The organism is Rhodanobacter sp. TND4EL1 (assembly GCF_054061035.1).
In genome coordinates, this window is sequence record NZ_JBSSDT010000002.1 from 567,026 (window position 1) to 797,028 (window position 230,003).

At 64.9% G+C, this 230,003-nt stretch carries 202 protein-coding genes and 1 tRNA gene (2 of these 203 running past the window's edge); 106 read left to right on the forward strand and 97 right to left on the reverse strand.

The features are described 5' to 3' along the window. From ruvB to ACVWWQ_RS09175, 11 genes are all read left to right on the forward strand, one after another. Positions 1–392, forward strand: the 3' portion of a protein-coding gene (gene ruvB, locus ACVWWQ_RS09125; protein ID WP_133947932.1) for a Holliday junction branch migration DNA helicase RuvB. It extends 658 nt beyond the left edge of the window; only the last 392 of its 1,050 coding nucleotides appear in the window; the start codon falls outside the window, past its left edge; the stop codon is at positions 390–392. Beyond that, on the forward strand, positions 385–786 hold the full coding sequence (gene ybgC / locus ACVWWQ_RS09130) for a tol-pal system-associated acyl-CoA thioesterase (protein ID WP_133947929.1): 402 nt from the start codon (positions 385–387) through the stop codon (positions 784–786). The genes ruvB and ybgC overlap by 8 nt, the downstream gene beginning before the upstream one ends. Positions 787–836: 50 nt before the next feature. Continuing rightward, positions 837–1,523, forward strand: coding sequence for a protein TolQ (gene tolQ, locus ACVWWQ_RS09135; RefSeq protein WP_133947927.1), 687 nt, complete (start codon positions 837–839; stop codon positions 1,521–1,523). Between the two features lie 14 nt (positions 1,524–1,537). Continuing rightward, positions 1,538–1,990, forward strand: a complete 453-nt coding sequence (gene tolR, locus ACVWWQ_RS09140) for a protein TolR (RefSeq protein WP_133947925.1) — start codon at positions 1,538–1,540, stop codon at positions 1,988–1,990. Continuing rightward, positions 1,977–2,921, forward strand: a complete 945-nt coding sequence (gene tolA, locus ACVWWQ_RS09145; protein ID WP_133947923.1) for a cell envelope integrity protein TolA — start codon at positions 1,977–1,979, stop codon at positions 2,919–2,921. The genes tolR and tolA overlap by 14 nt, the downstream gene beginning before the upstream one ends. After that, complete coding sequence (tolB, locus tag ACVWWQ_RS09150; protein WP_208321575.1) at positions 2,918–4,249, forward strand: Tol-Pal system beta propeller repeat protein TolB; 1,332 nt, start codon at positions 2,918–2,920, stop codon at positions 4,247–4,249. Before tolA ends, tolB begins: the two co-directional genes overlap by 4 nt. Positions 4,250–4,499: 250 nt before the next feature. Continuing rightward, positions 4,500–5,006, forward strand: coding sequence for a peptidoglycan-associated lipoprotein Pal (gene pal, locus ACVWWQ_RS09155; protein ID WP_099654613.1), 507 nt, complete (start codon positions 4,500–4,502; stop codon positions 5,004–5,006). Continuing rightward, positions 5,006–5,866: a tol-pal system protein YbgF gene (ybgF, locus tag ACVWWQ_RS09160; protein ID WP_133947919.1), complete on the forward strand. Its 861-nt coding sequence runs from the start codon at positions 5,006–5,008 to the stop codon at positions 5,864–5,866. Before pal ends, ybgF begins: the two co-directional genes overlap by 1 nt. Before the next feature lie 10 nt (positions 5,867–5,876). Then, entirely contained in the window at positions 5,877–6,566 is a 690-nt protein-coding gene (queE, locus tag ACVWWQ_RS09165) for a 7-carboxy-7-deazaguanine synthase QueE (RefSeq protein ID WP_099654615.1), read from the forward strand. Between the two features lie 140 nt (positions 6,567–6,706). Next, on the forward strand, positions 6,707–7,393 hold the full coding sequence (queC, locus tag ACVWWQ_RS09170; protein ID WP_133947916.1) for a 7-cyano-7-deazaguanine synthase QueC: 687 nt from the start codon (positions 6,707–6,709) through the stop codon (positions 7,391–7,393). A gap of 72 nt (positions 7,394–7,465) precedes the next feature. Continuing rightward, positions 7,466–7,541: transfer RNA gene (locus ACVWWQ_RS09175), tRNA-Lys, on the forward strand. A 51-nt stretch (positions 7,542–7,592) separates the two neighbouring features. Here the strand turns inward: ACVWWQ_RS09175 and ACVWWQ_RS09180 are convergent. The 4 genes from ACVWWQ_RS09180 to ACVWWQ_RS09195 all read right to left on the reverse strand — a co-directional run bounded on the left by ACVWWQ_RS09180 (position 7,593) and on the right by ACVWWQ_RS09195 (position 12,671). Then, a complete protein-coding gene (locus ACVWWQ_RS09180) occupies positions 7,593–9,428 on the reverse strand; it encodes an ATP-binding protein (protein ID WP_457383366.1) in 1,836 nt (611 codons plus the stop codon). A 197-nt stretch (positions 9,429–9,625) separates the two neighbouring features. Next, positions 9,626–10,342: a VTT domain-containing protein gene (locus ACVWWQ_RS09185; protein WP_099654617.1), complete on the reverse strand. Its 717-nt coding sequence runs from the start codon at positions 10,340–10,342 to the stop codon at positions 9,626–9,628. Next, positions 10,339–10,899 carry a nucleoside deaminase gene (locus ACVWWQ_RS09190; RefSeq protein ID WP_099654618.1) on the reverse strand — a complete coding sequence of 187 codons (561 nt, stop codon included), beginning with the start codon at positions 10,897–10,899 and terminating at the stop codon, positions 10,339–10,341. Before ACVWWQ_RS09190 ends, ACVWWQ_RS09185 begins: the two co-directional genes overlap by 4 nt. An 11-nt stretch (positions 10,900–10,910) precedes the next feature. Further along, positions 10,911–12,671 carry a glutamine--tRNA ligase/YqeY domain fusion protein gene (locus tag ACVWWQ_RS09195; RefSeq protein ID WP_133949303.1) on the reverse strand — a complete coding sequence of 587 codons (1,761 nt, stop codon included), beginning with the start codon at positions 12,669–12,671 and terminating at the stop codon, positions 10,911–10,913. 112 nt (positions 12,672–12,783) lie between these two features. Between ACVWWQ_RS09195 and ACVWWQ_RS09200 the strand changes: the two genes are divergently transcribed. Together ACVWWQ_RS09200 and ACVWWQ_RS09205 are read left to right on the forward strand one after the other, a co-directional pair. After that, positions 12,784–13,059 carry a putative signal transducing protein gene (locus ACVWWQ_RS09200; protein ID WP_099654620.1) on the forward strand — a complete coding sequence of 92 codons (276 nt, stop codon included), beginning with the start codon at positions 12,784–12,786 and terminating at the stop codon, positions 13,057–13,059. Between the two features lie 32 nt (positions 13,060–13,091). Then, positions 13,092–13,610, forward strand: coding sequence for an adenine phosphoribosyltransferase (locus ACVWWQ_RS09205; protein WP_099654621.1), 519 nt, complete (start codon positions 13,092–13,094; stop codon positions 13,608–13,610). A gap of 17 nt (positions 13,611–13,627) precedes the next feature. On the opposite strand, the gene ACVWWQ_RS09210 is transcribed toward ACVWWQ_RS09205, so the two are convergent. Both ACVWWQ_RS09210 and ACVWWQ_RS09215 read right to left on the reverse strand, forming a co-directional pair. Further along, entirely contained in the window at positions 13,628–14,227 is a 600-nt protein-coding gene (locus ACVWWQ_RS09210; protein ID WP_133947912.1) for a hypothetical protein, read from the reverse strand. Positions 14,228–14,229: 2 nt separating this feature from the next. Then, positions 14,230–15,195, reverse strand: coding sequence for a LysR substrate-binding domain-containing protein (locus tag ACVWWQ_RS09215; protein WP_133947910.1), 966 nt, complete (start codon positions 15,193–15,195; stop codon positions 14,230–14,232). A 280-nt stretch (positions 15,196–15,475) separates the two neighbouring features. Here ACVWWQ_RS09215 and ACVWWQ_RS09220 point away from each other — a divergent pair, with 280 nt between their 5' ends. Then, positions 15,476–18,157: a M1 family metallopeptidase gene (locus ACVWWQ_RS09220; protein WP_133947908.1), complete on the forward strand. Its 2,682-nt coding sequence runs from the start codon at positions 15,476–15,478 to the stop codon at positions 18,155–18,157. A 50-nt stretch (positions 18,158–18,207) separates the two neighbouring features. Here ACVWWQ_RS09220 and ACVWWQ_RS09225 read toward each other — a convergent pair whose 3' ends face one another. Beyond that, the gene (locus ACVWWQ_RS09225) at positions 18,208–18,771 is read right to left on the reverse strand and encodes a hypothetical protein (RefSeq protein WP_457383367.1); all 564 of its coding nucleotides are present in this window, start codon (positions 18,769–18,771) and stop codon (positions 18,208–18,210) included. 137 nt (positions 18,772–18,908) lie between these two features. Between ACVWWQ_RS09225 and ACVWWQ_RS09230 the strand changes: the two genes are divergently transcribed. Continuing rightward, positions 18,909–19,913, forward strand: a complete 1,005-nt coding sequence (locus ACVWWQ_RS09230) for a hypothetical protein (protein WP_133947906.1) — start codon at positions 18,909–18,911, stop codon at positions 19,911–19,913. Positions 19,914–19,986: 73 nt separating this feature from the next. On the opposite strand, the gene ACVWWQ_RS09235 is transcribed toward ACVWWQ_RS09230, so the two are convergent. Together ACVWWQ_RS09235 and ACVWWQ_RS09240 are read right to left on the reverse strand one after the other, a co-directional pair. After that, positions 19,987–22,008 carry an outer membrane protein assembly factor BamB family protein gene (locus ACVWWQ_RS09235; protein ID WP_166669703.1) on the reverse strand — a complete coding sequence of 674 codons (2,022 nt, stop codon included), beginning with the start codon at positions 22,006–22,008 and terminating at the stop codon, positions 19,987–19,989. A 234-nt stretch (positions 22,009–22,242) separates the two neighbouring features. Further along, positions 22,243–23,163, reverse strand: a complete 921-nt coding sequence (locus ACVWWQ_RS09240) for an alpha/beta hydrolase (RefSeq protein WP_133949299.1) — start codon at positions 23,161–23,163, stop codon at positions 22,243–22,245. A gap of 195 nt (positions 23,164–23,358) precedes the next feature. On the opposite strand from ACVWWQ_RS09240, the gene ACVWWQ_RS09245 reads away from it, so the two are divergent. Both ACVWWQ_RS09245 and prmC read left to right on the forward strand, forming a co-directional pair. Further along, positions 23,359–24,018: a hypothetical protein gene (locus ACVWWQ_RS09245; protein ID WP_457383368.1), complete on the forward strand. Its 660-nt coding sequence runs from the start codon at positions 23,359–23,361 to the stop codon at positions 24,016–24,018. Then, positions 24,011–24,832: a peptide chain release factor N(5)-glutamine methyltransferase gene (gene prmC / locus ACVWWQ_RS09250; protein WP_133947902.1), complete on the forward strand. Its 822-nt coding sequence runs from the start codon at positions 24,011–24,013 to the stop codon at positions 24,830–24,832. Before ACVWWQ_RS09245 ends, prmC begins: the two co-directional genes overlap by 8 nt. Positions 24,833–24,899: 67 nt before the next feature. On the opposite strand, the gene dxs is transcribed toward prmC, so the two are convergent. Next, positions 24,900–26,789, reverse strand: a complete 1,890-nt coding sequence (gene dxs, locus ACVWWQ_RS09255) for a 1-deoxy-D-xylulose-5-phosphate synthase (protein ID WP_133947893.1) — start codon at positions 26,787–26,789, stop codon at positions 24,900–24,902. Between the two features lie 132 nt (positions 26,790–26,921). Between dxs and ACVWWQ_RS09260 the strand changes: the two genes are divergently transcribed. Beyond that, complete coding sequence (locus ACVWWQ_RS09260) at positions 26,922–27,407, forward strand: low affinity iron permease family protein (RefSeq protein ID WP_133947891.1); 486 nt, start codon at positions 26,922–26,924, stop codon at positions 27,405–27,407. Positions 27,408–27,417: 10 nt separating this feature from the next. On the opposite strand, the gene ACVWWQ_RS09265 is transcribed toward ACVWWQ_RS09260, so the two are convergent. Then, on the reverse strand, positions 27,418–28,017 hold the full coding sequence (locus tag ACVWWQ_RS09265) for an HNH endonuclease (protein ID WP_133947889.1): 600 nt from the start codon (positions 28,015–28,017) through the stop codon (positions 27,418–27,420). A 242-nt stretch (positions 28,018–28,259) separates the two neighbouring features. Between ACVWWQ_RS09265 and ACVWWQ_RS09270 the strand changes: the two genes are divergently transcribed. Continuing rightward, positions 28,260–29,042, forward strand: coding sequence for a SapC family protein (locus tag ACVWWQ_RS09270; RefSeq protein ID WP_457383369.1), 783 nt, complete (start codon positions 28,260–28,262; stop codon positions 29,040–29,042). Between the two features lie 63 nt (positions 29,043–29,105). Here the strand turns inward: ACVWWQ_RS09270 and ACVWWQ_RS09275 are convergent, their stop codons facing one another. After that, positions 29,106–29,582, reverse strand: a complete 477-nt coding sequence (locus ACVWWQ_RS09275) for a GNAT family N-acetyltransferase (protein WP_133947885.1) — start codon at positions 29,580–29,582, stop codon at positions 29,106–29,108. A gap of 159 nt (positions 29,583–29,741) precedes the next feature. Here ACVWWQ_RS09275 and ACVWWQ_RS09280 point away from each other — a divergent pair, with 159 nt between their 5' ends. Then, complete coding sequence (locus ACVWWQ_RS09280) at positions 29,742–31,184, forward strand: RNB domain-containing ribonuclease (RefSeq protein ID WP_133947883.1); 1,443 nt, start codon at positions 29,742–29,744, stop codon at positions 31,182–31,184. A gap of 15 nt (positions 31,185–31,199) precedes the next feature. Here the strand turns inward: ACVWWQ_RS09280 and ACVWWQ_RS09285 are convergent, their stop codons facing one another. After that, a complete protein-coding gene (locus tag ACVWWQ_RS09285) occupies positions 31,200–32,204 on the reverse strand; it encodes an Lnb N-terminal periplasmic domain-containing protein (protein WP_457383370.1) in 1,005 nt (334 codons plus the stop codon). A gap of 90 nt (positions 32,205–32,294) precedes the next feature. On the opposite strand from ACVWWQ_RS09285, the gene ACVWWQ_RS09290 reads away from it, so the two are divergent. Beyond that, the gene (locus ACVWWQ_RS09290) at positions 32,295–34,223 is read left to right on the forward strand and encodes an alpha/beta fold hydrolase (protein ID WP_166669702.1); all 1,929 of its coding nucleotides are present in this window, start codon (positions 32,295–32,297) and stop codon (positions 34,221–34,223) included. Between the two features lie 85 nt (positions 34,224–34,308). On the opposite strand, the gene ACVWWQ_RS09295 is transcribed toward ACVWWQ_RS09290, so the two are convergent. Further along, positions 34,309–34,962 carry a hypothetical protein gene (locus ACVWWQ_RS09295; RefSeq protein WP_133947881.1) on the reverse strand — a complete coding sequence of 218 codons (654 nt, stop codon included), beginning with the start codon at positions 34,960–34,962 and terminating at the stop codon, positions 34,309–34,311. A 138-nt stretch (positions 34,963–35,100) separates the two neighbouring features. On the opposite strand from ACVWWQ_RS09295, the gene ACVWWQ_RS09300 reads away from it, so the two are divergent. Together ACVWWQ_RS09300 and ACVWWQ_RS09305 are read left to right on the forward strand one after the other, a co-directional pair. Continuing rightward, complete coding sequence (locus ACVWWQ_RS09300; RefSeq protein WP_133947879.1) at positions 35,101–37,380, forward strand: winged helix-turn-helix domain-containing protein; 2,280 nt, start codon at positions 35,101–35,103, stop codon at positions 37,378–37,380. Between the two features lies 1 nt (position 37,381). Then, complete coding sequence (locus tag ACVWWQ_RS09305) at positions 37,382–37,567, forward strand: hypothetical protein (RefSeq protein ID WP_099654639.1); 186 nt, start codon at positions 37,382–37,384, stop codon at positions 37,565–37,567. Between the two features lie 132 nt (positions 37,568–37,699). Here ACVWWQ_RS09305 and ACVWWQ_RS09310 read toward each other — a convergent pair whose 3' ends face one another. Further along, on the reverse strand, positions 37,700–39,634 hold the full coding sequence (locus tag ACVWWQ_RS09310; protein WP_457383411.1) for a CocE/NonD family hydrolase: 1,935 nt from the start codon (positions 39,632–39,634) through the stop codon (positions 37,700–37,702). A gap of 121 nt (positions 39,635–39,755) precedes the next feature. On the opposite strand from ACVWWQ_RS09310, the gene ACVWWQ_RS09315 reads away from it, so the two are divergent. Then, the gene (locus tag ACVWWQ_RS09315) at positions 39,756–39,986 is read left to right on the forward strand and encodes a hypothetical protein (protein ID WP_099654641.1); all 231 of its coding nucleotides are present in this window, start codon (positions 39,756–39,758) and stop codon (positions 39,984–39,986) included. A 153-nt stretch (positions 39,987–40,139) separates the two neighbouring features. On the opposite strand, the gene ACVWWQ_RS09320 is transcribed toward ACVWWQ_RS09315, so the two are convergent. Both ACVWWQ_RS09320 and ACVWWQ_RS09325 read right to left on the reverse strand, forming a co-directional pair. Next, positions 40,140–41,930, reverse strand: a complete 1,791-nt coding sequence (locus tag ACVWWQ_RS09320) for an acyl-CoA dehydrogenase C-terminal domain-containing protein (protein WP_133947875.1) — start codon at positions 41,928–41,930, stop codon at positions 40,140–40,142. A gap of 25 nt (positions 41,931–41,955) precedes the next feature. Beyond that, positions 41,956–42,432, reverse strand: coding sequence for a hypothetical protein (locus ACVWWQ_RS09325; RefSeq protein ID WP_133947873.1), 477 nt, complete (start codon positions 42,430–42,432; stop codon positions 41,956–41,958). A gap of 222 nt (positions 42,433–42,654) precedes the next feature. Here ACVWWQ_RS09325 and ACVWWQ_RS09330 point away from each other — a divergent pair, with 222 nt between their 5' ends. The 8 genes from ACVWWQ_RS09330 to ACVWWQ_RS09365 all read left to right on the forward strand — a co-directional run bounded on the left by ACVWWQ_RS09330 (position 42,655) and on the right by ACVWWQ_RS09365 (position 50,423). Further along, positions 42,655–43,122, forward strand: a complete 468-nt coding sequence (locus ACVWWQ_RS09330) for an SET domain-containing protein-lysine N-methyltransferase (protein WP_133947871.1) — start codon at positions 42,655–42,657, stop codon at positions 43,120–43,122. An 88-nt stretch (positions 43,123–43,210) separates the two neighbouring features. Further along, positions 43,211–43,729 (forward strand): RDD family protein, encoded by a 519-nt coding sequence (locus ACVWWQ_RS09335; RefSeq protein WP_133947869.1) that lies wholly within the window; start codon positions 43,211–43,213, stop codon positions 43,727–43,729. Further along, complete coding sequence (locus ACVWWQ_RS09340) at positions 43,729–44,409, forward strand: RDD family protein (protein WP_133947867.1); 681 nt, start codon at positions 43,729–43,731, stop codon at positions 44,407–44,409. Before ACVWWQ_RS09335 ends, ACVWWQ_RS09340 begins: the two co-directional genes overlap by 1 nt. Beyond that, a complete protein-coding gene (locus ACVWWQ_RS09345; RefSeq protein ID WP_133947865.1) occupies positions 44,406–45,383 on the forward strand; it encodes a stage II sporulation protein M in 978 nt (325 codons plus the stop codon). Before ACVWWQ_RS09340 ends, ACVWWQ_RS09345 begins: the two co-directional genes overlap by 4 nt. After that, positions 45,373–46,893 (forward strand): DUF4129 domain-containing protein, encoded by a 1,521-nt coding sequence (locus tag ACVWWQ_RS09350; RefSeq protein ID WP_133947863.1) that lies wholly within the window; start codon positions 45,373–45,375, stop codon positions 46,891–46,893. Before ACVWWQ_RS09345 ends, ACVWWQ_RS09350 begins: the two co-directional genes overlap by 11 nt. Next, a complete protein-coding gene (locus ACVWWQ_RS09355; RefSeq protein WP_133947862.1) occupies positions 46,890–48,008 on the forward strand; it encodes a DUF4350 domain-containing protein in 1,119 nt (372 codons plus the stop codon). The genes ACVWWQ_RS09350 and ACVWWQ_RS09355 overlap by 4 nt, the downstream gene beginning before the upstream one ends. Then, positions 48,005–49,009, forward strand: coding sequence for an AAA family ATPase (locus tag ACVWWQ_RS09360; protein WP_099654650.1), 1,005 nt, complete (start codon positions 48,005–48,007; stop codon positions 49,007–49,009). The genes ACVWWQ_RS09355 and ACVWWQ_RS09360 overlap by 4 nt, the downstream gene beginning before the upstream one ends. Before the next feature lie 106 nt (positions 49,010–49,115). After that, complete coding sequence (locus tag ACVWWQ_RS09365) at positions 49,116–50,423, forward strand: DUF58 domain-containing protein (protein ID WP_133949293.1); 1,308 nt, start codon at positions 49,116–49,118, stop codon at positions 50,421–50,423. Between the two features lie 72 nt (positions 50,424–50,495). Here ACVWWQ_RS09365 and ACVWWQ_RS09370 read toward each other — a convergent pair whose 3' ends face one another. Then, on the reverse strand, positions 50,496–51,047 hold the full coding sequence (locus tag ACVWWQ_RS09370) for a DUF6438 domain-containing protein (RefSeq protein WP_133947860.1): 552 nt from the start codon (positions 51,045–51,047) through the stop codon (positions 50,496–50,498). A gap of 67 nt (positions 51,048–51,114) precedes the next feature. Beyond that, positions 51,115–53,154: an elongation factor G gene (fusA, locus tag ACVWWQ_RS09375; RefSeq protein WP_133947858.1), complete on the reverse strand. Its 2,040-nt coding sequence runs from the start codon at positions 53,152–53,154 to the stop codon at positions 51,115–51,117. A gap of 401 nt (positions 53,155–53,555) precedes the next feature. On the opposite strand from fusA, the gene ACVWWQ_RS09380 reads away from it, so the two are divergent. Both ACVWWQ_RS09380 and ACVWWQ_RS09385 read left to right on the forward strand, forming a co-directional pair. Beyond that, complete coding sequence (locus tag ACVWWQ_RS09380; protein ID WP_457383412.1) at positions 53,556–54,470, forward strand: hypothetical protein; 915 nt, start codon at positions 53,556–53,558, stop codon at positions 54,468–54,470. Positions 54,471–54,627: 157 nt separating this feature from the next. After that, positions 54,628–56,598 carry a hypothetical protein gene (locus ACVWWQ_RS09385; protein ID WP_457383371.1) on the forward strand — a complete coding sequence of 657 codons (1,971 nt, stop codon included), beginning with the start codon at positions 54,628–54,630 and terminating at the stop codon, positions 56,596–56,598. 85 nt (positions 56,599–56,683) lie between these two features. Here ACVWWQ_RS09385 and ACVWWQ_RS09390 read toward each other — a convergent pair whose 3' ends face one another. The 5 genes from ACVWWQ_RS09390 to ACVWWQ_RS09410 all read right to left on the reverse strand — a co-directional run bounded on the left by ACVWWQ_RS09390 (position 56,684) and on the right by ACVWWQ_RS09410 (position 63,881). Further along, on the reverse strand, positions 56,684–58,951 hold the full coding sequence (locus ACVWWQ_RS09390) for a molybdopterin cofactor-binding domain-containing protein (RefSeq protein ID WP_133947854.1): 2,268 nt from the start codon (positions 58,949–58,951) through the stop codon (positions 56,684–56,686). After that, positions 58,948–59,484: a (2Fe-2S)-binding protein gene (locus ACVWWQ_RS09395; RefSeq protein WP_133947852.1), complete on the reverse strand. Its 537-nt coding sequence runs from the start codon at positions 59,482–59,484 to the stop codon at positions 58,948–58,950. The genes ACVWWQ_RS09390 and ACVWWQ_RS09395 overlap by 4 nt, the downstream gene beginning before the upstream one ends. A gap of 48 nt (positions 59,485–59,532) precedes the next feature. Continuing rightward, positions 59,533–60,858, reverse strand: a complete 1,326-nt coding sequence (locus ACVWWQ_RS09400; RefSeq protein WP_133947850.1) for an amino acid permease — start codon at positions 60,856–60,858, stop codon at positions 59,533–59,535. Between the two features lie 67 nt (positions 60,859–60,925). Further along, entirely contained in the window at positions 60,926–61,816 is an 891-nt protein-coding gene (locus tag ACVWWQ_RS09405) for a PhzF family phenazine biosynthesis protein (RefSeq protein ID WP_133947848.1), read from the reverse strand. A 157-nt stretch (positions 61,817–61,973) separates the two neighbouring features. Next, positions 61,974–63,881, reverse strand: a complete 1,908-nt coding sequence (locus ACVWWQ_RS09410; protein ID WP_133947846.1) for a S53 family peptidase — start codon at positions 63,879–63,881, stop codon at positions 61,974–61,976. 334 nt (positions 63,882–64,215) lie between these two features. On the opposite strand from ACVWWQ_RS09410, the gene ACVWWQ_RS09415 reads away from it, so the two are divergent. The 12 genes from ACVWWQ_RS09415 (at position 64,216) to ACVWWQ_RS09470 (ending at position 84,295) form a co-directional block, all read left to right on the forward strand. After that, positions 64,216–65,733, forward strand: a complete 1,518-nt coding sequence (locus tag ACVWWQ_RS09415) for a fumarate hydratase (protein ID WP_133947844.1) — start codon at positions 64,216–64,218, stop codon at positions 65,731–65,733. Between the two features lie 789 nt (positions 65,734–66,522). Beyond that, positions 66,523–69,138 carry a bifunctional aspartate kinase/diaminopimelate decarboxylase gene (locus tag ACVWWQ_RS09420; RefSeq protein ID WP_133947842.1) on the forward strand — a complete coding sequence of 872 codons (2,616 nt, stop codon included), beginning with the start codon at positions 66,523–66,525 and terminating at the stop codon, positions 69,136–69,138. A gap of 86 nt (positions 69,139–69,224) precedes the next feature. Next, positions 69,225–69,629, forward strand: a complete 405-nt coding sequence (locus ACVWWQ_RS09425) for an endonuclease domain-containing protein (protein WP_099654661.1) — start codon at positions 69,225–69,227, stop codon at positions 69,627–69,629. A gap of 8 nt (positions 69,630–69,637) precedes the next feature. Then, complete coding sequence (gene murL / locus ACVWWQ_RS09430; RefSeq protein ID WP_457383372.1) at positions 69,638–71,005, forward strand: UDP-N-acetyl-alpha-D-muramoyl-L-alanyl-L-glutamate epimerase; 1,368 nt, start codon at positions 69,638–69,640, stop codon at positions 71,003–71,005. A gap of 30 nt (positions 71,006–71,035) precedes the next feature. Beyond that, entirely contained in the window at positions 71,036–72,409 is a 1,374-nt protein-coding gene (gene murD, locus ACVWWQ_RS09435) for a UDP-N-acetylmuramoyl-L-alanine--D-glutamate ligase (protein ID WP_133947839.1), read from the forward strand. Between the two features lie 210 nt (positions 72,410–72,619). Then, on the forward strand, positions 72,620–73,165 hold the full coding sequence (locus ACVWWQ_RS09440; protein ID WP_099654664.1) for an RNA polymerase sigma factor: 546 nt from the start codon (positions 72,620–72,622) through the stop codon (positions 73,163–73,165). A gap of 41 nt (positions 73,166–73,206) precedes the next feature. After that, positions 73,207–74,373: a FecR domain-containing protein gene (locus ACVWWQ_RS09445; protein WP_133947836.1), complete on the forward strand. Its 1,167-nt coding sequence runs from the start codon at positions 73,207–73,209 to the stop codon at positions 74,371–74,373. A gap of 389 nt (positions 74,374–74,762) precedes the next feature. Beyond that, complete coding sequence (locus tag ACVWWQ_RS09450) at positions 74,763–78,017, forward strand: TonB-dependent receptor (RefSeq protein WP_166669701.1); 3,255 nt, start codon at positions 74,763–74,765, stop codon at positions 78,015–78,017. A gap of 93 nt (positions 78,018–78,110) precedes the next feature. Beyond that, positions 78,111–79,388: a TlpA disulfide reductase family protein gene (locus tag ACVWWQ_RS09455; RefSeq protein WP_133947832.1), complete on the forward strand. Its 1,278-nt coding sequence runs from the start codon at positions 78,111–78,113 to the stop codon at positions 79,386–79,388. Then, positions 79,381–81,519: a thioredoxin family protein gene (locus ACVWWQ_RS09460; RefSeq protein WP_133947830.1), complete on the forward strand. Its 2,139-nt coding sequence runs from the start codon at positions 79,381–79,383 to the stop codon at positions 81,517–81,519. The genes ACVWWQ_RS09455 and ACVWWQ_RS09460 overlap by 8 nt, the downstream gene beginning before the upstream one ends. Before the next feature lie 62 nt (positions 81,520–81,581). Then, a complete protein-coding gene (locus ACVWWQ_RS09465) occupies positions 81,582–82,946 on the forward strand; it encodes a M16 family metallopeptidase (protein ID WP_133947828.1) in 1,365 nt (454 codons plus the stop codon). After that, the gene (locus ACVWWQ_RS09470) at positions 82,943–84,295 is read left to right on the forward strand and encodes a M16 family metallopeptidase (RefSeq protein WP_133947825.1); all 1,353 of its coding nucleotides are present in this window, start codon (positions 82,943–82,945) and stop codon (positions 84,293–84,295) included. Before ACVWWQ_RS09465 ends, ACVWWQ_RS09470 begins: the two co-directional genes overlap by 4 nt. 207 nt (positions 84,296–84,502) lie before the next feature. Here ACVWWQ_RS09470 and ACVWWQ_RS09475 read toward each other — a convergent pair whose 3' ends face one another. Further along, positions 84,503–84,637, reverse strand: a complete 135-nt coding sequence (locus ACVWWQ_RS09475; RefSeq protein ID WP_457383373.1) for a hypothetical protein — start codon at positions 84,635–84,637, stop codon at positions 84,503–84,505. A 306-nt stretch (positions 84,638–84,943) separates the two neighbouring features. Here ACVWWQ_RS09475 and ACVWWQ_RS09480 point away from each other — a divergent pair, with 306 nt between their 5' ends. After that, positions 84,944–85,987 (forward strand): hypothetical protein, encoded by a 1,044-nt coding sequence (locus tag ACVWWQ_RS09480; RefSeq protein ID WP_133947823.1) that lies wholly within the window; start codon positions 84,944–84,946, stop codon positions 85,985–85,987. A 7-nt stretch (positions 85,988–85,994) separates the two neighbouring features. On the opposite strand, the gene ACVWWQ_RS09485 is transcribed toward ACVWWQ_RS09480, so the two are convergent. The 4 genes from ACVWWQ_RS09485 to ACVWWQ_RS09500 form a co-directional block, all read right to left on the reverse strand. After that, a complete protein-coding gene (locus ACVWWQ_RS09485; RefSeq protein ID WP_457383413.1) occupies positions 85,995–86,126 on the reverse strand; it encodes a DUF4113 domain-containing protein in 132 nt (43 codons plus the stop codon). Further along, entirely contained in the window at positions 86,123–86,809 is a 687-nt protein-coding gene (locus ACVWWQ_RS09490) for a transposase (RefSeq protein ID WP_133947821.1), read from the reverse strand. Before ACVWWQ_RS09490 ends, ACVWWQ_RS09485 begins: the two co-directional genes overlap by 4 nt. Positions 86,810–86,964: 155 nt before the next feature. Beyond that, positions 86,965–87,753, reverse strand: coding sequence for a type I methionyl aminopeptidase (gene map / locus ACVWWQ_RS09495; protein WP_133947819.1), 789 nt, complete (start codon positions 87,751–87,753; stop codon positions 86,965–86,967). Beyond that, positions 87,750–87,962 (reverse strand): ParD-like family protein, encoded by a 213-nt coding sequence (locus tag ACVWWQ_RS09500; protein WP_099653821.1) that lies wholly within the window; start codon positions 87,960–87,962, stop codon positions 87,750–87,752. Before ACVWWQ_RS09500 ends, map (ACVWWQ_RS09495) begins: the two co-directional genes overlap by 4 nt. A 206-nt stretch (positions 87,963–88,168) precedes the next feature. On the opposite strand from ACVWWQ_RS09500, the gene ACVWWQ_RS09505 reads away from it, so the two are divergent. Together ACVWWQ_RS09505 and ACVWWQ_RS09510 are read left to right on the forward strand one after the other, a co-directional pair. Further along, positions 88,169–88,618, forward strand: a complete 450-nt coding sequence (locus tag ACVWWQ_RS09505) for a hypothetical protein (protein ID WP_133947817.1) — start codon at positions 88,169–88,171, stop codon at positions 88,616–88,618. Positions 88,619–88,626: 8 nt separating this feature from the next. Beyond that, positions 88,627–88,824, forward strand: coding sequence for a helix-turn-helix transcriptional regulator (locus ACVWWQ_RS09510; RefSeq protein WP_457383374.1), 198 nt, complete (start codon positions 88,627–88,629; stop codon positions 88,822–88,824). Between the two features lie 84 nt (positions 88,825–88,908). On the opposite strand, the gene ACVWWQ_RS09515 is transcribed toward ACVWWQ_RS09510, so the two are convergent. The 4 genes from ACVWWQ_RS09515 to ACVWWQ_RS09530 form a co-directional block, all read right to left on the reverse strand. Continuing rightward, positions 88,909–89,355 carry a hypothetical protein gene (locus ACVWWQ_RS09515; RefSeq protein WP_166669700.1) on the reverse strand — a complete coding sequence of 149 codons (447 nt, stop codon included), beginning with the start codon at positions 89,353–89,355 and terminating at the stop codon, positions 88,909–88,911. Positions 89,356–89,611: 256 nt separating this feature from the next. Then, a complete protein-coding gene (locus ACVWWQ_RS09520; RefSeq protein ID WP_133947813.1) occupies positions 89,612–90,043 on the reverse strand; it encodes a type II toxin-antitoxin system death-on-curing family toxin in 432 nt (143 codons plus the stop codon). 9 nt (positions 90,044–90,052) lie between these two features. Next, entirely contained in the window at positions 90,053–90,274 is a 222-nt protein-coding gene (locus ACVWWQ_RS09525; protein WP_133947811.1) for an AbrB/MazE/SpoVT family DNA-binding domain-containing protein, read from the reverse strand. 29 nt (positions 90,275–90,303) lie between these two features. Further along, positions 90,304–90,930 carry a hypothetical protein gene (locus tag ACVWWQ_RS09530; RefSeq protein WP_133947809.1) on the reverse strand — a complete coding sequence of 209 codons (627 nt, stop codon included), beginning with the start codon at positions 90,928–90,930 and terminating at the stop codon, positions 90,304–90,306. A 256-nt stretch (positions 90,931–91,186) separates the two neighbouring features. Between ACVWWQ_RS09530 and ACVWWQ_RS09535 the strand changes: the two genes are divergently transcribed. Further along, complete coding sequence (locus ACVWWQ_RS09535) at positions 91,187–92,128, forward strand: alpha/beta hydrolase (protein ID WP_133947807.1); 942 nt, start codon at positions 91,187–91,189, stop codon at positions 92,126–92,128. Between the two features lie 58 nt (positions 92,129–92,186). On the opposite strand, the gene ACVWWQ_RS09540 is transcribed toward ACVWWQ_RS09535, so the two are convergent. Continuing rightward, the gene (locus ACVWWQ_RS09540; RefSeq protein ID WP_133947805.1) at positions 92,187–92,939 is read right to left on the reverse strand and encodes a hypothetical protein; all 753 of its coding nucleotides are present in this window, start codon (positions 92,937–92,939) and stop codon (positions 92,187–92,189) included. Between the two features lie 267 nt (positions 92,940–93,206). Between ACVWWQ_RS09540 and hdhA the strand changes: the two genes are divergently transcribed. From hdhA to ACVWWQ_RS09560, 4 genes are all read left to right on the forward strand, one after another. After that, the gene (gene hdhA / locus ACVWWQ_RS09545) at positions 93,207–93,974 is read left to right on the forward strand and encodes a 7-alpha-hydroxysteroid dehydrogenase (RefSeq protein ID WP_133947803.1); all 768 of its coding nucleotides are present in this window, start codon (positions 93,207–93,209) and stop codon (positions 93,972–93,974) included. Between the two features lie 11 nt (positions 93,975–93,985). Then, the gene (locus ACVWWQ_RS09550; protein ID WP_133947801.1) at positions 93,986–94,543 is read left to right on the forward strand and encodes an META domain-containing protein; all 558 of its coding nucleotides are present in this window, start codon (positions 93,986–93,988) and stop codon (positions 94,541–94,543) included. A gap of 275 nt (positions 94,544–94,818) precedes the next feature. Continuing rightward, positions 94,819–97,107, forward strand: a complete 2,289-nt coding sequence (locus tag ACVWWQ_RS09555) for a TonB-dependent receptor domain-containing protein (RefSeq protein WP_133947799.1) — start codon at positions 94,819–94,821, stop codon at positions 97,105–97,107. A gap of 19 nt (positions 97,108–97,126) precedes the next feature. Continuing rightward, complete coding sequence (locus tag ACVWWQ_RS09560; protein WP_166669699.1) at positions 97,127–97,882, forward strand: phosphatase PAP2 family protein; 756 nt, start codon at positions 97,127–97,129, stop codon at positions 97,880–97,882. A gap of 257 nt (positions 97,883–98,139) precedes the next feature. Here ACVWWQ_RS09560 and ACVWWQ_RS09565 read toward each other — a convergent pair whose 3' ends face one another. The 3 genes from ACVWWQ_RS09565 to ACVWWQ_RS09575 all read right to left on the reverse strand — a co-directional run bounded on the left by ACVWWQ_RS09565 (position 98,140) and on the right by ACVWWQ_RS09575 (position 100,708). Next, positions 98,140–98,889: a substrate-binding domain-containing protein gene (locus ACVWWQ_RS09565; RefSeq protein ID WP_457383375.1), complete on the reverse strand. Its 750-nt coding sequence runs from the start codon at positions 98,887–98,889 to the stop codon at positions 98,140–98,142. Positions 98,890–99,153: 264 nt separating this feature from the next. Then, positions 99,154–99,828 (reverse strand): HAD family hydrolase, encoded by a 675-nt coding sequence (locus ACVWWQ_RS09570; RefSeq protein WP_133947793.1) that lies wholly within the window; start codon positions 99,826–99,828, stop codon positions 99,154–99,156. 118 nt (positions 99,829–99,946) lie between these two features. Continuing rightward, complete coding sequence (locus ACVWWQ_RS09575) at positions 99,947–100,708, reverse strand: SDR family oxidoreductase (RefSeq protein ID WP_133947791.1); 762 nt, start codon at positions 100,706–100,708, stop codon at positions 99,947–99,949. Between the two features lie 131 nt (positions 100,709–100,839). On the opposite strand from ACVWWQ_RS09575, the gene ACVWWQ_RS09580 reads away from it, so the two are divergent. After that, positions 100,840–101,742, forward strand: a complete 903-nt coding sequence (locus ACVWWQ_RS09580; RefSeq protein WP_133947790.1) for a LysR family transcriptional regulator — start codon at positions 100,840–100,842, stop codon at positions 101,740–101,742. Positions 101,743–101,917: 175 nt separating this feature from the next. Here the strand turns inward: ACVWWQ_RS09580 and ACVWWQ_RS09585 are convergent, their stop codons facing one another. Both ACVWWQ_RS09585 and ACVWWQ_RS09590 read right to left on the reverse strand, forming a co-directional pair. After that, positions 101,918–102,694 (reverse strand): anti-sigma factor, encoded by a 777-nt coding sequence (locus tag ACVWWQ_RS09585; protein ID WP_133947789.1) that lies wholly within the window; start codon positions 102,692–102,694, stop codon positions 101,918–101,920. Further along, a complete protein-coding gene (locus tag ACVWWQ_RS09590) occupies positions 102,691–103,209 on the reverse strand; it encodes a sigma-70 family RNA polymerase sigma factor (protein ID WP_133947788.1) in 519 nt (172 codons plus the stop codon). Before ACVWWQ_RS09590 ends, ACVWWQ_RS09585 begins: the two co-directional genes overlap by 4 nt. Positions 103,210–103,414: 205 nt before the next feature. Between ACVWWQ_RS09590 and ACVWWQ_RS09595 the strand changes: the two genes are divergently transcribed. The 4 genes from ACVWWQ_RS09595 (at position 103,415) to ACVWWQ_RS09610 (ending at position 106,910) form a co-directional block, all read left to right on the forward strand. Beyond that, complete coding sequence (locus ACVWWQ_RS09595; RefSeq protein WP_457383376.1) at positions 103,415–104,413, forward strand: YncE family protein; 999 nt, start codon at positions 103,415–103,417, stop codon at positions 104,411–104,413. A gap of 120 nt (positions 104,414–104,533) precedes the next feature. Continuing rightward, entirely contained in the window at positions 104,534–104,806 is a 273-nt protein-coding gene (locus tag ACVWWQ_RS09600) for a high-potential iron-sulfur protein (protein WP_133947786.1), read from the forward strand. 216 nt (positions 104,807–105,022) lie between these two features. Further along, a complete protein-coding gene (locus ACVWWQ_RS09605) occupies positions 105,023–105,472 on the forward strand; it encodes a DUF305 domain-containing protein (protein WP_208321574.1) in 450 nt (149 codons plus the stop codon). Positions 105,473–105,515: 43 nt separating this feature from the next. Beyond that, entirely contained in the window at positions 105,516–106,910 is a 1,395-nt protein-coding gene (locus ACVWWQ_RS09610; protein ID WP_133947784.1) for a beta-propeller fold lactonase family protein, read from the forward strand. Between the two features lie 132 nt (positions 106,911–107,042). Here the strand turns inward: ACVWWQ_RS09610 and ACVWWQ_RS09615 are convergent, their stop codons facing one another. From ACVWWQ_RS09615 to ACVWWQ_RS09645, 7 genes are all read right to left on the reverse strand, one after another. Then, on the reverse strand, positions 107,043–107,432 hold the full coding sequence (locus ACVWWQ_RS09615) for a DUF4260 domain-containing protein (protein WP_133947782.1): 390 nt from the start codon (positions 107,430–107,432) through the stop codon (positions 107,043–107,045). Between the two features lie 542 nt (positions 107,433–107,974). Beyond that, a complete protein-coding gene (locus tag ACVWWQ_RS09620; RefSeq protein WP_133947780.1) occupies positions 107,975–111,025 on the reverse strand; it encodes a diguanylate cyclase in 3,051 nt (1,016 codons plus the stop codon). A 144-nt stretch (positions 111,026–111,169) separates the two neighbouring features. Continuing rightward, positions 111,170–113,221 carry a M13 family metallopeptidase gene (locus ACVWWQ_RS09625; RefSeq protein WP_133947778.1) on the reverse strand — a complete coding sequence of 684 codons (2,052 nt, stop codon included), beginning with the start codon at positions 113,219–113,221 and terminating at the stop codon, positions 111,170–111,172. Between the two features lie 146 nt (positions 113,222–113,367). Further along, positions 113,368–113,856 carry a DUF4019 domain-containing protein gene (locus tag ACVWWQ_RS09630; protein WP_133947776.1) on the reverse strand — a complete coding sequence of 163 codons (489 nt, stop codon included), beginning with the start codon at positions 113,854–113,856 and terminating at the stop codon, positions 113,368–113,370. A gap of 104 nt (positions 113,857–113,960) precedes the next feature. Beyond that, positions 113,961–117,707: a translocation/assembly module TamB domain-containing protein gene (locus tag ACVWWQ_RS09635; RefSeq protein ID WP_133947774.1), complete on the reverse strand. Its 3,747-nt coding sequence runs from the start codon at positions 117,705–117,707 to the stop codon at positions 113,961–113,963. Positions 117,708–117,774: 67 nt separating this feature from the next. Beyond that, positions 117,775–119,556, reverse strand: a complete 1,782-nt coding sequence (locus tag ACVWWQ_RS09640) for an autotransporter assembly complex protein TamA (protein ID WP_133947772.1) — start codon at positions 119,554–119,556, stop codon at positions 117,775–117,777. 132 nt (positions 119,557–119,688) lie between these two features. After that, on the reverse strand, positions 119,689–122,289 hold the full coding sequence (locus ACVWWQ_RS09645) for a glycosyltransferase family 2 protein (protein WP_133947770.1): 2,601 nt from the start codon (positions 122,287–122,289) through the stop codon (positions 119,689–119,691). Between the two features lie 278 nt (positions 122,290–122,567). Between ACVWWQ_RS09645 and ACVWWQ_RS09650 the strand changes: the two genes are divergently transcribed. Next, complete coding sequence (locus tag ACVWWQ_RS09650; RefSeq protein ID WP_166669698.1) at positions 122,568–124,538, forward strand: LTA synthase family protein; 1,971 nt, start codon at positions 122,568–122,570, stop codon at positions 124,536–124,538. Positions 124,539–124,592: 54 nt separating this feature from the next. On the opposite strand, the gene ACVWWQ_RS09655 is transcribed toward ACVWWQ_RS09650, so the two are convergent. Continuing rightward, positions 124,593–125,060: a Dps family protein gene (locus tag ACVWWQ_RS09655; RefSeq protein ID WP_099653801.1), complete on the reverse strand. Its 468-nt coding sequence runs from the start codon at positions 125,058–125,060 to the stop codon at positions 124,593–124,595. 141 nt (positions 125,061–125,201) lie between these two features. On the opposite strand from ACVWWQ_RS09655, the gene hrpA reads away from it, so the two are divergent. Then, positions 125,202–129,353 (forward strand): ATP-dependent RNA helicase HrpA, encoded by a 4,152-nt coding sequence (gene hrpA / locus ACVWWQ_RS09660; protein WP_133947768.1) that lies wholly within the window; start codon positions 125,202–125,204, stop codon positions 129,351–129,353. A 25-nt stretch (positions 129,354–129,378) separates the two neighbouring features. On the opposite strand, the gene ACVWWQ_RS09665 is transcribed toward hrpA, so the two are convergent. Then, positions 129,379–129,918 (reverse strand): hypothetical protein, encoded by a 540-nt coding sequence (locus tag ACVWWQ_RS09665; RefSeq protein WP_133947766.1) that lies wholly within the window; start codon positions 129,916–129,918, stop codon positions 129,379–129,381. A gap of 147 nt (positions 129,919–130,065) precedes the next feature. Here ACVWWQ_RS09665 and ACVWWQ_RS09670 point away from each other — a divergent pair, with 147 nt between their 5' ends. The 5 genes from ACVWWQ_RS09670 (at position 130,066) to ACVWWQ_RS09690 (ending at position 137,841) form a co-directional block, all read left to right on the forward strand. Beyond that, positions 130,066–132,204, forward strand: a complete 2,139-nt coding sequence (locus ACVWWQ_RS09670; protein ID WP_099653798.1) for a RelA/SpoT family protein — start codon at positions 130,066–130,068, stop codon at positions 132,202–132,204. Positions 132,205–132,290: 86 nt separating this feature from the next. Continuing rightward, a complete protein-coding gene (locus ACVWWQ_RS09675; protein WP_133947764.1) occupies positions 132,291–134,036 on the forward strand; it encodes a hypothetical protein in 1,746 nt (581 codons plus the stop codon). A gap of 7 nt (positions 134,037–134,043) precedes the next feature. Beyond that, positions 134,044–134,883 carry an NAD-dependent epimerase/dehydratase family protein gene (locus ACVWWQ_RS09680; RefSeq protein WP_133947762.1) on the forward strand — a complete coding sequence of 280 codons (840 nt, stop codon included), beginning with the start codon at positions 134,044–134,046 and terminating at the stop codon, positions 134,881–134,883. A 106-nt stretch (positions 134,884–134,989) separates the two neighbouring features. Next, the gene (gene mrcB, locus ACVWWQ_RS09685) at positions 134,990–137,311 is read left to right on the forward strand and encodes a penicillin-binding protein 1B (protein ID WP_133947760.1); all 2,322 of its coding nucleotides are present in this window, start codon (positions 134,990–134,992) and stop codon (positions 137,309–137,311) included. Positions 137,312–137,313: 2 nt separating this feature from the next. Then, positions 137,314–137,841, forward strand: coding sequence for a tetratricopeptide repeat protein (locus ACVWWQ_RS09690; RefSeq protein WP_099653795.1), 528 nt, complete (start codon positions 137,314–137,316; stop codon positions 137,839–137,841). Positions 137,842–137,878: 37 nt separating this feature from the next. Here ACVWWQ_RS09690 and ACVWWQ_RS09695 read toward each other — a convergent pair whose 3' ends face one another. Beyond that, a complete protein-coding gene (locus tag ACVWWQ_RS09695) occupies positions 137,879–138,268 on the reverse strand; it encodes an MAPEG family protein (RefSeq protein WP_133947758.1) in 390 nt (129 codons plus the stop codon). 113 nt (positions 138,269–138,381) lie between these two features. Here ACVWWQ_RS09695 and ACVWWQ_RS09700 point away from each other — a divergent pair, with 113 nt between their 5' ends. From ACVWWQ_RS09700 to ACVWWQ_RS09720, 5 genes are all read left to right on the forward strand, one after another. Beyond that, entirely contained in the window at positions 138,382–140,325 is a 1,944-nt protein-coding gene (locus ACVWWQ_RS09700) for an ATP-dependent DNA helicase (RefSeq protein ID WP_457383414.1), read from the forward strand. Positions 140,326–140,425: 100 nt separating this feature from the next. After that, on the forward strand, positions 140,426–140,794 hold the full coding sequence (locus ACVWWQ_RS09705) for a VOC family protein (protein WP_133947754.1): 369 nt from the start codon (positions 140,426–140,428) through the stop codon (positions 140,792–140,794). 304 nt (positions 140,795–141,098) lie between these two features. Then, positions 141,099–142,718, forward strand: a complete 1,620-nt coding sequence (locus ACVWWQ_RS09710) for an ABC-F family ATP-binding cassette domain-containing protein (RefSeq protein WP_133947752.1) — start codon at positions 141,099–141,101, stop codon at positions 142,716–142,718. 165 nt (positions 142,719–142,883) lie between these two features. Beyond that, the gene (locus ACVWWQ_RS09715; protein WP_133947750.1) at positions 142,884–143,546 is read left to right on the forward strand and encodes a class I SAM-dependent methyltransferase; all 663 of its coding nucleotides are present in this window, start codon (positions 142,884–142,886) and stop codon (positions 143,544–143,546) included. A 12-nt stretch (positions 143,547–143,558) separates the two neighbouring features. After that, on the forward strand, positions 143,559–144,023 hold the full coding sequence (locus ACVWWQ_RS09720) for a hypothetical protein (RefSeq protein ID WP_133947748.1): 465 nt from the start codon (positions 143,559–143,561) through the stop codon (positions 144,021–144,023). 48 nt (positions 144,024–144,071) lie between these two features. On the opposite strand, the gene lepB is transcribed toward ACVWWQ_RS09720, so the two are convergent. After that, on the reverse strand, positions 144,072–144,740 hold the full coding sequence (gene lepB, locus ACVWWQ_RS09725; protein ID WP_457383377.1) for a signal peptidase I: 669 nt from the start codon (positions 144,738–144,740) through the stop codon (positions 144,072–144,074). Positions 144,741–144,923: 183 nt separating this feature from the next. On the opposite strand from lepB, the gene creD reads away from it, so the two are divergent. The 4 genes from creD to ACVWWQ_RS09745 all read left to right on the forward strand — a co-directional run bounded on the left by creD (position 144,924) and on the right by ACVWWQ_RS09745 (position 149,566). Continuing rightward, entirely contained in the window at positions 144,924–146,273 is a 1,350-nt protein-coding gene (creD, locus tag ACVWWQ_RS09730) for a cell envelope integrity protein CreD (protein WP_133947746.1), read from the forward strand. Continuing rightward, entirely contained in the window at positions 146,270–146,962 is a 693-nt protein-coding gene (gene tsaB / locus ACVWWQ_RS09735) for a tRNA (adenosine(37)-N6)-threonylcarbamoyltransferase complex dimerization subunit type 1 TsaB (protein ID WP_133947744.1), read from the forward strand. Before creD ends, tsaB begins: the two co-directional genes overlap by 4 nt. A 350-nt stretch (positions 146,963–147,312) precedes the next feature. Further along, on the forward strand, positions 147,313–147,837 hold the full coding sequence (locus tag ACVWWQ_RS09740) for an FHA domain-containing protein (protein ID WP_099653787.1): 525 nt from the start codon (positions 147,313–147,315) through the stop codon (positions 147,835–147,837). 10 nt (positions 147,838–147,847) lie between these two features. Then, complete coding sequence (locus ACVWWQ_RS09745; protein ID WP_133947742.1) at positions 147,848–149,566, forward strand: protein kinase domain-containing protein; 1,719 nt, start codon at positions 147,848–147,850, stop codon at positions 149,564–149,566. Positions 149,567–149,591: 25 nt separating this feature from the next. Here the strand turns inward: ACVWWQ_RS09745 and ACVWWQ_RS09750 are convergent, their stop codons facing one another. The 4 genes from ACVWWQ_RS09750 to ACVWWQ_RS09765 form a co-directional block, all read right to left on the reverse strand. Continuing rightward, positions 149,592–150,560 carry a LysM peptidoglycan-binding domain-containing protein gene (locus ACVWWQ_RS09750; protein ID WP_133947740.1) on the reverse strand — a complete coding sequence of 323 codons (969 nt, stop codon included), beginning with the start codon at positions 150,558–150,560 and terminating at the stop codon, positions 149,592–149,594. A gap of 26 nt (positions 150,561–150,586) precedes the next feature. After that, positions 150,587–151,429 carry a PP2C family protein-serine/threonine phosphatase gene (locus ACVWWQ_RS09755; RefSeq protein ID WP_133947738.1) on the reverse strand — a complete coding sequence of 281 codons (843 nt, stop codon included), beginning with the start codon at positions 151,427–151,429 and terminating at the stop codon, positions 150,587–150,589. A 361-nt stretch (positions 151,430–151,790) separates the two neighbouring features. Then, positions 151,791–152,246 carry a hemerythrin domain-containing protein gene (locus ACVWWQ_RS09760; protein ID WP_099653783.1) on the reverse strand — a complete coding sequence of 152 codons (456 nt, stop codon included), beginning with the start codon at positions 152,244–152,246 and terminating at the stop codon, positions 151,791–151,793. 311 nt (positions 152,247–152,557) lie between these two features. Further along, a complete protein-coding gene (locus ACVWWQ_RS09765) occupies positions 152,558–153,595 on the reverse strand; it encodes a YeiH family protein (RefSeq protein ID WP_133947736.1) in 1,038 nt (345 codons plus the stop codon). Between the two features lie 87 nt (positions 153,596–153,682). Between ACVWWQ_RS09765 and ACVWWQ_RS09770 the strand changes: the two genes are divergently transcribed. Continuing rightward, a complete protein-coding gene (locus ACVWWQ_RS09770; protein WP_133947734.1) occupies positions 153,683–154,576 on the forward strand; it encodes a LysR substrate-binding domain-containing protein in 894 nt (297 codons plus the stop codon). A gap of 49 nt (positions 154,577–154,625) precedes the next feature. Here the strand turns inward: ACVWWQ_RS09770 and ptsP are convergent, their stop codons facing one another. The 12 genes from ptsP to ACVWWQ_RS09830 form a co-directional block, all read right to left on the reverse strand. Then, entirely contained in the window at positions 154,626–156,368 is a 1,743-nt protein-coding gene (gene ptsP / locus ACVWWQ_RS09775; protein ID WP_133947732.1) for a phosphoenolpyruvate--protein phosphotransferase, read from the reverse strand. Between the two features lie 169 nt (positions 156,369–156,537). Further along, entirely contained in the window at positions 156,538–156,807 is a 270-nt protein-coding gene (locus ACVWWQ_RS09780) for an HPr family phosphocarrier protein (RefSeq protein WP_099653779.1), read from the reverse strand. An 8-nt stretch (positions 156,808–156,815) separates the two neighbouring features. Next, positions 156,816–157,208: a PTS sugar transporter subunit IIA domain-containing protein gene (locus ACVWWQ_RS09785; RefSeq protein ID WP_099653778.1), complete on the reverse strand. Its 393-nt coding sequence runs from the start codon at positions 157,206–157,208 to the stop codon at positions 156,816–156,818. Between the two features lie 37 nt (positions 157,209–157,245). After that, entirely contained in the window at positions 157,246–158,145 is a 900-nt protein-coding gene (gene rapZ / locus ACVWWQ_RS09790) for an RNase adapter RapZ (RefSeq protein ID WP_099653777.1), read from the reverse strand. Between the two features lie 4 nt (positions 158,146–158,149). Further along, the gene (gene hprK, locus ACVWWQ_RS09795) at positions 158,150–159,100 is read right to left on the reverse strand and encodes an HPr(Ser) kinase/phosphatase (protein ID WP_099653868.1); all 951 of its coding nucleotides are present in this window, start codon (positions 159,098–159,100) and stop codon (positions 158,150–158,152) included. Positions 159,101–159,257: 157 nt separating this feature from the next. Next, complete coding sequence (hpf, locus tag ACVWWQ_RS09800; protein WP_099653776.1) at positions 159,258–159,581, reverse strand: ribosome hibernation-promoting factor, HPF/YfiA family; 324 nt, start codon at positions 159,579–159,581, stop codon at positions 159,258–159,260. A gap of 150 nt (positions 159,582–159,731) precedes the next feature. Further along, complete coding sequence (locus ACVWWQ_RS09805) at positions 159,732–161,189, reverse strand: RNA polymerase factor sigma-54 (RefSeq protein WP_099653775.1); 1,458 nt, start codon at positions 161,187–161,189, stop codon at positions 159,732–159,734. Positions 161,190–161,285: 96 nt separating this feature from the next. Continuing rightward, positions 161,286–162,005, reverse strand: coding sequence for an LPS export ABC transporter ATP-binding protein (gene lptB, locus ACVWWQ_RS09810; protein WP_133947730.1), 720 nt, complete (start codon positions 162,003–162,005; stop codon positions 161,286–161,288). Positions 162,006–162,008: 3 nt separating this feature from the next. Further along, complete coding sequence (gene lptA, locus ACVWWQ_RS09815) at positions 162,009–162,602, reverse strand: lipopolysaccharide transport periplasmic protein LptA (RefSeq protein WP_133947728.1); 594 nt, start codon at positions 162,600–162,602, stop codon at positions 162,009–162,011. Then, the gene (gene lptC / locus ACVWWQ_RS09820; protein ID WP_099653772.1) at positions 162,565–163,161 is read right to left on the reverse strand and encodes an LPS export ABC transporter periplasmic protein LptC; all 597 of its coding nucleotides are present in this window, start codon (positions 163,159–163,161) and stop codon (positions 162,565–162,567) included. Before lptC ends, lptA begins: the two co-directional genes overlap by 38 nt. Further along, positions 163,158–163,706, reverse strand: coding sequence for a KdsC family phosphatase (locus ACVWWQ_RS09825; RefSeq protein ID WP_133949279.1), 549 nt, complete (start codon positions 163,704–163,706; stop codon positions 163,158–163,160). Before ACVWWQ_RS09825 ends, lptC begins: the two co-directional genes overlap by 4 nt. Before the next feature lie 80 nt (positions 163,707–163,786). Then, positions 163,787–164,797 carry a KpsF/GutQ family sugar-phosphate isomerase gene (locus ACVWWQ_RS09830; RefSeq protein WP_133947726.1) on the reverse strand — a complete coding sequence of 337 codons (1,011 nt, stop codon included), beginning with the start codon at positions 164,795–164,797 and terminating at the stop codon, positions 163,787–163,789. Positions 164,798–165,008: 211 nt separating this feature from the next. Between ACVWWQ_RS09830 and ACVWWQ_RS09835 the strand changes: the two genes are divergently transcribed. From ACVWWQ_RS09835 to ACVWWQ_RS09845, 3 genes are read left to right on the forward strand one after another with little or no spacing between them, the layout of a single operon-like run. After that, on the forward strand, positions 165,009–165,248 hold the full coding sequence (locus ACVWWQ_RS09835) for a BolA/IbaG family iron-sulfur metabolism protein (protein ID WP_099653867.1): 240 nt from the start codon (positions 165,009–165,011) through the stop codon (positions 165,246–165,248). 45 nt (positions 165,249–165,293) lie between these two features. Next, the gene (murA, locus tag ACVWWQ_RS09840; RefSeq protein WP_099653769.1) at positions 165,294–166,553 is read left to right on the forward strand and encodes a UDP-N-acetylglucosamine 1-carboxyvinyltransferase; all 1,260 of its coding nucleotides are present in this window, start codon (positions 165,294–165,296) and stop codon (positions 166,551–166,553) included. A 30-nt stretch (positions 166,554–166,583) separates the two neighbouring features. Next, the gene (locus ACVWWQ_RS09845; RefSeq protein ID WP_133947724.1) at positions 166,584–166,925 is read left to right on the forward strand and encodes a hypothetical protein; all 342 of its coding nucleotides are present in this window, start codon (positions 166,584–166,586) and stop codon (positions 166,923–166,925) included. A 3-nt stretch (positions 166,926–166,928) separates the two neighbouring features. Here the strand turns inward: ACVWWQ_RS09845 and ACVWWQ_RS09850 are convergent, their stop codons facing one another. From ACVWWQ_RS09850 to purM, 3 genes are read right to left on the reverse strand one after another with little or no spacing between them, the layout of a single operon-like run. Continuing rightward, complete coding sequence (locus tag ACVWWQ_RS09850) at positions 166,929–167,636, reverse strand: DUF3108 domain-containing protein (RefSeq protein ID WP_133949277.1); 708 nt, start codon at positions 167,634–167,636, stop codon at positions 166,929–166,931. A 35-nt stretch (positions 167,637–167,671) separates the two neighbouring features. Further along, positions 167,672–168,337, reverse strand: coding sequence for a phosphoribosylglycinamide formyltransferase (purN, locus tag ACVWWQ_RS09855; protein WP_099653767.1), 666 nt, complete (start codon positions 168,335–168,337; stop codon positions 167,672–167,674). Positions 168,338–168,345: 8 nt separating this feature from the next. Continuing rightward, entirely contained in the window at positions 168,346–169,380 is a 1,035-nt protein-coding gene (gene purM / locus ACVWWQ_RS09860; RefSeq protein ID WP_133947722.1) for a phosphoribosylformylglycinamidine cyclo-ligase, read from the reverse strand. Positions 169,381–169,531: 151 nt separating this feature from the next. Between purM and ACVWWQ_RS09865 the strand changes: the two genes are divergently transcribed. The 3 genes from ACVWWQ_RS09865 (at position 169,532) to hda (ending at position 172,477) form a co-directional block, all read left to right on the forward strand. Further along, complete coding sequence (locus tag ACVWWQ_RS09865) at positions 169,532–170,515, forward strand: DUF2066 domain-containing protein (protein ID WP_133947720.1); 984 nt, start codon at positions 169,532–169,534, stop codon at positions 170,513–170,515. 85 nt (positions 170,516–170,600) lie between these two features. Then, on the forward strand, positions 170,601–171,770 hold the full coding sequence (locus tag ACVWWQ_RS09870; RefSeq protein ID WP_099653764.1) for an AI-2E family transporter: 1,170 nt from the start codon (positions 170,601–170,603) through the stop codon (positions 171,768–171,770). Continuing rightward, positions 171,767–172,477, forward strand: coding sequence for a DnaA regulatory inactivator Hda (hda, locus tag ACVWWQ_RS09875; RefSeq protein WP_133947718.1), 711 nt, complete (start codon positions 171,767–171,769; stop codon positions 172,475–172,477). The genes ACVWWQ_RS09870 and hda overlap by 4 nt, the downstream gene beginning before the upstream one ends. Positions 172,478–172,521: 44 nt before the next feature. Here hda and ACVWWQ_RS09880 read toward each other — a convergent pair whose 3' ends face one another. Further along, the gene (locus ACVWWQ_RS09880; RefSeq protein ID WP_099653762.1) at positions 172,522–173,325 is read right to left on the reverse strand and encodes an inositol monophosphatase family protein; all 804 of its coding nucleotides are present in this window, start codon (positions 173,323–173,325) and stop codon (positions 172,522–172,524) included. A gap of 113 nt (positions 173,326–173,438) precedes the next feature. Here ACVWWQ_RS09880 and ACVWWQ_RS09885 point away from each other — a divergent pair, with 113 nt between their 5' ends. Beyond that, positions 173,439–174,197: an RNA methyltransferase gene (locus ACVWWQ_RS09885; RefSeq protein WP_133947716.1), complete on the forward strand. Its 759-nt coding sequence runs from the start codon at positions 173,439–173,441 to the stop codon at positions 174,195–174,197. A gap of 18 nt (positions 174,198–174,215) precedes the next feature. Here ACVWWQ_RS09885 and ACVWWQ_RS09890 read toward each other — a convergent pair whose 3' ends face one another. Then, complete coding sequence (locus ACVWWQ_RS09890) at positions 174,216–175,538, reverse strand: hemolysin family protein (RefSeq protein ID WP_099653760.1); 1,323 nt, start codon at positions 175,536–175,538, stop codon at positions 174,216–174,218. Positions 175,539–175,684: 146 nt separating this feature from the next. Between ACVWWQ_RS09890 and ACVWWQ_RS09895 the strand changes: the two genes are divergently transcribed. Together ACVWWQ_RS09895 and ACVWWQ_RS09900 are read left to right on the forward strand one after the other, a co-directional pair. Further along, the gene (locus ACVWWQ_RS09895) at positions 175,685–176,314 is read left to right on the forward strand and encodes a pit accessory protein (RefSeq protein WP_099653865.1); all 630 of its coding nucleotides are present in this window, start codon (positions 175,685–175,687) and stop codon (positions 176,312–176,314) included. A gap of 87 nt (positions 176,315–176,401) precedes the next feature. Then, entirely contained in the window at positions 176,402–177,514 is a 1,113-nt protein-coding gene (locus tag ACVWWQ_RS09900; RefSeq protein ID WP_099653759.1) for an inorganic phosphate transporter, read from the forward strand. Between the two features lie 12 nt (positions 177,515–177,526). Here the strand turns inward: ACVWWQ_RS09900 and ACVWWQ_RS09905 are convergent, their stop codons facing one another. Continuing rightward, the gene (locus tag ACVWWQ_RS09905; RefSeq protein WP_099653758.1) at positions 177,527–177,931 is read right to left on the reverse strand and encodes a hypothetical protein; all 405 of its coding nucleotides are present in this window, start codon (positions 177,929–177,931) and stop codon (positions 177,527–177,529) included. Positions 177,932–177,997: 66 nt separating this feature from the next. Here ACVWWQ_RS09905 and ACVWWQ_RS09910 point away from each other — a divergent pair, with 66 nt between their 5' ends. From ACVWWQ_RS09910 to ACVWWQ_RS09930, 5 genes are all read left to right on the forward strand, one after another. Continuing rightward, positions 177,998–178,339 carry an MGMT family protein gene (locus ACVWWQ_RS09910; RefSeq protein ID WP_133949275.1) on the forward strand — a complete coding sequence of 114 codons (342 nt, stop codon included), beginning with the start codon at positions 177,998–178,000 and terminating at the stop codon, positions 178,337–178,339. Between the two features lie 72 nt (positions 178,340–178,411). Next, the gene (gene recQ, locus ACVWWQ_RS09915) at positions 178,412–180,241 is read left to right on the forward strand and encodes a DNA helicase RecQ (RefSeq protein WP_133947714.1); all 1,830 of its coding nucleotides are present in this window, start codon (positions 178,412–178,414) and stop codon (positions 180,239–180,241) included. A 306-nt stretch (positions 180,242–180,547) separates the two neighbouring features. Further along, complete coding sequence (locus ACVWWQ_RS09920; protein ID WP_133947712.1) at positions 180,548–181,972, forward strand: sugar porter family MFS transporter; 1,425 nt, start codon at positions 180,548–180,550, stop codon at positions 181,970–181,972. 132 nt (positions 181,973–182,104) lie between these two features. Further along, on the forward strand, positions 182,105–183,133 hold the full coding sequence (locus ACVWWQ_RS09925; RefSeq protein WP_457383415.1) for a LacI family DNA-binding transcriptional regulator: 1,029 nt from the start codon (positions 182,105–182,107) through the stop codon (positions 183,131–183,133). A gap of 91 nt (positions 183,134–183,224) precedes the next feature. Then, positions 183,225–186,107: a GGDEF domain-containing phosphodiesterase gene (locus tag ACVWWQ_RS09930; protein ID WP_133947710.1), complete on the forward strand. Its 2,883-nt coding sequence runs from the start codon at positions 183,225–183,227 to the stop codon at positions 186,105–186,107. 137 nt (positions 186,108–186,244) lie between these two features. Here ACVWWQ_RS09930 and yjgA read toward each other — a convergent pair whose 3' ends face one another. Together yjgA and ACVWWQ_RS09940 are read right to left on the reverse strand one after the other, a co-directional pair. After that, a complete protein-coding gene (yjgA, locus tag ACVWWQ_RS09935; RefSeq protein WP_133947708.1) occupies positions 186,245–186,805 on the reverse strand; it encodes a ribosome biogenesis factor YjgA in 561 nt (186 codons plus the stop codon). Positions 186,806–186,831: 26 nt separating this feature from the next. Beyond that, the gene (locus tag ACVWWQ_RS09940) at positions 186,832–187,107 is read right to left on the reverse strand and encodes a DUF1653 domain-containing protein (RefSeq protein ID WP_133947706.1); all 276 of its coding nucleotides are present in this window, start codon (positions 187,105–187,107) and stop codon (positions 186,832–186,834) included. A gap of 95 nt (positions 187,108–187,202) precedes the next feature. On the opposite strand from ACVWWQ_RS09940, the gene pmbA reads away from it, so the two are divergent. Both pmbA and ACVWWQ_RS09950 read left to right on the forward strand, forming a co-directional pair. Then, positions 187,203–188,585 (forward strand): metalloprotease PmbA, encoded by a 1,383-nt coding sequence (pmbA, locus tag ACVWWQ_RS09945; RefSeq protein WP_457383378.1) that lies wholly within the window; start codon positions 187,203–187,205, stop codon positions 188,583–188,585. Between the two features lie 123 nt (positions 188,586–188,708). After that, a complete protein-coding gene (locus tag ACVWWQ_RS09950) occupies positions 188,709–189,143 on the forward strand; it encodes a DUF4870 domain-containing protein (RefSeq protein WP_099653752.1) in 435 nt (144 codons plus the stop codon). Between the two features lie 52 nt (positions 189,144–189,195). Here the strand turns inward: ACVWWQ_RS09950 and ispA are convergent, their stop codons facing one another. From ispA to ACVWWQ_RS09975, 5 genes are all read right to left on the reverse strand, one after another. Beyond that, positions 189,196–190,104 (reverse strand): (2E,6E)-farnesyl diphosphate synthase, encoded by a 909-nt coding sequence (gene ispA / locus ACVWWQ_RS09955; RefSeq protein ID WP_133947702.1) that lies wholly within the window; start codon positions 190,102–190,104, stop codon positions 189,196–189,198. Further along, on the reverse strand, positions 190,088–190,345 hold the full coding sequence (locus ACVWWQ_RS09960) for an exodeoxyribonuclease VII small subunit (protein ID WP_099653750.1): 258 nt from the start codon (positions 190,343–190,345) through the stop codon (positions 190,088–190,090). The genes ispA and ACVWWQ_RS09960 overlap by 17 nt, the downstream gene beginning before the upstream one ends. 86 nt (positions 190,346–190,431) lie before the next feature. After that, on the reverse strand, positions 190,432–191,730 hold the full coding sequence (gene tilS / locus ACVWWQ_RS09965; RefSeq protein WP_133947700.1) for a tRNA lysidine(34) synthetase TilS: 1,299 nt from the start codon (positions 191,728–191,730) through the stop codon (positions 190,432–190,434). A 10-nt stretch (positions 191,731–191,740) separates the two neighbouring features. After that, positions 191,741–192,481: an NYN domain-containing protein gene (locus tag ACVWWQ_RS09970; protein ID WP_133947698.1), complete on the reverse strand. Its 741-nt coding sequence runs from the start codon at positions 192,479–192,481 to the stop codon at positions 191,741–191,743. Positions 192,482–192,561: 80 nt separating this feature from the next. Beyond that, a complete protein-coding gene (locus ACVWWQ_RS09975; protein ID WP_133947696.1) occupies positions 192,562–193,518 on the reverse strand; it encodes an acetyl-CoA carboxylase carboxyltransferase subunit alpha in 957 nt (318 codons plus the stop codon). A gap of 148 nt (positions 193,519–193,666) precedes the next feature. On the opposite strand from ACVWWQ_RS09975, the gene ACVWWQ_RS09980 reads away from it, so the two are divergent. Next, positions 193,667–194,044 (forward strand): YajD family HNH nuclease, encoded by a 378-nt coding sequence (locus ACVWWQ_RS09980; RefSeq protein WP_099653745.1) that lies wholly within the window; start codon positions 193,667–193,669, stop codon positions 194,042–194,044. Positions 194,045–194,138: 94 nt separating this feature from the next. On the opposite strand, the gene dnaE is transcribed toward ACVWWQ_RS09980, so the two are convergent. The 17 genes from dnaE to rpsB all read right to left on the reverse strand — a co-directional run bounded on the left by dnaE (position 194,139) and on the right by rpsB (position 213,692). Next, positions 194,139–197,678 (reverse strand): DNA polymerase III subunit alpha, encoded by a 3,540-nt coding sequence (dnaE, locus tag ACVWWQ_RS09985; protein ID WP_133947694.1) that lies wholly within the window; start codon positions 197,676–197,678, stop codon positions 194,139–194,141. Between the two features lie 28 nt (positions 197,679–197,706). Then, positions 197,707–198,336 carry a TlpA disulfide reductase family protein gene (locus ACVWWQ_RS09990; RefSeq protein ID WP_133947692.1) on the reverse strand — a complete coding sequence of 210 codons (630 nt, stop codon included), beginning with the start codon at positions 198,334–198,336 and terminating at the stop codon, positions 197,707–197,709. 96 nt (positions 198,337–198,432) lie between these two features. Next, entirely contained in the window at positions 198,433–198,630 is a 198-nt protein-coding gene (locus ACVWWQ_RS09995; RefSeq protein WP_133947690.1) for a hypothetical protein, read from the reverse strand. 187 nt (positions 198,631–198,817) lie between these two features. Further along, positions 198,818–199,408, reverse strand: a complete 591-nt coding sequence (gene rnhB / locus ACVWWQ_RS10000; RefSeq protein ID WP_133949273.1) for a ribonuclease HII — start codon at positions 199,406–199,408, stop codon at positions 198,818–198,820. Positions 199,409–199,458: 50 nt separating this feature from the next. Next, positions 199,459–200,715 carry a lipid-A-disaccharide synthase gene (gene lpxB / locus ACVWWQ_RS10005; RefSeq protein ID WP_208321572.1) on the reverse strand — a complete coding sequence of 419 codons (1,257 nt, stop codon included), beginning with the start codon at positions 200,713–200,715 and terminating at the stop codon, positions 199,459–199,461. 118 nt (positions 200,716–200,833) lie between these two features. Beyond that, positions 200,834–201,607 (reverse strand): acyl-ACP--UDP-N-acetylglucosamine O-acyltransferase, encoded by a 774-nt coding sequence (lpxA, locus tag ACVWWQ_RS10010; protein ID WP_133947688.1) that lies wholly within the window; start codon positions 201,605–201,607, stop codon positions 200,834–200,836. Then, a complete protein-coding gene (fabZ, locus tag ACVWWQ_RS10015; protein WP_133947686.1) occupies positions 201,604–202,077 on the reverse strand; it encodes a 3-hydroxyacyl-ACP dehydratase FabZ in 474 nt (157 codons plus the stop codon). Before fabZ ends, lpxA begins: the two co-directional genes overlap by 4 nt. Continuing rightward, positions 202,070–203,113, reverse strand: a complete 1,044-nt coding sequence (gene lpxD, locus ACVWWQ_RS10020; protein WP_099653738.1) for a UDP-3-O-(3-hydroxymyristoyl)glucosamine N-acyltransferase — start codon at positions 203,111–203,113, stop codon at positions 202,070–202,072. The genes fabZ and lpxD overlap by 8 nt, the downstream gene beginning before the upstream one ends. A 115-nt stretch (positions 203,114–203,228) precedes the next feature. Beyond that, a complete protein-coding gene (gene bamA / locus ACVWWQ_RS10025) occupies positions 203,229–205,649 on the reverse strand; it encodes an outer membrane protein assembly factor BamA (RefSeq protein WP_133947684.1) in 2,421 nt (806 codons plus the stop codon). 198 nt (positions 205,650–205,847) lie between these two features. Next, positions 205,848–207,194: an RIP metalloprotease RseP gene (gene rseP, locus ACVWWQ_RS10030; RefSeq protein WP_133947682.1), complete on the reverse strand. Its 1,347-nt coding sequence runs from the start codon at positions 207,192–207,194 to the stop codon at positions 205,848–205,850. Positions 207,195–207,230: 36 nt separating this feature from the next. After that, positions 207,231–208,406, reverse strand: coding sequence for a 1-deoxy-D-xylulose-5-phosphate reductoisomerase (locus tag ACVWWQ_RS10035; RefSeq protein WP_133947680.1), 1,176 nt, complete (start codon positions 208,404–208,406; stop codon positions 207,231–207,233). Between the two features lies 1 nt (position 208,407). After that, positions 208,408–209,226, reverse strand: coding sequence for a phosphatidate cytidylyltransferase (locus ACVWWQ_RS10040; RefSeq protein ID WP_133947678.1), 819 nt, complete (start codon positions 209,224–209,226; stop codon positions 208,408–208,410). 9 nt (positions 209,227–209,235) lie between these two features. Beyond that, a complete protein-coding gene (uppS, locus tag ACVWWQ_RS10045; RefSeq protein WP_133947676.1) occupies positions 209,236–209,982 on the reverse strand; it encodes a polyprenyl diphosphate synthase in 747 nt (248 codons plus the stop codon). Between the two features lie 17 nt (positions 209,983–209,999). After that, a complete protein-coding gene (frr, locus tag ACVWWQ_RS10050; protein ID WP_099653732.1) occupies positions 210,000–210,557 on the reverse strand; it encodes a ribosome recycling factor in 558 nt (185 codons plus the stop codon). 71 nt (positions 210,558–210,628) lie between these two features. Beyond that, complete coding sequence (gene pyrH, locus ACVWWQ_RS10055; protein WP_099653731.1) at positions 210,629–211,351, reverse strand: UMP kinase; 723 nt, start codon at positions 211,349–211,351, stop codon at positions 210,629–210,631. A gap of 501 nt (positions 211,352–211,852) precedes the next feature. Beyond that, positions 211,853–212,731 (reverse strand): translation elongation factor Ts, encoded by an 879-nt coding sequence (gene tsf / locus ACVWWQ_RS10060; RefSeq protein WP_133947674.1) that lies wholly within the window; start codon positions 212,729–212,731, stop codon positions 211,853–211,855. Between the two features lie 100 nt (positions 212,732–212,831). Continuing rightward, complete coding sequence (gene rpsB / locus ACVWWQ_RS10065; protein WP_099653728.1) at positions 212,832–213,692, reverse strand: 30S ribosomal protein S2; 861 nt, start codon at positions 213,690–213,692, stop codon at positions 212,832–212,834. A gap of 314 nt (positions 213,693–214,006) precedes the next feature. Here rpsB and map (ACVWWQ_RS10070) point away from each other — a divergent pair, with 314 nt between their 5' ends. The 3 genes from map (ACVWWQ_RS10070) (at position 214,007) to ACVWWQ_RS10080 (ending at position 218,041) form a co-directional block, all read left to right on the forward strand. Then, positions 214,007–214,771, forward strand: a complete 765-nt coding sequence (gene map / locus ACVWWQ_RS10070; RefSeq protein WP_099653727.1) for a type I methionyl aminopeptidase — start codon at positions 214,007–214,009, stop codon at positions 214,769–214,771. 126 nt (positions 214,772–214,897) lie between these two features. Then, positions 214,898–217,531, forward strand: a complete 2,634-nt coding sequence (glnD, locus tag ACVWWQ_RS10075; protein WP_133947672.1) for a [protein-PII] uridylyltransferase — start codon at positions 214,898–214,900, stop codon at positions 217,529–217,531. 60 nt (positions 217,532–217,591) lie between these two features. Continuing rightward, positions 217,592–218,041, forward strand: coding sequence for a CopD family protein (locus tag ACVWWQ_RS10080; protein WP_133947670.1), 450 nt, complete (start codon positions 217,592–217,594; stop codon positions 218,039–218,041). Positions 218,042–218,095: 54 nt separating this feature from the next. On the opposite strand, the gene ACVWWQ_RS10085 is transcribed toward ACVWWQ_RS10080, so the two are convergent. Then, entirely contained in the window at positions 218,096–219,103 is a 1,008-nt protein-coding gene (locus ACVWWQ_RS10085; RefSeq protein ID WP_133947668.1) for an NAD-dependent epimerase, read from the reverse strand. Positions 219,104–219,430: 327 nt separating this feature from the next. Here ACVWWQ_RS10085 and ACVWWQ_RS10090 point away from each other — a divergent pair, with 327 nt between their 5' ends. The 10 genes from ACVWWQ_RS10090 to pheT all read left to right on the forward strand — a co-directional run. After that, a complete protein-coding gene (locus ACVWWQ_RS10090; protein WP_133947666.1) occupies positions 219,431–220,627 on the forward strand; it encodes a quaternary amine ABC transporter ATP-binding protein in 1,197 nt (398 codons plus the stop codon). Continuing rightward, positions 220,624–221,475, forward strand: coding sequence for an ABC transporter permease subunit (locus ACVWWQ_RS10095; RefSeq protein ID WP_133947664.1), 852 nt, complete (start codon positions 220,624–220,626; stop codon positions 221,473–221,475). Before ACVWWQ_RS10090 ends, ACVWWQ_RS10095 begins: the two co-directional genes overlap by 4 nt. Before the next feature lie 35 nt (positions 221,476–221,510). Continuing rightward, positions 221,511–222,425: a glycine betaine ABC transporter substrate-binding protein gene (locus ACVWWQ_RS10100; RefSeq protein ID WP_133947662.1), complete on the forward strand. Its 915-nt coding sequence runs from the start codon at positions 221,511–221,513 to the stop codon at positions 222,423–222,425. A gap of 113 nt (positions 222,426–222,538) precedes the next feature. After that, a complete protein-coding gene (locus ACVWWQ_RS10105) occupies positions 222,539–223,855 on the forward strand; it encodes a porin family protein (protein WP_133947660.1) in 1,317 nt (438 codons plus the stop codon). 279 nt (positions 223,856–224,134) lie between these two features. Continuing rightward, positions 224,135–226,036, forward strand: coding sequence for a threonine--tRNA ligase (thrS, locus tag ACVWWQ_RS10110; protein ID WP_133947658.1), 1,902 nt, complete (start codon positions 224,135–224,137; stop codon positions 226,034–226,036). 29 nt (positions 226,037–226,065) lie between these two features. Further along, positions 226,066–226,605 carry a translation initiation factor IF-3 gene (infC, locus tag ACVWWQ_RS10115; protein ID WP_099653719.1) on the forward strand — a complete coding sequence of 180 codons (540 nt, stop codon included), beginning with the start codon at positions 226,066–226,068 and terminating at the stop codon, positions 226,603–226,605. A 272-nt stretch (positions 226,606–226,877) separates the two neighbouring features. Next, positions 226,878–227,072 carry a 50S ribosomal protein L35 gene (rpmI, locus tag ACVWWQ_RS10120; protein WP_007080321.1) on the forward strand — a complete coding sequence of 65 codons (195 nt, stop codon included), beginning with the start codon at positions 226,878–226,880 and terminating at the stop codon, positions 227,070–227,072. 16 nt (positions 227,073–227,088) lie between these two features. Continuing rightward, positions 227,089–227,448: a 50S ribosomal protein L20 gene (rplT, locus tag ACVWWQ_RS10125; protein WP_072757645.1), complete on the forward strand. Its 360-nt coding sequence runs from the start codon at positions 227,089–227,091 to the stop codon at positions 227,446–227,448. Between the two features lie 187 nt (positions 227,449–227,635). Further along, a complete protein-coding gene (gene pheS, locus ACVWWQ_RS10130; RefSeq protein ID WP_099653718.1) occupies positions 227,636–228,631 on the forward strand; it encodes a phenylalanine--tRNA ligase subunit alpha in 996 nt (331 codons plus the stop codon). A gap of 83 nt (positions 228,632–228,714) precedes the next feature. Further along, on the forward strand, positions 228,715–230,003 hold the 5' portion of the coding sequence (gene pheT / locus ACVWWQ_RS10135) for a phenylalanine--tRNA ligase subunit beta (protein ID WP_133947656.1). The gene runs 1,090 nt beyond the window's last position; 1,289 of the gene's 2,379 nt are visible here — the first part of the coding sequence; its start codon is at positions 228,715–228,717; its stop codon lies beyond the right edge, outside the window.

Below are 230,003 nucleotides of genomic sequence, written 5' to 3' on the forward strand. Positions count from 1 at the left end.
GGATTGCCAACCGCTTGCTGCGTCGGGTACGTGACTATGCGGAGGTACGCGCCGACGGCGAAATCACGCTGGCCGCCGCGCAGGCGGCGCTGGACATGCTGAAGATTGATCCGCAGGGCTTTGATGAGCTGGATCGACGTCTGCTTGGCCTGATCATCGAGAACTTCGATGGCGGCCCGGTCGGGGTGGAATCGCTGGCTGCCGCGCTCAGCGAGGATCGCGGTACGCTCGAAGACGTGGTCGAACCCTTTCTGATCCAGCAGGGCTATCTGGTGCGCACCGCTCGCGGGCGCATGGTCAGTGCCAAGGGCTGGCGTCATCTGGGCCTGACTCCGCCGCCGCGCCAGGCTCAGGCCGCCGATTTGTTCGATGCGGGAGCCGTCGATGTCTGAGCTTTCTTTGCCCTTCAGCTGGAAAGTCCGGGTCTACTGGGAAGACACCGATGCCGGTGGCGTGGTCTATCACGCCGGCTATCTGCGTTTCATGGAACGCGCCCGCACCGAGTGGATGCGTGCGCTGGGCGTGGACCAGATGGCGTACAAGCAGGCCACCGGACTGGCCTTCATGGTCCGCGACATGCAGATCGACTTCCTCAAGGCAGCCCTGCTGGATGATGAACTGGTGGTAACGGTCGACGTCAAAGAGCGGCGTGCTGCCAGTATCCTGTTCACCCAGACGATCACGAAGACGGACGGCAGTTGCCTGATCCGTGCCGGCGTGCGGGTGGCTTGCGTGGATCTGGCACGCATGCGCCCGGCACCGATTCCTTCCGATCTGATTCCGTAACCCGCACCTCAAAGAACCATCAAGCCGAACCGGCGGAGAACCTGCAAGCAATGAACGGTGGACTGAACATTTTCTCGCTGATCGCGGATTCGAGCCTGCCAGTGAAGCTGGTGCTGTTGATATTGCTGGTGTTCTCGTTTCTGTCCTGGGTCATTATCGTGCGCAAGTACAGCCAGACCAAGGCTGCCATGGAGGACGCCGAGGCGTTCGAGGAGCGCTTCTGGTCCGGTGGCGACCTGGCGCAGCTGTTCCGCGAGGTCAGCAACGGCAGCGGCAACAACGGCGGTATCGAGAACATCTTCGAGTCCGGCTTCCGCGAGTTCGCCCGCCAGCGTCAGCGCAAGACCCACGACACGCGCAGCGTGATCGAAGGTTCGGAGCGCGCCATGCAGGTCGCCGGCACGCGCGAGATCGGATCGCTCGAGCGCAATCTGGAGTTCCTCGCCAACGTCGGTTCGATCAGTCCCTACGTCGGTCTGTTCGGCACGGTGTGGGGCATCATGGGCGCGTTCCAGGGCCTCGGCGAGATGAAGGACGTGACCATCGCGGTGGTCGCGCCGCACATCTCCGAGGCACTGATCGCCACGGCGATGGGTCTGTTCGCCGCGATCCCGGCGCAGTGGGCCTACAACCGCTACGCCACCAAGGTCGAGCGGATCGCCTCGCGCTATGACGTGTTCCAGGAAGAGTTCTCCTCCGTGCTGCAGCGGCAGATCCAGACCGACGACGTCGCCTGAGCGGAGCAGCAGTCATGCGAAAGACCGGCCGCCAGCGGCGTTACAAGCTCAAATCCGAAATCAACGTGGTGCCCTACATCGACGTGATGCTGGTGCTGCTGATCATTTTCATGGTCACCACGCCGATGATGAAGTCCAACGTCGACGTGAACCTGCCGCAGGCCGACGCCAAGTCGCTGCAACAAAAGAAGGATCCGATCATCGTCACGGTGAAGCAGGACGGCCAGCTGTTCCTGACGCTTCCTGGTGCCGAAAAGGAATTGCTGGACACGGCCGCGCTGCAGAGCAAGGTGGGTGCGTTCGTGCGCACCAATCCGGACGTCAACGTGCTGGTGGCTGGCGACGACCAGGGCCATTACGGCGGCGTGGTCGAGGTGCTCGCCGACCTGCAGCAGGCCGGCGTTTCCAAGGTCGGCCTGATGGCCCAGCCGGTACAGGGCAAGAGCACGTCCAATGGACGAAAGTAAGGGGACGCCGAAGGCGGTCGTACTTTCCGCCATCCTGCATATCGGCATCGTGGGGTTTCTGTTCCTCGCGGTATTGCCGTGTTCAAGCTACGAGAATGTCTTCAACGCGCTGCACCTGCCGGCGTGGATGAATCCGATCACCTGTGCCAAGCCGCTGGAACTGCAGGGGCCGATCATCGAGGCAACGTTGATCGGGCGTACCGGCAGTCCGCCGCCGAAAGCGGTCAAGACGAAGCCGGTCCCCAATTCCACGCCGCCGCCGCCGACCATCCCGCCGCCGACGCCGCCACCGCCGGTAAAGCCGGAGGTCAGCCAGTTGCCGCCGCCGCCCAAGCATGTGGACGTCAAGGAGCAGGAGCGGGTGGTCGAAGACGCCGCCAAGAAGGCGGAGGATGCCAAACAGTTGCAGGAAGAGAAGGAAATCCAGCGCCAGTCCGAGCTGGACGCCCAGGCGGCGAAGAAAAAGGCCGAGGAAAAGAAGAAGATTGATGCCTTGTTTGCCAAGATGGATGCGGCGTCGAACCAGACGAAGCAGCTGGACAACAAGGCCAAACAGGCCAGGCAGCAATTGGAAGACCTGAAAAATGCCAAGGATGACGGCCAGCCTGACCTGCCGCCCGCGGATCAGCGTCAAACCGGCAACAACAGCCCGAACAGCAATCTTGCCGATGAGTACATGGCAGCCATTCAGAATGCGGTCACGCCCAACTGGCTGAGGCCGGATAACATGCCAGCATTGCCTTGTCAGGTTCATATCGTGCAATCGCCCGGCGGTGACGTGATGAGTGCGACCGTGGATTCCAGTTGTCCGTACGACGACGCCGGTCGACGTTCGGTCGAAAATGCCGTGCTTCGTACCAAGACCTTGCCGTACAAGGGCTTTGAAAGCGTGTTCCAACGCAACCTTACCTTCACATTCAGGCCGCAATGATCAAGCCCATGCGCAAATTCAGCTCAAGCTTCGCCATCATCCTGCTGGCCGCCATGGCCCTGTTCGCCGGTCCAGCTGCCGCCCAGTCGTTGAATGTCGACATCGTCGGTGGCGTCAAGACCGCCACGCCGATCGTGGTCGTGCCGTTCGCCCAGGCCGGCGGGGCGCCGTTGGCCACCGACGTCGCCGATGTGATGCGCAACGACTTCAATCGTTCCGGCAAGTTCCGTTCGCTGGCCAAGAGCGACATCGTGGAGTTTCCGTCCAAGGGTGCGGACATCAAGTTCCCGACCTGGCGCCTGCTGAAGCAGGACTACATCGTGGTCGGCAACATCAAGGACGCCGGCAACGGCATGGTCCAGGTCGAGTACGAACTGTGGGACGTCAACAAGCAGCAAAGCCTGCTGCACCAGCAGATGCCACCGGCTCCGGCCGGCGATCTGCGCAGCGTGGCGCACCAGATCGCCGACGTGATCTACGAGAAGATCACCGGCGTGCGCGGTGCTTTCTGGACGCGGATTGCCTATATCACCGCCGTCGGCCTGGGCAACAACACCACCTATTCGCTGCTTGTGGCCGATTCCGACGGCTACAATCCGCAGGTCGTGGCGCGTTCGCGTGAGTCGCTCCTGTCACCGTCCTGGTCACCGGACGGCAAGAAGCTGGCTTATGTGTCCTTCGAGAGTGGCAACTCGAACATCTATGTGCAGGACATCACCACCGGTTCGCGCCAATTGGTCGAGTCGCATCCGCGCGGCATCAATGGTGCGCCGGCGTGGTCGCCGGACGGCAGCAAGCTCGCGGTGGCGCTGTCCTACGTCGGCAATCTGGAACTTTTCGTGCTGGATCTGGGCAGTCGCCAGGAAACCCGGCTGACCCACAGCCTCTCGATTGATACCGAGCCGGTCTGGGCGCCCGACGGCAAGAGCATCTATTTCACCTCCGATCGGTCCGGCCGGCCGCAGATCTACCAGATTCCCGCCAGTGGTGGAACGCCCCAGCGGATCACCTTCCAGGGCCAGAACAACGCGAGCGCGTCGGTGAGCTACGACGGCAAGCAAATCGCGATGGTGCAGGGCAACGGGAACGTGTATCGTATTGCCATCATGGATCGAAGCTTGGGTGACCAGGTGCGATTCCTCTCGCCGGGCCCGATTGACGAGTCCCCGAGTTTTGCTCCGAATGCCAGCATGCTGCTCTATGCCGCTACCGAAGGACGTCGCGGCGTGCTGTACGCCGTATCGGCTGACGGTCAGGTTCGCCAGCGCCTCGTACTTTCCGATGGCGATGTGCGCGAACCGGCTTGGGGGCCGTACCGGCAACGATGAATTTTTCATGCTGCTGCGCGTAAGTGCGGCAGCATGATGCCCAGGGATTGGGCCCGAACAGCGCCTGTGAGGCGCGTTTCGGTTTCCGGTGACGGCGCTTGTCGCGTCGAAAGCCAGTCAGGTCGATGACGCAGCCTCACGTGTCACCGATCTTTCAAGTGTCAAAATAACAGCCGGTCAACCGGCGTGAGCTGTCCCGTATTTCCAATCGTCATCGTTTGTCGGAACTCAACCCGTAAGGAACGTCACCATGAATAAGACCATTCGCGTTGCTCTGGTCGCCCTGCTTTGCGTGGGCGCAGCCGCTTGCTCCAAGAAGCAGGAAGTCAAGCCCCAGCCCATGCCGGAGCAGACCGCTCCGCAGCAGGCGCCCGTCGCTGACGGCAAGTACACCCCTGCCGACCTCGATACCGATGCCTGCCTGCGTCAGCGCGTCGTGTACTTCGATTTCGACAAGACCGAGATCAAGCCGGAGTTCCAGCAGATCATGGCGTGCCACGCCAAGTACCTGCAGGATCGCCCGATGTCGCACATCCGTCTGGAAGGCAATACCGACGAGCGCGGCACCCGCGAGTACAACCTCGGCCTCGGCGAGCGCCGTGGCAATGCCGTGTCCAGCGCCCTGCAGGCCAGCGGCGGCCAGGCCAGCCAGTTGGAAGTGATCAGCTATGGCAAGGAAAAGCCGGTGTGCCGTGAGCACAACGAGGATTGCTGGAGCAAGAATCGTCGCGTCGAGATCGTCTACACGGCGCAGTAATGATGAAGCGACTGGCTAAAAGCTATGCAGCCAGGATCGGCACGGCGGGCGCTATCGCGTCTGCCGTGCTGTTCGCGTTCCCGGCTTTCGCGCAGGACTCTCGCTTGAGCCTCGCTGATCGCGTTGCGCGACTGGAACAGCAGGCACAGAACAAGGATCAGTCCGGTATCGGCATGGTCAATCAGATGCAGCAATTGCAGGCCCAGGTGCAGCAATTGCAGGGGCAGGTCGAAGAACTGCAGCACCACTTGCAGTCGCTCGATGACAAGAACAAGGCCCAGTACACCGATCTCGATGCCCGGCTTGGGCGCCTGGAGTCCGGTGGCACGGGCGCCGCCGCGGGCGGCAATCCGCCGGCATCGGCAGGCACTCCGGCAGTTGGCGCCAGCACGGTCGCGCCGCCGACAACCGGCAGCGCTGCGACCAAAACGCCAGCGGCATCAGCCAGTGCCGCAGCCCCGGGTGACCCGGCAGCGGCCCAGGCAGCCTACGACGTGGCCTTCAAGGCCATCCGTGCGGGCAACTATGTGGAAGCCTCACGTGAGTTCCGCAGCTTCATCCAGCAGTTCCCGAATCATTCGCTGGTACCGAACGCCTGGTACTGGCTGGGCGAGTCCTACTACGCGACCACCAACTATCCGGTGGCGCTGGAGTCGTTCCAGCAACTGCTGAGCCAGTTCCCGCAGAGTGAGAAGGCGCCTGACGCCTTGCTCAAGGTGGGTTACAGCCAGCTTGAGCTGAAAAAGAACGCCGAAGCCAAGGCCACGCTGACGCAGGTCACCACCAAGTATCCCGGTTCCAAGGCAGCAAGCCTGGCGAAGGAACGTCTGCAGCGCCTGCAACTGCAGTCAGGCAACTGAGTCCGTCCTGATGAGTGGCCATGACGCGCAACAGGCGTCCGCAACGTCTGCCGTGGCCACCGACCGGCTGCGCATTACCGAGATCTTCCATTCGATCCAGGGTGAGGCCGACGCCATTGGCTGGCGCACGGTGTTCGTGCGCCTCACGGGCTGTCCGTTGCGCTGTGTCTGGTGCGATACCGAGTATTCCTTTCACGGCGGCAACTGGCATGCGATCGACGCGATCATGGCCGAGGTGGCCTCGCACGACGTTCGGCATGTTTGCGTAACGGGCGGCGAGCCGCTCTCGCAGAAGCGCTGCCTGATCCTGCTGCGTCAGCTGTGCGATGCCGGGTACGACGTGTCGCTGGAAACCTCCGGGGCGCTGGACGTCTCCGCAGTCGATCCGCGCGTGCACAAGGTGATGGACCTGAAGGCACCCGGCTCGGGCGAGAGTGCGCGCAATCTTTGGTCCAACCTCGATCACCTCCTGCCGCACGACCAGATCAAGATCGTTCTGGCCAGCCGGGAAGACTACGAGTGGGCGCGTACCATGCTGGTCGAACACAAGCTGGCAGACCGTTGCATGGTGCTGTTTTCGCCCGTGCACGGCGCGGTCGAACCACGTGAGCTCGCTGAGTGGATCATTGCCGACAAGTTGCCGGTGCGTTTCCAGATGCAGCTGCACAAGCTGTTGTGGGATGACGCCGCGGGAAAATGATCGTTGCGTTCGTCCCTGAACGCGAGAGTCAAGACCGGCCATTCGTGGCCGGGCTCTTGAATGAGAACCCCGCGCGCCGGCCTGTGTTGCCGGTGGCGCTTTCCGGCCGGTGACCGGTCGTATTCGTGTGGATGCACATCATGTCTGACAACTCCCCCCGCAAGGCTGTCGTGCTCGTTTCCGGTGGCATGGATTCGGCCGTCGTTATCGCGATGGCCCGTGAGCAGGGCTATCAGGTGTACGCGCTCAGCGTGTCGTACGGCCAGCGCCATAATTCCGAGCTGGCCGCGTCGGACCGCGTCTCGCGGATGCTTGGCGCGATCGAGCACAAGACCGTCGGGATCGACCTGCGCAGCATCGGTGGCTCGGCGTTGACCGCCGATATCGATGTGCCGCTGGATGCCGGCGACAGCAATGAAATCCCGGTGACCTACGTGCCCGCGCGCAACACCATCATGCTTTCCATCGCGTTGGGTTGGGCCGAGGTGCTGGGTTCCAGTGACATCTGGTGTGGCGTCAATGCGGTCGACTATTCGGGCTATCCGGATTGCCGACCGGCCTTCATCGAAGCGTTCGAACAGTTGGCCAACCTGGCCACCAAGGCTGGCGTCGAAGGCGCCGGCATTCGCGTGCATGCGCCACTCATGCGCATGAGCAAGGCGGATATTGCCCGCGAAGGTCAGCGCCTGGGCGTGGATTTTTCCGCGACGGTGAGTTGCTACCAGGCGGATGTGGATGGTCGTGCCTGCGGGCATTGCGACGCCTGCCGCCTGCGTGCGCAAGGCTTTCATGATGCCGGGTTGGTCGATCCCACGCGCTATGCGTGACCGGCCCGCAGCATGATTGCTTGTGCGCTTGCCGCGCAGCCCGTAAAATTGAGGACTTGAGTTTTCAACGATGGGTCGTTAGCTCAGTTGGTAGAGCACTGGACTTTTAATCCATTGGTCCCGGGTTCGAATCCCGGACGACCCACCAGTCTTCAGAGCGTCCTTCGGGGCGCTCTTTTTTTGTCCGTGGGTCTCGGCGTCACTCACTGTCGGCACGGGCGGCGGTCCATGCCAGCATCATGGCGTGACGCAACTGGTGCGGTGAAACGGGCTTGTAAAGCAGCGGAATGTTGGCCGCGATGATGTCGCGCAGGTGTTCGACGCGGGTCTCGCCGGTGACCAGCAGTCGCGCGAAAGGCGTGTCGCCATCACGCAGGTAGTACTGGTCGAGCATGACGAACAGGTCGAGGCCGCGCGTGCCGCCACGAAGATGCAGGTCGCTGATCACGATGTGTGGCGGCCCTGCCCAGTTCTCGACCGCCTCCATGGCTTGCAACCGATCCTCCGCCACTTGCACGTCGCAGCCCCAACTGCGCAACAGGAAGCGCACTCCGGAGAGAATCGCCGGATCCTCATCCACCACCAGCACGCGCTTGCCGGTGAAGTCCACTGGCGCATCTTGCATGGGCGGGGATTCAATCACGGTGGCGCAAGCCATCGGCAACCGGAGGTGGAACACGCTGCCGCGACCGAGCCGGGACTTCACCGCGACCTCGGTATCGAGCAATTGAGCCAGTCGCTGCACCGTGGCGAGACCCAGCCCCAGCCCCGAACGCGAGCCGTGGTCGAGCCCCGGATCAAGGTGGTCGTCAATCCGGTAGAACTCGTCGAACACGCTGGAAAGGTGTTCCGGTGCGATGCCGCTGCCGGTGTCCCACACCTCGACGCGGATCAGGCCGTCGGCGTCCATGCGGGTGCCCAGCAGTGCGCCGCCATGTTGGGTGAAGCGCAGTGCGTTGCTGACCAGGTTGTTGAGAATCCGGGTCAGCATGGTGCGGTCGGTGCGTACCCATAGCAGGGTCGGGTGGCTCAACAGTTGCAAGTCGCGCTGTTCGGCCACCATCTCGAAATTCCGACTGACCTCGGCAAACACCTGGGCCAGCGGAAATTCGCTGATATCCACCTGTACCGCGCCGGCTTCCAGTCGTGACAGGTCGAGCAATTCGCTGAACAGATGATCCAGCGATTGCACGCATTCCTGGACATGGGCGATCCGATCCAGTCGCTGCGGGTCGTCTTCGTCCACGCTCAGCGCCGCTGAAAACAGCGTCAGCGCGTACAGCGGCTGGCGCAGATCATGTGCGGCCGCGGCAAGGAAGCGCGACTTGGCGAGACTGGCCGCCTCCAGCGCCGCGTTCTTGCGTGCCAGCTCCTGGGTGGCTTGTTCAATCTGTTCCTGCATGCCGCGCTGCACGTCGTGCAACGCGGCGGCGGCATGATTGAAGCCTTCCTGCAGTTGACCGATTTCAGTGCGATCGGTGACCGGCACCACGACCGGTTTGTCGCCACGGCCCAGTTGGTGGACAGCACCGGCCAGATGACGCAAGGGAGCGCTGATCCAGCGTGCTGCCTGCCAGGCAAATATCGCGGCGAGCAGCAGGCTGACGATCAGCCCGACCAGTGCATGGCGCAAGCTGGCGTGCTGTGCGGCAATGGCTTGATGCAGGCTGACATCCACGCGCACCGAGCCCACTGGCGCGCTGCCGGGCTGGTCAGGATCCGTCACTTCCCGGACCACGGTGAGCACTTCGGTCGAAGCCCGGCTGTCGTCCACCTCGTTGTGATCGGCAAGGATCTGGCCGGCGCTGGTGCGTATCTGCACCCGAATCACCTGCGGCAGGTCGCCGACGGAGTCGGCGATCCGGGCCAGTTCGCGCAACTGCATGGTGCGCAACGGCTGCAGGCTGATCGCGGCGGCCTGAGTGGCGACCGCCTCCGCATTGTTGCGGGCCATCCGGCGCAGGTTGATCAGTTGGTGCTGGGTCAGGAAGGTTGCCAGCAGGGCAGCGGTTATCAGGGCCGGGACCAGGGCCATGAAGACCATGCGTTGCATCAACGATCGGCGTTGCCACAATCGTTTGGGCCAGGAGTCTGCCGCCATGTCCATCCGCCGCCCCTCATCCTGCGTTGCGAGCCGGTGCGCACGCGAGAAGCTTCAGACCAAGCTCTCGGGGTGCCGGGCTTTGCCAACACTAGCGCGAAATGGATTCGTTGGCAGGTGCCGCGTGCAGCTTATTCGCCCGACTGGCGACGCTCGCGCCGACGACGGACGATGCGCTCGATCAGCAGCGGCAGCAAGGCGAGCAGGGCGATCGCGCCAAGCGGCAGCAGCACGCCGCGATGCATGAACAAGCCCAGGCCAATATTGTCGCTCTGGCTCATGGCATCGCCGAGGCCCGCGCCGATCGAGGTTTCGAAGATCAGCGAAACCGTGCCGCCCAGCCAGCTGGCGCCAAGGAACAGCCACATCGGACAGCGCAGCCATGCCAGCGCCACGGTGACCGCGCCGAAAGGCACCACCGGCACGAAGCGCAGGAACAAGGTGTAACTGACCGGATGCCGCTCGAAACCGTGATGCAGGCGCGCCACGATGGCGGGTGGGCGCCGGCTGCCGGGGCCAAAGGCATAGCGGCTGGCCAAGAACAGGATCAGCGATCCCAGGGTCAGTCCGATCGACGAATACAAGGTGGCATCCCGCACGCCGAACGCGAAGCCGCCAGCCAGGATCACCACGATGGTGCCGGGAATGCCGGTAGCCACGGCCAGGGTGAGCAGGCCGGTGAAAGCGAGGCGGCTCCACCACGGATGTGCATCGATCTGCGCGTGCAGGCTGGCCTGGTTGGCCAGCAACTGGTGCGGGGTCAGCTGGTCCAGTGAGCCGGAGGCGAACAACACGATGCCGGCCAGCACCAGCAGCACCAACGGCAGCGTGGCGCGCCAGCGGCTCAATAGGACGTGCCGCCCGCGCCGTAAGTGGCCAGTACCTCGCGAGCCTGATCGCGCAGGATGTCGCGACGCACCACAATGTTGCGGCGGGCGAGTTCACCGATCCAGTCGGCCGGCAGCGGGCCTTCATCGAAGTCGGTCAGTTCCTCGACGTCCTCCGAGCGCGCCCCGATCAGCAGCTCATCGATGCCGGCCCAGACGCTGGCGCCGTAGCACTGGCAGCAGGGCTGCGAACTGGTCGCCAGCACATAATGCCCGCCGTCCTCGTTCAGCCGATGCCGGCTGAGCCGTTGCTGGGCGATCATGATCACCATCATTTCCGCATGCGCCACGGAGCAACTTTGCGGCACCACGCGGTTCACGCCGACGGCGACGAGTCGGCCGCTATGACTGTTGAAGACGGCTGCGCCGAACGGACCGCCGCCGCCACGTTCCACGTTCTGTTTCGACAACTCGATCGCCAGTCCGACGCGTTCCTCGTCGCTCTGGTAACGCTTGTTGGTATCGGCCACGTCGCCGATCCACGGCGGCAAGGTCAGGTGAATTTGCAGGGGCAGCATGGTGTTCTCCTTTACTGGCCAGCGGCCTTGGCCCAGACGTCGCGCAAGGTCACGGTGCGGTTGAACACCGGTGCCTCGGGGCGGTGGTCGACGCGGTCGGCCACGAAATAGCCAAGACGCTCGAACTGGAAGCGCTGTTCGGGCTCCACGTGGGCAGCCGCCGGTTCCAGCCACGCCTGTACCACGCGCTTGGCATCAGGGTTGATATGGTCGAGCCAGCTCTTGCCGTCATCCTCGTTGTCCGGCGCGGGCACGCTGAACTGGCGGTCGTACAGGCGCACCTCGGTGGCCACCGCATGTTTCGCGCTGACCCAGTGAATGGTGCCCTTCACCTTGCGGTCGGCACCGGGCAGGCCGTGGCGGGTGTCCGGATCAAGCGTGCCGTGCAGCTCGATCACGTTGCCCTCGGCATCCTTGATGACGTCGGTGCACTTCACGATGCCAACGCCACGCAGGCGGACTTCGCCATCGGGTTTCAGGCGGTGGAAGCCCTTCGGCGGAACCTCGGCAAAATCATCGCGTTCAATCCATACCTCCCGCGAAAACGGGACGTCGCGGGTGCCGAAGCTCTCGTTCTTCGGATGATTCGGGAAGGTCAGCGTTTCTTCGTGATCCTCGGGCAGGTTGCTCAGCACCAGTTTCAGCGGATCGAGCACGGCCATGCGGCGCGCCGCCGTGGCGTCCAGATCCTCGCGGATGCAGCCTTCCAGCACCGCATAGTCGATCACGCTGTTTTGTTTGCTCACGCCCACGCGCTCGATCAGCAGGCGCAGGCCGGCCGGCGTGAAGCCGCGCCGGCGCAGGCCGCGCAGGGTGTTCATGCGCGGGTCGTCCCAGCCGTCGACGAAATGCTCACTGACCAGCTGGGCCAACTTGCGCTTGCTGGTGATGCAATAGCTGAGGTTGAGTCGGGAGAATTCGATCTGGCGCGGCTTGGCCGGTTTCGTGGGCAAGCCGGCGTCGAGCAAGGGCTGCCACAGTTCCGGATGGTTCGGCAGGTCCACCTTGTCGACGAACCAGTCATACAGCGGCCGATGGTCCTCGAACTCCAGCGTGCACAGCGAATGCGTGATGCCTTCCAGCGCATCGGACAGGCAGTGCGCGTAGTCGTACATCGGGTAGATCGGCCAGGCGTCGCCGGTGTTCTGGTGGGCGATCTTGCGCACCCGGTAGATCGCCGGGTCGCGCATGTTGATGTTGCCCGCGCTCATGTCGATCTTCGCGCGCAGGGTCTTGCTGCCGTCGGCGAATTCGCCGGCGCGCATGCGCGCGAACAGGTCCAGGTTCTCTTGCACCGAACGATCGCGATACGGCGAGTGGCGGCCGGCTTCGGTCAGCGTGCCGCGATAGGCCCGCATCTGCTCGGCATCGAGGTCGTCGACATACGCCACACCGTCCTCGATCAGCTTGCGCGCGGCCCGGTAGAACACCTCGAAGTAGTCCGACGCGTGGCGCAGCTCATGCCACTGGAAGCCGAGCCAGCGCACGTCGTCCTTGATGCCTTCGACGAACTCGGGGTCTTCCTTGCCCGGGTTGGTGTCGTCCAGACGCAGGTTGCACCAGCCGCTGAATTCGTTCGCGATGCCGAAGCTCAGGCAGATCGCCTTGGCATGGCCGATGTGCAGGTAGCCATTCGGTTCCGGCGGAAAGCGGGTGTGGATCGCCGTGTGCTTGCCCGAAGCGAGGTCGTCGCGCACGATTTGCCGAATGAAATCCTGGGGCACCGTGGCCGGCGGATGGGCGGGGGCGGCGGCGGGGTGATCGGTCGACATCGGGCTCTGACTCACGGGTGTTGGTGGAAACGGGCAAGTTTACCCTGTCACCGTGATCGGGGCAGGGCGAACCGGCTTGCCCCGCGCTGCGGCGCGGGTTAGCGTGCAAGCCATGCACACCGCATATCGCGCCGAAAACCTGATCGATGCCCATCTGGTCAAGCATGCACTGGAGGCTGGCGGCATCCCGGCGTTCATTGCCGGCGAGTACCTTACTGGCGCGGTCGGACAACTGCCGGCGATGGACTACATCGCGGTCATGGTGCCGGAGGCCGCGCTGGCTGATGCCGACGCCATCGTGGCCGAGGTCGAGGCACAGCTCGCCGAGGCGCGACAGGTGATGCGAGACGACCCACTGCCAGACGATCCATGGCCGCTGCCATGCTGAGCAATCCGTCCGGGCACCATTGAGCCAATCACATGCATGAACTTGCTGCGCTGATTCGCGCCGTCCCCGACTTTCCGCACGCCGGCGTAGTGTTTCGTGATGTCATGCCCTTGCTGGCCGATGCGGCCGGTTTTGCCCGTTGCATCGATGCGCTGGCCGAGCCCTGGCAGCACGGCGGCGTGCAGGCCGTGTGCGGCATCGAGGCGCGCGGCTTCATCTTCGGCGCCGCGTTGGCGCACAAGCTCCATGCCGGTTTCGTGCCGTTGCGCAAGCCCGGCAAGCTGCCGCCACCGGTGATCGCGGTGGACTATCAACTGGAATACGGCACCGATCGGCTGGAGGCTCAACGCGACGCCATCCAGCCGGGCGAACGCGTGCTGCTGATCGATGATGTACTGGCCACCGGCGGCACGTTGGCAGCGGCGGCAGCGCTGATCGCGCAGTTGGGTGGCGCGCTGGTGGGCGCCAGCGTGGTGATCGAGCTGGCCGCACTGGATGGTCGCGCTCGCTGGCCGGGCGAAAGGCCGCTGCACAGCCTGCTGCGTTACTGAGCCGTGTCGCCGGCTGTTCAGGCCGGGACGATGGTGACGCTTTCCACATAGACCAGTTCGCAGGCGCCGGCCCCGGTGTCGTCGCGGGTCAGCGAGGTATTCCAGTGCCAGCCATCGGAACGGCTGGCGTCGACCAGGAAGCCTTCGATATGCACCACTTGTCCCGGGCGCACCTGTTCCAACTGCTGCTGCACATCCGTGTCGGCGGGAATCATGTGCATGTTCGCGCTGGACCTTTCGATCTCGCGCTGCGGTATCGGAAACGTCTTGACGCGCCAGTAATAGAAACGGCCCGACTGGCTGATGTCGATTTGGGCCAGCACGGCGCTGTCGGACATGCGGCCCCAGCCGAGCGCGAGGTCCAGCGGCACCAGTTTGCCGTCTCGGGCGCTTGAGTAATCCTTGCGGGAGAGCACGCGCGCGGTGACGTCGAAATGCGCCCGCGTCAGCAAGGTGACTCCGTCGCGCTGCAATATCGCGCCATGCGCCAGATTGACCTGTTGCGGCACGTCGGCGGCCAGCACGCCCGGGCCGGTTGATACGGCCGTGTGTTGTCGCTGCGACAGTACGAGCAGCAGCGTCAGCAACAGCGCGGCGGCGATCAGCAGTTTGCGCATCGTCAGCGTGCCGCCGTCTTCCCGGCGGGCGGGTTGGCTGGTGACATCGGTGTGGCCGCAGTGTGCGCATCCAGCAGATCGGCAGGAAGGTTGCGCAGCACATCGGCCAGCCGCTGCAGGAACGCATCCATGGCCGAACTCTTGCGCCAGGCCATGGCAATGCGCCGGCTCGGCGGGGTCCCCTTGAACTCGATCAGGTGCAGGTTCTCCACCGGCGCCACCGGCGGCTTCACCGCGGTCACCGGCAGCAAGGTGATGCCGACGTTGGCCGCCACCATCTGCCGCAAGGTCTCCAGGCTGGTGGCGCGGAAACCCGAGTGCTCGCCAGCGCCGGCGAGATGACAGACCTCCAGCGCCTGGTCGCGCAGGCAGTGGCCATCCTCCAGCAACAGCAAGTTCTGGTGTGAGAGATCGGAGAGCTTGAGCTGCCCCTGCCTGTGCGCCAGCGGATGGGCTTCGGACACGGCCAGCAGGAACGGTTCCTCGAACAGGAATTCCTGATGCAGGCTGTCCTCGTGCAGCGGCAGGGCGAGAATGCCGGCATCGAGCTTGCCCTCGTGCAGCAGGCGCAGCACGGTCTCGGTCTTCTCCTCGACCAGCAGCAGCTCCAGCCGCGGGAAGGCCTTGCGCACCAGCGGCAGCACATGTGGCAGCAGGTAGGGGCCGAGGGTCGGGAAGATGCCCAGTCGCACCGTGCCGGATTCGGGATCCAGCGTGCGCCGGGCCACGCCGCGGATCTGCTCGATCTCGTTGAGCACGCCGCGTGCGCGGCTCGCGATGTCGCGACCCACGTCGGTCAGCAATACCTTGCGTGGCGCGCGCTCCACCAGCGGCACACCCAGTTCGTCTTCCAGCTTCTTGATCTGGGTGGACAGGGTGGGCTGGCTGACGAAGCAGGCATTGGCGGCACGCCCGAAATGACGGTGCTCGGCCAGGGCCACCAGGTATTGAAGATCGCGCAAATTCATCGGATATGCCGCCAAAATCATAGTCAGAAGCTATGATTTGGATGATAACAATCAGTTGGGGCAATGAACATCCGGTCATCAGACGGCATGCGACAGCCCACGAACCGCCCGTGCGTCGGCGTTTCCTTCCGCTTTCCCGCAGGCGCACGGGGCCCGCTCGGCTTCTGCAAACTCGTTTCCTGGCAACCGGCCGCGCCGGTGGGCCATGTCTTCTGGCACTGGGTCACAAGTCATGCCCGCTCTAGCGTGAAGGACTTCCCCAAGCCAGAGCACCTTAACCATGCGTCGACTCGTCCGCCCTCTAATGCTCACCGCTCTCGCCACCTGCTGTGGTGCAGCGTTCGCTGCCACCGCCGACCAGGCGCCGCAGGGCCGCCTGCCGGGCTGGGCGGTGCCGCAGTCGTACCAGTTGGCGTTCAAGGTCGATCCGGCGCAGCAGGATTTTTCCGGCACCACCACGATCAAGGTCAAGCTGAGCCAGGCGTCCGATCACCTGTGGCTGGATGGCGCCGAGTTGAAGGTGTCGAAGGTGACGATCACCGATGCGGCCGGCAAGGCGCATGCGGGCAAATACGTCAGCGTGGATCCCAAGGCCGGCGTGGTGCGGGTGGATTTCGGCAGCACGCTGAAGCCGCAGGACCTCACCGTGAAGTTCGAGTACACCGCGCCGCTGAACGCGCAGTTGCAGGGCTTGTACAAGGTCACCGCCAAAGGCCAGCCGTACGCGATGACCCAGATGGAACCGATCAGTGCGCGCTTTGCGTTCCCCAGCTTCGATGAGCCCGGCTTCAAGACTCCGTTCGACATCAGCATCACCGTGCCGGACAGCGAAAAGGTGGTCGCCAACACGCAGCAGGTGAAAGAGCAGGCCGCTGGGAAGGGCTGGAAGACGGTGACATTCGCGCAGACGCTGCCGCTGCCGACTTACCTGGTGGCGTTCGCGGTCGGCCCGTGGGACATCGTGGCCGGGCCGGACATCTCGCCCGATGCCTATCGGAGCAAGCCGTTGAAGCTGCGTGGCATCGCGGCCAAGGGCGAGGGTCATCGCATGGAACACGTGCTGGGCGAAACGCCGAGCATCATCCATGCGCTGGAAAACTATTACGGCTTCGGCTATCCGTTCGACAAGCTCGACCTGCTGGCCGCACCGGACTTCTCCGCCGGCGCCATGGAGAACGCCGGCCTGGTCACGTTCCGCGACTGGCTGCTGCTGATCGACAAGGACTCCCCGGCGAAGAACGTGCAGGGCTCGTTCAACGTCAATGCGCACGAACTGGCGCACCAGTGGACCGGCGACACGGTGACCACGGAATGGTGGAACGACATCTGGTTGAACGAGGCGTTTGCCACCTGGATGCAGCAAAAGGTCACCATGGAAGTGCACCCGGAATACCGGGCCGACCTTGACCGCGTGCGTGGCGCGCAGGGCGCGATGAACAGCGACAGCCTGGTCAGCGCCCGCAGCATCCGCCAGCCGATCACCGGCAACGGCGACATCATGACCGCGTTCGACGGCATCACCTACCAGAAGGGTGCCAGCGTGCTCGGCATGTTCGAGAACTACGTGGGCGAGAAAACCTTCCAGAAGGGCATGCGCGCGTATATCCAGCAGCACAAGTTCGGCAATGCCACGGCTATCGATCTGGTCGATTCCATCGCCACGGCCGCCGACAAGGGCGATGCGTTCAAGCATGCGTTCAAGAGCTTCCTCAACCAGTCCGGCGTGCCCTACGTGGCGACCAAACTGGAGCAGAAGGATGGCAAGACCGTGTTGCAGCTCAGCCAGAGCCGCTACCTGCCGGTCGGCAGCAGCGGCGATGCGCAGCGGATCTGGGGTGTGCCGGTATGCGTGCGTTACGGCACGGCCGGCGGCAGCAAGGTGGCCTGCGAAATGCTCGACAAAGCCACCGGTTCGATGACACTGGCAGACGCCAGCAAGCCGACCTGGGTGATGCCGAACGCGAATGCCAGTGGTTACTACCGCTTCAGTCTCGACAAGAGCGCGCTGGGCAGCCTGGCCACGCAGATCGGCAAGCTCAGCGACGCGGAGCAGCTGGCCTATGCCGACGCCGTGGGTGCCAGCTTCCGCCACGGCGAGCTGGACGCCGGTGACGTGATGATGGCGCTGCGCCCGCTGACCTCCTCGAAGGTTCGCGAGGTGGCCACTGCGCCACTGGGCCAGCTGAACTGGATCTATCGCCACGTGGCCAGCACCGACGCACAGCGTGAGCGGGTTGCCGCCTGGACCAAGGCCGCGTATCTGCCGAAACTCGAGCAGTTGGGTTACCAGCGAAAGGCCGGTGAATCGGAGGATGCCTCGCTGCTGCGCAGCACGCTGGCCGGAGCTCTGGCGTTCGACTACAAGGTTCCCGAAGTCCGCGCAGCACTGCTGAAGCAGGGTGAGGCGGCACTGAAACCGAAGGCGGATGGTCAGCTGGATCTGGCTGCCGCCGACCCGGACCTGCTCGGCGACGCCTTGGGCGTGGCGGTGCAGGAACACGGCAAGAGCGCGGTCGATGCGCTGATCGCCGAGTTGCCCAAGACCAGTGATCCTTCCTTGCGCAACGGCATTCTCGCCGGCCTTTCCCAGGTGGACGATCCGGCGTTGACCGAGCAGGTGCGCGACTTCGCCCTGACCAAGCCGGTCAAGGTCGGCGAAATGGGCATGTTGTTGATGGGCGGTCGTGACACCGCGACCCAGCGTGACGCGATGTGGAACTGGTTCACCGCGCACTACGCGCAGATCCTGGGTCGCACCGGCAGCTTCTCCGGTGGCCGCTTGCCGGCCCTGGCCGGAGCTGGCGGTTGCACCCCGGCGGAAGGCGATCGTCTGCAGGCGTTCTTCAAGGACCGCGCCAACGATGCGGCCGGTATCGCTCGCGGCCTGGCACAGACCAGTGAGTCGATCCAGCTGTGCAGCGCGTTGAAAGCGAAGCAGGATCCGACCAGCATTCTGCGCTGATCGAGGCCACAAACGCGCAGCCGGCACGGCAACGTGCCGGCTGCGTTTTTTTATGCGGCGCTGTTTCCGGTCGTATCGGCGGGCTCGGCAGGCAGGCAGCTTTCCATCCAGCCGGCGATGAAGGGCTCAAGCGCAACACGCGCCGGCAGTTTGATGCCCGCCTCGCGCACGAACGCGGCCGCCGACTGAACCAGCGATTGTCGGGACTGGCTGGAGGCCTGCCGAACCGCCGCCTGTTGCTGGCGCAATTGCACAATATGTGGCGAAGGCTGGCCGGGCTTGGCGAATTTCTGGTAACGCCGCAATGCGTCCGCGACCTGCTCGGTATCAAATGCCGCTTTCAGTACCGCCTTGCGCGCCTGCAGCAGTTGCATCAGATGGCGAGCCGCGGGGGACGGTCGAGTCTGGTCTCCATTGATCAGCAGCAGGCCGAGCAGCGAAGGTGGCCACGATGCCGGCACAGAGTTGCCCGCGACAAACTGTTCCAACTCCCTCAAAAAGCGGGTGTGGAGAAAGGGTTTCGGCGTGGTCATGGCAATTTGCGCTCGGAAAGCGGCGACGATACGTGCTTGAGCGGCCGGATGCCATGTGCGGTCCTTCGCGGCGGGTTTCATTCGTGGTCTGCGTTCACAACCGCCAGTGGTCAACGGCGATAAAATCCGGCTTCAGGCAAGGTCCGTATGACGCCATTCCAGCTGTACGGCACCGTTTCATTCCACATGTTCCATCGGCATCGCCTACAGGGGGTTTGATGATCGAGCTGGAAATCCAGGGTCTCTCGCAAAGTCGGGACGGCCTGCTCATCGAAGTGGGCCGTTTCATTCTGGCCAGTGGTTTCACCTTGCAGCGCCAGCGTCTGGTGCACGACCCGCACGGCATCTTGCTGACCATGGTGGTGCGCGGGCCATCGCGGAAGCAGCGTGCGCTGGAATCGGCACTGGAGAGCTACGACCGCTTCATCAGTTTCAACATCTCGCCGTTTGTCGAAGGAGAGTCGAAACCTCATTTTGCCGCGTCGGTGAAGCGCGCAACCTATCTGCCGCCGCCGGCACCGGAACCGATGAAAACAACGGTGCAACCGGTCACTGCCCCGGTCGCGGAGTCCACGATTTCATCCTCAGCGGAATCACTGACCACCGAGCCATTCACGACGGCGCCGATCGTTGCCCATCCGGCCGGGCCGGACGTGCTGCAAGTTGTTCCGCCAGCGGCTGTGGAGCCGGATTTCGAATTCATCCTGCCCACACCGAGCGCGCCGACGCCGCCACCGAGGGCGATGATCGAACCCCCTTCGTTCGTTGAGGTGGCGCCTTTGGAGCCTGATGAGACGGCTGTCGGGCAGGCGCTGCAATCACTGGAGCACGACTACCCGAAGATCCTGCCGAAGCTGCTCGCGCTCGGTGATTCGGTGCCCGAAGGTGCGCGCGAATCCTCGCTGGCCCTGGCTGGTCGACGAGTGGGCGGATGGCTGTTCAAGCGGGAATACGCACTGGACGATGGGCTGACCCTGGTCGATGCACTCGAGCGCATCGGCACGCCGGCATTGCGGGCGCTGGCGGAGGTCGATCAGCAAGGCGCGCAATTGCATTTGCCTGGCAGTCCGCTGTGCACGGAAGGACGCTCGGGCTGCAGCTTCTTCAGTGGATTCCTGGAGGGTTTGCTGGAGCCGGTGATCGCGCCGGCCAGTTTGTCGATCTTCCCGGTGTGTTGCCGCAGCTATGGCGCGGACGAATGCGTGCTGGCGGTTTCCGACTGACCGGCACGGTGATGTGATGTGTGAACCGTTCGCCAGATCGTGGGTGTCGCGGGCTTGCCGCCACGTCTCGTCGTCAATGGCTGGCCGGCAACTTGAAAATCGCGATGGCGTCTCCTGTCGGATACCCGAACAGGGAGTTTCCGCCAGCCGCGACGGCCACGTATTGCGCGCCGTCCACTTCATAGGTGATCGGTGGCGCGTTTACGCCGGCGCCCATATTGAAGTGCCATAGTTGCTGGCCGGATGCCGCGTCGACCGCGTCGAAGTTTCCATTGCCTTCGCCGAAGAACACCAGGTTTCCGGCGGTCGCCAGAGCGCCACCGACGAGCGGTTGCGGGGTGGGATGCTTCCAGGCGATCGCGCCGGTATCCACGTTCACGGCACTGAGCACGCCGTTCTGCACGCCGCCCTTGCTCATCTCGACATTGGTGTGCACGCTGCCTTCGCGAACTTGCCCGCGGACATACGCAACAGCAGATTCACCTTCCGTGGTGAAGTTCATCAGCAGATTCATGCCCAGAATGTAGACATTGCGCGTTTCCGGCGAGAAAGCCGGCGGCGACCATTCGGAACCGCCGAAAGCACCTGGCATGATCTCGACGCCTTTCTTGTCCGGCGGTGTGAACATGTTCTTGTTCATGAGCACGAACGGCGCTGATTTTCTGATGAGCTGACCCGTCGCGCGGTTCACGATGAAGAACCAGCCGACCTTCCCCGCCTCGCCCGCTGCGGGCACGGTCCGGCCGTCCTGCTTCACGTCAAACAGCATGACGTTGCTGGCCGCGTCGTAATCCCAGACATCATGCTTCACCTCCTGGTAGTGCCAGGCTATCTTTCCGGTTTTCGCGTCGAGAGCAATGATCGAGTCGGTATACAGGTTGTCGCCCTCGCGGGTTTTCCCGTAAAGAACCGGATTGGGATTGCCGGTGGAGAAGAACACCAGCCCGAGTTTCGTATCCACTGCCGGAGTGGTCCACACCTCACCCCCGCCATGTTTCCAGGTGTCGCCGGGGAACGACGCCTGGCCGGTGGCTTCCCAACGCCACAACTGCTTTCCCGCATCCGCGCTGTAGGCAGCGACGAAACCCCGTGTCGGCCACTCGCCCCCGGAACTTCCGATGATCAGCTCGTGGTTGTACACCTGCGGCGCCATCGTCTCGCTGTAGCCTTCCTTTGCGTCCGCGAAGGTTTTTTGCCATTGCAATGCCCCGTTCTTCGCATTCAGCGAGACCAGCTGGTTGTCGATGGTCACGAGGTACACGTTGCCATAGGCCACTGCGACGCCACGATTGACCGGACCGCAACACGTCTGGTTGAAGCCGATGGGCAGGGTTGTCTGCCAATAGAGCTCGCCCGTCGCGGCATTCAGGGCCATGATCTCCATCTGCTGGTTGACCACACCGGTCGTCACGTACATGACGCCGTGGACCACCACCGGGGTCATTTCGAAGCTCGTATCGGAGAACCCGGTCTGGACGATGGCGGCGGGCACGAGGCCACCCACGTTGCGACTGTTGATCTGTGTGAGCGTCGAATAACGCTGGTTTCCGTAATCATGCCCGTGTGCCAGCCAGTCCGAACTGTCTGCCGCGCTGTCCTTCAGCATCTGGTCGTTGACCGACACGGCCACCGAGGCGGGAACGCCGGGGCCCGTGGTCATCTGGGTGCTCGCGACCCTGCTGGCCTCTTCCGGCACGGTGGCATGCGTGACAGACGACTTCGGGTAAGGCAGCAGCTGCAGCTCGGCCATCGACTGGGCGGTGAGGTCGCGGGAACCTTCGGGGTATCCGTTCTGCGCCAGGATGTAGGCAAACACGTCGGCAGATTGCTGCGGGGTGAGGCTGCCAGGCTTGTTGAGCGGCATCTGGGTGGAGATGATCTTGAACAGCGCCGCCGCGGACATCTTCGCCGTGTCCAGTGACGTGGCGAAATTCGACCCCGCCAGCGCAGGCCCCACTTTTCCCTGCAGCGCCGCTCCGTGGCACAGCGCACATTCCCCGGCGTACACGGTAGCGCCGCGCGACGCTTGAGTGCTTGTGTAGTCACCTGTCTGTGCTGCCGCTGCAGAGGCTGGAACCGCCAGGGCGATGAGCAACGAGAGAATCGTGCCGCACTTCAACGCTTGCCCACGTACATGCCACATTTTTCCATCCTCCAGAGTGCTGCCAAGGCGACTTCCGTTCGGTGTGGGTGATGGCTTTGGACAGTGCTTCCCTTGCGGCCATGTGCGGCACCCGCGATATGCCGCGGGCTGGCTTGGCCTATATCAGGTGCTTGATCGTTTTCTTGTGAATGGAGAGGGCGCCAGCCAGAGAACATCCACATCGGTTCAGGGTGAGGTCTGGTGCGTCGCACTGGAAGCATCGACGCGTTGTCGGATGAAACGCACGCTGTCGTCCAGCGCACTCGACTTGCCACGGAACGGGCGTGACAGCGACAGCAATATCGCTACATGACCGATGTCCGGGTACATCTTCACCTCGACCGGTTCGCCTTCGCGTTGCAGGGCCGCTGCCAGCGATGTTGCATTGCGTGGCCACACCACCTTGTCGCCGGTGCCCTGCATCAGAAGCATCGGGGGTTCGTCGCCATCGACGTAATGCACCGGTTGCGAGCGCAATTGTTCGGCATGGGTGCTGCCGAACATGTCGATGAAGTCCGCGTCGGTCAACGGCAGGAAATCGTACGGCCCGGCCAGGCCGATGAAACCATCGAGCTGTCGCGGCTGCATGCCCACGGCGGCGAGCCAGTGGGCGTCAGTGGCCAGCAGGGCGCCGATGTGGGCGCCGGCCGAATGGCCCATCAGGAACATGCTGGCGGGGTCGCCGCCATAGTCGGTGGCGTGCGCACGGGTCCACGCCACGGCGTGCGCTGCGTCCTGCATGAAGCCGTCCAGTCGGACCTTGGGCCACAGGCGGTAGTCGGGAATCACCACCACCAGGCCGCGTTGCGCCAGCGCCTCGCCGACCCAGCGGTACCACGGTCGCTTGCCGGACTTCCAGCTGCCACCGTAGAAGAACACCACCACCGGTGCATGGCGTGCGTCGCGCGGGCGGTAGACATCCAGTGCCAGCTTTTGTGTCGGGTCGTAGATCACGTCGCGCTGTATCACCACGTCCGGCGTCCCCGCGGTAGCGTTGAGGCTGCGGAACAGCGTGGCCTGGCAACCACCGAGCAGGCCGCTGCCGAGCAGCAATAGCAGTGTGGCAAGCAGATTGCGGCGAGGGGCGTGAGGTGTCGTGCCGGGCATTTGCAGGGGCATGCGTTTTCCTGTGCGTTTGGGGAGGCAGGGTTCAACCCCTTTGTCATGCGTGCTGCGTTGCATGGAAGTGGGCCCGGCTGCACATAGGTACGTGCAACGGACGCCAGAGGATGCAGGTCGCCATGTATGCCTGCTGTGTTCCACCTACACTGTGCCGGCCAGCAGGCACACAGGGAGAGATGCATGCGACATCGTTTGCCGGGATTGTCGGGATGGGTTTGGTTTGCCGTGCTGTGGCTGTTGCTGGCGGCGCCATTGGCGGCGCAGGACATTCCCCCGGCATTGCGCGACTGGCAGGGCTGGGTGTTGCATGACATGCCTCAGCACGACTGTCCGTTTCTCGCCAGCCAGGCGCCGGGAACCGGCAGTTGGCAATGCGCGTGGCCGGGTCGTCTGACGCTCGACACGGACAGCCACGGCGCCCGCTTCCACCTGGACGTGCATGTCGACGCGCCGAGCTGGGTGGCTCTGCCCGGCGACGTCAGAAGCTGGCCGCAACAGGTCATGCTGGACAAGCAGCCGGCCACGGTTTTGCAGCGCAATGGTCAACCCGTGGTATGGCTGACGTCAGGCGACTATTCCCTGAGCGGCATCCTGCCGTGGGCTTCGCGCCCGGCCCGCCTGCGCGTGCCACAGGCGATTGGCCTGGTCACGTTGAACGTTGACGGCGTGGCGGTGAACCGCATCGAGCGCCATGGCGAACAGCTGACCTTGGGCGAAGCCGCCGCCGCACAGCGTGCAGCCGATGCGCTGTCGCTGCGCGTCTATCGCCGGCTGGAAGATGGCCTGCCGGCGGTGCCGCCGCAACTGCCGTCCGCGAAGCCGGAGCCGCCGCATGTCTGATGTACGCCGGATGCTGATCGAAGCCACCGAACGCCTGGGCGAACGGCTGGATGCCGAGCTGCTGTTGCTGCAGGTGGTGCAACAACCGCGAAGCTGGCTGTTCACCCATGCCGACGACGAGCTGTCGATGGACGTCCAGATGGCTTTTTCAAGACTTGTCGAACGGCGCGTTTCCGGTGAGCCGGTGGCCTATATCGTCGGCACGCGCGGTTTCTGGACGATGGATCTGGAAGTGACGCCAGCCACCTTGATTCCGCGCCCGGAAACCGAGTTGCTGGTCGAGCTGGCCTTGCAGCGACTGCCTGTCGGCGCGGCGGTGCGGGTCGCTGATCTGGGGACCGGCAGCGGCGCAGTCGCGCTGGCGATCGCCAGCGAGCGGCCACAGGCTCAGGTGGTTGCCAGCGATGCCAGCGTCGCGGCGCTGGAGGTGGCGCGACGCAATGCGCAACGGCACGGCCTCGGCAATGTCACGTTCCTGCATGGGGACTGGCTGGCGCCGCTGGCGGGCCGGCGGTTCGAACTGATCGTGTCCAACCCGCCTTACATCGAAGCGGACGATCCCCATCTGCTGCAGGGTGACCTGCGCTTCGAGCCGGCCAACGCGCTGGCCTCGGGTGGGGATGGGCTGGACGACCTCCGCCGCATCATCGCCGACGCGACCGCCTGTCTGGAAAGCGGTGGCTGGCTGCTGTTCGAACACGGCTGGAATCAGGGCGACGCCGTGCGTGACTTGCTGGAAGTGGCGGGCTACCGCGACGTGTTCACCACGAAGGATCTCGAACAACGCGACCGCGTTTCCGGCGGACGCGTGTAGGCAAGTACCCTGCGCGCGGCGCCTTTCACGCCATGCCGCAAACCGTCGCACAGAGGCCGCGGTGCAATCAGCTGGCGTTGGCGACGACCGCTGCCAGTTGCGGAAAGCGTGCGTGAATCGCGTGCCGAATGCCCGGCAGATCCAGGCCCGCCATGGTCAGTACTTCTTCGCGACTGCCGTGTTCCAGGTAGATGTCCGGCAGGCCCAGATGCAGGATCGGCTGGGTGATGCCATGCGCGGAAAGACATTCGGCCACGGCGGAACCGGCGCCGCCGGCGATCGCGTTGTCTTCCAGCGTGACAAAGGCATCGTGGGTCTTGGCCAGTTCCACGATCATCGCCTCGTCCAGCGGCTTCACGAAGCGCATGTTGACCAGGGTGGCGTCGAGTTCGGCGGCGATCGTGGTGGCGGCGGGCAGCATCGCGCCGAAGCTGAGCAGGGCCAGCCCGTGGCCGCGGCGACGAAGGTCCGCCTTGCCGATCGGCAAGGTGTCGAGCTGCTCGCTGAGCGCGACACCGGGGCCGGTACCGCGCGGGTAGCGGACCGCGGCGGGGCCGGCGTACTGGAAGCCGGTGGAAAGCATCATGCGGCATTCGTTTTCGTCGGCCGGCGCCATGATCACGAAGTTCGGCAGGCAGCGCAGGAACGACAGGTCGAAACTGCCCGAGTGGGTGGCACCATCGGGGCCGACCACACCGGCCCGGTCGATCGCGAAGGTGACGTCGAGGTTCTGCAAGGCCACGTCGTGGATGGCCTGGTCGTAGGCGCGCTGCAGGAACGTCGAGTAGATCGCCACCACCGGCTTGGCACCCTCGCAAGCCATGCCGGCAGCCAGCGTCACCGCGTGCTGTTCGGCAATTGCCACGTCAAAATAGCGATCGGCGTATTCCCGGGAGAACCGCACCAGGCCGGAGCCCTCGCGCATCGCCGGGGTGATCGCCAGCAGCCGCGGGTCAGCCGCGGCCTGGTCGCACAACCAGTTGCCGAAGATGTCGGTGTAGGTCGGCTTGGCGGGCTTGTTCTTCTTGACCAGGCCCGCTTCCGGATCGAACGGGCCCACTGCGTGGTACTCGATCTGGGCCTGTTCGGCCGGCGCGTAGCCTTTGCCCTTGGTGGTGATCACATGCAGCAGTTGCGGGCCGGGCAGGTTCTTCACCGTGCGCAGCGCCTGCAGCAATTGCGGGATGTTGTGGCCGTCGATCGGGCCGGTGTAATGGAAGCCCAGCTCCTCGAACAGCGTCGAAGGCACGAACATGCCCTTGGCATGTTCTTCCCAGCGCTTGAACCAGCGGCCGACGAACGACTGCTTCGGGATCGCGCGCTTGGCCCGTTCGCGCAACTGGTTCAGGCGGCGGCTGGCCATCGCGCGCGCCATCATCTTGGTCATCGCGCCGACGTTCTCGCTGATCGACATGCCGTTGTCGTTGAACACCACCAGCATGTCCGGCTCGACGTCACCGCCGTGGTTCAGCGCCTCGAACGCCATGCCGGCGGTCATCGCGCCGTCGCCGATCACCGCCACCACCTTGCGATGGTCGCCGGCGTGCTGGGCGGCAATCGCCATGCCCAGTGCGGCGGAGATCGAGGTCGACGAATGGCCGACGCCGAAGGTGTCGAATTCGCTTTCCTCGCGCCGCGGAAACGGCGCCAGTCCGTCCTTCTTCTTGATCGAGGTGATCCGATCGCGGCGGCCGGTGAGGATCTTGTGCGGGTAGCACTGATGGCCAACGTCCCAGACCAGGCGGTCGCGCGGGGTATCGAACACGTGGTGCAGGGCCACGGTGAGCTCGACCACGCCCAGCCCTGCGCCGAAGTGACCGCCCGAACTTGCGACCGACTGAATCAGGTACTGACGCAGTTCGTCAGCCACGGCCGGCAATTCGTCATCCGGTACGCGGCGCAGGTCGGAGGGCGCTTCGATGGCCGCCAGGTGGGGGTAGCTGGAAAGATCGTTCATCTGCGTATTGTTGGCCCAGCGGCGGGACGGGGCAAGGGCGGCAGGGAAAACCGGGGTCTGGCTCGTTCAGGCTTGCACGCTGCCTAGACACTCGGAGCGCAACGCTCCGCGAAGTCCCAGTGAGGCTGAACCATGAAACCTTCGATCTTCCGCCGTTTTGCAGAGGCCACTGCGCAGGGCGCGGGAAAGCCGGCAGCCTTCTTGCTCGCCGCGGCCGTGGTGGTGGTATGGGCCGGCAGCGGTCCGATGTTCCATTTCGGTGATACCTGGCAGCTGGTGATCAACACGGGAACCACCATCGTCACCTTCCTGATGGTGTTCCTGATCCAGAACAGCCAGAACCGCGACACCGCCTCGTTGCAGATCAAGCTCAACGAATTGATCCGTGCCACCCACGCCAACAACGCCCTGCTCAATCTCGATGATCTGGACGAAGATGCCCTGGAACGCATTCGTGGTTACTACGCCACCATGGCAAAAACCAGGGGTGACGAGCTGGGCAAGCTTGAAAGCGTGCTGCGTGAGTTGCGTGAATGTGGGGAGGAGAGGCAGGAAAAGGAAGCCGCCGCCGAGTCGTCCGATAGCCGCAAAGCTGTGGACGGCAAGCGGCCCGCCTGACGGGCCTGGCTCAAGCGGCAATAGGGCGCCGGTCGCGTGGCAGTCGGCTGACCAGGAATTCCATCTGGTCGGCCAGGATATTGCGGTTGGACAGGATCAGGTGCTCGACCCAGCTGGGCCGGTAAGGCACCGCCAGCAGGGGCATGTTGGCCTGTTGCGGGGTGCGGTTGCTCTTCTTCAGGTTGCAGGCGAGGCAGGCACTGACCACGTTTTCCCATTCGTCCTTGCCGTGCCGCGAAATCGGCAGCACATGGTCGCGGGTCAGGTCAGCGCGGGTGAAGTGCTCGCCGCAGTACAGGCAGATATGCCGGTCACGGGCGAACAGCGCGACGTTGGTGAGTGCGGGTGCCGGATCGATGGCGTACTCGCGGCAGTGGCCGGTGCTGGCGATGATCGGGTGCAGCTGCAACAGGCTTTGCGCCCCGAGCAGGCGATTGTGGCCGCCATGGACGGTGAGGCAGGGATCGCCGAGTGTCCAGGCCACCGCATCCCGGACATACAGGCAAACCGCGTCCTGCCAGCTGATCCAGTCGAGGATGCGGCCGGTAGCGTCCAGCGACAATACGCGGGTCGCGTTGATATCGGCGCGACTTGGCACTTCCATCAGCATGTAAATCGTCCTTCAGCCAGGGGCGTCGAAAGATCGTTCAGGCAATGCATGGTGCTTGTCCTTGACCAGCATAGAACAATTTCGTTGCAATCCGCATGCTTGCCGCGCTTCCGGCGGTGTCGACAGACAGTCGCCGACGCGCTGGGGCGCTGTTATGATCGGCAGTCAACACAGACCCGACGCCGGGTTTGGTAGGGGCGCTTGGTGGTGACCCGGCACGGCGATGGGCAAGGGTGAACAACGTGGCTGAAGTTCTGTTCTACGAGAATCCGGTACCGCTGAACCGTACCGCACACAAAGATCTGCGCATGAAGGTCGTGCCGAACGTGAAGTTCGCCATGAATGCCCATTCCGTGCCGCTGACCGGGGTCGAGTTCGGCCTCGCCGCGCGCGACATGCTGATCGTGTTTGCCGGCAACAGCGTTGCCGACGCCGGCCCGGTTGCCCTGCTGGGCCTGCGCCAGAACGAAAACCTGTATGTCGACGCCGAAGGTCACTGGGCGCCGAACACCTACGTTCCCGCTTTCGTGCGCCGCTACCCGTTCGTGCTGGCTGAAAAGCCGGAAGGCCAGGAAGGCGATGACTTCACCGTGTTCCTCGACGAGAAATACGAAGGCTTCAACACCAGCGAAGGCGAGCGTCTGTTCAAGGAAGACGGCACCGACACCGAACTGCTGACCAATGCCGTGGGCTTCCTGGGCGACTTCCAGCAGAACGTGGCGCGTACGCGCTGGTTCATGGAACAGCTCAACAAGCATGACCTGCTTGAGCCGCGCAACGTGCAGTTGCAAAAGCAGGGCAAGGACGGCGAGCAGGGCAAGTCGATCAACCTCAATGGCCTGTTCGTGGTCAACGAGGAAAAGCTGCGTGCGCTGGACGAGAAGACCACCCAGGAATTCCTGCGCGAAGGCGTGCTCGGCTGGGTCTATGCCCACCTGCTGTCGCTGACCAACATCGATCGTCTTGCGCAGCGCCTCGATGTGCGTGAGCAGGCCGAGGAAGCGGCAGGCAAATCCACCAACTGATCGTTCCGTTCAGTTTGGCAGATACGAAGAAGCCGCCTCCGGGCGGCTTCTTCGTATCTGCTTTCAGCTCACCGGTTTGGCCAGGCGCAACAGATCGGGCGCGTAACCGGCACTTTCATACAGCGCCCGCGCGCGCTGATTGCCGGGGAACACGGCCAGCGTCACCAGCTGGCACTGATGCCGGGCCGCCCAGGCCTCGGCGTGCGCCAGCAGCAGCCTGCCCACGCCGCGCCGCTCGTGCGAGGCGGCGACCGCGATGTCCGAGACGTGGCAGTTGCTGCGTCCGGTGAAGAAGTCGGTGGTGCGCTGCAGGTGGATGAAACCGGCGCGCTCGCCATCGGCGTCTTCGGCCACGAACAGGTAGCTGTTCGGCGGCTGGTCGTCCAGATGCCGCAGCAGGTCATCGCGTATGCCCTGGAGGCATTCATGTCGACGACGCCACGGCGGCAGTGCAAAGTCCACGAATCGTGGCACCTGGGCGAGAATGAAGTCGTCGTCTTCCTCTTCGGCAAGACGGATCAGCAGGGCAGGGTCGGTCATGGACATGGGTCACGGTCAGCAGGACCCTGTCGTTTCTACACCTTGCCTTGCTACCTTGGTAGTCCCGGGTGGCACGGGTATATCTTGCAGTCACACCTTGCCATGAGTCGCATCCGCTGTGGCCGAATCATCGAACTCATCCATACAGGGACATGCTTCATGTCGACCACCCGCCGGATCCACATCCAGTCAGCTGCCGATGCGGCGCTTGCGCAGGGCCTGCGCGACATCCAGGGTGATCTGAAGCTGCCGACCGCCTTTCCGCCCGAGGTCGAGGCGGCGGCGGTTGCCGCGGCGGCCCATCCGCGCTGGCCGGAGCTGGATCGCAGCGAGATCGCCCTGGTCACGATCGACCCGGTCGGCTCGATGGATCTGGACCAGGCGATGTACGTCGAGCGTACCGATGGCGGCTATCGGGTGTATTACGCCATTGCCGATGTCGCCGCGTTCGTCAGTGCCGGCGATCCGATCGACCTGGAGGCACATCGCCGTGGCGAGACGCTGTACGGCGCCGAGACGAAGATTCCGCTGCACCCCAAGGCTTTGTCCGAGGACGCCGCCTCGTTGCTGCCGGATCAGCTGCGCCCGGCGCTGTTGTGGACGATCGACCTGGACCGCACCGGCGAGGGCATTGCCGTGGACGTGCGGCGCGCCAAGGTGCGCAGTCGCGCCAGACTCGACTACGAAGGCGTGCAGAAGATCATCGATGCGGGCAAGGCCGATCCGATGTGGGCCGTGCTGCGCGAGATCGGCGAGCTTCGGCGCCAGCGCGAGTTTTCCCGTGGCGGGGTGAGCCTGCCGCTGCCGGAACAGGAGATCAGCGTGGCGGATGGCCAGTGGAAGCTGGCTTTCCGCGCACGCTTGCCGCTGGAAGACTGGAACGAACAGATCTCGCTGCTCACCGGCATGGCCGCGGCGTACCTGATGGTGCAGGCGAAGGTGGGCATTCTGCGTACGCTGCCGCCGCCCGATCCGCACTCGATCGAGCGGCTGCGTGCCACGGCGCGGGCGCTGGCCATCGACTGGCCAGCGGGGCTGGATTATCCCGGTTTCATCCGCACGCTGGATCCCACCAACGACGTGCATGTGGCCATGCTTACCGCCTGTACCGCCGTGTTGCGCGGGGCGGGTTATGCGGTATTCAACGGCTCCTTGCCCGAGCAACCGCTGCACTCGGCGCTGGCGGCGGAATATGCCCACGCCACCGCGCCACTGCGCCGTCTGGTCGATCGTTACACCGGCGAGATCTGCGTCGCCTTGTGCGCGAAGCAGCCGGTACCCGAATGGGCGCTGGCGGCCCTGCCGGACCTGCCCGCCACCATGCAGGTGTCCGGTCGTCGCGCCGGCCAGTATGAAAGCGCGGTGCTCAACCTGGCCGAAGCCGTGGTGCTGGCGCCGCGCGTGGGCGAGGTGTTCCGGGGGGCAATTGTCGAGGTGGCGCACGATGATCCGCGCAAGGGTACGGTGGTGGTGCGCGAGCCGGCGGTCGAGGCCAGCGTTTCCGCTGCTGCCGCCCTGCCGCTCGGTGCCGATGTCACGGTGAAGCTGGTCGAGGCGGATCCGGTCAAGCGGATCACGCGGTTCGAGCAGATCAACGCCTGAGCGCGGCGCCGCCGGTCAGGGCGAGGGCTTTCGAATGGCCTGGGAGAAGTCATCGCCAGGCTGCGCATGTCTGGCCCGCTCGGTGATACGGCTGCGCTCACGCAGGACATCGACGGGTACGCTGCGGTCCACTGCGCCCACCTTGCGCAGGTATTCCGGCAGGTAGCCGGTGAGCAGCAGGCGGATGTCCCACGGCAGGCCGGGTTCGATCTGCCGGGTCATGTGGTAGACGATCGTGGTGCAGTTGGAGGTGATCGTGTTGTAGAACGCCGGCGTCGCCGCCAGCTTGTTGGCGGCGCGCACATAGGACAGGAACAGCGCGCGCATCGCGGGCTTGTCCATCTGCAACGGATACAGATAGTCATCCTCGCCACGCACGTTGGTGCGCACGCGAATGATGTCGCGCTCGTCGGCTGCCACCAGGGCCGTCTCGAACTGCTTGAAGAAGCCGCCGATCGGTGAGTATTGCTCGCCGCGCTCGCGGCGGATCTCCACCGAGAAGGCCAGGTGACGACCGTCGTCAAAACCGAACGAGATCATCGCGTGGGCAATCGCCTTGCTGCCCCAGTACGACAGCACGGCATCGGCCGTGGCGAGATGGTCGAGATCGTAATGACGGGTTTCCCAGCGTGCGTCGTAGTCGTCGTCGCTGCGCCAGGTGAAGTCACGCACATTGTCCAGAATGACCTGGTTGCCCTCGATGTGGCCGGTCAGCGGGCGGGAGACATCATCGGCCCAGTCGCGCAGATTGGAGGGCGCGATGCTGCTCCACCACCCCAGCAGCAACGCATACATCGCCACATAGGCTCCCAGCGGAAGCCAGCTGCGCCGCCCGATCGCCACGGCGGCGAGTGCGATCACGACCAGCGACCAGATCACGCTGCCCAGGACTTTCACCAGGGTGCCGCCCGGCAACTGGTACCACAGTGCCAGCGCACCCCACGCCCCCGAGCACAGCATGACCAGGGCGGCCAGCCCGGCCAGCACCATGCGTCCGATCATCTTGAAATTCTGCGTCACGTGTTTCCCTGCGCGGCGGTTCAAGGCGTCAGCGTGGGGCTTTGGCCGGGACAAGGCAATCCGCGTGCGGGTCATGACTACAATGCCGCAATGAGCGAACGGATTCCCTTCCCGGTGTCGGCGCGAACCCGCAACAAGGCGATGCGCTGGAGCCTGCTGGCCGGGGTGCTGTGCCTCAACGCCTGTGCGATGGTCGGGGTGAGTCAGGTCAAGCCGCACGATTACGCCAACGAACGACGTGCTGACGTCATCGGCGCCGGCCGCCTGAGTGACCGCACGGTGCAGGCGCTGAATGTGGTGGCGTTGACCACCGACACGTGCCAGCGCGAATTCACCGCCTGCACGGACACGGTTGCGCGCTCGGCCGGACTGGACGACGAGCAGCGGCTTTCGGCGCTTTCCGAGTTGTGGCTGGGCAAGGCCTTGGGCACCGATCGGGCGAAGGACAAGACGCCGATGGAGGCGGTGACGCTGGACGCGTATCTGCAGTCCGCGCGTTATGCCTACGCCTACCTGTTCTACACCGGCCGTCCGCTGGCCGAACGCGCTTTCGATCTGCGCCAGATGCAGGTGATCGGGTTTTACAATTACGCCGTGCAGCGCGCCGTCAGCCGGTTTTTCGAAGCCTTGCCGCAGCTGGGTGCGTCATGGACGCAGACCGAGCTGGCCGGATGGACGGTAGAGCGGCCGCAGACCGACCTGCATCTGGCCGATGGGGCGCGCGTGCCGGCCGAACTCATTCCGGCTGCCGGCCTGCGTTTTCATGGGGTGCGGAACGTCTACCGGCGCGATGGCTTCGGTTCGGACTTCATCGCGGTGGCGCCGCCCGAGGCGACCGGCCACGACGTGCCGTGGCGCGACCCCGAATACGTGTCGATGACCGGCGCACTGCTGTTCAACGGTGACACGCTGGCCGATGTGCTGGCGACGAAACAGGTGAGGCTGCTGGTGCGCGATCCGTACCGTGATGACACCATCACGATCGGCGGCCGCACCGTTCCGCTGGGCGCCAACTTCACCGCGGCCTATGGCGTGTGGCTGGCTCGCTCGGGTTTTGCCAGCCAGTCGATTCGTTCGCTGCTGGGCCGCGAAGGTGGTATCCAGACCCCGCGCGTGCTGCTGATGCAGCCGTACGATCCGGATCGCCTGGTGGTGGTGATGTTGCACGGCCTGGCCAGCAGTCCCGAAGCTTGGATCAACGTTGCCAACGAGGTGATGGGTGACGAGGAGCTGCGCCACAATTACCAGGTGTGGGAGGTCTACTACCCCACCAACGCGCCGGTCGCGGTCAACCTCGCCAACATCCGCAAGGCCCTCGACGCCACGCTGCATCACTACGATCCGTCCGGCAAGGCGCGGGCATCACACAACATGACGCTGATCGGACACAGCATGGGCGGCGTCATCGCGCGGTTGCTGGTGTCCTCCAGCGGCGACAAGCTGTGGAGCCTGATTCCGCTGCGCGCGAACCTGTCGTCGGCGAAGCGCGCCCGCTTCCGCCAACGGCTGAGCCGCTATCTGCAATTCACCCCGATGCCGCAGGTGAATCGCGCCGTCTTCCTGGCCTCGCCGCATCGCGGTACGCCCTACGCGCAACACCGGCTCGCCCGCTGGATCGGCAACCTGATCCGACTGCCCGTCGGCGTACTGAAGGAAATGGCCAGTCTCACCGAACTGGCCAAGAGCGACGGCGATGAAGGCAACAACGCCCCGTTGCTGCGCATTCCCAACAGCATCGACAACCTCAGCGACACCGACCCGTTCATCGTCGCCGCCGCCGATCTGCCGATCTCGCCGCGCGTGCATTACCACACCATCGTCGGGGTCTACAAAGAAGACGGCCCGCTTGCCGAGAGCAGCGACGGCGTGGTGCCGTACCAAAGCGCGCATCTGGCCGGCGCCGATTCCGAGCTGGCCATTCCGTCCTGGCACAGCGTGCAGGAGACGCCTGCGGCGATCCTGGAATTGCGCCGGATCCTGCGCCTGCAACTGGCGGCGGCTGCTGATTCCGCACCGTAATGGTCAGCAGGCAGGAGTGGCCAACGCGCCGGTGTGGCACCTGCCTCCCTCACCATGCTGTCGGGGGAGGGAGGCAGGCGGGATGTCAATGCACACCGAAACATGCCGGGGCCGGCGAAGGCAGGTAGCTGGTTGCGCCGACGCGGCGGCAGTGCGCCATCAGGCCGGCTTCGGCACACCGGGCCTGCTGCCAGTCCTCACGGGTGAACGCGAAGCTGTCGACCCTGCAGCCGCGCAGTTCGGCCTCGATCGCGCGCACGCGGCAATAGTCGAGATAGCAGTCGACTTCGTCGGCCAGTTGCGGCCAGGCGGCGTCGATCAGGATCGCGTCGTCGAGCCGGCCGACCAGCGGTGCGCTGGCGGGAATCAGCGCGTGATCACTGTGCGCGTAGTCGACCACCATGTGTGCAGGCCCCGCCGCGGCGCTATCCGGCTGCCAGACGGTGTCGGCCATCATCCGGTCCACCGTGGCGACCAGCCGCAGGCGTTGCTCGATGACTTCCGGACGCCGGTGGCCGGCTGAGCCGTCGATCAGCTCACGTGACGCCGTGGCCAACTGGTCGCTGTCGAGCGGGAAGTGGTGCAATTGCGCCAGCAATTCATTGAAATGGGCCAGCGCCAGGACCTCGGGCAGAAACCCGCCGATGAAGTGGCGACGGGCGGGACGGTCCAGCTGGGTCCACGAGGGCGACTGCAGGGCGGGCGAGAGGGGTTGCAGGCTGGCAATCTGGGTGTTCATGGCGGATCCTCCGTTATTGACGCCGCGGGATGCGGCGCAGCCACAGAATCCAACGCAGGGCGGTTGGGAGTCATGAGGGAAATGCACGGCTTGCATGAGCGAACGCTGAGGTTTATGTGATCGCCTGAGGGCTTTCCGATGGACCAGACCGGATCGGGCGTGCGCAGCAGGGGTGCTGCACCTTTTCGATTTGACACGATCGTGGTCGACCCGGCCGCGCACAGCCTGTTGCGGGCGGGGGTTTCCCAGCCGCTGGAGCCCAAGGCCTTCGCTGTGCTGCTGGTACTGCTGCAGCACTCCGGCGAGCTGGTCGGTCGTGACGACCTGCTCGACCAGGTCTGGGGTCACCGCCATGTCACCCCCGGCGTGCTGACCCGGGCGATCGCGCAACTGCGCCATGCACTGGATGACGACTCCCAGCAGCCGCGCTATATCCAGACCCATCATGCGCTGGGTTACAGCTTCATCGGCCACCTGGGCGGCGAGGAAGGCGTCCCGGTGCAGGCAGGAGGGGATGACCAGCCGGAGTCAGCGATCACCGACCTGCCGCTCGCCGTCGACGATTCGGCTATGCCGGCACGCCTGGATCCGTCCGACCCCGCGCCTGAGCGCGCGCCGGAACAGGAGCACGCTGGCGCGGATGTGGTCCTGCCGGTCGTCGATCCGCGTCCGGCACGTCGCCGGCGACGGTGGCTGGCGCTGGCGGCATGGCTGTTGCTGATCAGCCTGGCCGCCGCGTGGTTTCTGTGGAATCGGATCCCGGTGTCGCCGCGGCCGATCGCCGCGTCGATCGCGGTGATGCCCTTTACCAGCCTCAGCAGCCAACGCAGCGACGACTACTTCGCCGAAGGGTTGGCCGAGGAGATGCGCGATGCGCTGGCGGGAGTGAAAGGCCTGCGGGTGGCCGCATTCAGCGCGTCGTCAACGGGCACCGGGTACTCCGATGTCAAGGCGCTGGGCGCGCGCCTGGGTGTGGCGACCGTGCTGGATGCCAGCGTTCGCCGGGAAGGTTCACGCGTACGCATCACCGCCCACCTGTCCGACACGTCGACGGGGTTCACCCTGTGGAGCCATACCTACGATCGCGAGCTCTCCGACGTATTCGCCACCCAGAGCGAGATTGCCAACGAGGTGGTGCACGCGCTGTTGGGAGTCATGCCCGGCGAAAGCAACCTGTTGGCGAAGCGTCTGACGCCCACCCATAACGCGGCCGCCTTCGATGTCTATCTGCAAGGTTTGCAGATGCTGCATCAGACCAGCCGTCCCGACAGCACCGACAAGGCGATCGAACGGTTCGGTCAGGCGTTGAAAGAGGACAGCGGGTTCGCACGGGCACAGGCGGGCATCTGCCGTGCCGAGATCTGGCGCTTCGAAAGCAAGCACAGCGCGGAGGCGTTCAAGAACGCCCAGCTTGCGTGCCAGCGGGCGGTCGAGATGGACCCGGCATTGGCCGAGGTGGATCTGGCACTGGGCGACCTGTACCGGGCCAGCGGGGACTCCGGGCGCGCGTTGCAGCACTATCGCAGCAGCGCGCGGTCGCCGGCGCTGCAGATCCGTGCGCATATCGGCGAGGCGCAGGTGTACGCCGCGATGGGTCGGCATGATCTGGCCTATGCGCAATTTCAGCAGGCCTTGCAGCTTGGTCCCGACGATCCCGCCCTGCTCGCTCAGATCGGCTACCAGCAGTACCTCGATGGCGATGTGACGCATGCCGTTGCTTCCTACCGTCAGGCCGTGGGCCTGCAGCCGGGGGATGCCAACCTCTGGGGCACTCTGGGCGCGCTGTACATGGAGCTCGGCGACAACGCCGCGGCAGTGCAGGCATTGCAGCACTCGATCGGAATCGCGCCTGCGGCCGCCACCTTGACCAATCTGGGCTCCCTCAGATATCAGGCAGGCGACTACGCCGCGGCGGTCGATCTGCAGCGTCAGGCGACGGCGCTGGATCCGCAGGATTTCATGACCTGGGGCAATCTGGGCGAGGCCTTGCACGCCGACTCGGCCGCGAGTCCCGCCGATGTGCACAAGGCCTATGAGCAAGCGGCGGTGCGTGCCGAAAGCTATCTGCGGGTCAAGCCGGATGATGCCCGTGCGGTGGCTTCGCTGGGGCTCTATCGAATCATGCTGGGCGACGCGAGCAGCGCCCGAAAGCTGGTGAAACGTGCCGAGTCGTTGTCCGGCCAGCCCGGTGAAGTGGCGCTGCTGAATGCGGAAACGCTGGCTCTGCTGGGCGATGTCGGCGCGGCGCGCGAGCGGTTGGCGAGCGCCCGTGCGGCGGGCATGGCCGAGACCCTGATCGCAAGCAATCTTGTCTTCCGTCGCCTGGGCCTGCTTTCTCCGGTGAAAGCCGCAGAGCGCGGCTCCGGCACGGAATCACCCGTCCCTGGCGCGAGCAAGGGACACCCACCTGGAGGATGACATGGCCAAAAAGCCCAGTGAGCAGTCCGTCGACGAGCGCGGGCAGGAAGCTGTCACTTACTGCTTCGACCTCGACGATATCCAGAGCATCAACATCATGGCCGTGGCCATGGCTGTCGTCGTGCCGAAGCCACCGCCGCGATTTGCCGTGAAGATCGTGGTGGTGCCGAAGCCGCCGCCGGCGTAATCCGTGAGGGTGCTCAGGGGCGGCCCTCGTTGCCTCGACGAGGGCCGGCAGTCGCACCGGCTTTCATTCCCGCTCGGCGCTCGCGAGAGCACCGACGCGCGGGCATGCCATGCCTGAGTGCCCGTCAATGGCTCAGTTCGCCACCACCGGCAGCGCGATGTAACTGGCTTCATCGGGTGCGTGATACACCCGCTGCGTGGCCTTTTGATAATCCGTCGGCTTGGCCTGGAAGATGTTCGGCACGAAGGTCTGCGGGTTGCGGTCGTACAGCGGGAACCAGCTCGATTGCACCTGCACCATGATGCGGTGGCCTGGCCGGAACACGTGGTTGGCTGCGGGCAGAGCGAAGCGGTAGGACAGCGGCTGGTTGGCGGCGATCGGCTTCGCCTCGGCAAAGCCTTCGCGGTAGCGGCCGCGGAAGATGTCCATCGCCACCGCCAGTTGATAGCCCCCCATCTCGGGCTCATACGCGACCTGATCAGGGTAGACGTCGATCAGCTTGACCACCCAGTCGCTGTCTGTGCCGCTGGTGGAGGCAATCAGATTCACTTCCGGCGCGCCGCTGATGGTGATCGGCGCGGTGAGCACATCGCTGACATAACTGACCACATCGGTGCGACCGGAGGCCTCGCGCTGGTCGTCGACCAGCCACTGTGGCCAGGTGAGGGTGTCGTAGCCGATCGGCTGGATCGGGCGGGCGCGGAACGGCACCGGGTGGGCCGGGTCGGAAACGTATTCGTCATAACCGGCACCGGCGGCTGGCGCGGTGAAGCCGAGCTTGTTGCCGGCTTCCAGATAGAGCGGGCGGCTCTTCGTGGCGCAGCCTTCGGCGCAGGCGAGCGGCCAGCGATCCAGTCGCTGCCACTGGTTGCTGCCGGTCTGGTAGGCCGTCACGGGAGCGACATCGGCCTTCGGTGCGCCGTCCTTCAGGTATTGCGCCAGATACGGACGCAGGATCTTTTCGCGGAAGTATTTCGAGGTGTCACTGCCGAAACGCAACGCGCCCAGCGAGCTGCCTTCCTTGATCTCCTGGCCGTGGTTCCACGGACCCATCACCAGCTTGACCATGTTGCCGCTGCTGTCTTTCGGCTTGATCGCGCGATAGACGGCCAACGCGCCGTAGATGTCCTCCTGGTCCCACAGGCTGTGCACCAGCATCACCGGCACCTTCAGCGGCTGTCTGGCGAGCAGCTTGTCGACCGCCTGGTCGCTCCAGAAGCTGTCGTAGGCCGGATGCGCCAGCACCTTGTTCCAGAAGGGGAGCTGGCGCATGCCGTAGGCGTCGGCCAGCGCACCGGCCGAGCCGTAATGCATGAACAGGTCGTACTCGTCGTGGTAGTTGGTCCACCACTTGATCGCGTTGTCGCGGCTGGCGGTCTGCTCGTACATGTAGGCCATGTTCTGCTGGCGGAACGCACCGTGGTGGAACCAGTCGTCGCCCATCCAGCCATCGACCATCGGGTTCATCGGCACCGACACCTTCAACGCCGGATGCGGGTTGAACAATGCGATCAACGGTTCGAAGCCGTCGTACGAGATGCCCAGCGTGCCGACCTTGCCGTTGGACTCGGGGATGTTCTTCACCAGCCAGTCGATGCTGTCGTACGTGTCGGTGGCGTCATCCACCGGGGTGGGATTCAGCGGACCGTGCAGCGGCCGGTTCATCACGTAGTCGCCTTCGGAGCCGTACTTGCCGCGCACGTCCTGCACCACGCGGATGTAACCGTCCTCGACGATGATGTCGGCGACGTTGTCGTAACCCTGCAGCGCTGACTCAAGGTGGCCGCTCATGCTGAGGTGGGTCAGTGCATTCGCGTCGTACGGCGTGCGGGTCAACAGGATGCCGGCGTGATGGGCACCTTTCGGAATCAGGATGACGGTGTGCAGCTTCACCCCGTCGCGCATCGGGATCATCACCTCGCGCCGCTCGTAATCGAAGCTGGCGGTGGCGGGGACGAACTTCGCCGGCGTTTCACTGGGGTAGTCCGGGTATTTGGCCTGTGGTGCATCAGCGGCTTGCAGCATGCCTGCCGCAGTCAGCAGCACGGCAAACAGCAGGGGGCGGATGCCCGGAATGAACCGGCTCGAAGTCATGGGGGTCCCCTTGGTCTGTGTCGGTCCAGAGTAGACCGGTTGCCCCATCGCGCGCGACTGCGGGGTTTGGCAAGCCTGTTGCTTGAGTCACCGCATGAGCGACCTTGCCTACGACATCAGTTATCTGCTCGACACCGACGCGGCCATCGCCGAGGCGCCCGTGCTGCGCGTGGCCAAGGCACCGCCGCCGGCTGCACGAAGCCCTTCGGGCGTGGCGATGGCCCAACAGGCGCTGGCGCGCGAGTTGCTGGAAGTGGCCACGTTGCACGAAGACTGGATCAGGCAGTACCAGCGCATGTATGGCGCAGAGAGCGAGGGCCTCTGAGCGGCTTGGCGCGGCGGAGCAGAAGCTGACCCGCTTGGGCACTTCCCGTCATTTCCGGGAAGTCCGGCACACCGCGGGGATTTGCGGCCCTGCAGAAAAAGAAAAGCCCGGGAGCAGTGCCCGGGCTTTTCTCGTTCAGGCCGCTGTGGCGAATCAGGCGATGTCGGGCAGGCTGGCCACGCCTGCCTCGATCGCGGCCTTGTGCATCAGCGTGCGCGGCAGGATGCGGGCGAAGTAGAACGCCGCGGTGTCGCGCTTGGCCTGCTTGAACGCGGCCGACTGCGTGCTGGACTCGGCCGCCACCACGCTGCGTGCCCACAGGTAGGCGAGGGTGACGTAGCCGGAGTAGTACAGGTAGTCCGTCGCCGCGGCGCCGAGTTCTTCCGGGTTGGCCTGCACGCGCTGGGCCAGGCTCACGGTGAGGTCGCTCCATTCCCTGGTGGCGATGGCCAGCGGGCCGATCAGGTTGCGCAGCGCGGCATCGGCACTGTGCTGCTGGCAGAACGCGCTGATCTCCTGCAGGAAGTGCTTGGCACCGATACCCTGCAACTGGAGGATCTTGCGGCCAAGAAGGTCGGCCGCCTGGATGCCGGTGGTGCCTTCGTACAAGGTGATGATGCGTGCATCGCGGACGAACTGCTCCATGCCGTTTTCGGCGATGTAGCCGTGACCGCCATAAATCTGCAGCGCTTCCTTGGTGCATTCCTGTGCCAGCTCGGTTGTCATGCCCTTGGCGATCGGGATCAGGAAGGCGACCAGCTCGCCGGCCTTCTGGCGGGCGGCTTCGTCGGTGGCGCGATGTTCGATGTCGGTCTGCAACGCGGTGTACAGCACCAGCGCGCGCGAGCCTTCGACGAACGCACGCTGGGTCAGCAGCATGCGCCGCACGTCCGGCTGCACCAGCAGGTTGTCGGCAGGCTTGTCGGGGAATTTTGCGCCGGACAGCGAGCGCGACTGCAGTCGCTCACGCGCATAGTTCAGGCTGTTCTGCAGAGCGCGCTCGGCCAGCGCCAGACCCTGCACGCCCACGGAAAGGCGTGCGGCATTCATCATGGTGAACATCGCGGCCAGGCCCTTGTGCGGCTTGCCGATCAAATAACCCTCGGCGCCGTCGAAGTTCATCACGCAGGTGGAGCAGGCGTGGATGCCCATCTTGTGCTCGATCGCACCAGCAGCCACGGTGTTGCGCTCGCCCGGCGTGCCGTCAGCATTGAGCTTGAACTTCGGCACGATGAACATCGAGATGCCGCGGCTGCCTTCCGGTGCGTCCGGCAGACGCGCCAGCACCAGATGCACGATGTTTTCGGTGAGGTCATGTTCGCCGGCACTGATGAAGATCTTGGTGCCGCTGAGCTTGTAGACCGCATGGCCGTCCGCATCGGGGGCCGCCGGTGCGGCGCGGGTCTTCAGCAAGCCCAGGTCGGAGCCGGCCTGCGGTTCGGTCAGGCACATCGTGCCAGTCCAGCGGCCGGCCACGATCGGCGTCATGAAGCGTTCGCGCTGCCATTCCTCGCCATGCATCTGCATCGCGTGGGTGGCACCCTCGGACAGCAGCGGGTACAGGCTCCAGGCCAGGTTGCCGGACTGGAAAATCTCGGTGGTGGCGGTGCCCAGCACGCCGGGCAGGGCCTGGCCGCCGTAGGCCTCGGGATTGGTCAGGCCGGTCCAGCCGCCTTCGGCGAATTGCTTGAACGCTTCCTTGAAGCCCTTCGGCGTGGTCACCGTCCGGGAGGCCTTGTCGAACTGGCAACCTTCCGCGTCGGCCGGGCCATTGGTCGGCGCCAGCAACTGCTCGCTCAGACGCCCTGCTTCTTCCAGCACGGCGTCGAACAGATCACGGCTGTGCGCTTCGCCGTCTTTCAACGAGGTCAGCGTGGGTTCCGCGTCCAGCACATCGAACAGGGCGAAACGCAGGTCGTCGAGGGGAGCCTTGTAAGCGGTCATGGTGATTCCTTCGTTGAATGGTTGATCAGCGATACGTGTTGGCGATGCCCGGCACGGCCGAGATCCAGTCATTGCCGCTGAAGTCGAACGAGCGCGGCTTGTCTTCCTGCTCGGGTTTGGCGCGGGTGCTGCCACTGATGCGGTAGGCCAGCGAGCCGGCGCTGCCCTTGTCGGCAATGGCCTGCAACGCCTGGCTCATTGCGGTCGTGGGCAGCACGTCGATGCGGAGCACGTCGCCGGCCAGCTCCGGGATGTCCAGGTCGAAGTTCGCATGCAGGCGCACCGGCACGTTCTCGGCGATCTGCAGCTGGCCATCCAGCTCGGTGAACTTCATGCCGGCATAGCTGTTGTTCTGGATGCGGACGGTGAGCTGCCACTGGCCACTGGGCAGCACCACCAGCTGCTGAATGCTCATGCTGGGCGGAAAAACGCTCTTCTTGGCCGGGCCGCATGCTGCCAGGCCGAGCAAGAGGACAGGAAGGATCCAGCGCAACAGACGCATCGCAGTTCTCCAAACGATCGTTTGAATGCCGATTCTAACCGCGATTGGGGGGCAGCAGGCCAGCGGCGGCAAATCAACGCTGCGGAGAGCCGCCGAGGCACCGCCTCAAACCCCATGCGTGGTGATCGTGTCGTCTCATCCACGCGCAGCTTGCCAACGGTTTCGCGCGGATCCGCAAACGGGCATCATCGGCAACTTGTCTCCATCGCAGGGTTTCACCGCATGTCACGACGTTTTGTTGCGCGCCGCTCGCCGATCCACGGCAACGGCGTGTTCGCCACGGCCCCGATCGGCAAGGGCGAGGAAATCATCGAATACAAGGGCAAGTTGCTGAGCCATGACGAGGCCGATGACTTGTACGGCGATGGTGGCGAAACGGGCCACACGTTCCTGTTCACCCTCAACGATGACTACATCATCGACGCCAACCAGAACGGCAACAGCGCGCGCTGGATCAACCACAGCTGCGCGCCGAACTGCCGCGCGCTGGTGGAGGAAAGCAGCACCGGCAATCCGCGCCGTGACCGCGTGCTGATCGAGGCGATCCGCAACATCAAGCCGGGCGAAGAACTGACTTACGACTACGGCATCGTGCTCGACGTGCCGCATACCGCGCGCCTCAAGAAGCTGTGGGTTTGCCTGTGCGGCTCGCCGAAATGCACCGGTACCCTGCTCAAGTCCAAGCGGTAGGCAAGCACGGAATTCCCCTTTTATACTCACCCGGCTTGCCCGCCATGGGGGAGGGCAGGGCCAGGGACGAACACCAAGGGGAAGGATGATGGAAAGCAATCCGTATGCCGCACCGGCAGCCGTGATCGACGATGTGCAGGCGTGGGACGCTTACGACCTGGAAAATCGCAAGGCGGGGCGCGGCAAGCGCCTTGGCGCTGCCTTGCTGGATGGACTGATCAGCGTGATCTGGCTGGCCCCGGTGGTCTGGGCCGGTTTCATGGCGGTCGACGTGAGGCGGGGCATCAAGCCCGCCGGACCGATGGTCGCGCTGATGCTGCTGGGCCTGGCCCTGATGATCACGATCATCGTGGTGAACTGCCTGATGTTGCATCGGAGCGGACAAACCATCGGCAAGCGGGCGCTGGATATTGCCGTGGTGCGTACCGATGGCAGCCAAGTCAGCCTGCCGCGTTACATCTTCCTGCGCGTCGCGCCGATGCTCGTGCTGGGCATGATTCCACTGGTCGGCAAAGTGTCCGGCCTGATTGATCCGCTGTTGATCTTCGGCAAGGAAAAGCGCTGCCTGCATGATTTGATCGCCGACACCATCGTCGTCGACGCTTGATGATCGACACCGTCCGCGAGATCGAGACGCCGGAAGGCGTTTCGCTGCGTCTGCGTGCGGCCGGCGCGTTGCCACGTGCGCAGGCGTGGATGGTGGACCTGCTGCTGCGTCTGGCCATGCTCTTCGTCGCGATGATTCCGCTCGCCATGTTTGGCAAGGGTGGCAATGGCCTGGCGATGCTGGTGATGTTCGCGCTGATGTGGGGCTATTCCGTGGTGTGCGAGGTGTGGCTGGGCGGGCAGACCCTGGGCAAGCGTGCGCTTGGCCTGCGCGTGGTCAACGCGGACGGCACGCCGGTGACCTGGCTGCCCTCGGTGGTGCGCAACCTGCTGCGCGTGGTGGATGCCTTGCCGGGCGTGTACGGGGTGGGCCTGGCCTGTACGTTGATCGATCCGCATGCACGTCGTCTGGGCGACATCGTGGCGGGCACCATGGTGATCCATGCCGCGGACCTGCCAGCCGGCCAGGACATTCCCGCGCTGGCGGCGCTGCCGCTGCCGATGGTGCTGGCCAGTGATGAGCAGGCGGCGCTGATCGAGTTTGCCGAGCGCGCCGGCCAGCTCACCGTGCAGCGCCAGGAAGAACTGGCCAACGTGCTCACGCCGTTGACCGGCCAGCGTGACACCGCCGCGATCCGCCAACTGGTGGCGCATGCAAACTGGTTGCTGGGGCGGGCATGAAGCAGGAACGTTTCGTCGCCTTGCACCGTGCGGAGTGGGACAACCTGGAGTCGTGGCTGGGCGCGCTGGATCGCCAGGCCAAACGCACCTTGCGGCAGGATCAGGCGCTGGAGTTTCCCTCGTCCTACCGTCGGGTTTGCCATCACCTGGCGCTGGCACGTGGCCGCGGCTACAGCCATGAAGTGACCGAGCGCCTGCAGCGCATCGTGCAGCAGGGGCATCGCGTGCTGTACCAACCGCCGGCACCGCGCTGGCATCGCGTGGTCGCCTTCCTGGTCGGCGGCTTCCCGCGCCTGGTGCGGGCGCAGTGGCGCTGCATGCTGGCGGCGGCGTTGCTGTTCTACGTGCCGGCGCTGGTCACTTTGTTGTTGATGCAGTGGCGACCGGAACTGGCCCACACGGTCTTCAGCAGTGCGCAGCTGGCCCAGTTCGAGAAAATGTACGACCCGGCCAACCCGCGCATCGGTCGCAGCAGCGGCACCGATCTGCACATGTTCGGCTACTACGTGATGAACAACGTCAGCATCGCGTTCCGCTCCTTTGCCTCGGGACTGGTTTTCGGCGTGGGTGCCATTTATGTGCTGGGCGCCAACGGACTGCTGATCGGCGGCGTCGCCGGCCACCTCACTGCCATCGGTTACGGCGCTCCGTTCTGGCGCTTCGTGGTCGCTCATTCCGCGTTCGAACTGACGGCGCTGGTGATTGCCGGCGGCGCCGGCCTGAAGCTGGGCCTGACCTTGCTGGCGCCAGGCCGCCAGCGTCGCGGACCGGCGCTGGTGGCTGCCGGCTGGATCGGTGCGCAACTGGCGCTGGGCGCATTCGCGATGCTGTTGATGGCGGCGTTTGTCGAAGCCTACTGGTCATCGATCGCGAGCTTGCCCGACGGGGTGAGGTTCGGCAGCGGTGCCGTGCTGTGGGTGTTGGTGCTGGGCTGGCTGTGGCGTGGCGGCAGGGCGGGCAAGCATGGAGCTTGAACGGATCAGCGTGGTGTTGCGTCCGCGGGTGACGCGCGAGGCGATCGATCTTGGCGCCGCGATGCTTCGCGCCAACGCGCGGGCCGTGTGGTCGGCGTGGTTCGCCTTCACCTTGCCGTTGTTCGTGGCATGCAACGCGCTGGGTCTGTTGCTGGACTGGCCATGGCTGGGCTGGCTGCTGATGTGGTGGCTGAAGCCGCTGTTTGATCGTGTGCCGCTTTACGTGCTCTCGCGTGCGGTGTTCGACCGCGCACCCAGCTGGCGCGAGACCCTGCATGGCCAGCGCCAGTGGAGTTGGCGCAGCACGATGGCCGGACTGAGCTGGTTGCGTATCGACAGCAGTCGCGCCCTGCGCCTGCCGCTGGACCTGCTGGAGGGTGCTTCGCGCCAGCAGCGGTCGGCGCGCTGGAAGGTGCTGCGTCGGCGCATCGTGGGTGACGTCAGCCTGCTCACCTATGGTTGCCTGCAATTTGAACTGGTGCTGTTCCTCAGCTTCTGGCTGTTCGCGCTGCTGCTGATCCCGCACGAATGGCGGCCGGAATCGCTGACCGGATTCTTCCGCGACGAAACGCAGCGCATGTCTTCCACGTGGATCGTGCTGGGCGCGGGCGTGGCGTATCTGGCGATGAGTGCGATCGAGCCGCTGTACGTCGCCTGCGGCTTTGCGCTCTATCTCAATCGCCGCACGCAGCTCGAGGCGTGGGACATCGACCTGGCGTTTCGTCGCATGCGCACGCGGATCGAGGCGCTGGGCAAGGTGCTGGGCATCGTGCTGCTGTGCGTGGGCCTGCTGCCGGGTGCACAGGCGCAGGGCGTCGGTCAGTCGGCGCCGAAGACGATCACCACGAGCGTCGACCAGGTCTTTGGCGCGTCATCCCCTGGCGACGAAAAGCGTTTCGCCGAAGCGGCCGCACAGGTGTATCGCGATCCTCGTTTTGGTGGCGAACACGCGGCGCGGGCGTGGCGACTCAAACATCCGGCGGCGGCGGAGCGTCAGGACACGCAGCCATTCTTCTCCGCACCCGGCCAGTGGCTGTCGGTGATCGTCAAGGGAATGCTGTGGCTGCTGCTGGTCGGTGCACTGCTGGCGCTGGTGGGGTTTGCCTGGCGCTGGCGAGGACGCTGGAACAGCGAGCCCGAGGCGGCGGCTCCGATGTCCCCGTCGCCGCTGTCATCCCGCGAAGAGGCGGAGCTGTCCCTGCCGGAGGATCTGGCCGGCGCCACCCGCGCGCTGTGGCGGGAACAGCGGCGACGCGAAGCGCTGGCCCTGCTTTACCGCGGTTGCGTGGAACGGACGGCGCAACTGTTGCAACTGCCACCGTCCAAAGATGCCACCGAGTCGGACTGGTTGCGCCGGGCCCGGGCCATTGAGGATCCGGCCCGTGCCCGGCGCGTCATGGCCATCGTGCGCACCTGGCAATTCGCGGCCTACGCCGACCGCTATCCGGACGATGCAACGATGGAGCAGTTGCTCGCCGGTTGGCCTGCGCAGGCCGGAGTGTCCGCATGAATCGCAAGACGCTGATCATCGGCCTGGTGGTGCTTGCGGTGTCGCTGCTGTTGCTTGCGGGCTTCTTCGCCACGTTCGAGCGCAAGGACGTCACCGAGACCGATCCCGCGCACGGCGAGGCACGCTACAACCGGTTCTTCGCCCTGCAGGAAACCCTGGGACGACTGGACCTGCCGGCTCATTCGCTGACCACGCTGGATCCGCGCCAGCTTCCCCTGAAGGGTGGCGACACCTTGCTGATCGGCGCCGATGCCAGCCGGGTGGACGTCGACGACGCCGCGCGAATCGCCGCGTGGGTGCGCGGCGGTGGTCACCTGTTGCTGTCGCCCGGTGCCGCGGCGGCTCTGCGCACGCCGATGTTCGATGCCCTCGGCCTGCTGGACCCGCACCCGGGTCAATACGCGTGCAGCGTGTTCCAGCTGGCGGGCAGTCACGACGATGACAAGGGCAAGCCGGGTTTGTGCGGCACCCGCTTCCGGCTTGCCGATGCGCGCGCCACGGTCGACGCCGCCATCGGCGACGCGACGGATGGCTATCTCTACGCGCGTACCCACCTTGGCAAGGGCACGGTCAGCCTGTTGGCCAGCTTCACCCCGCTCTCGCGCAATCAGCTCAAACAGGCGGCGGCGCAGCAGTTTGCCTGGCGTCTGCTGGAACCCAATCGCGGACGTGGCACGACCTGGCTGATCTATGCACTGGATGGCCCTTCGTTCCTGACGTTCCTGTGGACCAGCGCGTGGCCGGCGCTGCTGGCGCTGACCCTGCTGCTGGCCGCATGGATGGCGATGCGCAGCGCGCGGCTGGGTCCGTTGATGCCCGCGCCGGCGCTGCATCGGCGTGCGCTGCTTGAACATGTCCAGGCGGCCGGAGAATTCGTGTATCGCCGCGACGATGGACGCAGCCTGCATCGGCTGGCCTGCGACACCGTGCTGGCGCGCCTGCGCCGGCGCGATCCGGCCTGCGCCATGCTCAACGGCGAGGCGCTGTACGCGCGACTGGCCGAGCGCAGCTCGCTCGACCCGGTGCACATCGCGCAAGCCTTCCAGTCACCCGCGAACGCACAGGCGTTCCGCGCTTCCATCATCACCCTGGCCCGACTCAGGAGCCGCCCATGAGTACCGAAACCCTCGCCGTCCCGGCCACGCCGGCGCCCACGCTCTCGATTGCCGAGTTGGGCGAGCATGTCCGCGCGCTGCGCCACCAGGTCACCCGAGCCTTCATCGGCCAGGCCGAGGTGTTCGACCAGGCCCTGCTGGCTCTGCTGGCCAGCGGTCACGTGCTGATCGAAGGCGTGCCCGGGCTGGGCAAGACCTTGCTGGTGCGCGCGCTGGCCGCGTCGGTCGGCTGCACCTTCGGTCGCGTGCAGTTCACCCCCGACCTGATGCCGGCCGACGTCACTGGTCATGCGATCTACGATCCGAAGACCGAGCGCTTCCAGATCCGCCGCGGGCCGGTGTTCGCCAACCTGTTGCTGGCCGACGAGATCAATCGTGCGCCGGCGAAGACCCAGGCCGCGCTGCTCGAATCGATGCAGGAAGGCCAGGTGACGATCGAAGGTCGCCGCTTCGCGCTGCCCGAGCCGTTCATGGTGGTGGCCACGCAGAATCCGATCGAACAGGAGGGCACCTACCCGCTGCCCGAAGCGCAGCTGGATCGTTTCCTGATCAAGGTGCTGATCGGCTATCCCACTCTCGAAGACGAGCGCCGCATGGTGGCCAGCGTGGTCAACGGCAAGGTCGCCGCCGATCTCGACGTGTCGCAGGTCAGGCCGGTACTGAGCCAGGCGCAGTTGCTGGCCGTGCAGCAGGCAGTGGCGGCGATCCGCATGGATGCGGCGGTGACCGACTACGCCGTGCGCATCGTGCGCACCACGCGCGAGTGGCCGGGCGTGATTGGCGGCGCCGGTCCGCGCGGTGGGCTGGCGCTGGCGCGACTGGCGCGCGCGCAGGCCGCGATCGACGGACGCGACTTCGTCACCCCGGACGACGTGCGCGCGGTGGCCTTGCCGGCGCTGCGCCATCGCCTGCTACTGGCACCCGAAGCACTGATCGAACGGCAGCGGCCCGACGATGTGCTGACCGCGCTGCTGCACAAGGTCCCGGCGCCGCGCCAGTGATCCTGCCTCTCCACCCGCCCGCCCCCTGTAGGAGCACATCCTGTGCGCGATGCTCTCCGTCACGCCACCCGAAAGCATCGCCCACAAGCGTAGCGACGCACCAATGATTCGACCCGCGCCCGCGCTGTTGTGCCTGCTGCTCGGCTGGACCGTGCTCGGCGTGCTGGCCAGTCTCGGCTGGCTGCCGCTGTCCGCGTGGCTCGCCGCTGGCGGCGTGATCGCGTCGTTCGCCCTGCTCGATGGCTGGCGCCTGCGACGGATGAAGTCACCCGAGCTGCGGCGCGAGGTGATGCCGGTGATGCCGCTGGGTCCGCCCGCGACCGTCAGCCTGCACCTGCGAGGCGTCGCGCGACGCAGCCAGGTTTTGCACCTGCACGACCTGCATCCCGGCGGCTGGATGGTCAACGGCATGCCGCGTGAAGTGCGCCTTCCGCCCGGCAAGGATCTCCGGCTCGACTACACCGTCATTCCCGATGCACGCGGCCAGTTCAGCTTCGACGGGTGCCACGCCCAGTTGCGCTCGCCGTGGCGCGCATGGACGGAGCGCCGCGTGATCGGCACGCCATCGACCGTGCGCGTGTATCCAAACTTCGCTTCGCTGGCCGAGCTGGCCGGGCTCAGCGTGGAGCTGGCCTCGCGCAGCGTTGGCGCGCGGCTGCAGCGGCGCCGCGGCGAGGGCACCGAATTCCAGGAGCTGCGCGATTACCGGGTCGGCGACAGCCTGCGCAAGATCGACTGGAAGGCCACCGCACGCAGCAGCCGGCTGATCTCGCGCGAGTACCGCGACGAGCGCAACCAGCAGGTGGTGCTGATGCTCGATTGCGGCCGCCGCATGCTGGCCCAGGACGACCAGCTGGTGCACTTCGATCATGTGCTGAATGCGTCGCTGGCGCTGGCCAGCATCGCGCTGCGCCAGGGTGATGCGGTCGGCATGCTGGCCTGCATGGGGCAACAGCAGCGCTGGCTGCCGCCACAACAAGGCAGCCTGGGCATGGACATGCTGCTCGGTGCCGGCTACGACCTGCAGGCGCTGCCGCAGGCCACGGACTATCTGGCCGCCGCCAGCGCGCTGGCCGCGCACCAGCAACGCCGCGCGCTGGTGGTGCTGATCACCAACGTGCGTGACGAGGACGACGTGGAACTGCGCGCGGCGATCAGCATGTTGTCCAGGCGTCATCTGGTGATGCTGGTCAGCCTGCGCGAACTGGCGCTGGATCGTGCCGCCAGCGAACCGGGCACCGAACTGGAAGACAGCATCCGCAGCGCCGCCGCGATGCACTACCTGGCCGAACGCGAGCGCGTGCACGAAGCGCTGCGCCGCGAAGGTGTGAATACGCTCGACGTGAGTTGCAGCGAATTGTCCGGGGCGCTGATCGAGCGCTATCTGGCGCTGAAACGCAGCAGCCGGCTGTAGCCAGCTGCTGCGCCGCTACCATCGGCCGCGACGATCGATGAACTGACGCACAGCTGGGCGTCAGGCGCCTGCTCAGCGTTCTGCGTGTTCGACCGCGCCCGGCGGCTTCGGCGTACCGATCCAGCGCCCCGTCTGCAGTTGCTGGTCGATGGCTTTCGCCAATTGCTCGATGCGTGGTCGCACGGCATCGGCGGCCGCGCCGGTGCAACCGAGATAGAAGTCCACGCTGTGACTGCCGCGCGCATCGTCCACGGTGATCTTGATGCCGGGCTGGTCGCTCATCATCATCTCGCAGCCATCGTCGCGACTGGTGTAGCTGGGCCGCATCGCGGTGAAATCCGCCTGTGCCAGCGCAGCGTGTATCGCGGCGAGCTGGGCCGGCGTGGCTCGGCCAGCGGCCTGCGTGGTCTGCACGTGGGCATGCCCGGTGAAGCTCACCTGGCCGTCGGCTTGCGCAGTGACGCTGTAAGCCGGGCAGTTGCCGAAGCAGGTGCTGCGCTCGAGGGTGACGCTGGCTTCAGGCATGGGTTGTCCGCTGTCGGCATTCGCGCGCACCGCGCAGGCGCCAAGCCAGGGCAGCGAGCCGCCCAGCAGAACGCACATCAACCATCGAGCTGGCTTCATCGGGATACTCCGTGTCGTCGGGTCGGTCCAGCATAGCGGGGCGCGATGAACACGATGTGCGCGTCGCTCAGTCCTCCTCGACATGCGGCTTCCACGCCTCGCTGAGCTGCTTCTGCACGGTCGCCGGTACCGCTTCGTAGTGGCTGAGGTCGAGGCTGTAGCGGCCGCGGCCGCCGGTCATCGACTTCAGTTCCGTCGGGTAGTCGATCAGTTCGGCCAATGGCGCCTGCGCCTTGATCACCAGTTCGCCGCCGCGCTGGGTATCGGTACCCAGGATGCGCCCGCGTTTGCCGGCCAGGCCGCCGGTGACATCACCCACGTTGTGCTCGGGAATGGCCACCTCGACGTTGACGATCGGTTCCAGCACCGTGGGTTTCGCCTTGACCACCGCATCGAGAAACGCCTTCTTGCCGGCGCTGATGAAGGCCACTTCCTTGGAATCCACCGCGTGGTACTTGCCGTCGTAGACGGTGACGCGAATGTCCTGCAGCGGATAGCCGGCGACCGCGCCGTGTTCCATCGCCTGGCGCACGCCTTTCTCGATCGCGGGCAGGAACTGACCGGGAATCACGCCGCCTTTCACCGCGTCGACGAACTCGAAACCCGCGCCACGTTCCAGCGGCTCGATGCGCAGAAACACCTCGCCGAACTGGCCGGCGCCGCCGGTCTGCTTCTTGTGGCGATGATGCCCTTCGGCCCCGGTGGCAATGGTTTCGCGATAGGCGATTCGCGGCGGGTTGGCGTCGACCTCCACGCCGTAGCGCTCGCGCATGCGTTCCAGCATCACTTTCACATGCAGGTCGGACAGGCCGCGCACCACGGTCTCGTTGAGCTCCTTGTGATGCTCGACGCGAAAGCAGGGATCTTCCTCCGCCAGTCGCGTCAGTGCGTTGGAAAGCTTTTGTTCCTGGCCCTTGTGCTTCGGTTCCAGCGCCAGCCCGAACATCGGTGCGGGAAACGCCAGCGGCGCCAGGCTGATGCGATCCTCGTCGTGCGAGTCGTGCAGCACGGCATCGAAATGGATCTCCTCCACCTTGGCCACCGCGGCGATGTCGCCGGGCACCGCTGTCTCGATTTCCACGTGCGTCTTGCCCTGCACGCGGAACAGGTGCCCGACCTTGAACGGCTTGCGGCCGTCGTCGACCAGCAACTGACTGTCGCGGCGCACCGTGCCTTGCCACACGCGGAACACGCCGAGCTTGCCCACGAACGGATCGTTGACGATCTTGAACACGTCGGCGATCACGTGGGCATCGGGATCGGCGCTGACCGCCAGTGGTGTGCCGTCGGCACGTGCGAATGGCGGAGGGTTGCCCTCTGCCGGATTGGGCAGAAGGCGGGTGGCGACATCGAGGAATTCGCGGATGCCGGCCCCGGTGCGCGCACTGACGAAACAGATCGGCACCAGGTGGCCCTCGCGCAGGCACTGCTCGAACGCACCGTGGAGTTGCTCCGGTGTGAGTGCGCCTTCGCCGGCATCGAGGTAGCGGTCCATCACGCCTTCGTTGATTTCCACCACCTGGTCGAGGATGCGCTGGTGCGCCTCGGCCAGCGAGGAGAAGTCGGTGCCGCCTTCGGCGTGGAAGAAGCAGTCCAGCACGCGATTGCCGCGATTGGCGGGCAGATTCACCGGCAGGCATTCGCTGCCGAATTCGTCGCGCAAGGCATCGACCAGGGCGGGCAGCTTGGCGCCGTCGAAGTCGATCTTGTTGATCACCAGCACGCGAGCCAGGCCGCGTGCCTTGGCGTGCATCATCATCCGGCGCGTACCGTATTCGATGCCGTTGATCGCGCTGACCACCACCGCCACGGTTTCCACCGCGGACAACGACGCCAGCGTGGCGCCGCGAAAATCCGCGTAACCGGCGGTGTCGATCATGTTGAGGTGGCAGCCGCCGTGGTCGAGGTTGGCCACGCAACTGTCGATGGAGTGCGCGCGCGATTTTTCCTGACTGTCGCTGTCGGACACCGTATTGCCGCGCTCGACGCTGCCGGCGCTCTGGATCGCGCCGCCAGCGGCCAGCAGGGCTTCGAACAACGTGGTCTTGCCCACGCCGGCATGTCCGGCGAGCGCGATGTTGCGGATGCTTTCCGTGGAATACGTCACGATGCGACCCTCCCGTGATGGGGCGCGGATCGTGTCGGCATGAACCACGGCGCCGCACGAAGCCGCGCTTTTGGCGGCTGACGACAAGCGGGCCGTCATGATCGTCCTTGCTTTCGCGCAACGCGAAGTCAGCGGATCGGTCGGTCATGGCGGAGACACGGCGCAGTGCGCCGTCCGCCTAGACTTGAGCCGCTTGAGGCGTGGGTCAAGCTGCACTGCGGGGAACCGCGGCCAACCGCCGGTGGTCTCAAGCAGCGTCCAGCGTTCTCGCTGTGGCATTCCGGCCGGCGGCATCCCGTCGGCTCGATTCAGGCCCAGACCGGCATGCTGTCGGTTCCCCCCGCGCACGAGGTTCCGTCATCGTCCGTTCGCCGCTTGCCCAACGTGAGCTGTCGTTGTCAGTGGTGCCACCGCCGTCATCGTTGGTGGGCGGGCCGCTTTCCGCGGACCAGGCCGCCACGGCGGCACGGCACCGCCAGCGCTGGCGTGAGCCGTTGCGCGAACGCCGACAACACTGGCTGGCCCTGCTCGCGGCCTTGCTGCTGCACGGCGTGTTCGTGGTGGTGGTCTGGCAGCAGATGCGACCGCGGTGGGTGGCACCGGCGATCGCATCGACGGACGAGGTGTTGCAGGTCCGTTTCATCACCAGCGCTTCCGCACCCGCCGTGCCAGCGGCCCCGGCCATGCAGGCACCACCGCGTCCACGTGCGCCGCGAGCCTCGCATGAGGCGCCGCGAAAGAACGCGATGAGCCTGCAGGTGCCCGAGTCGCCACCGGCCGCCGAGGCCAGGCTGTTCGATGACAGTGGCCAACCCCTGCTGCCCGCGGCGGCGGCCAGTGCTGCGCCGGGTCCGGACTATGTGCAACATCTGCCGCAAGGCGATGCGCGGATCATGCAGCACCGCAGCCCGGTCACCTATCAGGCCACGCGCTTCGACAAGGACTGGGGCAGGAGCAACGCGGTCGACAGCGCGCTGCAGAAACTGGTGGACAAGACCACGGTCAAGAAGACCATCCGGCTGCCGCGGGGTGTGCGCATTCATTGCGCGATTTCGCTCGCCATGCTGGCCGGCGGTTGCGGCGGCGATCCGCCGGCCCCGCCGTCGGCGAAAGACGGCGATGAACGTCTGAACATGGCGCCGGCTCGCTCACTCGATGGACACGACCACGCGCCGAGGCCGCCCGGCGAACAGGCCTGCATCGAGATGTATCGCGCCGGCAAGCCGCTGGCCTGGGGTTGCCCGGTCGACACGCCAAACCGGGCGATCGATGCCGAGTTGCGCGATCGCGCCGCGAAACCCGTCCCGGGGCATTGAGCCGGAACGTCATCGGGCAGGGCGGCGGGCGAACTTTGCGCCAGCGTGATCGGTGATCGCTGTTGCCATGCGGAATCCAGGTCACGCCCGCTACACTCTCCGGATGCCCGAGACGCCACCACAACACGCCCGACGCGCTGCCAATCCGGCGCAGGTGATGCTGAATTCACCGCTGGCGGCGGCGACTCGTGCTCGCGTGTATCACCAGCGCACACGTCCGCGCCCCCGCGAACGCGTCTTGCGTATCGTGGCCATGGTCGGTGCCTTGCTGGTGCATCTGGTGTTTCTGTTCGGCTTTGTCCTCGGCCCCGCGTTTCAGGTCCTGCCGCCGCCCGAGCAGAAGCCGACCCTGCTGCAGGTGCGCTTGATCGAGCCCCCCGAGCCGCCGCCTCCACCGCCGGTGCGCGGCACGCCGCCGAAGGAGCGTGGGCCGCGACACCAGGGTCGCAGCGCCCGGCCGGCCCATGTCAGCGAGCGCAGCGCCAACATCGAAGCGGTGGTAACCCCGACGCCGCCCGCGGCAGCCGCGCCGCCGGTGATCGCCAAGGTGGCGAAGGCCCGCGCGCCCGCGCCGAAACCGGTGGCCGCGCCGCCGGTACCGGTCAGCCTGCCCAAGCCGGCGCCGACGCCCGATCTGCAGCCGGTTCCGTTGTCCGGTGAGCCGCCGGTAGTCGCCTTGCCCACGCCGGTGGTGCAGGTGCCGGTGCCGCCAAGGTTCCAGCCCGAGTCCGCGCGCAAGCCGCAGCTCGAAGGCAATCAGCCGATGCCGCCACCGGCATCACTGGCGATGCCGGAAGTGCCGCCGCAGGCGTCGCCACCGATCACCGCGCCCACCATGGCGCTGGATGCGAACGTGCCCAGATCCAGTGCGCCAGCCAGCGTCACGCCGATGCGGGCCGAAATGCCCGCGGCGCCACCGGTGCCCGAGCTGCAGCCGGTACCGTTGCCCGCACAGGTAGCGCCGACCATCAACCTGACGGCACCACTGAGCGCGCCGAGCCCGACCGTGCCGACCGAACGGCCACAGCTGCAGGCGCCGTCGGTCGAGGTGGCCGAGGCACGGCTCGAAGCGGTGCCACTGGCGCCGTCCGCGCCGGCGAACGTCGAGGCGCAGGCGCCCAGTCAGAAAATCGAAGTGACCGATGCCGCGCGTCAGACGGCTGTCCATCCCTCCATCGAGCGCCCCGAGCTCAGTGCGCCACAAGTCGTTGCGGCGGCCGCTCCTGACAGCGCGACGGCGAAGGCCGAGTCCTCGACGCCGGAAGCCAGTCAGAAAGCGCAGCAGCCGGCCCCCAGCCCGAACGCCACATCGCCCGGACGCGATGTCAGCCGCGCACCCGATGCGACGCCGCAAGGCAGCGATCTGGGCAATCCGGGCAAGCCGGATGGCGCGGTTCGTGAATCGACGGAGGCAAGCAGCACTGCCGCCTCGGCCGAACAGCCAGCGAAGAATCAGGGCAATGGCAAGCAGGCTGCCGCCGAGTCATCGGGCAAGAGCCCGTCGGGCAAGGATCGGATCGGCAAGGCGCAACCAGGTGGCAACCAGCCTGGCGCGGCGCAAGGTGTGCAGCAGGGGAGTCCGCAGGGCGAGCCGCAAGCCGAGCTTGGCCACTACGTGCAGCTGAAGCCGCATGGCGATACCCAGATCATGAATCACGGCTCGCCGAACATCGGCTACAAGGCGACCCGCTTCGAGCAGGACTGGGCGCCGGAAGGCGAAAGCTCGGTCGACACGGCATTGCGTCGTGCGGTCGAGAAAACCCGGGTGAGCCACACGTTCCACCTCCCGCGCGGCATTCGCATCAAGTGTGCGGTGACGCCGCTGTTGCCGATCGCGCTGCTCGGTTGCGGCAACCCGGATCCGCCGGCCAAACCGCTGGAGCAGAAGATCTACGACCGGCTGAACCTTGGCCCGGCCAACCCGGTGGCGACGCCGGCGCCGGCCGTCAGCAGCGCTGTTGCGCCGGCACCGATGGTGAAGTTCGACAACAGTGCCGAGTGCGCCGCTGCCCGGGTTGCCGGCAGCCCGCCGCCGCCGGGTTGCGAGGTGATCACGCTGCCGGTGAAACCCGCCGCGCCGGCGTCGTCTTCCAGCTCGTGGGTGCCGGCCAGCGATCAGTTCCACTAGGCCGGGCGACGGCCTTCGGCAATGCCCGGGCCCTCGTCGTGAACAGCGGCGTCGAGCGCCCGGGCAAGCGCGCCGATGAACGCGGCTACAGCAGCCGCAGCAATTCCTTCATCAAGGGCAAGCGGCGCACGCGTACCGCGCTCGCGCGGAAAACCGCATTGGCCAGCGCCGGCGCCGCGGTGGGCATGGCGAGAAAACTGGCGCCGCTGGGGTCACGGTCGCCGCCATCCACGATGATCACTTCGACGTCGTTCGGCAGTTGCGCCATGCTGGCCAGCGGGTAGTCCTTGAGGTTGTGCTGCTGGACCTGACCGCCCTTGATGGTGATCGCGGCATTCAAGGCGATCGACAGCGCATCCAGGGTGGCGCCGGCGACCTGTCCCTCGAGGCCGAGCGGATTGATCACGCGCCCCACGTCCACCGCGCAGACCACGCGCTGGATGGTCAGTTGCTCGCCCTGCATCGACGCTTCGATCGCATGCGCGACATAGGCACCGTCGACGTGCCAGCAGGCAATGCCCAGGCCGTTGACGGTGCGCAGCCAGTTCTTCCACTCGATGCGGTCGGCGACCAGTTGCAGCACGTGGATCAGCCGGCCGATGTCCAGCGTGCGGCCGTTGTCCAGCGGCAACTGGCGGACGTCGCCGAGGATCCGCAGGCGGGTTTTCAGCGGATCCTCGCGCATCTGGTGCGCGATTTCGTCGATGAAGCTTTCCACTGCGAAGGCGTTGCTGAGATGGGGCATGCCGCGCATCGGGCCGCGTGGTGTGGCCGACTGCAGTGCGTACCAGTCACTGCGGTAATTCGGTACCAGCAGGGCAGGCAGCTGGTCGGCCTGCAGCTCGGACGTCCACAGCTGGTTGTCCGGCACGCCGCGCATGGACAGTGCCGAAGCGCTCGCCATGCGCTGGTTCCACGCCAGCAACTGGCGCTTGCGGTCGATGATCGCGCCGAGCTGGTGCACGCTGCCGCTACGATAGAAGTCGTTGCGCAGGTCCTGCTCGCGCGACCACCACAGACGCACCGGCTTGTTGATCGCCTGAGCCAGCATCACGGCCTCGGCCACGTAATCGTGATCCAGCCGGCGGCCGTAACCGCCGCCTACCCGCGGTACACCGATGTCGATCTTGTCGGCGGTCAGGCCGGTCAGGCGCTGCACCACGACCGACGCCTTCTGTGGCGACTGGGTCGGCACCACGAGGCTGGCGTGGTCCTTGTCCAGCCGTACCAGGCAATTCATCGGTTCAGCGGTGGCGTGAGCCAGCCATGGCTGGAAGTAGGTCGCGTCCAGGCGACGCGCGGCTTTCTTGCCGGCGGCATCGACGTCGCCGATATCGCGCACGCGCGTGGTCGGTTCGTCCGTGCTGCCGAGCAAGGCCAGCGCCCGTTGCTCCAGCGCATAGCTGCTGCCGTCGGCGCCCGCGCCGGCCTTCCATTCCAGCTTGAGTTTGGCCTGCCCCTGCAGCGCGGCCCACGTGCTTTCGGCGATCACGGCCACGGCCGCGGCGATCACCGTGCTGCCCGGCGGTTGTCCGCGCTCCGGCTTCAGCTGCACCACCTTCAGCACGCCTTCGACGGCGAGCGTGTCGGTGGTGTCGATGCGCGCCAGGCTGCCGTCCGGCCATGGGCAATGCGACAACACGGCCACCACCGCGTCGCCGTAGAAATGATCGACGGCGTAGCGGGCCTGGCCAGTGACGATGGCGCGGGCGTCGACGTCGCCGGCGCCGTGGCCGATCAACTGGTAGTCCGCCGGGTTTTTCAGCGGTGGCAGCTGGCTCGGCAGGGCGATCTTGCTGGCGTCGGCGGCGAGGCTGCCATAGCTGAAGCGGCGACCATCGGGGGCGATGATCACGCCGTTCTCGGTGCGCAAGCGGCTGGCAGCCAGGCCAAGCCGGCGCGCGGCGGCCTGCAGCAGCAACCAGCGTGCCGCCGCACCGGCCTGGCGCAGGTCACGCCAGGCGGCGGGAATCGAGGTGCCCGTGCCGCCGACCTGATGGCCGTAAGTCCAGACCGGCTTGCCTTTCGCACTGTCGACGCCGAGGCCGAGTGGCACCACGCGAACGGTGTTCCAGTCCACGTCGAGTTCTTCGGCAAGGATGCGGGGCAGCGAGGTGGCCACGCCGGTGCCGGTGTCCGGATCGCGCGCGCCGATCAACACGCTGCCGTCTTCGTCGATCCGCACGTACGGCCCGAGGCCGTGGATCTTGTCGCCCAGCAAGGCCAGCGGCAGCGGCGCATCCGCTGCCTCGGCGACACGGATGCCGACCAGCAGCGAGCCGGCCGTGCCGGCGATCACCTGCAGAAAGCGGCGACGCGAAAGGCGGACGCCGTTGTTCGTTCCCTGGCTCATCGCTGGCCCGCCTTGCCGGCGGCGGCGCGCTTGATCGCGCGGCGCACGCGGGTCTGGCAGCCGCAGCGGCACTGGTTCGGCAATTGGTCGATGTCGCCGTCGTTCGGGTGCGGCTTGCGCCGCAGCAGGTCGACCCCCGCGATCAGCCAGCCGGGCGTGCAGTAGCCGCAGCCGATCGCGTCCTCGTCGATGAAGGCCTGCTGCAACGGATGCAGGCTGCCGTCGTTGGCGGCGAGACCCTCGACGGTGGTCACCGTCTTGCCGGCCAGCTTCGCCATCGGCTGGCCGATCGCGGAAATCGCCTTGCCATCGACCAGCACCAGGTCGGCACCGCTGCCACCGTGTTCGCCGGCGTACTTGGTGCCGGTCAATCGCAACACGTCGCGCAGGTACCACAGCAGCGGCATCTGCGGATCACCGGTGGGGCGGTAGTGCTCGCCATTGATCTGCAGGTCGATGCCGTCGCGAATCTTTTCCGGAACGATGCTGCTCTCCGGTGGGGTCGGCACAACCTGGGCTTGCACGGGCGCCATCCAAATCTCCTCGAGTCGATCCGCACATTGTGGCATTGCCGCCGCTTGCTAGGGAGCAGGCTGGCTGAACAGGCGGCGCCACATGAAGTAGACCGGCATGCCGGCCAGCATGACCAGCAGCACGATGCTCGAACTGAGCAGGTTGTCGAGCAGGGTGGCCACGACGACCGCACCGACGGCGGCGACAAACAACAGTGGCAACCACGGATAGCCCGGTACGCGGAACCCGCCGGCCGCGTCATCATGGCGGCGATACCAGAACAGGGTAGCCACGCCCACGGCGCAGGCCAGCCAGTCGCCGAAGGTGGCGTAGTCCAGCAGCTGGCCATAGCTGAATGCCAGTGCCAGCAGGATGGCCCAGCCGGAAAGCAGCAGCAGGGCGATGTTCGGCGTGCGCCAGCGAGGGTGCAGTCGGGCCACGGCACGGAAGAACAGGCCGTCTTCGCCCATCACCTGCAACACGCGCGCGCCAGCGACCAGGGTGATGTTGCAGAAGCCCAGCGTGGAAATGGCCACGCCCAGCGCGATCAGCTTGGCACCGACGGGCCCGGCGACCTGTTGCATCACGTCGGCAGCCGGCGCGCTGCTGGCGGCCAGACCGGCATGGCCAAGCACGGCGAGGTAGGCAATATTGACCAGCACGTAGGCGACGATCACCAGTCCCATGCCCAGTGCCAGCGCGCGTGGCAAGGTGCGCTGCGGCTCGCGCACTTCGCCGGCGAGGTTGTTGAGATAGGTGAAGCCGGAATACGCGAACAACACCGGCAGTGCGGCACCGATGAAACCCACGCCCTGGCGCGCCGGATCGGCCGCCAGCACCTGATCGTGACCCGCGCCGGCAAAAAAGAGTCCGCAAGCCACCAGCACCGCCACGGCCAGCAGCTTGAGCAGGGCGAACAGGTTCTGGATCTGGGCGCCGAGCCGGATGCCGAACAGGTTGATGCCCGTGACGAAGACCAGGGCGCCGATCGTCAGTGGCCGCGACCACGCCGGCGACAGGCCGAACAGCGGGGCGGCATAGCTGGCGAAGATCGTCGCCACCGCGGCGGAGGAGCCGGAGTAGATCACCAGCAGCATGGTCCAGCCGAACAGGAAGCCGGCCAGCGGGCCAAAGGCCTCGCGCAGGTAGACATACGTGCCGCCCGCCCGCGGACGACGTGCGCCCAGTTCGGCGTAACACAGCGCGCCGACCAGGGTGAGCAAGCCTGCGGCGACCCACATCAGCAGCAGGGCCAGGCCCGACTCGGTCCGTTGCGCGACAACACCTGGCGTCAGGAAGATGCCGCCGCCGATGACGCCGCCCACCACGATCAGGGCGGCATCCCAGGGACGCAAGCTGCGCAGGTAGCTGCCGGAGGGGTTGGCTTGGGGCATCGGTCGGGTCAGTTGGAGGGGCGCGACAGCATGGCGGTGGATCGCGGGTTCGGCAAGAAGAGCCGGCTCAATCGCTGGCGGGCAGCTGCAATGCACCGCGGACACCGATCACGCAGGAACCGCCGATGGTGACCGCGCCGGTGGCTGCCTCGCGGCTTACGTCGATCAGGCCGTCGCGACCGACTTCCCGGCCCTGGCTGGCGCGATAGCTCAAGCCATAGCCATCACGGTCGCCACGTGCGCCAAGCCAGGCCATGATCGCGGCGTTGGCGCTGCCGGTCACCGGATCTTCGGGCATGCCGTCGGCGGGACAGAAGGCCCGTACCGCCATCGCCGCCGCTCCCGCATGCTCATGCCCGAACACGCTGACTCCCACGGCCCCGTGCCGGATGCACAGGTCGGCCAGGGCGCCCATGTCGGGCACGAGTGCGCGGACCGTTGCCGCCTCGGCCAGGTTGCACAGGATCCAGCGCGGGCCATTGTCGACCAGCACCACCTCGTCGCTGGCCAGTTCCAACTGCAGTGCCCCGGCCAGTTCCGTGCGCAAGTCATCCGCCACCGCGTCCATGCGGGCGGGCGGCGCCTGCACGTGGATGATTCGGGTCGGTCCCTGGCCGATCACCTGCACCGGCAACAGGCCCGCGGCGCACTCCTGGATCAGCGCGGTCTTGCCGGCATCGACCAGGCCAGTCTCGATCGCCGCATACGCGCTGCCCACGCTGGGGTGGCCGGCAAACGGGAGTTCCTGCCGCGGGGTGAAGATGCGCACGCGGTAATCCGCCGGCGGACGGGTCGGCGTCAGCAGGAACGCGGTTTCCGAAAGGTTGGTCCAGCGCGCAATGCGTTGCATGGCTGCGCCATCCAGCTGATCGGCGCCGATCACCACGGCCAGCGGGTTGCCGTCGAACAGGCGACTGGCGAAGACATCCAGTTGCAGGAAGCGAAACGTGTCGGGCATGGTTGGCTGCGATGCTGTCGGTGGGTTTTGGATGATAGCGGCAGGTCGAAAGTCTCTGTGGGCACCGGTTTGGCAACGCGATATGAGCGCTGCCTCAAACGCGAAAGGCCGACACTGCCGTGCCGGCCTTTCGTGTCATGCGACTACCGCCGGGCGCTCAGAACACGCTGAGAAAGATCGCCAGGTTGCTCACGTCGAGCGTGCCGATGCCTGCGCCCGGTTCATAACGGCCCTTGCCGGCGTAGAACCAGTTGTCTCCGTTGCGGATGTCGTTGAATGCCGAGAACGGGCCGTAGCCGAAGATGTTCTGCAGGGCATACACCTGCGGGTTCCACAGGCCGATGCGGCCGTGCGTTGCCTGCCTCAACAGGGCGCTGATGCCGTTCAGTTGCGGCGCCACGAAACTGGTGCCGCCTTCGAACGTCAGCAGGCCCGAACCATCTTTCGACGAGATGAAGCTGTAGCCGGTTTCCGGATCGGCGTTCAGCGAGATATCCGGCTCGTTGCGACCGCGGTAGTTCGCTGGCAGGACGAAGTTGATGCCGTAGATCGGCGCCAGCAAGGTCTGGTTCTTCTCGCTCTTGCGTATTCCGGCGGTGAATTGCTGGTAGCGCGGCACCGGCCAGAACACGCTGACGCCGCCGCCCCCGCCGACCGAATAGAGCTGACTGGTCAGGTCCGCGCCGAAATTGGTCTGGAAGTACTTCACGATGTAATCCCAGCCCCAGACGCTTTCCTTGCTGAGCGAAGCGGTCGGCCCGCCACTGAAGCTGTAAGAGAACGGCAGCGTGGTGCCACCGGCGCTGGTGATGAGCGGATCGGATCCCGGCGCGTCGACGCTGAGCGGTGGCGGCACCGGATCGCTTGGCAGGCCACCGAAACTGCGGGTGGTGTCGTAGGCCCCGGCGTCACCGGAGGAGGCAAACATCGAAATGCCCTGGGCGGCAGCTTCGAGGAAGACCTGATGGAACGCTCGCAGTTCGTCGGTGAAATCGACGCCGCCATTCGATTCGGGGAAATAGAAGATTTCCGGCGACCCCCAGCTGACCGACAGGCTGTCGACCTGGTTGTCGGACACGGCCTGGTTGAACACGTCGAAAAAGCCGGCGTCGGTATTCGGCGCGTCATACACGATGATGTTGGCCCATGGCGCCAGACCGCCGGACTGTTCCACGTCCAGCGACGTCTCGCCGGAACCGGCACTGCTGCCCAGTGGCCCGCCCCCATCCACGTGGACCTGGGTGATCCGGTTCGGCTTGACGCCCAGCCCGATGGTGCTCCAGTAGGTGTATGCGTCAGCCGGCAGGAAGTTGGCCAGCGTGGCGATGCCGATCGTCGAGCCCTTGCCATTCACGCCACGCTGATACAGCGGGTTGATGTTGTAGCGATTGGCCACGTCGCCGACAGTGAATTCGCCGGGCGTGCAGGTGGCCGTGGGATTGCCCTTGCAGGTGGTGGCGGCCGGGGCCGCGCTTCTGGCCAGCGCGTTGGCACTGGGGCCAGTCCGCGGTGGCATCACAGCCGTCATGCGGTGCGAGTGATAGCGTGCCTCGGTGCTCAGGCCCGACGCCACGATCAAGGTGCCGGAAAGGGCGGCAGGAAGACTGGGTGTGGCGTTCGGCTGATGGAAGGTCGATCCATCGCTGGCCTGATAGTCGTGAATGGAGGTATGGAACGCCGCGTTGAACTGCCCGATCGTGCCGCCGACCTTGATCGCCAGATGATTGGGCAGCAACTCGACCTGGGTCAGCCCCTGCTGTTTCAGGAACGCTTGCACCCGCGCAATGTCGCTGGCTGTGGCGCCATAGCGGCTGGCAAACTGCGCCGTGGTGAGGAAGCGATGGAATGCCGGATTGCCGCGCGTCACCGTGCCGTAGACGAACGACTCCAAGGCGGCCTGGTCATGCAGACCCAGCACCAGCGTGACGTTGATCATCTGCCCGGGGTTGCTCGCCCCTAGGTCGGTCGGTGGGGCGCCGTTGCTGGCGAGACTGGTACCGGCATAACCACACAACAGCAACGCGACCGCGGCCGCGAGCGACTTGCGATGCAAGTTCTTCAACATGTCTGATTCTCCAAGGGTAGAAGCGGCCCTCTCGCGGGGCGCCGACGTCATGGGCGTGACGCCGGGCTTCGTCGCAGGCCGTAAGCCATCAGTTCCAGTGAACCCCACATCCACCGCGGCCCCTGAAGACCTTACCGCGCTGGTCTTGCGAGCCTAGCGCTGCGTGATGGGCGCTGGAAGTGTCGTGCGTGCGAAACATCTTGCGAATCCGGAGCGGCGTGCAGGCCAGCCTGGGCGCTTCGGGCCGGCGGTCGATTTGCGGCACAATAAGAGGGTTGTGCGTCGCCAACAGTCGTTGCCGACGCGACATTCCCTCGAATCAAAAGCTGCCGCCATGACCTCCATCAAGCAAGAAGACCTGATCCAGTCCGTCGCCGATGCGCTGCAATACATCAGCTATTACCACCCGGTCGACTACATCAAGAGCCTCGCCGCGGCGTACGAGCGCGAGGAATCTCCCGCCGCGAAGGACGCGATGGCGCAGATCCTGATCAACTCGCGGATGGCCGCCGAAGGACATCGCCCGCTGTGCCAGGACACCGGCATCGTCACCGTGTTCCTGAAAGTGGGCATGAACGTGCGTTGGGACGACGCCACCATGTCGCTGGAAGACATGGCCAACGAAGGCGTGCGCCGTGCGTACATGGATCCGGACAACAAGCTGCGCGCCAGCGTGCTGGCCGACCCGGCCGGCAAGCGCATCAACACCAAAGACAACACGCCCTCGGTGGTGAACATGTCGATCGTGCCGGGCGACAAGGTGGACGTGATCGTGGCGGCCAAGGGCGGCGGCTCCGAGGCGAAATCGAAGTTCGCCATGCTCAACCCGTCCGACTCGATCGTCGACTGGGTGCTGAAAACGGTACCGACGATGGGCGCCGGCTGGTGCCCGCCGGGCATGCTCGGCATCGGCATCGGCGGCACCGCCGAGAAGGCGATGCTGATGGCGAAGGAATCGCTGATGGAGTCGATCGACATCCAGGAACTGATCGCGCGCGGCCCGGCCAATCGTTGCGAGGAACTGCGCATCGAGTTGTACGAGAAGGTCAACGCGCTGGGCATCGGAGCGCAGGGCCTGGGTGGCCTCACCACCGTGCTCGACGTCAAGGTCAAGGATTTTCCGACCCACGCGGCCAACCTGCCGGTGGCGATGATCCCGAACTGCGCGGCCACCCGCCACGCCCATTTCGTGCTGGACGGTTCCGGCCCGGTGATGCTCGATCCGCCGTCGCTGGAAGACTGGCCCAAGCTCACCTTCGACACCTCCAAGGGCCGTCGCGTGAATCTGGACACCGTCACCCGTGAGGACGTGGCCAGCTGGAAGCCCGGCGAAACCCTGCTGCTCAACGGCAAGCTGCTCACCGGCCGCGACGCCGCCCACAAGCGCATGGTCGAGATGCTCAACAAGGGCGAGCCGCTACCGGTCGACTTCAAGGGCCGCTTCATCTACTACGTCGGCCCGGTCGATCCGGTGCGCGAGGAAGTGGTGGGCCCCGCCGGGCCCACCACCGCGACCCGCATGGACAAGTTCACCGAACAGGTGCTGGCGCAAACCGGGCTGCTCGGCATGGTCGGCAAGGCCGAGCGCGGTCCGGCGGCGATCGAGGCGATCAAGAAGCATCAGTCGGTGTATCTGATGGCTGTTGGTGGTGCCGCGTATCTGGTGTCCAAGGCGATCAAGGCGTCGCGCGTGGTCGGTTTCGCCGATCTGGGCATGGAAGCGATCTACGAGTTCACCGTGGAGGACATGCCGGTGACCGTCGCCGTGGATTCCGGTGGCACCTCGGTGCACCAGACGGGGCCAAAGGAATGGCAGGCGCGGATCGGTAAGATTCCAGTGATGGTGGTTTGACCGCTTCGCCTGAGCGAATTTCAAGATCAAACGCGTTTCGTCCTCCTGCGGAGGGCGAGTGAGTTTTCCCTGCGTGGCCAGAGAAAAGTCACCAAAAGAGAGGCCGCCCCGCCCCCGCGCTTTCCGGACCAAGGTCCGGACAGTCCGCGCCGGGGCTGCGGGGTTTGTCGACAGTCCATCCATGGACTGTCGACAAACTCGTTCGCATCCATGCGAACCACCCTGCGGGCCGTTCCTCCACCCCGTCGCCGCTGCAGAGGGGAGGGTAGATCAAAGGCAGCGCGCTGCTGCGCGCCAGAGCACGCTTCAGGCTTTGCTGTGCTGTTGATGTTGCTGTTGATCTTGACTACACCCCCTTGTGAGGCGGTGAGTCGTGGACGACAGGCCGGAGGGGCGTCGGCAGGGATGCCGGAGTCAGAGCAACGCAGGAGCAGTTGCCGGAGTCCTGTCGAAAGGCCCGGCCACGGCTCACAGACTTGTCGGGCGCAGCCCGGCAAGCGCCGAGGAGGGTGGCCTTCTCTTTACTCCGGGCATCCCGCCCTCCGCCCTTCGGGCCGGCTTCGCCGTTCGCGCCGCAGGAGACGAAACGCTCTTGATCTGACTCGATAATCCGTCGCTGCCAGAAAATCACCCCCGTAAAGTCATGCCTGACACCTTCAGAGCCCGTAGCCTCTGTCAAATTGGAAGTCTAAACGTCCAAATGTCACCCGCAATCGGACAGTTGCAATCGTCTTGCCGCAGCGCAACACTGGGCGGATGAATTTCACCGCAACCATGGCACCCTGACTCGTGACCTCGAACACACCTGCGCCACTCACCGCGGAAGCCCCCTGGATCGTGATGAAGTTCGGCGGCACCAGTGTCGCCACGTTGCCCCGCTGGCAGAACATCCGCGAGCTGGTCGACAGCCGTCGCGCCGAGGGCGTCCGGGTGCTGATCGTGGTTTCCGCCTTGTCCGGCATTACCGATGCGCTCAAGCAGTTGTGCCGGCTCAGTGACCGGGCCGAACGCCACCAGGCGGCGAAAGCGATCGTGCAGCGCCATTACGAGTTGCTGGAGCACATGCAGCTGGCCTTGCCGGACACGCTGAATGATCGCCTGGGCGACCTTGTTCGCCTGGCGCAAGAGGGCGCCGCAAGCCACGGCGAGCTGGCCTGGAAGGCCGAGGTGCAGGCGCATGGCGAGCTGATGTCCAGCGCGCTGGGCGCGGCGTTTCTCAGCCACAGCGGTCTGCCCACGCAATGGCTGGACGCGCGCGACTGCCTTGCTGCGATTGCCTTGCCGAACCAGAACGAGCGCACCCGGTTGCTGTCGGCGATGGTCGAGGCCCGGCCCGACCCCGCATTGAACGCGCGGCTGGCCGCGCTGGGCGACGTGTTCATCACCCAGGGCTTCATTGCGCGCGAAAGCCTGGGCCGTACCGTGTTGCTGGGTCGTGGCGGTTCGGATACCTCGGCCGCGTATTTCGGCGCGTTGCTCAAGGCGCAGCGGGTGGAGATCTGGACGGACGTGGCCGGCATGTTCACCGCCAACCCGCGTCAGGTGCCCGGTGCGCGGCTGCTGCAGCGGCTGGATTACGAAGAGGCGCAGGAAGTCGCCTCCACCGGCGCCAAGGTGCTGCACCCGCGCTGTCTGTCGCCGTTGCGCGAGCCGCGCGTGCCACTGCTGATCAAGGACACCAACCGGCCCGAGCTCGAAGGCACCGTGATCGGCCCCGAGGTGCGCGCGCACGCGCCCAGCGTCAAGGCCATCAGCGCGCGCAAGGGAATTACCCTGGTGTCGATGGAGTCGGTCGGCATGTGGCAGCAGGTCGGCTTCCTTGCCGATGTGTTCGCGCATTTCAAGACGCATGGGCTGTCGGTCGACCTGATCGGCTCGGCCGAGACCAATGTCACCGTGTCGCTGGACCCCACCGAAAACCTGCTCGATTCCGATGCCATTGCCGCGCTGGCCACCGACCTGGCCAAGGTGTGCCGGGTCAAGGTGATTGCGCCGTGCGCGGCCATCACCCTGGTCGGGCGCGGCATGCGCTCGCTGTTGCATACCTTGTCCGGCGTGCTGGCCGAGTTCGGCCAGTTGCGCGTGCACATGATTTCCCAGTCGTCGAACAATCTGAATCTCACCTTCGTGGTGGATGAGGAAGTGGTCGACGCGCTGCTGCCGCATCTGCACGATCTGCTGATCGGCGCCGGCGCGTTGCGCACCGACGACAGCGCGCTGTTCGGCCCGAGCTGGCAGGCCTTGTACGGCAGCGGGGAGGTGCTCGATGCGGCGACGGCCTGGTGGCATGAGGCAGAGCGCGAGCGGCTGTTGCAGATTGGCGCCGAAGCGACGCCGCGTTACGTTTACCACCTGCCCACCGTGCGCCATCAGGCGCGCGAGCTGAAATCGCTGGCGGCGGTCGATCGCCTGCATTACGCGGTCAAGGCGAACACCCACCCGGCGATTCTGGGCGTACTGGCCGAAGAGGGTTTCGGCTTCGAGTGCGTGTCGCCGGGCGAGTTGAGGGCGGTGATGGCGGTGGTGCCGGCAACCGCACCGCTGTTGTTCACGCCGAATTTCGCGCCGCGCCAGGACTACGCCTGGGCGCTGACCACCCGTGCCACCGTGTCGCTCGACGCACTCTATCCGCTGGAACACTGGGGAGAGCTGTTCCGCGGTCGCGAGATCGTGTTGCGAATCGACCTGGGCCGCGGGCTGGGCCATCACGAAAAAGTGCGCACCGGCGGCAGTGGCAGCAAGTTCGGACTGCCGTTCGATCAACTGGATGATTTCCTGCATCTGGCCGACGCCCATGGCGTGACCGTGCGCGGCCTGCATGCGCATCTGGGCTCGGGCATTCTCGATGAAGCGCACTGGGGCGACGTCTACGCCCAGCTGGCCAGCCTCGCCGAGCGTATCGGCAGCGTCAGCTTCATCGACATCGGCGGCGGCCTCGGCGTGCCTTCGCATCCGGGCGAGGCGCGGCTGGATATCCCCGCCCTCGATCGCGTGCTGCGCGAGGTCAAGGCGGCGTATCCCCACTATCAACTGTGGATGGAGCCGGGCCGCTATCTGGTCGCCGATGCCGGCGTGCTGCTGGCGAAAGTCACCCAGCAGAAAGGCAAGGGCTCACTGCGTTACCTCGGCATCGACACCGGCATGAACAGCCTGATCCGCCCGGCGCTGTACGACGCCTGGCACGAAATCGTCAACCTGACGCGATTGCACGAACCGGCCACCGCGCTGTACCAGATCGTCGGCCCGATCTGCGAGACCGGCGACGTCCTCGGCAGCGACCGCCGCCTGCCCGAGGCGCAGGAAGGTGACGTGATGCTGATCGCCCAGGCCGGCGCCTACGGCAAGGTCATGTCCAGCCCGTACAACCTGCGCGACGAGGCCAGCGAGGTAGTCATTGATGCCTGAAGCTCCTGCCTCCTCTCCCCTCCGGGGAGAGGATTGAGGTGAGGGGCCACGCCGCGACTGACCAACAACAAAGGAGCCTTTCAAGGATGAAACGCCAAAACGTCGACCGGGCGCGCGACCTGCGCCAAGCCATGACCGATGCCGAGCAGAAGCTCTGGTATCGGTTGCGCAATCGGCAATTGTGCGGCCACAAGTTCCGCCGCCAGCACGAAATCGACCACTACATCGTTGATTTCGTATGCAACGACGCCATGCTGATCATCGAGCTGGACGGCGGCCAGCACGTCGAGCAGCAGGAATACGACGAGCGTCGCACGCGATATTTGGAAGCGAAGGGATACTGCGTGCTGCGTTTCTGGAACAATGAGGCATTAATGAACATCGAGAGCGTGCTTGAGGTGATTCTGGAGGCTGCGACCAAGGCGGCCCCTCACCCCAACCCTCTCCCCAAAGGGGAGAGGGAGTCAGGTTCGCTGGAGAGTGAAGAGTGACAACAACCATGCAACCCCGCCTCACCCAGGTATTCCGTTTCACCCGTGCCAGCTACGCCGATGGCGTGGCCGAGCTGGGCTATGCGTTCGATGACGGCGAGGAGCTGGTCGAGCGGATCCGGTTTCCGCAGGCACCGGCGATTCCGGCAGAGCGCCGCGTGGCGTTCGACGCGGCGCTGAAGCTGCTGCACCTGATTGCCGGAGTCAGCTACTACAAGGCCGGCGTGCCGCCGAAGATCGAGCGGGTCGATGGCCCACTGGACGACGCGACGGCTGATCTGCTCGATGCGCTGTACCTGCATGGCCTGGCCGAGTTTGCCTATCGCAACGGGCTGGATTTGCGTGGACGCATCAGTTTTCCGCGAAGCACAACATCACCCTCTCCGAGAGAGGGGCGGGGTGAGGGCACGGCGCTGTCGCACGCCACCGCATTGAATTTGCCCAAGCGCACCCTCGTGCCGATCGGCGGCGGCAAGGATTCGCTGGTTGCCGTCGAGGCGATCAAGTCGATCGGTGGCGAGGCGACGGCGGTATGGGTCGGCAATTCCGCGCTGATCGCCGCCTGCGCCGCGCGCACCGGGTTGCCCACGCTGAACATCCAGCGCGAACTGGCCCCGGGTCTGTTCGAGATGAACCGGCTCGGCGCCTGGAACGGCCACATTCCGGTGACCGCGGTGAACTCGGCGATCCTCGCGCTTGCTGCGATCCTCTACGGCTACGACTCGATCGCGTTCGCCAACGAGCGTTCTGCCTCGGCCGCGACGCTGGAGTACGACGGCCAGCAGGTGAATCACCAGTGGAGCAAGGGTTATGTGTTCGAGCAGTTGCTTGGCGACTGGTTGCACACCCACGTGGCCAGCGACCTGGATTATTGCTCGCTGCTGCGCCCGTATTCGGAGCTGGCGATCACCCGCGCCTTCGCCAAGCTGACGCCGTACTTCGACGTGTTCTCCAGCTGCAACCGCAACTTCAAGCTGCTTGGCCCAAAGCCGGTCGATCGCTGGTGTGGGCAGTGTCCGAAATGCCACTTCGTGTTCCTGGCGCTGGCGCCGTTCCTGCCCAAGCCGCGGCTGCTGTCGATCTTCGGCCGCAACCTGTTGGATGACGAACATCAGGCGGCGGGCTTTGATGCATTGCTGGAATACCAGGATCACAAGCCGTTCGAATGCGTGGGCGAAGGCGCCGAGGCGCGCGCGGCGATGTACGCGTTGAGCCAGCGGCCGGAGTGGCAGGAAGATGCATTGGTTGCGCGTTTCCGCAGTGAAATCCTGCCGCAACTGGATGCCGCCGAACTGGCGATTGAGCCGTGGCTGGAGCCGTCACCCGAACAGCGCGTACCGGCTCGGCTGTTGCCTGCGCTGAAAACCATCGGTTGATGAACCTTGGCTCCGGCGAGAGAGAAATGCATGCGCATGGCTGAACTGGCGAATCGCCGCGTCGCGATCTGGGGTTTTGGACGCGAAGGACACGCCGTCATCCGCGCATTGCGTACGCGCCTGCCGGCGCAACTGCTGACCCTGTTTTGCAGTGCGGCTGAGGTCGACGCGGCGCGCGCATTCGATGCGGCACTCGAGGTGATTGCTGGGGAACCGGACGCCGCGACGCTGGCGCAGTTCGACGTGGTGGTGAAGTCGCCCGGCATTTCGGCGTACAAGCCGGCGCTGTTGGCAGCCCGCGCGCAGGGCACGCAGTTCACCTCGGGCACCGCGCTGTGGTTTGCTGAAAATCCCGACGCACGCGTCATCGGTGTCACCGGCACCAAGGGCAAGAGCACCACCAGCGCGCTGCTTGCGCACCTGGCGCGTTCGCTCGGCGTGCGCACCGCGCTGGCCGGCAATATCGGCCTGCCGCTGCTGGAGCTGCTCGGTCAGCAGGCCGATCTGTGGGTGATCGAACTGTCCAGTTTCCAGACCGGCGAAGCCGGCCCGCTGGAGCTGGGCGTGATCACCAGCCTGTACGAGGAACACCTGGACTGGCACGGCTCGCGCGAGCGCTACGTGGCCGACAAGCTGCGCCTGGCCGATGTCTCGCGCCAGCTGCTGGTCAACGCACTGCAGCCGGTCTTGCTGGCGCGTACCCACGAGCACCCGCAACGCCTGCTGTTCGGTCAGCCGGAGGGCTGGCACGTGACCGGCGACTTCATCCGGCGCGGCACGCAGGCCGTCTTCGCGATCGCGCAGCTGGTCGCGCCCGGCCTGCACAACGCACTCAACGCCTGCGCCGCGCTGGAAGCGCTGGAAGCGGTCGGCATGGATGCGCTGGCCGCCGCGCCCGCACTGGCCAGCTTCCGTCCGCTGCCGCATCGACTGCAGCCACTGGGCGAGCATGACGGCTGGCACTGGGTCAACGATTCCATCAGCACCACGCCGCTGGCCACGCTGGCGGCGCTGGAAAGCCTGCACGACCGTGCGGTGACCGTGCTGGTCGGCGGGCATGACCGCGGCCTGGACTGGACCCCGTTCGTCGAGGTCGTGCGCCACACGCCGCCGAACGCGATCATCTGCATGGGCGGCAATGGCGGCCGTATCGCCGAGGCGCTGCGGGCCGCTGCCGTCTCCTGTCCCTTGCTGCAGGTGGGCGATCTGGCCGCCGCCGTGAATTCGGCGAAGGCATGCACGCCGGCGGGCGGGGTGATCCTGCTGTCGCCGGGGGCGCCCAGTTTCGACCAGTTCAAGGATTACGCCGAACGGGGGCGCCAGTTCACGGCGCTGGCGGGTTTTGATGCGGCGGCCATTGCCGGCATCGACGGCCTGGGCATTGCACCGGTGCGGCCAGGCTGAACCGGCCGGCGGCCGCGGCGACCGTCCGGAAAAAGAATTTTCACCGGCGAGTACCCTAATCGCCTTCCGGGACACACTATAGGGGCAAGAAGGACGTTCCTGCCCAGGGCGCCCGTCCACTCCGTGGAGCAGTTCGTTGCTGACGCGCGATGCCACCGGCTTCATCCATCACGGCCACCGCAAGCGGCGGCCTGGCGGGCGGCTGCGCGCATGGTGACGCCCGAACTGCCAGCGGAATCGTCGACGGGGCAGGCCTCGGAGCATGCCCGCGAGTTTGCGGCATCGGCAATCCGCAGCTATCACGAGGACCTGCATCGTTTCCTGCGCCGCCGCGTCTGGCACGCGCAGGATCTCGATGATGTGGTGCAGGAGGTTTATCTGCGCCTGCTGCGGGTCAAGAACAGTGAGATGGTGCGCAACCCGCTGGCATATCTGTATGGCGTGGCGTCGCATGTGGTTCACGAGTTCAACCTCGGCAAGCACCACACCCGGATGGTGTTCGATTCGGCGGCGGTCGACACGATGATGGACAACCCGCAGCCCTCGGGGTCGCTGGATGCGGGCGGACATTTCGAGCGGCAGGTGAGCGAGGCGCTGGGCCAGTTGCCGGCCAACCGCATGGCGGTGCTGTTGCTGGAGCGACGCGAAGGCTTGTCGCACGCGGAGATCGCGCAAAAACTCGGTTTGAGCGTGCATACGGTCAAGAAGTACAGCGTTGAAGCGCTGGCGCATGTTCGCGCCAGCCTGGAACGCTGAGGAAGCATCGGTCACACGGACATGGCAAACAGGTTGCACATATGAAGATCTACCGCACATCGCAGCAGGAACAGATCGAGCGCGTTTCCCGCGAGGCGGCCGAATGGCTGCACGCCATGAAAGCCGATCCGGCGGTTTCCGAGTGCGCCGCGTTTGCGACCTGGCTGACCTCGTCGCCGGTGCATGCGCGTGAGATGCTGATGGCGCAGATGCTCGACCGCGAGTTGTCCGGTTCCAGTGTGCTCGACCAGTTCGATCTCGATGCCGTCGTGGCCAGGGCCAAGGCCGAAAGCAATGTGGTCACGCTGCCGACGCGTGCTCCGCGCGAGACAGTCGCCGCGCCGGTGCGTGCGCCGCGTCGCCGCACCACTCGCTGGGGGCGCGTCGCGGTCGTTGCCGCCGCCTGCGTGCTGGTGGTGGCGGGCTGGGTCGGCACGCGTCCTTTTGCGAACGCCGGGGTGGAGTACGCCACGGCCATTGGCGAGCACCGTTCGATCCATCTTGATGACGGCACGGTCGTCGCGCTGGCGCCGAGCTCGCGCATCAGCGTGAACTTCTCCGCGGGCCGGCGCCGCGTCAGCCTGCGTCAGGGCGAGGCCGAGTTCGATGTGGCGCACGATGCGTCACGGCCATTTGCCGTCTACGCCGGCGCCAACATGATTCAGGACATCGGCACCCGCTTCAGCGTGAATCGATTGCCTTCGGGCACCATCGTCTCCGTTACCGAGGGCAGCGTGCAGGTCACCAGCGATCACCTGGCCGCGCTGGACAGCGGGCTGGGCGAGTGGGCTTCCTCATGGTTGCCGGGCAAGCTGGCGGCGATCGAGCGGCCCGGAGTGAAAGTCGAGCCACTGGGCCAGGTGGTGCATCTGGTGGCCGGGCAGGCCGCGCACATCGCGCGCAACGGGAAAGCACTCACCCGCGGCAGCGTGGATGAAGAAAGTCAGGCGCCGGCCAATGCCAGTCGCCTCACCTTCCACGATGACACCCTTGCCGACATCGTTGCCGAGTTCAATCGATACAACGCCACCCAGATCGTGATCGACGGCGACGCCCTGCGCCTGCAGCGCTACAGCGGTGTGTTCGATGCGAACGACGCCAGCTCCTTCCTGCAGTTCCTGGATTGCTGCTCGCAACTGGCCGTGGTTCGCCACGTCGATCGCTGGGTGATCCAGACCCGCGGCGCGGACGCCATACAGCGCCGCTGAAGCGCCTGGACACGGCAGGCCCCGCTCTCGCCGCCATCCCACGCTGGACCGCGCATAGCCCCCAGAGTCACCGTAGTGCGGGCACTGCCCGCCAGCGCCTGCTCGACGGCCACCGAAGGCGCGCGGACGGTGGCCGCCCTGCTGCGACCGGGCGCTGGCGCAGCTATCCGTGGCCGGTAGCGGAGGGCTCGGTCATACGACGCCTGCGGCAAGCAAGGCCAACCACACGGGTGCGCATGCAGGCAACGGGTCGCGATGGAATCTCACGCGTAAAAAATATTTTTACGGACGAGTACCCTTTTTCATCTTCCCGGCACACAGGTTGTAACGAGGGGCCGGCTTCGAGTGACGCCGGTTTGACAACCAGACGAAATCGCAAAGGGGAAGTCATGCGTTCCATTCAGGTAAGTCGTCCAGCGGCGTTGGCCCAGGCAGTGGCCCTGGCGCTGGTATTTTGCGGCAGTGTGTCGGCACAGGAGCCAGTGAGCGCGGGGGCGCCCGCAGGTTCATCGCCGCAGATCAAGATGGAAAGTGTGAGCATTCCCGCGCAGCCGGTCGAAGCGGCACTCGATGCGTTCGCGGCACAGACCGGGCTGCAGGTGGTCTATTCCGGTCGCGGTGCGGTGCGCAATTTGCAATCGCCCGGCTTTACCGGTTCGGCGCCGGCGGATGAGATCCTGCGTCGCTTGCTGTCCTCGTCGGACCTGGTCGCCGAGTTCGTCAACAACCGCACGGTGGCCGTGCGTGCGCCGGGCGCCGCCGCCTCCACCCGAAGCACGCCGGCCGCTGCCGCGATGGCTGCTGGGGCAAGCAGCGACATGGCTCCTGCCAGTCCCGTCGGCAGCGCGCCGAAAATCGACAATCCTTCCACGATGGAAGCGGTGACGGTAATCGGCACCAACCTGCGCAATATCGACCCGGCGTCACCGGTAGTCATCATCGACGCCGAACTGATCGAAAGCCGCGGCTATTCCTCGATCGAGGATGTGCTGCGTCATTTGCCGCAGAACTTCGCCAGCACCAGCTCGACCAGCGTGGCACTGGCGGAGCGCGAATACGGCGATCTGTACAGCCCGACTTCGACCGTGGGCGCCAGCTCGGTCAATCTGCGCGGTCTGGGCAGCCGTTCGACCCTGGTGCTGGTCGATGGCCATCGTCGTCCCGGCTCGGCCCAGGCACAGGGTGGTTACACCGACATCTCCTCGATCCCGCTGTCGCAGGTCGAGCGCATCGAAGTGCTGAGTGATGGCGCCAGCGCGATCTACGGCGCCGATGCGGTCGCCGGCGTGGTCAACATCGTGTTGAAGAAGTCGTATGAAGGCACGGTGGTGCAGGCGCGTCACGAGAACTCCTCCAGCGATGCCGATGTCACCCGGCTGAGCCTGGCGCACACCTTCGGCTGGAAGGGCGGCAAGCTGACCGCCTCGGCGGACTTCCGCAAGACCGATCCGGCAAACATCAGCCGTTACATCCACGTCGGCCCGGATGGCCAGGGCGATTTCAGCGACCGCGGCGGCACCAATGCACGCAGCCCGAACCTGAGTCAGCCCGGCGCGGTGTTCGAGTCTGAAGACTACGGCATCGGTTACCACTTCCTGGGCATGCCGCTGGGCGTGATCCCCGGCGGGCAGAACGGCACCAATCTGCAGCCGGACCAGCTGATTCCGTATGACTATGACCATGTGCCGACGAGCTACGACGTGGGCCGCATCGGGCCGAAGATCCGCAGCAACGCGTTTCGCCTCATTGGTGACCAGGACGTCGGCAACGATCTGAAGCTGAGCTGGAACGTGGGTCAGACCCGCCAGAAGGACAGCGAGCACTGGCATCCGATTCCGTTCGATTTCAGCTTCCTCGAAGACGGCCAGACGACCTATGTGCCGACCACGAACCCGTACAACAACTTCGGCGAAGACGTGCTGGTGGGCTACTCCTACAGCAAGGAGTTTGCCGGCATGACCTTCACCCAGGAACAGAAGCAGACCAACACCGACTACAGCGTCGGCCTGTCCGGCAAGTTGCCGGTGGTCCGCGACTGGACCTTCGACCTCAGCTACAGCGGCGGCATCGAGAAGGGCCAGACCGACGCCTTGGGCGACATCACCGGTTCGCTGGGCGAGGAAGGCTACGCGCGCACGCAGGCGGTGCTGGATGGCCTGAACGTGTTCGGCGACGGCAACGATCCGTCCGTGGTGGCGGCCAATCGCGCGCTGCTCTCCACGTTGGTGGAGCGTTACCGTTACAGTTTCGAATCGAAGAACAACACGGTCGACCTGCTGACCCGCGGCCCGCTGTTCGAGCTGCCCGCCGGCAAGGTGCAGGCGGCCATCGGCGCGCAGTACCGCAGTGAGCGCTATCACTACCAGAGCACCATCGGCGGTCTGGCCGACTCCAACACCAAGCGTGATGCCACGGCGCTCTTCGCCGAAGTGGGCTTTCCGCTGTTGAAGGATGCCGCGTGGGCGAAGGAGCTGACCCTGACCGTGGCTGCGCGGCACGAGTCGTTCGACCAGAGCGGCACCAGCTCGTTGCAGAACGGTGCCTATCGAAATGGCGCCGACCTGGTTGCGCTCGGCGGTTTCGATCTGCAGTCGCTGGTCGGCACACCGCCCGGCGACATGCCGTACGAGACCGGTCCGGACACCCGCGTCAGCCGCACCTACGGCAACACCAGTACGCAGGCACGGCTGTCCTGGAAGCCGGTGAACAGCTTGCGTCTGCGCGCCACCTGGGGTCGGTCGTTCCTGACCCCGCAGCCGCAGCAGCAGTTCGGTCTGACCTATGTCGATGATGGCACCAGCAGCGTGATCTTTGGCGGCGCCCAGTTGCCGGCCGGCTACACCACGCTGGCCAAGCTGCGCGGACCGAACGCCAACCTCAAGCCGCAGATCGCCACGGTCAAAACGGTCGGCTTCGACTACACGCCGACGTTTGCCAACGGCCTGACCTTGTCGGCGACCTACAACGACACCTTCTTCGACAACTACATCGGTGCGCCATTGGCCGGCCTCAGCTACGCGCAGATCTTCGCCGACATCGACAAGCTGCCGCCGGGCACCTTCATCAAGGGCAACAACGGGGTGCTGTTGTGGGACTCGCGTGACGTCAACTTCCTCGGTCGCAAGTCGCGCAGCGTCGATACCACGGCGAGCTGGTACTTCGGCAACAGCCTGGGTGACTGGCGCGTGGAATTGAACGCGGTGCGCACCCTGCAACTGGAGGCGGAAACGCTGCCGTCGCTGCCGGTCACCGTGTTCTCCGACAGCGAGTTCGGTCCCAGCAAGTGGGCTGCCGATCTGTCGGTGGGTTGGGAGAACGGACCGTACTTCGCTTCGGCCGGCACGCACTTCACCTCGTCGCACCGGGTGCTGCAGCCTTTGTCAGCCGATCCCAACATCTACAACAACTTCACCCCGAACGAGAATCCGCGGCGTTCGTCGCCTTCGTACACCACCTTCGATTTCCAGGTGGGTTATCGCTGGCTGGGCAAGGACAGCTGGTTGAGCGGCAGCACCGCCCGTCTCGGCGTGCAGAACGCGTTTGATCGCGCGTTCCCGTTTGTGGACAACAGCTACGGCTTCGTTTCCAACCGGGTCGACGTGCGCGGCCGGGTGATCTACCTGGATCTGAAGAAAGAGTTCTGACGCTGCGCCACGCCCCGGCCAGCCCTTTGCGGGCGGCCGGGTGCGTGAGGTTTTGCCCGCCATCACGGCATCAATTTGTTTGAGGAGTCACCTGTGAAGAAGTCCGCTATTTTTCGTCCGCTAAGCCTGTTGGCCAGTGCATTGCTCGTTTCCGGTCTTGCCCTCAGCGGCTGCGGTCAGCAAAACGCGCCCAGTGCCGCGCCCGCGGCATCTGCCAGCGCCGCTGCACCCAGCGCCGAAACACCCAAGTCCGGCTTCGTGATCACCGGCTCGCTGCCAAGCCTGAAAGACGGCGATGAAGTCCGATTGCTGATGTATGACGCTTCCGCCGACACCCAGGACAAACGCCGCCCGGTGGCCACCACCAAGGTCGAGCACGGCAGCTTTCGCCTGACCGGCTCGGTGAAGCAGCCGCTGCCTGGCCTGTTGCAGGTCGGCCACGACTCCGCCGACATGATCGTGGAGAACGCGCCGTTCAAGCTGGTCAACACGGGTCAACAGCTGGTCGTCGAAGGTGGCCAGTACAACGACAAAGTTTATGGTTATCGCGCCTTGCCCGAATTCGTGGCCGCATTGAAGGCTCGCCGCGAGTTGAATCGCGAGGCTTTCAAGGGCGTCGACGAGCAGGACGAAGTGGCGATGAAGGCCGCGCGCGCCAAGACCAAGCATTCCCAGGATGCGGAGATCGCGATCACCAACGACTGGCAGGCCAAGGTGCTCGACAGCGATGCGTCACCGCTGTTGAAGCTGTTCGTGCTGAAAGACAACCAGGACTACCAGCGCTACGACAAGGCCAGGCGCGAAGCGATGCTGGCCGAATACGAGAAGGCGCTGGGCGCCGACCACCCGCTGGTGGTGGAGATGAACAAGACCGCCGCGGGCTATCGCAAGTACGAGCAGCTGCAGAGCGAAACCTCGGTCGGCAAGCATTTCAAGGACGTGATCGCGATCGACAAGGACGGCCACAAGGTCAAGCTTTCCGACGTGCTGGGAAAGAACAAGCTGGTGCTGCTGGATTTCTGGGCGTCGTGGTGCGGGCCGTGCCGCGGCGAGTTTCCGCATCTGGCCAAGGTCTACAAAGAGTTCCATCCGCACGGCTTCGAGATCTACGCCATCTCGCTGGATGACGACAACGGCGAATGGCTGAAAGCCTTGCGCGAGGAAGGCAAGGGCGATGGCATTCCGTGGATCAACCTGGTTGACCATGGCATCGATTCGAAGTCGGCCACCAGCTACGGCATCCTCGGCCTGCCCAGCAACTTCCTGATCAACAGCGACGGCACCATCGTCGGCGTCAACATGCGCGAGTGGGATGTCGAGCGCGAAGTGCGCGCGCAGGTGAGCAAGGTCGAAGGTGGTCACGGTGCGTAAGGTGATCGCCCGTCTCGGTGGCGTGCTGGCGTTGCTGCTGGCCGCGAGCCTGCCGCTGGCCGCCTCGGCGCAGCAGGGCATGGAGTCGCCCGTGCAGGCGTCACTGGTGTCGGCGGCAACCTCGGTGCAACCGGGTCAGCCGTTCACCGTGGCGCTGCGCATGCAGCACCAGACGCACTGGCACAGCTTCTGGAGAAACGCCGGTACCGGCCTGCCGACCAAGCTGAAGTGGGACTTGCCCGCGGGTTGGAACGTGGGTGCGATCGACTGGCCCACGCCGACCCTGGTGTTGGACAAGGAAGGCGCGATTTCCGGCCACGGCTACGTCGGTTTGCTGTACCTGCCGATGACGGTGACGCCACCAGGCGACGCGGCCGTCGGCAGCACCATCGAGCTGAAGGCCACCGCACGCTGGCTGATGTGCGACACCGTCTGCGTGCCCGGCAAGCAGGATGTGTCGCTGAGCCTGCCGGTCACCGCGCAGCCGACCGCGCCGGATGTGGCCACCGCCGAGGCGATCGCGGCGATGTCGATGCCGCAGCCTGCCACCGGCTGGCAACTGGCGGCCAGCAAGAACCGCCAGGAAGTCGTGCTGCACGTGGCCGCACCGGTCGACGTGAGCGAGTTGCACTTCTATCCCGACGAAAAATTCATCGCCTACAAGCAGCCGCAGACCGTGGCCAGCCGTGGCAACCGCGCGATGCTGAAAATCGCGCTGGACCCCGAGGAAGTCGTGCCGGCCGACGAACGCCTGCGCGGCGTGCTCGCCTACACCGATGGCAAGGGTGCGTACCGCGGCGTCAACGTCGACCTGCCGTTCTCCGCTGCGGCCGTGGCGGCGCAGGTCAGCGCGATGTCCGCCGATGACGCGGGCTCGTCGACCACGGCCGGTGCCACCGGCACCACCGTCAGCCTGTCGCTCGGCGTGCTGCTGCTGGCCCTGCTCGGCGGACTGATCCTCAACCTGATGCCGTGCGTGTTCCCGGTGCTGGGCATCAAGGTGCTGGGCTTCATCGACCAGGCCGGCAAGGATCGACGCAAGGTGGCCGCGCATGCGTGGTCGTTCAGTGCCGGCGTGCTGCTGTCGTTCTGGGCACTGGCCGGCGTGCTGGCGGTGCTGCGTGCCGGTGGCCAGCAACTGGGTTGGGGCTTCCAGCTGCAGTCGGCGCCATTCGTGTTCGCGCTGGCGGTGGTGATGCTGGTATTCGCGCTGAATCTGAGCGGCGTGTTCGAGATCGGCCTGCGCGCCACCAGCGTGGGTTCGAAACTGCAAACACGCAACGGCATCGGTGGTTCGTTCTTCTCCGGCATTCTCGCCACGTTGGTGGCCACGCCGTGCAGCGCGCCGTTCCTGGCGCCGGCACTGGGCGCTGCCTTGGCCTTGCCGACGCTACCGTCGTTCGTGGTGTTCACCGTCATCGCGATTGGGCTGTCGCTGCCGTACCTGTTGCTGTCGGTGTTTCCCGGCATGCTGCGCTGGTTGCCGCGACCGGGTGCTTGGATGGAAACGTTCAAGCAGGCGATGGCGTTCCCGCTGTATGCCACCGTCGGTTACCTGATCTGGGTGCTGGCCGGACAGGCCAGCGAGTACGGCCTGCTGAACGCCTTGATCGCGTTCGCCGTGGTGGCATTGGCGCTGTGGGTTTATGGCCGCTTCGGCAATACGGCCGTGCGCGCCCCGCGTCGGCACATCGCTGTCGTCGCCGGCGCACTGCTGTTCCTGCTCGGCCTGGGCCTTGGCTGGCCGCGTGCCGCCGCGCCGGACGCGATGACGTGGGAGGCGTGGAGTCCCGAGCGCGTCGCCCAGCTGCAGAAGGAAGGTCGCGGCATCTACGTCGACTTCACCGCGCGCTGGTGCGCCACCTGTCAGGTCAACAAGAAAGTGGTGTTCGGCAACCGCGAGGTCACCGACTACTTCCGTGACCAGCACATCGTGGCGCTGAAGGCCGACTGGACCAACGCCGATCCGCAGATCACCGAAGCGCTGGCGCAGTGGGGCCGCAGCGCGGTGCCGTTCAACCTCGTCTACCCGGCCGGCAGCGGCAGCGCCAAGCCGACCGAAATGCCCGAATTGCTGACCGCACGCATCGTGCTGGATGCGTTCCAGAAACCCGCCGGCGCAGCCCAATGACGCCGACATTCCTTGCTTCCCCCGCGCCCATCCGGCGCGCTTCACCGGAGAGTACGTTGCCCATGATCGTTTCCCGTTTCCTGTGCGCCAGCCTGGTGCTGGGCCTGTGCGCCGCCCCGGCGTTGCAGGCCACGCCGGTTCGCGCCGATGGCTATACCCACGTGCGTTCGCTGGGCGGCATCGACGAATACCGTCTCGATGCGAATGGCCTGACCGTGCTGTTGCTGCCCAGCCACGCCGCGCCCGTGGTGACCTATCAGGTGACCTACAAGGTCGGCTCGCGCAATGAAGTCACCGGTTCCACCGGCGGCACGCACCTGCTCGAACACCTGATGTTCAAGGGCAGCAAGCACTTCTCCAAGGAGCAGGGCAACAGCATCGACATTTACCTGGAGCGCGTCGGCGCGGGCTTCAACGCCAGCACCGGCATGGACCGCACCAACTACTACGCCACCTTGAGCCCCGAAGCGTTGCCCGGCTACATCGCCATCGAAGGCGACCGCATGCACGACCTGCTGCTGCGCGAATCCGACCGCAAGGATGAGATGACCGTGGTGCGCAACGAGTACGAACAGAACGAGAACGATCCGAACTCGGTGCTGGGCAAGCTGATCTGGGCCGCCGCCTACGAGGCGCACCCGTATCACCACCCGACCATCGGCTGGCGCAGTGACATCGAGAACGTCTCGATCGAAAAGCTGCGCAAGTTCTACAACACCTATTACTGGCCGAACAACGCCACCGTCACCGTGGTCGGCGACATCGACCCGGTCAACGTGCTGGGCCTGATCCGCAAGAACTACGGCAAGATCCCGCACTCGCCCGAAGCCATCCCCACCGTCTACACCACCGAGCCGGTGCAGCAGGGTGCGCGTCGCGTGATGCTGGAACGCGCCGGCGACACCGGCAGCGTCTCGATCAACTGGAAGTCGCCGGCCGCACTCGATCCGGACATGCCCGCACTGTCCATGCTCAAGCTGGTGCTGAAGCAGGGCAAGAGCAGCCGCCTGTCGCGCGCGCTGGTGGACACCTCGCTGGCCAGCTACGTCGATGCCAGCGCCAGCATGCTGCACGACCCGGGCCTGTTCGGCGTGGACGCCCTGCTCAATCCCGGCGTGTCGCACGAGAAGGTCGAGCAGGTGATGCTCGACGTGATCGAGAAGGTCAAGCGTGACGGCGTCACCAAGGAGGAGATGAGCCGCGTGCTCGGCCCGTACCGTGCCGACCAGGCCTACCGCCGCGACGGCACCGACAGCGCCGCCGGTGCACTCAACGAGTACATCGCGATGGGCGACTGGACCTTGTACGTGACCTCGCTGGAGCGACTGGAGAAAGTCACCCCCGCCGACGTGCAGCGCGTGGCGAAGAAATATCTCAACAAGAATCAGAGCACCACGGGCTGGTTCGTGCCGGAGGCGTCCAAGTGAGCAAGACCAAGATGAAGAACAACAAGTGGCTGGCCCTGGCGCTGTTCGTCGGCGCCTGCATGGCGGCCGGCGCGGCGAACGCCTCGATCGCCGAACGCGCCCAGCGCAGCAGCGTCGACGGCATCGACGTGGTGGTCTACCCGATGGACGTCAAGGACGTGGTGACCATGGCCGGCTCCATGCCGCTGGGCGACGCCATGGTGGCGAGCAAGTCGGCCAACCCGGCCGTGCCCGCGCTCACCGCGATGCTGTTGCAGCGGGGCACGACAAAGCATGACAAGTTCGCCATCTCCGAGGCGCTGTCGCAGATCGGCGCGCAAGTGGAGATCGACGCCGGCGCCACCAAGATCGACCTGTACGCGAAGAGCCTGAAGCAGGACACCGACACCGTGATCGGCCTGCTCGCCGAGCAGCTGCGCATGCCGGCCTTCGCGCCGGAGGAACTGGTCAAGGCGAAAACCCAGCTGAAGGCCGGCCTGACCGCGCGCGGCGAAGACGCCGATTCGCGCGCGTGGGAAGCCCTCGCGCTGTCGATCTTCCCCAGTGGCAGCCCGAACGCCCCGGTGCCGCGCGAAGCTCAGCTCAAGGCGATCGACAGCGTCACCATCGAGCAGATCAAGGCGTTCTACCAGAAGTACTACGGCCCCGCGCACATGACCCTCGTGTTCACCGGCGACGTCGACCAGGCGGCGGTGAAGGCCTCGTTGAACAAGGCGTTCGGCGGCTGGAAGGGCGGTGTGGACTTCGTGCGCACCACCAGCGGCACGGTCAAGCCGGCCGAGCCCGTGCAGTCGATTCCGATGAAGGACAAGGCGGCGGTCAGCGTAATGTGGGCCGAAGCCACCGGCATGCACACGAACGACGCGGACTATCTGCCGCTGAGCGTGGGCGTCAACGTGCTGGGATCGGGTTTCACCGGCCGTCTGATGGCCACCGTGCGCGACAAGCAGGGTCTGACCTACGGCATCAGCTCCTCGCTGTTCGGCAGCGACATCGTCGATGGCGGCTTCCTGATCAGCACCAGCTTCGCGCCGGAACTGCTCGACAAGGGCCTCGCCAGCACGCAGCAAGTGCTCAACACCTGGTGGACCGGCGGCATCACCGCCAAGGAACTCGATGCCCGCAAGGAAGCCCTGATCGGTCGCTTCCAGATCCAGCTCGGCACCACCGATGGCATGGCGGCATCGATCCTGGCCACCATGGAACGCGGCCGCAGCATCGACTGGCTCGACCAGTACCCCGGCAAGGTCAAGGCACTGACCGTGGACGAGATCAACGCGGCGATCCACAAGCATCTGGACCCGAAGAAACTGGTGCTGGTGAAGGCCGGAACGTTCGCGGAGAAGTGATTCCGCTGCGCTTTGCCTGATGAAAAATCGAAGGCCGCTGTCCGGAAGGATGGCGGCCTTTTTTGTGCGCGCCTCTTTGGCGATCGTCGCATGCGGACACTTGTTGGAGCGACTTCAGTCGCGATGCTCTTGCTGGATTCAAAGCGGAGAACTCAGGCTTTGACCAACGCGTGCCGTTTGCACTTGATCGACCTGCCAGCCTCGGGCTCAGAGGCGATTGGCCGTTTCGACGGCTTCACGGTGGCTCTCATCCACCACGTGGGCGCGGTCGATCAGCGACACGCGTGAGTACATTTCGTCATCGACCTGCTTGAGCTCCAGAAACCGGCTGTTGCTGCCCAAATCTTGTGCTGATCTGCGTGCCCCGGAACGAGTGCATGACAAAACCGGTCGACGTTGACCGGGCCACCGGCCAGTATGGTCAATTGCAAGGCCACGTCGACCGTCGCAAACCGACCCGTTGCGGACCTTCGCGAACGGCCGCTTCGCGGTAGTCATATTGGTTAGGTAGCTGGCTCTCTCTTCCTGGCCGATCCTCGACTGATGGCTTCCGGCCGCACGACACAGCATGTTCGGTTTTCGTTGCCCATTCAGGCAGTTGTACTGGCAAACTAGGCGATAGGTAAAAGACGGCGAAAGGGACAGCACATGGGACTGATGGATTTCTTCAAGAGCAAACCTGCCTCCCTTCCAGGCACGGTTGCGCCAGAACGGCCTACGCCCTCCGCAGAGGAATACCCGCTCGCCGCTACCCTCGCCATCAAACATGAAGGCGAGTTTCAAACCCTGCTTCGTGCCGAGATGACAGAAACGCCGGAGGATGTATTCGCTCGACATACCACCGAGGTAAATGAAGCAACAAACGACCTACCTCGCATCGAGCAAGCTCGTTTCAAAACGACTTATCACCAGACTCGAATAGAACTGTCGCAGGCCTCGACGGCCTCATCCAAAGCCAAGTTTGCCAAAGAGATGCCACATATCGCGGCGGCAATGAAGGAAGGCGCCCTGTTTGCCGCTGCCATCGAACGGGGTGACGATGTGCCCTCATGGGCGAGAGATGTGTTCGAAAGAGGGCGAGCCGACGCTCTCGCCCGTGTAAATACCGTTTCCGAAGTGGAACGCAAGCAGATCTATATTGAACGACACACACAATTTGATGAGTGGTGCAGATCAGTCGTTGACGAAGAGCGCCGTTGGATCAGTCGTTCGCTGTATGACGCGGGCGAAGGGAGGGGCGAAGACCAAGCTCAACAGGCGCAATTTGACGCTGCTAGGGCGGCCGCACCACCAGCGCCAGTCAAACCGGCCTCTTACCTCAACGACACTTCCTTCTGGGACCATCAGGTTTCCACCATCAAATTCCTCGCCGGTGACCTCGGCAAAGGCAACGGTTACTTGCTCAACAGCGGCAAGGTGCGCATTCCTGGCGGTGCCAAAGATTTCCACATGTTCGCCGTGGCGGCGGTCGAGGCAGCTTCCGAAGAGAGCGTGAAGCGCGTGGGTGGAGCTATCGGCTGGGGCGTTGCCGGAGCCAGCCTGTTCGGGCCGGCCGGCTTCATCGTGGGCGGACTTCTGGGAGGTCAAGGCAGAGACGTCACGTTCGTCGGCACGTTGAAAGATGGCAAACGTTTCATGGCCACGGCGAAGTCCGATGTCTACACGAAGTTTTTAGCAGCGTCCTTCAAATAGGTTCGCATCACGACACCACCCGCAACTCTCTGCAGTTGGTGGTGTATCTCGGCGACAACATTCCTCGATTCATTGTCCAGTCGTGGTGGTCTTTCCGAATAAAGGGGACGTGGCTAATTAAGTCTCGCTGTTCGCTCAGACTAGCCGTGGCCTCCCACGCGGACGATAGGTAGCGGCACGCCCCAAGGTGGTTTCCACCATTCGCTGGAAGCGCTCGTCACCGAGTGCACGCTCTTGGTTGGCATACGCGCGAAGGTGCTGCAGGTCATTCGGTGCGATGCCTGCGTCGAGCCATCGTTTGTATGCGATAGCGCGTTCGGCCTGATCGCGTCCCATGGCAAGGTAGAGCGGGTGGGGTGTCATGAGCGGATCGCGCGCTCGGGCCAAGTGGGTGTGCACGCTCGACCAGCGATAGTTTTCCGCTGCGTGGACCATGGCGGCGCGTACCGGGTTGAGCTCGATGTAGCGCATGACCGTCAGCAGGTAGCGCTCGCTCTGCACCAGGCACGATTTGAACCGCCCTTGCCAGAGCGCGCCACAACGCCCGTGCCGAAGGTTGAAGGCCTGCACGTAGGATTGCCCAATCCAGCCCATCGCGCGTGAGAGTCTTCCGACGGAATCCGGTGTAAGCAGGAGGTGGAAGTGGTTGTCCATCAGGACAAACGCATGCAGAGCGATGCCGTGGTCGCGAAACGCTGTGCGCAGCAATCGTCTGAAATGGTAGCGATCGTCCGCGTCGAGGAAGATCGCGCCTTTGTTGATGCCTCGCTGCGTGACGTGCAGTGGTGTTCCAGGCAATTCAAGGCGCGGCAGTCGTGGCATGGTTGTCGTCGGTAGAGAGCCTGCGGTTACTCTGCACTGAGTGGCTCATCCGAGCTGTCGGCCTCGTGGCCGTGACCGAGTGGGGGAGGGCTTAATTAGCCACGTTCCCTTTTTTCTGGGTTATCGGGCTTCCCCCGTGCCCTGATGTAGCTGGCTCAGGCGACGATCTTCATCGCGCTGAGCATATCCCGTTCGTCAGGACGCAAGGTCAGCACGGATACGCCGGACGCGGTAACGGCAACCGTGTGTTCGAATTGAGCGGAAAGCGATCCGTCTCTCGTAACCACGGTCCAGCCGTCAGCTTCGGTTTTCACGCGTCGCCCGCCTTGATTGAGCATGGGCTCGATGGTGAAAACCATGCCTTCGCGCAGCGCGAGGCCTGTTCCCGGCTTGCCGTAGTGCAGAACCTGCGGTTCTTCGTGCATTTCGCGACCGATGCCGTGCCCGCAGTATTCGCGCACCACGGAATAGCCGTGTTGTTTGGCGTACCGCTCGATGGCAAAGCCGACGTCGCCGAGGCGCGCGCCCGGACGAACGGCCCGGATGCCCTTCCACATGGCGTCGTAGGTGATCCGCACCAGCTTTTTTGCGGCAGGGTGGACGTCACCCACGAGATAGGTCTTGCTGGAATCGGCGATGTAGCCGTGCTTTTCGAGCGTGATGTCCAGATTGACGATGTCACCGTTGCGCAACACGGTCGACGGCGAAGGCACCCCGTGGCAGACCACCTCATTGACCGAGGAATTCAACGCAAACTGATAGCCGTACTGACCCTTGCTGGCGGGTCGGGCTTGCAGATCCCGGACAATAAATTGCTCCACCACAGCGTCGATCTGAAGTGTGGACATGCCGGCCAGCGGCGTCCGATCCAGCATCGAGAACACAGATGCCAGCAGTCGGCCTGATTCGGCGAGCAACGCCAGCTCGCCAGGTTGCTTTGTCATGCTTCAGCCGCGCTCAGTGGCCGAGCCGAAACACCTGCGGACTTGAGCTCGCGTTTCATGATCTCGTTGAACCCCAGCGTCGGGTTGGTCTCGCACAGCATGCCGACCCTGATCCAGAACGCCGCTTGGGCATTGATGGAACGGCACGAAACCTTCGTGGCCCTGCGAACCTGATCGTGCAAATCGTCGTCTATGTTGACAATGCCCATGGAATGCCTCGTTTATGAAGCATGTATGCTACATATACGTTCCATAAGTCTCAAGAGGGGTTTGCTGCAAGGGCCTCACCAGAGCAAGCGTTCCTGACGTGGTGACGCATGACTGCGATCGAAGCGTCGTAAAAGAAACGTATAGGTTGCTTTTAGGAACTCATGGGTTATATTCCTCGCCACTCCAATTGCTCTCAGGAATGACCATGGACACCGAGCCGCTTGATATCACCGACCAGATTGTGCGGCGCGAGCGCCGTGGCATCTGGCTGGCCTTGGTCGTCATCGTCACGCTTGGCGGCGGTGCCGTCATGCAGGTGTTGGGTTATGACACGCACCTGACGCATTGCATGACGCTTGCGGCGCTGGTGATCGTCATCGGCGTGGTCAGCGTTGGCGCCGGCGGCGCGATCTGGCGCAAGGGGCGGCTTGCCGAAGTGCGACGAGCGGTACGTGGGGATGAGTTCCGTCGCGCGGCGATTGATCGTGCCTGCCGGTATGCCTTCATTCTCACCATGGCGGCGATGTCGCTGTATGCGATGGTGTCGGAGTACTGGCCGCTGCCGGTTCTTCCCTCGGCCATTGTTGCCAGCTTCGTGGTACTTGGCGTACTGGTATTCTTGGGGTCCTTCCTGGTGCTGGATCGGCCCGAATGAGCGAGGAAATGTTGACCAATCGCTTGAAGGTGCTGCGTGCCGAGCGCGTGCTGACCCAGGCTGATCTGGCTGAGCTCACCGGGACGACGCGCAAGTCGATCAATGCGATCGAGACCGGCCGCATGGTGCCCTCGACACTGCTGGCGCTGAAGCTGGTGCGTGCCCTTGGTGTACCGCTGGAAGCTGCGTTCGGCTTGGGGCGTTGATGGCGCGGTCCAGTCATCGCTGACGCCGTGATCCTTCCAGCTTCCGTCAGTCCTCGCCACGGTTTCAGCGGCGCGCCGCCTGCGTTATGGCAAGGAGTATGGCCCGCTGCAGGAGCTTCCATGACACGCCACCTTGTCGAGTTTGGCGTTGCCTGTGTGGGGTTGGCGGCCAGTCGCGCCGGGCACGCTGTCGAGCTTGCCGGTATGGCACTGAATCAGCCGGTCACGATGAGCGAGTGCGCGCTGCGCCGCAGCCAACGGCGTGTGTTTCGGCATGCTCTGGCGCCACCGTGCCGACGACATCAACATGAGTTCGGTGTGGTTGTGCTCGCGTAACGACCTCATTGCCAACCTCGGGGTCATCGCGGCCGCGGCGGCGGTCTGGTTCACCGGGACGCGCTGGCCGGACATCATCGTGGGGGTTGCCATCACCGCGCTGTTTGCCAGATCCGCTGCAACCGTGTTGGTCGGGGCGTCACGCGAGCTGCGCCGGTTGCCGACTTGAAGATCAGCGTTGGCTTTGACCGACATGCGCCTTTGCTTGATCGATTTGCCAGCCGCTGACTCAGAGGCACCTGGCCGTTTCGAAGGCTTCACCGCGGCTCTCGTCTCCCACGTGGGCTCGGTCGATCAGCGCCACGCGTGAGTACATGTCGTCATCGAACGGCTTGAGCTTCCGACTGTTGCTGGCCATACGCCGTGCTGATCGTCGGCGGGCCATCGAGGGTGCTGGATCGACGGGCCAGGATGTGTGTCAGGGGATGTTCCCGGACGAGACGCTTCCGACTCAGGAGCGCGCATAGCGCGCACGCGGCTCGTTCACGCGTTTGTGGTCGTCGAGGCTGATGTGCTCGCGCAACCAACTGGCGAACTCGACTTCGGACAGGCTGCCTTCGGCGAGGGCGACGTACAGCGGGTACAGTTCGAGATCGTCGGCGTGCAAGGCTGCGCTGTTGAGCATGATGAAGACTTCGCAAGCCACGGCTGCCGTGCGCTTGTTGCCATCGACAAAGGGATGGTTGCGCGCCAGGCCGAAGGCGAGGCTCGCGGCAAGATCGGCGAGATCGGGCGGCGGGTCACCGTAGGCATGCAGTTGCTGCGGGCGTGCGAGTGCGGAATCCAGCAGGCTCTCGTCGCGCACGCCCGTGCCGCCGCCGTGCTCGGCGAGTTGACGTTCGTGGATGGCGATGGCGAGCGGTCGTTCGATCCAGATGATCATGGCCGTCACCTACTGCGCCAGCTTGTGCAGCAAGGTGCGCCGCTTGCGCATGACCTCCTCGGCCACCTCCATCTGCTTTGCCAGGGTAGGGTCATAAGTGGTGAGGCGGATGCCGTCGGGCGTTTCCAGCGCGAACAATTCGTCGCCTTTTTCCAGGCGCAGGCGGGCCAGCAGGTCACGCGGCAGGATGACGCCGGCCGAGTTGCCGATGGTGGTGATCTTCAGTTTCATGATGACTCCGAGCCGGGTTATAACGTCTGTTATACGTCGGTCATGGTCTGAGCGCAATATTCGCTTCGAGGAAGATGACGAAGGTCCGTCTGTGGCCTGGTGCGCCTGGATGACGCTTGGTTTTCGGGCTCAAAGTTTCTTCGCGGCTTCGGCGGCCTCGTAGTGGCTTTCGTCGCCAAGGTGCGCCGGGTCGACCAGGGACATGCTGGAAAACATTTCGTCATCAAAACGCTTGGCGTCCAGGAACCAGTGCTCGCCGAGCCATGTCTTGTGTTCGTCGTCGGCGGGCAGGCGGGATCATCGGTTGATGGACCAAGCCTGGCTTCGACGAGGGTGATCAGTTGGTCGAAGGTTTCCGGGCTCAGCAGGATCGCGTCGATTCTTACGGTCTTTCCGTTCGCGAGGTAGGCCGCGAGCGCAGCGTTTGGCGTGCCGCCGAAGCTGACCGGGCGGACGATGCAGCCCGCGGGGCTGCACTTGGCGTGGGGGAAGATCGCCGTGACGTCCTTTTGCGTCATGCCCAGCTTCAGGCCCCTGATGTCGGGCGCTGTCTGCGCGGGGAAGGGAGCGGGCCTGCGCGTTTCGGCAGCGTGCGTGACATGGAAAGCGGCAAGCAGCGCGGCGGCGGCCAGGCAAGTGGCGAGGCGTTTCGTCATGCTTTTCTGGATTCCTCGGTGATGGCTTGCGGCCATGCAGCGCCTGCAGGCCGCGGGCACGAAGTGTAACGGGGCAGGGAGTCGCACGAGTCCGCATGGAGAGGCGGAGGAAACCCGGACAGGCACATGCGAGCGGCCTAGTCCATGAAAAGGCCACCCGACAGGCCGCCATTGCGCCGATGTCACGCGCAGAATGGGTCGGTCGGATTTTCCGTGCAAATGAAACGTTGGCCGAGCGCCACGAAGGATGCGTGTCATGAAGTTGTGGACGATTGCCTTGGGCTGGTTGTTGGCATGCGTCGGCGTTCAAGCGGAGACGGTGGGCTGGCAACCGGCGGCAGGGCACGTGCAGACGCCGATCTGGCCGGGTACGGCGCCCGACCTGAAAGCAGTCCCCGGCGAGGAGACAGTCACCGTAAACAGCAAGCACCTGATTGGCGGCCTGCCGGTGACGGCCGTGACCAATGTGACGCGGCCGACGATGACGGTGTATGTGCCCAAGGGGAAGAACACGGGCGCGGCGGTGGTGGTGATCCCGGGCGGCGGGTTCCAGATTCTTGCCATGGACCTGGAAGGCACGGATGTGTGCGACTGGCTGACCGCGAAGGGCATCACCTGCGTACTGTTGAAATACCGCGTGCCGGGTATTCCCTACGAATGGAAATGCGACTGCCGTCCGCACAATTTCGAGTTGTCGGTGCCGTCGTTGCAGGACGTGCAGCGAACGATGCGGCTGGTGCGCTTTCATGCGTCCGAGTGGAAAGTGGACCCGCACAAAATCGGAGTGCTCGGATTCTCTGCGGGCGGTTTCCTGGTGGCGGAGATCAGCACGAATTTCGATCGACACCTGTACGCGCCAGTGGATGCAGCCGACAAGGAGAGTGCGCGTCCGGATTTCGCGATGCCGATTTATCCCGGGCACCTGACCAGGGGTGATGGCAAGTTGAATCCGAATGTTCCGGTGTCCGGCAAGACGCCGCCGACGTTTCTTGTGCAGGCCGAAGATGACTACGTGGATGGCGTGAATCAGGCGCTGGTCTATTACACCGCCTTGGCCAAGGCGCATGTGCCGGCGGAAATGCATCTGTATGCGCATGGCGGGCATGCATTCGGTTTGCGTCCGACGAAACTGCCGATCACCGGTTGGTCCGCGCTGGCGGATGCGTGGCTGCGGACGATCGGGATGGTTCGCGACTGACGCATGCCTGGTTCCGCACGGGCGTCGGGGCGGTCACTTCGCCCAATGCGACACCCGGCTACTTCTCGACAAGAACATCGGTGTCCTCGCCCATGCCGTGCATGCCGCCCGGCTCGATCGCGGTGACATGTCGGGGATCACCCGAGCGATAGACGTTGGCATAAATGGTGGTGGCGATGATGCCGGTGCCGCAGTCGAAGGTGAGGCTGCGGTCGGTGTGCCCGCTGGCGATGTCGACCAGTCGCAGGGCGACCATCGATAGCGGACACTCCGCGGAACTCCGATAGACACCGAGCAGCAGATGCTTTTTCGTGTGGTGCCACATCGGTATCTCGACGATGCCTTCGAGCCTGGGCTGGCCGGAGTCGGTGTCATCCAGACTCGCCGTCTGGCGCAGGCTGATGGGCAAGACGTTTTTGTGGTTTCGCCACTCTCCCGTTGCGCCGGTGCCTGTAACGCTCAATGCGATGGGGCAGGGAACCGGATGCGCCGCTGACACGGCAGGCACGACCGGCGACTCGCCGAAGGATGCCGGCTCGGCCGCTTCGCACAGTTGCATGTGTCCGTCCGCCTGCCGCTTGCCCTGCAGAATGATCGGCACGCGGTAGCGGTCGTAGTAGTAGCTGCCATCGACCCGCCACTGACCGGGTTGGCCGTGATTGAGGTCACCATGGGTTTGCAGCGAGACATGCACCGGTTGCCCGCCGATGGTGCCGACGTAGTTCCTCACTTCGTACCAACCCGCCTGGGCCAGGGATGGGGCCAGTGCCGCCAGCAGAAATGCCGCGGGAAAGGATGCCTTGATTGCCATGAGCCGCTCCCGTGATATCCCGTCGGTTGTGCCGCTGTCGCCAGGGATCCGAGGTTGCCGTGATCCAGCGTTGGCGTAAAGGACTGATCGCGGTCGCCGCGGATGCGCTCTGTCAAATCAGATGGTCAGCTCGCCCGGTGCCAGCGGTCGGCACGCGTTGCGGGGCACTGCCGCTTTATCGCCAAATTTACCCGTGGAGGATTAGCCTTGGCCGGCTTGCTCGCCCGGGGCGAACAACAGCTCCCTCCCTGCCATGGAACCCCAGACATGTTTGATCCCAGGAATTTCAGAATCGACGACCAGGTCGCGGTCATTACCGGCGCCGGCGCCGGCATTGGTCGCGCGATTGCCGAGACCTTTGGTGCGGCAGGCGCGGCCGTGGTGGTCAGCGATCGCGATGTGGAGGCCGCTGCCGCGGTGGCCGAGGCGATCGTGAAGGCGGGCGGCAAGGCGGTCAGTATGCCGTGCGACGTCACGAAGGAAGAAGACCTGGCGCGGCTGGTCAGCGACACCGTGGCGAAGTTCGGCAAGCTCACCGTGCTGGTCAGCAATGCCGGCGGCGGTGGTCCGAAGCCGTTCGACATGCCGATGGCGGACTTCCGCCGCGCGTTCGACCTCAATGTGTTTTCGCTGTTCCGGCTGGCGCAGCTGGCGGCGCCGGAAATGGAAAAGGCCGGCGGCGGTTCGATTCTGGCGATCACCTCGATGGCCGGCGAAAACAAGAACAAGCGCATGGCGTCTTACGGTGCTTCGAAAGCAGCGACGAATCACCTGATCCGCAACATCGCGTTCGATCTGGGGCCCATGGGCATCCGCATCAACGGCATCGCGCCGGGTGCCACGCGTACGGCGGCGCTGGAGTCGGTGCTGAACGATGACATCGAGAAGGGCATGCTGCTGCACACGCCCATTCACCGGCTGGGCGAGCCGCAGGACATGGCCAACGCGGCGTTGTTCTTGTGTTCGCCCGCGGCGGCCTGGATCAGTGGCCAGATCCTGACGGTGTCGGGTGGCGGCGTGCAGGAACTCGACTGAAAGGGCTGGCCATGAGCAAGCGGCTCGTTGCGGCCACCATCGCCTTCCCGCTGGCCGGTACGACCGTGGCGGCACAGGTTCCCCTGTCGGCGCAGGCCTCCAACGCGATCACCATGGGCTGGATGCAGGGCTTTTCGTCGGCCTCCAACCCGGTGGCGGTGAGCCCGGCCAGCGATCCGACCTCGCTGACGGTGTATCGCGTTGTCGCCGACTACCTGATGGCGCAAGATGCAGCGCCGGATCTGGTCGGCCCGGAATGGGTGGTCGAGGACATCGCCGATCGCGGCGTGATCGACAGCAGTCACGCCAGCCTGCAATTCATGCCGGACGGGCGCGTGGTCGGCAGCGGCAGCTGCAACCGGCTGATGGGTAGTTACACCCGCAACAAGAGCGCACTGTCGCTCAAGTCGGTCGGCACCACCAGGATGGCGTGCCCGCCTGCGCTGATGGATCAGGAGCAACGCCTGCTGGCGTTGTTGCCACGGGTGGTCAGCTACACGATCGACGGCAGCGGCGCGTTGATCCTCACGAGCCGCGACGGAACATCGATCACCGCGCGGCGGCCGTAGTCGGTTCGGGCGGGCCGGATCAGAATCCGGCCCGCCCGGGTTTCCACCGTCAAACGACGCCGGCTTGCATGCAAGGCGTCGCGTTGCGAAAGCGCTGAATGCCGCGAACGTCCACCGGCGCATGAGCAGTCCTCACGATGGCGATGGTGTCGGGAATGTTTCGACGCCTCGGGGCGCAGCTTCTTGGTGTATTCCGGCTGCAACAAAACAGTCAAGTCGACTTCCTAGACTCGATGGGCTTAACCACCCGCCTCGATCCAGGACGATTCGACATCATGACGTCACTCTTGCATGCACGCTCTTGCGCCCGCCGTGTAGCCCCGCGCAGGCAACCGCTGGTTGCCGCGATCAGTCAGCACTACCGCCTGGCGTTCTGGTGCGCCTCTTCGTTGCTGATGGTCGGCACGGTCAATGCGGGGACGGTCGATGGTGTGCCGGATGCCGCGATGACGGCGAGCAGCGCAGCGAATGTCGCCGAGGCGAAACAGTTGCAGGAAGTGGAAGTGCGTGGCGTGGCTGCTTCCGCGATCAGCCAGGCCCCGACGCAGAGCGAGCTGGATGCCATCCAGCCGCAATCCATCATCGGTCTGGACTACATCAACAACTACGTCGCACCGACGGCGGATTACGCCAGCATCGCCAACATCGCGCCGGCTGTGAGCAACATCAGTCCGGCCGGTCCGGGGCTGGGCGAATCCAAGCAGATGACCCTGCGCGGATTCAGCGACAACCAGTACAACGTCAGTTATGACGGCATTCCGTTCGGTGACACCAACGACTTCAGCCACCACACCAGCAGCTATTTTCCGGCCAAGATGATTGGCGAGGTCAGCGTCGACCGCGGCCCCGGCAGTGCCGGCACGCTGGGTGCGGCGACGTTCGGCGGCACCGTGGCGCTGCGCTCGAAGGATGCGCGTGACACGTTTTCGTTCATCCCGACCTTCAGCGCCGGCAGCTATGGCACCACGCTGACTCACCTGGAGCTCAACACGGGCCGCATCGACGAGCTCGGTGGCGGCAAGCTCATCGCCAGTGTGCAATACAACAACACCGACACCGCGAACACGCATTCGCCGATGCGGCGCACCACCGGTTACCTGAAGTACGTGCAGCCGGTGGGCGAGCACACCGAAATCACCTTGCTCAGCAACTACAACACGATCCACTTCAACAAACCGAACAAGGGTTCGCTGACCCAGCAGCAGATCGACACGCTGGGCCGCAACTTCGGCCTCGACACCGACCGCAGCAGCATCGACTGTGATTGCTACAACTACCAGGACAAGAACACCGACATGGAGTACCTGGGCGTCCACAGTGACCTCAGCGACACCTGGCAGCTCGACAACAAGCTGTATACCTACGCGTACACCAACGGCAGCCACGAAAGCGCCTATGTGGGCACCAAGAGCTCGAAGACGGCGATGGGTGGCTATTACAAGGTCAACAACTACCGCGCCTGGGGCGACACGTTCGAGTTGGCGCATACCGATGAGCAGGGGCAGCTACGGCTGGGCGGATGGTACGAATACACCGGCAACGATCGTTCCAGCGTGGCGCTGGACTACAGCCGGGGCGGCACCATCGACGTCAAACCCGGCGACAGCCATTCCTACGCTCCCTACAAGTACACGATGAACGATCGCCTGCGCACCACCCAGCTGTATGCGGAATACGCATGGCAGGCCAGCGCAGCGCTCACCATCACGCCCGGCGTGAAGAACGTCGGCTTCACCCGCTACATCGATACGCCATACAACCAGGGCACCAAGTTGCCGCTGAAGTACGACCAGACCTGGCGCAAGACGCTGGGCTACCTCAGCGCCAACTACCGCCTTGGCGATGACTGGAGCATCTACGGGCAGGCCGCACAGGGCTTTCTTGCGCCCAATCTCAACCAGTTCTACGTGCCCGACCCGCGCCTCAACCGCGCGCGTCCGCAGCAGACGATGAATTACCAGTTCGGCACGGTGTACAAGACGGATCGTTTCAACGCCGCCGCCGACGCGTTCTTCATCGACTACCGCCATTACCCGCTCACCGCGGTCGATCCTGTCACCCACGACGACATCTACGCCACGGCCAAGGGCGCGCGCATGCATGGCGTGGAAGCGGAAGCGACCTATTACGTGGGCAGCGGCGTGAGCTTGTATGCCAACGGCTCGCTGCTCGATGCGCGCTTCAAGCGCTCCCACCTGGACCTTCCCAACATCCCGGACAGCACCGCGGCACTGGGCGTGAACTACGTGCGGGACGGCTTCTTCGCGGGGCTGAGTGGCAAATACATCGGTGCGCAGAAGGTCTACAACGGCGACTTCAACCCCGACGATGCCGCCTCGGTCACCGCCACCAGCAACAGCGGCGGTTTCTGGCGCGCGGCGCTCAGCCTGGGCTATGGCCAGAAGCTCACTGGCTCGTTCATCAAGAGCTACAAAGTGAAACTGCAGGTGGACAACCTGCTGGACGCCAGCCAACAGGTCGCCGACTCGGTAAAGAAGGGTGACACCTATTATCTCGTGCTGCCCGGACGGAGCTGGTTCGCCTCCGTGTCGCTGGCACTCTGACATGGACCGGAGCGCCTGCATGATCATCAAACTCGTACGTCTGTGTGTCGTGGTGCTTGGCCTGTCGACCGTGAATGTCGGGCACGCACGCACACCGCAACACTATCTCAGCGACGCCCAGTTGCATCAGGCCGTGGCGGTGCTGCCGGCACCGTCGGCACTGGGCAGCGCCGAAGACTCCGCCGATCGCACGGTCACCTTCCAGGCCTACACCACAAGGACGGCAGAACAGGCGGCGCTGGCGAAGCACGAAGAGGAGTTCGGGGTGTTCTCGTTCGCCGCCGTGCTGGGCCCGGATTTCACGGCGCAGCGGCTGCCATCCACCGCCGCGCTGTTTGCCGAGGTGAAGAAGGAAGCGAACCTTGCCAAGAACGAAGCCAAGCAGACCTGGCATCGCGAACGCCCCTGTCCGGTCAACTCGTGCCAGTGGGATCCGGAGGGCGATGCCGCCGACTGGAAGAACCGCGACTACGGTTATCCGAGCGGACACAGCACGCGTGCAACGGTGTTTGCGCTGCTGCTTGGCCACCTGCTCCCGCAACGTGCGGCGGCGCTGGATCAATACGCGCGAGCGGTCGGCTGGCGGCGCGTGGTGCGCGGGGTGCACACACCGCAGGACATCTTTGCCGGCCGCGTGTTGGGACAGACGCTGGTGCGCGATTTCCTGTCCAGTCCCGCCATTCGCCACGATCTGGATGCGGCCGCCCGCGAACTGGAGGCGGCCGGCTTCCGCACCGCGATGCCGGCGGGAGGGAATACATCCGCGGGCGGTTGAGCGGAGGTGGGGACGCGATCAGGCGCCACCCGTGTTGCACAGCGAATCGGTGAGGCGGGATCGAGGCGAATCCCGCGTGCCGCCACCATCCCCGCGAAAGCGGGGTACGGACAAAGAACTGCCCTGCAACGCGTCCGCAGAAGCTGTTGCGGGGTAGCTGGCCGATTCACGGCCAGAATGGCGTGACGGAATGCGTGCGCGCCGCGAATCGCCATTGAAAGTGTGGGTATGGCGTCTTTCTGACGGCCAGGTCCGCGTCAGCGCACCCAGCCTTCGGTCTTCATGATTTTTGCGCCTGCTTCGCTGGTCAGGAAGGTCACGAACTGCCTTGCGGCAGGATCGGCATCCGGTGCCAGCGCGACGTTGACGTCGCGCCAGATGGTGCGCGCATCGGAAAGGCGTACCAGGTCGGCCTGCTCCGGATGCGCGATCGGCCAATCCGGCCAGGTGATCCAGGCGTCGGCGTGCATGCCGACGAAGGCCTTGTAGGACGCGCCGCTGCCCTTGCCGAAGGCGACGATATGCTTGCGAAAGCGCTTCACGTCGTCGAGTTTTCCCATGCGGCCGGCGACGTCTTCCCACACGCCGGTGCCCGAGGTGTTGGCGACGCCGGCACCTTCGGTGACGACGATCCTCATGCCGTCCTTGAGCAGATCGTCAAAGCCCCGGATGCCCTTCGGGTTGCCTTTTTGCACTGCAATGATCGCGGGTCGGATGTAGATCGGCTCCACCGCACTGGACGAGAACGTCGTGTACGTCTCAAGCATGGCGGTGATGTCTTCCTCGGCCGTGCCCCAGAGGATGTCGGCGTCCGCCTGGGCCTTCTTGGACCAGGTGGGCTCGGGGCCTGCGGTGATGACCACCTGGATACCCGTTTTCTTCTTGAACGACTCGGCTACTTTGCGGAACGCGGTGTCGGGGCCGCCGGCACCGTACAGCCTGACGACGCCGTCTTTGGCGTGGTGGACGATGGCTGGATCGGGCACCTCGTGCGCCAGCGCCGGCAAGCAAAGCGCCAGCGGCAGGCATGTGGCAAGCAACTTGGACATGGCAAGTTTCATCAACTTTCTCCTGATCACAGGCTGGGTTCCCCATGCGGGAGTGAGACGGGATTCGAGGGCAGCGTGATCAGAAAGGAAGACGTCGCATCCGCCCGGGTTATTCCCCGGCGGTGCTGACTTTTTCGATGGCGCGAACGTTGATGGCGTGGCGAACCGTGGCGTCGATCTTCTTTCGACACCCGCGCGCCGGGTTGCCGTCAGCCGGTGGAACTATCCGGGCAGCGTCTGCAGCTGATGGAAGTCGTCGATCTCGAAACGCGGATGAAGGGCACGGCATGCCGCCGGATCCCCGTGCCCATAGGTTGCCCAGCAACTATCGATGCGGGCGTTGTTGGCGAACGCCAGGTCCGCGGGCGTGTCGCCCACGAACAGCGCTGACGCGTTGTCGGCCAGCTCGAAGAACGGGCGAATGCGCCGTTCGAAAAGATCGGGGGCGGGCTTGGGTGGCAAGTCCGCCTGCTCGCCGAGCACCAGATCGAAATGGTCCAGGATGCCCAGGTTTCCCAGTGCCGCACGCAAGGCCGCTTCGCCCTTGTTGCTGACCACCGCCGTCCGCATGCCGTTGGCGCGCACGGCATCGAGGCAGCGCCGCACGCCGGGGTAGAGCGTGGTCCTGCGGGCGCTGTCGCGGGCATAGCGTGCCCGGTAGTTGCCGATGGCGTCATCGACCCGTTCCGGTGAGTTGGCGCCCAGCTTTGCCAGCAGCAGTTCGAAGGTTCGCGGCAGTGCCGCGCCGGTGGCGACGACCTGCTCTATATCCGCCACATCGATGTTTCCCGTCGGCCCGAGAAGGTCGCCCAAGGTGTCGTGCATGCACAGCAGCACGGCCTTGCGCGTATTGGCCAGCGTGCCATCGAAGTCACAGATCAAAAGCTCGTGACGCATGGGCGACCTCCCGAAAATCGGGGCACTATAAATCGTGACGGGGCACTTCCGATGACCATGTCGACGGGATCAGGCAATCCCGGCAAGCCGCCTTGGCCACGGCATGCCGGTCTTGTCGTTACAGGAACATGCCGCCCGATGCTTCGATGCGTTGCGCATTGATCCAGCCGCTGCCGGAGGCGAGCAACGCTGCCACGACACCGCCGATATCATCTGGCAAGCCCGCACGACCCAGGGCAGTGTTGCTGGCGACCAGCGCATTGAGGCCCGCGTTGTCGCGCACGGCACCGTCGCCGAAATCGGTTTCGATGGCACCGGGAGCGAGCGTGTTCACGCTGATGCCACGCGCACCCAACTCTTTCGCCTGATAACGGGTGAGCACTTCCATCGCGCCCTTCATCATGGCGTAGGCGGCGTAGCCGGGGAGGGCGAAACGGGTCAGTCCGGAAGAGACGTTGAGGATGCGACCGCCATCGGTCAGCAGTGGCAGCAACGCCTGCGTCAGGAAGAATGGCCCTTTGACATGGATCGCGACCATCTGGTCGAACTGCGCCGCCGTGGTGTCGGCAAACGCGGCGGTGGTGCCGGCGCCGGCATTGTTGAGCAGAAAGTTGAACTGCGTGCGCTGCCAGTGATCGGCCAGTGTTTCGCGCACCTGGTTGGCAAACGTCGGGAACGGGTCGCTGGAAATATCCAGTGGCAGGGCCACGGCCTGACGACCGAGTGCTTCGATCTCTGCGACGACCTGCTGCGCCTCGTCGGCATGACGGCGGTAGGTAAGCATGATGTCGGTGCCCTGGCGGGCCAGTGCCAGCGCGGCGTGGCGACCAAGGCCGCGATTGCCGCCGGTGATCAGGGCGATGGGAGAGTGGGTAGTCATGACGGTTCCTTGATTGATTCGGAGACGTGGGGAGGCGCGTCTCGCGCCGGATCGTCAGACTATTGATTTGTCATTTGCTCATAAACAATCTAAAAATGATTTTACTGTTCAGGCATAAATAACAATCTCCCATGCACGACATCGATGCCATGAAGGTCTTTGCACGCGTCGCCGAACGCGGCAGTTTTACTGGCGCAGCCACGGATCTGGGCTTGCCCAAGGCCAGTGTCTCGATCGCGGTCCAGCAACTGGAGGCGCTGCTCGGCACCCGTCTGCTGCACCGGACCACGCGGCGTGTCGAGCCGACTCAGGACGGATTGGCTTTTCTGGAGCGCTGTCGCGACATGCTCGACGACATCGACGAACTGCAGTCGATGTTCCGCGACGACGAATACGATTTGCGCGGCCGCTTGCGCGTGGATATGCCGACCACCACGGCACGCCTGTTCGTGCTGCCACAGCTGCCGGCCTTTCTGGGCGAGCATCCGGGGATCGAGCTGGAGTTGAGTTGCGCCGACCGGCGCGTCGATCTGGTTCGCGAGGGTTTTGATTGCGTGTTGCGCGTGGGCGCCCTGGAGGACGTCGACAACCTCATCGCGCGACCGCTCGGCGTGTTGGAAATCGGCACCTTCGCCAGCCCGGATTATCTTCGGCGCTACGGTGAGCCACGCCATCCCGACGCTCTGGAGGGTCATCGCATGGTGCATTACGCGCAGAACTTCGGCGGCCAACCCGACGGCTTCGAATACGTCGATGACGAAGGCATGCACGTGCGACCCATGCCCGGCGCGCTTACCGTCAACAACACCGACAGCTACCAGGCAGCCTGCGTAGCCGGATTCGGCCTGATCCAGGGTCCGACAGCAGGCATGCACTCCCTGCTGAAAAGCGGCAAGCTGAAGGAAATCCTGCGCGACTATCGCGCCATGCCGATGCCGGTGACGTTGTTGTATGCCCACCGTCGCCATCTGCCGCGTCGCGTGCGTGTGTTCATGGAATGGCTGGCTGTGCAACTGGCGCCATTTCTCCGTTAGCCCATCGACATCACGCGTGCGCACACGCCGGATGCGGGGCGTGTTGATGAGCCTGATGATGGCGCGCCGCTCGCCCGGCACGGGAGGTCGTCGCCAACGTATGGACGGCCCATGGCAGGCAACTCCACGGCGTCCATCGCAGGTTCGGTTCCGCGAAACAGTGGCAACGCGACCATCAAATGGTGGAGGGCCGCGAGGCGTCGTCGATCACATGCACATCGGAGCTGTCGGCGCGGCTGACCAGGGCGTAGTTGTAACCATTGCCTGACCAGTACGCCGCGGCCAGCTGTCCCTCGCGGCGTTGACCCCGCGCAAGCGGGCGCGCGCTGGGCGAGGGCGGGCGGATGTAGAAACTGATCGCATTGCCCTGTGAGTTTTCATACAGCACCATCGCGGCCGGACCGGCCTCGGTGGCAAGCAGGCGTCCACCCACGGGGTGAAAGCCCGCGCGGTCCAGTTGCGGCAAGGGTGCGGCGTTTTGAAAATGACTGTCCAGCCATGCCTGCAGATCACCCGGATGCTGTTGCGTCGCGTCGAGTTGCACGTTCTCGCTCATCGCAAACATCCGATACGCCTGCAGGGCGTCGGCCATGGGTGCCGCGCCTGTCGGCGTGGTCAGGTTGCGCGCCTGCCACCCCCCCAGGCCGCCCACGCCAAGCGTCAGCACCAGCATCGCCGCCATGGCCAGTCGGGCACGCATGCGCCCGCGACGACGCACCCGGATCATGGCCGGATCGAGCCTTGGCTGCCGCGTTGGCTCGGGCAGACCGCCGAGGGCGGCACGCAGTTGCTGGGCATCGCGCTGCCACCCGCGGACCTCTTCGGCGCGCTCGGGGTGGCGTTCCAGCCAGGCTTCCACGCGCACGCAGCCGGCATCGTCCAGACGGCCATCGATGTAGGCATGCAGGTCGGCTTCGTCAACGAAGGAGCGTGTTTCGTTGCTGTCGTTCATTTGAGTATCCGTAGGGCGGGAGTCTTCGACACTTCACCATCACCGAGCCGGCGCAGCGCCGCGCGTGCGCGCGACAAGCGCGACATCACGGTACCGATCGGTACCTCGAGCAAGTCGGCCACCTCGCGGTAGCTGAGGCCCTCCACCGAGATCCACAGCAACAGATGGCGTTGCTCGTCCGGCAGGCGTTCCAGTGCCTGCACCACCGATTGTGCGACCACTTCGCGTTCGGTCGATGGTTGTTCCTGTTCCTGACTGTTTCGAAAGAGCTCGAGCATGCTGGCGTAGCGACGCGCGCGACGTTTCCCGTCCAGGAATTGCCGGTACGCGATGGCGAACACCCAGGGCCGCAAGGCGGTCTCGTCGCGCCGGCTGCCCCAGCGTGACAACGCGCGCTCCAGTGAGGACTGGACCAGGTCATCGGCGCTGGTGGGGTCGCGGGTGAGCCAGCGCGAGAAGCGGCGCAGCCGTGGCATCAGTTCACGCAACTGATCGTCTATGTCGTGGTCGAGCATGGCCGGATGACCCTCTCTCGGTGTGGCGGATGCAGTGTAGACGCCTCTGCGCGCGGAATATTCCGCAACTCAGGGAATAAACCCCGGCGTGGAGCGTCCCTCATGCACGACCCGACGCTTTCATGGCGACGGCGCGGCTTCGCAGGGCTTCCAGCCTGCTTGTCGGCCATCGGATCAAAAAACTCCCCGAACCGCAGGAATTGGCATGCTCTTGAGCAAGAAATCATCGACTTCACGGCGTCTGCAGCAGGCGCTGATCGGCTCTGCCGTGGCACTGGCGCTTGGCATCGGCGCCGCCCGCGCCACCGAGCCGGAAAACCTGTTTCCCGCCCCGGTCTATGTGACCTTGCAGACGAGCGGCGCGGTGGAAGGCCTGCCGGCGGGCAACGCCTGGGCCGGTTTTCCCGGCGCGCATTACGACACCATCAGTCATGACGGCACCCGCATGCTGGTCAGCAGCAAGGATCAGCCGGAGGCCTATCTGCTGGACGCGCGCAGCGGCAAGAAGCTCGCCACCTTCGAGATCGGCCCGACGCCGCAAGGCGTGGCGATCAGCCCGGATGGTCAGTGGGGCATGGCCGTCAGCGCCGGTGGCGGCACGGTGGCGGCGATCGACATGCGCAGACAAAAGCTGGTCAAGTTGATCGCCGTCGGCAAGGTGCCGCACAACGTGCGCTTCACCGAGGATGGCAAGCTCGCCTACGTCACCTTGCAAGGCGGCACCGGCGTGGCCGTGGTGGACATGAGGTCGCTGGAGAAAGTCGATGAGATTCCGGTGCCGGGTATCCACGGCCCGCACAACCTCGATCTTTCCGCCGATGGGCACACGCTGTGGGTGCGCGATCTGGTGGGCAAGGTCGCCGCGATCGATATCAAGTCGCGCAAGGTGCTTGCGGTGATCCCCGTCGGACTGAGTCACGGTGGCATCGACGTGATTCCCGGCGGTCGTTACGTGTTCACCGGCGCGATCGCCGACCACGTCGTCGACGTGATCGATCCGGCCACGTTCAAGGTGGTCAAGCGCATCGAGGTCGGGCAGGGGCCGCATGGTGTTCGCGCCAGCCGCGATGGGCGCTGGCTCTACGTTGGCGTCACCGGCACCGACAAGATCGCGGTGATCGACACCACCACGTTGGAAGTGGTCAAGCAGGTGCCGACGCAGGGCAAGTTGCCGTTCTGGCTGACCGTGGTCGGCAACGACTGATCCAACACAACCTTTTGCGGTTGGTGCGGTTTTCAGCTCCCCGCGCCAACCGTCTTTTTCATCGTCATCGAGGACAGCATTTTGAAAGACTTGCTTCATACATCGTTCTCTCGTCGCACCATGTTGCGGCATCTGGTCGTGGCCGGCGGCGCCGTCGCTGGCCTTTCGTTGCTGGGCTGGCCCGCCCCAACGCGGGCCGACGCTCCCGCCGCATCGGGCACTGCAAGCAAGGCCGCACTGCAGTACCAGGATCATCCCAAGGGCATGTCGGCGTGTGTGAACTGCGCCAACTTCATACCCGGCAAGGACCCTGATGCCGCGGGGCGTTGCGTCATCGTCGCCGGAGACATCAGCCCCAAGGCCTGGTGCCTGGCGTATGCCGGAAACGGTTGAGAGGAAAGTCGTTGTCGACGTGTGTTGCGCGCCGACATCGACGCCATCGCGCCACTCGACATCAAACCCCATCCCTGCCCAGGCGCAGGTCTTGTCGAATTGTCCGTCCATCCTGAACGGCGTACAGCCCTTCGTCGCCGGATCACGTCAGGTGGAATATCCGTCGGGCAGAAAGGCCCGCGCTGATCAGGCGCTGATTCTTGCCGGAGAAGCCTTATGAAGAATATGTGGAAAAAGGCGTTGCGTCGTCGCGGAGGACACTGGTGTGTGTGCCTGTGTCTGTGTCTTGCGAGTGTCTGCGCGAGCGCGCACGAGGCGCATCAGCAAGCTGGTCACGCCCCCTCCGCTGCGCAGGGCATGTCTCGTGCCGCCAGCACCCCGCCGGTCTTTGTCGCCAGCACCGAGAAGTCATTTTCCGAGCTGATGAATGACGCCATGGTCGTCATGGATGACGGCATGCAACGCGCGCCCATGAACGGGAAAACCGATCACGATTTCATTGAAATGATGATCCCGCATCACCAGGGCGCGGTCGACATGGCCAAGGCGGTGCTGCTTTACACCAAGGATCCCGAGATCAGGAATATCGCTCTGGGGATCATCGCCGAACAGCAAACCGAGATTCACGTCATGCAAGCCTGGCTGAAAAGTCACCCGGGTTCCTGACTTCTCGCGCACTTTCACAAACCCATCTCACAGGCACACCATCATGAAAAGAACTTCCGTCTTCTTCGCCATGGCCGCCGCCGGACTGTTTGCCAACGCCGCGATGGCGTTGCCGACAGCACGCGACCGTGTCTACACGGCCGACCAGAACAGCAATACCGTGTCGGTGATCAACCCGGCCACCAACATGCTGGTCGGCCAGATTCGCCTGGGAAATGAGCGGCCGGACCTGCTTTCGCCCTTGTACAAGGGCCAGATCAACGTTCACGGCATGGGGTTTTCTCCCGATCACAAGACGCTGATCGTCGTTTCCAATGGATCCAACTCGGTCACGTTCATCGACACGGCCACCAATAGAGTCAAGGGCACCACCTATATCGGGCGTTCGCCGCATGAGGGTTTCTTCACGGCCGATGGCAAAGAGGTTTGGGTCGTGGTTCGGGGCGAGGATTACATCTCGGTCATCGACCCGAATACCTACAAGGAGACACGTCGCATCCAGACCGATCTGGGGCCGGGCATGGTGATCTTTCCGCCGGACGGGAAGCTCGCCTTCGTGGTGTCGAGCTTCACGCCCAAAGTGGACGTGGTGGATGTCAAATCCCACAAGATCGTCAAGCGTATCGACGTCGTCAGTCCGTTCTCACCCTTTCTCCAGTTGACCCCGGATCATGGCGAGATCTGGATGACGCACAAGGACGTGGGCAAGGTGACCCGCATCGACACCGGGACATTGAAGGTGGACGACGTCATGGATACCGGCTTCATCACCAATCACATTTCGTTTGCCACGGTCGGCGGAAAAGTGCTGGCGTACGTCACGGTGGGCGGCGAAAACGTCGTCAAGGTGTACACCACCGACAAACCGGCGAAACTGGTCACGACCATTCCCACCGGAGCGTTGCCGCATGGCATATGGACGTCCGACGACAGCAGTCGCATCTATGTCGGTCTGGAGAACGGTGATGCCGTCGACGTGATCGACACGTCCAGCAACAAGGTGGTGGCGAGGGTTCCGGTGGGTCAGGCGCCGCAGGCACTGGTGTTCATCTCCAATGTCGTACCCCACGGCGATGGTGCGACCAATCTGGTATCACGCGTCAACACCGATCCGGTCAATATCCCGCTCAAGGCCGTCAAGGAAAATGGACGCGGCTTTGTGGTGCTGCGCAATCTGGGTGTGCTCGATGCGCTTGAAGTCAATCTGTTCGCACTGAAGCCGAAAACGGCCTACAGCGTGTATCTGGACGGCACGAAGTCGGTGGCAGCCAGCTTCATGACCGATGAAAGCGGCAAAGCTGCCGGCACGATGATCGGGCCGATGCGACGCAAGGTCCAACCCGGCAGCAAGGCTCGCGCACCGGAAAACCGCATTGTTGTCATGGAAGGCAGCGCACCGGTCGATGTCAGCACGGCCGCCCTGGTCAATGCCCGGTAATCACGGCATGAGCTGATTGGCTACGCGTTGCACGTCGCGCCATCCATCCGTTCGCCCCGGGTCCCGCCCGGGGCGAACGGCAACGCGCAGAGCAACCCGCGGATTCTCCTGCGCGCCACTGGGCCGAGTGCATCAGTTGCCCGTCCTTGCGCGCCCGATGAAGCCCAGATGGGTAAGCCCGAATCCGGCCTGGTATTTGAGGCCATAGCCGAGCGAACGGTCAAAACCGATGTGAGCCATCCAGATGATGCCGGCTGTGGCTGCAACAGACGCCGACAGAAAAATGCCCGCTGCCAGCAACGCCAGGGCACCGATATATGAATGCAGGGAGTTGTACGACACGGCACCCGCTCGCGGCCCGGCCAGATAGCCAAGAAAAGACAGGTCGGGAACAAAGAAACACAAGGCGAAGATGCCCCAGCTGCCACCAAACTTCGCATAGGCCAGAAGACTGACCACGAGAACGCACAGTCCTTCAAGACGGATCACAGTCCGTACGCCACCTGACACCGCATCTGCCATGACACTTCTCCCTGGTCTGACGCTGGAATTGAACGACCGCGCAGCCGTCCATACTGAACGAGTAAAAAGAGACTTCCCCTTGCGGCCTCCGGGGCCATGACGGTATGGCGATGCCACCGTCAGCCAAAGAGGACGTTTCCACGAACACCATGGCCATGCACGCGCACCTGGCGAAGCGTGCGTTTCCGGTGATGCGCACAGCACCAGCGGGAATCACGTGGCAGGCATCACGACGCAGCCTGTCTCATCAACTTTCTCCCGGTCTGGATCTGACCACCATGGCGCGAGTGGGGGCAATCTTCGAGGCAGCGTGCTCAAGAGTAAAGACGCTCCCTCAGCACACTTTATTCCCGCACCGAGGTGCTTCTGGCGACGGCGGCCAGCGCCCGGTCGGCTTGGCTCTCAATGTGGTGAAGCGCCGGCTTGGGCGGGGAGGGATGCCTCGCGAAGATCCGCCGCATGCGCTGCGCTTCTGCCGTGGAAAAGTTCAGAAAATTCGCTGGAATCCGCTGTTGAATTGCGCCGGGTTGGTATCGCCCGCCTCACGGCTCACGCGGTATGCATGGTGCGTCGCGCACGCAGTTGCGGCCAGAGCGCTTGGCTTCGTACTGGGCTTCGTCGGCGTCGCGCAGCAGGAGTTCTGCGTCACCGTCGGCGTCCAGTCGGCGGCATGCGACACCCGCGCTGACGGTGATGCTGCGCGTCGTTCCGTCGGGTCCGTGCAGCGGATGACGTCCCACTTCGGTGCGGATCGTCTCGGCCAGCGCATGCGCGGCGGGCAGGTCGGTGTTGAACAACAGGCAGGCAAACTCCTCGCCGCCGTAGCGGGCGAGCACAGCGTTGCTCGGCAGGCAATGGCTGATGGATCCGGCCACACTGCGCAAGGCGTGGTCGCCGGCCAGATGCCCGAAGGTGTCATTGACGGCCTTGAAATGATCCACGTCGAGAAAGATCAGCGCAGCGGTCGCGCCGCGGTGCTCGCCATGGACAGCCTGCTGCAGCGATTCCATCAGCCAGCGTCTGTTGAATACGCCGGTGAGCGCATCGCGGCGGGCAAGATCGAGCAATTGGCGATTGGCGCTGTTCAACTGTGCCGTGCGTGCATCAATGCGTTGCTCCAGCGCATGCTGGCGCCGTCGCAGCCGGTGCTCATGCCTCCGCACCAGGGCGTAGACGATGAGGCAGGCAAGCGCCGCGAACAGCAGCCGGGCCCATCCGCGCTGCCACCACCACGGCTGCACGGTGATCGGCAACAGGATCGGGGTGCTGACATTGCCGGCATAGTCGCGTGCCTCGATATGCAGCGTGTAATCGCCCGGTGGCAGCGCGCCGATCTCGCGAAAGTTGTCAGTGGTCCACGCGCCAGGTGACTGACTGAAACCTTCCAGCCAGGTACGGAAACGTGACTCGTCGTCGTGCTGCCAGGACAGCAGGGCAAAGTCCACGCGCAGGTTGTGATGGCCGGGCGGAATGACGATATCGCCGTCAGCGATGGTGCGTTCGTCGACGCTGGTACGGACCAGCTTGAGCGGCTTGGCTTCGTAATCCGCTTTCGCGCGGTCGGGTGCATGCACCATCAGGCCGCCCAGCGTGCCGGTCCAGAACCGCCCGTGCGCATCGATGAACTGCGCGTCGGGATTGCACTCGTTGTTGACCAGGCCATCGCGGACGGTGAAGACCTGTGATTGGTAGTGGCCGGCATCTGGTACAAGCAGCTGCACACCGGAATCGGTGCACAGGTAGATGCGCCCGCCGGGATCAGCCAACGCCCCGTCGACGGTCAGATCCGGCGGCGCAGGCAGATCGGCGGGCAGGGTACGCGGATGCAGCGGGTCGCTGATGTCGACGCGGATGATGCCGTGGCGGACACTGCCCAGCCACAGGATGGGTCGTCCCCGCGCGTCGGGAATCAGTTGCAGGCCGATCAGGTTCAGCCCCGGCAGGCCGATATCGTGGCCCAGCAGTACCCATTGCTTTCCATCGAAGCGGGCCAGTCCCTGATTGCTGGTGGCCCACAGCCACGCATCTCCATGAGCCGTGGTTTGCGCGAGCAGTTTCTCCACCGACCAGTTGCCCACGGCAGCTTGCGGACGGAAAGACGTCCAGATGCCGTCACGCATTCGATAGACACCCGAACTGTCGGTGGCAAACCATTGCTCCACGTGGCCATCGATGTGGCGGCTGAGCATGTCGTTCAGACGCTGACCGGGTTGGCGCGGCCAGGGTGTGGTGACTGGCTCGAAGCGGGTTTCGTCCGTGACCCGCAGCAAACGGCCAGCGCCGGTGCCGAGCCAGACCGCGCTGCGGCCTTGCTGATCGTCGGCACGCGCGATCATGGTCACGTTGGCGTCTGCCAGTTGGCCGTTGGCCTTGTTGAAATAGCGCCAGCCACCATGCGTGTACAGGCCCAGCCCGTCGCCGTCGGAGCCGACCCATAGTCGTTCATTGCCCGGCGCGTCGGTATCGACCAGCACGCTGAGTACGCCGGTCTGCGACGAGCCCAGCAGTGAGACGGTCTTCCATTTGCTTTCGTCCACGATGGTGCGGGCGACACCGTCCTCGGTGGCCGCCCACAAGACGTAAGTGTGATTCGGGCTGCGCCAGGTGCTGACGCCGCGGATGGCATTGGACTGCAAGCCGTAGCGCCGGTCGAACACCTGCACCTTGTCGCGATAGATCCGGATCAGGCCGTTGCGCGACGAGGCCCACACGGCCTGGCCGCCATCCGCGGTCGGCGTCTGGACCATGTTGTAGAGCACGTCGGTGGGCAGTTCGCCGGACGCCACGCTCCAGTGCCGCAGGCCGTGCTCGTCCAGTCGCCACAGTCCGGAGTTGAAGACCGACACCCATAGCGCTTCGTGCCCGTCATGGTTCGTGGCCAACAGGTAGGCCAGACCGTTGCCGACGTCGAAGCTCGGTGCGCTGAAGCGCTGCCATGGGCCGCCGCCCTCGCGATACCACAGACCATCGCTGACCGAACCGGCCCACAATCGCTCGTGGCCGAAAAGATGATGGGTTTGTGCCAGTGTCAGGAAACCGGCGTGCGGCAGTTGCGCATTGCCCGGGTCGGCCTGCCAGCGGCCGTGCTCGCGGTAGAACAGTCCGGCGCCCGGGCTCACTGCCCACAGCCGTTTGCTGCCCTGGTGATCGGTCTCCACCAGCCGCCGGATCTGCGTGCTGGTGAGGCCATCGTCCGCAGTCTCGATATGCCAGTGCTTGCCGTCGTGACGTGCCAGGCCAAAGGTGCTGCCGCAGGCCCAGAGCGTGCCGGCATCGTCGACGAACAACTGGCTGATGTAGCCGGACAGCGCGGGGTCATCGAGTGGGTGCCAGCGCTTGCCGTCATACCAGGCCAGGCCGTGCGGCGTGCCTGCCCAGACGATGCCCTGGCGATCCGTGCGGATGGTGACGGCGACCGGGTCCGGCAGGCCGTCACGGGTGGTGAACGTGGTGAATGCCGGGGCGCCGAGATCGAACAGATCAAGCGGTTTGGCCTTGGGCGAGATGTTCGCATGCAGCGGTGCCGCCAGCGGGACGAGCACCATCAGCGCCGCCATGGCCAGTCGCATCAGCCAGCCCGATCGGTTCCCCATCAATCCCCGTTCCTGAAGCACTTGCTCTATGGACCGCGCCGATGGGCGCTTCATTCCCAGAATAGCATCGATGGTTTGCGGGGCCGGGACGTCACGATGCAAGAAGGCCGCACTTTCGTGCGGCCCTCCTGGGGTGTCAGGTGACTACCAGATCTTCACCCGATCCTTCGGCGCCAGGTACAGCTTCTCGTCCGGCTTCACCTTGAACGCCGGATACCACTGGTCGAGATTGCGCACGGTTTCGGCGCGGAAGTCGCCGGGGGCGTGCACGTCGGTGGCGAGGCGCTGACGCAGAGCCGCATCGCGGATCTTGCCGCGCCAGGCCTGGCCGAACGCGATGAAGAAGCGCTGGTCGCCGGTGAGGCCATCGATCACTGGCGCCGGCTTGCCGTTCAGTGACTTCTGGTAGGCCAGATAGGCGATGGTGAGGCCGGAGACGTCGGCGATGTTTTCGCCGAGCGTCTGCTTGCCATCCACATGCAGGCCGGGCAGGGCCTGGTACTGGTTGAACTGTTCGACCAGTTGCTGTCCGGCAGCCTTGAAGTGCGCAAGATCTTCCGGTGTCCACCAGTTGTCCAGCTTGCCCTGGGCATCGAACTCGGCGCCGAGGTTGTCGAAGCTGTGGCTGATTTCGTGGCCGATGATGGCGCCGATCGCGCCGTAGTTGGCGGCGGCGTCAGCCTTGGGGTCGAAGAACGGCGCCTGCAGGATCGCGGCGGGGAAGTTCAGTGCGTTCTGCAGTGGCAGGTTGACCGCGTTGACGGTCTGCGGCGTCATCCACCACTCGCCCTTGTCCACCGGCTGGCCGAGCTTGGCGCGCTGGTGTTCGTACTCGTATTTTTCGGCGCGCAGACGGTTGCCGAGCGCGTCATCGGCACGAATATCGAGCGAGCTGTAGTCGCGCCAGGTTTCCGGATAGCCCACGCCCACGCGCAAGGTGTCCAGCTTGTCCTTGGCCTTGGCGCGGGTGGCCGGAGTCATCCAGCTCAAGGTGTCGATGCGGTCGCGGAACGCGGCGACCAGGTTCTTCACCAGTTGCTCGATCTCTGCCTTGGACGATGCCGGGAAGTACTGCTTCACGTACAGCTGGCCAACCGCATCGCCGAGCTCGGTGCTGGTGGCGCCGACGGCACGCTTCCAGCGCGGCTGTTGCACCGGCGTGCCCTGCAGGTCATGCACGTAGAAATCGAAATTCAGGTCGGCATAGGCCTTCGGCAGCAGCCCGGCGGCGTGGTTGATGGTGTGGAAGGTGAGCAGATCCTTCCACGCCTGCAGCGGCTCGCTGGCGGTCAGCGCGGACAGGCCGCTGATCGCGCCGGCTTGCCAGGCGTCGATCCGCGACTGGTCCTGCAGCCCGGCGGCCTTGAAATAGGTGGCCCAGTCCAGCCCCGGTGCCTTCGCGGCGAAATCCGCCATGCTCCAAAGGTTGTTCGCCTTGTGCACGTCTTCGCTGTCGATCAGGCTGGCCTGTGCCTTGGCGATCTTCGTCTCCAGCGCAACGATGGTCTTCGCCTTGGTCTGCGCATCGGCGATGCCGGCCTGCTTCAGCAGCGTCGCGACATAGGTGAGGTATTTGCCGCGCGCCTCGACCATGTGCGGATCACTGGACAGGTAGTAGTCACGGCTGGGCAGCCCGATGCCACCTTGCAGCAGGTAGGCAACGTGGTGGGAGGGATCTTCCAGCCCCTGCGTGACGAACAGGCCGAACAGATTCTGCGTGTGGTAGTTGGTGGCGTTGATCGGATCCACGTCGGCGCGCAGGCGACTGCCCAGCACGCGGGCCAGATCATCACGCGAGGCGATCGCATCGATCTGCGCCAGCTCGGGCTTGATCGCTGCCAGGCCGTGCTTTTCGATGGCGGCGGTGTCCATCCAGGCCGCGTAGTAGTCGGCGATCTTGCGCGCATTGCTGCCGGCGGCGGGATGGCTGGCGCCGGCGTTGCGGATCAGGTCGGCCGTGTGTTTCTCGGTCAGCTCGAAGATCTTCAAAAAGCTGCCGGTGCTGGAGCGGTCGGCGGGGATCTTCGCGGTCTTCAGCCAGTCACCGTTGGTATAGCGGAAGAAGTCGTCGCCGGGTTTGACGCTGTGGTCGATGCCCTTCAGGTCGATCCCGATCGGGTGATCAATCGCCGTGGCGGCCCATGCCGGCGAGCTGCACAGGATCGCCGCACCAAGAATCCATCGCATGTGTTGCATGATCGCCTCCATCGGGGAAAAGTCCCACGATAGTGCGCCAAGCGGGCTTTTTCTGCATGTCCTCCGCGGCATGGGCCATGCCGGTTTGTCGAGCAGCGCGGGCCGGTCCGGTGACTTCGGTGCCGGCCCGCGGGGAAGCCGGCGTGTCAGCGCAGGGTGTAACCGGCCACGCGCCAGACCTTGTCGCTGTCCAGGTGGAACGAGATCAGCTCGCGCACGGGCTTCTGCGCCTTGGCGAAGTGGGTCGCGTAGCTGACGTTGACGTACAGGCCGGCCGGCACCTTGCCGCCTTTCGATGCGGTCCGGGTGATCGACTGCAGCTTGCGCCCGCTGGCGATGCCGAGCCTGGCGCGATCGGCGCCCACGCTCTGCACGAAGTCGGCCCGCTGGATGATCTGCCGGGTCACGCTGGAGGACTGGTCCCAGACCTGGCCGAACTGGCCCTGGTCTACCATCTGCGCGATACGCAGCGAGGCTTGCGTCATCTGGGTGTTCTGCTTCTCCAGTGCGGCCTTCTGCGCGGGCGTCAACGTCGTTGCCGGTGGCGTTGCCGGAGCTGCCGGTGCTGGCGATTGCGCCAACGCGCCGAGCGAGGCGCCAAGCAGAAGGGCGGTCAGCAGGGTCTTCTTGAGCATGCGGTGAATCTCCATTGGGATGAGCGACGAGCGTGGATTCGGCCGATCGGTTGGTCGCCCAGCTTGCATGATGCGGGTCGTCGGCGTCGAGGGTTGCCTCGCGACTATTTCTCGATGCGGTAGTTCAGGCTGGCGCGGCTGAATTCGGTGGCCTGCTGGGCCTCGAAATTCCAGCGCTTGCTGAGCCGGTAGCGCAGGGTGATCACCTCGCCCGGCTCGAACAGGCCGACGCCGTAACTCAGGTACAGCCGTGGCGAGAGGTATTTGCCCACGGTGAAGGCGGAACTGCCGCCGAGCGCCTCGTTGCTGGAAACCCCGATGTCGTCCACGCCCAGCTTGGAGCCGATGCTCTTGGCCAGCAGGTCGCCCGCGGCCGAGCCCAGCGCCTGCGCCGCGGCGCCGACCATGTCGCCTTCGCCACCCTTGACCTGGGACAGCGGCTTGCCGGTGACGAGATAGGACAGCGCGTCGGACTGTTCCATCACCGGGTTGGAAAACACCGTGAGAATCGGCCGTTGCGCCGTACCGGAAACCAGCAGGCCCACTTCCTGGCCTTCGTCGATGGTCGCGTTGGGATTGAGCTTGCGCACGGCGCGGATGTTGAGGCCCGGGTTGTCGATCGGTGTGCTGGCGAAAAGCAGCTGGCCACGCTGGATGGTGAGATCCTGGCCGTAAGCCCGGTAGGTGCCGTTGACCGCGATCTGGCCCTGACCGACAGTGGCGCGACCGGGATGTTCGATCACCGTGAGCAGGCCGCTCACTCGACCGTTCAAACCCATCCCCACGATATGTGTCTTGCGTCCCAGGTCGACCTTGACCACCGCACTGATCGGCAGCTTGCTGGCCGCTTCCTGCTGCTGCTTTTCATCCACCACGACCACGTCGGACGAAGCCTGGGTGGCGCCGGCGCCGGGCAGCTTTTCGGCATTCACATCCGCGCTGTCGATGCCGAGCGAGCCGCCGATCACGATGCCCTTGGCATCCTGCTTCAAGGTGAGGTCGGGTGAGATGACCGCCTTGGCCGCGGGAATATCGACGGCGGTGAATTGACTGCCCTTCAGACTGAGCGAGGTCTGGCCGGTGGCGCCCAGTCCGGCCGTGCCGTTGATCGTCACGCTGCCGTTGCCCGACTTCACGCTGCCCTGGACCAGGAACTGCCGGGCATCGCTGGTGCTGACGGTGAGCTGGCCCTGGCTCAGCTTGAGCCCGGCGGAGGGCAGCTCCGCGGAGAAATTCGTGACGTTGGCCTGGCCGAGGATCGCCGGTTGCTTCAACGTGCCGCCGAAGCGGAAGCTGCCGTTGGCGCCGCCCTTGACGTTCGCCACCTCGGTGCTGAACAACTCGACGAAGGCGAGATTGTTCAGGCGCAGATCGAGTTGGCCGCCAAGCGTCTGCCGGGCGCCGCTGATGGTGACCTGGCCGTCCAGCCGCCCGCCGTCATCCAGTCCGGCATGGGCCTCGATCCGCTGGCTGGTCGTGCCCAACTCGGCATCCACCCGCAGCTGGTTGTAGTGCAGCAGCGGCTGATCGGTGCGATCGGTGTAGCTGATCGTGCCCTGGGCGGAATTGAGCGAGGCATTGCCGCTGAGTGCGCCGGCCGCACTGCGATGGAGCTTGCCGCTGCCTTGCAGGGTGCCGTCGGCGCGCATCGGCATGTCGGCATTGCCGGTGGCGTTCAACAGCAGGGCCAGCGGCAGTGACTGCAAGCGGTAGCTGGCGTCGAGGTTGCCGGGCTTGTCCTGCTTCGCGGTGACACACAGTTGCGGCTCACCGGCGCTCAAGCACAGTTCGGACAGGCTCATCGCGCCGCCGTTGTAGGCGAGCTGGGTCGGTTGCAGCAGACGCCACGACGGCATGCCCTGCGGCTCCAGATTCAGTGTCGACAGCGTGCCTTTCCATGCCTCGCCTTTCAGCGATCCGTGCAGGTCGAGTCGCCCCGACAACTGCGTGCCACGTGCGTCCAGTTGCAGGCGATGATCTGTCTGGCTGCCCTCGGCCAGCAGGTTCATCTGCTGGAACAGCAGGCCTTGCAGATACACGTTGCTGGTCCGCAGATCGATCTTGCCGGCCGGGTGACTGATATCGGGCAGGCCGACTATCACCTGCAAGGTGTCGGCCTTCCGTGCCTGCCAAGAAAGCGCCTGACCGTTGAGCTGGCCGTTGATGCTCAGCCTGGGCTGTTTGCCCGCGATAGTGAAATGGCCGTCCAGACGCCCGCCAGCGTCGGGCAACCAGTCGCCCAGCGAGGCGACCGCCAGGGTCAGATCGATGTTGTTGCTGTTGCCCGGCTTGCCCACGACACGGATGCTGCTGCGCGCCGAGCCCAGCTCGAGCTGACCGTCCACCACTTCGTCCGGCGACAGGTGCAGCTTGCCACTGCCGCTGACGGCGCGATCGCGCAGCTTGCCACCCAGTCGCCGAATGTCCAGGGTGGCATCCGGGCCTTCGCTCGGCAGGCTGCCCTGGCTGGCGATGTCGAAATCCAGTGCCCCGTTCCAGCCGGCGAACAGCGCGCCGGGGTTGAGCTTGTCGGCGGTGGCCTCGATTTGCCATCCCAGCGTGGGTTGCAAGGTCAGCGTACCGTGGGCCTGAAGGCCGCCCTGCGCCTGTTTCAAGGCCAGCGTGCGCAGCTGGACCAGCTTGGGTGAGCCTTCCAGATCCAGCGTCAGCGCGGCGAGTTTGCCCGGCTGACCCAGGTGGATGTTGCCGGTCGCCTGATACTTCTCCACGCTGCCACGGGCCTTGAGCTCACCGTCGCTGGCCAGTTCTTGGCCGGCCAGTTCGGCGGGAAGCACCAGATCTTTCCAGTGCACGTTCAAGTCGGCACTGAGCGGCTGGGCAGCGAGCTGAATCGTGCCGCTGGCTTCCACGCTGCCCTTGATTTGCGGCGAGCCGAGCGTGAGCTGTTGCAGGTCGAGCGTGTGGAAGTCGTGGCTGAATTGCGCGCGCAGCGGTTGCAGCAGGAACTGGTAGTCGTTGAGATCGAGCTGACCGGTGAGCGTGCCGCTGTAGCGGTCACCGTGGCCTTGCACGGCGATGGCCAGCGCCTTCAGTGAGCTCTCGCCCAGCAAGGGCTTGGGGTCGAAGCGTGGTGCGTCGAGCTTGCCGGTCCACGCGTAATCGCCGCTCTGGGTCAGAGCCAGTTGCAGCTGGGCCGAAGTCGGTGCGGTGAGTCGGATGTCGAGCTGCGCGTGCTTGCCGTCACTGTGTGCATCGAGGCTGCCGGCGTAGTCGGTGTCGCCAACCTTCCAGGCAAACGCCGCCTTGCCGTTGCCGTGGTAGGGCGTTCCCAGCGCCAGCAGGCCGTCCAGGTCGACGTGGCCATCCGGGGCCTGCAGCACCAGCTGACGCACCTCGATGCCCTCGTTGGTCCAGCGGCCGGCGAGGTCGAGTCGGTCCGAGGCGAAGACCGGCTTGCCCGCCTGACTTACCTTCACGCTGCCCACGTGCGCGCGATCGAAGATGATCTGGAGCGGCGGTTGCAGTGAGAAACTGCCGGTGTCTTTCTTGTCGGCGCTGGGCGCGGGCAGGCTCACCTGGACGCCATCGGCATCCAGCGCCAGCACATGGACACGCTTCACCAGCAGCGGCCACAAGCGCAGATCAAGGCGGGCCGTGGCCAGCTGGACGACCGTGCCCTTGCCATCGTCATAACGCACGCCGGTGAGGTCGAGCGGGCCGGCCAGGCGGCCGTTCGCCTGCTGCACCCGCAGCGCGCCGTCGGTTGCCGCTTGCGCGCGCGCCAACGCGAAACGCAGGCCCGCGCCGGTGTCGAGCAGCCACCACAGAGCCGCCGCCATGAGCAACAGCAGCGCGGCGAATCCGATGGCGATGCGCTTGACCCACTTCATGCTGTCCGTCTGCTCCTGATTGATTTCCAAGTATCCGTGCCGCTGGTTCGAACTACGAAGCCCGTTCCTACAGATCCGGTCCGATCACCAGGTGCAGCTGGATCCCGTGTGCGCGGTCGTCGTGGATCGGTGTGCCCAGGTCCACGCGGATCATGCCCACCGGCGAACGCCAGCGAACGCCAAGGCCTGCGCCGATCTTCGGACGATAGTCGGTGCCAGTGAAGGCATTGCCGCTGTCGACGAAGGCGGCCATGCCCCAGTTGCGCGTGAAGTAGTGTTCCACCTCGGTGCTGGCGACCAGCAGATTGGTGCCGCCGATCACGCGGTCGGCGCTGTTGCGGGGACCGATCGACTGGTAGCCGTAGCCCCGCACCGAACGGTCACCGCCGGCGAAGAAGCGCAATTGCGGTGGCAGCGCGGTGAAATCGTCGGTGTGGGTGATGCCGAAGCTGCCGCGCAGGATCAGCCGGTTGCGCTGGCGCTGGCCGAATGCACGGATCCACTTCGCGTCGGCGGTGAACTGGCTGAAGCTGGCGTCGGAGAGCAGCGGCCCCGCGGTGCTGCGCACGGCCAGGTTGATCAGCCAGCCGCGATGCACGAAGTCGGGGTTGTCGGCTTTCTTGCGGGTCAACGCCGCCTCTGCGAACACCAGCGTGCTGCGCCCGTGCTCGATGCCGGGGGTATTGTCCGGCTCGCCGCCGCGCTTGCCTACGGTGAATGTGCCGGACAGCGCGTGCAGACCCAGGGTTCGCGTCCAGCCATGCCACTGGCGCGTTTCGTTGCCGACCAGTTCCAACGTGCGCGATTGCGAGGTCGCGGTATTGGCGTCACGGAAATTGGCGCCGAAGTTGTAGCTGCGCTGGTTGTCGCCGGGCATCGGTATCGAGTACAGCGTGGACAGGGTTTTCAGCTTCTGCGCCACCACCAGCTCGTTTTTCCACTTGTGCCCGCGCCGGTTGACCCAGCGCCGCTCGACGCCGCCACGCAGGCCGAAACCGGTGTCGGTACCGATGAACGGGCCGCCGGTGTAGATCGAGCGCTTGGCCGGCGCCAGTTGCACGGTGACGTCGACCACGCCGTCTTTGGCCTCGTCGATGTCGGGCAGCACGTTGACCACCGAAAAATAGTCTGCGCCGTTGAGCGCCTGCTGCAAGGCCAGCAGCTGGTCCTGTTCGAAATAATCACCCGGCTTGAACGGCACGTAGCGGTCGAGGAAGCCGTCGTTGAACTGCGAGCCCTCGAACTTCATCTGGCCATAGCGGAAGCGCGGCCCGGCCTGCCAGGCCAGCTTGACCACCGCGCTGTGATTCGCGCGAGTCACCTCGACGCGATGGGTGACGAGCTTCGCATCGAGGAAGCCGTTGGCGGTGAGCTGAGCGCTGAGCGCGTCGCGCGCTGCTTCGTAGGTGCCGTGGTTCAGCGGCTTGTCCTTGAGTCGCTCGATCGCGCGCCTGGCGCGGCGCAACTGGCCGATCTTCGAGGCCACGTCGTCGAGTTGCACATCGACGCGGGTGACCTTCACCGGTTCACCGGGTTTCACGTGCAGGCTCACCCGCCAGTCCTTGCCGAGTTGCTGCAGGTCGCCGGTGACCGTGGCGTCGTAGTAGCCATACGGCTGCAGCGCCGCCTTGACCTGATCCGGTGCATGACCGTACAGGCGTCGGACCTGGGCGTCGCTTACGTCGCGCTTCGCATACTGGGAAAGCTCCACGGCGGAGACTGCAGCGGCCTTGAGCGGGTCGTCGATGCCATCGACCACCAGTTGCACGCCTGCGTGCGCCTGTGATGCCAGCAGCAGGGACAACAGCACTCCGGTACGTCGGCTGAGGCGGTGGCCGGGGTGACGCATGCGTTGGGTTCCGTCCTCGGGGGCATATGCGGGGAAGGGGAGCTTACCCAACTTTATGTTGGCTTCGTATGAATCCCGGCGCCAAGCGGCCGTGCGATCCGCACCGGATCGCTTGTCCTGAACACCGCCGGATCAGCCGGCCTTGTCGCCGGCCTTGTGTGCAATCCATGCGCCGGTCACTGCCGATACGTACGGGATCGATTGCGCCGCGAGGATGAACATCCACAAGGTGCCCTCGATATAGCGCGTACCGTAGCCCAGCGCCATGCCGAGGATGCACAACGCCAGCGCGATGGCCATCAGGCCTTCCTCGCGCACCGGCGCGAACGCGGCGAAATTGCTGCCGCCCAGGCGCCGGCTCTTGGCGGTCACCACGAACGAGGTCTTCTCGCGGGTCAGCCCGTGCAGGATGCCGCGGGCGATCGCGTGGCTGAGTCCCATGCTGGCCAGCGAGGCCATCAAGGTGTCGTACCAGCTGCACGGCACGCGGGCGCGGTACAGCACGATGCCGAAGATTGCCTTGGCGAAGAAGAAGCCGATCACCGGGATCAGGAACAGCTGCATCGGCAGGCTGAAATATTGTGGATACGCGATCATGCCCGCGGTCCAGAACAGTGCCATCAGGGTGAAGACCAGGTGCAGCGCATCGGCGAACCAGCTGAACCAGCCGGTGAGGAAGTGGAAACGCTGGCCGGCTGAAAGTGGCCCTCGCTGCGTCATCCAGCTCCAGCGGCCCTTGAGGATCTGCATCGCGCCGAACGCCCAGCGGTAGCGCTGGCTCTTGTATGCCTTGAAGTCGGCCGGGGTCAGGCCCTTGCCCATCAGTTCATCGACGTAGACCAGCTCGTAGCCCGCATGCATCAGGCGCAGGCCCAGCTCGGCATCCTCGCAGATCGTCCATTCCGACCAGCCACCCGTGCCTTCCAGCGCGGTGCGCCGGACCATGGTCATGGTGCCGTGCTGGATGATCGCGTTGCGCTCGTTGCGATGGTGCATGCCGATGCGGAAGAAGCCGTCGTATTCCCACGCGGTCATCCGGCGGAACGCGTTGTGCTCGAACTCGCGGTGCGCCTGCGGGCACTGCACCACCGCCACCTTGGGGTCGTGGAAATAGCCGGTGAGGGTGGCCAGCCAGTCGCTGCGCACTTCGTAGTCGGCATCGATCACCGCCACCACGTCGGCGGCCGGATCGGTTTCCTTGAGGCCGAAATTCAGCGCACCGGCCTTGTAGCCGGGCCACGGCTCCAGATGGAAGAAGCGGAAGCGCTTGCCCAGCTTCTCGCAGTAATCCTTCACCGGCTGCCACACCGCCGGGTCCTTGGTGTTGTTGTCGATCACCAGCACTTCGTAGTTCGCGTAGTCCAGCGCGGCCAGCGAATCCAGCGTGATGATCACCATCTCCGGCGGCTCGTTGTAGCAGGCCAGGTGGATCGACACGAACGGCTGCTTTTCCGGCGGATCGGGCGTCAGCATGCCGGCGTGACGCATCCACTTCGGCCGCCACAGCACCTCGGTGAACTCGAAGCCATTGATCAGCAGGATCGCCAGAATCGCGATCTGGGCCGGGAATAGCAAGGTGAGCATGGTCCAGTCGACCCAGCTCAGGTAGAAGTTGAACGGCAGCGTGGCCGACCAGGTCAGCAAGCCGGCTGCCAGCTGGATCAGCATGCAGAAGAACAACCTGCCCATCAGCTTGAAGCGGCTGAAACGGCGGGCAAACAGAATCATCGGCAGCAGCGCCAGCAGGCTGGCGGCGATCGCCTTCCACGGCCAGGCGGTGTCCTCGGTGACCGGGCCGGTCAGCGGGAACTTCATCTGGCGGTCGGCATTGAACATGCCCCAATAGGCGCCGGTACGACCTTCGCCCAGGTTTTCCTTCCACGGCTGGTCGAACGCCTCGAGCAGGAAGTAACTGATGTGCTGCTGCTTGGCGACGTTCATCCAGTCACGGATGAAGATCGCCTCGTTCGACACGGACGGGTCGGCGTATTCGTGGCGGTCGCCGTTCGACGGCCAGCCGATCTCGCCGACCACGATCGGCTTGCCGGGGAAGTGCTGGCGGATCTGGTCATACGCTCCCAGCGCGGCAGGCACCGCGTCCTTGCGCGCAATGCCATTCCAGAACGGGAACAGATGGATGGTGATGAAGTCCACGTGCTGGGCCAGCTCGGGGTACTTCAGCCAGATGTAGTCCGGTTCGGCGATCGACACCGGCTGGTGCACGGCGGCGCGTACCCGATCCAGGTACGTCATCATCTGTTCCGGCGTGAGGTCGTTGCGGAACAACACCTCGTTGCCCACGATCACCCGGGTGATCGTGTCCGGGTACGCGCGTGCCTTGGCGATCAGCAGCTCGATCTCCCGTTCGTTGTTGTCCAGCCGCTTGTCGATCTCGGCGCCGGCCATCACCTTCAGGCCTTCCTTCTGCGCCAGCCGGTACAACTGCGGGTTCTGCTGCATCGTGTACGTGCGCACCCGGTCGCTGTACTTGTGCAGCAGCTTCAGGTCGCCGGCGATCTCGTCGTCGCTGGGGTAATCCTGTTTGAACGGGCTCTGATAACGCTGGTACACGTTCATCGAGAAGCCGCCGATCTTGCCGTGCCAGTCGTCGGGGCCGTGCGGCAGGTTGCCGTACCACCACAGGCCGATGTTCATCGCCGCCACGATCAGTGCGAGCACGATGGCGGTGAGCAGGGGATACCGACTGTTGTGGTTTGCTGCAGTGGCGCTCAAAAAAATCCCCGGAGGATGCCTGCGCAATAGGCGTAAAGCTTGGGGAGCTTAACCAATCCATGGCACCGGGCTCAATGAATATTGACGGGCACGGTCAGCGAAAGGTCAGCCGCCAGCGCGCCGGGGTTCCCTGTACGCGAGCGTTCTGCGCCATTCCGGGGGCTGGTCAGGTCGGCTGCGTACTCTGTTGCGTTAGAGTGGTGAATCAATATTCGGCCCCATCGATGTTGCGGTGACCTCCCGCACCCGGCTGCGGAACACGACTTTCAGGAATTTTCTTGCGACAGCTCACCTGGCGTTTCTTTCTGCTGGTTCTGGCTTTCCTCAGCCTGAGCCGGCTTGGCCTTGCCTTGTGGTGGTGGGCAAGGGTGCAGCCCATGGGCGGGTTGTGGCCGGTGCTTGCTGGTGGGCTGCGGATTGATTTGAGCCTGCTGGCGATGATCTGCCTGTTGCCGGCGCTGCTGTCCCCGTGGCTGGGGGATCGGCCTTGGGCGGCATGCATCACGGCGTGGTGGTATCGGGCATGGTGGATGCTGTTGGTGTTGCTGGAGCTGACCACGCCGCAGTTCATCCGGGAGTACGACACCCGGCCGAACCGGCTGTACGTGGAGTATCTGAACAGCCCGCACGAGGTCTCGGCGATGCTCTGGCATGGCTACAAGGGCGTGTTGTTGTTCGTGCTGGCTGGCCTGCTGGTGCTTGGTTGGCTCGGATTCCGGCTATTGCGCACGAAGCTGGTCGATGCACCGATGCGCCTGCGCTGGCGCGCGGTGGTGAGCGCGGCCTTGCTGGCGCTGCTGCTTCTCGCCGCCCGCGGCACGCTTGAGCATCGGCCGTTGAATGCCTCGATGGTGGCGTTCAGCGACGACGCGATGGTCAACACCTTGCCGCTGAATTCCCTGTACAGCGTGATCGACGCGATTTGGAGCATGCAGAACGAGCGCTCGGCAGCGGCCCTGTATGGGTCCATGCCTGAAGCGGAGATGCAGCAGCTGGTGCGCGAGGCGTCGGCGATGGATGGGCCGATGCTCGATCCCCGGCATCCCAGCTGGCATGTGCAACACGCCGCGAAACGACCGGCTCAGCCGCTGAACCTGGTCATCATCGTCGAGGAAAGCCTGGGCGCGCAGTACATCGGCACGCTGGGCGGACAGCCGCTGTCGCCACAATTCGATGCGCTGGCCAAGCAGGGCTGGCTGCTGGCGCGCACCTACGCCACCGGCACGCGCTCGGTGCGGGGCCTGGAGGCGATCAGCACCGGCTTCCTGCCGACCCCGGCCGAAGCGGTCCTGAAACTGCCGCGCAGCCAGCGCGATTTCTTCACCCTGGCTGGTCTGCTGGGCGAGTTCGGCTACCACTCGCGCTTCATCTACGGCGGCGAGGCGCACTTCGACAACATGAAGTCGTTCTTCCTGGGCAATGGTTTCGATGAGGTGATCGATCAGCCGAAGTTCGCGGTGAAGCCCACCTTTGTCGGCTCGTGGGGCGCGTCGGACGAGGACATGTTCAACGAGTTGCACCACCGCTTGATGCAGGGCGGCACGCAGCCGCAGTTCACCCTGGCTTTCAGCGTCTCCAACCATACGCCGTGGGAATATCCGGCCGGGCGGATCGATGCGAGCGATCCCGCGGCGAGCGTGCAGAACACGGTGCGATATGCGGATTGGGCCATCGGACGCTTCTTCGCCCAGGCCAAACGGTCACCCTACTGGAAGAACACGGTTTTCCTGATCGTGGCCGACCACGATGCGCGGGTATTCGGTGCCAGCCTGGTGCCGGTGCGGCACTTCCACATTCCCGCGCTGATTCTGGGTGCCGGCGTACCGGCGCAGCGCGACGAACACCTGGTCAGTCAGGTCGATCTGGCGCCCACGTTGCTGTCGCTGATCGGCATCAGCAGCGTCAATCCGATGCTGGGTGCCGATCTGACACAGCACTATCCGGGCCGCGCGATCATGCAGTACGGCGACAACTACGGGTATCTGAAGGGCGACCAGTTGCTGGTGTTGCAACCGGGCCAGCCCGCGGCCCAGTTTCATTACCAGGTGGACGATGAAAAGCTGACGCCCGTCCCGGTGGACCCGGCACTGGACCGGCAGGCGCTGGCACATGCCTTGTGGCCCAGTTGGGCGTACTTCAACCAGCGGTATGGTTTGCCACCGAAGTCGATCCAGCCGGCACCTGCCCCGCCGGCGACGGTGCTGAAACCAATGGAGCCGGACAAGTGTTGCGCGACGCGCCAGCTGTAAACGGACAAACCCGGCTCCAGGCCGGGTTTGTCCATGCAGGCAAAGCTGCCGCGATCAGCGCAGCAGCGAGCGCAGCATCCATGCGGTCTTCTCGTGATCCATCAGGCGTCCGGTGACCATGTCCGCGGTACCTTCGTCGCCCGCATCGTTGGCCGACTTGATGGTTTCGCGCGCCGTTGCCGCGGCGATTTCATGGCCTTCGACCAGTTGGCCCACCATCTCCTTCCACTCCGGCACGCCTGCCTCCTCCTTGATCGAGCTGAGTTTGGCGAACTGGCTGTAGGAACCCGGCGCGAACACGTCCAGCGTGCGGATGCGCTCGGCCACTTCGTCGGCAGCCAGCCACAACGCGTTGTATTGGGTCTCGAACATCAAATGCAGGCTGTTGAACTGCGGACCGGTGACGTTCCAGTGGAAGCTGTGCGTCTTCAGGTATAGCGAGTAGGTGTCGGCCAGCAGTTTGGACAAATGCCTGGCGACCGCTTCCCGGTCCTTCTTGCCGATACCGATGGAAATGGCCATGTGCTGCTCCTTCCTGGGTGGTTGATGCGATGAATCCACAGTAGCGGGTTGAGTTCTGCCGGTGAAATGAATCCTTCGTATGCCGCCGATAGCCAGCGACTATCAGGCTCGCGGTCGTCAGCAGCTATCATGTGCGGTCCGATGAACGACAGCCCTCCGCCCAAGCCCGATTCTTCCGCCGATCCCGGCCTGCGCGATCTGCGTCGGCAGCTGGATGCGGTGTCCAGTCGCGACTTCGGCCGCCTGCTGGGGCGCTGGCGCACGCTGTCGCGCCGTCCTGACGACAACAAGCTTGCCGCACTGGTGGCCGATATTCAGCGCTCCGCGGCCAAACGCCGCGCGCGGGTGGCGGCCAAGCCGAAGATCACCCTGGACGAATCGCTGCCGATCAGCGCGCGCGGCGAAGACATCGTCAAGCTGATTCGCGAGCACCAGGTGGTGGTGATCGCCGGCGAAACCGGCTCGGGCAAGACCACCCAATTGCCGAAGCTGTGTCTGGCTGCGGGCCGGGGCGAAGCCGGCATGATCGGCTGCACCCAGCCGCGCCGGCTGGCCGCCCGTTCGGTGGCGCGTCGCGTGGCCGAGGAACTGGCTACGCCGCTGGGCGAGATCGTGGGTTTCCAGGTGCGCTTCAACGATCAGGTGTCCGAGCGCAGCCTGATCAAGTTCATGACCGACGGCATCCTGCTGGCCGAAACCCAGGGCGATCCGTGGCTGAGCGCCTATGACACCCTGATCATCGACGAAGCGCACGAGCGCAGCCTCAACATCGACTTCCTGCTGGGCTATCTCAAGCGGCTGGCGGTGAAGCGACCCGAGCTGAAGATCATCGTCACCTCGGCGACGATCGACACCGCGCGCTTCTCCGAACACTTCGGTGGTGCACCGGTGGTCGAGGTGGAAGGGCGGGCGTATCCGGTCGAGCTGCGCTGGCGGCCGGTGAATGATTCTGTAGGAGCGCATCCTGTGCGCGATGGCTCTTCGCCAAACTCGCAGAAAGAGCATCGCGCACAGGGTGCGCTCCTACAAGGGCAGCGTGGCGGTCTGCAGGAAGGCAGCGCCGAACATATTGCGGCCACGCTGGACGAAATCACCGACGACGACCCGCGCGGTGACGTGCTGATCTTCCTGCCTGGCGAGCGCGAGATCCGCGACGCGCACCAGCTGCTGTCGCGCCGGCAATATCGCGAAACAGAGATCATGCCGCTGTACGCGCGGCTGTCCGCTGGCGACCAGGATCGGGTGTTCAAGCCCGGCATCAAGCGCCGCGTGGTGCTGGCCACCAACGTGGCCGAAACCTCGCTGACCGTGCCGCGCATCCGCTACGTGATCGACACCGGCACCGCGCGGGTCAAACGCTACAGCCAGCGCAGCCAGCTCGAACGGTTGCATGTCGAACCGATCTCGCAGGCCGCGGCCGACCAGCGCAAGGGTCGTTGCGGCCGCGTCGGGCCCGGCATCTGCTACCGCCTTTACGGCGAGGCGGATTTTGCCGGTCGCGCGGCCTTTACTGATCCGGAATTGCTGCGCTCGTCGCTGGCCAACGTGATCCTGCGCATGCTGGCGCTGAAGCTGGGCGAGGTCGACGACTTCCCGTTTCTGGAAGCGCCGGACCCGCGGGTGATCGCCGACGGCTTCCGCCGGCTCACCGAGATTTCCGCGATCGACGAGGCGCGCAAGCTCACGGATATCGGTCGCCATCTGGCGCGCCTGCCGATCGACGTGCAGCTGGCGCGCATGCTGGTCGAGGGTGAAAAGCTCGGTGCGCTGCGCGAACTGCTCACCATCGCTTCCTTCCTCAGTATCCAGGATCCGCGCGAGCGCCCCTCCGACGCCCGCCAGCAAGCTGATACCGCACATGCGGTGTTCGCCGACCCCAAATCCGATTTCGTCGGCGTGCTGAACCTGTGGCAGGCCTATCACGACGCGCACGAAGAGTTGACCCAGTCGAAGCTGCGCGACTGGTGCTCGCGGCATTTCCTCAGCTTCATGCGCATGCGCGAATGGCGCGAATTGCATCGGCAGCTGTTGCTGGTGGTGGGGGAGTTGGGGTGGCTTGTTGCTCCTTCTCCCCCTCGGGGAGAAGGCTGGGATGAGGGGGCGGGGTCGCGAAAGACTCCACGAGTTGGTGCCATAGAGGTTGGAAAGAAAAGCAAAGGCAGGGAAGCTTCGGGCGAGCACCCGCCCCTCACCTCAATCCTCTCCCCGAAGGGGCGAGGAGGCGAACGCCAGGAGCGCGCTATTGATCAACAAGCTGCGACGGATCGCCTCCTTGAGGCGGTTCATCGCAGCTTGTTGGCCGGTCTGCCAACCCAGGTCGGGCGCAAGGACGAGAAAGGCGTCTACCAGAGCACGCGCGAGCGCAAATTTCATGTGTTTCCGGGTTCGGCGCTGGCCAAGTCTCCGCCGAACTGGGTGTTCTCCGCGCAGATACTCGACGTGGGCGGGCGCGTGTGGGGCATGGCCAATGCGCGGGTCGAACCGCTGTGGGTCGAACAGCAGGCGGCACATCTGCTGCGCACACATTGCCGCGATGCACACTGGTCGAAGAAGCGCGGCTGCGTGGTGGCCTATGAGCAGGTCAGCCTGTTTGGATTGGTGCTGGTGGAGAAGCGTCCGGTCACCTTCCAGCAGCAGGATCCGGCCTTGGCACACGCGATCTTCCTGCGCGAGGCGCTGGTCCGTGGTGACATCGAGAGCAGGGCCGATTTCGTGCGGTCCAATCAGCGCGTACTGGAAGAGGCGCTGGGCATCGAGGCAAGGCAGCGCCGCGAGGGACTGATCCGCCACGAAGATGACCTGGTCGCGTTCTTCGAGGGCAAGCTGCCTGAAGAGATCGCCAGCAGTCGTGCGCTGGATGCGTGGTATCGCAAGGCGCGTCCGGCCGAGCAGGCTGCGCTGCGCTGGTCGCTGGACGACGTGATGGTCGGTGGCGCCGGTCTTGATGCGAAGGCTTTCCCGGCCACGCTCGACCTTCCTCCACAAAAATACAAGCTCGAGTACCGCTTCGTTCCCGGCGATGAAGCCGACGGTGTCACGCTGCATCTGCCGCTGGCGATGCTGAACGCGCTGCCCGCGGCACGTTGCGAATGGCTGGTGCCTGGCCTGCTTGCTGAAAAGGTGGCCGAACTGATCCGTGGCCTGCCGAAAGCGCTGCGCCGCAACTTCGTGCCCGCGCCCGACTTTGCGCGCGCGTTTGTCGAAGCCGCATCGCCGCGCGACGAACCGTTGACCAAGGCCTTGGCGCTGTTTCTGAAGCGCGCCACTGGCGTGACCATCGAGGCGAGCGAGTTCGCCGCGGTCGAGCTGTCGCCGCATTTCCTGATGCGTTATCGGCTCCATGATGAACGTGGCAAGACACTCGCAAGCAGTCGCGACCTGGCCGAGCTGCGTGGCCAGTGGGAAGGACAGGCGCGCGAGGCGTTCTCGCTCAAGACCGACATCGAGCTGACGCGCGAGGACGTGGCCAGTTGGGACTTCGACGCCATCCCGGCCCAGGTGCGCTCCGACGGTGGCCTCACCGCGTTTCCCGCACTCGTCGATCTCGGCGAAACGGTTGCGCTGCGCGTGTTCGAACGCAGCGACGAGGCCGGTGCTGCCCATCGGCAAGGCGTGGTGCGGCTGCTGCGAAACGCCCTGGCCAGTGACGCCAAGCAGGCGCGACGCCGGCTGCCGATCGGCAATGCGCTGGCGCTGAAATATGGGCCGCTGGGCGGCGTGGACGGGCTGCGCGAAGACCTGCTCGAAGGCGGCTTCCAGGATCTGCTGGAACGTCACGAACTGGATGTGCGCACGGCCGCCAGCTTCGAGGCGTTGCGCACGCAGCTGTCGCGCGAGCTGTCCGGCGCCGGCGTTGAACGGTTGAAGCTGGCCGAACCGATCATCGAGGCCCAGGCCGAGATGAAGCCCTGGCTCCAGCCGCCGCTGCTGGGTTTCGCCCGAGCCAGCTACGACGACATGCGCGAGCAGGTCGATGCACTGCTCACCCCCGGATTCCTGCGCGACCTCGCGCCTTCACGACTGGCGCACTATCCGCGTTACCTGAAAGCGATACGCCTGCGCGGCGAGCGGCTGCGCCAGGATCCGGCGAAGGATCAGCAACGCCTGTTGCAGGTGATGCCTTACTGGCGTGCGTACCTGCAACACCGGGCTGCCGGTACCGATCCTGCGGAGCTGGCCGAGCTGCGCTGGCTGATCGAGGAGTGGCGCGTGTCGCTGTTCGCCCAGGAGCTGAAGACCGCCGAGCCGGTCTCGGCCAAGCGCCTGGCGAAGGCGCTGGCGGCACTGGCGTGAGCGCCTGCCCGCAGGGGCAGGCTGATCAATTCGCCGGTTGTACCCGGCCACTGGTGTTGTAGCCCTCGATCTTGAGCATCCATCCACCGAGCACGCCGGCCTTCACGGTAGCCACGGGGCTGTCCATGGGTCTCGTCAAGGTCAGCGAGCTGTCGTCGCTGATGCGCCATTTCTGGCCGTTCTGAAGGACGATCACACTACCGGGTCGCCATCCCGTGAAGCGTCCGGCAATCGGGCTGACGACGATGCGACTGGCCTTCTTTCCAGCGCCCGCCACCTTTTTCTCCGAGGAGGCCGTACTGCGACTGGCACCCTTGTCGGCTGCCACGCTGGCCGAGGAGACCGCGGAGGCCGGAACCGCGGAGGCCAGCTCGGTGGCATGCGTGGCCAGCCATTGTTCCAGGCGGGCGAGTTCGGCCGGGCTCAATTTGTCCAGTCCGGCCTGATTGAATTCCGCGGATCCCATCTGCTGCTTCAGCACGATGGCTTGCTGGGCATGCAACGGCCCGCAACCCAGCCACAGCGCAAACAAGGAAGGAATCAACAAGAGCAGGGGTGCTTTCATGGTGCGAGTCCTGGTGGCGACGTGTCGCAGGTGAAGGTTGATTCTGCGGGGTAAGCTGGTCTTGCGCCAACTCTTGCTTGAACATGTTCGCCAGAGGCCGCTCGTGCGAGACCTGCGGCGTCACCAACAAACGTGGAAAATCGTGTCATGGTTCAAACCGCTTCCAGCGCCGCCGACAACCTTCGGTCATGGCGCGATCGTGCCGCCGGGCTGCCGGCTGTGCTGGTCGAGGCGCTGGATGCCTGCGCTTCGCGCACCTTGAATGAAGCCGAATGCACCGACGTGCTGGACCTGCTCGGCATGCTGGGCTGTGACGCGCAGACCCAGGCGGCGGCGCTGTGGTTCGCGCTTGCCCGTGCCGATCCGACGCTGTGGCAGGAGCGACGCACGACCTTGCCGGCGGAGTTGCAACGTCTGGTGGACGGCCAGCAAGCGGCTGAACAGGTCTGGGCATTGCATGCGCAGCGGCCGCCGCAGGGCGCGGCCGAAGGCTTGCGGCGTCTGCTGCTGGCCATCGTGCGCGATCTGCGCGTGGTGTTCGTGCTGCTGGCACGCCAGCTCGCACGCATGCGCGCCGCTACGCAGCTGGCCGATGAGGAGCGCCAGGCACTGGCACGGCTGACCCGCGATATCCACGCCCCGCTGGCGAACCGGCTTGGCATCTGGCAGTTGAAGTGGGAGCTGGAAGATCTGGCGTTCCGTTACCTGCAGCCGGATGTCTATCGGCGCATCGCGAAACTGCTGGATGAGCGACGCGCGGATCGGGAGGCGTTCATCCGCGAATCGCTGGATGAGCTGAGTCGTGCGCTGGCGGCTGCCGACATCTCCGCCGACCTGGCCGGACGGCCCAAACACATCTATTCGATCTGGAAGAAGATGCAGCGCAAGTCGCTGGATTTTTCCGACCTGTACGACATCCGCGCGGTACGCATCCTGGTCGGCAACATTACCGATTGCTATGCGGCGCTGGGCGTGGTGCATGCCCGCTGGCCGCACTTGCCGGGCGAGTTCGACGACTACATCGCGCGGCCCAAGGCGAACGGCTACCAATCGCTGCACACCGCGGTGATCGGCCCGGCCGGCAAGACGCTGGAAGTGCAGATCCGCACGCACGAGATGCATCGCGCGAATGAGCTGGGCGTGGCGGCGCACTGGCGCTACAAGGAAGGTGGCAGTGGCGATGCCGAGTTCGAGGCCAAGATCGCCTGGATGCGCAAATTGCTGGAGCCGCGAGGCGACGACGACAGCACATTGGCGTCCGACCTGCATACCGAACTGCTGGAGGATCGGGTCTACCTGCTGACCCCGAAGGGTGAGGTCTTCGATCTGACGCGTGGCGCCACCGTGCTGGATTTTGCCTATCTGGTGCACACCGAGGTGGGCCACCGTTGTCGCGGCGCCAAGGTCAACGGCCGCATCGTGCCGCTGACCTTCCAGCCGCAAAGCGGCGACCGGGTGGAGATTCTCACCGGCAAGGTCGCCGACCCCAGCCGCGACTGGTTGTCGCCGCATCACGGCTATCTCAACACCTCGCGGGCGAAGGACAAGCTGCGCAACTGGTTCCGCAAGATCGCCCAGGAAACCAATCTTGCGGTCGGTCGCGGCATGTTCGAGCGGGAGCTGAAACGGCTGGCGCTGACCACCGCCGATGTGGGCAAGCTGCCTTCCCATTTTCATCTGAAGAACCAGGACGAGCTGCTGATCGCGCTGGCGCTGGGCGAGATCACGCCGGGCCAGATTGCCCGCGTGGTGCAGGAGGCGGCCCATGCGGCGGAGCCGGCGGTGACGCAGTCCAGCACGCCGGTTGCCTCGCGCCACACCACGCTGGACCACAGCGCGCTCAGCATCGAGGGCATCGGCAACTTGCTGACTACGCTGGCGCGCTGCTGCCAGCCGTTGCCCGGCGATCCGGTACGCGGTTTCATCACCAAGGGGCGTGGCGTATCAGTGCATCGCGCCGACTGCGGCAGCCTTGCGCGACTGGCGCGGCGCGATCCGGACCGGGTGATCGAGGTGAGCTGGGGCAGCGCGGCGGCACAGGCGTACGAGGTCGACATCGAGCTGCGCGGCTACGATCGCAAAGGCCTGCAGAAGGATGTCACCAGCGTGATCAGCAACGCTGCCACCCATATCATTGCCTCGTCCAGCCGGCTGTTCGTGCAAACCGGTGAAGTGGAAATGCGTTTCACGCTGCGCGTGCGGGACTTCGAGCAGTTATCGACCCTGCTCGGCAAGCTGCTGGCGCTGCCCAATGTGATCGACGTGCGCCGCATTGGCGTCGGCTGAATGACCGCGCAATGCCCGCTGCCATCCGGGCCGGCGGCCAGCGGGGCAATGTTAAGCTGCATCGACAATCTTTGCAGCCAATAACCATGAGCGGACGCCGGGACCAGCACGACGCACATCCACCGATTCGCACCGAGCCGACCATCGGCGATCTCGGTCGGCTGGACGAGCCGCGCGTTCGCACCCCGGATGATCTTCCGCAGGTGGCGGTCGAGCCGCGCACGACACATGCCCGGATGTCACCACCGTCACGGGCCAGGACACGTCGCGGCTGGCTGGTGCCGGTGTTGCTGTTGATCGTTGTCGCCCTGCTGGGTGCGCTGTGGATCAATCAGACCCGCCTGCGCAGCATGGTGCCGCGCACCGACTTCAACACCTTGCTGGGCCAGGCTCAACAAGCACTTCAGGACGGACGTCTGGACGGCCAGGACGGTCACAGTGCGCGCGAGTTGTTCCAGGCGGCCGCCGCGCTGGAGCCGGACAACAATCGCGCACGTGACGGCCTGCGACGGGTCGGTCAGGCAATGCTGGCGCAGGCAGACACCTCATTGCAGGCAGGCAGCCTGGCTCAGGCAGACACCTCATTGCAGGCAGGCAGCCTGGCTCAGGCGGCACAGCAGGCGACTGTGGCGCGCGAGCTGCTTGGTGGCGGCAGCGACATCGACCGGCTGGATCGCGCGATCAGCAGTGCGCGCGCACGCCAGGTGCATACCGTGGACCTGGTCGATCAGGCGCAGCAGGCCCTGGCGGCAGGCAAGCTGGATGGGCCGGACGGTGCGGGCGCGCTATATCGGCGCGTACTGCAGGCCGATCCCGACAACGCGGTGGCTGTGCATGGGCTTGATCAGGTCGGCTACGCACTCGCGGTCGACGCGCGCAAGGCGATCGATGCGAAGGACAGTGAAACCGCCAATGCGCGCATAGAACAGCTTGCCGCGTTGCAACCCAACAACGGCGCGCTGCCCGCCCTGCGTGCGCTGCAGGCACAAACGCGCAAGCAGGACAACAATGCGCTGGCGGCCGAACTGAAGGCCGGCCAGGAAGCGCTGCGCGCCGGGCGCATGGCTGGCACCGGCGACGATAGCGCGCTGGCGCACTTCCAGGCCGTGCTCAAGCTTGATCCCGACAACGCACAGGCCCACGCGGGTCTTGGCAATGTGGCGCAGGCGCTGACGGTGCAGGCGAACGCAGCGATCGATGCCGGCGACAACGCGCAGGCAGCGCATCTGCTGGAGCAGGCCCGGCAACTGGCGCCGAAATCGGCCGACCTTGCCGCAGCGAAGGCACGCCTGGACAGTGCGGCGAATGCCGACGCTTCCCGTTCCGGCAACGCTGTCGCCGATGAACCTGCCGGCACCGACGAGGCGACGGTGCCGACCGTACTGACGCCGCAACAGAGTGCCGCGGTGGCGCGCCTGGTCCAGCGTGCGCAGCAGGCAACGAGCCATGGCGACATCATGATGCCGCCCGGCGACAGCGCTTATGACCTCTATCGGAGCGCGCTGGCGATCGACGGCAACAATGAGTCGGCGGTGCATGGGCTGCAGGCCTTGCCGGGGAAAGTTCGGCAGCAGTTTGAGCAGGCACTTGCCGAAGGCAATCTCGCCAAGGCCGGTGACATGCTGGCCAACCTGGCCGAACTGGCGCCCGGTGATGCCACCCAGGCAGCGCTTGGCAATCGGCTGGCCAGTGCGTGGCTGGACCAGGCCGAGCAGCAGCTGGGCCGCGGCGACCGCGGGGGCGCCAGCCAGTCGCTGCAGCGCGCGCGCAAGCTGACGCCTTCCAGCCCGCGGGTGCAGGATCTGGGCGCCCGACTTCAAGGTGGCGGGTGAGCTGCGCATGACGGTATTGGTGATTGGCGCCAGCAGCCAGATCGGGCGATTCCTCTTGCCGCGCCTGCTCGCCAGCGGCGAGCCTGTGGTGGCTTTGAGCCGGCAGTCGCAAGCGGTGTCCGCGGGCATCCACTGGCTGCGGGGCCGGCTGCCCGATCAACCGCCACCGCTGCCACCGTTGTCGGCGATCATCAGTTTCGGCCCGCTGGCGGGCTTGGCCGATTGGCTGGCCCATGCACCACTGCGTGATGCACCGCGGGTGGTGGCTACCAGTTCGATGAGTGCCGAAAGCAAACGCGACTCGCGGGTTCCCGCAGAACGGGAAATTTCGCGGCAGTTGCGCGACGGCGAAGCGGCGCTTGCCGCTGCCTGCGAACGCCACGGCAGCGCGTGGACGGTGCTGCGCCCCACCCTGGTGTATGGCGCGGGTCTGGACAAAAGCCTCACGCCGATGGCGCGGCGCGCGATGCGCACGCGAGTGTTCCCGTTGCCGGCCGGCCGCGGGCTGCGTCAGCCTGTGCATGCGGACGATATTGCCCAGGCCACGCTGGCGGCGCTGGAATGTCCCGCATCGGCGGGGCGGATCCTTCCCATCGGTGGTGGCGAGCGTTTGCCCGCTGCCGAGATGTTCGCGCGAGTGCGTCGCAGCCTTCCGGTGACCACGGTGCCATTGCCATTGCCGACGTGGCTGCTGCGTGCGGGCAGGGCGGCGCTGCCACGCCTGCGCGGTCCGCTGGATCGGCTGGAAAGCGACCTGATCGCGGACAATACGGAGCTGCAGCGCGTGCTGGGTATCCGGCCACGAGCGTTCCAGCTCGATGCCTCCATGTGGATGTCGCCCGTGTAAGTTCGCAAATTGCCCGCGTTTTGCCCCGAAACGCGCAGCCACGTTCATATGCCCGCCGGGTGGCAGGCCCTATCATCGAACCACTCGACCGCCGGATTCCGTCACGTTGAATGTCCTCACCCGCCTTCGTTGGATCGCCAGTCGCAGCTGGCCCTGGTTGCGCATACCGTTCTGGATCAGCATGGGACTGCTGGTCGGTTTCGTGCTGCCGTACACCCTGGTGTTGAACAAGCGCGTGCAGGATCGCTTCAACGAACTGGTCTTCGCGGTTCCGACCCGTGTCTACGCGCGCCCGTTGCCTCTGTCCGTGGGCGAGCCGATGACCTCCTCGGCGCTGGAGCTCGAACTCACGTTTGCCGGCTACAGCGAAGACAGCAAGGGCCAGGTCGCCGGCAGCTGGCAGAAAGAAGGCCTGCGCTACACGATTTCGTCGCGCGGTTACGCCGGCCCGGATGGCGGCGAGCTGCCCAAGCGCATTCGCGTCACGCTCGGCAGCGGCACGGTCAAGGCAGTGCAGGACGCCGGCAGCGGCAAGACGATCGAGCTGGCCCATCTGGACCCGGCACGCATCGCCACGCTCTACGGCGCCAGCCAGGAAGAGCGTCGCTTCGTGCGTCTGACCGATGTTCCGCCCTTGCTGGTGAGTGGCTTGCAGGCCGTCGAGGATCGCGATTTCAATCACCACATCGGCATCGACTTCAGCGCGATCGCGCGCGCGGCGTTTGCCAACCTGCGCGCCGGACACACTGTGCAGGGCGGCTCCACGCTGACCCAGCAATTGGTGCGCAACCTGTTCCTCAGCCGCGACCAGAATTTCACGCGCAAGATCAACGAAGCGTTGATGTCGTTGCTGCTGGAGGCGCATTACAGCAAGGGACGGATTCTGGAGGCGTATGTCAACGACGTCTTCCTCGGGCAGCAGGGCAACCAGGCCGTGCATGGCTTCGCTGCCGCGTCGGAGTTCTACTTCGGCCGCCGTCTGGAAGACCTGCGGCCACAGGAGATCGCGCTGCTGGTAGGCATGGTCAAGGGGCCGAGCTATTACGATCCGCGCCGCGCGCCGGAGCGCGCGCTGACCCGGCGCAACCTGGTGCTGAAGGAATTCTTCGAGACCAACCTGATCACCGCGGCGCAACTCAACGCGGCGCAGGCCACCCCGCTGAACATCGTCAGCAACGGTCAATTGCCGCACAACCGCTTTCCGGCGTTCATGGACCTGGTGCGCAAGCAGATCACCGCCGATTTCGACGAGGACGCCTTGCGTGAGGGCAATCTGTCGATCTTCACCACGCTCGACCCCGCCGCCCAGCTGTACACGGAACAGGCGATCACCAGCACGTTGAAGGGCTTGGGCAAGCGCGGTGACGGCGTGCAGGCGGCGGCGGTGGTGACCAATGCACACACCGGCAGCGTGCTGGCCGTGGTCGGCAGCAAGATTCCGGGTGATCCCGGCTTCAACCGCGCGCTCGATGCGCGACGACCGATCGGTTCGACGATCAAGCCCTTCGTCTATCTGGTGGCGCTGACCCAGCCCGAACGCTGGAACCTGGCCAGCCTGATGGATGACAGCCCTATCAGCATGCGCCAACCTGATGGCAGCATGTGGACGCCGCAGAATGACGACCACCGCAGCCACGATCCGCTGATCATGGTCGACGCGCTGGCGCACTCGTGGAACCTGGCAACGATTCATCTGGGCATGAGCGTGGGGCTGGGGCGGATCCAGTCGTTCCTGAAATCATTCGGCATCGGCGACATCAACCCCAGCCCGTCACTGTTGATCGGCGCGCTGGACCTGGCGCCGCTGCAGTTGACCCAGTTGTATCAGTACCTCGCTGCCGATGGACATGCGTTGCCCCTGGTCGCGGTGCGTGGCGTGCTGGATGGCAACGGGCGCACGATCAAGCGTTACCAGGTGCAGGGCGGCCCGGGCGAATATCAGGAGGCGGTGCGGCTGACCACCTGGGCGATGCAGCAGGTGGCCGAGTACGGCACCGCCAGTGCACTCGGCAATTCCGCACTGGGCTCGCTGCACGCCGCCGGCAAGACCGGTACCAGCAACGACATGCGCGATAGCTGGTTTGCCGGTTTCACGGGGGAACACCTGGCCGTGTTCTGGATGGGGCGCGACGACAACAAGCCGACCACTCTGTTTGGTGCCAGCGGTGGCTTGCGCGCCTGGCGTGATCTGTTCGCCAAGCTGCCGACGCGGCCATTGTCCGGGGCGCCGGGCGCCGGGCTGCAAATGGCATGGCTGAACCCGGCCACCGGCAAGCGCACGGAGCCGCAATGCGAGGGCGCGCAACAGGTGCCGGTGATTGCCGGCAGCTTGTCCGCCGACACCGAAGGTTGTTTCTGGCAGAACCTGTTCGGTGGCAACGACAGCGCGCCGCCAGCGGACACCTCTGCACCACCCAACGGAAACTGATCATGTTGTTTCGTCCCCGATATCTGCTGCTGTCCCTGAGCATCAGCAGTCTGCTCGCTGGCTGCGGCATGTTTGCCACCGCGCCGCCTCCGCCGGCGCCGACACCGCTGCCGGCCTACGACCAGGTCGCCGCGATCCGGGCGGCGGGCGAGCGTGAAAAGTCGATCATCGCCGTCAATCCCCTGCGCGACCCTGGCGTCGATGCGTTGCAGGATGCGGCCAGTCGCGATGAGCAGACGGGCCACTACGCCGAAGCGGCCAGCAAGCTCGACCAGGCGCTGAAGCTCAATCCCGACTCGCCGGAGTTGTTGCAGGAGCGGGCTGAAATCGCGGTGCGGCTGAAGGACTTCCCCACGGCAGAACGCCTTGCCCACCGTTCATGGTCGCTGGGTCCGCAGTTGGGTCCGCTGTGCGCGCGGAACTGGCAAACCATTGTCGAAATGCGCTTGCAGGCTCGCGACGAGGCGGGTGCGGCCACCGCACGCAAGTGGGTGGGGCAGTGCCACAAGGCGGGCGTGCCGCGTTACTGAGTGCCAACCACGCAGAAATGTAGCCAGCGAGGATCGCTCAGACCAGCGTCGCCAACACCAGCACGATGCCGACAATGCTCACCGCCCAGACCAGCGTGCGCAGGTAGGGAGTGCCGGCGACATACACCGGCAAGTACGCCAGCCTGGCCCAGAAGTAGAGTTGCGCACCCAGCAACGTCATGCCGCCATGGCGCTGCAGCACGACTGCAAGCAGCACGGCCGCGGCGAACAGCGGAAAGGTTTCGAGGAAATTGTTGCTGGCACGATACAGGCGCGCAGCGATGCCCGTCAGCGGCTTGGGGGCGCCGTCGCGAGCGCCGACGGCCCAGGTCAAGCCGCGCTGGCTGACTGACCCCGTCGCGGCCAGCGCAATGTGCACCAGCCCCAGCACCACGCTCCAAAGCAGCAAGCTCAGTTCGGTCATCATCGTGCGTTCCCCTCGGTTGGTGTCGCCATGGTGATTCATTCCGTCATCGCACGCCATCAGATCTGCATGGGCGGGTATGCCGCGCGCGAGTGCTGGGCGATACTTCGGAAATGATGGAGTTTGAACAAAGCGATCTCGACGATCTCGACAGCTTGTTGGGCGCCGAAGGTCCGTTCGCCCGCGAGCTGCCCAATTTCGCCCCCCGCGCCGCCCAGCAGGTCATGGCCCGCGCGGTGCAGCAGGCCATCGAGGGCCGTGACACGCTGATTGCCGAGGCGGGCACCGGCACCGGCAAGACCTATGCCTACCTGGTGCCGGCGTTGTTGTCGGGTGAGCGCGTGATCATTTCCACCGGCACCAAGGCGCTGCAGGATCAGCTGTATTTTCGCGACCTGCCCAAGGTGCGGTCGGTGCTCGACGCACGACTGAAGACGGCCCTGCTGAAGGGGCGCGCCAACTATCTGTGCCTGTACCGGCTGGACCAGACGGTACGCGAAGGTGCCAGTTTCGAGCAGGCGCAGGCGGCGAAACTGGCGACCATCCGCGCGTGGTCGGCGAGGACCCGTCGTGGCGACCGGATGGAGCTGGCCGAGGTGCCGGAGGAATCGCCGCTGTGGCCGCGGGTTACCTCGACGTCGGAAAATTGCCTGGGCGTGGAGTGTCCGTTCTACGACGACTGCCACGTGTTCAAGGCGCGCCGCGAGGCGATGGAAGCGGATGTGGTGGTGGTCAATCATCACCTGCTGTTCGCCGACCTGGCGCTGAAGCAGGAGGGTTTCGGCGAAATCCTGCCCGGTGCGGCGGCTTTCATTCTCGACGAGGCGCATCAGATCCCGGAGCTGGCCGGGCAGTTCTTCTCGCAAAGCCTCAGTGCGCGCCAGCTGACTGACATGGCCAGGGATGTGCTGACCGAATGCAACGGCATCACCGGCGCGATCGGCCTGTTGCTGGAACCGGTCGAAGCCTTGCAGGATGCCTTGCGCAAGCTGCGGCTGGCGATGGATCCGCTGCCATCGCGCGGCGCATTCGCGCTGCTGGACGATCGCGCCGAGGTGCGCACTGCGCTGCACGACCTGCGCGAACTGCTGGCGACGCTGGCCGAACTGCTTGCCTCACAGGCCGAGCGTTCACGCGGTTTCACCAACCTGCACGAGCGTGCCGAGCTGTTCACCGAGCGGCTGGATCGCATTGTCGAATCGCACGGCGAGCAAGACGTGCGCTGGTATGAAACGTTTTTGCGCGGCTTCGCGTTGTACGCCACGCCTCTGGATCTGGCTGCGCCCATGCGCGGTTTGCGCGAGCGGACCCAGGCGGCGTGGATCCATACCTCGGCGACGCTGTCGGTGGCCGGCAATTTCGATCATTTCGCCCGCCAGCTCGGCCTGGATGAGCCGCGGACGTTGAGCCTGGAAAGTCCGTTCGATTACGCGCGGCAGGCATTGTGCTATCTGCCCGCCGGCTTGCCCGATCCGAATGCACGCGATTACACCGATCAAGTCATCGAGGCGGTGCTGCCGGTGCTGCACGCCTCGAATGGGCGCGCGTTTTTGCTGTTCACGTCGCATCGCGCGCTGCGTCGCGCCGCTGAACTGCTGCAGGACAAGGTGCCGTGGCCGCTGTTCGTGCAGGGCACCGCGCCCCGGCCGCGATTGCTGGAGGAGTTCCGCGCCAGCGGCCACGGCGTGCTTCTGGGTGCAGCCAGTTTCTGGGAAGGCGTCGACGTGGTCGGCGAAGCGCTCAGCGTGGTGGTGATCGACAAGCTGCCGTTTGCCGCCCCCGATGATCCGGTGCTGATGGCGCGCCTGGCCGCACTGGAACAATCCGGCATCAACCCGTTCATGGGCTGGCAGGTGCCCAGCGCGGTGATCGCGCTGAAACAGGGTGCCGGTCGGTTGATCCGCGATGTGCACGATCGCGGCGTGCTCGTGCTGTGCGATCCGCGCCTGACCGGCAAGGGCTACGGCAAACTGTTTCTGGCCAGCGTCCCGCCGATGCCGCGCACGCGCGAACTGACCCAGGTGCAGGCATTCTTCGACAACCCGGAAACAACCCCGTAGGAGCCTGCTGGCGGGCGATGCCCTGTTTCGTGAATCGCAAGAGCGTTCGCCCGCGAGCGGGCATCTGCAACAATGCAACAACGACAAGAGGGGAACGGGCATGGCCAAGGTCACCGGACTGGGCGGCATCTTCTTCAAATCACGCGACCCCGCCGCACTGTCGGCGTGGTACGCAAAGCATCTCGGGCTGACCGTTGAAGACTGGGGCGGGGTACGCTTCAACGAAGACCAGCAACGCCCGGGCTACACGCTGTGGTCACCCTTCGCCGCCGACAGCGATTACTTCGGCGCCGGCTCGCAGCGGTACATGATCAACTTTCGCGTCGATGATCTCGACGCGCTGCTGGCGCAATTGCGTGCCGCTGGCGTCGAGGTGGACGAACGTGTCGACCAGAGCGAATTCGGCCGCTTCGGCTGGATCACGGACCCGGACGGCACGCGGGTCGAACTGTGGCAGCCGCCCGGGTAGCGCTCGCGGCCTGAGCAAGTCCGCAGATCCATTCGGCGCCAACCGCGGATGGAACCGCCGGAGTTGTCCGGCATAGCGCTAGCCGATCTTGAGCCGCTTGTGGCGAAGCGCGAGGCAGGCGGATTCCGGACGTCATAAAATGCACCAGCCCACCGGACAGCGAAGCGGCATGTGAACGACATGATTCATCCATAGACCCCATGGGATTGCCTGCGCCACCGCCTGAGGGCGGGGTGAAAGGGCGATCCGTCGGTTCAACGCGTCGCGGCTGATCAGGCCGCGCGCATGCATGGAGAATCCCCGCATGCCGGATGCACGCATTCGCGTTTCCCGCCTCGTATTTTCATGGCCGGACGGCACACCCGTGCTGGATGGTCTGTCGTTCACGCTGGGCCCCGGTCGTACCGGGCTGGTGGCGCCGAATGGCGCGGGCAAGAGCAGCTTGCTCAAGTTGCTGGCCGGTGAACTGCAGCCGCAGGCCGGCCAGATCGATGTCGACGGCGTCATCGGCTATCTGCCGCAGAGCCTGCCGCTGGATGGCCATGTCACCGTCGCGCAGGCGCTGGGCGTTGCCCCCAGGCTGCAGGCGCTGGACGCGATTCTGGCGGGCAGCGCCGAGCCCGCGCACTTCGACACCCTCGACAACCAATGGGATCTGCGCGAGCGAATCGAAGCGACGCTGGCACGTGCGGGCCTGCCCGACATGCCATTGCAGCGGCGGTTGGACACGTTCAGCGGCGGCGAGGCGATGGCGCTGAGACTGGCCGCGCAAATGTTGCGCCGGCCGGACGTGCTGTTGCTGGACGAGCCGACCAACCATCTGGATCGCGCGGCGCGGCTTCGGCTTCATGCGCTGTTGCGCGAGTGGCCGGGCTGTCTGCTGGTGGCCAGCCATGATCGCGAGTTGCTGCAGGGCATGGACCAGATCGCCGAACTGACACCGTCCCGCTTGCGTCTGTACGGCGGCGGTTTTGACTTCTATCGCGAGGTGGTGGAGATCGAACAGGGGGCCGCCGAACAACAGGCGCGCAACCTGCGCAGCGAACTGAAGCGTGAGCAACGCGACATGCAGCAGGCTCGCGAACGCGCCGCGCGGCGTGCCGGCAATGCCCAGCGCAACCTCGCTGACGCCGGCCTGCCGCGCATCGCCGCCGGTATCCGCAAACGCTCCGCCCAGGTGTCGGCGGCCCGGGTCGACAGCGTGCATGGCGACCGGGTGGAGCAGGTTCGCACGCGCCTGCGCAGCGTTACCGAGTCACTGGCCGAAATCCGTTCGCTGGATCTGGCCCTGCCAGCGACGCGGGTGCCGGCCGATCGCGTGCTGTTCGCCGGCGAAGGTTTGCGCGTGCGACGGGGCGGCCGCGAGCTGTTCGGCCCGGGCGGCCTGTCGCTGACTGTTGTCGGCCCGCAACGCATCGCCTTGTGTGGTGCCAACGGTGCCGGCAAGTCGACCCTGTTGCGGATGCTGGCTGGCGCGTTGATACCCGACGCGGGCAGCATTCGGCGGGGCCCGGGTCGCATCGCCTGGTTGTCGCAACGCCTCGACCTGCTCGATCCCGCACGCACCGTCATCGACAACTTCGCCACCTTCACGCCCGACATGCCCGCCCAGCAGCGCGCCAATCTGCTCGCCCGCCTGCAGTTTCAGGGTGATCGCATGTATCTTCCGGCCGCCACGTTGTCCGGCGGCGAACGCCTGCGCGCGGTGCTTGCCTGCGTGCTGCACGCGACACCGCCAGCGCAGTTGCTGCTGCTGGACGAACCCACCAATAACCTCGACCTGGACAGCATCACCTTGCTTGAGGAGGCATTGCCGTACGAAGGCGCGTTGGTCGTGGTCAGCCACGACGAGGCGTTCCTGGCGGCAATCAGAATCGACCAACGGCTGCAGCTGGTGGATGGCCGACTCGTGCAAGAGCCTTGATTCGCGCAGTTGAGACGCGTGCTCAAGGGTGCGTCAGCCGAGCTGAGGCGAGATGCCTTTTGGAAAGGCTGGTCTGCTCGAAAGCGCCGGTGTGCCGGCCCGCCCGGGAATAAAAGGCTGCGGCGGGCGTCTACCTGCATTCCCCGGATTTCCACAGGCTCCTCCGTGAATTTCGATATCGGCCAAGACGCGACCGTCCGCTCGCTGCTGAGCCTCAAGTTGCACGACTGGTGCGCGCTGGGCATCGCCAATCGCTTTGCCTGGCGCTGCTCGACCGCCACCGTGCTGCTGCCGTTCTTCCGCCACCACGTGGGTCGGCGCCATCTTGATGTGGGCGCGGGTACCGGCTTCTATCCGGCCAGTGCCCGGCTGCCCGCTTCAACCCGGGTCACCCTGCTGGATCTCGATCCCGACAGCCTGCGTGCGGCGCAACGGCGACTCAAGCGCGGGTCCACGCAAATCGTTCGGCACGATGTGACGGTGCCGCTGCCCGGTCGGGTGGGCCGCAGCATGGACTCGATATCACTGTTTCATCTGCTGCATTGCCTGCCCGGAACGATGGCCGACAAGGCGGAGGTACTTGGCCACCTGAAGTGGCACCTCGCTTCTGATGGCGTGCTCTACGGCGCCACCATCCTGGGCGACGCCGCCGATCACAACAGTCTTGGTCGCCGGTTGATGGCGATCTGCAACCGCAAGGGCATCTTCGACAACCGGCATGACACCGTCAAAGCATTGGAACTGGCGCTGCGCAAGCACTTTGCCTACGTCCATGTACGCGTGGAAGGCACGGTGGGGTTGTTCGAAGCGGCCCATCCCGTAGCTTGAGCGAGGTCATTCATGAAACAGCGTATTTCCACCGCCCCCGAGGTCAGGCCGGACTGGCGGGTTACCGGCTGCGAGCGACGTGTCGACCCGACCTGGGACGCGCGTGACCGGCCGGTCGATACTTCCCATTCGCGCCATGCTTGCTCGCCGGTTGCGCCTGATCCATGGGCGGACGAGATCACGGCCCGGGCTCGGGCGGCGCTGTCGGTGAGCAGCGCCGGGCTGGATCACGGCGCGTTGCCCGCATCCGCGAACGACGGACCTCCTCCCGTACGTGTGGAACCTGTCACCACCTTGCTCGACGTGCTGAAGGCCGCCGTGCAGATCGAGCCCGATCCCGTCGAGGCCGGTCTATGGTGTCGCCGCACCCGCATTGCGGAATTCGGAGATATCACGGCGGCCGAGCTGGTTTCGCTGGGTCGCGCTGACGAAGTGATCGGCTTTCTGCATGCCGTTCGCGACGGCGCACGCGACTGACCGGGCTGCCGTCCTGCCGTGGTGGCAAGCGAGCAGTATCGGCAGCGCCTATTCCAGCGCGGCGCCGAAGCGCTCGCGGCGCGGCAGGTAGTGGTGTTTCGGGTCAAGCGAAATGACCACATGGCGGGCACGGCCGACGATTTCATTGCGCGGGAAGAAGCCGAAGTAGCGTGAATCCATGCTGTTGTCGCGGTCGTCGCCCAGCAGCAGATACTCGCCTGCCGGTACCTGCACCGGCCCGAAACTGCTGGCCGGGCTGGGGCGACGGTCCGACAGGCGGATGGCGTGGCGCACGCTGCCGTAGCGTTCGGTTTCGTAGTGCGCCGGATCGCGCAGGTCATCGTGGATGCCTGTGTAGCGGCTTGCCGTATAGACGGCTGGGCGGCCGTTGATGAACAGCACGTTGCCGCGCATCGCCACCTCATCACCGGGCAGGCCGATCACCCGCTTCACCAGCCGTTCGTTGGCGGCCGGCGAATCCAGCACCACGATGTCGCCGCGTTGCGGGTCGGCCAGGTGCATCAGCGAAACGTGGGTCAGCGGCAGGCGCACGTCATAGGCCAGCTTGTCGACCAGGATGCGGTCGCCGATGCGGATGGTCGGCTGCATCGAGCCGGTCGGCACCACGTTCCAGTCGGCCACCGCGCTGCGGAACACCAGCAAGCACAACATGAAGGTGATGAAGCCCTTGTTGCGGGTCAGGAATCGCGCGATCACGTGAATGGCATTCGCCCGTTCGAGTCGGCTGGTGTGCCTGTTCTGGCAATGACCGCGGCGGCAGGCTGAAGTTTCATTGTCATCCCGCTGCCATCCTGTGGCCGGCATAAGGCCCGCGCTTGCCCGCGTTGTCGCCGCCTCTGGTGGTGTAGTCGACACTTCATTCCGGGTAAGGATGGTGCGATGGGTTCATGGACACGGACGGTGACGGCCAAGGTATTGGGTATCGGCATGCTGGCCTTGCTGATGACGATACCGCTGATGCAGGTGAGCGGCCTGGTGCGCGAGCGCCAGCAACTGCGGGCCAGCGCGATCGCCCAGATCGCGCAGGGCTGGGGTGCGCGCCAGGTGCTGGGCGGCCCGGTGCTGGTGGTGCCGACGCTGCGGCAGGAGACGTCGACCGGCGCCACCACGCCGTCATGGCACGCAGGCAGCGAGACGGTGCTGGCGGATACGTTGAAGATGGACGTGGCAATGACCGTGGAAAAGCGCGGCTACGGCATCTACAGCGCGCCGGTGTTTGTCGCCACGGTGAAGCTCGGCGGCCAATTTCGTGCGCAGGACATCGCACAATTCCGCCGCGACAGCGACGCCCCGTGGCAGGCGGGCAAGGCCGAATTGCGTCTGCCGATCGGCGACTTGCGCGGGCTGCAGGAAGTAAGCGACCTGCGCATCAACGGACAGCCGGCGCGCTTTGAGTCCTCGGCCAGCCGGCTTGGCCCGTGGCCGAACGTGGTGGTGCCGATCGACCTTGACACGCTGGGCGATCAGCCACTTGATGTGCAGGTCAGCCTCAAGCTGGCCGGTACCGAAGCATTGCAATGGCTGCCATTGGCGCGCAGCACCGACGTGACCGTGCAGGCGCCGTGGAGCGACCCCGGCTTCATCGGCGCGGCGTTGCCGCTGGAACACAGCATCGATGCCGCCGGGTTCAGCGCGCACTGGCATCTGCTCGATCTCAATCGCAGCTACGGCCAGCACTGGAATGACGCGACCGGTGGCATGGACAAGACCCTGCAGGCCTCCACTTTCGGCGTGCAGCTCTACCAGCCGGTCGACGTGTACCAGCGCAACGTGCGCGCGGGGAAATACGGGCTGCTGTTCATCGCGATGACCTTCGTGGCGTTCTTCCTGTTCGAAATCCTCAAGCGCCTGCGCGTGCATCCGGTGCAATACTTGCTGGTCGGCGCGGCGCTGGCCACGTTCTACGTGGTGCTGCTGGCGCTGTCCGAACAGATCGGCTTTGGCCCGGCCTATGCGTTGGCCGCCACGGCGGTAGCGGTACTGGTGGGCGGATACGCCACGGCGGTACTGCGTGCGCGGCGGGCCGGGCTGTTGTTGGGTGGCGTGCTGGGGCTGATCTACGCGATGCTCTACGGGCTGATCGCGGCCGAGCAATACGCGCTGCTGATCGGTGCCCTGGTACTGCTGGCGATGGTGGCGCTGATGATGTATCTGACCCGCGGTATCGACTGGTATGCGTACGCTCCAACCGCAGCCGAGCCGGCAGCCGCTATCATGGACAAATCATGAACCTGCTCGCGATCGAAACCGCCACCGAAGCCTGCTCCGTCGCCCTGATCCACGGCGATGAACTGATCGCGCGCAGCGAGATCGCGCCGCGCCGGCACACGGAACGGGTATTGCCGATGGCCGACGAATTGCTGGCCGAAGCCGGCATCGGCCGCCACGCACTGGATGCCATAGCGGTCGGCCGCGGCCCCGGCGCGTTCACCGGCGTGCGCCTGGGCGTGTCACTGGCACAAGGCATGGCCCTGGCGCTGGATCTTCCGGTGATCACCATTTCCTCGCTGGCTGCACTGGCGCTGGAAGCGCCGGAGGAAGAGGGCGCCGCGATTCTCGCCGTGATCGACGCGCGCATGGGCGAGATCTATGCCGCCTGCTACCGCCGCGACGACAACGGCGGCCTGATCGCGCTGGACGAGGAGCGTATCTGCACCCCTGACACTCTGGTGCTGCCGGAGGCGGACGCCTGGCAGGTGGTCGGCAGCGGTTGGGCTACCTATGCCACGGTGCTCAGCCAGTGCCTCACCGGCACGCTGCATTCGGCCGATGGCCTGCGCTACCCGCAGGCTGCCCATGTCGCCGAGCTGGCGCTACGTGAGTTCAATGCCGGCCACGGGCAGGCGCCCGAGTTGGCGCTGCCGGTCTATCTGCGCGACAAGGTGGCGTTGACGCTGGTGGAGCAGGGCAAGGCATAGTTGACGGCGGGCCAGGCTGTGCGGCCGGTTCGGTCCGAGTTGATCTGATCCATTCGTTTTGATCCGTTCGCCCGACGGGTGCTTCCTGCCCCGCCGAATCCAGGCATGGCAGCTTCCGTGAATGGCGGTTTCTCCGGCTTCACCTGGCGGAAGTGCCATGTCGACGTGACGATGCACTTCACGCGCCGGATGGCATGCTGACGCCTTGAGGTATGCGGCCAGCCGGCTGATTGCCCATCCGTTCACACAGACGCCGCCGCTCCTGCACGGCTTTCCCGGGTCCGGATGACGAGGCGGTTGGTTACAATCGTGAGTTGCCTCCACGTCTGACTCTTTTCCTGAGCCTCCGAATGAACAGCCCCGCGCAAACACCGCTTCGCCCTGTTGGTAAACGCTCTGCAGGGCCGCAGGGCACTCAGCTGTTTTCCGCGGCGGAATTGCGTCAGTACGCCAGTGAAGCGGAGCTCGGGTCAGACGGGCGTGCCAGCGTCCACGAGCCGGTGCTCGAAGGCATCAGTGCGGGACTGGAGGGTCATCGTTTCTCGCTGCGCTCGGGCCGGCAGACCATCGGCCGAGCCGGCAGCAACGACTTTGTCGTCGACGATCCGAGCGTCTCGTCTGGCCACGCCTGGATCATCAACCAGCACGGTCACTACGTCATCATGAACACGCTCTCGACCAACGGCACGTTCGTCAACGACAAGAGCATCCATGAAGCGATCCTGAAACACGGTGACCATATCCGGCTGGGTCAGGCAGAGTTTGTGTTTCTGACCCGTGAGCGCGGCATTGGCGGCACGGTGCGCCTGCGCTGGGTGGTGACCGGCGTGCTGGTGCTGGCCGGGCTGGGTGTCCTGGCCTGGTGGCTGGTTTGATACGCACGCCGTGAGCGAAGCGACCATGCCGCAAAAGGTGGGCCGCTACCGCATTGATGGTGTCCTGGGTGAAGGCGCAATGGCTGTGGTCTACGCCGGCTTCGACCCGGACATTGGACGCCAGGTGGCGATCAAATGCCTGCATCGGAAGATCGCCGCCGACCCCGCCTATCGCGAGCGGTTTCTGGTCGAGGCACGGGCCGCCGGCCACCTCACTCATCCGCATATCGTTACCCTGTTTGACGTCGGGGAGACCGACGACGGCCGCGCCTACATTGCGATGGAACGCCTTTCGGGCGAGACCCTGGCCAGCCGGGTGGAGCGGGAGGGGTTTCCGCCGCTGCCGGCGATGATCGAGTTGATCACGCAGGTCGCCGGTGCACTCGACTATGCCCACGCCCACGGTGTGATTCACCACGACATCAAGCCCGAGAACATCATGTTGGCCGACGGCTGGCGGCAGGCCAAGGTCAACGACTTCGGCATTGCCGATCGTCGCGGGGGGCTGGGCGACAGCCACCGTCCGCGCACCGAGATTGCCGGTACCCCGGCATACATGGCGCCCGAGCACCTGCGCGGTGAGTCCACTGATGCGCGCACCGATCTGTTTTCGCTGGGTGTGGTGCTCTATTGGCTGCTTGCCGGCAAGTTGCCGTGGCCGGATACCGCTGACATGCGTCAGTTGATGCTGGAGCGCCAGCGGTTGCCGCGGCCGGCAATCCAGCCGCGTGATCCGTCCACCCCGTCGATTCTGCTCGATATCGTGCACACCTTGCTGGCTCCGGAAGCTGCGGCTCGCTATCAGCGCGGCGCCGAGGTTGTGGATGATTTGCGACTGGCTCGCCGCGAGTGCGAGCGGCAGACCGAAAAGCCACTGGCTACTCGAATCATCTCGCTGCGGCTGCGCTGGGTCGGTATCCTCGGCACCATTTTGAGTGTGACCTTGCTGTTGGGATTGGCCGCCATCCACGCCAAGCAGAACGCTGCCATTACCGGTCTGGCACGGGACTTCGGCAGTTCGTTGGGGCGCATGGTTGCCAGCGAGTCGGCCGAGGATCTGCTGCTCGGCGATCGCGCCGCCACCCGTGCGCTGGTCGAGGACATTGCCCGCAACCAGCAGATTCACTATCTGGCCGTGGCTGATCGTCATGGCGAAATCATTGCCAGTACCCAGGCCGATCAAGTCGGTCAGAAGCTGCCCGTGCTGACGGGACAGAGGGCGTTGACGCAAGCGGGTAATATCGCGAGCTATCGGGGCAGCATCGTGAACGGCAAAAGTCTGGACGAAATGCTGCTGTTCGATGTGCCGGTTCATTACCAGTTGGCGACGGTGGGCGAGTTGCGTCTCGGAGTCAGCGACGCACCACTTCGTGCCGCGCAGAAAACCACCTTGTGGGTCATCATTGCCGTGCTGCTGGCCACATTGGCCGTGGTGGTGGGTGCCGCCTGGTGGATGTCGCGACGACTGCTGACCCTGCTGGATCTGCTCGGCAATGCGTTGCTCAAGGTGGCGCGGGGTGATTTTCGCTACCGTATCCGGCTGGTTCGCCGTGATGAGTTGGGGCGGTTGTTCGCCACCTTCAACCTGATGAACAGTGCGCTGCAGGCCCGTCCGCAGCGCTCCCGGCAGCCCGTTGCACCGCAGGCGGCAACCGCGGACATCACACGACCTACGCAAATCCTGTCTGCCGCGGTGCGGGACGACGATACGCCGTGGACGCACGGTTGACCGGACACACCAGGTCGCCCCCGTTTCAGAGTTGCTTGAGTCGGCGCTTGAGTTCGAGTGCCCGGGTTCGATAGACCACGGCCGGCTCGTAGTGCGGATCCATCGCCAGTACGCGATCCCACAGGGCGATAGCCGGATCAAGGCGCTGGTCGCGATACAGCACGATCGCGCGTTGGTGGAGCGAGGCTGCAAGATCCTTGCGCAGGGACACGGCTTTGTTTCCGTCTGGCGCCAATTGCGGGTCGACAGCCAGCGCCTCGTCGAGCCGTGACAGCGCCTGTTCCTTGTGGCCACCGTCGAGCAGCGCCACGCTTTCCCGTTGCAGGCGTTTTGCCTTGGTTGCGGGTGATTCCCTGGTGGTTGGCACGTCCCGCCCGATGGTTGGCGAGATGCCGATGGTCGTCTGCGCGGATGTGGTGCGGTCGGGGCCGGTTGCATTGGGCGATACGATTGCGGTCGGCATTGAACTGCGTGCGGCGGTGGTCGGCACTTGCACCGTGTCGCCGACGCGCAGCAGCGACGGATTGGTCGAGCCGTTGTAGCGGGCCAGGATCAGAAACAGGCTGGCGTCGTCCAGGTAGCGGGCGGCCAGCGTGCTGTAAGAGTCACCTGCCTGCACCACATGAGGTTGCGACTTGCGGCCAAGCCATTGTTCGGGATTGGTGGTCAGCTGACGCAGCATGGCCTGAGCCGGCCGATCACCGGGATGCTGTGCAAGATACCTGCGCAGCGCTTTTTCGCCCTCTGCGTAGTCACCGTGTTGAAGTTGATTGTTGACGATTGCGGCGAACGAGACGTCACCGCCAGCATGCGCCGCCCGCGCTGCATCGGCGCGGCTGACCTCCGTGGACTGATGCGTGGACTGCCCGCCGACCCGTGACTTGAGCTTGTCCATCTGCGCACAGCCGGACATGACCAGCGTGATCAGGAGCGCCGCGATGGGCACGGGTCCTGGCAGTTGCCGGCGATGGTCCGGTGATCGTGTCACTGTCATGCGTTCTGCTCCATTCGGCCTGACTGTCAGGCCATTACATCGCGTTGATGGCGAGTCGTGCTGCCGGTCACGCCAGACCACAGCCGGTGACTGCATCGCCAGAGCCACTCTTTCCAGCCTGTCCGGGCGAGGATCAGTGCCACGTTGTCACCATCCTCCCCGCCGCGTTCCAGCGCTTGCGTCAACGCCTCGCGCAGGGCGCGGCGCTGATTGCGCCGACGCGTGAATCGCCCCAGATCCTGCGTCGACAGACTTTCCCATACGCCGTCGCTGCACAAGGCGAACGTCTGTCCGGGGCGCAACAGGGCGCCACCGTGATCGACCTGGGGCGCTTGTGCTCCGCCCAGTCCTCGCAACAGCTTGTGTTGCTCCGGATCACTGCCCAGTTGACTGGCCGCCAGTTCACCACGGCGTACCCGCAGCTGGGCCACGCTGTGATCTTCGGTGCAGTCCAGGCAGCGCCGGCCCCGAAAGCGGTACAGACGGCTGTCGCCGACGTGGGCCCAGTACGCGCGGCTGCCCCTTGTCAGCAAGGCCACGACGGTTGAATGTGGTTCCCCATAGGCCAGGCCACGCCCTCGGCGACGCAGTTCGGCATGAGCGTCCTGGCACAAGGTTTCAAGAAACAGCGCGCCGGGCTGGTCGCGCCACAGACCCTGCTCCCACAACCGGCGGGCCACGTCGATGACGCCGGCAGATGCGAGCTCGCCAGCTCCGTCGCCACCCATGCCGTCGGCCAGTACCAGCAGGCGCGCATCCTGCTCGGGATCATGCAGACAAATCAGATCATCCTGCTGCGTCGGGCGGCCGCCGCGCGCACGTCCGGCCGCGACCAGCGGCAAGGTGCGGGTCTCGAGATCCTTGTCCATCGTTCAGCGACCCCTGATCATGGCGGCCGTACCGCGGAGGCAGGCCTGCATCATTTCTCGCGCATTATAGCTTTGGTGACTTCTCCGCCGTGGCGCATCGCCGCGCGTGCATCACTCTCACGAACGAAAACTGTGACGCACCATGGATCTGGATGGATTGATGTCGGAGTCGGCCGGGAGTCGGCGGCTGCAGAGGACTACCTGTGGCCATCCCGATCTGGCCATCCAGCTCGCCGGGCGGGTGCAGGCTCACGGAGATGCCTATGGTTGTGCCGGCCGGCACGTCCATTCCGTTTTGTCTGCGCGACATCGGTGGCGTTGACGCTGGTGGAGCAGGGCAAGGCCTGACGGATGTCGCTGGTCAGGTTTGTGCGAGCTTCTCGTGCATGCGCTGGTAGTCCTTGCGGTACTTTTTCGCCAGCGCTGACTTGGCGGGTTCATCCAGAATCTTCCCCGCAAGCTGGAAGAAGATTCTTTCCTCCTCGCGCAGATGATCGTGCAGTTCCTTCGAGAGTTGGCGCACCTTGGCCATCCAGCTGCGGCCGGCGTGGTCGGGTGTCTGCAGGTCCGCCACGATCTCGTCCATCTTGTGATGGTCGGCGAGCGCATCGCGGGAGGAGTCCAGCCCCCGGTCATCCATCAGCATCGGCGCATACAGGTAGCGTTCTTCCGCGGCTTCATGCGCCGCCAGTTCGATGCGCAGCTGGGTGAACACTTCCACCCGGTGTTCGCCAACTTTCGAGAGCGTCAGTTTTCGCATCAGCGAGCGCTGAATCTGGTGGCTTTCGCGAAGGGCTTCGAAGATGTTGTCGGTCATGCGCAAATTCCGTGGAAGGGTGAAAGCGAAAGTCTTCTGCGGTTCGTGGCGCGAACCAAGGTTCGACTTCAATGACGGTCAAGCTGATCACTTTCCTTGTCGAGAACGCGTATGTCCCATGGCTGCCTATCGCCAGAGCGGGGCGTAGGGCGGGCACTGCCCGCCGTTTTCCGGTGAGGTCGCACGGCTGGAGTCGGCAGACAACCCTGTCGCCGGTCGTTGCCCATGCATCCGCGATCTCGAGTCGGGGTTGAATGCGACGAGCGGGCAAAGAGCGCGACAGCTCGCTCGTTGCTCGCCACTCACTGCTGTCAGAGCTGTCCGATCACCAGTTGCACCAGCAGGCTGCTCACCGCCACGGCGATCCACACGCCCAGTCCGAGCAGGATGGGCCGGGGTCCGCTGGAGATCATCTTGCGGACGTTGGCCGACAGGCCGATCGCGGTGAGTGCCACGATGATCAGGAATTCGGCCAGGATGTGCAGCGCGGGCTGGATCGCGACGGGAATCAGGCCGGCGGTGCGCAGGGCCGAGGCCACCAGGAACCACAGGATGAACCAGGGGAAGATGCTGGCCAGGCTGAACTTGCCGGTGCTGCCGGCGGCGGCATGCTTGCGCTTCTCGCGAGCGGCGACCACGAAGGCCATCACCAGGCAGACGGGAATGATCAGGGTGGCGCGGGTCAGCTTGACGATCGTGGCGTAATCACCGGCGGCGTGGCTGAAGCTGTAGCCGGCGGCGACCACCGAAGAGGTATCGTTGATCGCGGTGCCGGCCCACAGGCCGAAGCCGAGGTCGCTCAGATGCATCAGGTGGCCGAGCAGGGGAAACAGCAGCACGGCCACGACGTTGAACAGGAAGATGGTGGAGATCGCAAACGCGGTGTCGTGGTCGTCGGGGCGGATGATCGGCGTGACGGCGGCGATCGCCGAGCCGCCACAGATCGCGGTACCCACGCCGATCAGCACCATCAACTTGTCATGCACGCCGAGCCAGCGGCCGAGTCCCCAGGCGGAGAGGAAGGCCACGGTCATCGTCACCAGGGTGACCGAAAGCGACTCCAGGCCGGTCTTCGCCACTTGGTCCAGGCTGAGTCCGAAGCCCAGCGCAATGATCGACCACTGCAGCACCTTCTTGCCGGCAAACGCGATGCCGGGCGAGAAACGTGCACCCGGCGAGAGCAGGTTGCCCACCAGAATGCCGAGCACGATGCCGATCACCGGTCCGCCAATCAGCGGCGCCCAGCGGCCGAGCAACCAGGCCAGCAGCGCGATCGCGATGGCCAGCAGCAGGCCGGGCGCGCGTTGCCGAATGAGGTTGGGCGAGGGTGAGGTGGCAATGGTGGACATGATGGGCTCCTGTGATGGCCGCCATTGTCCGCTCGCACAACGATAAGTAGAACTTGGAATGTGTGATCGGTCGTATAAGATAGGCTGATGATCAATATCAGCCCGCGGCAAATGGATGTATTCGTGCAAATCGCGCTGCTGGGCAGCGTGCGCGCGGCTGCCGAACGCTTGTACCTGACCCAGCCGGCCGCCAGCATGGCGCTGGCGGAAATGGAGCGACAGCTCGATGCGCCGCTGTTCGATCGCGAGCGCGGCCGCCTGCGTTTGAATGCACGTGGCCGCGAATTGCTGCCTCTGGCCCAGGAACTGCTGGAGCGGCATGCCGAATTCGGCCGACGCGGGCGCGAGGACGGTGCCGAACTGGGCGGCGAATTGCGCATCGGAGCCAGCAACACGGTCGGCAATTATCGGGTCGGTGAGCTGCTGGGCGGCTTCGTGCGCGCGCACCCGCAGGTCGCCATTCGCCTGCGCGTCGCCAACACCGAGGCGATTGCCGCCAGCATGCTCGATCACAGTCTGGACATCGGTTGCGTCGAAGGCCCGGTGACGCATCCGCTGCTGGAAGTGCGGCCGTGGCGCGACGATCTGCTGGTGGTGTGCGCGCCGCCGGAACATCCGCTGGCGCGCAAGCGGAGTTTGAAACCCGCCGATTTCGCCGGTGCGCGCTGGGTGTTGCGCGAACCCGGCTCGGCCACGCGCGCCACCAGTGAGCGCGTGCTGTCGCAGCTGCCAGCGGGCGAAACCGTGCTGGAACTCGATCAGATCGAAGCGATCAAGCAGGCCGTGGTCGCTGGATTGGGCATCGCCTGTCTGCCCGCCGTGGCGGTCACCGACGCACTGGCGACCGGACGATTGAAGGCGTTGAAGACGCCGTTCCTCGATTTGAACCGCAAGCTGTCATTGTTGCTGCACCGACAGAAATATCGCGGTGCGCTGCTGGACGCATTCCTCGAAAACATCGGTTCAGATCGCGCAGAGTAAGCGTGGCGCCACGACGTCAGGGCGGCAGCTGCGGATGACATTCCGCGCGTCAGGCCGCGGTGCTGCCCACGATGTGGTTCAACATCGTTTCGGCCTGCTCGTGGGTATGCGCGCGCAGCAACGGGGCCAGGTGGCGGCGCAGGTTGGCGTGATCAAGCGTGGCGAGGCGGTCGCGCACCAGCAGGATCTGCGCCGGGTGCATGCTGAATTCGTTGAGGCCGAGCAGCAGCAGCAGGGCGGTGAAGTTCGCGTCGCCGGCGATCTCGCCGCACAGGCTGACCGGCTTTTTGGCGCGACGGCCGGCGCTGATCACGTGCGACAGCAACCGCAGCAGGGCCGGCTGCAGCGGGTTGTAGATATTCTCCAGAGCATCGTTGCCGCGGTCGGCGGCCAGCACATACTGGGCCAGATCGTTGGTGCCGATGGCCAGGAAGTCGGCATGCTCAAGCAGCGCGCGCACGTTGATGGCCGCGGCCGGCACTTCGATCATCGCGCCCAGTGGCAGCTTTTCCGGAAGGTCGACGTTCTCGCGCTTGAGATCCTGCCGCGCGAGCTTGAACAGCGTGCGCACCGCGATGAGTTCGTCCGGCTGGGTCACCATCGGTACCAGCACGCGCACCGGGCCGTAGCAGGCGGCGCGCAGGATCGCGCGAATCTGCGTGGAAAATACCGAGGGATAGCGCAGCGACAGGCGTACACCGCGCACGCCGAGTGCGGGGTTGTCCTCACCGCGCAGGCTGAGCCCGGCGGCGTCGGCTTTGTCGGCGCCCAGATCCAGCGTGCGGATGGTGACGGGAAGGCCGCCCATGCCCATCACCAGGTCGCGGTAGGCGATGAACTGTTCGTCTTCCGAAGGCAGGCCCTTGTGCTTGAGGAACAGGAATTCGGTGCGATACAGACCCACGCCATCGGCGCCGCGCGCGCGCGCCATGGCCACGTCGGACGGGGTTTCGGCATTCGCCAGCAAGGCGATCTCGACGCCGTCACGGGTGCGCGTGGGCGCATTGGCCAGTTTGGCCAGACGACGTCCCTCGATCGCCGCCTCGCGCTGCCAGGCGCGATAGCGCGACAGGTCCTGCGCGGTCGGATGGACGATCGCCTCGCCACCTTCGGCATCGAGCAGGATCAGGTCGTCGTCGTGGATGTTGGACAGCGCATCGCGCGTGCCGACCAGCATCGGCAGGCCGAGGCTGCGCGCCAGGATGGCACTGTGCGAGTAGGCACTGCCGGAACTGGCGACCACGCCGAGCAGGCCGTTGCCGGCCAGCTGCGCCATGTCGCCGGGGGCGATGGAATCGGCCACCAGGATCTCGCCCACCCGCGCGGCCAGCTTGCGTTCTTCCGGGCTGGTCTGCCGCTGCAGCGCGGAGATCACCCGGTTGATCACCTGTTCGACGTCTTCCTTGCGGCTGCGCAGGTAGGGGTCGTCCATCGCCTCGAACACCGCCGAGAGGCGATCGCGCTGCTTCTTCAGCGCGGCGCCGGCGCGGTAGTGGCCGATCCGGATCAGGTCGTCCAGTCCGCGCAAGAGCTCCGAATCGTCCAGCAGCAGACTGTGTGCGTCGATGAATTCGTTGACTTCGCGAGCCAGCGCGCCATGCAGGCGGCTACGCAATTCACGAAGTTCCTGGCGCGCCATGTCGAGCGCGCGGTGAAGTTCTGCCAGCTCGCCGTCGATCTCGTCCTCGCCCAACGGCCGGGTGTCCACCGCGTAGCGACTGGGTTGCACCAGGCGAGCGCGGCCGAGCGCCATGCCATGTGCAGCGACCGTGCCGGGCAGGACGTGTCTCACGGGTGGCTCCTGGTTTCTCCGGGAACGGGGCGTCGGGCTGGGGGAATCGCCCACAAGCGGGCACGCACCTGCCGGCGGTTCATTGGCTGTTGCGCGCTGCCGGCCTTGTCGAATGCCGGATCCCGACTTTCAGCCGTTGGCTGGCTGCTCATGCCGATTCCCATGCAAGTCATGCCCCCTCGTCGAACTTGCGCTCGAACAGGTCGGCCACGGCGGCCACGGCCGCGGCCTCGTCCGGACCGTCCGCACGAACCGTCAACGGGCTGCCCAGGCCGGCGGCCAGCATCATCACGCCCATGATGCTCTGGGCGTTGACTTCGCGACCCTTGCTGACCAGCCACACGGTGGATTTGAAACCCTGCACCAACTGCACCAGCTTGGCCGAGGCGCGGGCATGCAGCCCCAGTTTGTTGGAGATGACAACTTCTTGTTCAAGCATGAATGGAGTTACGCATGGTCGATGAATATTCCCCCGCGGCCACCGCTGGCGGCAATCTCGGCCAGTTCGTCCAGCGGCTTTTCGGCATAGTTGAGTACACGCAGCAGCATCGGCAGGTTGAGGCCGGAGACGCAGCGAAGACGGACGCCGAGCGCGCCCAGTGACAGACCGATGTTGCACGGCGTGGCGCCATAAAGGTCGGCCAGGATCAGCACGCCGTCGCCGTGGTCGAGTTCGCGCGCGTGGTGCGCGGTCAGCGTGCGCATCACGTCCGGATCCGCACTCGGCGGCACTTCCACCGCCGCCACCCGCAGCGGCAGCTTGGGCATCACGTGGTGCGCAGCCGAGATGATCGCCTGGCCGACCGCTTCGTGGGTCATCAGCAGCACGCCCACGCTCATGGCGGCGATGTCGTGAAGGTGGAGAAAAGCATCATGTTCATTCCAGCTCACGATGGAAGGTGAGCACACCTTCGCGGCTGTCACGATAGTACGCGGCCAGCTTCTCGACCAAGTAAACCGAACGGTGTCGACCGCCGGTGCAGCCGATCGAAATGGTCACGTAGCTGCGGTCGTCCTGCTCGAAGCGGGGTAGCCAGGCGTCCAGCCAGCGCGCGGTGTCGAGGAAGTATTCGGCGACCAGCGGCTGATTTTCCAGATACTCGCGCACTGGCGCGTCCTTGCCCGACAGCGGGCGCAGGTGGGCCTGCCAGTGAGGATTGGGCAGGCAGCGTGCATCGAACACGAAATCGGCGTCCAGCGGCAGCCCGCGCTTGAACGCGAACGACTGGAACATCACGGTCAGGCCTTCGGTGGCCTGGGCATAAGCGGTGGCCACCAGCCGGCGCAACTGGTGCACGTTGAGGTCGCTGGAGTCGATCACTTTTTCCGCGATCGCCATCAGCGGACGCAGCAGCTTGCGCTCCTCGACGATGGTGTCAGCCAGCGATACACCCCGATTGGCCAGTGGATGGCGTCTGCGGCTTTCCGAATAGCGCTTGATCAACACGTCGTCGCGGCAGTCCAGGAACAGCAGGTGCACCTGCACGCCCGCTGCCGCCAATTCGGACAGGACGGTCGGCATGTAGGCGAAGTCGGCGCCGCGGTTGCGCACATCGACGCCGACCGCAATGCGCCGGTGCTTGCTGTTGCCCTCGATCACCGCATTGACCAGCTGCGGCAGCAGGGCCGAGGGCAGGTTGTCGACGCAGTAGAACTCCAGGTCCTCCATCGCGCGCAAGGCGACCGTCTTGCCGCCACCGGACATGCCGGTGAGCACGATCAGATGGATCTCGTGCGGATCGACCTGCGGGTTCAGCAGCGGAGTATTTTCGTTCATGCATTCACCAGGGTGGCAGCCGGCGCAACTGGTGCGCCTGGCGGTCAATGAAAGTCTGGGCCGGGTCGATGCCCTTGCTCTTCAGTGCATGGCTGCGCACCGCGGCCTCGACCAGCACGGCCAGGTTGCGGCCGGAGGCGACCGGCAAGGTGATTTTCGGCACCTGCACATCAAAAACCTCACGGTGGCCGATGTCGCCGGTGAGTCGGGTCAATGCGTCGATGTCCTCGCCGTCACGCAACGGCTTGAGGTGGATCACCAGTCGCAGGTATTTGGACGTCTTGACCGACATGTGGCCAAACATCTCGCGCACGTTGAGCACGCCCAGGCCGCGTACTTCCAGCAGATCCTGCAGCAGTTCCGGGCAGGTGCCATCGATCACGTCCGGCGCAATCAGGGTGAACTCGGTGGCGTCGTCGGCGACCAGGCGGTGGCCGCGGCTGATCAGTTCCAGCGCCAGCTCGCTCTTGCCCGAGCCGGCTTCGCCGGTGATCAGCACGCCGATCGAGAACACTTCCAGAAACACGCCGTGCAAGGTGACCTTGGCCGCCAGCATGCGCGCCAGATGGTATTGCAGGTAGGTCAGCAATTCGTGGCCACGCTTGGCACTGATCCACAGCGGGGTGTCCGTTTCGTCGGCGACATCGCGCAGGTCGGCCGGGATCGGCTGGTCCTTGGTCACGATCAGCGCCACCGGCTGATAGGCAGCGATCTTGTGCATCACTTCCCAGCGCTGGCGCGAATCCAGTCCGTCGAGGAAGTTCAGCTCTTCCGAACCGATGATCTGCACCTTGTTGGGATAGATGACGTTGAGGTAACCGATCAGCGACGGCCGGCGTGCCTGGGCCACGCCCGGTTCCAGCACCCGCGATTCCCCACGCATGCCCGACACCCAGCGCAAGGCCATGCGCTCGTGGACACCGTCGTAGAGTTGTCGTGCGCTGATCCGGTCCAAGCCTTCGGTCCCTGTGGTGTTTTCGGGTGCTGCTTCGGGTTGCCCGGCGGGGCTTCGCAGCGGCGTGGTCATTGTGCCAGTTTGGGCGGATACGCGTGTTCAGAAAAGGAAACGGCCCGCGCGTGGCGGGCCGTTTCGGGTGAGTGGGGAGGTGGAATCAACCGTATTGGCGTTCTTCACGCGCTTCGCGCTGGTGCTTGTCAGCGACTTTCTCGCGATGCTTGCGCAACTGGGCGACCAGCTTGTCGAACAACACATCGATCGAAGCGTACATGTCGGCCTCGGTGGCTTCGGCGTGCAGGGTGGCGCCCACGGTGTTGAGCGTTCCATCCGCGCGCTGCTGGAGCTTGTCGACCGACAGCACGATCGCAAGACTGATCAGTTTGTCGTCGAGGCGGGTAAGGCGGTCGAGCTTGGCCGTGGCGTGATCGCGCAAGGCCGGGGTAACTTCAATCTGCTGGCCGCTGAGTTGGAATTGCATGGGTCGCCTCCTCTGGTGGTGCAGTACCGCGTTTCGTCGCGGCGGGGTTGGATGTGACGGGCCGAGGCACCGTCACATCGTCAATCCATCTGTAACAGGTATGGGAGCGTTTTTCCGTTAACCAAGTTCCCGCGCGAGGGATGCGGACGTTCAGCTTGCGCGCTGGCGTTCGTTGGACGTGGGAATGCGCAAACCTTCCCGGTACTTGGCCACGGTACGGCGGGCCACCTGGATGCCCTTGCGCTTCAGTTCCTCCGCGATGGCGAGGTCGGACAGCGGTTTGCGCGGGTCTTCCGCCTCGATCAATTTGCGCAGCATGGCCTGGATCGCGGTGGCCGAGGCGCTGCCGCCGTCCTCGGTGGACACGCCGCTGGAGAAGAAGTATTTCAGTTCGAACGTGCCGCGCGGCGTGTGCAGGTATTTGCGGGTGGTGACGCGGGAAATGGTGGATTCGTGCATGCCCACTTCCTCGGCGACCTCGCGCAGCACCAGCGGGTGCATCGCTTCCGGGCCGTAGTCGAGAAACGCGCTTTGCCGCCGCACGATCGCGTCGGCCACCTTGAGCAGGGTTTCGGCACGGGATTCCAGGCTCTTGATCAGCCAGCGCGCTTCCTGCAATTGCCCACGCATCCAGCTGGCATCCTCGCCTCGCGCCTTGGCAATCAGGCCGCAATAATGCTGATTCAAGCCCAGTCGGGGTTGCGCATCCGCGTTCAGGCTGACCCGCCAGCGTGGGCCGTCGCGCAGCGCGTAAACGTCCGGCGCCACGTATTCCACCGGCGTGGTGTCCAAGGCCGCGCCGGGGCGAGGATCGAGGCTGCGGATCAATACCGCCGCGTCGGCCACCTCGTCCTCGCTGGCGCGCAGGCGCCTTGCCAGCCGGACGATATCGTTGCGCGCCAGCAGGTCCAGTTCGCTGTCCACGATGCGCAATGCCAGATCGCGGTGCGGCGTGTCCGGATCAAATTGCTGCAATTGCACGCGCAGGCAATCGCGCAGGTCGAGGCTGGCCACCCCGGCCGGATCGAATCCCTGGATCCGATGACGCACCGCCTCGATCTCCGCGATGCTGGCGTCGAAACCGGCGGGCAAGGCGGCGATGACAGCGTCCAGCCCGTCGGTCACGTAGCCCGCGGGGTTCAGTGCATCGATCAGCACGGTGGCGATCAGATGCTGCCGCGGATTAAACGACGCAAGATTGAGTTGCCACAACAGGTGTTGCTGCAGCGTTTCGGGTACGGCGTTTTGCGGTTCGAAGTCTTCGTCGCCGCGTGAGCTGGCACTGTTGCCGGAGCCATTGCTGGAGAAATCGATCGGCGCTTCCGCGGTGCGGCCGCTTTCGGACCAGTCACTGCCGTCGTTCTCGTCGTTGCTGCCTGCCGCTGCCACCGATTCGGCACTGGGATAGTCGAATTCAGTGCTGCTGATTTCCGGAGATTCTTCGTCCTCGGCTTCCTCGGCAAACTCCAGCAGAGGATTGCTCTCGGCGATCTGCCGCAATTCGGCTTCCAGTTCCAGTTGCGACAACTGCAACAGGCGAATGGCCTGCTGCAATTGGGGCGTCAGCGTCAGCTGCTGGTGGAGGCGAAACTGTAATGCGGGTTTCATGCCAGCCGGGTCGAAAGGGGTCAGGGACATCGTAACCCGGGCCCGCAGACACGGCCATAGCCCGGCGCCGAAGCCTGATGTTGTCGCGACAGCTTTTCAGAGCTTGAATTCGCGGCCCAGGTAGACCTCGCGCACTTTCTCGTCCGCGAGGATGTGCGCCGGCGTGCCGCGCGAGAGCACTTCACCCTCGTTGAGGATGTAGGCGCGGTCGCAGATGCCCAGGGTTTCGCGCACGTTGTGATCCGTGATCAGCACGCCGATGCCGCGTTCCTTGAGGTGCCGCACGATGCGCTGGATCTCGCCCACCGAGATCGGGTCGACGCCCGCAAACGGTTCGTCCAGCAGCATGTAGCGCGGATTGGCGGCCAGTGCGCGCGCGATTTCGACCCGGCGTCGTTCGCCGCCGGACAGGCTGACGCCTTTCTGTTCGGCGATGTGGGCGATCTTCAGTTCGTCCAGCAGGTTTTCCAGTTCGGCATCGCGTTGCTGCGACGTCAGGCCCTCGCGCAGTTCCAGCACGGCCATGATGTTGTCGGCCACGCTGAGTCGTCGGAACACCGAGGCTTCCTGCGGCAGGTAACCGATGCCGAGTTTTGCGCGGGCATGCATCGGCAGGCCGGTGATGTCGCGCTTGTCCAGCTTGATGCTGCCGGCATCGGCTTCGATCAGGCCAACCACCATGTAGAAGCAGGTGGTCTTGCCGGCGCCGTTGGGGCCGAGCAGGCCGACCACTTCGCCCTCGCGGATCGAGAAGCCGAACTCGCGCACGACCTGGCGCGACTTGAAACTCTTTTGCAGACCTTCGGCGGAGAGCATCGGTTACGGCTGTCCCTGCGGGGTCGGTTGGGCCGGAGCTGGCGTCGAGGTGGCAGCTGGCGTGCCTTCCGCGGGTTTTGCCTTGGGCTTGAAGGTCATGTGTACCAGGCCATCGCCACTGCTTTCGCCAGTCATCTGGCTGGTTTCGGTGTTGTAGGTGAGTTTGTCGCCGTGCGCGTCGCCACGACCTTTCTGCGTGATGGACGCATGGCCGGTGAGTACCGCAATGCCCTTGAGGTTGTCGTAGTCAAGCGTGGCGGCATCGCCGAGCACCAGGTTGTTGTTCTCGTCCAGTTGCTCCAGATGCGCCGGGTTGCCGGTGATCACCACGCGACTGATCTGGCTGTCGGCGTCGAAATAGACCTTGGCCTGGGCGCCGGTGGCTTTCAGCGTGCCCTGGGTGATCACCACGCTGCCGGTCAGCGTGCTGATGCTGTTGGGCTTCTGGAAGCCGTCGAAATGTTTCGCGCCGACGTGCATTTCCTGCTGACGGTCGCTCTTTTTCGCCAGCGCAGGCTGGGCCGCCAGCAGGGCGAGAACGGCAATGCCGAGCGCGAACCTAGCGCTTGCGCGGCGGGAAGATGGCATGAACGTCATCGAGCAGCTCCAGGTGTTTGTCGTTGAGGTCGGCACGCATGCCGATACCGCTGATTCTAGTGCCGCCTTGCACCATCTGCGCCGGTGCGGCGGTCTCCAGCCGATTCTGCTTCGGCCAGGCGGTGATGTCGGCGGTGGTGATCTGCGCTGCCGGCGCGTCCTGGAAGGCGGCCCGGTGCATGTCGACGGGACCTTGCAGTTTCAGCTCGGTGCCACTCTTGTTGACCCAGCCATACAGCGACTGACCTTCCCAGTCCGGTACGCCATCCTGCTTGGCCGGCAACTGGAAGGTGGGGGAGTTGAGGTACAGCGAGTCGTCGCCTTCGCGTCGTTCCAGATGGGGTGACTGAAGGTGGAAACTCGGTTGCCCGTCGACGTTGAACTCGGTCATGCGGGCGTTGGTGAGGGTATAGCCGGAACGGGGCGGGCCGACGAAGTCGTTGGTTTTCGGCGCCGGCCCGAACCACCACAGGAACAGCTGGGCCACACCGGCGGCCAGTGCGATGGCGATGGTCGCGGCCGGCAGGCGCCGGTCGCGCAGCCAGAGTCGCAGACTCACAGCCAGCGCTCCCGTTCGGCGTCGCTCTTGCCTTGGGCGTGCAGGATCAGGTCGCAGGCTTCGCGTGCCGCGCCCATGCCGCCGCCGCGGCTAGTCTGCCAGTGCGCCGCTTCAGCGACCCAGGGGTGGGCATTGGCCACCGCCACCGCGAGGCCGGCGATGTGCATGGGAGGCAGGTCGGGCAGATCGTCGCCGACGAAGGCGGCCTGCTCCGGCACCAGATGCAGAGCGTCCAGCAGTTCGCGCAGGCAGGCGCGCTTGTCGCTCTGGCCTTGGTAAACGTGGCTGATGCCCAGTTCCTCCGCGCGCAGCGCCACCGGGTGGCTGATCCGCGCGGTGATGATGGCCACTTGCACGTCGTTGGCCTGCAGGCGCTTCAGGCCCAGTCCGTCGTGCACGTGGAACACCTTGGTTTCATGGCCGTCTTCGCCGTACCACAGGCGCCCGTCCGTCAGCGTGCCGTCCACGTCGAACACGGCCAGGCGAATTTTCGCGGCGCGGGCGAGGATGTTCTCGGAGAGATTGGCGGGATAGCTTTCGGGCACGGGTTCAGGCACGGGGTCTGCGGAGGAAGGTCAAAAGCGAGGCTTGTTCGATTTCGCGGATGCGTCGAGACGAATCCGCATCAGACCACACGTGCACGGAGCAGATCATGAATGTTCAGCGCGCCGACCACGCGTTGTTCCTCGTCGACCACCAGCAGCGCATGGATCTGGTATTTCTCCATCAGCTGGGCCGCTTCTGCCGCCAGCTTGTCGGCGCCGATGGTCTTCGGTCCGCGCGTCATCAGTTCAGCCACGGTGGCGCCCCGCAGGTCGACGCCTTCATCGTCCAGCGCGCGGCGCAGGTCACCGTCGGTGAACACGCCGAGCAGGCGCTGTTCGGCATCGACCACGGCGGTCATGCCCAGGTGCTTGCGGGTCATCTCGACCAGGGCGGCGGTAACGCCGGCATGGGAGGGGACCTTCGGTACGTCATCGCCGGTATGCATCACGTCGCTGATGTGCAGCAGCAGGCGCCGGCCCAGTGCACCGGCCGGGTGCGAACGGGCGAAGTCGTCGGAGGTGAAGCCGCGCGCTTCGAGCAGGGCGATCGCCAACGCGTCGCCCCAGACCAGCGCCACCGTGGTGCTGGTGGTGGGCGCCAGACCCAGCGGGCAGGCCTCGCTGGAGATGCTGCCATCGAGGTGTACGTCGGCCTGGCTGGCAAGAGAGGAGGTGGGGCGTCCGGTGATCGCGATCAACGGAATGCCCTGGCGCTTGATCACCGGCAGGATCAGCAGCAGCTCGTCGGTCTCGCCGGAATAGGACAGCGCCAGCACCACGTCCTGCGGCAGGATCATGCCGAGGTCGCCATGGCTGGCTTCGCCGGGGTGCACGAAGAACGCCGGTGTGCCGGTGGACGCCAGCGTGGCGGCGATCTTGCGCCCGATATGGCCGGACTTGCCCATGCCGCTGACCACCACGCGCCCGGTGCAGCCCAGAATCAACCGGCAGGCTTCCACGAACTCCGGTCCGATCCGCGACTCCAGTGCCTGCGTTGCCGCCGCTTCGGTGGCGATTACCGTGCGGGCGCTGCGGGTGATGCGGTCCGGATCCAGCAAGACGGGGGCGGACGAAGCGGTGCGTGCGTTCATGAGGACTCGGTAAAAGACGGGCCGGGAGGGCCGGAAGGCCGCAAATGACGGGCCGATTTGGCCTGCCGCGCAGCCGGTGTCATTTCTGCGCCAGCGTATTTCCATTACCATGGCATCTTCGCAGTTTAACGTCATAAGCCAGCCCAATGGATTCCGATCGACCTGGAGTCCGCCTTCCGGCTGGCCGACCTACCGCATGGAACACTTTCCGATGGACTCCAGCCGCATCCAGGCGATGATCGAACAAGGCCTGCCTGGTGCCCAGGTGGAAGTCAGCGGCGCCGACGGCGTGCATTTCGAGGCCACCGTGGTCGCCAGCCAGTTCGCCGGCAAATTGCCGCTGGCCCGGCACCGGCTGGTATATGCCACGCTCGGCGAGCTGATGGGCGGCGCCATCCACGCGCTGGCACTGAAAACCCTGACCCCCGAGGAAGTCGCGGCGCGCCATTGATGGCCGCAGCCGCTTTCCTTTTCACGTTTCATTGAAGGACTTTCGATGGCCAAGATCCTGATCAGTGGCGGCACGCCGCTCAATGGCGAGGTCGCCATTTCCGGCGCCAAGAATGCCGTGTTGCCGATTCTCGCTGCCTGCCTGCTGGCCGATGAGCCGGTCAGCATCGGCAACGTGCCGCACCTGCACGACGTCACCACGTTCATCGAGCTGCTTGGCCAGATGGGCGTGCGGCTGGTACTGGACGACCGCATGAAGATGCATGTCGATCCGCGCACCACCAGCACCTGCGTGGCGCCATACGATCTGGTGCGCACCATGCGTGCATCGATCCTTGTGCTGGGTCCGCTGGTGGCGCGTTTCGGTGAAGCGGAAGTGTCCTTGCCGGGCGGCTGCGCGATCGGCTCGCGTCCGGTCGACCAGCACATCCGTGGCCTGCAGGCGCTGGGCGCCGAGATCACGGTCGAGAATGGCTACATCAAGGCGAAGGCGAAGCGGCTGAAAGGCGCCCGCATCGTGATGGACATGGTCACCGTCACCGGCACCGAGAACATCATGATGGCCGCGGCCCTGGCGCAGGGCACCACCGTGCTCGAGAACGCCGCGCAGGAGCCGGAAGTGGTCGACCTGGCGCATTGCCTGATCGCGATGGGTGCGCAGATCGAGGGTGTGGGCACGTCCACCATGGTGATCCACGGTGTCGAACGACTGCACGGTGCCCAGCACGACGTGCTGCCCGACCGCATCGAAACCGGTACCTATCTGGTGGGCGCGGCGATGACCGGTGGCAAGGTGCGTGCGCGGCATGCCCGAGCCAACACGCTGGAAGCGGTATTGGCCAAGCTGGAAGAGGCCGGCGCGCACATCTCCACCGGCGACGACTGGATCGAGCTGGACATGGGCGGGCGGCGGCCGAAGGCGGTCAACATCAGCACCGCGCCGTACCCCGCTTTTCCCACCGACATGCAGGCGCAGTTCACGGCACTCAACTGCGTGGCCGAAGGCACCGGCGTGGTGACCGAAACGGTATTCGAGAACCGCTTCATGCATGCGCAGGAACTGCAGCGATTGGGCGCCAACATCCAGCTCGAAGGCAACACCGCGGTGATCCAGGGCGTGTCCGAAATGAGCGGCGCGCCGATCATGGCCACCGACCTGCGCGCCTCGGCCTGCCTGGTGCTGGCCGGTCTGGTCGCCAAGGGCGACACGATCGTTGATCGCGTCTATCACATCGATCGCGGCTACGAGAACATCGAAGAGAAGCTGGGTGTGCTCGGCGCGAAGATCCGGCGCCTGCCGAACTGACCCGTTTGATCATCGCGTGGGCTGGACGTCATGAAACGTTATCTGCGATTGAAGGACGTTCCCGAATTGCACGCGGTGGCTGCAGCGGACCGGCGGGCGTGGTGGCGCGAGGCAGTGAGTCGCAGCAACACCGCCCGCGGCATCTGGCTCACGCTGCCGCTGTTCTTTGTCTGTATTTCCGGCATCGACGCGATTCGCCGCTGGCTGGGTTACGACGGCGAACTTCTGCATTTTGCCGGACTGTTTGTCGGCAGCATGCTGGGAAGCCTGATCAATGCGTACTGGCTGATACAGCCGCGTGCCAGAGAATGGCTGCAATCGAACCTGACTTCTCAGTCCGAACAGCCGAGCCAGTTGTCGTCGCAAGCGTGAAAGCTACTGCTGGTGGTAACTCACCAGTTCCAGCACCAGGTCGCCACCGTCGTGCTGCGACAGTTTCACCGGTACCGGGTAACGGTCCGGTGCATACCACGCGCTGAAACCGCGGTCGGCGTCGGTTCGGTCGATTCGTTCGGCGTCGAAACTGCCGGCGGGAACCTTGATCGCTTCCTTGCCGGTGACCTTGAAATTCTGTGTCTGCACTTCCTGTCGCACCGCCACGGGCAGCGAAACCTGCTGCTTGCCGTCGCGAAGCGCGAACCCGAGCGCCAGTGCCAGGGTGTTGCGCTCGACCATGCCGGGCCGGGCCGGGTAATGCTGCGCGCCCTTGCCCTCGTCGACGCTGACCTGGTTTGTCGCCCAGTCGACGCTCAGATGGCGCTGCTTCTGTTTCACCGCCGCCTCCATCTGGTAGTCGTAGCTGATCGCTTCCGGCACGTCATTCTTCCAGCGGAAACGCGAGGATTCGTTGACGCTGGCGCCGAGCAGTGCCGCCAGTCCGCCGGTGCCCTTGACGTCCTTGCTGTAGGTCCACTGGCCGTTACCGGCCGCACGCAGCTGGACTGTTGCCACACCCATCGGCTGGCCTCCCTGCAACACGTTGTAGGTGGCGGTGAAGGCACGGGGCGCGGTGGTGGCGCCGGCCTGGTTGCCAAACAGCAGGCCGAGGCCGAGCAGGGGAGCGAGCAGGAATCGGATAGTCATGCCGCTGAGTTTGCGCATGCGGGACTGAACCTGATTTAAGGCAGCAGGCCGTGGTCACCGAGTTGCAATGGCATCGACAACCGTTGGCCGTCAAATCGCGGAGCCTGGCCGTCCCATTGCAGGCGACCGCTGGCCAGTTCGGCCAGCACAGCCGGCAGCAGGCGATGCTCCAGCGGCAGCAGACGCTGCGCCAGCCCCTGTTCGTCGTCTTCGGGGGTGATCGGCAGGCGTGCTTGCGCGATCACCGGGCCGCCATCGAGTTCGGCGGTGACGAAATGCACGCTGGCGCCATGTTCGACGTCACCGGCCTCGAGGGCTCGGCGGTGGGTATGCAGGCCGCGATACTTCGGCAGCAGGGAGGGGTGGATGTTGATGATGCGGCCTACCCACGGACGCAATGCCTCGCCGTCGAGAATGCGCATGAAGCCGGCCAGCACCAGCCACTCGGCGCCGCTGGCGGTGATGCGGGCGAACAGGTCGAGGTCGAATGCGCGTCGGTCCGGATAACTGCGTGGATCCAGCGCGAGGGTGGGGATATTCGCCGCTTCGGCCAGTCGCAGTGCGCCGGCGCCGGCCTTGTCGCTGCCTACCAGGACGAAGTCGATCGGGAGTTCGCCCCGGTCTCGCGCGTCGAGCAGTGCGGCCAGGTTGCTGCCGCGCCCGGAGGCGAGCACGGCGACTTTGACGGGCGTGGCCGGCACGGAACCGATCAGCCGATATGCACGCGTTCGTCGCCCTGCGCGGGCACGATCTCGCCGATCAAGGAGCTGGCCAGGCCGTGCCGAGTCAGCAGGGCGGAAGCATCGGCAACGGCGTCGCGCGGCAGGATCACCGTGAAGCCGATGCCGCAGTTGAACGTGCGCCACATTTCCTCGCGCGCCACGTTGCCCTCGCGCATCAGCCAGTCGAACACCGGTGGCAGCACGATGGCCGACGCCTGCAACGCGATGCCCAGGCCGTCGGGTACCACGCGAATGATGTTTTCCTTGAGGCCGCCGCCGGTGATGTGGGCCATGCCGTGGACCTGCTCGGGCAGGGCGCGACGCAGCTCCAGCATCGGCTTCACGTAAATCGTGGTCGGCGCCATCAGCGCGTCGCCCAGCTTCATGCCGTCGAGATCGAGGTCCAGCGGGGCTCCGGCGCGATCGAGGATCTTGCGGACCAGCGAATAGCCGTTCGAGTGCGGACCGCTCGATGCGACACCGAGGATCACGTCGCCGGCGGCGATCGCTGCGCCGGTCAGCATCTGCGACTTCTCCACCGCGCCCACGGTAAACCCTGCCAGGTCGTATTCGCCCGGCGGATACATGTCAGGCATCTCGGCGGTTTCACCGCCGATCAGCGCGCAGCCGGCCAGCTCGCAGCCGGTGGCAATGCCGCCGACCACGGCCGCGGCGGTATCCACGTCCAGCTTGCCGGTGGCGAAATAGTCGAGAAAGAACAGCGGTTCGGCGCCCTGGACCAGCACGTCGTTGACGCACATGCCGACCAAATCGATGCCGATCGTCTCGTGGCGGTTCAGCATCTGCGCCAGCTTCAGTTTGGTGCCCACGCCATCGGTGCCGGAGACCAGCACCGGTTCCTTGTAGCGCCCGGATAGGTCGAACAGGCCGCCGAAGCCACCCAGTCCGCCCATCACCTCAGGTCGCAGGGTGCGCTTGACCAGCGGCTTGATGCGTTCGACCAGCGCATTGCCGGCATCAATATCGACGCCTGCGGCGCAGTAGGTGAGGGCGTCAGACATGGCGAAAACCGGGGTGGATGAAACGCGGAAGTTTAGCAGCTTGCAATGGGTTGCCGTCTGCCCTGAGCGGCTCCGGCAATGACTGCGATGGACGCTGGGGCGACTATTGGGCAGACTTCCCGGGAGATTTCCCCTGAAGATGCCCGCACCCATGCGCCTTTCCCGCCTGCTGATCGTCACTTTGCTGTTGGCTTTTGCCGCCTTGCCGTCCTTGCACGCCCAGGTCGCCGGTTCACCCTATTCGGTGGTCGTGCCGGTGGCGGACACCAGTGATGCGCAGCGCGATCAGGCGTTTTCCACGGCGTTGGGTCAGGTGCTTACCCGCGTCGCCGGAGGGCAGGATCTGCGCAGCAACGCCGGTTATGCCGATGCGCTGGGCAAGGCCGCTTCGCTGGTGCAGAAGTTCCAGTATCAGCGCGCCGCCACCGGCATGGTTCTGAATGTCGATTTCGAGCCGGGTTCGGTCCGGCGACTGGTCTCGAAGCTTGGCGTGCAAAGCGCAGGCATCAAGCCGCCGGTGTTGTTGCTGGTGAAGGACCGTGCCGGCCATCTGATGGATCGATCCGCGCTGACCAGCCTGGCGGCCGCTGCTGCGGCGCGGGGCACCGAGGTGGCGTATCCGGATGCGGCGCACAAGCTTGACCCGGCCAAGATTGCGGCGGCCGATCCGGTGGCACTGGCCACGGTCAACCAGCAATACCGCACGGGCCTGGTTTTGCTTGGCAAGCTGCATGGTGACAGCGCCGACTGGACACTGATTTCGGGTGGTCAGGCGCAACATTGGAGCGGCCAGGGCGCCGACACGGGCACGCTTTTGGGCGATGCCGGCAAAGGGTTGGTCGATCGCCTGGGCAAGCAGCTCAACGTGATCGGTGACACGCCGAGCGAGGGCAAGCTGTGGGTCAGCGGCCTGAGCAACGCGATGGCTTATGCCAACCTGATAGCCGCCCTGCAGAATGATCCGACCGTGAAGCAGGTGCTGACCCTGGGGGCGGAGAATGACGGGGTGCTTCTGGACGTGAAAGCCACCATTCCGATCAGCGCGCTGGCCGCGAACCTCGCCGCCGGCGGCCATCTGTTGCTGCAGGGTGAAGCGCATCCGGGTGCGGACGCCAACCTGCGCTGGTTGCGTTGAGCCGGATGCGAGTCCCTCGCACAACCCCGCGCGTCGATGTGCGGACGCTTGAGGCGGACATCCATCACTTGCAGGGGCGTGTCGGGTGAATCACGACAAGGAAATCTCGCGTCGCTGGCAGTTGCTGGCCATCGTGGTGGTGTTTGGTTATCTGGTTTGGCTGCTCGCGCCGGTACTGATGCCGTTCGCCGTGGCGGCGATGCTGGCCTATCTGGGTGATCCGCTGGCCGACCGGCTGGAAGGTTTCGGGTTGAGCCGGATGTGGGCTGCCACGATCGTCTTCGTGGTGATCATGGTCGTCGTCGTGGGCGTGCTGCTGCTGCTCATTCCGCTGATAGCCCGTCAGGTGGAAAACCTGATCAGCAACTTGCCCCGTTATGGCGATTGGGCGCAGAACACCGTGTGGCCGTGGCTGCAAGCCCGGTTGCACCTGGATCCGCATACCTTCGACAGTGACCGGCTGCTTGCGGCGATCAAGGAACATATCGGCTCGATTGGCGGCGTGGCCACCGTGGTGATCGGCAAGGTCTCGCGTTCGGGCCTGGGCATCGCGATGTGGTTGACCAACCTGGTGCTGATTCCGGTGGTGGCGTTCTACCTGCTGCGCGACTGGGACCGGCTGGTGGCGAAGATCGACACTATGCTGCCGCGTTCGATCGAGCCGACGATCGCGCATCTGGCGGGTGAAGCGGACAAGATCCTGGGCGCGTTCGTGCGGGGCCAGTTGTTGGTGATGCTGGCGCTGGGCGTGTTCTACGGCGCGGGTCTGGGCCTGGTCGGGCTATCCGTGGGCTTGTTGATCGGCCTGGTGGCCGGTCTGCTCAGTTTCGTGCCGTACCTGGGATTCATCATCGGCTTCGTCGCGGCGATCATCGCCGCGCTCGTGCAGTTCGGCGACTGGACTCATGTGCTGATGGTCTGTGGCGTGTTCGCCGTCGGCCAGCTGCTGGAAGGTTATGTGCTGGTGCCCAAGCTGGTCGGCGACAAGATCGGCCTGCACCCGGTGGCGGTGATGTTCGCGGTGCTGGCCGGCGGCTACCTGTTCGGCTTCCTGGGCGTGCTGCTCGCGCTGCCGGCGGCATCGGTGATCATGGTGCTGCTGCGCTACCTGCTTGAACGCTATCGGATGAGCGAGCTGTACAACGAGGAAGGGCCGGAGGATCCGGTGATCGCCGAGGTCGACGTCACCGTGCATCGTGATGGCGAGGTGCAGACGGATGCCGTGGGCATCCCGGGCGATTCGTCCACGCCATGATTCCGCAGTTGCCGCTGGCGCTGCGCTGGCCACGTCGTCAGCGCTTCGAACACTTCCATGCCGGCGCCAATGCGCCCGCCCTGGCGGCTGTGCGCGCGCTGGCGCTGCAGCCCGGGTCGCCGTGGGTTTACCTTGCCGGCGCCGCCGGCAGCGGCAGAAGCCATTTGTTGATCGCCGCCTGTCACGCGGCCAGTGGCACGGGTCGCACGGTGCAATACCTGCCGCTTGCTGCACTGGCCGATCCGGCAACGGCGCTGCGCGGCGTGGCTGGCAGCGAGTTGCTGGCACTGGATGACTTGCAGGCGATCGCGGGAAGTCGCGACGCCGAACACGCCTTGTTCGATCTCTACAACCGGGCCAGGGCGGAAGGCACGGCACTGCTGTTTGCCGCCGATGCCACGCCGACGCAATTGGCGTTGGGCCTGCCGGATTTGCGCTCGCGCCTGGGCGCCTGCACCCAGTTTGCGTTGAAGGCGCTGGACGATGCCGAGCGCCGTGAAGTGCTCAAGGCGCAGGCGGCCTTGCGCGGCATCCAGCTCGACGACGTGGTGCTGGACTGGTTGTTCGCCCGCTACGCCCGTGACCTCGGTGCGCTGCTCGATTTGCTGGACCGACTGGACCAGGCCTCGCTGGCGGCACAGCGCCGGATCACGGTGCCGTTTCTGCGTGAATTCCTGCGCGACGCCGGTGAAGACCGGTCGGCCTGAAACAAAAAAGGCGCCCGCAGGCGCCTTTCCCGGATGAGGACAGCTCAGGCCTTGAGCAGTGCCGGCGTGGCCTGCTGCCCGATCGCGTCGACCATGGCCTTGGCCACGTTGAGGTTGCCGGCGATGATGTTGCCGCTCTCCGGAATGCCGTCACGACCGGCGAAATCGCAGTAGCGACCACCGGCTTCGTGCACCAGCAGCACGCCGGCCGCCATGTCCCACGGCTTCAGGCCGATCTCGAAGTAGCCGTCGTAGCGGCCGGCGGCGACGTAGGCCAGGTCGAGCGCGGCAGAGCCGGAGCGACGGATGTCCTCGGCCTGGCCAAGGATCGCGCGGGTCATGTCCATTTGCGGCACCAGGTGTTCGCGCTGGCGGAACGGGAAGCCGGTGGCGATCATCGCGCCGCCCAGGTTCTCGCGCTTGCCCACGCGCATGCGGCGATCATTGATGTACGCGCCGTCGCCCTTGCTGGCGGTGTACAGCTCGTCGCGCAGCGGGTCGAACACCACCGCGTGAATCGGCACGCCTTTTTCCAGCAGTGCAATGGACACGCTGAAGTGCGGGATGCCGCGCAGGTAGTTGTGGGTGCCATCAAGCGGGTCGATCACCCAGGTCAGCGGGCCCTTGCCGGTCTGGCCGCTTTCCTCGGCGAGGATCGCGTGGTCGGGGTAGGCGCGGCGCAGTTCCTTGATGATCTCCGCTTCGGCCAGCTTGTCGACTTCGGAGACGAAATCCAGCTGCTGTTTCTCGACGATGTTGAGGCCGTCGATGCGGTTCATGTAGCGCAGGATGATGTTGCCTGCGGAACGGGCGGCGCGCGCCGCGATCGTGACGTGTGGTCGGGCCATGGGTTTCGACTTTGGAAGAGAGCGGGTTTGCGGCCGGGAATTCTAGCAGAGGCGAGCCCCGGCCGCCCTTGTCCACTATCCTTGTCGACCCCAATAGCCAATCCCTGCCGCGCATGACCGATCTCCACGACCTCGCCGCCCGCATCCGCTATGTATTGGTGCGTACCTCGCATCCGGGCAATATTGGCAGTGCGGCGCGGGCGATTCGCACCATGGGTTTCGAGCGGATGGAGCTGGTGTCGCCGTATCGTTTCCCCGATCCGGAAGCCAATGCGCTGGCCGCCGGTGCCGACGACGTGCTGGAACGTGCGGGCATCCACCGCGAACTGATCGAGGGTCTGACCGGCAGTAGCCTGGCACTGGGTCTGTCAGCGCGCCGACGCGGAGTGAACCTGCCGGAACTGTCGCCGCGCGAGGCAGCGCAGCAGGTGCTGGCGGCGGCCATGCGTGGCGAACAGGTGGCGCTGGTGTTCGGCAACGAGCGAACCGGGCTGGAGAACGAGGAGCTAGCGCGCTGCCACGCCATGGTGCGGATTCCGAGCGTCGACGATTTCAGCTCGCTCAACCTGGCACAGGCGGTGCAGGTGATGGCCTATGAAATTCGCCTGGCCATGCTGGGCGACAACCTGCCCGAACCGCCGCCGGAACATGACGAACCCCCGGCGGATGCGGGACAGATGGAGCAGTTCTACCGTCACCTGGGACAGACGCTGGACGACATCGAGTTCCACAAAGGGCGTGAACCGACCACGATCATGCTGCGCCTGCGCAAGCTGTTCCAGCGGGCCCAGCCGGACGAACGGGAGTTGCGCGTGCTGCACGGGATCCTCGCCGATGCGCAGCGGATGGCCGGTTTGGCGAAGGGCCGGTAGTCCTCAGCGGCGTCGCTCCTACATTTCGTCATCGGCGGGTTCCAGCGAGGGCGCCGGCGTCACCAGCAGCTTGTCGATGCGGGCGCCGTCGAGATCGACCACTTCGAAGCGGATGCCGTGCCAGGCGAACACCTCGCCGGTCTGGGGTATATGGCCCAGCGCCGTCATCACCATGCCGGCGACGGTGCGGAAGTCGTGCTCATCCTCGCCCGGCAGCTTGCCGATGTGCAGCAGTTCGCGCAGGTCGTCGGTGGGCAGGCTGCCGTCGACCAGCCAGCTGCCATCGGCACGCTGCATGATCGGGCTGTCGTCGTTGCCGGTGCCGTGCCCGATCTGGCTGGCGCCGACCACGGCAGCGAGCAGGTCATTGACGGTAACCACGCCTTCGATGTCGCCGTACTCGTCGACGACCAGCGCCAGCGGCGTCTCGGCGTCGCGGAATTCCTCCAGCAAATCCAGCGCGCGCGCTGCGGCGGGCACGAACAGCGGCTTGGACAGGTGTTCGAACAATTCCGGTTTGCCTTCGGCAAAGCTGTGCAGCAGGCTTTTGACCTCGACCACGCCCACCACGTCGCTTTCATCGCCGCGATAAACGGGATAACGCGAATACGGCGTATCGCGCAGTACCTCGACGTTCTCCTCACGGGTGCCGGCAATGTCCAGCCAGGCGATGCGCATGCGCGGCGTCATCACGCTGTCCACCGTGCGGTCGCCCAGCCGCAACACCCGATTGACCATGTTGTGTTCGTCCGGATCGAGCACGCCCTGTTCGGCGCTCTCGGCGACCAGTAGGCGAATCTCTTCTTCGGTGACCACGCCGCGGCCTTGCTGATTGACCCGCAGCATGCGCAGCAGCAAGTTGCTGGACACGTTGAGCAACCACACGAAGGGCGCGGTGATCCGCGACAGCACCAGCATCGGATACGCCACGTAGGTGGCTGCCCTTTCCGGTGAAGCGAGCGCCAGCCGCTTGGGCACCAGTTCGCCAATCACGATCTGGATGAAGGAGATCAGCACGAAGCCGAGCACGATGCCGATGACATGTGCGTAAGGCAGCAACCAGCCGAGGCGGGCGCCTTGCAGCAAGGCGGCGATATGGCCACCCAGCGCATCACCGGCAATCGCACCGGTGATCAGCATGACCAGGGTGATGCCGACCTGCACGGTCGACAGGAAGTGTTCGGGAGCTTCGGCGTGCCGCAGCGCCAGAGCCGCCTTGCGGCTGTTCCGGGCCATCTGCTTCAGGCGGCTCTTGCGCGAAGCCACCAGAGCCATCTCCGACAGCGCGAAGAAACCGTTGCACAGGGCCAGCACGAGGACGAGCGCGATTTGGGTCAGCATCGCGGTAATGATGGGGGAGGGTGCATGGCCACAGTGTAAGTGGTGTTGACCCTTCACATCACCCCATCCGGGCGCGTGCGTTGATGCAGGGCAGCACGGCAGTCCTGTAACATCCCCGTTATTCTGTTATCTCAGGCATGGCCCGCATGTTTTCACTGCAGACGATTTTCGGCAAAGGCGACAAGTTCTACGGCTTGCTGGAACAAAGCGCCGAGACCGCTCACGAAAGCGCCAAGGCGCTGCATGCGCTGTTGACCAAGCCGGGCGCCGAACAGGTGATGGCCGCTTTCACGGTGACGCGCGCGCGCGAAAAGGAACTGGCCGCCCAGATCAGCGAAGGGTTGGTCAATACCTTCGTGACCGCGCTCGACCGCGAAGATATCGAGGCGCTGAACTCGGCGCTGTACAAGATTCCCAAGACGGTGGAGAAATTCGCCGAGCGTTACGAAATCGTGGCCGATCGCCTGGTCGGCGTGGATTTCGCCCAGCGCGCGCTGGTGCTGGAGCAGTCCAGTGCGGTGGTGGTGCAGATGGTGCATGAGTTGCGCCGCGGGTTGCGCATCGATTCGGTGAAGAAGCTGCAGGATCGCCTGCAGGCGCTGGAATCCGAGGGGGATCGCATGCTGCTGGCGCCTTATCGCACACTGTACGTGGAAGGCGGCGACGTGATGCGCGCGGTGTTGGCGAAGGATCTGTTCGAGCTGATTGAAAAGGCCATCGACAAATGCCGCGACGTGGGCAACATCGTGTATTCGATCGTGCTGAAGAACTCCTGAGGCCACGCCCGTGACCCAGCGCATTGCACTTCGTCCGGCATGGCATGCCACCCCGTGTGACCTCCCGTCCTGCTGTGGTGAGCGCGCATGAGTATCGTCATTGCGGTGGTGGTAATCGCGCTGCTCTTCACCTATATCAACGGTTTCCACGACACCGCCAATTCCATCGCCACCGTGGTGGCCACCAAGGTGCTGACTCCGGGCCAGGCCGTGCTGATGGCGGCGGGCACCAACTTGCTCGGCGCGTTCATGGGTACGGCAGTGGCCGCGACCATTGCCTCGGGGCTGATCAATGCCGGCGTGATCGAGATGAGCTCGCAGTTGCTGATCTGCGCCCTGCTGGCAGCGATCGTGTGGAACCTGATCACCTGGTGGCTGGGCCTGCCCTCAAGTTCCAGTCACGCACTGGTCGGTTCGCTGGTGGGTGCGGCGATCGCTGCGTCCAGCAACAATTTCAATTCGGTGATCTGGGTCGAGGGCAGCGTGCTCAAGGGCGCCGGCGTGATTCCCAAGGTGATCGTTCCAATGGTGCTGTCACCGCTGGCCGGCTTCATCATCAGTTTCCTGTTGATGGGCGCGCTGTACGCGCTGCTGGCCTGGTTTGCGAACCGCCAGGGTTGGTTGCGCCGGTTCGGTCGCACGCCTTTCGTCAATTCGTTCTTCGGCAAGGCGCAGATCCTGTCAGCCGGTGCGATGGGCGTTGCCCATGGCATGAACGACGCGCAGAAAAGCATGGGCATCATTGCGCTGGCACTGGCCGGTGGCACCGCGGCGCACCAGTTCGATCAATTGCCGAACTGGCTCGGTTTCCTGCGCATCGACGGCAATCCGGCTGGCGGCTTTGTCATCCCGGTGTGGGTGAAGGTGGTGTCCGCCTTGACCATGGCAGCCGGCACGGCCGGTGGTGGCTGGCGGATCATCAAGACGCTGGGCCACAAGATGGTCAAGTTGCACCCCATCAACGGCTTCGCCGCCGAAACCAGCTCGGCCGCGGTGATTCTGGTGGCGTCGGTATTCGGCATTCCGGTCTCGACCACGCACAACGTGTCGGCATCGATCATGGGCGTGGGCGCGGCCAAGCGCTTCAGTGCCATTCGCTGGTCGGTGGTCGAACGCATGGTGTGGGCGTGGGTGCTCACCTTGCCGATCACCGCGTTGCTGGCTTACGGCCTGGTGTTGCTGTTCCGGCTGGTGGACTGACTCCGGGTTCGCCTAGAGCGAATCGCTGTTGGTCGCGATGAGCTGTTCCAGCTGGTCGCCCAGCGCGCCCAGTTCATCGACCAGACGTTGCAACTCCGCCTGATCGAGGAACTCGTAGGGGCGGTTCTCGCACAAGTGCAGGTAGGGCGACCCATCCAGGTCGGCGACCGCGAGAAAACCCGTGCGCTGTTGCCAGTTGAAGCGCAGGCATCGATTGGGATCGGTGCCGGCAAGCGGGCCGACCGGTGTGGAAATGCGCAGGTAGCGACGACCAGCCTCGTCTTCCAGTTCAGCCAGGTAGATGCCCTGAAAACGGTCTTGCGCCAGTTTCAGGTCGAAGCTGATCAGGTAAGGATCGTTGTGGCGCAGCTCATGCAAGCTGCCCACGTGGGAACGCACGGCTTCGAAGTGGCGCATTTGCGGCTTCCGCTGACGAAGATCGGAAGCTACTCTGACATGGATCCCCGTGCGTCGCGTGAATACATGAATGATCCGGCTGCCCGTATCTATGCCGCCATTGCCGCCATACCGCGGGGGCGTGTCGCCAGCTATGGCGCGATCGCCGCCCGGGCCGGGCTGCCCGGTCGGGCGCGCATGGTCGGCCGGCTGCTGGGGGAAGTGCCCGAGGGCATGGAGCTGCCGTGGTTTCGCGTGCTGCGTTCCAGCGGGCGCATCGCCATGCCTCCGGGGAGTCGCGGCTTCCTTGAACAGTCCCGCCGGCTCAAGGCCGAGGGCATCGAGGTCCGGAATGGGCGCGTGCCGTTGTCGCGGTTCGGTCTGGATGCCGATCTGGATCACGCGTTGTGGGGCATGCCGGACAACTGAGCCGTGACCGTCTGACGCTGGATCACCGGTGTTTCCGGCGGGCGCGCAGGTCGGTTTTGGTAGCATGCGTCGATGAATTCCAGTGCACTCGACATTCTTCAAAGCGTTTTCGGCTACCCCAGTTTCCGTGGTGAGCAAGCAGCCGTCGTCGACCACCTGAGCGAAGGCGGGGACGCGCTGGTGCTGATGCCCACCGGTGGCGGCAAGTCGTTGTGCTTCCAGATTCCCGCCCTGGTGCGCCAGGGCACCGGCATCGTGGTGTCGCCGTTGATCGCGCTGATGCAGGACCAGGTCGATGCCTTGCGCGAGGCCGGCGTGGCTGCCGCGTTTCTCAATTCCAGCCTGGCCGCGGACGAGCAGCGTGAGGTTGAACGGAAGTTGCTGGCGGGTGAGCTGAATCTGCTTTACGTGGCGCCCGAGCGCCTGCTCACCCCGCGCTTCCTGACCCAGCTCGAGCGCACCGAAGTGGCGTTGTTCGCGATCGACGAAGCGCATTGCGTGTCCCAGTGGGGCCATGATTTCCGCCCGGAATACCGCGAGCTGGCCGTCCTGCATCAGCGTTTCCCCGAGGTGCCGCGGATTGCCCTCACCGCCACCGCCGACCCGCGTACCCGCGAGGAAATCGTGGAACGGTTGTCACTGCAGGGGGCGCGGCAATTCGTCTCCAGTTTTGACCGTCCCAACATCGGCTATGGCGTCGGCCTGCGTCACAACGCGAAGCGGCAGCTGGGCGAATTCCTGCTTGGCCACGAGGGCGAGTCCGGCATCGTCTATTGCCTGAGCCGGCGGAAGGTGGACGACACCGCCGCCTGGCTGGCCGAGGCTGGCATCGAGGCCTTGCCCTATCACGCCGGCCTGGATGCCGCGACCCGTGCGAAGAACCAGCAGCGCTTCCTGCGCGAGGACGGCGTGGTGATGGTCGCCACGGTCGCCTTCGGCATGGGCATCGACAAGCCCGACGTGCGTTTCGTGGCGCATCTGGATTTGCCGCGCAGCATCGAGGGCTACTACCAGGAAACCGGCCGCGCCGGCCGCGACGGCTTGCCGGCCGAGGCGTGGATGATCTACGGCTTGTCCGATGTGGTCACCATGAGCCAGATGATCGCGCAGTCCGAATCGGCCGACGAGCGCAAACGGGTGGAGCGGCAGAAACTGGAATCGTTGCTGGCCTACGCCGAGGCGATCGATTGCCGCCGCCAGATGTTGCTGGGTGCGTTCGGCGAAACCTATCCCGGTCCGTGCGGACATTGCGACAACTGCATCGCGCCGCCGAAGACCTGGGATGCCACGGTGCCGGCGCAGAAGGCACTGTCGGCGGTCTATCGCACCGGCCAGCGCTTCGGCTCCGGTCACGTCATCTCGGTGCTTCGTGGGGAAGAGACCGAGCGCGTGCTGAGCCTGGATCATCATCGACTGAGCACATTCGGCATCGGCTCCGAGATGGACGACAAGCAGTGGCGCTCGGTATTTCGCCAGCTGCTGGCCGCCGGTCTGCTGGAGGCGGATGCCGAAGGCTACGGTACCCTGCGCCTCACCGCGGCCAGCCGCGCCGTGCTCAACGGCGGAAAAAGCGTGAAGCTGCGTGAGGACGCGCGGCCCGAGCGTGCCACCCGGCGTCGCCGCGACAGCAAGTTGATCACCGGTGATCCCCGGCATGGCGGCAGTCTCGGGATCGAGGCGTATGAGCAGCCGATGTGGGATGAATTGCGTGCGCTGCGCACCCAGTTGGCGAAACAGCAGGGCGTTCCCCCGTACGTGGTGTTCCACGATGCCACCTTGCTGGCCATGCTGCGTGCGCTGCCCGCCAATGAGGATGAGCTGGCCAGCGTCAGCGGCGTCGGCGAGGCCAAGCTCAAGCGCTATGGGCGCGACTTCCTGGCCGTGATCAACGCTGCGGAATAGCCGGTTCGGCAACGGCGCTTCGCCCACTCCGTTCCCCCCGGCTTCCTGGGGGCTGCCTTGCGCGTGTTGAATCGGGGGCGTTGTTGTGCAGCATGAAACCCGTTGCGAGCCTGTTCTGGCGTATTTGAAAAACAGGCTTGGCGAATCATGACAGCGCTGTCATAGTGACCTCCGGAAGCGATCGGTGGAGGGGCGGAGCGAGTGCGGGCATGGCCCTTCGCTCCTGCATACGTATTCAGCCGGACAGCACCACATGCACATCGCAGAATCGGCTGCGATCACACGCCATGACGTTGGGGAAACGCAATGAGCACAATGGATGCAACAGGCGACGGGCTGGGGCGGCACGCCACCGCGCGAGTGGTACTGATTTCCGCCGCCGCCGCCCTTGGCGGATTCCTGTTCGGTTTCGATACGGCCGTGATCAACGGCGCGGTCGATGCGATTCGTGGCAGCTTCACCCTGGATGCGGCGCAAACCGGTTTTGCGGTGTCCTGCGCGCTGCTGGGCTCCGCGCTGGGCGCCTGGTACGCCGGCATGCTGGCGAACCGGTTCGGACGCGTGCGCACCATGCAGGTCGCGGCCGTGTTGCTGGTCGCCAGCGCGATCGGTTCGGGCCTGGTCACCGCGGTATGGGACCTGATCATGTGGCGGCTGGTTGGCGGCATTGGCGTCGGCGTGGCCTCGGTGATTGCGCCCACTTACATTGCCGAAGTGTCGCCGGCTTCCATCCGCGGCCGGTTGGGATCGATGCAACAGTTGGCGATCGTGCTGGGCATTTTCGCCGCGCTGCTCAGTGACGCCTGGTTGTCCGGCACGGCCGGCGGTTCCAGCCAGCCGCTGTGGTTCGGGCTGGCTGCATGGCGCTGGATGTTCCTGGTGGCGACGTTGCCGGCACTGATCTACGGCCTGCTGGTGCTGGGCGTACCGGAGTCGCCGCGCCACCTCGTGGCCAAGGGGCGCATCGATGAAGCGCGCGTGGTGCTGCGCAAGGTGTTGAACATGCACAGCGAAACGGCACTGGACAGCAAGCTGCACGACATCCGTGAAAGCCTGCATGCCGAACACAAGCCGCGCCTGAGGGACTTGCGCGGCAAGGCCGCCGGACTGTTGCCGGTGGTGTGGATCGGCATCCTGCTGTCGGTGTTCCAGCAGTTCGTGGGCATCAACGTGATCTTCTACTACTCGTCCACGTTGTGGCATTCGGTGGGTTTCAGCGAGGCCGATTCGTTCACCATCACGGTGGTTACCTCGATCGTCAACGTGCTGGTCACCTTGGTGGCCATTGCGCTGGTCGACAAGGTCGGACGCAAGCCGCTGCTGGTGGTGGGTTCGGCGGGCATGGCCATCACGCTGGCCGCGATGGCCTGGTGCTTCTCGCAGGCTACCGGCACGGGCGCCGAGCTGAGCCTGCCCGGTTCGGTCGGCATGGTCGCGCTGGTCGCGGCCAATGCCTACGTGGTGTTTTTCGGGGTCAGCTGGGGACCGGTGGTGTGGGTGTTGCTGGGCGAAATGTTCCCCAACAACATTCGCGCCACGGCACTGGCCGTGGCGGCCGCCGCCCAGTGGCTGGCCAACTTTGCCATCACCAGCACGTTTCCGGCACTGGCCGAGATGGGTCTCACCTTTGCCTACGGCCTGTATGCCGGGTTCGCGCTGCTCTCGTTGTTGTTCGTGCTGTCCGGCGTGCGCGAGACCAAAGGAGTGGAGCTGGAGGACATGCACGCATGAGCATCGGTCCGCAGCAGTGGGTTTGCCCGGTGCACGAGGCACGGCAGGCCAGATACGACGCGCGGCGCGCAAACCGGCTAGGATTCGAGGGCGATGGCGTTGCGCCATCGCGGGGATCACAGGCGGATTGCGCTGCAGATGAAGGCCAAGGCCACTTCGATCGATATTGCTCACCTGGCCGGGGTCTCCCAGGCCACGGTGTCGCGCGCCTTGCGCGGCAGTCCGCTGGTCAATGAAGAGACGCGGCGGCGCATCCAGGCCGCCGCCGAGCAGCTCAACTACAAGGTCGACAAGAACGCGTCGAACTTGCGCAAGATGCACTCCGGCACGCTGGCGCTGCTGTTTTTCGAAGACCCCACTGCCGACGAATCGCACATCAATCCGTTTTTCCTGTCGATGCTCGGCTCGATCACCCGTGCCTGCGCGCTGCAGGGTTATGACCTGCTGATCTCGTTCCAGCAGTTCTCGCACGACTGGCATGCGGACTTTGCCGACAGCAAGAAGGCCGACGGCCTGATCCTGCTCGGCTATGGCGACTATCTGGCTTATACCGACAAACTGGAAAAGCTGGTCGACCAGGGCACGCGCTTCGTGCGCTGGGGTGCGGTCCTGCCGGACCAGCCCGGCGTGTCGATCGGTTGCGACAACTTTCGCGGCGGGCAGGCCGTCGCCGAACACCTGCTCGAGCGTGGCTGCCGTCGCATCGCGTTTCTCGGCGACGCGTCCAGTCATTACCCGGAATTCTTTGGCCGTTACCGCGGCTATGTGAAGGCGCTGGAGCGGGCCGGAGTCGAGATCGATCCCGCGCTGCAACAGAATGCCGAAAGCACCGAGCACTCGGGGTACGAGGCGATGCGCGGACTGATCCTGAATGAAACCGGCTTCGACGCGGTATTCGCCGCCAGCGACCTGATCGCGATCGGCGCCATGCGGGCGCTCAGCGACCACGGCCTGCGCATCCCCCAGGACGTGGCGCTGGCCGGCTTCGACGACATCGCCACGGCCAGCTTCGTCAACCCGCCGCTGACCACCGTGTTGCAGGACACCCGGCAGGCCGGCGAGGTGCTGGTCGACAGCCTGCTTCGTCTGATTCGCGGTGAGCAGGTCGACAGCGAAGTGTTGCCCGTGAAGTTGATGGTGCGTCGGTCCAGCTTGCGCTGAGACGCCCGGATTCGCGCTCGTTGCGGTCCATGCATGTGATCCCGTAGTCTGCAGAGGCTGTCCGGATTCGCGTGACGGAATCGAGAGCGCCATGGAACGCAATGCGTCCGAGCTGGAATTTCATCAGGTGTTCGAACGCATCACCGATGCGTATGTGGCGCTGGATCGGGATTGGCGCTGCACTTGCGCGAACGCGAAAGCATGCGAACTGTTTGGTCGCTCCGCCGAAGAATTGATGGGCCGGCATCTGTGGAGCGAGTTCCCCGGCGGTCATGACGGGGCTTTCCAGCGGGCGTGCGAACAGGCGATGGCCGAACAGCAGTCCGTGCAGGTGGAAGCGTGGTACCCGCCGCACAAACGCTGGCTCGAAAACCGCATCTATCCGTCGACGGATGGATTGACCCTCTATCTTCTCGACATCACCGAGCGCAAGCGGACCGAACAGACACTGCTGCAGCACCAGCGGATGTTGTCGCAGGCGCAGCAGGTGGCGCATATCGGCAGCTGGGACTGGGATATTGTCAATAATCAGGTGACCTGGTCGGCCGAGTTGTACCGCATCTACGGCGTGGAGCCCGAACGGCATGCCGCGACCTTCGAGGCTTACCTGGCTCTGGTGCATTCGCAGGATCGCCAGCGCGTGCGACAGACCATCGAGCAGGCCTTGCGAAGCCACCAGCCATTCGAATTCGAGGAGCGCATCGTGCGTGCCGATGGCTCGGTGCGCACGATGTTGAGTCGTGGCGCCGTGGATCTGGATGAGTCCGGCCGGGCCATCCACATGATGGGGGCGTGTCAGGACATCACCGAACGTCATCGCACCGAGCAGCTTGAGGCAGGCCAGCACGAAATCCTGGCTGGCATTGCCGGCCAACACCCGCTCGCGCAAAGCCTGGCGCAGATCGCGCGCCTTCATGAAGCGATGAACCCGGATGCACTGTGCTCGATCCTGTTGCTGGATGAAAGCCGCCGGCACGTCATCGACGGCGCCGCGCCAAGCCTCCCGACGGAATACAACCAGGCGTTGAATGGTCTGGAGGTGGGTGAAGCGCAGGGCTCCTGCGGCACCGCCGCATGGCGCCGTGAACGGGTGGTGGTGGCCGACATCGCCACCCATCCGTATTGGGAGAACTTCAAGTCGCTGGCGCTGGTGCACGGACTGAAAGCGTGTTGGTCGACGCCCGTGTTCGATGGCAGCGGCCAGGTGCTGGGTACCTTTGCGGTGTACTTTCGCGAGCCGCGCGAACCCCGGCCCGAGGAGCTCTACAGCATCGACCGGATGTTGCCGATCACCGCCATCGCGATCGAAAGCGAACAGCGGAATCGTCGCCTGCGTGAGCGCAATCGGTTCTTCGACATGTCGATGGAAATCTTCTGCATCGTCGACCCGAAGTCGCAGCGGCTGGTGCAGTTCAATCCCTCGCTGCCACGCGTGACCGGCTACTCCGCCGAGGCATTGAAGTCGCACAGTTATCGCGACTTCCTGCGGCTGGAAAGTGATGTATTCGATGTCGATCCGATGTCGCAACTCGATGCTGCCGGCCAGCGGATACATGATTTCGTCACTCGCTGCATCTGCTCCAACGGCAGCGAGCGTCAGCTGGAGTGGGCGTCGTTCATCGCCCAGGACGACCTCGTTTATGCCGTGGCGCGCGATATCACCGACCGCCGACGCATCGAAGCGGAGCTGGCCTATGCATCCAGTCATGATCCGGTCACCGGCTTGCCGCATCACCTGTTGCTGGAGCACGCGCTGGCGGAAATCCTGCGTCACACGGTCGTCCCGGCGTCGGTGCTGGTCATCGGGCTGGACCGCTTCCAGTTGGTCAATGCCTCGGTCGGTCACCCCACCGGCGACGACGTATTGCAGCGCCTCGCCATTCGGCTGCAATTTGCGCTGGGTGGGCGGGGGCGGATCTCCCGATTTGCGGGCGACGAATTCGTGGTGACGGTCGCCGGGTTGTCCCCTGTCGGCGTGCAGGAACTGGCCGAACGTCTGCGCGCCGCCGTGGCCGAACCCATCGAGGGTCACGATTACCGCCTGCTGCTGACCGCCAGCGTCGGCATCAGCCATTCGCCCGAGCACGGCAGCGATGCGAAGATCCTGCTGCGGCGTGCGGAAGCGGCGATGCATCAGGCCAAGAAGGAGGGGCGTGATCGCGCGTGCGAATTTTCACCGATGCAAATGCAGAAGCTGGAGGACAGTCTGCTGCTGGGCAACCACCTGCGCGATGCCGTCCGGCTGGGCGAGCTGACGCTTCATTATCAACCGCAGCACGGGGCTGTCAGTCGTCGGCTGACCGGTTTCGAGGCGCTGCTGCGCTGGAACAGCCAGCAGCTTGGAGAGGTGCCTCCGGATCGCTTCATTCCGATCGCCGAGGCGCTCGGCCTGATGCCGGAGATCGGAGAGTGGGTACTCGACGCCGCGTGCCGACAGATGCGCGAATGGCTGGATCGCGGCCATCGCAATTTCACCGTCGCGGTGAATGTTTCGGCCCAGCAGCTGCAGCGTCCGGGCTTGGTCGCGCAGGTGGCTGGCGCACTCCAGCGTTACGTGGTGCCGCCGGCCATGCTGGACATCGAGATCACCGAGAGTTCGTTCATGGAGAACGTGTGGCGCGTGCAACGCACGCTGGCCGAATTGAAGGCGCTGGGCATCGGGCTGTCGCTGGACGACTTCGGTACCGGCTATTCCAGCCTGGCTTACCTCAAGCAATTCCCGATCGACAAGCTGAAGATCGACCAGAGCTTCATTCGCGGCCTGCCGGATGACTCCGCCGACGCCGCGATCGTGCGCACCATCATCACCGTGGCCCACGAGTTGCACATGAGCGTCGCGGCCGAAGGCGTGGCGACGGCAACACAGGCGGATTTCCTCGTGGCTGCAGGCTGCGACGAGTTGCAGGGATATCACCTTGATCCCGGTCTGCCCGCCGCCGAGGCGGAAGCACGACTGGCTGCCGCGCACGTCTAGCCGCTCAGGCAGTACACGTACGTGTGTCAGGCACGGTTGCTGGATCATCAAGCCAGTGCGAAACGATGGCTTGGCCTGCCCTGGCAGCCAAGGGTCGGGATGCAAGTACCCGCGAGCGGGCACCGGAGCAACGTCTCTTAACCGGTGGCTTCGCCTGTTTCGTCCGGCTGCGCCAGATCCTTCAGCAGCTGGAAGATCTCGCGGTAAGCCTTCGGCGGCTTGTTGGGTGTGTCCTTCTCCACCCGGGCCTGACGCACCAGCGACCGCAGATGCTGGCGGTCGACGTGCGGGTGTTCGGTGATCAGTTCGGACAACGCGTTCTCGTCCTCGGCGATCAGGCGGTCGCGCATCGCTTCGAGGCGATGCATGGCGGCGGTTTCCTGGCGCTGCTTTTCGCGGTTCTCACCCAGTTCGGCCCGCACGGCGGCGAAATCGGCGTCGTCGTAGCGACGCATGACCTTGGCCAGGAAGGCGAGCTGACGCTTCTTGGCGCCATGCGAGGGCGTGCGGCGGGTGATGTCGATTTCGTGGCGCACGTCGTCGGGCAACGGCAATTTGGCCAGGCGGCTGGGTTGCAGATCGACCAGTTGCTGCGCGAGCACCAGCACGGCCAATGCATCGCGGCGCTTCTGGGTGCGGCTGGGGCCGTAGTCCGCCTCGTCGAGTTCGTGTTGGTTGCGGCTGCGGCTCGGGCTCACGATTTCATTCCAGAATTAAAGGTGGATCAGGTGTGTGGCTTGCCGCGGCCCGGCGCACCTTCGGCAAGTGCTGCGTCGACTGGTGCCGGATCGGCCTGCTCCAGCGCGAAGCGGAGCAGTGGCTCGCCATCCAGTTCGACGGTTTCGCAAAACATGGTTGCCGGGCGCACCCACAGCCCAAAGTCACCGTAGAGCGCCTGGTAGACCACCAGCGGCTCCATCGTTTCGCTGTGTCGTGCGGTACCCAGCACGCGGTAGCGCTGACCCTTGTAATGACGATAAATGCCGGCGGCAGGTTGCATGGACGTGCTCCGCAGCTCTTTCAATTCGCGTTGACGCCCCCAGTTCGGGAGCCGGCGGTCGCGAACCGCTTATTCTACCTGCCAAATACTCAGGAATGCCCAACGTGAGCGAAGTTGCCATCAGCCAGACGCCGGACCGCAGTGAACAGGAACTCGAACGCCTGGCCGATCTTGCCGGCGACGTGATCCGCCGCGCGCGGTCCGCCGGCGCCAGCCAGGCCGAGGTGGCGGCCAGCATCAGTAGCGGACTGAGCGTGAATGTACGGCTGGGTGAGGTGGAGACGGTCGAGCACACGCGCGACCGGGGCTTCGGACTCACCGTCTATTTCGGCGGGCGCAAGGGGTCGGCCAGTACCGCGGATCTCCATCCCGATTCGATCCAGGCGACCATCGATCAAGCCTGCGCTATTGCCCGCTTCACCGAGGAGGATCCCGCCGCCGGGCTGGCCGATGCCGCGCGCATGGCCACGTCATTCCCGGATCTGGACCTGTGGCATCCATGGTCGATTGACACGGCGCAGGCGATCGAGCTGGGTATCGCGATCGAGGACGCCGGTCGCGCCCATGCGGGCATCACCAATTCCGACGGTGCCAGCGTGCAGGCCGGGCAGGGCGTGTCGGTATATGCGAATTCGCATGGGTTTGTCGGGGTCGAGCGGGGCACCCGACATTCGCTGTCGTTGGCGCTGATCGCCGGTGACGACGAGGGCATGCAGCGCGATTACTGGTACGACAGCGTGCGGGCCGCCGGCGATTTCATGAGTGCGCAGACCTTGGGCGACAAGGCGGCCGAACGCACGCTGGCGCGCATGGGCGCGCGGAGCCTGTCGACGCGGCAGTGTCCGGTGCTGTTTGTACCGGAACTGGCGCGCGGCTTGATCGGGCATTTGCTCGGTGCCGTCAGCGGCGGGTCGCTGTATCGTCAGGCCAGCTTCCTGCTCGACCATGTCGGCAAGCCGGTGATGCCGGCGTGGCTGAACATCAACGAACGCCCGCATCTTCCGCGTGGCCAGGGCTCGGCCAATTTCGACGCCGAGGGCGTGGCCACCGTGGACAGCGCGCTGATCGAAGGCGGCGTGCTGGCGCGCTACATGCTCAGCAGCTATTCGGCGCGCAAACTGGGGCTGTCCTCGACAGGCAATGCCGGTGGCATCCACAACCTGATCGTGGAGCCGGGCGCGGACGACGGTGCGCGTTCCGATTTTGACGGCATGCTGGCGCGTCTGGGCACCGGTCTGCTGCTGACCGAGGTGATGGGACAGGGCGTGTCCACGGTCACCGGCGATTATTCGCGTGGCGCTTCGGGCTTCTGGGTGGAGAACGGCAAGATCGCGTACCCGGTGGAAGGCATCACCATCGCGGCCAATCTGCGTGACATGTTCACCGGGATTGTTGCCGTGGGCAGCGATGTGGACGTCCGCTCGCACCTGCTCACCGGTTCCATCCTGCTCGACCGGATGACCGTCGCGGGCGAATGAGGCCGGGTCGGCCTCCATGTCGGAAGTCCACTCGGCAAAGCGTGCGGATGCTTGTTAGGATCAACGACACCGGCAATCGACCGGCGAGTCGTTGACGCAGGTTCCCCTTGCAAGGAGATGCTCATGAGCGTTCCACCCGAATCCGTCATCCCGCCCCCGCCGCCCACGCCCGTGGGGGGCGCTCCCTCCGCCGAGGAACGGCAGTGGGCCATGTTCGCCCATCTGTCCGCCTTGATCGGTGCACTTCTCACCGGCGCGCTCGGCGGCGGCTGGGGCTGTTTCATCGGTCCGCTGGTGATCTGGCTGATCAAGAAAGACACCATGCCGTTCGTCAGTGATCAGGGCAAGGAAGCGCTGAATTTCAACATCACCGTGGCCATCGCCTTCGTGGTCCTGTTCGTGTTGTCGATCATGACCCTGGGTATCGGCCTGATCATCGCGATCCCGCTGTGGGTCATCATCGGCATCGCGTGGCTGGTGCTGACCATCGTTGCCGCGATCAAGGCCAACGAGGGCGTGCTGTATCGCTACCCGTTCACCTTGCGACTGGTGAAATAAGGCCGCTGCAAGGCAACCAGAAGAAATGCGACCCTCGGGTCGCCTTTCTTTTTCAGTAGTGTCGATGCGCCGCGTACAGGGCCAGTTCGCGCAGGCCGGAGGCGTGTTCACCCAAGGGGGCGATCGCTGCCAGCGCGTTGTCGGTGAGTTCGCGCAAGCGCGTCCGTGAGGCGTCGAGGCCGATGATCGACGGAAAGGTGGGCTTGTCGGCGGCGGCATCCTTGCCGGCGGTCTTGCCGATCACCGCCGATTCGCCTTCCACATCCAGGATGTCGTCGCGTACCTGGAACGCCAGGCCGACGTCGTGGGCATAACGGTCCAGCGCCTGCAGAGCAGTCGCATCGGCGCCGGCGGCGAGCGCGCCCAGTTGCACCGACGCACGGATCAGCGCGCCGGTCTTGCAGGCGTGCATGTGTTCCAGTTCGTCCAGGCTCAATGACCGGCCGACGGCGGCGAGGTCGAGCGCCTGGCCGCCGGCCATGCCTTCCGCGCCACAGGCACGGCCCAGCGCATGCAGCATGGTGATTCCCGTGGCCGCATCGGTCTGTCGCAGACTGGCGCTGGCCAGCAGTTCGAAGGCCAGCGCCTGCAAGGCATCGCCGGCGAGGATCGCCATGGCCTCGCCAAAAACAATATGGCAGGTCGGGCGGCCACGGCGCAGGGCGTCGTCGTCCATGGCCGGAAGGTCGTCATGCACCAGCGAATAGGCGTGGATCAGTTCCACCGCACACGCCGGGGCGTCCAGGTGCGGACTATCGTGGCCCAGCGCCTGCGCAGCGGCGTAGACCAGCAGCGGACGCAGCCGCTTGCCGCCACCGAGCACCGCATAACGCATCGCGCGATGCAGTTCGGCAGGGGATTGCTCGGCCGCGGGCAGGTGACGATCCAGCGCCTGTTCGGCGCGCTGGATCAAGGACTGCAATGCGGGCCCGAGTTCGGCGTGATCAGAGTTCGGATTCAAACGGTTGGGCGCCGTCGGGGGCATCGGGATCGAGCAGCAGGCGCACGCGCAATTCGGCTTGTTCCAGCGATTGCTGGCAATGACGGAACAGTCCGATGCCGCGCTCGAACGAGGCCAGCGAGTCGTCGAGGCTCATGTCGCCGCCTTCCATCTTCGCGACCAGCTGTTCCAGCTCATCAAGCGAGTGTTCGAAGTCGGCCACGGGCGGGGTCTTGCTGGTTGCGGGAACGGTCTTGGCCATGGCCCGCAACGCTAACGCAGCAGGCCTCCGGAATCAATCGGCACGTCCTGTCGGATGCCGCGACGGTGAAGCAAAACCGATGACCATCACCGTCCCGGGCGCCAGCGCGGCACGCCGGCATGACGAAAAATTTCCATGCCGTGCTGGCTGACCCAGCGGTCAGCGACGGCAATCAATTCATGGCCGTCATACAGCATCGGACAGGCCTGGCGCTGCCACGGCGGCAGTTGTGCCTGCTGGAAAAGATCGCGCAACTCGCGCGTGTGCGGATCCCCATCGGGCTTGATCCGTTCGCCGCCACGGCGCAGTTGCACTCGCAGGGGGTGGACGAGCCGCGCAGCGGGGCCGCGCAGCGACAATTCGCCACCATCGGGCAAGGTCAGCGGCTCGCCATGCCAGTCGACCTGCCAGCCGTCGGGGAACTCCGGCGCGACGGGCAAGGCCCATAACCGCTGCTTCCAGATATGCAGTTCGGTGTCGTCCCAGCGCACGCAGGGCAGCCGGCCCGCACGCGCCGTGCATTGCTTTTCGATCTGCCGGCGCTGCGCCGTGGTGGGTGCGGTACGGCCCCGTGCATGCAGCCAGTGATCGAGCAGCGGCTCGCGCAGTGCGGGCGGCAGCGTCAGCCAGCCGGCGGCATCCAGGCTGCCAAGGATCGGATCATGCAGTTCGGCGAACGCGGCCAGCCACTGCGTGCGCAACGTGTCGGCCGCTGCGCGGCTGAGCGCAGCGCTGTGCAGGATCGAATCCGCCGCCTGCGGCCAGTAGCGGATCAGTGACGGCAGAATGTCATGACGCAGGCGGTTGCGCGCCAGCCGGGTGTCGGCATTGGATGGGTCATCGATGCAGTCCAGCCGATGGGATGCGACGTAGTCATGCAGTTGCTGCCGCGACAGGTCCAGCAAGGGGCGCCACAGCTGGCCGGCGCCGAACGGGCGCAGTACGCGCATGCCGCCCAGCCCGTCAGGGCCGGCGCCGCGCAGCAGTTTCAGCAACACGGTCTCGACCTGATCGTCGCGATGATGGGCGAACAGCAGGTATTCGCCTTCCTGCAATCTGGTGGCAAGGGCCGCATGCCGCGCCTCGCGCGCTTCCGCTTCCAGGCCGTTGCCACTGCCCCGTCGCACCTGCACGGGCAATAGCTCGCAGTTCACGTCGATCGAGCGGCAAAAGTCCTGGCACTGTGCGGCCCAGCGAGCGCTGTCGGCGTGCAGGCCGTGATCCACGTGCAGTGCGCGCAGACCGCGCGCCCGCACTTGCGTCAGCTGCGCCAGCGCATGCAGCATCGCGCTGGAATCGGGGCCGCCACTGAAGGCGACACAGAGTGGCGCCGGCGGGACGCTGGCAAGCGCAGCGAGCAGGTGCTGCTGCAGCGGGGGGGTCATGGTGAATGACTCATTTTTTCGCCGCGCGCTGGCGCACGTAGATGTGTTTGCCGTTGCCGATCTGGCGCTCCTCGGCGTCGAACAGGCCGATGCCCTTGATCAGCCCGCTGAGCTTGGCGTAGCCGTAGTTGCGCGAGTCGAAATCGGGTGACTGCTTGTTGACGATGCTGCCGATCGCGCCAAGCCCGGCCCAGCCGGTTTCGTCGGAGGCCGCTTCGATCGCGTGGCGCAACAGGTTCATCAGGTGGGTGTCGCCGCGCAGCTCCTTGGCCGTGCGCTGCTTCGGAGGGGCTTCGGTTTCGGCCGTGTTGGCCGACGCGTTGGCGAGCACCTCGGTATATATGAACTTGTCGCAGGCGGTGCGGAACGGCTCGGGCGTCTTGCGCTCGCCGAAGCCGTAGACGGTCCGCCCCGATTCGCGGATGCGTGAGGCGAGGCGGGTGAAGTCGCTGTCGCTGGAGACGATGCAGAAACCATCGAAACGCTCGGTATAAAGCAGGTCCATCGCGTCGATGATCATGGCCGAGTCGGTGGCGTTCTTGCCCACGGTGTAGCGAAATTGCTGGATCGGCTGGATCGAGTGACGCAGCAGCACTTCCTTCCAGCCGTTGAGATCGGGCTTGGTCCAGTCGCCGTAGATGCGCTTGACGTGGGCGGTGCCGTATTTGGCGATTTCCGCGAGCAGGCCTTCGACGATCGCCGGACGGGCGTTGTCGGCATCGATCAGGACGGCGAGTTTGTCGTGGGCCATGGCGGGCTCCGGCAGTCAGAAGGTGCTGCCGATGTTACCGCCAAGTGGATGAAGGTCGCGGTGGTGACCGCGGCCTTGCCTCATTCCTGATATGCGCCGTAACTGCGCAGGCGCTTGTAACGCTGTTCGAGCAGGTCCTTGACCGGCATCGCCTCAAGCTCGTCGAGCTGCTTCAGCAGCACGGCCTTCAGCCGGATCGCCATCGAGCGCGGGTTGCGATGGGCGCCACCCAGCGGCTCGCGCACCAGCTTGTCGATCAGGCCCAACTCCAGCAGGCGTGGCGCGGTCATGCCCAGTGCCTCGGCGGCGTCCTTCACCTTGTCGGCGCTCTTCCACAGGATCGAGGCGCAGCCTTCGGGCGAGATCACCGAATAGGTCGAGTACTGCAACATGTTGGTGCGGTCGCCCACGCCGATCGCCAGTGCGCCGCCGGAGCCGCCCTCGCCGATCACGGTGCACACGATCGGCACCTTCAGCTCGGCCATCTCCAGCAGGTTGCGCGCGATCGCCTCGCTCTGGCCGCGCTCCTCGGCACCGACGCCGGGGTAGGCTCCGGGGGTGTCGATCAAGGTGAGCAGGGGCAGGCCGAAGCGCTCGGCCATTTTCATCAGGCGCAGCGCCTTGCGGTAACCCTCGGGACGCGGCATGCCGAAATTGCGGCGTACCTTGGTCTTGGTGTCGCGGCCCTTCTGGTGACCGATGATCACCACCGGCCGCCCGTTGATGCGACCCAGACCGCCGACGATGGCCGCGTCCTCGGCATACATGCGGTCACCGGCAAGCTCGTGGAATTCCTCGCAGATGACGCCGATGTAATCGAGCGTGTACGGCCGCGCCGGATGGCGCGAAAGCTGGGTGGTCTGCCACGAGTTGAGGTTGCGGAAGATCTCGGCGGTCTTGATCTTCAGCTTCTCGCGCAGGCGCCCAACTTCGTCCTCGATGTTGAACGCCTGGCCATCACTGGCATGGCGAAGCTCTTCGATCTTCGCATCCAGTTCGGCAATGGGTTGTTCGAAATCGAGGAAGTTTGGGTTCATTCGCTGCAATTCATGGTACTGAAGCGGCTCAGTATACCGTCCCGCAGGAAAACGCGAGAACGCCGCCGTATGGCTGCACCGGCTGCCGGGTGCGGGCGATTGCGCTATCGTCCGGACACCCCAGACACTGCACGAGCTCGATCCGACCATGCCGATCAAACCGACCATCGACAACGCCAAGCTCGACCGCATCGTGGCGGAAGCGCGGCGCGCCGCCGAACAGCGTGAACTGGGCTACCGCGAACGCGCGCTGAAGATGTATCCGTGGATCTGCGGCCGCTGCGCCCGCGAGTTCACCCGTGCGAATCTGCAGGAACTGACCGTGCACCACCGTAACCACGATCACGATTTCAACCCGGCGGACGGCAGCAATTGGGAGCTGCTCTGCGTGTATTGCCACGACAACGAGCATTCGCGGCATATCGACCACGTGCGCGGCGGAGTGATGGCGGTGGAGGAAGCGCCGCCGGCTACCGGCAATCCATTCGCGGACCTGAAGGCGATGATGGAGCGCGGCAAACGGTAGGAGCGCGCTGGTGGGCGATGCTTCTGCTCGGATGCACGATGAACGATCACCTCAAGAGCATCGCCTGCCAGCGGGCTCCTGCGGATGGTGTGGCTCAATCCTGCTGTTTGACAATGCGCAGGCGGGCCGCCTGCACGCCGGGCAACGCACGCACTGCGCGCAGCAGTTCGGGAATGGCCTCGACGCGCCAGGCTTCACCCAGTTCGAGATCGGCTTGGGCACTGCGATTGCGGTAGCCGTGCAGGGTCACGCTGGCGCGGCCGCCACGGTAGCCAGACAACGTGTGTTGCAGTTGTTCGATGAAGTCAGGACCGATGCCATTCAATTTCAGTTGCAGCAGACGCGCGTGCTTGCGGCAGGCGTCCGCCAATGAAAGCGCGCTGCGCGCCCGCAACTGGAAGCCGCCGCCGGAGAAATCGTCGATGCGCAGACCGCCATCGACGATCAGCATCTGGTCCCGGGTAAGCAGGGGCGCCACCTGCTGGTAAAGCTCGCCGAAGAAGCTCACCTCGATGATGCCGCTGCCGTCTTCCAGGCGCACGAAAGCGTCGCTGTCCCCGCGCTTGCGCACGGCGGTGACCATGCCGGCCACGGTCCACGGCGTGTCGGGTCCGCGGCGGAAGCGATTGTTGTCGCCATCGTCGTTCTTGCGCGGCTTCGGTGGCTGGTAGCGGTCCACGATTTCGCCCAGCGGACAGGTCGACAGCTGCGCCAGTTCGTCTTTCCACGGATCGGTGGGGTGGCCCGACAGGTAGTGTCCGAGGGTGTCGCGCTCACCTTGCAGCTTCTGTTCCAGCGGCCATTCGGCCACGGTGGGAAGGTCGATCGTCACCACCGGCGTCGCGTTGCCCATCGCCGCGCCGAACATGTCGTTCTGGCCGGACTGGCGGTCGCGCAGATGCTGCTCGGCCGCCTTGATCGCGTTGGGCAACTGCAGCATCAGGCTGGCGCGGTTGGCCGCCAGTGCGTCCAGCGCGCCGGCCATGATCAGCGCTTCGAGCACGCGCCGGTTGAGCTTGGTCGGATCCACGCGCCGGCAGAAGTCGGCCAGGTCCGTGTACGGGCCGTGGGTCCGTTCGGCCACGATCGCCTCGCAGGCACCTTCGCCGACGCCCTTGATCGCGCCCAGTCCGTACTGGATGACCTTGGGCTCGATGGCGACGAACATGTACTGCGATGCATTGACGTTCGGTGGCTGCACGACGATGCCGATCGCGCGCGACTCGTCCAGGAAGGTCACCACCTTGTCGGTATTGTCCATGTCCGACGAGATCGTCGCGGCCATGAATTCGGCGGGGTAGTGCGCCTTCAGCCAGGCAGTCTGATAGGAAACCAGTGCGTAGGCGGCAGCGTGTGACTTGTTGAAGCCGTAGCCGGCGAATTTTTCCATCAGGTCGAAGATGGAATCGGCCTTCTCGCCGGTGAGGCCATCCTTAGCCGCGCCCTCGCGGAACTTGGCGCGTTCCTTCGCCATCTCCTCGAGCTTCTTCTTGCCCATCGCGCGGCGCAGCAGGTCGGCGCCGCCGAGCGAGTAACCGCCGACGATCTGCGCCATCTGCATGACCTGCTCCTGGTAGACCATGATGCCGTAGGTCTCTTTCAGGATCGGTTCGACGCGGGGATCGGGATATTCCACTTCCTCGCGGCCGTGTTTGCGCGCGACGAAGCTGGGAATCAGGTCCATCGGACCGGGGCGGTACAACGCCACCAGCGCGATGATGTCCTCGAAGCGGTCGGGCTTCGCATCCTTCAGCATGCGCTGCATGCCGGAGGATTCGAGCTGGAACACGGCGACGGTCTGCGCCTTTTTCAACAGGTCGTAAGGTTTGGGATCGTCCAGCGGCAGCTTGGAAATATCCAGCGCTTCCTCGCCTGACTTCGCGCGGCGCAGATTTATCGCCTTGACCGCCCAGTCGATGATGGTCAGCGTGCGCAGGCCCAGAAAGTCGAACTTGACCAGGCCGACCGCCTCGACGTCGTCCTTGTCGTACTGGGTCACCACGCCGCCGCCGCCGGCTTCGCAGTACAGCGGTGCGAAGTCGGTCAGCGGAGTCGGCGCAATCACCACGCCGCCGGCGTGCTTGCCGGCGTTGCGGGTGAGGTTTTCCAGGCTCAGCGCCAGGTCGATCAGCGCATGCGCGTCTTCGTCCTGCTCGTAGGTTTCGCAGAATTCCTTGACGACGCGATCAGGCTCTTTTTTCGATTTCTCGGAGCGGCCCAGCGCGTCGGACAGGGTGAGATCGAGCGGACGCGGTGGCACCATCTTGGCCAGCCGGTCGACCTGGCCGTAGGACATGCTGAGTACGCGACCGGAGTCGCGCAGCACGGCCTTGGCTGCCATCGAGCCGTAGGTGATGATCTGGCTGACCTTGTCGCGGCCGTACTTCTTCGCGACGTACTCGATCACCTCGTCACGGCGATCCATGCAGAAGTCGATGTCGAAATCGGGCATCGACACGCGTTCGGGATTCAGGAAGCGCTCGAACAACAGGTTGAACTGCAGCGGATCGAGATCGGTGATCTTCAGCGCCCAGGCGACCAGCGAGCCGGCACCGGAACCGCGCCCGGGGCCGACCGGAATGCCGTTCTGCTTGCCCCAGTTGATGAAGTCCGCAACGATCAGGAAGTAACCGGGAAACCCCATCTTGATGATGACGTCCAGCTCGCGTTCCAGGCGCGCGTCATAGTCGTCGCGGCTGTGGCCGGCAGCCAGTGGCGCGAGTGTCAGGCGTTCTTCCAGGCCCTGGCGCGACAGTTCACGGATGTGGCTGTTGAGATCGTAGCCTTCGGGCACCGGGAAGTCGGGCAGGAAGTACTCGCCGAACTTCAGTTCCAGGGTGCAGCGCTTGGCCAGTTCGACGGTGTTTTCCAATGCCTCGGGCAGGTCGGCGAACAGCGCCGCCATTTCCTCCGGCGTCTTCAGATACTGCTGGTCGCTGTACTCGCGGGGGCGCTTGGGATCGGCCAGCACGCGGCCCTGATTGATGCAGACACGTGCCTCGTGCGAGCTGAAGTCGTCCTGCTTGAGGAAGCGCACATCGTTGCTGGCCACCACGGGCAGCTGAAGCTCACTGGCCAGCGACAGCGCGGCGGCGTTCCAGTTTTCCTCACCGTCGCGACCGCAGCGGGTCAGTTCCAGATACAAGCGATCAGGGAAGAGACGGCTCAGTGGCTGGAGCCTGACCAGCGCCGATTCGTTGCCCTGGCCGATCGCCAACCGGGCGACCTCGCTGTCGCGACCGAGCAGAGCGATCAGGCCATGGGTCGCCGTGGCGGTGAGCCAGGTCGCATCGACCAGGGCGCGCCCGCTTTGCTGGCCTTCCTGCCATGCGCGCGATACCAGTCGCGACAGATTGAGGTAACCATCGCGGTCCTGACACAACAGCGTGAGCCGCCACGGACGCGGGTCGTCTGTTGATGAGATCCACAGGTCGCAGCCACCGATCGGCTTGATGCCGGCGGCGCTGCAGGCCTTGTAGAACTTCACCAGCGCGAACATGTTGCTGTCGTCGGTCAACGCCACCGCGGGGATACCATCGCGCACGCAAGCGGCGACCAGCGCCTTGATGCGGATGGTCGAGTCGACCAGCGAGTATTCGCTGTGCAGGTGAAGGTGGGTAAAGCGGACGGTCATGCAGATTTACGCGCTGAGTCCATGCAGGCTACCCGGCAGCCGAGGCAGCGGCAAGATTGACTTCCGCGCGGTTTGCACGAAACGTGCTGGCGCCTCGTGCAAGCCGCGCCTGATGCGTGGCGACGGCTGCCGTGGCCGCCGGCTGTTCGAGCAGCAGCGCGTTGATCTCGCCGACCAGCGTGTCCAGCATGTCCGCACCGTAGCCGACATGGATATGCGCGATGGTGCCGTCGCGATGCAGCATCACCATCACGGGAATGCCGCTGACCCCGTAGGGCTTTCCGATCTCGCCATCGCGATCCCAGGTGAGCAGCAGTTCCGGCAGGCTCCTGCGCAGCACGCGCGAGGTGCGCACAAAAGTGTCGCGATCCTCTCGATGATTGATCGCCACCACCTGCAGCGGCAGTCCGCGCTGCGTGGCCAGCGCCTGCAACTTGGCCAATACCGGGATTTCCTCCATGCAGTAACCGCACCAGGTGGCCCAGAAGCTGATCACCACGACCTTGCCACGCAGCGACGAAATGGTCACGTTCTCGCCGTGCTGCGTGGTGCCCAGGTTGTCCGGTGGCCTGTCGCGCGATTGAAGTGGTGGCATGCTGCCGGCAGTGGCGCTGCAGCAAAGCAGCAAGGCAAGCAGTGCTGTCGCGATTCTGCGCATGTGTGTCGCTCCCCCGAGTCAGTCGCCAGCGTAGCAACAGGCAGGGGAGCGAGGAAGCGGCAGCGCGGCATGGACCAATCGCCGGGAAGCCGCAGCTCAGCGGACGAAGAACCGCTCGTCCTTGTCGGTGGTGTTGAGATAGTGGTCCAGTGCCGGCACCCGCAATGGCTGCAGGTTGTAGTCGGCATGCGGCACGCGATTCTCGTCGACCTCGTCCGGTGTTGTGGCGGGACCTTCGATGAGCGCGGCGATGGGCAGCCTCGGCGCGGCTGGTTGGGTTTGCGGATGCATCATGACGGGACTCCTTCGATCTTGATGGTCGCGTATGAGTTCGCTGCTGAGCATACCGGCGAGTCAGGACGGGCCGGTGTGACTGGCGCATCCGTGCTGTGGGGCTTCCCTGGGACTAAGAATGCGCGCCCGCGAGGAAAAGTGGCATAGACGAATGGCCTAGCTGAATCAATCTCATCAGGATGTGCGATCAGAACAATCTCGCCTGATCCAGCAGCAGGCGTACCGGGGCGAAGCTGCGACGGTGCTGCGGGCAGGGCCCGAGCCGTCGCAGCGCTGCCAGATGTGCTGGCGTGGGATAGCCCTTGTGCACGGCGAAACCATAACCGGGATGCAGTTGTTCCATCGCCACCATGAGGCGATCACGACTGACTTTTGCCAGGATCGACGCGGCGCTGATCGCCGGTTCCAGCGCGTCACCGCCGACGATTGCGCGGCCAGGGCAGGGCAGGTCCTTGGGCAACTTGTTGCCGTCAACCCATGCTTCGTGTGCGCCAGGCGCGAGCCCGGCCACCGCCCGGCTCATGCCGGTCATGGTCGCCTGGAAGATGTTCAGGCGATCGATTTCGTCCGGCTCGACCAGCACGACGCACCAAGCCACCGCCCGCTCGATGATCAGCGGATAAAGGGTTTCCCGTTTTGCGTGGCCGAGTTTCTTCGAGTCGTTCAATCCGGCAATGGGACGATCCGGATGGAGGATCACGGCGGCGACCGCAAGCGGGCCGGCCAGCGGTCCGCGTCCGGCTTCGTCCACGCCGGCGACGAAAAAGCTGCCCGCCACCGGTGCGGCTCCCTCGCTGAGACGGGATCGGCACGGCGCGAGTACTTCGCTCACGAGTCGTGTGCCCCGGTGCCGACTGCTTTGGCGTCGATCAATTCGGCGATGGAAGCCGCAGCGCGGTCGCCGGCATGGCCATCCAGACCACCACGCAGTACCTGGTGCAGGTGTTCGAATGCTGCGACCACGGCGCCGCGTCGCTCACTGTCCTTGAACAGTGCCAGCGTGGCGGCGGCCAGCTTTTCCGCCGTGCAGTCGTCCTGCATGAGCTCCGGCACCAGCAGTCGGTCGCCCATGTCGATGCCGCTGGCGCGGGCGAGGATGTTCGGCAGCGAATAGACGTCGGTTTTCAACATTTTGAGTGCCCGCGCAATGCGGTAGCTCATCGGGGCCACCCGATAGCCCACGACCATCGGTCGCTTGGCCAGCATGGCTTCCAGCGTGGCGGTGCCTGATGCCAGCAAGACCACGTCGGCGGCAAGCATCGCCTCGTGTGCGTGACCGTCCAGCAGGATCGGCGGGTTCTCGCCCTGGGAGGCATGGGCGAGCAAGGCGCCGAGCTTCGCATGCACCTGGGCATTGGCGGCGGGAATCACCACACGCAAGCCGGGAATGGCTGCGGCTACGCGGGTGGCCGCCTCGATGAAGGGCTGACCCAGCCGAGCCACTTCGGACAGCCGACTGCCAGGCAACACGGCCAGCACCGGCGCCTGCTGTGGCAGTTGCAGCGCATCACGCGCACCCACACGGTCGGAGACCAGCGCGAAACGATCGGCCAGTGGATGACCCACGAAGCGCGCGTCGATGCCGTGCCTGGCGTAGATCGCCGGCTCCATCGGGAACAGGCAGAGCACACGATGGGCGCTGCGGCCGATCTTCTCGGCACGCTTTTCCCGCCATGCCCATACCGACGGGCTGACGTAATGGACCGTAAGCAAGCCGGCGGACTTCAACCGTTGCTCCACCCCGAGATTGAAGTCGGGTGCATCAATGCCGACCACCACGTCCGGCTTCTGCTCAAGCAAACGGGCAACAAGTGTCTTGCGCAGCCGCAGCAGTCGAGGCAGGTGGCTGATGACCTCGCTGAAGCCGAACAGCGACAGCTCGCGAATGTCATACCAGGACTCAAACCCCTCGCCCTGCATGCGGGCGCCGCCGATGCCGATGAAACGTGCCTGCGGATAACGCAGTCGCAAGGCGGCGATCAACTCGGCGCCCAGTTGGTCACCGGAATCCTCGCCGGCGAGGATGGCGATGGTGGGTGCGGCGGAGGCAGGGGGCAGGGATTCGGGATTCGGCACGATACTCACGGTTGACGAATGATTCGCACAGGATGACGGATCAGGGCCGACGGCGGATGAATTCGAGCTGGCTGGTACACGGCATCATCTGGATGGTGCCCGGCAATTCCCCGTCCCGGCAGGTGGTTCAGCGGGCCAGTGCCCGTTCGCTTTTGTCGACAAATTCGAGCATGGCGCGCACGTCCTCGCTCTCGCGCGCCTGTTCAACCAGCTTTTCGCGCGCTTCGGGCAGCGACAGGCCGGCCATGTACAAAGTGCGGTAGGCGCGCTTGATGGCGGAAATGCGCGGCGCGTCGAAGCCGCGACGTTTCAGGCCTTCACTGTTGATGCCGCGCGGACGGCCGTGCTGCTCGTTGGCCATCATCACGAACGGCGGCACATCATGGCCGACCAGACAGCCCATCCCGATGAACGCGTGCGCGCCGACCTTGCAGAACTGATGCACGCCGGAATAGCCGGACAGAATGGTCCAGTCGCCGATGCTGACGTGCCCGGCCAGTGCCGAGTAATTGGAAAACACCACGTTGTTGCCGATCTGGCAGTCGTGCGCAATATGCACGTAGGCCAGCACCCAGTTGTCGTTGCCCAGCCGGGTGATGGCACCACCGTCGCCGGTGCCACGGTTGATCGTGGTGAATTCGCGGATCAGGTTGCGATCACCGATCACCAGCTCGGTGCGTTCGCCTTGCCACTTCTTGTCCTGCGGATCGCCGCCGAGCGAGGCAAACTGGTTGATACGGTTGTCGCGGCCGATTCGGGTCGGCCCCTCGATCACCACGTGCGGTCCGATCACCGTGCCGTCGCCGATTTCCACATCGGCACCGATGACGCTGTACGCGCCGATGCTGACATTGGCGCCGATGATGGCGGACGGATCAACCGCTGCAGTGGGATGGATCATTTGCCGGACCTCGCCGCGCACATCAATTCGCAACTGGCGACCTCCTTGCCATCGACCAGGGCGCGCGCGGCGAAAATGCCCATGCCGCGCATCAGCCGTTTCAGGCTGACCTCCATGCGCAACTGATCACCGGGAACCACCGGCGCGGTGAAGCGCGCGTTGTCCACCTTGACCAGATAGAACAGCGGGCTGACCCTGTCGCCCTTCATGTGGCGGCTGATCTGGGTCAGCAGGCCGGCCGCCTGCGCCATCGCCTCGATGATCAGTACCCCGGGCATCACCGGGTGTCCCGGAAAGTGGCCCTGGAAGAACGGCTCATTGATGGTCACGTTCTTCAGCGCGACCACGCTGATGTCGGGCACGATCTCGACCACCCGGTCCACCAGCAGGAAAGGGTAACGGTGCGGAAGCAATTCCTGGATCTGCTCCACGTCGATGGGCAGGGTCGTGAAGTCGCTGTTTTCACTCATTGTCGCTGTCCTTCTCAAGCGTCGACAGTCGACGCGCGTACTCGTCCAGATGTTTGAAGCGTGCCGCATTCTTCCGCCATTGGCGGTTGTCCTGCAGGGGCACGCCCGATGAATATTCGCCGGGCTCGCGGATCGAATGCGTAACCAGGCTTTTGGCCGTAATGGTAACCCCGTCGGCCAGTTCCAGATGGCCAAGCACGCCGGCGTTGCCGCCGATCATGCAGTAGCGACCGATCTTTGCACTGCCGGCAACGGCGGCGCAGCCGGCCATGGCCGTGTGCGCGCCGACGTGGACGTTGTGCGCGATCTGGATCTGGTTGTCCAGCCGCACGTCTTCTTCCAGCACCGTGTCATCCAGCGCGCCACGATCGATCGTGGTATTCGCGCCGATCTCGCAGTCATCGCCGATCCGCACACCACCGAGTTGCGGCAGCTTGACCCAGGCACCATGAGCGGACGCGCTGCGATCGAAGGCCAGCCCGAAGCCGTCCGAGCCGATCACGGCGCCGGGATGGATCAATACTCGTCGTCCAAGCGTGACCCGCGTGACCAGGGTCACCCGTGCGACCAGCCGGGAATGCGCGCCCACGGTGCAGTCCTCGCCGATGATGCAATGCGGTCCGAGTACGACGCCGTCTTCAATCACCGCACGCTCGGCAATCACGCAACCCGGACCGATGCTGGCACTCGGGCTTATCCGTGCGTCCCCGGCGACGACGGCGCTGGGATGAACGCCCGGCGCAGCTGTCGGCATCTTCTCGAACAGCGCCGCGAGTTTCGCGTAGGCGACGTAGGGGTCGGCGGCGAGCAGGGCCGTGGTGGGAGACGCCGCCAGATCGGCCTCGCGCATGACCACCACGCCGGCGCGCGTGGTGGCTAGTTGGCTGGTGTACTTGCTGTTGGAGAGGAAGCTGAGCTGGCTGGGGCCGGCGCCCGCCAGGGTGCCGACGCCGTCGATCAACCGCGTGTCATCGCCGCTGATGACCAAGCCGATCCGCTCCGCCAGCTCGGCCACCGTGTATGGGATTGTGCTCATGCTTGCTCCGGAACCCGCCGGCCATTGTAGAGGGTGACGCCGCGGCATGCAGTCGACCCTTCCGACAAAAGAAAGCGCGGCGGGGCCGCGCTTTCCGATGTCGCCTGGGCTCGACTCAGAACTGGCTGCCGAAGGTGAACTGGATCCGTTCTTCGTAATGGCGGTCGGCATCCTTCGAGCGGAACGGCACCGCCAGGCTGATGATCAGCGGGCCGATCGGCGCCTGCCACTGCAGCGACACACCGGTCGAGGCACGCAGCTCGGACGCATCGAAGCTCTTGTAATCCTTGTACACGTTGCCGACGTCCATGAACCAGGACACGCGTGCCGTGTTGACGTCCTTCAGGAACGGCAGGGGAATGAAGACCTGGGCCGTACCCAGCACCTTGAACGCGCCGCCGATCGGCTGGGCGTAATAGGCGCCGCTGTTGCACATGCCCTTGGCATCCGGTGTGCTGCCGTCGATGCAGACGCGCGGGCCCAGCGTGTTGTCCTGGAAGCCGCGCACGTCGCGCACGCCGCCGGCATAGTAGTTCTGCCAGAACGGCAGGTCCTGACGCATGTCGGTCAACACATGGGTGGCGTCCTGGGCGGTGCTGGCCGTCTTGAGCGCCTGGTAGGCGTCGTCGGTGAGGCCGTTCTTGCCATAGGTCTTGCCGTAGCCCACCTGGCCATCCAGATACAGCACGAAGCCCTTGCCGATCGGCCAGTAATGGTTGAGCTCGGTGGTGAGCTTCCAGTACTGCACGGTCGAGCCGGGCAACGCAACGTCGGTCGAGGCCGAGATCAGGCCGCCGCGGGTCGGAGCCCAGTAACCGTTGCGGGTGTCGTGGTTCCAGCCCAGCGTACCGGTCCAGGTATGGATGGTCTTGTTGCCGATCTCGTTCTGGTAGTCGATCAGCAATTGAGGGCTGTAACCCGGGTACAGGTTCACCTTGTTGCTGCTGATGCCCAAGCCCACGCGCAGGCCATCGGTTTCGCTGATCGGAATGCCCAGGTACGAGGAGAAACTCTTCGCGCTGGTGGCGTAGTTGGCAAAGTCGGTGTTGCCGTAGTCGGTCTTCGAGTACGACGCGCTGTACCCGATGCCGATGCCGCTGTCGGTCAGATAGGGGTTGTAGTAGTTCAGGCCGAGGCGGGTGTAATAGCTGCTGCGCTCGCCACTGATCGAGAAGCTGTCGCCGGTGCCGAACAGGTTGTTCTGCGAGACCGAGGCATTCAGGATGATGCCCGAGTACTGCGAGTAGCCCACGCCGAACTGCATGCTGCCGGCGGATTGCTCCTCCACCTTCACCGTCACGTCGACCTTGTCCTGGGTACCCGGCACGCGTGTCTTGTCGATGTTGACCGTCTTGAAGTAGCCCAGTCGCTGCAGACGCACTTTCGAGCGGTCAATCGCCGCCTGCGAATACCAGGAGCCTTCGAGCTGGCGCAGTTCGCGGCGCAGCACGCCGTCTTCGGTGCGGGTGTTGCCCTGGAACACCACCCGACGTACATACACGCGCTGGCCGGGCTCGACGTACATGGTCAGGTCGACCGTGCGCTTTTCCTTGTCCAGCTTCGGAATCGGGGTGACCTTGGCGTAGGCGTAGCCGATGTTGGACAGCACCGCCTTGATCGCCTTGCTGCTGGCCTCGATGGCGCCACGATTGAAGGTGTCGCCGTCCTTCACGAAAACCAGCTGACGCATGGTCTCTTCCGGCAGGATCAGGTCACCGAGCAGCTTCACGTCGGTGACTTTGTAGATCTCGCCTTCCTTGATGCTGGCGTCGATGTACATCGAGCGCTTGTCCGGGGCGATTGCCACCTGGGTGGAGTCGACGCCGAAATCGGCATAGCCGCGATCCATGTAGTAGGACTGCAGCTTCTCCAGGTCACCGGACAGCTTCTCGCGGGAGTACTGGTCATCCTTCGAATACCAGGACATCAGGCCGGTGGTATTCGATTCGAAGCCGTCGCGGATCTGCTTGTCGGTGAACGCGTGGTTGCCCACGATGTTCAACTCCTTGATCTTGGCGGCCTTGCCTTCGCGGATCTCGATCTCGACCGCGACGCGATTGCGATCCAGTCGGGTCACGTGCGGCACCACCGACACGTTGTACTTGCCGCGGTTGTAATACTGCCGGATCAGCTCCTGCTGCACGTTGTCCAGCGCCAGCCGATCGAACGTCTCGCCCTCGGTGAGGCCGATTTCCTTCAGGCCCTTTTTCAGGTCGTCGGTCTTGATGTCCTTGTTGCCGCGCAGGGTCAGCTTGGCGATCGAGGGTCGTTCGACCACCTTGATCACCAGGATGCTGCCTTCGCGGTCCATTTCGACATCGCTGAAGAACTTGGTCTGGTACAGCGCGCGGATGGCACGCTGGGCACCGTCGTTGGTCAACTGGTCGCCCTTGTTGACCGGCAGGTAGTTGTAGACGGTACCGGCGGAAATCCGGCTGAGGCCGTCGATGCGGATATCCGACACCACGAAGGGATCGAACGCGAACGCATTGGCGGAGAGGGAGGCAAGCAGGATCAGCGCGGCGATACGCTTCATCGTCGATTCCGTTGGGTTATTTCGATGAAGCGGCCAGCGCGGCCGCTCCGAACAATGCATGAGACAGGGAATTACCCCGGCCCGAAAAAAGAACCACTCCCTGCCAGGGCAGGGTGCATCCGGAGACGCCATCGCGGCGCGCCGTGGCTGATGCAGCCACGCGTGTCGCCACGATGACGCTTTCGCCGTGCGTGGACATCACGACGGCAGCATGCGGTGGATGTCGTTGTAGAAAGCCAGCCCCATCAGGGTGAACAACAGGGCGAGACCAATGTACTGTCCCACCACCATCGTCTGTTCACTGACCGGGCTGCCCTTGACCAACTCGACAAGATAATACAGCAGGTGCCCGCCATCCAGGACCGGGATCGGCAGCAGGTTGAGGATGGCCAGACTCAACGAGACCAGGGCCAGAAAATTGAGAAACCAGGGCAAGCCCATGTTGGCGGACTGATTGGCCACCGAAGCGATGCCGATCACGCCGGACAGATTGTTGGTGGAGGCCTGGCCGCTGACCATCTTGCCGATCAGGTTGAACGTCTGCGCCGTGTTGCGCCAGGTAGCCTGGAGCGAGGCCGAGAACGCCTTGACCGGACCATAACGAAGGGTGACCTGTTCCGGACCGGCGCCGTTCACGCCGATGATCCAGTTCATCGGCTGACCTTCCAGCGATTCGTGGCGAGCATCCACGGCCAGCTGCATCGGCTTGCCGTCGCGTTCGATCACCAGCTTGAGGTGGGGCGATTTCTCGGCCTCCATCGGCACCAGCTTCTGGAACGCGGCGTAATCGGTCACTGGCAGGCCATTGATCGAGACGATCCGGTCGCCGCCTTCCATGCCTCCCAGCGCCGCCGGCTTGCCGGGCAGCACGGTGGCGGCGATCGCGGGCGAGGGCGCGAGTTTCAGGCCCAGTTGATCCAGGTATTTGGCCACGCCTTCGCCAGCAGGCAGCTCATTCAGCGGCAACACCAGGGTCCGTTGGCGGCCATCGGTGCCGCGCACGGTCATGGGCAGCGGCGAGCGACCCAGCAAGGCGTTCACCACGCCGTCCATCGCATCGGTATACGTGCTGACATCATCGCCGTTGACGCTGAGGACGCGGTCGCCCGACTGGATGCCGGCCTTGGCGGCGATGCTCTGCGGCGTGGCGGAAACCAGCGGAGCGACATCCGGACGGCCCAGCATGAACATCAGCCAGAAGGCGGCAATGGTGAAAATCAGGTTGAAGCCCGGGCCTGCAGCGACGATGGCAATGCGCTTCCACACCGACTTGCCGGTGAATTCCTGCGCTTGCAGGGCAGGGTCGACATCGCCCTCGCGGGCATCGAGCATCTTGACGTAGCCGCCCAGCGGAATCGCCGCGATCTGGTACTCGGTGCCGTCGCGCCCGATGCGCTTCCAGATCGCATTGCCGAAGCCCACCGAAAAACGCAGCACCTTGACCCCACAGCGGCGCGCGACCCAGTAGTGGCCAAACTCATGGAAGGTCACCAGCACGCCAAGCGTGACCAGCAGCCAGAACACCGAGCCGAAGAAGGAAGTCATCAAGTACCAGGGCAAAAAGTTATCGGAGCAAGAATATCAGCAAGCATTGCGCAGGACGCGGCGGGCCGCCTCCCTCGCCGTACGGTCGCGTTCACAAAGCGTTCCAACATCGACCACGGCTTGCGGCGGCAGTTCCGCAAGTACCGCTTCGACCACGTCGGCGATCGCCAGGAACGGCAGCGCGCCAGCAAGGAACGCCTCCACCGCCACCTCGTTGGCCGCGTTCAGCACGGCCGGCGCGTCACCCCCGGCACGCAAGGCCTGGAATGCCAGGGCCAGGCAACGGAAGGTGGCGAGATCGGGCTGTTCGAACTGCAACGGAGCGCAGTGGGCCAGGTCCAGCGAGGGAACGCCCGATTCGATCCGTTCGGGCCAGGCCAATGCATGGGCGATGGCGGTGCGCATGTCGGGATTGCCCAGTTGCGCCAGCACCGAGCCGTCGACGTACTCCACCATCGAATGGATCAGGCTCTGCGGGTGCACGACCACGTCGATGACCTCGGCGGACGCCGCGAACAGGTGATGGGCCTCGATGACCTCCAGTCCCTTGTTCATCAGCGTGGCCGAATCGACCGAAATCTTGCGTCCCATCACCCAGTTCGGGTGTTTGCAGGCCTGTTCCGGGGTGATGCCCGCGAGTTCGGCACGGGTGCGGCCCCGGAACGGGCCGCCGGAAGCGGTCAGGATCAGGCGGCGCACACCGCTGCGGCCAAGGTCGGGACGTCCGCCGGGCAGGCACTGGAAAATCGCGTTGTGTTCGGAATCGACTGGAATCAGGGTGCCGCCACCGGCTGCCAGGGCCTTCAGCAACAGCGTGCCGGCCATCACGATGGATTCCTTGTTGGCCAGCAGCAGCCGCTTGCCGGCACTGGCCGCGGCCAGCGTCGAATCCAGCCCCGCCGCGCCCACGATCGCCGCCACCACGGTATCGCACAGCGTGCCGGAGGCTGCGGCGGTCAACGCCGCATGGCCGCTGGCCACCTCGCAATGTACGCCGGCAGCCGCCAGGCGACGCGCAAGTTCGCCTTCCAGCGCCGGGTCGGCGATCACCGCCAGCTCGGGCCGATGCTTGACGCACAGGTCGGCGAGAGGCTCGACCTGGCGGTGCGCGGTCAGCACCGTGGCGCGAAAGCGCTGCGGGTGCCGCGCGATCACGTCGAGCGTGCTGCCGCCGATTGAGCCGGTGGCGCCTAGAACGGCAATTTGATGCATGTCAGATATCCAGCAACATCAGGCCCGCGGCGAACACCGGGAGAGCGGCAAACACGCTGTCCAGTCGATCCATCAAGCCGCCGTGGCCGGGGAAAATGCTGCCTGAATCCTTCACCTGGGCATGTCGCTTCATCAGGCTTTCCAGCAGGTCACCCACGATCGATATGGCCACGGTGACGGCGGCCAGCAGGCCGAGCCCCAGCAGGGAGGCGCCGCGCACCCCGAGCAGCCAGCCGCCGACGTCGGCGACCAGTACGCCGGCGACCATCGCGCCGTAGGCACCGGCCCAGGTCTTGCCGGGGCTGATCTGGGGTGCCAGTTTGCGCTTGCCGAACGTGCGGCCGCTGAAATAGGCGCCGATATCCGAAGCCCACACGATCAGCAGCGCCAGCAGCGTCCACCAGTGGCCGTGCGGCAGACGGGCATGGATGCTGGTCAATGCGACCCAGGTCGGAAAGATCACGAGAGCGCCGGCCAGCAGCTTCAGTGCAAGATTCTCTTGCGTCGGCGCCGCAGCGAATGCGAAATGACGCAGCCACAGGCAAGCCACTGCCCACCATGCCACGCCCGTCGCCAGCAGCCATGGCGTCCACGCCGTGCCTTGGGAAAACCAGAGCAACGCGAAAGTGCCGGCTGCGGCAACCAGTAACAGGATGCGGGCGGAGCGGTTCTTCAGTCCGCTCAGCTGCGCCCATTCCCACCAGGCGCCGAGGAATGCCAGCGCCACGATCACGCCGAAGATGCCGGTGGGCGGCAGCAGGATGATCAGGATCGCCAGCGGCGCGAGCACCAGGGCGGTGAGAATGCGCTGAAGCAGCATGGGAATCCTCTAGGAAACGGGGGCGAGCTGCTCGCCGGTGCGACCAAAGCGGCGCTCCCGGCGGGCATAGTCTTCGATGGCCCGGCGCAGGCAAGCCTGGTCGAAATCGGGCCACAAGGTATCGGTAAAGTACAGCTCGGCGTAGGCGACCTGCCATAACAGGAAGTTGCTGATGCGGCATTCGCCGCCGGTGCGGATGAACAGGTCCAGTGGCGGCAGCTCGGCCAGGCTCATCCCCTGGCTCAGTCGTGCTTCGTCGATGTCGCCCGGCTGCAGCTCGCCGCGCGCCACCGCCTCGGCGGCCAGTCGGCTGGCCTGCACGATGTCCCAGCGGCCGCCATAACTGACGGCGATATTCACCTGCAGCTTGTCGTTGCCGGCGGTACGGGCCATGGCGGCCTGCATGCGTTCACGCAGGTTCGGCTCGAAGGCGTCGAGGTGGCCGATGAAGCGCAGCCGCACGCCGTGGCCGTGCAATTCGTCCACTTCCTTGTCCAGCGCACGCACAAACAGGCTCATCAACGCGCCGACCTCGGCCGGCGGGCGCTGCCAGTTCTCACTGGAAAACGCGAACAGGGTGAGCGCCTGCACGCCCTCGCGCAGGCAGGCTTCGATCACGTCGCGCACGACCTTGCGGCCTGCATTGTGGCCGAAGCTGCGCGGACGATGCCGGGCCTTGGCCCAGCGCCCGTTGCCATCCATCACGATGGCGATGTGGCGCGGCACCTGCACCTGGGCGGTTTCGGCGCCGGGCATGATGGGCTTGATGACGCTCAGAGCGCCATCAGCTCCTCTTCCTTGGCCTTGACCACGGCATCGACGTCCTTGACCGCGCGATCGGTGAGCTTCTGGATCTCGTCGTCCGCGCCGCGATCATCATCTTCGGTGATCAGCTTTTCCTTGAGCAGGTCCTTGACCTGTTGCAAGGCATCGCGGCGCACGTTGCGGATCGCGATCTTGGCGTTTTCGCCCTCATGACCGACACGTTTGGCCAGCTCTTTGCGGCGCTCTTCGGTGAGCGCAGGCATGTTCAGACGGATCACGGTACCAGCCGTGGTCGGCGTGATGCCCAGGTCAGAGGCCATCAGCGCCTTCTCGATCGGCGCCACCATGGTCTTTTCCCACGGCGTGATCAGGATGGTGCGGGCGTCGGACAGCGATACCGAGGCGACCTGCGCCAGCGGCATGTCCGAGCCGTAGTACGACACCTTGATACCGTCCACCAGCGACGTGCTGGCTCGGCCAGTGCGGATGCGGGTGAGGTCGTGCCTGAGCGATTCGATGCTCTTGCCCATGCGGGTCTGGGCATCGTTCTTGATGTCATTGAGCATGTGTGCTTCCCGGTGGATCGTGCAACGTTTGATTATAGCAGTGGCGGCCAGTGAGGCTTGTTGCGCCGCATTCAGCCGTTGTCGACCAGGGTGCCGATGGATTCGCCCTGCATGATGCGCATCAGGTTGCCTGCCACGGTCATGTCGTAGATGCGCAGGGGCATCAGCTGGTCCCGGCAGAGCGCGATCGCGGCGGTATCCATCACCGCCAGTTTGCGTTCGATCACGTCGTCGTAGCCGAGCCGGTCGTAGCGGGTGGCGTCCGGATGCTTGGCTGGATCGGCGGTATAGACGCCATCGACCTTGGTCGCCTTCAGCAGCAGGTCGGCACCGATTTCCACCGCTCGCAGCGCGGCAGCCGAATCGGTGGTGAAGAATGGGTTGCCGGTGCCTGCGGCGAACAGCACGATGCGGCCTTTCTCGATATGACGGATTGCGCGGCGGCGGATGTAATCCTCGGCCACGTCGTGGATCTGGATGGCACTGGTCACGCGTGCAAAGCCCCCGCGCTTTTCGATCGCATCCTGCATCGCCAGCGCGTTCATCACCGTGGCCAGCATGCCCATGTGGTCACCGGTGACCCGATCCATGCCTGCGGCGGCGAGGCCGGCGCCACGGAAGATGTTGCCGCCGCCGATCACGATGCCGATCTGCACGCCGGTCTTCTGGACTTCGATGATTTCGTCAGCCAGCCGACCGATGACCTTGGGGTCGATGCCGTAGTCTGCCTCGCCCATCAGGGCTTCACCGGAGAGTTTGAGCAGGATGCGGCGGTACTTCGGCTGGATGCTCATGGGATCTCCGGATTGTGTGGGGTAAACCGGCTTATTGTAGCTGCAGCCGCTTCGAAGCGGGGTGTTCGCTGGCGCTCCCCGCCAGATTTTCCGTGAAATCGGGAAAAGAATATCTCGATGGGATGCCCGCTCGAACAATTCGGCATGGATCGCCAGCGCCGAATCGTGCACGTCATTCAGCGGCGCCGTCTTCCGCGCCTTCCTGTGGTTGCCGGGTTTCGACATGTGCACCGGTTCTTCGCGGTGCCACGACGGGACGTCACCCTGGTGGTACTGCCATCGTGGCGGGCGGCATCCGCAGTCATGCCATCACTTCGCGATGAAGTTGCTCTGCAGCGTGATGGTTGCCAGCCTTTTGACAGTTTGCGCCGGTGCGGGCTTCGCTTGTCGCGGCGGCATCATCGACGTGAATCCGGATCGGTCGGCGATGGCATGGGCGGGCGAAATGAAAAAGGCCGCGATTGCTCGCGGCCTTTTCCACAGCGGGGACCTACCGGGGACTTAGCCCTGCATCGCCTTGGCCACTTCGGCCAGGTAGTCTTCCTGCACTTTCTCGATGCCTTCGCCAACGGCCAGGCGGGCGACCGAGATGACGTCGGCGCCTTCCTTCTTCAGTGCGTCGGCCACGGTGACGTTGGTGTCCAGCACGTAAGGCTGGCCCAGCAGGGTCACCTCGGAGACGATCTTCTGGACCTTGCCCGAGATGATCTTCTCGAGGATCTCGGCCGGCTTGGCCTTTTCCTTGTCGGACATCAGGCTCAGCGCGATCTCTTTTTCTTTGGCGAGGAATTCGGCCGGGACGTCTTCGGCGCGGATGTGCGCCGGGTTCATCGCCGCCACGTGCATCGCGATACCCTTGGCCAGCTCTTCGGAGCCGCCCTTGAGCGCCACCAGCACGCCGATGCGGCCGCCGTGGGTGTAGCTGCCGATCACGCCATCGTTCTTGACGACCGCCATCCGGCGCACGTCGATCTTTTCACCGATGGTGGCGATCAGGGTCTTGGCGGCTTCCTCGACATTGCTGGCGCCCGGGTAAGCGGCGGCCTTCAGTGCGTCGATGTCGGCAGCGCCGGAATTCAGCGCCACGTCGGCGACGGTGTCGCTGAACTTCAGGAAGCTCTCATCCTTGCCGACGAAATCGGTTTCACAGTTGATTTCGACCAGCACGGCCTTGCCGGCGCTCTGGGCAGCCACGATGCGGCCTTCGGCGGCGACGCGGCTGGCTTTCTTGTCAGCCTTGGCCAGGCCGGACTTGCGCAACCACTCCATCGCGGTGTCGATGTCGCCGTTGTTCTCGACCAGCGCCTTCTTGCATTCCATCATGCCGGCGCCGGAGCGCTCGCGCAGTTCCTTGACCAGTTGGGCGGAAATATTGCTCATCGGTAGTCCTCTAATGCTTTTATGGCGCGACGCCGGGCAGGCGGCATCGCGCGTGAGTCCGGGCGGGGCGGACGGCGATCGGTGACCGCCGTCGCGGCAATTACCTGGACGGTGCGCCGTCGTTGCGCGAACCACGACCGCCATCACGGCCGCCATCGCGACGCGGGGCGGGCTTGCGCGGCGCGGCATCGCGGCGCGGACGGTCCACCTTGGCGACCGGGTTGCCTTCCTCGTCCAGTTCGACGAAGTCGTTGCCGTCGCCCTGGGCGGCGGCCGGCGCGGCGGCCTTGCCTTCGAGGATCGAGTCGGCGGCGGCACGGGCATACAGCTGGATCGCGCGGATCGCATCGTCATTGCCCGGGATGGCGTAGTCGACCAGTTCCGGGTTGTAGTTGGTGTCGACCACGGCGATCACCGGGATGCCGAGCTTCTTGGCTTCCTGCACGGCGATGTCTTCGTGGCCGATGTCGATCACGAACAGCGCGTCGGGCAGGCGATTCATGTCCTTGATACCGCCCAGCGAAGCCTGCAGCTTGTCGCGCTCGCGACGACGGGCCAGCACTTCGTGCTTGACCAGCTTGTCGAACGAGCCGTCGGTTTCAGCCGCTTCCAGCTCCTTCAGGCGCGAAACGGACTGCTTCACGGTGCGGAAGTTGGTCAGCATGCCGCCGAGCCAGCGCGAGGTCACGAACGGCATGCCGGCGCGCGCTGCCTCTTCGGCCAACGGCTCACGGGCCGAGCGCTTGGTGCCGACGAACAGGATGGTGCCGCGCTTCTGCGCCAGGCCCGACAGGAAATTCATCGCGTCGGTGAACAGCGGCAGGGTCTTTTCGAGATTGATGATGTGGATCTTGCCGCGGGCGCCGAAGATGTACGGTGCCATCTTGGGGTTCCAGTAACGGGTCTGATGACCGAAATGGACGCCGGCTTCCAGCATCTGACGCATGGTGACTTGTGCCATGGGTGTCGCTCCGAATTGTCGGTTCCTCAAGAAGGAACCTGGGGGTTGGGACCTCCACGCATCCCCGGCTTCGACCGCGACTTGCCCGAATTTGTTGGTGGGCGAGGCGCAGCACCCCGAAGGCGGTGCCGATGCGTGTGTGGCGTTGGTTTGGGTGTTGTACCGCGGAGGGTTACAATCCCGGTTCGCTTTGCACCACTGATCACCGAAACGGATGCGTCAGCCCTGCAAAACTCCGAAATTGTAGCCGGTTCGCCGGCAGCGCGGCAAGTTGCTGGATTTCAAGGGCTTCTGCCGCCACATGAGTGGAACCGATGGCCATTACCCTGAAATCCCCCGAAGACCTTGAAGGCATGCGCGTCGCCGGCAAGCTGGCCGCCGAAGTGCTGGCGATGCTCAAGGAGTACGTCAAACCCGGCGTCACCACTGAAGAGCTGGATCGCCGCGCCTACGAGCACATCGTCAACGTGCAGAAGGCGATCCCGGCCAACGTCGGTTACCACGGCTTCCCGAAGACCCTGTGCACCTCGGTCAACCATGTGATCTGCCATGGCATTCCGAATGAGGGCAAGGTGCTCAAGGACGGTGACATCGTCAATCTGGATGTCACCGTGATCAAGGATGGCTGGCACGGCGATACCAGCCGCATGTATGTGGCTGGCACGCCGTCGGTGCTGGCCAAGCGGCTGATGGACACCACTTTCGAGGCGATGATGCGCGGCATCCAGGCGGTTCGCCCCGGCGCGACGCTGGGTGATGTCGGGCATGCGATCCAGCAGCATGCGGAAGCCGCCGGTTTCAGCGTGGTCAAGGAGTACTGCGGTCACGGCATCGGCAAGATCTATCACGACGAGCCGCAGGTATTGCACTACGGCAAGCCTGGCACCGGCGTGGAGCTGAAGAAGGGCATGACCTTCACCATCGAGCCGATGATCAACGCCGGCAAGCCGCAGACCCGTCAGTTGCCCGATGGCTGGACCGTGGTGACCAAGGATCACTCGCTGTCGGCGCAGTGGGAACACACCATTGCCGTGACCGACGACGGTTTCGAGATCCTCACAGCCTGGCCGGATGCGTAGGAGCGCACCCTGTGCGCGAGCTTCTTTCCACGTGACGAAGACCATCGCCCACAGGGTGCGCTCCTGCGGTGAGGTCGGTCGGCGAGGCAAACCGACGTTCTTGTCCCGTCGTACCCAATCCCGTCGATGAGCGTCATGCTTCCCCCCTTGCCGCGTCTGCCAGTGGCGGTGCCGCGTTCGGGCGTATCCACCGATGCGCGGCGGGCCCTGCGACAATTGCTGGGCGACGTCGACCGGGCCCTGGCCACCGCGTTTCGTGACGGCGCCGATGCCAGCGCGCTGGCGCGGCGTCGGAGTGAATCGGTGGCCCGCATCGTGGCGCATGTATGGACGGCCTGTCTGGGCGAGGTCACCGACACGGCGTTGTTCGCCGTCGGCGGCTTCGGTCGCGGCCTGTTGTTCCCCTGTTCCGACGTAGACCTGCTGGCTCTGGTGCAGGCGCCGGAACCGGCGCGGCTGCGGGCATTCGAACAGTGTTTCGCCACGCTGTGGGACATCGGCCTGAAGGTCGGCCATGCGGTACGCGAGCCGGATCAATGCCGTGCGCTGGCCGCACAGGAAGCGAGCGTCTTCACCAGCCTGCTCGATGCACGGCGGCTGGCTGGTGATCCGGTCATGGAAAACGTGCTGCGAGCGATCGTCGATGATCCGGCGTTATGGCCACCACGCGAGTACCTGGCCGCTCGGCTGGCCGAGCGCGATGCCCGCCACGCCCGCTACGACGACACCGCCTACAACCTCGAGCCCAATCTGAAGGACGGGCCGGGTGGCTTGCGCACGCTGGATTCGCTGCGCTGGATGGGACGGCGGCTGGCGCATGCCAATGATCTGGCCGACATGGTCACCGAAGGCTTGCTCGACCCGGCCGAACAAAGCGTGCTGGAGGAATCCGAGGCGACTCTTCGCCGCTACCGTTATGCGCTGCACCTGGAGGCCGGTCGCGCCGAAGAGCGTCTGTTGTTCGACTATCAACGCGGCCTGGCCGAGCGCCTGGGCTTCGAGGACGAGCACGCCAAGAATCTCGGCGTCGAGCAGTTCATGCAGGGTTACTACCGCGCTGCCAGCCAGGTGGACCGACTGGGTGTGCAGGTGGCCGAGCGGTTCGAAGAGATGCTGGAATCCCCCGGTGAGGCGCTGCCGGTAGGCGAGGCCTTCGTGCGCTACGGCACGCGGCTGGCGGCCGTCGACCCCCAATTGTTCATGCGCCGTCCGGCAGCACTGGTGGAAATTTTCATCGCCCGGCTGGATCAACCCGGCCTGGTCGGCTTCACCGCAGACACCATGCGCCGCATTCATCAGGCCACCGCCGTGCATGGTGATGCGCTGGCGGATGATCGCGAGGTGCTGGCGGCTTTCCTGCAACTGCTGCGTCGAGGCGCGCCGGCGGTGGAGGCCCTGTGGCGGATGAACCGGCACGGCCTGCTGGCCGCGATTCTGCCGGCCTTCGGCAAGGTGTTCGGGCGCATGCAGTACGACCTGTTTCATGTCTACACGGTCGACGAACACACCTTGCGCGTGCTGCGCAATCTGGCCCGTTTTGCCCAACCTGCCGCGCAACAGGAATTTTCACTCGGTTGCGGCATATGGGCCAGCCTGCCCACGCCCGAAGTGCTGTTGCTGGCCGGTTTGTTCCATGACATCGCGAAGGGGCGCGGTGGCGATCATTCGGTGTTGGGCGAGGAGGAGGCACGGGCATTCTGCAGCCGCCTGGGTTTGCCGCCTGCTGATGTCGAAAGGATCGCCTGGCTGGTGCGCCATCATTTGCTGATGAGCACCACGGCGCAGCGTCAGGACATCACCGATCCGGACGTGGTGCACCGTTTTGCCGAGGCGGTGGGCAATCGCGAACAGCTGGGGCAGCTCTACTTGCTCACGGTGGCCGACATCATCGGTACCAGCCCACGCCTCTGGAATGGCTGGAAAGACCGCCTGCTGGCTGATCTCTACACCAGTACGCGTTATGCACTGCGCAGCGACGTCGAGTTGCCGCGGGACATCGGCGAGCGGGTGCGCGACTGCTCCGAATACGCACTGGCGCTGCTGCTCGATCAGGGGCTTGCCGAGAAGGACGTGATGCGCGTGTGGGCCGAATTCCCGCAGCTCAGTTTCCTGCGCCATCGGCCCGAGCAGATCGCCTGGCAGACGGCAGCCATCCTGCAGGCGAACGGCGCGGTGCCGCTGGTCGCGGTGCATCCGCTGTCGGTGCGCGGCAGCACCGAGTTGTTTGTCTACACGCCCGATCGCGACGGACTGTTTGCCACGGTGACCGCGATGCTGGACCGCTTGCGCTTCTCGGTGATGGAGGCGCGCATCCTCAGTTCACCGACCGGCATGGCGCTGGATACCTTCCTGCTGCTGGATGCGGACAGCCAGCAGCCGGTGAGTGCGGCCCGGGCGGAAGAGCTGCAGCAGCGGTTGCAGCGGGCGCTGGCCCAAGCGACTGGCGTGCAGCCGAGCAAGCGCGGCATGTCGCGTCATCAGAAGCACTTTCAGATGACGCCGAAGATCAGCTTCCACGCTGCCGGCGATCGCACCCAGCTCGCGCTGGTCGGTACGGATCGCCCCGGTTTGCTTGCCGCCGTGGCACAGGTCATGTCGAGCTCCGGCGTGCGCGTGCACGACGCGCGCATCGCCACGTTCGGCGAACGGGTGGAAGATTTCTTCCAGCTGACTGATCGCGGCAACGCACCACTCGATGCGGCTGCAAAGCAGCGGTTGCTGCAGGCCTTGCTGGAGCGGGTCGGTCCCGCGCCGGCTTGAGCGAGGGCTCCGCGTTATCATCACGCCTGCTGCATGCCGCAGTGGCCACTCGTCTTCGTCATGACCTATCTGTTGATCAAGTCGCTGCACCTGCTGTTCGTGATCGCCTGGATGGCGACGGTGTTCTACCTGCCGCGGATTCTGGTGAATCTGGCCGAAAGTGCCGGCGAACCGCCGGTGCAGGCACGATTGCAGCTGATGGGGCGTCGTTTGTACAAATTCGGCCACAACATGTTCGGCATCGCCTTCGCGTTCGGGCTGGTCCTGTGGCAGGGCTGGCGGGTGTTTCCGCAGAGCCTGCCGAACGTGACCGCGGGCATGCACTGGATCGACGCCAAGCTGACTCTGGTGGCGTTGTTGCTGGCCTATTTCATCTGGGCCGGGCGCCTGCTCAAGAACAGCGCGAAAGGAGTGGCACTGCCATCTTCCAAGGCGCTGCGCTGGCTCAATGAGCTGCCGGTGCTGCTGCTTCTCGGTGTGATCTGGCTGGTGCTTGCCAAGCCGTTTTAGAGTGAGGGGGAGCGAGAGGTGAGAGTTGCTCCGATCCGGCAATTCACTCACTTCTCACTCCTTGACGTATTCCCGGTACCAATCGGCGAAGCGCGCCACGCCTTCCTCGATCGAGGTGGACGGCGCATAGCCCACATCGCGGCGCAGTGCCGACACGTCGGCCCAGGTGTCCGGCACGTCGCCGGGCTGCATCGGAAGCAGGCGTTTTTCCACCGTGCGGCCGAGGTTCTGTTCCAGCAATTCGATGAAACGCATCAGTTGCACGGGCTGATCGTTGCCGATGTTGTAGACCCGGTAAGGCGCGTTCGATGTGCCGGGGTTGGGCCGTTCCGCGTTGTAGGCCGGATCCGGCGCGGCCGGCTGGTCGAGCGTGCGGATCACGCCTTCGACGATGTCGTCGATATAAGTGAAGTCGCGACTGTGGTTGCCGTGGTTGAACACGTCGATCGGTTCGCCACGGCTGATCCGGTCGGCAAACAGGATCGGCGACATGTCCGGTCGCCCCCATGGCCCGTACACGGTGAAGAAGCGCAGGCCGGTGGTGGGGATGCGGTAGAGATGGCTGTACGTGTGCGCCATCAACTCGTTCGCCTTCTTGCTGGCGGCGTACAGGCTGACCGGGTGGTCGACCGCATCCTCCACGGCGAACGGCATCTTTCGATTGGCGCCGTAGACCGAGCTCGACGAGGCGTAGACCAGATGCTCGACGCCGCCGTGGCGGCAGCCTTCGAGGATGTTGACGAAACCGGCCAGGTTGCTTTGCACGTAGGCGCGCGGGTTCTGGATCGAGTAACGCACGCCGGCTTGCGCGGCCAAGTTCACCACGCGCTGCGGCTTGAACGTGGCGAAGGCATGATCCACGGCATCGGCGTCGGCGAGGTCGGCACGCTGGTGGCTGTAATTCGGGTGGTCGATGAAGTGCGCCAGCCGCGCTTCCTTCAGTGCCGGGTCGTAATAGGCGTTGTGATTGTCAAAACCATGGACCACGTCGCCGCGCGCCAGCAGGCGCCGGGCAAGTGCGGCGCCGATGAAGCCGGCGGTGCCGGTAACCAGGATGCGCATGGTTCGATTTGACCAAGGTGAGGCTGAGTTGCTCATTGTAACGGGGTGGCTCATCGCCCCGTGCCGGGTCGATATTTGCTAGCTGACTGGAAGGGAAATGCCTGCGAATTTGTGGGAAAAATCCCTATTGCAAGCGCTCGTAATTTGAGTTAGCTGTCAAATTTTGTTACACTCCGCGGCTTCCAAATTCACCCTCAAACCTGGGCCGGCATGTGCTTCATGTCCTCGACCCTGGCGTTCTTTTGCCCAGTGTTTGTTTCCGCTGCTTCGTCATGAAGCACCGCGATCCCTGCCGGATTGCCGCGACCAGACCCAGGCCAAGGAACCATGCAGAAAATAAGAATAGAGAAGCTCAGCAAGATTTTCGGCCCGCATCCGGAGAAGGCCCTGCGCCTGCTCGATCAGGGTGCGGACAACGCGGACATTCGCAAGACCGGTCATGCCGTCGGCGTGGCCGACGTGACGTTCGATGTGGAAGAGGGCGAGCTGCTCGTCATCATGGGCTTGAGTGGCAGCGGCAAGTCGACGCTGTTGCGTTGTCTCAATCGGCTGAACTCCTCCAGCCGAGGCAGCATCTTCATCGACGGCGAGGACATCACGCGCTTCGACCGTGAAAAATTGCTCGACCTGCGTCGGCGCAAGATCAGCATGGTGTTCCAGCATTTTGCGCTGTTTCCCCAGCGCAGCGTGGCCGACAACGCCGCCTACGGGCTGGAAGTGCAAGGCATCGCCCCGGCCGAGCGTCGTGCGCGGGCGGTCGAGGCGCTGGAACTGGTTGGCCTCAAGGGCTGGGAGGACTCGCTGCCGAGCCAGCTCAGCGGCGGCATGCAGCAGCGCGTGGGCCTGGCCCGTGCGCTGGCGGTGAAGTCGGACATCCTGCTGATGGACGAGGCCTTCAGCGCGCTCGATCCGCTCATCCGTCGTGACATGCAGCAGGAGCTGGCTTCGCTGCAGCGGCGCATGAAAAAGACCATCGTGTTCATCACGCATGATCTCGATGAGGCGCTGCAGATCGGCGACCGCATCGTGCTGATGAAGGACGGCCGGGTGGTGCAGATCGGCACGCCCGAGGAAATCCTCAACAAGCCCGCCGATGCCTATGTCGAGCGTTTCGTGGAAAACGTGGACATGTCGCGCGTGCTGACTGCGCGCAGCGTGATGGGTCGAGCCCGCGAGCTGGCGTTTCCGCAGGACGGTCCGCGCACGGTGTTGCGCAAGATGACCGAGGGCAGCGACACCAGCATGCTGGTGGTCGAGCGTGACCACACGCTGGTCGGTACGGTCACCCTCGATGCACTGGAAAAGGCGGTGAAGGACGGCGTGGGCAGCATTGCCGAGCTGATCCAGCGTGACGCACCGACCATCGATCCGGACCTGCCATTGACCGACATCATCAACTTGATGGCCGCATGGCCGTATCGACTGCCAGTCGTGGATGGGCAGCGCAAGCTGCTCGGTGTGGTGACCCGGCCACGGGTGATCAATGCGCTGGCCCAGAACACCCCGACGGAGGTCGCCGCATGATCGCGCTTGTACCGAAACTGCCGCTGGCCCAGGGCATCGACACCGCACTGGATTGGCTGACCCTGCATGGCGCCTTCATCACCAAGGCGTTCAGCCACGTCGTCTCGATCCTGATCGATGCGCTGGTGGGCGGCCTGTTGTGGTTGCCGCCGTGGTTGCTGATTGCCGCCGTGGCGCTGCTGGCGTGGCGTGCCGCCGGTTGGCGAGTGGGGCTGTTCAGCCTTTTCGGACTGCTGCTGTTGTGGAATCTGCGACTGTGGTCGGCCACGGTGGAAACCTTCACGCTGGTGCTGATCTCCACCACGATCTCGATCGCCATCGGCATGCCGTTGGGCATCGCCGCCGCGCTCAGTCGGCGCACCTCCAAAGTCGTCATGCCGATTCTGGATTTCATGCAGACCATGCCGGCCTTCGTCTACCTGATTCCGGCCATTCCATTCTTCGGCCTGGGTGCGGTGTCGGCCAGCGTGGCCACGGTGATTTTTGCCACGCCACCAACCATCCGGCTTACCGCGCTGGGTATCCGCCAGGTGCCCGGCGATCTGATCGAGGCGGCCGATGCCTTCGGTTCCACCCGTCGCCAGAAGCTGTTCAAGGTGCAGTTGCCGATGGCGGTGCCGACCATCATGGCCGGCATCAACCAGACCATCATGCTGTCGCTGTCGATGGTGGTGATCGCCGCGATGATCGGCGCCGGCGGACTCGGCGGCAAGGTGTGGCAGGCGATCCAGCGACTGGAGCCGGGCAAGGGCTTCGAGGCCGGCATCGCCATCGTGATCCTGGCGATGATCCTCGATCGCGTCACCCAACGCATCGGCCGCCCGCAGCCGAACAAAACCGCGAAGTGATTCGCGGCCATACCAAGTATTCCAAGGGAGATTTCATGAGCAACAAGACATTCCGACTTCGCACGGCGATTGCCGTCGTCCTTGCCACCGGCCTGCTGGCCGGCTGCGCACCTTCCGGTGGCGATACCGCAGGCAGCGCCACGGCCACGTCAGCCACGGCTTCCAGCGAGACGAAGGAAGTGCGGCTGGTCTACGTCGAATGGGCCAGTTGCACGGCCGCCACCCATGTCGCCAAGGCGGCGCTGGAGCAGCAGGGTTTCAAGGTGAAAGCCACCTCGGTCAGTGGCGCGGCGATGTATTCCGCGCTGGCCCACGGCGATGCCGATGCCACGGTGTGCGCGTGGCTGCCCAGCACCCACGCCAACTATTACGCCAAGGCAAAGGATCAGTTGGTCAACCTCGGCCCGAACATGACCGGCACCAGGATCGGCCTGGTCGTGCCCGACTACGTGACGATCGATTCGATCGACGAGCTGGCCGCGCATGCCGACCAGTTCGATAACCGCATCGTCGGGATCGATCCCGGTGCCGGCGAGATGGGCATCACCCATGAGGCGATCGACGCGTACAAGCTGCCGCTGAAGCTGATCGACGGCAGTGGCGCCACCATGACGGCGGCGCTGAAGAGCGCCATCGACAACCAGCAATGGATTGTTGTCACCGGCTGGACGCCGCACTGGATGTGGGCGCGCTGGAAGCTGAAGTACCTGGCCGATCCGAAGGGCAGCTACGGCGGTGCCGAAGACATCGACACCCTGGCGCGCAAAGGCCTGCAGCAGGACATGCCCAAGGCCTATGCGGTGCTGGATGGCTTCCATTGGACGCCGGAGCAGATGCAGCAGGTGATGGCGGCCGATCAGGCGCCGGATGCCGATTCGGAAAAGAACGCCAGGGACTGGGTCGACAGCCATGCCGAGCTGGTCTCGGGCTGGGTGTCGGGCAAGTCCTGACCCTGCAGCCGCCCGCGGCGTGTCCGCGGGCGGCTGACGCAGGGGAGTGCATGCTCCCTTGTCTGGCGTCGCCCATCGCGTGCGGACGCCCATAAAAACTGAGGAATCATCCGATGAAATTCAAACCACTCGCGCTCGCCGCGACGGGAGCCCTTGGCCTGTGCCTGGCCCATCCTGCCCTTGCCGCCACCAGCACCACCGTGCCGGAGCAGCCGACTACCGTGGCGCAGCAGATCGCGCAGATGCAGGCGCGCATGAACGAGATGCAGAAGCAGCTCGAAGCCCTGCGCCAGCAGCAGGCTGAAGGCGTACCGAGCACCGACGTGCCCGTGCAGAAGGTGGCTGCGGCCAGCGCGGCACCGGCGAAACAGGCTGACGGCATCAAACTGGGCGGCGCGGTGCGTTTCCAGTACAGCAACGAAGGCTACGACAAGGCCAATCGCCGCCGTGGTGGCGACGGTGACTTCGACATCTTCCGGCTCGATCTGAAAGGCAGCATCGGCGATGTCGAGTTGTCGGCGCAGTACCGCTGGTTCCAGTACATGAGCGCGGTCCAGCACGCCTGGGTCGGCTACAAATTCAACGACAGCTCCGAGGGCCGGCTGGGCCTGGTCAAGCTGCCGTTCGGTGTGCAGGCGTTCGACTCGCACAATTACTTCTTCAGCTCCAACTACTACCTGGGTCTGGAAGACAGCTATTTCATGGGTGCGAAGTACCTCTTCACCAGCGATCCGTGGAACGTGCAGCTGGCGTTCTTCAAGAACGACGGCATGGGCGGCGTGGATGGCTACGTCAGCAATCGCTCGGACAGCTATACCTACAACGTGGTCGGCTATCGCGACGCCACCGAGGGTATGTTCGATGATCCGGCGCATCCGATCGGCACCACGGATACGGTTGCTGCGCGCGCGGCCTACACCTTCCGTCCGGGTGCCGAGACCAGTGTGGAAGTCGGTGCTTCCGCCCTGCATGGCGGCCTGGTCGACGCGGCGCACAGCGTCGGGCACTACGGTGCCTACGCGCTGCACATGAATGCCAACCATGGTCCGTGGAATCTCCAGTTGCAGGCTGCGCATTACGACTATTCGGTGCAGGACGCCACGCGGCTGGCGGTGGGCGCGTACCACTTCTACGACAGCATCGCGGCCAAGGCCACCAGCTATACCGGCAACCTCGCCTACAAGTGGCCGGTATCGTGGGGGCCAGTCAGTGAGTTGACGTTCTACAACGACTACTCGATGGTCGGGCACAAATCCGGTGGCCTGCCGCACACCTGGATGAACGTGACCGGCGTGTCCGTGGCGGCCGGCGGCCTGTTCACCTATTTCGATTTCGTCACGGCACGCAACCAGCCATTCATCGGCGGCAGCATGGCCGGCGACGGCGGGGTGGAACACCGCTTCAACATCAACGTCGGCTATTACTTCTGAGTTCGTGCGTGCTGCCGCCGAGATTGACAGCCGGGTGGCGTCGAAGTAGTTTTTTCGTCTACCCATCTGTCTTGGTGGCCCGCAGGCAACTGCCGGTCGAGTGTGCGACATGGACACTACGAAGCTTCCCCGCTGATTTGCACCCAAGGCCGGATCGAACGAGGGCGCCTGGCGCCCTTTTTCGTGGATGGTGGCTCGCTTGCAGCGACGCCCGGCTACACTTAGCAGTCATACTTTGCTTCTTGGTCCGCCGTCGTGGCGGATCCTCCAGGTGTTCCCATGATTGAAATCACGCTACCCGACGGCAGCAAACGGCCGTTCGATCATCCCGTCACCGTGCAGGACGTGGCCGCCTCGATCGGCGCCGGTCTGGCCAAGGCCACCCTGGCGGGCAAGGTCGACGGCAAGCTGGTCGACGCCAGTTTCCCGATCGAACACGATGCCAGCCTGCAGATCGTCACCGAGAAGAGCCCGGAGGCGCTGGAGATCCTGCGCCACTCCACCGCGCACCTGATGGGGCAAGCCGTGCAGCGGTTGTTTCCGGGCGCGCAGGTCACGATCGGCCCGGTGATCGACAATGGTTTCTATTACGACTTCGCCTACGAGCGCCCGTTCACCCCGGACGACCTGCCGAAGATCGAGGCGGAGATGCACAAGCTGGTCGCCGAGCAGTTGCCGGTGACGCGCAGTGTGAAGTCGCGCGACGAGGCGGTGGCGTTCTTCCGCGACCTGGGCGAAAACTACAAGGCCGAGATCATCGAAGGCATTCCGGCCGATCAGGATCTGTCGCTGTATTCGCAGGGCGAGTTCACCGACCTGTGCCGCGGCCCGCACGTGCCGAACACCGGCAAGCTGCATTCGTTCAAGCTGATGAAGGTGGCCGGCGCCTACTGGCGCGGCGATTCGAACAACGCGATGCTCAGCCGCATCTACGGCACCGCGTGGCTCAATGACAAGGACCTGAAGGCCTACCTGTTTCAGCTGGAAGAGGCCGAGAAGCGCGACCATCGCAAGATCGGCAAGCAGCTTGATCTGTACCACCAGCAGGAAGAAAGCCCGGGCATGGTGTTCTGGCACCCGAACGGCTGGGCGATCTGGCAGCAGGTCGAGCAGTACATGCGCGGCGTGTACAAGAAGAGCGGCTACCAGGAAATCCGCTGCCCGATGGTGCTGGACGTGTCGCTGTGGAAGCGCTCGGGCCATTGGGACAACTACGCCGAGAACATGTTCTTCACCGAGTCGGAGAAGCACACCTTCGCGCTGAAGCCGATGAACTGCCCGGGTCACGTGCAGGTGTTCAACACCGGCCTGCACAGCTACCGCGAGCTGCCGATCCGCTACGGCGAGTTCGGCGGCTGCCATCGCAACGAGCCGTCCGGTGCGTTGCACGGCATCATGCGCGTGCGTGCGTTCACCCAGGACGACGGCCACATCTTCTGCACCCCCGAACAGGTCGAGGCGGAAGTCACCGCGTTCCATTTGCAGGCGATGAAGGTGTATGCCGATTTCGGCTTCACCGACCTGGCGATCAAGCTGGCCCTGCGCCCTGAAAAGCGCATCGGCTCGGACGAGTTCTGGGATCGCACCGAGGAAATGCTGCGCAACGCGCTGCGTGCAGCCGGGGTGGAGTGGGAAGAATTGCCGGGCGAGGGCGCGTTCTACGCGCCGAAGATCGAGTACCACCTGAAGGACTCGATCGGCCGTGCCTGGCAGGTCGGCACCATGCAGGTCGATTTCATGATGCCGGAGCGTCTTGACGCCGAATACGTCGACGAACACTCGCAAAAGAAGCATCCGGTGATGCTGCACCGGGCCATCGTGGGCTCGATGGAGCGCTTCATCGGCATCCTGATCGAGCACCATGCCGGCCTGTTGCCGGCATGGCTGGCCCCGGTACAGGCGGTGGCGTTCAATATCACCGATGCACAGGCCGATTACGTCCGCGAAGTGACGCAAACCCTTGTCGACAAAGGTTTCCGCGTACAATCGGATTTGCGCAACGAGAAAGTCGGCTATAAAATCCGCGAGCATACGATGCAGAAAGTGCCTTACCTGCTCGTGGTCGGTGACCGCGAGAAGGAGACAGGGTCCGTCTCTGTGCGTACACGTTCCGGTGAGGATCTCGGCAGTATGCTGTTGAGCGAGTTCATTGAACGACTGGAGACCGAAACCCGGCGCTGAGCGCCTGGCGGTCTGTTTCATTACTTCTTCTGGAGGATCGTGGTATCGCAACCACCGACAACAAGGGCAATCGTCGTAACCTGGAAATCCGTGTGCCGCGGGTGCGTGTCATTGGCGCGGATGCCGAACAGCTCGGTATCCTGACCCGTGACGAGGCGCTGGCGCTGGCACAGGAAGTAGGCATGGATCTGGTCGAGATCCAGCCCAACGGCGATCCGCCGGTCTGCCGCATCATGGATTACGGCAAGTTCAAGTTCGAAGCCCAGAAGAAGGCGCAGGCCGCCAAGAAGAAGCAGAAGCAGGTCGAGATCAAGGAAGTGAAGTTCCGTCCGGTCACGGACGTGGGCGACTACCAGATCAAGCTGCGCAACATGCTCCGCTTCCTGGAAGAGGGCGACAAGGTCAAGGTCACCATCCGTTTCCGCGGTCGCGAGATGTCGCATCAGGATCTGGGCCAGAATCTGGCCAAGAAGATCCAGGGCGATATTGGCGAAAATGGCCAGGTCGAGTCGTTCCCGCGCCTGGAAGGGCGCCAGATGATCATGATGATCGGCCCGAAAAAGAAATAAGCCGCTGACACCTGCGGGTGTCGCGTCATGTGGGAGCGCACCCTGTGCGCGATGGCTCTTCGTCGGTCCGACAGAAAGAGCCATCGCGCACAGGGTGCGCTCCTACTGGTATCGGAGCAGCGAACTCCGTATAATCGCCGGCTCGACCCGCCTGGATGGGTCGTGCACCGATCATGGCAGGACGGAAAGCGTGACCCTCACGGGATCACCGCCAGATCAGTCAGAAACCGGGACGTCCGCATTCGGAGCCGTCCCACACAAGGAGCAGTTCCATGCCCAAGATCAAGACCAACCGGGCGGCAGCGAAGCGTTTTCGCAAGACCGCGTCGGGCAAAATCAAGTGCGGTCACGCTTACCGGTCACACATCCTGACCAAGAAGTCGACCAAGTTGAAGCGCGGCCTGCGCGCCAAGAATCACCTGAAGGCGTGTGACGCCCCGGGTGTTGCCCGCATGCTGCCGTACTAAGACGAGGAGATAAACCATGGCTCGTGTAAAGCGTGGCGTTACCGCCCGTCGTCGTCACAAGAAAGTTATCGGTCGTGCCAAGGGCTATTACAACGCCCGCCGCAAGGTCTTCCGCGTTGCCAACCAGGCCGTCATCAAGGCTGGTCAGTACGCGTACATCGGCCGCAAGCAGCGCAAGCGCCAGTTCCGTGCACTGTGGATCGTGCGTATCAACGCCGCCGCGCGCATGTTCGGCCTGTCCTACAGCCGCCTGATCAATGGTCTGAGCAAGGCCGGTATCACCGTCGACCGCAAGGTCCTCGCGGATATCGCCGTGCACGACATCAAGGCGTTTGAAGTGATCGCCGAGAAAGCGAAGGCCAGTCTGGCCGCTTGATCGTCGGACGCTGCTGCGTCAGAACGATATGATGTAAAGCAAGCGGGGAGGAGGCCAAAGCCTCCTCCCCGTTTTTGTTGGCGGGATTCAGGATTCGGGATTCGGGATTGGCAAGAGCACCAGATGCAGCCGTTCCGAGTCACCTGACCTCAATCCCGGTTCCCGAGTACGTACCGGAATCGCATCGATGGATGATCTGGATAGTCGCGCCGCTCAGGCGCTGGCGGAAATCGACAAGGTCGACACGCTGGAGGCGCTCGACGCACTGCGCGTGGGCTTGCTGGGCAAGAGCGGCATCGTCACCGCCGCGCTGAAGACGCTCGGCGCACTGGCGCCGGACGAGCGCAAGGCCCGCGGTGCCGAGGTGAACAAGGTCAAGGAGCAACTGGCCGACGCACTGGCTGCCCGCAAGAGGGTGTTGGAGCTGGCCGAGCTGGACCGTCGCCTCGCGTCGGAAAAACTCGATATCAGCCTGCCCGGGCGCGACGGCGAGCGTGGTGGCATCCACCCGATCACCCGTGCGCTGGAGCGCATCAGTGCGATCTTTGCGCGGCTCGGCTACCAGCGCATGGACGGCCCGGAAATCGAGGACGACTGGCACAATTTCGAGGCGCTGAATTTCCCGCCGCACCATCCGGCGCGCGCCATGCACGACACCTTCTACTTCGGCGATGGTCGACTGCTGCGCACGCATACTTCGCCGGTGCAGATCCGCTCCATGGCCGGTCGCCAGCCGCCGATCCGGATCATCGCGCCGGGCAAGGTCTACCGCAGCGACTCGGACCAGACCCATTCGCCGATGTTCCACCAGATCGAGGGCCTGCTGATCGACGAGACGTCCAGTTTCGCCGACCTCAAGGGCACCCTGGCAGAGTTCATCCGCGCATTCTTCGAGCGCGATTTCGAGATGCGTTTTCGCCCCAGCTACTTCCCGTTCACCGAGCCATCGGCCGAAGTGGATATTCGCTGGGATGCCGAAGACGGCTCGACGCGCTGGCTTGAGGTGCTCGGCTGCGGCATGGTCCATCCGAACGTGCTGAAGAATTGCGGCATCGATCCGGAGCGCTACACCGGGTTCGCCTTCGGGCTCGGCGTCGAGCGCTTCGCGATGCTGCGCTATGGCGTTTCCGACCTGCGCGCGTTCTTCGAGAACGATCTGCGTTTCCTGAAGCAGTTTGCTTGAACGGGATTGGGGATTCGCGAGAGCCGTGAGCTCCCGTCCTTCCGAATCCCGAATCTCGTCTCCCCAATCCCGGAACTCAAACCATGAAATTCTCCGAGAACTGGCTGCGCGAGCTGGTCGAGATCAAGGCCGATCGCAACACGCTGGCCCATGCCCTGACCATGGCCGGTCTGGAAGTGGAAGAGCTCACCCCGCTGGGCGATGACCTGGCGGGCGTGGTGGTGGCCGAAATCATTGCAGCGGAAAAGCACCCCGAGGCGGACCGGTTGCAGGTCTGCAAGGTCGATGCGGGGCAGGGCGAGCCGGTGCAGATCGTCTGCGGCGCGCCGAATGCGCGCGTTGGCATCAAGGTGCCGCTGGCCACGGTCGGTGCGAAGCTGCCCAACGGTATCGCAATCAAGGCGGCCAGGCTGCGTGGTGTGGAGTCGTTCGGCATGCTGTGTTCGGCCAAAGAGCTGGGCGTCGATGCGGATGCCTCGGGGCTGCTGGAGTTGCCGCTCGATGCGCCGCTGGGTCAGTCGCTGGCGGACTACCTGGGTCTGCCCGATGCCAGCTTCGAACTGAAACTGACGCCGAACCGTCCTGACTGCCTCGGTCTGGTTGGTTTGGCACATGATGTGGCAGCGTTGTTCGGCAGCGCAGTGAAGGTGCCGGCACAAGCCCCGGCTCCGGTGACCGGGCAGGCTCGTCGCGGCATCCGCCTGGAAGCCGGCAAGGATGCGCCGCGCTATCTTGGCCGCGTCATTGAAGGCATCGATCCGACCGCGCGCACGCCGCTGTGGTTGGCCGAGCGCCTGCGGCGCGCGGGTTTGCGTTCGATCAGCCCGGTGGTCGACGTCACCAACTACGTCATGCTCGAACTGGGCCAGCCACTGCATGCGTTCGACAACGACACGCTGGATGGCGACCTGGTCGTGCGCCATGCACGCCCCGACGAGACGCTGAAACTGCTCGACGGCAATGACGCGAAACTGGATGCCGGTTTTGTGCTGATTGCCGATCAACAAAAGGCGCTGGCCGTGGCCGGGGTGATGGGCGGCTACGATTCGCGCGTCACGGACGCGACCCGCAACATCTTCCTGGAATCCGCGCACTTCGCGCCGGCAGCGATCATGGGGCGCGCGCGCAAGCTCGGTTTGCACACGGACGCATCGCATCGTTTCGAGCGCGGGGTCGATCCCGAGCTGCCGCGCCGCGCTCTGGAGCGCGCTACCGAACTGCTGCTGACGATCACCGGCGGCCAGGCCGGCCCCGTGCTGGTCGCCGAAAATTCGGCCGATCTGCCGCAGCCCACTCCGGTCACCTTGCGTCGCGCGCGCCTGCGCCGTGTGTTGGGCGTGGATGTGGCCGATGCCGAAGTGGTCCGCATCTT

Bases quoted from the DNA above. Each gene is read 5' to 3' on its own strand.
- ybgC (WP_133947929.1), top strand. From the start codon at position 385: ATGTCTGAGCTTTCTTTGCCCTTCAGCTGGAAAGTCCGGGTCTACTGG.
- tolQ (WP_133947927.1), top strand. From the start codon at position 837: ATGAACGGTGGACTGAACATTTTCTCGCTGATCGCGGATTCGAGCCTG.
- tolR (WP_133947925.1), top strand. From the start codon at position 1,538: ATGCGAAAGACCGGCCGCCAGCGGCGTTACAAGCTCAAATCCGAAATC.
- tolA (WP_133947923.1), top strand. From the start codon at position 1,977: ATGGACGAAAGTAAGGGGACGCCGAAGGCGGTCGTACTTTCCGCCATC.
- tolB (WP_208321575.1), top strand. From the start codon at position 2,918: ATGATCAAGCCCATGCGCAAATTCAGCTCAAGCTTCGCCATCATCCTG.
- pal (WP_099654613.1), top strand. From the start codon at position 4,500: ATGAATAAGACCATTCGCGTTGCTCTGGTCGCCCTGCTTTGCGTGGGC.
- ybgF (WP_133947919.1), top strand. From the start codon at position 5,006: ATGATGAAGCGACTGGCTAAAAGCTATGCAGCCAGGATCGGCACGGCG.
- queE (WP_099654615.1), top strand. From the start codon at position 5,877: ATGAGTGGCCATGACGCGCAACAGGCGTCCGCAACGTCTGCCGTGGCC.
- queC (WP_133947916.1), top strand. From the start codon at position 6,707: ATGTCTGACAACTCCCCCCGCAAGGCTGTCGTGCTCGTTTCCGGTGGC.
- ACVWWQ_RS09180 (WP_457383366.1), bottom strand. From the start codon at position 9,428: ATGGCCCTGGTCCCGGCCCTGATAACCGCTGCCCTGCTGGCAACCTTC.
- ACVWWQ_RS09190 (WP_099654618.1), bottom strand. From the start codon at position 10,899: ATGCTGCCCCTGCAAATTCACCTGACCTTGCCGCCGTGGATCGGCGAC.
- ACVWWQ_RS09195 (WP_133949303.1), bottom strand. From the start codon at position 12,671: ATGTCGACCGATCACCCCGCCGCCGCCCCCGCCCATCCGCCGGCCACG.
- ACVWWQ_RS09200 (WP_099654620.1), top strand. From the start codon at position 12,784: ATGCACACCGCATATCGCGCCGAAAACCTGATCGATGCCCATCTGGTC.
- ACVWWQ_RS09205 (WP_099654621.1), top strand. From the start codon at position 13,092: ATGCATGAACTTGCTGCGCTGATTCGCGCCGTCCCCGACTTTCCGCAC.
- ACVWWQ_RS09210 (WP_133947912.1), bottom strand. From the start codon at position 14,227: ATGCGCAAACTGCTGATCGCCGCCGCGCTGTTGCTGACGCTGCTGCTC.
- ACVWWQ_RS09215 (WP_133947910.1), bottom strand. From the start codon at position 15,195: ATGAATTTGCGCGATCTTCAATACCTGGTGGCCCTGGCCGAGCACCGT.
- ACVWWQ_RS09220 (WP_133947908.1), top strand. From the start codon at position 15,476: ATGCGTCGACTCGTCCGCCCTCTAATGCTCACCGCTCTCGCCACCTGC.
- ACVWWQ_RS09225 (WP_457383367.1), bottom strand. From the start codon at position 18,771: ATGAAACCCGCCGCGAAGGACCGCACATGGCATCCGGCCGCTCAAGCA.
- ACVWWQ_RS09230 (WP_133947906.1), top strand. From the start codon at position 18,909: ATGATCGAGCTGGAAATCCAGGGTCTCTCGCAAAGTCGGGACGGCCTG.
- ACVWWQ_RS09240 (WP_133949299.1), bottom strand. From the start codon at position 23,163: ATGCCCGGCACGACACCTCACGCCCCTCGCCGCAATCTGCTTGCCACA.
- ACVWWQ_RS09245 (WP_457383368.1), top strand. From the start codon at position 23,359: ATGCGACATCGTTTGCCGGGATTGTCGGGATGGGTTTGGTTTGCCGTG.
- prmC (WP_133947902.1), top strand. From the start codon at position 24,011: ATGTCTGATGTACGCCGGATGCTGATCGAAGCCACCGAACGCCTGGGC.
- dxs (WP_133947893.1), bottom strand. From the start codon at position 26,789: ATGAACGATCTTTCCAGCTACCCCCACCTGGCGGCCATCGAAGCGCCC.
- ACVWWQ_RS09260 (WP_133947891.1), top strand. From the start codon at position 26,922: ATGAAACCTTCGATCTTCCGCCGTTTTGCAGAGGCCACTGCGCAGGGC.
- ACVWWQ_RS09265 (WP_133947889.1), bottom strand. From the start codon at position 28,017: ATGCTGATGGAAGTGCCAAGTCGCGCCGATATCAACGCGACCCGCGTA.
- ACVWWQ_RS09275 (WP_133947885.1), bottom strand. From the start codon at position 29,582: ATGACCGACCCTGCCCTGCTGATCCGTCTTGCCGAAGAGGAAGACGAC.
- ACVWWQ_RS09280 (WP_133947883.1), top strand. From the start codon at position 29,742: ATGTCGACCACCCGCCGGATCCACATCCAGTCAGCTGCCGATGCGGCG.
- ACVWWQ_RS09290 (WP_166669702.1), top strand. From the start codon at position 32,295: ATGAGCGAACGGATTCCCTTCCCGGTGTCGGCGCGAACCCGCAACAAG.
- ACVWWQ_RS09295 (WP_133947881.1), bottom strand. From the start codon at position 34,962: ATGAACACCCAGATTGCCAGCCTGCAACCCCTCTCGCCCGCCCTGCAG.
- ACVWWQ_RS09300 (WP_133947879.1), top strand. From the start codon at position 35,101: ATGGACCAGACCGGATCGGGCGTGCGCAGCAGGGGTGCTGCACCTTTT.
- ACVWWQ_RS09305 (WP_099654639.1), top strand. From the start codon at position 37,382: ATGGCCAAAAAGCCCAGTGAGCAGTCCGTCGACGAGCGCGGGCAGGAA.
- ACVWWQ_RS09315 (WP_099654641.1), top strand. From the start codon at position 39,756: ATGAGCGACCTTGCCTACGACATCAGTTATCTGCTCGACACCGACGCG.
- ACVWWQ_RS09320 (WP_133947875.1), bottom strand. From the start codon at position 41,930: ATGACCGCTTACAAGGCTCCCCTCGACGACCTGCGTTTCGCCCTGTTC.
- ACVWWQ_RS09325 (WP_133947873.1), bottom strand. From the start codon at position 42,432: ATGCGTCTGTTGCGCTGGATCCTTCCTGTCCTCTTGCTCGGCCTGGCA.
- ACVWWQ_RS09330 (WP_133947871.1), top strand. From the start codon at position 42,655: ATGTCACGACGTTTTGTTGCGCGCCGCTCGCCGATCCACGGCAACGGC.
- ACVWWQ_RS09335 (WP_133947869.1), top strand. From the start codon at position 43,211: ATGGAAAGCAATCCGTATGCCGCACCGGCAGCCGTGATCGACGATGTG.
- ACVWWQ_RS09340 (WP_133947867.1), top strand. From the start codon at position 43,729: ATGATCGACACCGTCCGCGAGATCGAGACGCCGGAAGGCGTTTCGCTG.
- ACVWWQ_RS09345 (WP_133947865.1), top strand. From the start codon at position 44,406: ATGAAGCAGGAACGTTTCGTCGCCTTGCACCGTGCGGAGTGGGACAAC.
- ACVWWQ_RS09350 (WP_133947863.1), top strand. From the start codon at position 45,373: ATGGAGCTTGAACGGATCAGCGTGGTGTTGCGTCCGCGGGTGACGCGC.
- ACVWWQ_RS09355 (WP_133947862.1), top strand. From the start codon at position 46,890: ATGAATCGCAAGACGCTGATCATCGGCCTGGTGGTGCTTGCGGTGTCG.
- ACVWWQ_RS09360 (WP_099654650.1), top strand. From the start codon at position 48,005: ATGAGTACCGAAACCCTCGCCGTCCCGGCCACGCCGGCGCCCACGCTC.
- ACVWWQ_RS09370 (WP_133947860.1), bottom strand. From the start codon at position 51,047: ATGAAGCCAGCTCGATGGTTGATGTGCGTTCTGCTGGGCGGCTCGCTG.
- ACVWWQ_RS09385 (WP_457383371.1), top strand. From the start codon at position 54,628: ATGCTGAATTCACCGCTGGCGGCGGCGACTCGTGCTCGCGTGTATCAC.
- ACVWWQ_RS09390 (WP_133947854.1), bottom strand. From the start codon at position 58,951: ATGAGCCAGGGAACGAACAACGGCGTCCGCCTTTCGCGTCGCCGCTTT.
- ACVWWQ_RS09395 (WP_133947852.1), bottom strand. From the start codon at position 59,484: ATGGCGCCCGTGCAAGCCCAGGTTGTGCCGACCCCACCGGAGAGCAGC.
- ACVWWQ_RS09400 (WP_133947850.1), bottom strand. From the start codon at position 60,858: ATGCCCCAAGCCAACCCCTCCGGCAGCTACCTGCGCAGCTTGCGTCCC.
- ACVWWQ_RS09405 (WP_133947848.1), bottom strand. From the start codon at position 61,816: ATGCCCGACACGTTTCGCTTCCTGCAACTGGATGTCTTCGCCAGTCGC.
- ACVWWQ_RS09410 (WP_133947846.1), bottom strand. From the start codon at position 63,881: ATGTTGAAGAACTTGCATCGCAAGTCGCTCGCGGCCGCGGTCGCGTTG.
- ACVWWQ_RS09415 (WP_133947844.1), top strand. From the start codon at position 64,216: ATGACCTCCATCAAGCAAGAAGACCTGATCCAGTCCGTCGCCGATGCG.
- ACVWWQ_RS09425 (WP_099654661.1), top strand. From the start codon at position 69,225: ATGAAACGCCAAAACGTCGACCGGGCGCGCGACCTGCGCCAAGCCATG.
- murL (WP_457383372.1), top strand. From the start codon at position 69,638: ATGCAACCCCGCCTCACCCAGGTATTCCGTTTCACCCGTGCCAGCTAC.
- murD (WP_133947839.1), top strand. From the start codon at position 71,036: ATGCGCATGGCTGAACTGGCGAATCGCCGCGTCGCGATCTGGGGTTTT.
- ACVWWQ_RS09440 (WP_099654664.1), top strand. From the start codon at position 72,620: ATGGTGACGCCCGAACTGCCAGCGGAATCGTCGACGGGGCAGGCCTCG.
- ACVWWQ_RS09445 (WP_133947836.1), top strand. From the start codon at position 73,207: ATGAAGATCTACCGCACATCGCAGCAGGAACAGATCGAGCGCGTTTCC.
- ACVWWQ_RS09450 (WP_166669701.1), top strand. From the start codon at position 74,763: ATGCGTTCCATTCAGGTAAGTCGTCCAGCGGCGTTGGCCCAGGCAGTG.
- ACVWWQ_RS09465 (WP_133947828.1), top strand. From the start codon at position 81,582: ATGATCGTTTCCCGTTTCCTGTGCGCCAGCCTGGTGCTGGGCCTGTGC.
- ACVWWQ_RS09480 (WP_133947823.1), top strand. From the start codon at position 84,944: ATGGGACTGATGGATTTCTTCAAGAGCAAACCTGCCTCCCTTCCAGGC.
- ACVWWQ_RS09490 (WP_133947821.1), bottom strand. From the start codon at position 86,809: ATGCCACGACTGCCGCGCCTTGAATTGCCTGGAACACCACTGCACGTC.
- map (WP_133947819.1), bottom strand. From the start codon at position 87,753: ATGACAAAGCAACCTGGCGAGCTGGCGTTGCTCGCCGAATCAGGCCGA.
- ACVWWQ_RS09500 (WP_099653821.1), bottom strand. From the start codon at position 87,962: ATGGGCATTGTCAACATAGACGACGATTTGCACGATCAGGTTCGCAGG.
- ACVWWQ_RS09505 (WP_133947817.1), top strand. From the start codon at position 88,169: ATGGACACCGAGCCGCTTGATATCACCGACCAGATTGTGCGGCGCGAG.
- ACVWWQ_RS09510 (WP_457383374.1), top strand. From the start codon at position 88,627: ATGTTGACCAATCGCTTGAAGGTGCTGCGTGCCGAGCGCGTGCTGACC.
- ACVWWQ_RS09515 (WP_166669700.1), bottom strand. From the start codon at position 89,355: ATGTCGGTCAAAGCCAACGCTGATCTTCAAGTCGGCAACCGGCGCAGC.
- ACVWWQ_RS09520 (WP_133947813.1), bottom strand. From the start codon at position 90,043: ATGATCATCTGGATCGAACGACCGCTCGCCATCGCCATCCACGAACGT.
- ACVWWQ_RS09525 (WP_133947811.1), bottom strand. From the start codon at position 90,274: ATGAAACTGAAGATCACCACCATCGGCAACTCGGCCGGCGTCATCCTG.
- ACVWWQ_RS09530 (WP_133947809.1), bottom strand. From the start codon at position 90,930: ATGACGAAACGCCTCGCCACTTGCCTGGCCGCCGCCGCGCTGCTTGCC.
- ACVWWQ_RS09535 (WP_133947807.1), top strand. From the start codon at position 91,187: ATGAAGTTGTGGACGATTGCCTTGGGCTGGTTGTTGGCATGCGTCGGC.
- ACVWWQ_RS09540 (WP_133947805.1), bottom strand. From the start codon at position 92,939: ATGGCAATCAAGGCATCCTTTCCCGCGGCATTTCTGCTGGCGGCACTG.
- hdhA (WP_133947803.1), top strand. From the start codon at position 93,207: ATGTTTGATCCCAGGAATTTCAGAATCGACGACCAGGTCGCGGTCATT.
- ACVWWQ_RS09550 (WP_133947801.1), top strand. From the start codon at position 93,986: ATGAGCAAGCGGCTCGTTGCGGCCACCATCGCCTTCCCGCTGGCCGGT.
- ACVWWQ_RS09555 (WP_133947799.1), top strand. From the start codon at position 94,819: ATGACGTCACTCTTGCATGCACGCTCTTGCGCCCGCCGTGTAGCCCCG.
- ACVWWQ_RS09560 (WP_166669699.1), top strand. From the start codon at position 97,127: ATGATCATCAAACTCGTACGTCTGTGTGTCGTGGTGCTTGGCCTGTCG.
- ACVWWQ_RS09570 (WP_133947793.1), bottom strand. From the start codon at position 99,828: ATGCGTCACGAGCTTTTGATCTGTGACTTCGATGGCACGCTGGCCAAT.
- ACVWWQ_RS09575 (WP_133947791.1), bottom strand. From the start codon at position 100,708: ATGACTACCCACTCTCCCATCGCCCTGATCACCGGCGGCAATCGCGGC.
- ACVWWQ_RS09580 (WP_133947790.1), top strand. From the start codon at position 100,840: ATGCACGACATCGATGCCATGAAGGTCTTTGCACGCGTCGCCGAACGC.
- ACVWWQ_RS09585 (WP_133947789.1), bottom strand. From the start codon at position 102,694: ATGAACGACAGCAACGAAACACGCTCCTTCGTTGACGAAGCCGACCTG.
- ACVWWQ_RS09590 (WP_133947788.1), bottom strand. From the start codon at position 103,209: ATGCTCGACCACGACATAGACGATCAGTTGCGTGAACTGATGCCACGG.
- ACVWWQ_RS09595 (WP_457383376.1), top strand. From the start codon at position 103,415: ATGCTCTTGAGCAAGAAATCATCGACTTCACGGCGTCTGCAGCAGGCG.
- ACVWWQ_RS09600 (WP_133947786.1), top strand. From the start codon at position 104,534: ATGTTGCGGCATCTGGTCGTGGCCGGCGGCGCCGTCGCTGGCCTTTCG.
- ACVWWQ_RS09605 (WP_208321574.1), top strand. From the start codon at position 105,023: ATGAAGAATATGTGGAAAAAGGCGTTGCGTCGTCGCGGAGGACACTGG.
- ACVWWQ_RS09610 (WP_133947784.1), top strand. From the start codon at position 105,516: ATGAAAAGAACTTCCGTCTTCTTCGCCATGGCCGCCGCCGGACTGTTT.
- ACVWWQ_RS09615 (WP_133947782.1), bottom strand. From the start codon at position 107,432: ATGGCAGATGCGGTGTCAGGTGGCGTACGGACTGTGATCCGTCTTGAA.
- ACVWWQ_RS09620 (WP_133947780.1), bottom strand. From the start codon at position 111,025: ATGGGGAACCGATCGGGCTGGCTGATGCGACTGGCCATGGCGGCGCTG.
- ACVWWQ_RS09625 (WP_133947778.1), bottom strand. From the start codon at position 113,221: ATGCAACACATGCGATGGATTCTTGGTGCGGCGATCCTGTGCAGCTCG.
- ACVWWQ_RS09630 (WP_133947776.1), bottom strand. From the start codon at position 113,856: ATGCTCAAGAAGACCCTGCTGACCGCCCTTCTGCTTGGCGCCTCGCTC.
- ACVWWQ_RS09635 (WP_133947774.1), bottom strand. From the start codon at position 117,707: ATGAAGTGGGTCAAGCGCATCGCCATCGGATTCGCCGCGCTGCTGTTG.
- ACVWWQ_RS09640 (WP_133947772.1), bottom strand. From the start codon at position 119,556: ATGCGTCACCCCGGCCACCGCCTCAGCCGACGTACCGGAGTGCTGTTG.
- ACVWWQ_RS09655 (WP_099653801.1), bottom strand. From the start codon at position 125,060: ATGGCCATTTCCATCGGTATCGGCAAGAAGGACCGGGAAGCGGTCGCC.
- hrpA (WP_133947768.1), top strand. From the start codon at position 125,202: ATGAACGACAGCCCTCCGCCCAAGCCCGATTCTTCCGCCGATCCCGGC.
- ACVWWQ_RS09665 (WP_133947766.1), bottom strand. From the start codon at position 129,918: ATGAAAGCACCCCTGCTCTTGTTGATTCCTTCCTTGTTTGCGCTGTGG.
- ACVWWQ_RS09670 (WP_099653798.1), top strand. From the start codon at position 130,066: ATGGTTCAAACCGCTTCCAGCGCCGCCGACAACCTTCGGTCATGGCGC.
- ACVWWQ_RS09675 (WP_133947764.1), top strand. From the start codon at position 132,291: ATGAGCGGACGCCGGGACCAGCACGACGCACATCCACCGATTCGCACC.
- ACVWWQ_RS09680 (WP_133947762.1), top strand. From the start codon at position 134,044: ATGACGGTATTGGTGATTGGCGCCAGCAGCCAGATCGGGCGATTCCTC.
- ACVWWQ_RS09690 (WP_099653795.1), top strand. From the start codon at position 137,314: ATGTTGTTTCGTCCCCGATATCTGCTGCTGTCCCTGAGCATCAGCAGT.
- ACVWWQ_RS09695 (WP_133947758.1), bottom strand. From the start codon at position 138,268: ATGATGACCGAACTGAGCTTGCTGCTTTGGAGCGTGGTGCTGGGGCTG.
- ACVWWQ_RS09700 (WP_457383414.1), top strand. From the start codon at position 138,382: ATGGAGTTTGAACAAAGCGATCTCGACGATCTCGACAGCTTGTTGGGC.
- ACVWWQ_RS09705 (WP_133947754.1), top strand. From the start codon at position 140,426: ATGGCCAAGGTCACCGGACTGGGCGGCATCTTCTTCAAATCACGCGAC.
- ACVWWQ_RS09710 (WP_133947752.1), top strand. From the start codon at position 141,099: ATGCCGGATGCACGCATTCGCGTTTCCCGCCTCGTATTTTCATGGCCG.
- ACVWWQ_RS09720 (WP_133947748.1), top strand. From the start codon at position 143,559: ATGAAACAGCGTATTTCCACCGCCCCCGAGGTCAGGCCGGACTGGCGG.
- creD (WP_133947746.1), top strand. From the start codon at position 144,924: ATGGGTTCATGGACACGGACGGTGACGGCCAAGGTATTGGGTATCGGC.
- tsaB (WP_133947744.1), top strand. From the start codon at position 146,270: ATGAACCTGCTCGCGATCGAAACCGCCACCGAAGCCTGCTCCGTCGCC.
- ACVWWQ_RS09740 (WP_099653787.1), top strand. From the start codon at position 147,313: ATGAACAGCCCCGCGCAAACACCGCTTCGCCCTGTTGGTAAACGCTCT.
- ACVWWQ_RS09750 (WP_133947740.1), bottom strand. From the start codon at position 150,560: ATGACAGTGACACGATCACCGGACCATCGCCGGCAACTGCCAGGACCC.
- ACVWWQ_RS09755 (WP_133947738.1), bottom strand. From the start codon at position 151,429: ATGGACAAGGATCTCGAGACCCGCACCTTGCCGCTGGTCGCGGCCGGA.
- ACVWWQ_RS09760 (WP_099653783.1), bottom strand. From the start codon at position 152,246: ATGACCGACAACATCTTCGAAGCCCTTCGCGAAAGCCACCAGATTCAG.
- ACVWWQ_RS09765 (WP_133947736.1), bottom strand. From the start codon at position 153,595: ATGTCCACCATTGCCACCTCACCCTCGCCCAACCTCATTCGGCAACGC.
- ACVWWQ_RS09770 (WP_133947734.1), top strand. From the start codon at position 153,683: ATGATCAATATCAGCCCGCGGCAAATGGATGTATTCGTGCAAATCGCG.
- ACVWWQ_RS09780 (WP_099653779.1), bottom strand. From the start codon at position 156,807: ATGCTTGAACAAGAAGTTGTCATCTCCAACAAACTGGGGCTGCATGCC.
- ACVWWQ_RS09785 (WP_099653778.1), bottom strand. From the start codon at position 157,208: ATGAGCGTGGGCGTGCTGCTGATGACCCACGAAGCGGTCGGCCAGGCG.
- rapZ (WP_099653777.1), bottom strand. From the start codon at position 158,145: ATGAACGAAAATACTCCGCTGCTGAACCCGCAGGTCGATCCGCACGAG.
- hpf (WP_099653776.1), bottom strand. From the start codon at position 159,581: ATGCAATTCCAACTCAGCGGCCAGCAGATTGAAGTTACCCCGGCCTTG.
- ACVWWQ_RS09805 (WP_099653775.1), bottom strand. From the start codon at position 161,189: ATGAAACCCGCATTACAGTTTCGCCTCCACCAGCAGCTGACGCTGACG.
- lptB (WP_133947730.1), bottom strand. From the start codon at position 162,005: ATGCTCTCCGCCGAAGGTCTGCAAAAGAGTTTCAAGTCGCGCCAGGTC.
- lptA (WP_133947728.1), bottom strand. From the start codon at position 162,602: ATGACGTTCATGCCATCTTCCCGCCGCGCAAGCGCTAGGTTCGCGCTC.
- ACVWWQ_RS09830 (WP_133947726.1), bottom strand. From the start codon at position 164,797: ATGAACGCACGCACCGCTTCGTCCGCCCCCGTCTTGCTGGATCCGGAC.
- ACVWWQ_RS09835 (WP_099653867.1), top strand. From the start codon at position 165,009: ATGGACTCCAGCCGCATCCAGGCGATGATCGAACAAGGCCTGCCTGGT.
- murA (WP_099653769.1), top strand. From the start codon at position 165,294: ATGGCCAAGATCCTGATCAGTGGCGGCACGCCGCTCAATGGCGAGGTC.
- ACVWWQ_RS09845 (WP_133947724.1), top strand. From the start codon at position 166,584: ATGAAACGTTATCTGCGATTGAAGGACGTTCCCGAATTGCACGCGGTG.
- ACVWWQ_RS09850 (WP_133949277.1), bottom strand. From the start codon at position 167,636: ATGACTATCCGATTCCTGCTCGCTCCCCTGCTCGGCCTCGGCCTGCTG.
- purM (WP_133947722.1), bottom strand. From the start codon at position 169,380: ATGTCTGACGCCCTCACCTACTGCGCCGCAGGCGTCGATATTGATGCC.
- ACVWWQ_RS09865 (WP_133947720.1), top strand. From the start codon at position 169,532: ATGCGCCTTTCCCGCCTGCTGATCGTCACTTTGCTGTTGGCTTTTGCC.
- hda (WP_133947718.1), top strand. From the start codon at position 171,767: ATGATTCCGCAGTTGCCGCTGGCGCTGCGCTGGCCACGTCGTCAGCGC.
- ACVWWQ_RS09880 (WP_099653762.1), bottom strand. From the start codon at position 173,325: ATGGCCCGACCACACGTCACGATCGCGGCGCGCGCCGCCCGTTCCGCA.
- ACVWWQ_RS09885 (WP_133947716.1), top strand. From the start codon at position 173,439: ATGACCGATCTCCACGACCTCGCCGCCCGCATCCGCTATGTATTGGTG.
- ACVWWQ_RS09890 (WP_099653760.1), bottom strand. From the start codon at position 175,538: ATGCTGACCCAAATCGCGCTCGTCCTCGTGCTGGCCCTGTGCAACGGT.
- ACVWWQ_RS09895 (WP_099653865.1), top strand. From the start codon at position 175,685: ATGTTTTCACTGCAGACGATTTTCGGCAAAGGCGACAAGTTCTACGGC.
- ACVWWQ_RS09900 (WP_099653759.1), top strand. From the start codon at position 176,402: ATGAGTATCGTCATTGCGGTGGTGGTAATCGCGCTGCTCTTCACCTAT.
- ACVWWQ_RS09905 (WP_099653758.1), bottom strand. From the start codon at position 177,931: ATGCGCCACTTCGAAGCCGTGCGTTCCCACGTGGGCAGCTTGCATGAG.
- ACVWWQ_RS09910 (WP_133949275.1), top strand. From the start codon at position 177,998: ATGAATGATCCGGCTGCCCGTATCTATGCCGCCATTGCCGCCATACCG.
- recQ (WP_133947714.1), top strand. From the start codon at position 178,412: ATGAATTCCAGTGCACTCGACATTCTTCAAAGCGTTTTCGGCTACCCC.
- ACVWWQ_RS09920 (WP_133947712.1), top strand. From the start codon at position 180,548: ATGAGCACAATGGATGCAACAGGCGACGGGCTGGGGCGGCACGCCACC.
- ACVWWQ_RS09930 (WP_133947710.1), top strand. From the start codon at position 183,225: ATGGAACGCAATGCGTCCGAGCTGGAATTTCATCAGGTGTTCGAACGC.
- ACVWWQ_RS09940 (WP_133947706.1), bottom strand. From the start codon at position 187,107: ATGCAACCTGCCGCCGGCATTTATCGTCATTACAAGGGTCAGCGCTAC.
- pmbA (WP_457383378.1), top strand. From the start codon at position 187,203: ATGCCCAACGTGAGCGAAGTTGCCATCAGCCAGACGCCGGACCGCAGT.
- ACVWWQ_RS09950 (WP_099653752.1), top strand. From the start codon at position 188,709: ATGAGCGTTCCACCCGAATCCGTCATCCCGCCCCCGCCGCCCACGCCC.
- ACVWWQ_RS09960 (WP_099653750.1), bottom strand. From the start codon at position 190,345: ATGGCCAAGACCGTTCCCGCAACCAGCAAGACCCCGCCCGTGGCCGAC.
- tilS (WP_133947700.1), bottom strand. From the start codon at position 191,730: ATGACCCCCCCGCTGCAGCAGCACCTGCTCGCTGCGCTTGCCAGCGTC.
- ACVWWQ_RS09970 (WP_133947698.1), bottom strand. From the start codon at position 192,481: ATGGCCCACGACAAACTCGCCGTCCTGATCGATGCCGACAACGCCCGT.
- ACVWWQ_RS09975 (WP_133947696.1), bottom strand. From the start codon at position 193,518: ATGAACCCAAACTTCCTCGATTTCGAACAACCCATTGCCGAACTGGAT.
- ACVWWQ_RS09980 (WP_099653745.1), top strand. From the start codon at position 193,667: ATGCCGATCAAACCGACCATCGACAACGCCAAGCTCGACCGCATCGTG.
- dnaE (WP_133947694.1), bottom strand. From the start codon at position 197,678: ATGACCGTCCGCTTTACCCACCTTCACCTGCACAGCGAATACTCGCTG.
- ACVWWQ_RS09990 (WP_133947692.1), bottom strand. From the start codon at position 198,336: ATGCGCAGAATCGCGACAGCACTGCTTGCCTTGCTGCTTTGCTGCAGC.
- ACVWWQ_RS09995 (WP_133947690.1), bottom strand. From the start codon at position 198,630: ATGATGCATCCGCAAACCCAACCAGCCGCGCCGAGGCTGCCCATCGCC.
- lpxA (WP_133947688.1), bottom strand. From the start codon at position 201,607: ATGATCCATCCCACTGCAGCGGTTGATCCGTCCGCCATCATCGGCGCC.
- fabZ (WP_133947686.1), bottom strand. From the start codon at position 202,077: ATGAGTGAAAACAGCGACTTCACGACCCTGCCCATCGACGTGGAGCAG.
- lpxD (WP_099653738.1), bottom strand. From the start codon at position 203,113: ATGAGCACAATCCCATACACGGTGGCCGAGCTGGCGGAGCGGATCGGC.
- bamA (WP_133947684.1), bottom strand. From the start codon at position 205,649: ATGAAGCGTATCGCCGCGCTGATCCTGCTTGCCTCCCTCTCCGCCAAT.
- rseP (WP_133947682.1), bottom strand. From the start codon at position 207,194: ATGACTTCCTTCTTCGGCTCGGTGTTCTGGCTGCTGGTCACGCTTGGC.
- ACVWWQ_RS10035 (WP_133947680.1), bottom strand. From the start codon at position 208,406: ATGCATCAAATTGCCGTTCTAGGCGCCACCGGCTCAATCGGCGGCAGC.
- ACVWWQ_RS10040 (WP_133947678.1), bottom strand. From the start codon at position 209,226: ATGCTGCTTCAGCGCATTCTCACCGCCCTGGTGCTCGCGCCGCTGGCG.
- uppS (WP_133947676.1), bottom strand. From the start codon at position 209,982: ATGCCCGGCGCCGAAACCGCCCAGGTGCAGGTGCCGCGCCACATCGCC.
- frr (WP_099653732.1), bottom strand. From the start codon at position 210,557: ATGCTCAATGACATCAAGAACGATGCCCAGACCCGCATGGGCAAGAGC.
- pyrH (WP_099653731.1), bottom strand. From the start codon at position 211,351: ATGAGCATCCAGCCGAAGTACCGCCGCATCCTGCTCAAACTCTCCGGT.
- tsf (WP_133947674.1), bottom strand. From the start codon at position 212,731: ATGAGCAATATTTCCGCCCAACTGGTCAAGGAACTGCGCGAGCGCTCC.
- rpsB (WP_099653728.1), bottom strand. From the start codon at position 213,692: ATGGCACAAGTCACCATGCGTCAGATGCTGGAAGCCGGCGTCCATTTC.
- map (WP_099653727.1), top strand. From the start codon at position 214,007: ATGGCCATTACCCTGAAATCCCCCGAAGACCTTGAAGGCATGCGCGTC.
- glnD (WP_133947672.1), top strand. From the start codon at position 214,898: ATGAGCGTCATGCTTCCCCCCTTGCCGCGTCTGCCAGTGGCGGTGCCG.
- ACVWWQ_RS10080 (WP_133947670.1), top strand. From the start codon at position 217,592: ATGACCTATCTGTTGATCAAGTCGCTGCACCTGCTGTTCGTGATCGCC.
- ACVWWQ_RS10085 (WP_133947668.1), bottom strand. From the start codon at position 219,103: ATGCGCATCCTGGTTACCGGCACCGCCGGCTTCATCGGCGCCGCACTT.
- ACVWWQ_RS10090 (WP_133947666.1), top strand. From the start codon at position 219,431: ATGCAGAAAATAAGAATAGAGAAGCTCAGCAAGATTTTCGGCCCGCAT.
- ACVWWQ_RS10095 (WP_133947664.1), top strand. From the start codon at position 220,624: ATGATCGCGCTTGTACCGAAACTGCCGCTGGCCCAGGGCATCGACACC.
- ACVWWQ_RS10100 (WP_133947662.1), top strand. From the start codon at position 221,511: ATGAGCAACAAGACATTCCGACTTCGCACGGCGATTGCCGTCGTCCTT.
- ACVWWQ_RS10105 (WP_133947660.1), top strand. From the start codon at position 222,539: ATGAAATTCAAACCACTCGCGCTCGCCGCGACGGGAGCCCTTGGCCTG.
- thrS (WP_133947658.1), top strand. From the start codon at position 224,135: ATGATTGAAATCACGCTACCCGACGGCAGCAAACGGCCGTTCGATCAT.
- rpmI (WP_007080321.1), top strand. From the start codon at position 226,878: ATGCCCAAGATCAAGACCAACCGGGCGGCAGCGAAGCGTTTTCGCAAG.
- rplT (WP_072757645.1), top strand. From the start codon at position 227,089: ATGGCTCGTGTAAAGCGTGGCGTTACCGCCCGTCGTCGTCACAAGAAA.
- pheS (WP_099653718.1), top strand. From the start codon at position 227,636: ATGGATGATCTGGATAGTCGCGCCGCTCAGGCGCTGGCGGAAATCGAC.